This window comes from Oceanisphaera sp. IT1-181 (assembly GCF_033807535.1).
Classification (GTDB): Bacteria; Pseudomonadota; Gammaproteobacteria; order Enterobacterales; family Aeromonadaceae; genus Oceanimonas.
Map to the genome: position 1 here is coordinate 25,001 of NZ_CP136856.1, position 205,000 is coordinate 230,000.

Genomic DNA, 205,000 nt, shown 5'->3' on the forward strand with positions numbered 1-205,000 from the left:
ATGAAGGCGTGGTGGCGGGTTTGCCTATAGCCCGCTACGTAAACAGGCCTTCATCAGTAAATGTGCGATTTGGGAAAGGTGCAGACTAAGTTTTAAACTTTATCAGCAGACCTTGAGCAAAAGTCATAAAAGTGTGTTTTGAAAGGTGCAAACCAAAGGTGCACAGGGATGTCATTATTCTTGTCGCTCGGGTTCGCGGAGCTCACCGCTCGCCCTTACAAAACTCACTACGAAGCGAAGCTTCGTACCCGTGAGTTTTGTCCCCATCGTCTAGAGGCCTAGGACACCGCCCTTTCACGGCGGTAACAGGGGTTCGAATCCCCTTGGGGACGCCATTAAAGCCGCTCAAACACTAAGCATTACGCTTTAGAGATTAACGTCTCTTAAAGTCTAACGCTTAGGGTTTAATTACTCTTGCTCTTTAACAATCTGGAAAGCTGATAGAAATAATTTGTAGTTCTTGATACGCAAGTGTCTTAGAAATTCTTGGCGAAATATAGTTGTAAGCATCAGTCACTGATGCAAACGACCCCGCTTAGAGAAGCATCTTTTTTTATGATACCTAATCTGTACGTAAGTAGAGGTTAGGTGAGCGAATAGCGTCGGTATCGAGGCGTTGCGAGAATGAGCACCTGAGCATAGTTTACTATGTGAGGGGGCGAAGCCGAGTAACAACGAAGAGACAGGCGGTATTAGCCACATAACGGGACACTTCTTGGGGTTGTATGGTTAAGTGACTAAGCGTACACGGTGGATGCCTTGGCAGTCAGAGGCGATGAAGGACGTGCTAACCTGCGTTAAGTACGGATGAGCTGGTAAGAAGCGCTTGAGTCCGTAATATCCGAATGGGGAAACCCACTCTACTTAGTAGAGTATCGTTACATGAATACATAGTGTAACGAGGCGAACCGAGGGAACTGAAACATCTAAGTACCTCGAGGAAAAGAAATCAACCGAGATTCCCCTAGTAGCGGCGAGCGAACGGGGACCAGCCCTTAAGCATTCTTGGCGATAGTGGAATGGTCCTGGAAAGACCAGCCGTAGTGGGTGATAGCCCCGTACACTAAATTGCCTTTAATGTGAAATCGAGTAGGACGGGACACGTGATATCCTGTTTGAATATGGGGGGACCATCCTCCAAGGCTAAATACTCCTGACTGACCGATAGTGAACCAGTACCGTGAGGGAAAGGCGAAAAGAACCCCTGTGAGGGGAGTGAAATAGAACCTGAAACCGTGTACGTACAAGCAGTGGAAGCCCACTTGTTGGGTGACTGCGTACCTTTTGTATAATGGGTCAGCGACTTAATTTTAGTAGCAAGGTTAACCGTATAGGGGAGCCGTAGGGAAACCGAGTCTTAACTGGGCGAATAGTTGCTAGGATTAGACCCGAAACCCGGTGATCTAGCCATGAGCAGGTTGAAGGTTGAGTAACATCAACTGGAGGACCGAACCCACTAATGTTGCAAAATTAGGGGATGACTTGTGGTTGGGGGTGAAAGGCCAATCAAACCGGGAGATAGCTGGTTCTCCCCGAAATCTATTTAGGTAGAGCCTCGGACGAATACTTACGGGGGTAGAGCACTGTTTGGGCTAGGGGGTCATCCCGACTTACCAACCCCATGCAAACTCCGAATACCGTAAAGTACTATCCGGGAGACACACGGTGGGTGCTAACGTCCATCGTGAAGAGGGAAACAACCCAGACCGCCGGCTAAGGTCCCAAAGTCATAGTTAAGTGGGAAACGAAGTGGGAAGGCTCAGACAGCCAGGATGTTGGCTTAGAAGCAGCCATCATTTAAAGAAAGCGTAATAGCTCACTGGTCGAGTCGGCCTGCGCGGAAGATGTAACGGGGCTAAACTATGCACCGAAGCCGCGGATGCACTCTTTATTGAGTGCGTGGTAGGGGAGCGTTCTGTAAGTCTGCGAAGGTGTGTTGTGAAGCATGCTGGAGATATCAGAAGTGCGAATGCTGACATGAGTAACGATAATGGGGGTGAAAAACCTCCACGCCAAAAGACCAAGGGTTCCTGTCCAACGTTAATCGGGGCAGGGTGAGTCGACCCCTAAGGCGAGGCTGAAAAGCGTAGTCGATGGGAAACGGGTTAATATTCCCGTACTGACGTGTACTGCGATGGGGGGACGGAGAAGGCTAAGTGAGCCAGGCGTTGGTTGTCCTGGTGAAAGGGTGTAGGCAGCGTGTTTAGGTAAATCCGGACGCGCAATGCTGAGGCCTGAGACGAAATCGCTACGGCGGTGAAGTCACTGATGCCCCGCTTCCAGGAAAAGCCTCTAAGCTTCAGGTACACGTGAATCGTACCCCAAACCGACACAGGTGGTCGGGTAGAGAATACTAAGGCGCTTGAGAGAACTCGGGTGAAGGAACTAGGCAAAATAGTACCGTAACTTCGGGAGAAGGTACGCTGAGGCATGTGAAATCCCTTGCGGATGGAGCGTGACTCAGCCGCAGTGACCAGGTGGCTGGAACTGTTTATCAAAAACACAGCACTGTGCAAACTCGTAAGAGGACGTATACGGTGTGACACCTGCCCGGTGCTGGAAGGTTAAATGATGGGGTTAGCCTTCGGGTGAAGCTCTTGATTGAAGCCCCAGTAAACGGCGGCCGTAACTATAACGGTCCTAAGGTAGCGAAATTCCTTGTCGGGTAAGTTCCGACCTGCACGAATGGTGTAATCATGGCCACGCTGTCTCCACCCGAGACTCAGTGAAATTGAATTTGCGGTGAAGATGCCGTATACCCGCGGCTAGACGGAAAGACCCCGTGAACCTTTACTATAGCTTGGCACTGAACATTGGCCCTACATGTGTAGGATAGGTGGGAGACTGTGAAGTAGTGACGCTAGTTGCTATGGAGTCAACCTTGAAATACCACCCTTGTATGTCTGATGTTCTAACGTAGGCCCCTTATCGGGGTTGCGGACAGTGCCTGGTGGGTAGTTTGACTGGGGCGGTCTCCTCCTAAAGAGTAACGGAGGAGCACGAAGGTTGGCTAAGTACGGTCGGACATCGTACGGTTAGTGCAATGGCATAAGCCAGCTTAACTGCGAGACGGACAGGTCGAGCAGATACGAAAGTAGGTCATAGTGATCCGGTGGTTCTGTATGGAAGGGCCATCGCTCAACGGATAAAAGGTACTCCGGGGATAACAGGCTGATACCGCCCAAGAGTTCATATCGACGGCGGTGTTTGGCACCTCGATGTCGGCTCATCACATCCTGGGGCTGAAGTCGGTCCCAAGGGTATGGCTGTTCGCCATTTAAAGTGGTACGCGAGCTGGGTTCAGAACGTCGTGAGACAGTTCGGTCCCTATCTGCCGTGGGCGTTGGATGATTGAGAGGAGCTGCTCCTAGTACGAGAGGACCGGAGTGGACGAACCCCTGGTGTTCGGGTTGTATCGCCAGATGCATTGCCCGGTAGCTACGTTCGGAATCGATAACCGCTGAAAGCATCTAAGCGGGAAGCGAGCCTCAAGATGAGTCATCCCTAGGGCTTTACGCCCTCTAAAGGGCCGTTGGAGACTACAACGTTGATAGGCAGGGTGTGTAATCGCAGCGATGCGTTGAGCTAACCTGTACTAATTACCCGTGCGGCTTAACCATACAACACCCAAGAAGTGTGAGACCTTGCGGTCAAGAACTACCAAACAAATTATTCAGATTAGCGTACTCAACAGTACGATAATCAAAATTCAGCCTTCCAGATTACAATTTATGCCTGGCGGCCATAGCGCTGTGGAACCACCTGATCCCATGCCGAACTCAGTAGTGAAACGCAGCCGCGCCGATGATAGTGTGGCAGCTGCCATGTGAAAGTAGGTCACTGCCAGGCAACCAATTAAAAAGCCCTTCACTGATGTGAAGGGCTTTTTCATGTCTATAGCTTGGTATTTTATACCTCACATCCTAAGCGGCATACAGAACGCTAAATTTTTAACTAAATAGTGTGAACCATAGCGTTTTTTGTTTTAATTGATTATCTAGTTTGTTCAATTGAGTCTAGATTAGGATGAGGCGGATCAGATTAACTCAGGAAGAGTTCTGCTCGCGAAACAACTATCGACAAGGGAGTGTGGTAATGCGTCTTCTCATCTGGGTTCTGTTGCTGTTGCCAACCCTATTCATTCAGGTGATAGGTGCAGAGCGGCCAGCTAAATCCATTGCTTTCTATTACGATAGTATTGATTCAGTACGCGAACTGATGAGCTATGAACGGGTTGTTGTGACTCCCTCATTGATCACTGAACGACAGATTGAAACCCTACACAAAGCCGGTACCCAAGTTTTTGCCTATCTCAGCATCGGTGAATATGATGAAAAAATTCTGCCCGAGTCGCTAAGCTTACTCTCCCCTGTACAAAATACTAATTGGCAAAGTCATGTAATGGACTTGTCTGCTATTGCTTGGCGTGAGCACCTTCTGCAACGGGCTTCTCAGTATGTTACTAAAGGGTTCGATGGTCTCTTTCTCGATACTCTTGATAGTTATTATCTGTTTGCAGAAGAAGAAGCGGCTCAAGCTGGTCAACAGCAGGCGTTAGCGCGGATTATCGAAGAGTTAGCGGGGTTGAATGCAAAACCAAAACTGATCTTGAACCGCGGCTTTGAAGTACTGGAACAGGTCAGTGACTTTGCCCATGCGGTGGTAGCGGAATCTCTTTATCATGGCTATGACCCTATCAATGATAGCTATCGAGAAATGAGCGAGACCGATAGCGAATGGCTGACTAATCAGTTAAATAGGGTTAAAGCTCTCAATTTAGAAGCCATCGTCATTGATTATATTCCTGGTAATGAGCGAGAGGCGCAAAAAGTGGCTGCGCAACGTCTACTGAATGAAGGTTATACGCCTTATATTAGTGATGGCCTGCTTTATCAGTTTGGCGTCAGTACTATTGAGCCTATAGCTAGGCGAGTGCTCGGGTTTTTCGACAGTACCCAGGAAGACTACACTGGCTCTTTATGCCATCGACTGGGTGCCACATCTATCGAATATTTGGGTTATGTACCTGAATGTTTGGATGTTAATACCATTGATTTTGCTCGGTTGGATATCAACCGTTATGCGGCCATAGTGGCTTGGCTGGACGAAAGCACTTATAACCAGCAGCCTCAACTGCAAGCATGGCTGGCACAACACCTCAACGTTCGTCCTATGCTCTTTCTCGGTGATTTACCCACCTTGCCTGCGCTTAGAGCAGAGCTAGGGTTGCAAACTGCGGGCGATTTACAAGGTAAGATAAATATTTCCCAAGGCAAAGATTGGCTGAAATCGACCAATACTATTGCCTTTAGCGAGTTTGAAACATATTCCAAATGGCTCAGCGCCAAGCCAGAAGTAGAAGTACTACTTGGTGTTACCGACGATACCGCAGATACAGCCGGATTACTGTTCAGTGCTCCTTGGGGAGGGGCGGCACTTTCACCATTGCCAATAACAACCTTGGCCAATGATAAGGAAGTCTGGTTAATTGACCCCTTTCGTTTGCTTGAGGGAATACTTAGCCTTCCCGCGATTCCGGCGGCGGATGTGACTACTGAAACGGGACGGCGTATTTTAACCAGCCATGTTGATGGTGATGGTTTTCCCTCTAAGTCTTGGTTCCCTGGTAAGCCGTATACCGCAGAAGTACTGATGGAGCATATCTTTAAGCCCTTTAATATTCCGCAGACCGTATCTGTTATTGAAGGTGAAGTAAGTAAACAAGGCTTGTATCCAGAAATCAGTGCTGAGCTTGAAACTATCGCTCGTAATATTTTTTCTCTACCGAATATTGAAGTGGCATCTCACACCTTCAGTCATCCGTTTTTCTGGAAAAGCACGACCTCTATTAAAGAAAAAAAATACGGTGATAACCTTCCTATTCCTAATTATGATGTCGACTTTCATAAGGAAATTATTGGCAGTGTTGATTACATCAATCAGCGATTAGCCCCTAAAGATAAAAAAACAAATCTTATTCTCTGGAGTGGCGGAGCTAATCCAGATGAAAAAACTCTGGGTATTGCTGAGCGAGCAAATTTACTTAATGTTAATGGCGGTAATACTAATGTGGTGTTCGGTAATAGTAGCCTAACCCAAGTTTCTCCTACTATTGCTTGGTACCCTACTGCCGTTCAGGTTTATGCTCCAGTATTAAATGAAAACGTTTATACCAGCGAATGGACTGAAAATTTTGAAGGCTATCGCCGTGTTATTGAGACCTTCGAGTTGTTGGGTAGCCCGCGAAGATTAAAAACCATTGGTATTTATTATCATATGTATTCTGGTACTTATCCTGCATCATTGAAAGCCGTGAAAGATGTTCACGCGTGGGCCATTCAGCAAAAAGTGACTCCGCTTTATTTGAGTGAATATGCCATGCGGGCCAAAACCTTATATGAAACCGGGCTGGCTCACACGCTAGACGGCCGATGGCAGATCACCAGTTCGGGCATAAAAAGCCTGCGCTTACCTCATCGACTTGGCACGCCTGTTATGAATAAGAGTACTATTGCTGGCTGGGAAGACAGCGAAGACGGCAAGTATTTATTCCTTTCCGATGCTAGAGCAACTCTAACCTTATCAGATCAAAAGGATCGAACCGTTCGTCTTAAGAATGCTAATGGACAGCTGCTCAAATGGCAGCGTCTCGGTAATGTTATCCGCTGGAGTATTCTCAGTCATGTCCCGCTGGAGTTTGAATTGGCCCACGCTGCAAAGTGCAAGCAAAGTGGTAATACAACACTTCACCAGGTAAGCACTGTAGAAAATACCGTACGTTATACCAGCGAGAAAGCCGGCCTGTTTAGCGGTGAGCTGCGCTGCTAGTAGCTAATAAATTGATCTGCTAAGACTGTAGATATCCACCTGACGGCGAGAAATAATGGAATTATTTTCTAAGCACGTTTCTGAACAAGAGCCATCCGAGAGTAGGCTTAATCTGCTGAATCGCCGTACTGTGGTTATTCTAGCGGTGATTGCTATTTGGGTGCTGTGGTTATTGGCGCCTAGCCAAAGCACACTGCTTCAGCTTCTTAGTAGGACAAATTCTCCCCAGGTATCCCAGATTTTCTTAGAGCAAATGCATACCCGAGATCCAGAAAATGCGGAGGTCAGCAAGCTGCTGGTAGATAACTACGCTCAAATGGGGGAGCAGGACAAGGCAATTGATTTGGCTGAGTCAATTCTTGATAAGGATGGTGAGCTAAGCGATTCGCCTCTAACCGTCACTTATGCCAAATTGTTGCAGAATAAATTTTATCAAACCAAAGATCAGCAAGAGGGGGCTACAGAGAGCGAGAGCAAGCTTCGTCATTTTCTTGAGCGAGTAGACTCTCCGTCTGACGCCGAGGATGCCAGAACACTGGCTGATATTGCAATCACAATGTCGATGACAAAGAAAGCGGTGGAGCTATTGTCGCCCCATTTGGAAAGCGGCCAAACTAGTTATCCAGAATTAGTGTCGCTGTTATTGCAAAATTCTGATTATGAACCGGCTCTTCGTTTGCAAAAAGAGGCGTTCCAGCAAGATCCGAACCTAGAGACAGCTGCTGGCATTCTGAACTTGTATTTGAGTTCCGGGAAAACTGAACAAGGGCGAGGATTTATAGCAGACTATCAGGGTGAATTGAGCTTGGATCCCGACTATCTCCGCCTGACCATTGATCATTTAACTCGTGCTGGTAATACCGGTATGGCGCTGGAACAGTCAAAGAAGCTGTTGGCCATTACACCTGATAATACCTTGAAAGTGTCTACTGCCCAGCTGGCTATTGCCACCGGCGATCTTGAACTGGCCACTGCATTGCTCACCGAGGTCACCGAGACAGATTTAGATCCAACGTACTTAGCTCAATTACATGCGCTGCATCGGTGGCAGGGTCACATTGAAGAGGCGTCACATATCAGCCAGCGCTTACTGGAATTGGGAGCAACAACACCGCAACTACGCGAAGGCATCGTTGAAGCCAGAGCCTTGGGTGATATGTATCTTGAAAGCTTATATTATCAGCAGCTTGCAGAAATAAATCAGCTTGATGAACTTGAGTATGATGATGGGGTGAACACTATTGAAAAAGCCCAAGGGTCAATGGCGGCATTAGATAGTGTGCAATTACTAGCGGCGTTACGGCCAGATGATGCTGCGCTTATCGTGCACCAATCTCGGATTTATGGTTATCTCGGCGATTATTCTAACGTGATCAAGCAACGGCACAAATTGTTAGCACTACGTCAGCCGACACCCAGTGAAGCGCTGCGCTTTGCCGATGCCTATATTATGACTCGACAGCCTGAGCTAGCGTTACAGATTCTTACTTCGGCCAGCAATTGGTTTGAGGCCGACGATGATTATCTCACTACAGTTTCATCTTTGGCTTGGCAGACCAGCGAACGGGGATTTGCCCAGCAGGCCAATCAGCAGCTTATTACTAGGGCTAGTAGTGAGCTGGATATCTATCGTTATATAAGAACCAGTGATCCGATAAAGTCCCGAGAGGACATAGAGCAGTTGGTCCAACTTTATCAAGATTACGGCAATGCTGCTCCTTTGCTGGGGGCTATTCAAGCAAGCCTGGATAACAAAGATCAAGAAACTTTTGCCCGTTTGGTCGAGCTTGCCAGCCAAGATCCGACCCTAGCAGAGAATACCGCCACCTTGTTGTATCGGGCGCAGTTGGCCAGAGATAACCAACAAACTGACGAAGCCGCAGCACTCTATCGTCAAATCCTCCGGCTAGCACCCTATGATGATACCGCGATTAATGGTTTGCTCTGGCTTGCCATTGACACTAATGATAGAGAGGTTACCGCTTCTATCTATGACCAGTATCGACACTCTCAACAACACAATAGTGTTTTTTGGCTCGCTTTTGCTACGGCGGCCGATCAGTTGGGCCGGTTGGAAGAAGCCAGTCTTTGGTATCAGCGCGTGCTGCTACAAGATGATACCTCCGGTGAGCCACAGGTTGCAGTGTTACTAAATTACGCCAGTCTGTTGGATAGACGTGGAGAACAAGAGAAAGCCTATTTATTACGGCGTTATCTCGTCAGTCAGCTAACTGATCAATTGCTATTACTGAATGAGGGAGATGTGTCCTATCGCTCTTTGGTGGCCTTGTTTGTAGGAGAAGGAGCGGCTCTGCAATTGACACAGCAAGCGCTGATTAATAAGCCAGATCAGGCTAATGCTCAGGAGCTATTTGGTTATTATTTAGCACTTGGCAGGCCAGATAACTTACAAGCGTTGCATCAACATACCGCCCTTAAGGGGTACTCGCTACCCGACTGGCAAAAGCTGGGACTGGCCATTCTGAAAAAAGATAGATCAGCCATGGAGGCTTTGCTGCAACAGTCTATGGGCCTACCGGTGGCAGATAAAAATACCGCTCTACAGTTAACTGGCCAGTATGCCCAAGCTTGGCTGCAGGGAGAGGAGTTGATCGGTAAGCTAAATGATCCTGAGGCAGAACGTCAGCTACGCGCAGTACATGTAGGCCAGCATCCGGATCAGGTTCATGGTATCAGTGCGCGCGCGACTCATAACACAGAGTGGGATCTTACCCGTTACAGTATGGATTATTATGCGCCCCACCAACAAGGTAACTGGCGGCTAGGGACCGATTTTCAAGTAGCCGATACCCCAGATCTGCTTGCTGGTATTGATATGAAGGATGAAACGCGGCTACGCGGTGAGGTGCTTTATCGTAACCACGATAGCCGATGGTCATTTGGTGTTGATATTGCCGATGGCCTCGGAGATCAGCGTTTAGGCTTCTCTGGTGACTATCAACATATTTTGAATGATTACTGGGATGTTTCAATAAAAGTGGCGCTAGATGCAGCTGTAGAAAGCAGTCAACTACTTACCCTAACTGGTAAAGACAATACCGTCGGCTTTGGCGTAAATTATCGGCCAACAGCTCGGGAGGCATTATTTTTTCAGTTGGGTTGGCATGACATCACCACCCGATATGGTGACGATATTGGTCAAGGGTGGGACCTTAATCTGCGGGCTAGCGAACAGTTATTTTTTAACGACCCTGCTTGGCAGATTTATGCCAGTCTAGACATGCAGCAGATCAATCTGAGTGATGCACCGCTTGATGGCATTAACAAACAACACCAAGGTTCTGTGCCGCTCACTAGTGGCGACTTTATTGGTGAGGAATATCAACGGCTGGCCATTGGCCAGCGAGTTTGGCAAGGAACACCGGCTTTGCCGGGACCCACGGTGCCCAGCCCACGTTATTGGGTAGATACCTCCTTGGGTTACAACGTGAGTTCTGATCATCCTGATGTGGCGGTTTCTGCAGGTTTGGGGTGGGAAGTACTTGGCAATGATGAAGTCTCATTGACTGTTGACTGGCAGAGCCAAGACCGTAATGGTGACGAAGCTTTAAAGTGGTCGCTGGGATACTCCTATCGTTTTTAAGGGAATAAAAAGATGAAAAAAACATGGTTACTTATTTCAAGTCTCGCGCTAACCGCTTGTAGCAGCTATCAGGTGCCCGAAAGTCCGGTTTTCCCTGCTAATAGCCGCTGGGCGATTATGCCGATGATCAATAACTCCAATACACCGATGGCCGCGGAAAAAGCAGAGCAAATATTAGGTACTCATCTTTACGCCAGAGGTATTAATGCCACATTTTATCCCGCCAGCGATGTTAGCGACTTAGCCAGTATTCTTGATAACAACGCTAAACGAAAAAATGCACAAACTTGGCTTGCTAGCCAGAATGTCGATTATGTTATCAGTGGCTCGGTTGAAGAGTGGCATTACAAAAGCGGACTGGATGGTGAGCCTGCCGTGGGTATTACGCTAGAGGTACAATCCGCTGGCGATAATGTAACTCAATGGCGGGCTAGCGGTGCTCGTAGCGGTTGGGGACGGGAGAGTGTCACTAGTGCAGGGCAGAAAGTCATCGATGAACTGTTGGATGGTTTGAATGTTGAATAAGATCCATGACGTAAAAAATGAGAGCAGCCTATGAGTAAATTGCAGCATCTAATGACATCTGGCTTTAAGCAGGATGGCATTGCGTGGCTTGAAACCCTAGTGGTCTCTGCTATTGCTCTTTATATCTGGTTGCAATCAGGGGTACCCGCAGTGACCGGAACTACCCAGTCATTTTTTTGGCCTTTGCTCGGACCTTTGTTGGTGGCATTGCGTTATGGCTTTGCCAAAGGTTTTTCCTGCGCGCTCATCATACTGGCGGGACTTGCAAGCATGATGAGTACCCAAGGAAATCTGGCTCTCTTTCCGCTCTCGATAGCGGTAGGAATACTACTGGTAGCCATGCTGGCTGGCGAGTTTCGGGATCACTGGCAGGCAATAAATAATAAGCGGTTTGTGGCTCACAGGGAGATGAGTCGCAAACTGGAAAGCTTTACCCAAAACTATTATTTGCTCAAGGTTTCTCATGATAAGTTGGAACAAAGAGCCGCCGGTCAGGCCGTCAGTCTGCGGGCTAGTATTAGCGCTTTGCATGATATCGCTACCTTACACAGTTCCAACCGCTTGGATAAACTCGGTCAGCCGATTTTGCATCTGCTGGCAGAGATAGGGGGTTTAGAAATCGCCGGTGTCTACCAGATTGTAAATGGTCATATTGATGTTGAGCCTCGCGCTAGGCTCGGTGATGAGCATAAGCTTGATCTTAATGACCCTATGTTGCAAGACATGCTAGAGCAGCGCACCTTACTGTCAGCCGCCAAAACGGAGGCACATCAGACCCATAAATCTCGCTATCAGCTTTGTATCCCGATGCTGGATACTCAGAATGTCTTACAGGCGGTAGTAGTGGTAGAAAACGCTAAATTCTTTCAACAGACACTCGCCAATCATGCCTTGCTCTCTTTAGTGGCCAGCCATGCGGCTAATTTACTTAGTGATACATTAGTCACGCCGTTGCTACAGCCTGAAGAAGGCGATCTATTTCTGAAGTATTTGGCTCAGGCAAAGCAAAGTAAGCTTCAGTTTGGCGTTGACAGCCAGTTGGTGGTGTATACGGCCAGCAGTAATCATCAGAAGAAACGCTTGGATGCTATCGTCAATCACCGTCGTGGAGCCGATATTTACTGGACTTGCCAATCCCCCACAGGAGAGCCGTCGCTGTTTGTGCTGCTGCCTTTATCGTCGATAAACGACGCCCAGCAGTATATTCAACGTATTGAGCAACTATTTGGTACCAGTAACAGTGCTCCAGCTGTGGATATCGGTATTCAAGGCCCTTTCTCAATTAAGAAGAATTTTGAGGAAATCAAGAACTTAACCTATCAATATGGAGTCTTTGATGAAGGCCTTGCTATTCATTCAAACCATCATCATTGAAGGTTTTGCTATTTATCTGCTTAATAGCTCCCACCTAGGCCTATCGGACTGGCTTTTACTACTGATATGTCATGCAGTTGCTTGTGCCAGCTTTACCGGTTGGTGCTGGCTGATACTGCCTAAAAAGTACTGTACCCCGCTCTTTGGCTCCTTGTGTTTCTTGTTCCTATTCAGCCTATTATTGCCGGTAGTTGGAATCGTAGGCACTGCGTGCTCGATGTTATTAGCCTTATATTTTCCCAAGAAGCAGCACAGCAATCATTGGCAATCCATAGAAGCCTTATCGCTGCCGCAAAGTTCCACAGAAGAGACGGTCACTCATTCGCTATTCGGAGCAGGGGCGCTGAGGGATATACTGGTGCACAGTGACTCGTCGGATCAACGTGCCTTGGCGGTGGCGGCCATTAGTCACCTCCCTCGTCAACAGTCTGTACCCTTACTCCAGCTGGCGCTGAAAGACGCGGCTGACTATACACGCTTATTGGCGTATGCGGCGTTAGAAGCCATTGAAAATCAAATTAATGAACAAATTGCCAATTACAAACAACGTTATCAACAGCAGCCGCTTCCTGATATTGCCTACAACATAGCCCAGCATTACTGGGAACTGTGCTACCTCGGTATTGCAGAAGGTATCTTGAAGAAACATTATCTGACGCAAGCCGAGCAGTATCTCAGGCTGTCGGTTGAGAAAAAAAGCGGTGCCTCTAATAGTCTGTTGTTGGGGCGGGTATTGCTTGCACAGCAGCGTCCAGAGGAAGCCATGATTCATTTAAAGCATGCCAGTCAGCAGGGATTGCAGTTAGAGCTGGTTGTGCCCTATCTGGCAGAAGCGGCCTATCTAGTAAAAGATTACGATCAGACTCGAGAGTATCTCTCCCTCCTGCCCGATAAAAATAGTAGCCAATTAAGCCAGCTCAAGGAGTATTGGTTATGACTAAAAAAATAGATATCTGCCTGCTATTGGAGGGAACTTACCCTTATGTGCGAGGCGGTGTATCTAGCTGGCTGCATCAAATCATCAGTGGGTTACCGCAGTATCACTTTCATCTTATTTTTCTCGGGGGCTCGCCGGAATTTTACGGTGAGCCAGTGTATGAGCTGCCGGACAATGTGGTCGGCTTTGAAGCGCATTACCTGTTACATACGCCCGACAAACTGACTCCAACTGCGCGTAAAGGTGACAGTGACATGTTTGAAAAGTGGGGCCAGCTTGTCGCTTACTTAGAGCAGGCAAAAGAACCCATACCTGACGAGCTACTGGATGCGGTTTTTTCAAAGCTTGGTAATAACAACAGTTTGTCTCTTGCAGATTTTCTCTACAGCCGCTCGTCTTGGGAAGTGCTGAGCAAGCGCTACCGAGACATCTCTCCTCACAAGTCTTTCGTCGATTATTTCTGGACGTACCGTAATATTCATCAACCTCTTTTTACGCTGGCGCATATTGCTGAAAACCTGCCGGACGCGAAGGTTTTTCATAGCCTCTCTACTGGTTATGCTGGATTTTTAGGTGCGCTATGCAAGCAGAAAACCAAACGACCCTACATCCTTACTGAGCACGGAATCTATACCAAAGAGCGAAAAATTGATTTGTCTCAGGCGAGTTGGATCGAAGACCGCCACAGCTTGATCGATATAAGTATGCATAAAGAAATGGATCAGACGCGAAAAACGTGGGTCCGCTTTTTCGAGCAATTGGGCCTTACCGCCTATCATAAAGCTGACAAGATCATATCGTTGTTTGAAGGAAACCGGCAGCGTCAGCATGCCGACGGCGCCCCTGAATACAAAACACAAGTTATCACCAACGGTATTGATGTTGCCCGCTTTGAAGAGACTTATGCTCAACGGCCCGTCACGCCTCCGTTAGTGGTGGGCTTGATCGGGCGAGTGGTGCCTATTAAAGATATTAAAACGTTTATCCGTGCCATTCGGGGAGCGGTCGAAGTAATGCCCACGTTACAAGGCTGGATTATCGGGCCCACGGAAGAGGATCCCTCCTATGCACGGGAGTGCGAACTGCTGATTGACAGTTTAGGCCTGACCGAGCATGTCAAACTGCTAGGAAACCAGAACGTGGCAGAGATGATGCCCAAGCTTGGGGTCGTGATGCTCACCTCAATTAGTGAGGCTCAACCTCTGGTACTGCTTGAGGCTATGGCTTCCGGCATCCCCTGTATCGCGACTGAGGTGGGTGCTTGTCGTGAAATTATCCATGGCGCACCTGGTGAAGACGCTAGCATGGGAGCGGCGGGCAGCATTATTCAGATTGCCAGTCCGGTACAAGCGGCACACGCTATCATAGACACCTTAACCAATACCTCTCAATGGCACAAAACCGGCGATATAGGCAAACAGCGCGTCACTCGCTATTACAACGAAACGGATATGCATCACGTATATAGAACACTTTACCAGGAGGCTATTGATGGCGGGAATCGGTTTTGAACTGCGAAAAATACTGAAGAAGAATACGCTGCTTTCCGTATTGGAAGCCTATGGCTTGGCCGGTATTATTAGCTCGGGACCTTGGGTAATATCCATTCTAGCGTTGCTGACCATTGGCCTGCTGGGTATGGGCTCGATGTTTCCTAAGTATGCGATGGTACAGTTTCTGGTTATCGTTACTTATCTTATGGCCGGCTCACTCATTATCAGCGGCTTGTTTCAGCTGCTTCTTACGCGCTTCATTTCTGACCGGCTTTATGCAAGCGAAGATGAGCGGGTGTTGCCAAACTTGCTTGGCTCTATGCTCATTACGAGTGTCATTGCCGGTATAATAGGAACGGCCATTATGGTTAGTACCGATAGCATAACACCAGCGGTAAAAGTGACGATTTTTACTTGCTTGGTGCTGCTATGTAACCAGTGGCTGATCATTATATTTCTCAGTGGTATGAAAAAGTACTATCGGATCCTGATCACCATGGCGTTGAGTTATGGCTTGATGATATTACTAAGCCTGACCATCCCTGAGCTGAATCTGCTGGGTTTATTACTCATATTCTGTTTTTGCCAAGCCGTCTTGACCTTCTCTTTTCTGCTGTTTGTACTTCGGGATTTTCCGGCGCGACAATTGGTGGCATTTGAGTTTTTACACCGTGGAAAAGCTTTTTATTCTCTGATCGCATGCGGGTTGTTTTACAACCTTGGGGTGTGGCTGGATAAATTCGTGTTCTGGTTTCGAGAAGAAACTTCTCATCTGATCATTGCACCATTTCGTGCATCCTACATTTATGATTTGCCTATCTTCATTGCTTATCTGGCAATTATTCCGGGTATGGCGGTGTTTATGCTGAGGATGGAAACCAGTTTCGCCCATGCTTGCTTAAAGTTTTACGATGCGGTCAGACAAGGTGCAACTTTAACGACGATTAATCTACTCCGAGATAAAATGGTGCTGTCGTGCCAGCGTAGTATTTACGATATTTTTAAGGTGCAGGGTATGGCGCTGGCACTGCTGCTGTTATGGGCTGAGGATATTCTTACCTTATTGAATATTGATCTCACCTATCTTCCTCTGTTCCATATTGTGCTGGTAGGTGTCAGCCTGCAGGTATTGGTAATGTCGATTTTGAACGTAATGTATTACCTGGATCGTCGTTACGCCGCCTTATTCTTGACCTTTTTTATGATGTGCAGCAACTTCACACTGGCATATTACAGTATCGATCTCGGACCCACCTTTTATGGGTATGGTTTCGCTATCACCATGTTACTCACCACTCTAATTGGTCTGGTGATGCTAAACAGGCAGTTTAACGATTTAGAGTACCGGACCTTTATGCTGCAGCGTTCCTAGTTAGTGGGGGGAGCAGGTTTGATATCACTCCCCTCGAGCCAGCTGCAACTTCAACTCGGCGACTCCTTCTTCTAAATCTACCTTCACCTTAAAACCTAATTTTCGGGCAAGATTAATCATGCCGCGGTTAGTGGGCATGGTCATGCCGCTTAGGCTGTGAATACCTTTAATACGCGCATAGCGGATTATTTTTTCCATTAATAAGCGGCCTAAGCCCATGCCCTTGAGATCTGAGCGTACTAGGATGGCAAACTCAGCATCTTCGTTGTCGGGGTCCGATATCGCCCTTACTACTGCCAGTATCTTGCCGTCGCTGGCAATGGCGACGAACGCCATCTCGCGGTCGTAATCAATTTGGGTCATGTGTGCTAATTCTTCATGGCCGATCACCACATTGGCAAAGAAGCGCTTATAGCGATCCTCATCGGATACGTTATTTATAAAGTCTTTATGAGCCGGCTCGTCTTCCGGTAATACGGCACGCATTAAGATAATGCTGCCATCTTTAAGTTTTGCCTGCTCTTCCCACTCAGTTGGATAAGGCCGAATGGCGAGTCGCGCTTGGCCTTCTCCCTCGAATGGCTCCAGTTTTAGGCTCACATCCAGTGCGATCAGCTCCTTCTCGGTCGCCAGCAAAGGATGGATATCCAAATGGGTAATCTCTGGATGATTTATAATCAGATGTGAGACTTTAGTGAGCACTCGGCACACGGCTTCCATATCCAGTGATTTATGAGAACGGTTGGCTCTCAGCTTGCCGGTTTTTAGGGCATGAATAACCAAGTAGCGGGCCAGCGTCATGTTCAAGGGTAACAGCGAGACTGCGGCTTGTTCTTCGCCGTCCCAATCAATGCCGCCATCACCTAACAGTATAATGGGACCAAATACTGGGTCTGAGCGCACCGCTATGTGCAGCTCTTGGGAGCCGGCGCGGTGTGCCATACGTTGCACCATTAGGCCGGTAATGCGCGCGCCTGGGTAGGATTGGCTAACTCGGTCAAAAATAGCATCGGCAGATTGCGCCACTTCAGCCGCCGAGCGTAAATTAAGCACCACGCCCGACACGTCTGATTTATGCGCAATATCTGGTGAGCGCAGCTTAATAGCTACCGGATAGCCAATTTGCTCAGCAATGTGTGCCGCCTCTGTGCTATCTGAAGCAATCCAAGTCGGCAGTGTTTGTATGCCATAGGCGGCCATGAGTCGGCTGACTTCGTGGGTATCTAGCTGATAAATATGCTGGGCAAAGGCTTCTTGAATGACCGCTTTCACCGTTTCTTTATCGCTGGGTAGATCGGAAATAGACTCAGGCGTTTCCATTAATAATTTTTGGTTACGTCGATATTCTACTAAGTGCATAAAGGCGCCGGCCGCACTCTCTGGGGTGCGGTAAGTGGGAATGCCGGCTTCGGTAAAGCAGCGTCTAGCTTCAAAGGCGCTGGTTTCGCCTGACCAGTTGGTTAAAATATTAACGCGGCGGGCTCTGGGGTGACTGTGCAACAGCGTAATGATTTCTTTGGCCACTAAGGTGCTAGATACAGAGGCGGAAGGCGCATGCATGATGAGAATCGCATCGCAATCTTCGCTGTCGAGTAACACCTTTAAGCTGTCGAGATAGCGTTCTACCGGAGCATCACCGACGATGTCGATGGGGTTGATATGGGACCAAGCGGCGGGCAGTACCCGATCTAACTGAGCCTGGGTTTGCTCACTTAAATTTGCCAGCTTACCGCCGCGCGCCACTAGGGTATCGATAGCCATAATGGCCGGGCCACCACCATTGGTAAGAATGACTAAGCGTTCGCCTCGTAAACTTTGCGCATGATTGAGCGTTTCTACGGCAGCAAATAAGTCGTGGGTATCGCGTACTCGCAACATGCCGGCGCGCCTAATTGCCGCGTCGTAGGCGGCGTCCATGCCCACATTGCCTCCAGAGTGTAAATGACCGAGGTGGGCGCCGAGTCGCGTCTTACCGCTTTTGACTACTAATACGGCTTTATTGCGCGATGCGGTTCTGGCGGCCGACATAAAAGCGCGAGCGTCTTGCACTGCATCCATATAGAGCAAGATAGAGCTGGTGTGGCGATCGCGGGCCAAATAATCCAACAGTTGGGCGAAGTCGATATCACAGGCATCGCCCAAAGAAATAAAATGTGAAAATCCCACGTCGTTATGACGAGCCCAATCGAGAATAGTCGAGCACACGGCCGCCGATTGTGAGACGAAAGCAATGCGGCCGGGTTTGGCCGGAAAGGGCGCAAAGCTGGCGTTTAGGCCTAAATGGGGCAAGATAACACCCATACTATTGGGGCCTAACAGGCGCATTTTATGGAGGCGGGCGCTGTCTTTCATTTGCTTGAGTTGTTCGGCCGAGGTGCCGGCGGCAAGAATAATTACCGCTCGGCAGCCCTTAAGACCCAATTGCTCGATAATCTCGACGTTTTGAGCTGCGGGCGTACAGACAATTGCTAAGTCAGGAGTGCACGGCAGGCTAGTAATATCCGGATATGCCATTACCCCAGCCACCGCTTCATACTTAGGGTTAACCGGCATAATGGGGCCGCTGAAATTACCCGCCAGCAAGTTTTTCATCACCAGCTTGCCTGCGCCGTTATCTCGATGTGAAGCACCAATTACGGCTATGCTAGCGGGGCTAAATAGGGCATCGAGTCCTTGCAGCGGCATGGGAAGTTCCTTGTGGTAGAGATAATGTAAGCGAGGTAAGGCAGTTAGTTACCTAGCGAGTATGGCGATATAAATAACTATACCACTACAGGGCCACTCCAGGCTGAGCTTAAGATTTGTAGCATTTGGCCTATGCCTGCTGTTAAAGATGTGAACTTGAGAGGTATAAGATGGATCCTTGGTTGCTCTTTATTCCCGCTTGCTTGGCGTTGAACTTAACACCGGGCCCAGATATTTTCTTTGTGCTATCGCAAGCCTTTAGCGAACGACGCTATGCAGGCTTGTGGGCGGCGCTCGGCTTGGGATTGTCCTATCTCGGGCACACCTTATTAGCCGTGGTAGGACTCTCAGCGCTGATCATGCAATCAGCCATTATCTTTAGCGTGATTAAATATCTTGGCGCAGCCTACTTGCTCTATTTGGGCTGGATGAGCTTGCGCACAGCTTCGGCGTTTCATCTGCCGCAGGCACAAAGTAGCGGCAACCGGCGACAAATTTTTTATCGCGGCTTAATGGTCGGTTTGCTCAACCCTAAAGTGATACTGTTTTTTCTGGCCTTTCTGCCGCAGTTTATTCGTCCAGAGTCGGGCTCCGTACCCATGCAATTACTGGCATTAGGCGTGGTGTTTACCCTGACCGCCACCCTGTGTAATGGCGCTTACGGTTTACTTGGGCAGCAATTAAAACGCGGCTTACAGGGGCAAAAACGTGCGTCCGTGATGATGAATCGACTGTCCGGTATTATTATGATGGCCTTAGGAATTCGGCTGATCATGCGCTAGCTACGCGTAAGCTCTCGCTAAATATCGGTTTTATCAAGCAAGTCATAACAGCTGTGAGAATAAGCATTCGAGACCCGTGGCTGCATCGGGTAAAATGGTATAAACGCATCGCTTTCAAGGATTAACAATGCAATTTCCGACCATAGAGGACTTTGTTGGCAACACGCCGCTCGTACGCTTGCAGCGCATGGCCAGCCATACTAATAGCCAAGTGTTAGTGAAGCTGGAGGGCAATAACCCAGCAGGCTCGGTGAAAGACAGGCCCGCATTGAACATGATCAGCCAAGCTGAAGCCCGCGGGGATATTAAACCGGGTGACACGCTGATTGAGTCCACCAGTGGTAACACCGGCATTGCGCTGGCCATGGCGGCGGCCATTAAAGGCTATCGCATGATTTTAATCATGCCTGATAACGCCACCGAAGAGCGCAAGGCGGCTATGTTGGCCTACGGTGCCGAGCTGATTTTGGTGAGTAAGCAAGAAGGCATGGAAGGTGCGCGCGACTTGGCCGATAAGATGGCCGCCGACGGCAAAGGCGTGATCTTAGATCAGTTTAATAATCCGGATAACCCGCAGGCGCACTTTTTAACAACGGGTCCAGAAATCTGGCAGCAAACGGCGGGCACGCTGACGCATTTTGTGTCCAGCATGGGCACTACCGGTACTATTATGGGTGTGTCTCAGTACTTGAAGCAGCAAAATTCAGACGTACAAATCGTCGGCTTGCAGCCTTGCGAAGGCAGCAGTATTCCGGGTATCCGCCGTTGGCCCGAGGCGTATTTGCCGGGCATCTTTGAGCAAAGCCGTGTCGATCAAGTATTGGATATTAGTGAAGATAAGGCGGTGGCCACTATGCTGCGCTTAGCGCGCGAAGAAGGTATCTTTTGCGGCGTTAGCTCCGGCGGTGCAGTTGCCGGCGCGCTAAAACTGGCCGAACAGATTGATAACGCCATTATTGTGGCCATCATCTGCGACCGCGGCGACCGCTATTTATCATCAGGCGTGTTTGGTTAGCGTGAGCGAAGGGTAAAAGCTAAACGGAATTCCGCTCCTTACTAAAATACGTGATGCCCTTGTAGCCGCCCGTCTCTTTGGTAAAGAGGACTTCGGCGGTGCTGCGTTAGCAGCATTTAAAGTACTAACTCTGAATCCGAGATCCTGATGTGCATCAGGAAGACGGCTTAAGAGCAACGGATAGTTTTAAACGATAAACCCAAAAAGAGGCATCATTCGATGCCTCTTTTGTATTCAGATCTGATCTCTATTTTTTCGTGGGTTCCATGTTCTTCCGTGGCAAAAAGGTTAGCTTTTTAAAGAGTTTCGCCTTCGGCGAAATGCGAGAGCAAGCGTTCGCCTACAAAACCCAAACACCTCACGTTACATTAAGCCGCCTCTTAAGCAGTGAGTGCTAAACTGCTATCGGTCACTTGCTGCTCGCCCGCATAGAGGCGGCCGCCTTGGCTGCCTAGATATAAGGTTTGGCCGCGCTTTACGCCAATCAGGTGCTGATGAGGTAATTGCGCTTCCATCAATTGACCTGGCCAATCTTTAGGCTCTAATTCGAGTTGTACTAAACTGCCACGTGCATTGACGTCGGTCACCAATACCGGCAGCGGATGTTGGGCGTTAACCTCAGTGCTCAGGCTAATTTCATGGGGGCGTAAATACCAGCTGGCTGCGCCTTGTTTATGGCTGGCCACCGGTAATTGCAGCGGATAATGGCCCACCTTAAAGCGGCTGCCATTGAGCTCGCCATCTATCTTGTTCACTTCGCCTAAGAATTCCAGCACGAAGCGGCTGGCGGGTTCTTCCCAAATCGCATCGGGCGCGCCTATCTGTTCAACCTTGCCTTGGCTCATCACCACCACTTGATCCGATACATCCATGGCTTCTTCTTGATCGTGAGTTACAAACACGCTGGTGAAGTGCAGCTCGTCATGCAGTCGGCGCAACCAGCGGCGCAGCTCTTTACGTACTTGTGCGTCCAGTGCGCCAAAAGGTTCATCAAGCAGTAATACCCGTGGCTCTACCGCCAGTGAACGCGCCAAGGCTACGCGCTGACGTTGGCCGCCAGACAATTGAGCGGGAAAGCGCTGGGCAACCTGCGACAGCTGGATCATTTCTAACAGCTGATCCACTTTCAGTTTGATATCTTTTTTACTGGGCCGCTGCGCCTTGGGCAAGATGCTTAAGCCAAAAGCGATATTGTCGAACACCGTCATATGGCGAAACAGCGCGTAGTTTTGAAAAACAAAACCCACTTGACGGTCGCGGGCATGCAAGTCGGTCACGTCATTGCCGTTAAAGCTAATGCGCCCGCTGTTGGCGTGCTCCAAGCCGGCAATAATACGCAGCAGCGTAGTCTTGCCGGAGCCGGAAGGGCCTAATAAGCCCACTAACTGGCCGCTGGGCAAATCCAGATTAATATCGTGCAGCACCTGAGTTTTGCCAAAGGATTTATTAATACCCTCAATATGAATGCTCATGCGGTGCTACTCCTGTGCTGCGGCGCTGTGTAAGCGCCACTCAAGATAAGATTTAATTAATAAGGTGAAGATGGCCATCAAAGTTAGCAGCGCGGCGGCGGTAAAAGCGCCGACCGCGTTGTAGTCTTGATGCAATAACTCTACGTGCAACGATAGAGTATTGGTTTCACCGCGAATACCGCCCGCCACGACTGACACGGCGCCAAACTCACCCACGGCGCGGGCGTTGGTTAAAATCACCCCGTAAATCAGCGCCCAGCGAATATTTGGCAAGGTGATTTTTCGAAACAACTGCCAGCCACTGGCGCCGAGTAAGACGGCCGCTTCTTCCGAATCCGTGCCTTGGCTGCTCATTAAGGGCACCAGTTCGCGCACCATAAACGGGCAGGTTACAAATACCGTCACCATTACGATGCCGGGCCAGGCAAACATCAGCTGCATATCGTAACCGTCGAACCAACCGCCCACTGGGCCGTTTACGCCGTACATCAACAGATACAATAACCCCGCCACTACTGGTGATACGGCAAAGGGCACGTCCATTAAGGTGAGCAGTAATTGGCGGCCGCGAAAGTTAAAGCGCGTCACCAACCAAGCTAGTAGGGTGCCAAATACTAAGTTAATGGGCACCGTTAAGGCGGCGACCATCAGCGTTAAGCCAATGGCATGCAGCATGTCTGGTTCATTTAAGTTTTCAATTACGCCACCCACACCGGCGGCAAAAGCACCGGCGATAATGGCCAGCAGCGGCACCACCAATAATAGTATGGTGAGCACGGTGCCGGTACCAATCAAGAACCAACGGCCCCAAGGGCGGGTTGTGGCTAAAGTTAAGGATTGTTCCATTAGCTATTACCTCGTACGCGGCGCATAAAGCGACTTTGAATGCCGTTAATCAAGAACAGCAGTACGAACGAGGCCAGCAAGATCACGCTGGCGATGGCACTGGCGCCCGCCAAATCAAATTCTTGGATCTTGATGAAAATCATCAAAGCAGTAATTTCGGTTTGCCAAGCCATGTTGCCGGCAATAAAGATAACGGCACCAAACTCACCCAAACTGCGGGTAAAAGACAGCGCGGTACCGGTAATTAACGCAGGCTTCAACTCGGGCAACACCACTCGGCTAAATGCCTGCCAAGGAGTCGCGCCTAAGGTGGCCGCGGCTTCTTCGTACTCTGGGCCTAAGTCTTCTAACACCGGCTGTACCGTGCGCACTACAAAGGGCACGCTGGTAAAAACCATGGCAATCACTATGCCCATCCAGGTGTAAGACACCTTAATGCCGAAATCCGCCAACCATTCGCCATACCAACCGTTAGTAGCAAACAAAGAGGCCAAGGTGAGGCCGGCCACCGCGGTAGGCAGGGCGAAGGGCAGGTCCATTAGGCCGTCCAGCAAGGCACGGCCAGGAAAACGATAACGCGTTAAAATCCAGGCCATTAATAGGCCAAACACCATGTTAAACAAGCTGGCAGCAGCAGCGGCGCTGGCGGTGACCTTATAGGTAGCCACAACTCGGGGATCACTAATCACTTGCCAGTATTGTGCCCAGCCCATTTGGCTGGTGTTCATCACCAAGCCGGTAAGCGGTAACAAGATAATCAAACTGACAAACAGCATGCTCGTGCCCAGGCTTAAGGTGAAGCCGGGTAACACTCGCTTAGATGAGCCCAACAGCGCCGCCATGGCTTAGCGTCCCTTTGCCTGTAGCTGGTCTAAGGTGCCGCCGCTAGCAAAGTGATCTTTCATGGCTTGTTCCCAGCTGCCAAATACGTCTTCTACTTTAAACAGCTCGGTTTCTGGGAATTTGTCAGCCACTTCAGCGGCCACTTCTTTGTCGTTTACGCGATAGTAGTGCTTCGCCAAGATGCGCTGGGCATCCGAGCTATATAAGAACTCTAAATAGGCCTTGGCTTCTTTCTCGGTCTTGTTACGCTTTACGTTACGGTCAATCCAAGTGACGGGGAATTCAGCTAACACGTCTACGGATGGGACTATTACTTGATAACCGTCAGCGGCGTACAAGTCGCGAATGTTGTTCACTTCCGATTCAAAAGTGATCAGTACATCACCAATACCGCGGTCGATAAAGGTAGTGGTGGCGCCACGGCCACCAGTATCAAATACCGCAACTTGGTTAATCAACTTGCCCATGTGCTCACGAATTTTATCTTGGTCGCCATCAAACTGTTTATCGGCGGCGCCCCACGCGGCTAAGTAAGTGTAACGGCCGTTGCCTGAGGTTTTAGGATTTGGAAACACCAATTTAACGTCTTCGCGCGTTAAGTCGCTCCAGTCTTTGATATTTTTGGGGTTATCTTTGCGCACCAAAAACGCCATGGTCGATACATAAGGTGAACTGTCGTTCGGCAGACGGGCTCTCCAATCTTCTGGGATCAGTTTGCCTTTTTCATACAACACATCCACGTCAGTTACCTGGTTGTAGGTGACTACGTCGGCGCGCAAGCCTTGTAAAATTGCCTGTGCTTGGCTGGAAGAACCGGCATGAGTTTGCTTGATGGTCAGCTTCTCCCCGGTTTCTTTTTCCCAGTGCGCAACGAAAGCTGGGTTAATTTCGGCGAATAATTCGCGAGCAATGTCATAGCTACTGTTCAGTAGCTCTTTAGCCTGCACAGGAACAGCTGCGCTTAAACCTGCCGTTAGTAGCAGGGTCGCAATCAGTGATTTACGCATGATGCACTCCAGAAACATGAAAGATTGATATGCAACCATACTAATAGATCCATAAGTGATTGATAAGCTGTTTCATATTCATTTTGGTTATATATAAGCAGGGGCGAGTATAATGGACAAGGAGCGCAGCGCCGAGCGCCCGGCGCCAAGCACCCAGCTAAAAGACAAACACTAAAGAATTTTTTGCCACGGAAAAATAGAGATCAGATCTGAAAGAGATTTAATGGGTAGGGCCAAAGAGGGGCTTTGTAGGGTCGAATTTTATTCGACCGGTTTTAGGTGGATTTATCTTTAACGGATAACGTACGACGTAAAGCGTACAGCTGTTCTTATCTCGTCCGCTTCACTCTTTACGCCTCACCCCTCACACATAAAAAAGGCCTGCTGATGCAGGCCCTTTGGCAATCTTGCTATAACTATCAGCGATTTACTGCGCTTGTGGCGCCACCGGTGAAATAGGCTGAGCAGGTTTGGCTATCAAAGAGCGGGTCTCTTCGATGGCTTCGGTGATGATGATCTGCACCGTTTGGCCTAGCTCGTACAAGGTGGCCTTGTCTAAGTAGACGCGGCCATCGTCCCAGCTGCATTCTAAGCGATCGCGATTCGAGCAGATCAGTGATGAAGGCATAAATACCCCAGCACCGTTCTCTTGCAGGCGTAATCTCACACCCCCCCGACCTACATCGACGATATCTGCATCAAAGACTTTACCTTCGGCCACAGCTGGCTTTAAGTAACGCACGTACAGCCAGTCGGCGATATCGCGCTCGGCACGACGATGCATGCGGCGTTGATCCGACAAATGCACCGCTAGCTCATTGCTTGGTACGAAAGCGTTATGATCTTGGTCGGCCAAAATCGCCTTAATTAAGCGATGGTTGACGATGTCGCCATATTTACGAATCGGCGAGGTCCAGGTAGCGTAAGCCGTTAAGCCTAAACCAAAGTGTGGGCCTGGTACTGGGCTCATGGCGGCAAACGACTGGTAACGACGAGTGCGGCTGTCCAGATAAGAGGTTTCGCGCGCATCTACCCAACGACGCAGGGCACAGAAACCTTCTAGCGTGCTGAGTGTTTCTGGCGCAAAGGGTGAATCGTGAGCGGCAAGCAGCTCCACTAAGCCTTCCATTTTCTCGCTATCAAAACCCAAGTGCACGTTAAAAATACCCGTGCCTATGCGCTCGTTTAGCCAGTTACCACAGGCCAAGTTGGCGGCAATCATCGACTCTTCAACCATCTGGTTGGCGATACGACGATAATCTACCAAGATATCTGTCACGTTGCTGTCTGCATCGAGTGCGAAGCGAAAATCAGGGCGGTCTTTAAAGATGATGGCGTGCTGGGTGCGCCACGCAGCGCGCGTGAGCGTGAACGCTTTCATTTGGCGTATTTGCTCGGCAATAATGTCATTAGCCGGCTGCCAATCACCAATTTCGTCAATCCAATTAGACACGTTGTCGTAGCTCAGGCGAGCATGAGAGCGCATAGTGGCAGCGAAGAACTCGGCTTTTTCGTCTACTTTACCGTCATTGTCGATAAACAAGCGCGCGCAGATCACCGGGCGTTCAACGCCTTCTTGTAATGAGCACAGCTCATCAGACAAGGTACGCGGCAGCATAGGAATGTTGCGGCCTGGCATATAAGCGGTAAAGGCGCGTTCGGCGGCCACTTTGTCCATCACGCTGTTATGGGGCACATAGGCGGTAGGATCGGCGATGGCCACCAGTAGTTCCCAGCCATTATCGAGCTTAGTGATGCTCAAGGCATCATCCATATCCAGCGTGGATTCGGCGTCGATAGTGAAGAAAGGCACATCGGTAAGATCGCGACGAGTCAGCGTATCGGGCACTTGCTGCCAATCTTTGTTGTCTTCTGGTGCGTATTTAGTCAATTTGTTGCGGGCCAATACTACCCACCACGGCGCGTTCGGGTCGTCAACGCCGGCGATCACTTCGATAACGTTGGCGAAAAAGCCATTGCCTTTGAGCGGGTGTGAGGTCAGTTCGCCTAATACCCAATCGCCTTCTTTTAAGCTTTTTTCGTCAATGCCTTTAACGGCACGGGCTTTAATGGCTTCGTTCATTAGCGGATGGTCGGGCACCAGATTTAAGCGATCGCGGAACCACTTAACGCGGGCTACAAAAGTAGTGACACCGGCTTCAATTAGGGTCTCTGGTTCAACCAGTTGCCGATCGTTTTCGGTACGCAAGATGGCGGTAATGTGATCGCCATGCATGACTTTTTTCATGTGTGGTGGTGGAATAAAGTAGCTTTCTTTCTCGCTGACTTCTAAAAAGCCAAAACCTTTAGAGGTACCTTTAACCATACCTTCTTTAACATCAAGGTCATCGCGCATTTGTTGCTTTAGCTGAGCTAATAGGGGGTTATTTTGAAACATATATAGAAACCTGTCGAAATATGCAGCTGACTATACGGATTTACCCCTCATATGCCAAGCAGTGCTTAAGCGTAAGAGCAGGGTTAGAGCGGCGTGAGTCCAGCGATAGCAGGCTGTCCTTGTTTATTAATACCAGAGTCCAGCAGGTAGCGGCAGCGACCTAATGCCAGCGCCGCACCCGGCAGCCAGTGATGAGATAAATGGGCTAACTGATGCTGACCTAGGCCACTTTGTAAGCTGTCGCCCAGCATAACTTCTAAACCTAAGTCGCGAGCTTGCGCGGCCAGTTGTTGATTGTGGGCAAGTCCGCCCAACTGCGCGGGCCTAATGATCATCGCCTTAGCGAACGCGAGCTCTGCAATGGCTAAGTTGGGAGCCGTTGCTGAGGTAAAATCGGAGTAGCGGGCGAGGTCGAGCGCCACTGGCATTGAGTATTGTTCGGCTAAGGCTTTTGCGGTTGGCAAGTCGGCGCTGGGATCCAGTAGCCAGTCGATGCGGCTACCATCTATACGCTGCCATAAACCCCCGATTTGCTCCTTATCTAAGCGTCCCGCGGCGTCCAGCACTAAGCGTACAGAGGGTGCTAACAGGCAGAGCTCGCGCACTAAACTGGCGTCGTAGTGCACATCGCCGGTGAGAGTGAGCCAAGCACGCTCTGGATGGACGCGCCGACAGCGCCAAGCGCGCACTAATGGATCTCTTGGGCCCTCCAGTAGCGGTAAAGAAAATAGCGGTAAAGAATGTGGGGTTTGCTGCACCGTTAAAGGTGCCGAGCTCACTTTAGCCAGTGCGCAATCTAGACCAAACTGTACCGCCGGCAATCTGGCCCCATAAGCCAACCCGTGGCGCAAACGCTCAACGGCCACCAGCAAGTCTTGCTCTAAGCTTAAATCGCTGTCGCCTTGTCCATTGGATAAGTCATTAGGCAGAGGTGAAATTTCGCCCCAATGCCCCTCAATTTCCACATAAAAACCCTCACGGTGGACGATAGTGCTGCCATTGATGGTGAGCGGCATGGTCAACGGCAATTGATAGCGATAGAGGTTAATGTGCATAAGTTCTCTACTTCTGAGTGTTGGCTTTTTTAGCTTAACGCTATGCATTTGCTTTCACATACTTACTTTTACATGAAACTAACATGCGTTCAGCGGGCTGGCCAGCATGTAAGGTGCCTTACTGTTTTGCAGCGCTGATAGCGTTGGGGTTAGCCTTTGGAGGAGCAAATATCTAAATGGCACACCGTTTTTTGTAGGGTCGAATTTATTCGACCAGAAATCACCGCGCACTTAACAATCGGTCGAATGAATTCGACCCTACAGTGTAAAGACGTACTGATTTCACCTTCTCGCAGCTTTGCTTTTGTAATCGAGATCTGCTTTACTGACCACTATCTTGTCGGAGTGCTCTATATGGGCTGAGACCACAGTAAGTGGGATCCGTTGAACCTGATCAGGCTAATACCTGCGTAAGGGAAGCAAGTGAGAATTTGGCGTTTACCTCCTCTGCCAAGTTCTTCATCAACACTCCTGACAAGCATTTTCACCCAACATGGATTTAAGTGAGATTGCTATGTCAACGAAAGCACCAAAACTAACGAACGTTTCAGATCAAAAGCCTAAGAAAATTAACCGTCGCGAAGTGCGCAGCCAAGCCCAAGAGTTTATCGATAACCTCAAAGGCGAACACTTTCCTAATTCTAAGCGCATTTTTATCCAAGGCTCACGCCCAGATATACAAGTGGCGATGCGCGAAATTCACTTGGCCGATAGCTTTAAAGGCGGCAGTGAAGAAAACCCCATTCTTGAGCCTAATGCGCCTGTACCTATCTATGACACCTCAGGCCCTTATGGCGACACAAGCGCCGAGCTTGATGTACGCCAAGGGTTGCCCCAGCTGCGCCGCCAGTGGATTTTGGACCGTGAAGATACGGTTGAATTGGCACAAGTGAGCTCTGAGTTTACCCAAGAGCGCATGGCCGATGATGGCCTGGATCACCTGCGTTTTGAGCAGATGCCCAAACCCCGCAAAGCCAAGTTAGGCCATTGCGTGACCCAAATGCATTATGCGCGCAAAGGCATTATCACGCCGGAAATGGAATATATCGCCATCCGTGAAAACATGGGTCGTGAGCGAGTGCGTGATGAAATGCTGCTGCAACAGCATAAGGGTGAAAGCTTTGGCGCCAACCTGCCGGAGAGTATTACTCCTGAGTTTGTGCGTAAAGAAGTAGCCGAAGGTCGCGCCATTATTCCGGCCAACATTAACCACGCCGAATCTGAGCCGATGATTATCGGGCGCAACTTCTTGGTTAAGATCAATGCCAACATCGGTAACTCGGCGGTAACTTCGTCGATTGAGGAAGAAGTAGAGAAGTTAGTGTGGGCCACTCGCTGGGGTGCCGATAACGTGATGGACCTGTCTACGGGCCGTAATATTCACGAGACTCGCGAGTGGATCTTGCGTAATAGCCCAGTACCCATAGGTACCGTCCCTATCTATCAGGCGTTGGAAAAAGTGAACGGCGTGGCCGAAGATCTTAACTGGGAAGTGTTTCGCGATACCTTGATTGAACAAGCCGAGCAGGGTGTGGACTACTTCACCATTCATGCCGGCGTCTTGCTGCGCTATGTGCCGATGACGGCCAAGCGCGTGACCGGCATCGTCTCCCGCGGCGGCTCTATTATGGCTAAATGGTGTTTATCCCATCATAAAGAAAGCTTCTTATATGAGCGTTTTCGCGATATTTGTGAGATCTGTGCCGCCTATGATGTGTCATTGTCACTCGGCGATGGCATGCGCCCGGGCTCCATTGCCGATGCCAACGATGAAGCGCAGTTCGCCGAATTATATACCTTGGGCGAGCTGACTAAAATTGCCTGGGAATACGATGTACAGGTGATGATTGAAGGCCCAGGTCACGTGCCGATGCACATGATCAAACGCAACATGGAAGAGCAATTAGAGCATTGTCATGAAGCGCCATTTTATACCTTAGGCCCGCTGACCACAGATATTGCGCCTGGCTATGACCACATTACCTCTGGCATAGGTGCGGCTTTGATTGGTTGGTACGGTTGCGCTATGTTGTGTTACGTCACACCAAAAGAGCACTTAGGTCTGCCCAATAAAGAAGATGTGAAGCAGGGGTTAATCACTTATAAGATAGCCGCCCATGCGGCTGACTTGGCCAAAGGCCATCCGGGTGCACAAATTCGTGATAACGCCATGTCGAAGGCCCGTTTTGAATTCCGTTGGGAAGACCAGTTTAATTTGGCCCTAGACCCACAAACGGCCCGCGATTATCACGACGAAGCTTTACCCCAAGAATCCGGAAAAGTGGCGCACTTTTGCTCTATGTGCGGCCCTAAATTCTGCTCGATGAAAATTACCCAAGAAGTACGTGAATATGCGGCCGCACAAGAAGCCATCGCCATTCAGATGGTGGATATTAATGGCAACCACGAAACCGTGATTGCAGGCATGGCGCAGATGTCAGAAGAATTTAAAAAGCGCGGCGGTGAGCTGTATCACCAAGCGGACAAATTGGAGAAAGAATTGTTATGACAAGACCCATAGTCTGGACCATTGCCGGTTCTGATTCGGGCGGCGGCGCTGGAATTCAGGCAGACTTGCACACCATTCACACACTGGGCGGCCACGGCTGCTCGGTTATTTCCGCCATTACCGCGCAAAATTCCGTTGCCGTATCCATGGTTGAGCCTGTGCTAATGCAGGCTTTTACCAGCCAATTAGTGTCATTGGCCACGGATATGCAGGCTAAAGCCATCAAGATTGGTTTGTTGCCCGGTGGTTTGCGTGCCGAGGTATTGGCCCGTTATCTGCGCGAATATCGCCGCCAGTGGCAGCCTTACGTAGTGCTGGATCCGGTGGCGATTGCCAGTACCGGCCAAGCCATGGCTGAGGCCAGCTTATTACCGGCCATCAAGCAGCATTTGCTGGCAGAAGTGGACTTAATCACCCCTAACGCCATCGAATTAGCAGTATTGTCGGGCATTACGCCCGACTCTGCGGCGAACGTGCGGGCAGGTGCTGCTGCGCTGCTAGAAATGGGTGCCCGTGCCGTATTGGTGAAAGGCGGTCATTTTGATTGGGCAGATAATCAAGCCATCGATTTTTATACGGACGGCGAGCGCGAGATTTGGCTGGCCAGCCCTAAAGTCGAGACGGTACATGGTCACGGAACTGGTTGCACTTTGTCCTCTGCTATCGCCACCGCCATCGCGCTGGATTACCCAATAGAAGATGCGCTGGTATTAGCCAAAGCCTATGTAAACCAAGGCTTAAAAGGTGCCGAAGCAATCGGTGCTGGCGCGGGCCCGGTGGCGCACTTAGGTTGGCCAACGGATCTGAATGACTTCCCAACGGTAGTAATGCCCGGTTCAGCTTTGGCCGAGCAGTTAGGCATTAGTGGCCCGCACCCTAAGGGTGAGTTTACTGCCATGGATACCCTGAAATTAGGGCTGTATCCGGTAGTGACCAGCATCACTTTGCTGGAGCAACTGCTGACTTGGGGTGTACGCACCTTACAGCTGCGCATCAAAGATAAAACCGACGACCAAGTAGAAGCCGATATTAAGGCCGCCGTTGAGCTGGGTCAGCGCTTTAACGCACGCCTATTTATTAACGACTACTGGCGCTTAGCTATTAAACATGGCGCTTATGGCGTGCATTTAGGCCAAGAAGACATCGAAATCGCCGATCTTGAAGCAATTCGTGCTGCCGGTATTAAGTTAGGTTTATCAACCCACGGTTATTACGAAATGCTGCGTGCCCGTGAGTTGAAACCGTCTTACTTGGCATTGGGGCATATCTTCCCTACCAAGACCAAAGACATGCCCTCGCGGCCACAAGGCTTAGAGCGCTTACATCGCTATGTAGCACTAATGGAAAAAGAGTTTCCATTAGTAGCTATTGGTGGCATTAGCCGTGATCGTGTGCCCTTAGTGGCCGAGACGGGCATTGGCAGCATAGCGCTGGTGACCGCCATTACCGAAGCCGATAATCCCGAAGCCGCGACCCGCGAGCTGCTGGCTCTGGTGGAGGGCTAATATGCTCAGCGACGACGAATTAACGGACGTTTATAGCCCGCAAACTGCGACCTGTACTTTGCTGACCTTGGTGGAGAATTACTATGCTCAGCGATGACGAATTAACGGACGTTTATAGCCCGCAAACTGCGACCTGTACTTTGCTGACCTTGGTGGAGAATTACTATGCTCAGCGATGACGAATTTATGCGCTATAGCCGGCACCTACTGCTGGAAGAAGTTGGCGAACAAGGTCAGTTGAAGCTGAAGCAGGCCTCTATCTTAGTGGTGGGGCTAGGTGGTTTAGGCTCGCCGGCGGTGCAATATTTGGCCGCGGCGGGCGTGGGCACCTTGTGGTTGGCTGACTTTGATCACATCGACGTCAGCAATCTACAGCGGCAAACGCTGTATGACATGGACAGTATCAAGCAAAGTAAGGCCGAAACTGCGCGGCTTAAGTTACAAAAACTTAATCCAGAAGTGGAGGTGATTGCCATCCATCAAAAGATGGATGAGCAAAGCCTGCCGGGCTTTGTGTCTGAAGTCGACTTGGTGCTGGATTGCACCGACAATATTTTGATCCGCCAGCAACTGAATGCGGCCTGTTATCAGGCGGGCAAGCCCTTGTTGGTGGGTGCGGCGATTCGCTTTGAAGGCCAATTGCTGGCGCTGGATCCTAAGCGCGACCATGGCTGTTATCGCTGCCTGTATGGCACCGATATTGGCGAGCAGCTGAACTGCAGCAACTCTGGGGTAATTGGCCCGGTAGTGGGCACCATTGGCATGCTACAAGCGCTGGAAGCCATTAAGTTCTTCACCGGCACCGGCACTGTGCCTTGGGGCGAGTTGAAACTGTTTGATGCCAAAAATCATAGTTGGCACGGCTTGCGGGTCCCTAAAGACCCTGCTTGTCCAGTATGTGGTGTAAAGAGGGAAGAGACATGATCAGGATAATATTAAATAACGACTCGCTGGAGTTGGCTGCAGGCACGACGCTGGCTCAGTTACTGCTGGAGCTTGAACAAAACAAGCCCGGTGTGGCGGTGGCACTTAATCAGCAGGTGGTGGCGCGCAGTCAATGGTCGGAACAGCAATTAGCGTCTAACGATAAAATCACCTTATTTCACGCCATAGCCGGAGGCTAACATGAGTCTTATTATTGCCAACAAAACCTTTAGTTCTCGTCTGTTTACCGGAACGGGCAAGTTTGCCAACGGCCAACAGATGAAAGACGCTTTTATTGCCAGTGGCACCGACTTGGTGACCATGGCGATGAAACGTCTGGATCTTAAAAATCATAGTGATGATATATTGCCGCCGCTGCTCGAGCTGGGTGTCAATTTGTTGCCCAATACCGCCGGTGCCAAAACGGTAGAAGAAGCCCTGTTTGCGGCGCGTCTGGCACGGGAAGCACTGGGTACCAACTGGTTGAAGCTGGAAGTGCACCCTGACCCCAAGTATCTGTTACCAGACCCGATAGAAACCCTGAAAGCGGCAGAAATACTGGTTAAAGAAGGCTTTATCGTATTGCCTTATTGCAGTGCCGATCCCGTGTTGTGCAAACGACTGGAAGAAGTCGGCTGTGCCGCCGTGATGCCGCTGGGCGCCCCCATTGGCACCAATAAAGGTCTGGTGACTCACGACTTTTTGCAGATTATCATCGAACAGGCCAATGTGCCGGTGGTGGTGGATGCAGGTCTTGGCGCACCTAGCCATGCCGCTTACGCCATGGAATTAGGTGCCGATGCTGTGTTGGTCAACACTGCCATTGCCACCGCTCGTGATCCTATTGCCATGGCCGAAGCCTTTAAGTTGGCGGTTATCTCTGGGCGCATGGCCTATCTAGCTGGGCTGGCAGGCAAAAGCCAGTACGCTCAAGCCACCAGTCCTCTGACCGACTTCCTGGATACGTTATGAGTTTTTTCGACGTATGGTCATCCATGGATTGGGATGACGTCAAGATGAGCATTTATGCCAAGCGGGCAAAAGATGTTGAGCTGGCGCTGGCCAAGCCCAAGCGCGACTTGCAGGACTTTATGGCGTTGATTTCGCCGGCGGCCGAGCCGTACTTGGAGCAAATGGCGCAGCAGTCTTATCAATTGACTCGCCAGCGCTTTGGTAGCACGGTCGGGTTTTATATTCCGTTGTATTTATCTAACCTGTGCGCCAACGACTGTACTTATTGCGGCTTTTCCATGAGCAACCGCATCAAGCGCAAGACTCTGAGTGCCGAAGAAATCGAACAGGAATGTCTGGCGATCAAGGCGATGGGCTTCGATACCGTGCTGCTGGTGACCGGTGAGCACGAAGGCAAAGTGGGGATGGAGTATTTCAAGCAGATGTTGCCCATCGTCAAGCGCCACTTCAGCTATGTGATGATGGAAGTGCAGCCCTTGTCCGAAGCCGAATATGCCGAGCTGCGCCAGTACGGGCTGGACAGCGTGATGGTATATCAGGAAACGTACCAGCATCTGACCTACGACGAGCACCATATTCGCGGCAAGAAAAAAGATTTTCGCTGGCGGCTAGAAACACCAGACCGACTGGGTAAGGCGGGGATCGACAAAATTGGTCTGGGCGCCTTGTTCGGGTTGGAAGACTGGCGCGCCGATAGCTTTTATGTGGCGGCCCATTTACGGTATCTGCAAAAGCAGTACTGGCAGACTCGCTATTCGGTGTCGTTTCCGCGTTTGCGCCCCTGCGAAGGCGGCCTAGTGCCCAAGTCGCTGATGAGCGATCGTCAGCTGGTGCAGCTGATTTGTGCCTATCGGCTGTTTGATAATGAGCTGGAACTCAGCCTGTCGACCCGAGAAGCGCAGGCGTTTCGTGACAAGGTGATCCCGCTCGGTATCACCAGCATTAGTGCCGGCTCCAAGACTCAACCGGGCGGTTATGTCGAAAACGTCAAGGCAGAGCTGGAGCAGTTTGAAATTGACGACGACCGCAGCCCGGCCGAGGTGGCCAAGGCCTTGGTGGCTACAGGTTTACAACCAGTCTGGACTGACTGGGATAACAGCTACTCCGCCAGCCGTTAATCATCAGCGGGAGCCCTATTGCGAGCTCCCGCTGCTTACCCGCTCCCCCTCTCCACGGTTACCATGCCGCCCAAAATAGACCGGCGCTCAGCAGTAACAAGTACAGATGAATAAAGAAGACGTTTAGCCCCAGGTAAGAGGTTAGCGCATGCCTATTGCTGTGTTGGCGAATCACCCCGGGGATTAACTTGATCAGTACGCCTGCGGACAGCAGTGCCACCAAAGCATGGTTAGGCAGCCAGGCTAGACTCACCCCCAAGAGCAGTAAACCGAGCGCAACAAGATGCAATATACTAAAAATAATCGCGCAAGGCTCCAAGCCAAGCAGGATAGGATAATTGCGTCTGCCTACTTGCCGATCGGCGGTGACATCGGGAAATTGATTCAGCAATAACAGATTGCTGACCAGCAAAGAGACGATAACAGCCAGCAACCAAGCACCGGCCACCAAAGACTGTTGCAACACCCAAATTGCGCCCAAAGTCATGAGCAAACCAAAGCCGATACCTGGCGCCACCAAGCATACCAAGGGTGAACGATTAATGTATTGGGTATAGGTGTAGATAATAAGTACCCCGGGTAAGCCAATCCAGAGCAAAGGCCAGCCATAACGGCTGATCAGTATTAATCCCGCTACCATAACGATACTTAAGCTGAGCCAAGCTAAAAACAAGGTCAACTTAGCTTGTTGCGGGTGGGCGACGAGCGTGCCGCTGCCACCGCTAAAAGGAGTTTTGGTTGTTAAAAAATCCAGCCCAGAGCGAAAATCAAAATACTCGTTAAAGGCGTTAACGCTAATGTGCGCAGGGAGGGCGACCATCAGCACCAAAACGAGATCAAGCCACTGCAATACGGCACCTTGATACAGGCTAAATGCCAGTGCGAGCAGCATACAAGCCAAGGTCAAGGTTAGAAAATTAATGCGGGACACACCCAGTAATATTTTTAGCATCCAATGCCCTCTTTTTGGCGCACTATACCCCGTTGCCACAGCCGGATATTGACCTGACACAAAGCCGTCCCAAATAAAGCGACACGAGTGTCTATTACGCCTATGTTCCGTGACATATTTCGTCCTTACTATGCATGGCAGCATGGCGTTAGTCGAATAGAGTGGTTAAGCTGACAATGAGAGTCATAACGTAAGGGGTAGGGCTAAGGTGAATAATACACACAGCAAGGTGATCGGCTACGTCCTGTGGATTTTTGGTTTTATGGGCGCTCATCGTTTTTACTACGGTCGTCCCATTAGTGGCGTGCTGTACTTCTTTACGCTTGGCCTGTTTTTTGTCGGCTGGATTGTGGATTTATTCTTGATCCCCAGCATGGACAGGGATGCGGATGATCGTTACGCCAAAGGGCCCACCGATTATAATATCACTTGGGTGTTGATGACCTTTCTCGGCATCTTTGGTGCGCATCGACTGTATATGGGCAAGTGGGTGACGGCTATTATTTGGTTTTTCACCGGCGGCCTATTCTTGGTCGGTTTTCTTTATGATTTTTGTACCTTGAACAGCCAAATCGACGAAGTTAATCGTAAGTCACGCCGTTTTTAGTTAAATTCTAGTAAGAGGTGAGGTGTAAAGCGTGAGGCGTAATCAAGCTCGCGCTCTGTTTGCGCCTTACCTCTCTTTTCACTTCACTCCTCACCGGCGTTAAAGCATTGAGTCCAACGGCAGATGGCCAAAAATCCAAGCTTTTAAGCGTATCCAGCGGCCGGCTTCGGGCTCGCTATCGCGACTGATAATAGTGGCAGGCGTAGTCGACTCATCCAACCAAATTAGCTGCTCCGACGGACCCCACCAGCGCTCGGCGGTCGTCAAATCCAAGCGCCATGCATGAGCAGGTAACTCTTCTAAGAACGCCTGGCTAGCATAATCGGCCAGCTTTTCGCTATAAATCAACACGCCAATTTCGGTATTCAAGTTAATGGAACGCGGATCCATATTCATGGAGCCGACGAACAGCGTATCTCGGTCAAAAATCATGGTTTTGGCGTGCAGGCTGGCTTTAGACGAACTGGACAGGCTGCGATTGCGCTGGCCCTTTATTTTTATTTTAGCCGTGGGTTGCAGCTCCCATAACTCCACTCCGGCTTCGATCAACGCCTTGCGATAACTGGCGTAGCCGGAGTGCACTAAGGGCACGTCATTGGCGGCAAGCGAGTTGGTGAGAATAGTGATCTTGGCGCCGGATTCCACCCAGTCGGCAAAATTTTTCACGCCCTCATCTTCAGGAATAAAGTAGGGCGATACGATTAATGCTTCGCTATGTACCTTATCCAGCAAAGCGATAAGGGCCGGTGCCATATGGCCGGTATCATCTTTAGTTGAGTTAAGAATTTTGTCGGGATCATCAAAAATAAGGCTGTACTCTGCCCAGTGCAACTCAAGCTCCCCGTGCTTTAGCTCTTCTACCAATCGCAAAGACTCTAAGCGCGCCAGATAAGCGAGACTGCGCTGGTTTTTGCTGGTGTCCGCTAATTGTCTACGTATCGCCGGTAAAGCTAAAGGGTGGGCGGCGCGTTCTAACTGCTGGATCGGAATTGATAATTTATGATTCCAATACTGATCGAAAGCCCCTGATACTTCCTGTGCAAACTTGCCCACGCCCAATACGTCCAAATCTGCAAAGTTAACGTATTCGTCGGCGGCAAAGTAGGTGTTACCGATATTACGACCACCAATAATAGCTGCCTGATTATCGGCAATAAACGACTTATTGTGCATGCGCCGATTGACCCGCGAGAAGCGGAATAAAAAATCGATATAAGGCATGGCGCGGTTGGAGAAGGGGTTAAATAGTCGAATGGAAATATTAGGATGCTGGATCAGCGCGCTGAACAGTTTTTCTTGGCCGTCGTGACCAAAATCATCCAATAGCATGCGTACTCTTACGCCGCGATCCGCTGCGCGCAACAAATAGTGGGTAAACAACTTGGCGGTGGCATCGTCGTGATACAAGTAATATTGCACATCCAAAGTCTGCTCCGCTGCCTCTATTAACAGCAAGCGCGTGACGAAGGCATCCAAGCCATTACCCAGTAAGTGAAAGCCTGAGGGAGCCTGATGGCGCAATGCTTCTTTGGCAATACCTTGGCCAAGACGCGTATTTTTCGTGTTGCTGAGCGCAAAGGTGGCAGGGCTGTATCCCTGCGCTTGGGTACTACAGCCAGAGAGTGCAGTACTCAGCAGCAGTACTAGGCTAATGGAGATCAGAGTAAGAGAAGCTTTCATAGGCGCATCTAGCTGGCAGAGAGAATGAGCTCAGTATAGCCAGCGTGCACGGATAACACTGCAGATCTGCACCCAATTTGGGGATCAGAAAAGGGCAGCTGCACATCGAGTGCGCAAGTGGCGCGGCGTCAGTACGGCTGGCTGCTTATTCAAGAGTAATTAAAGAAGGGTTCGCTATTTATTCTCCTAGCGTCAACACTCAAAGCGGTGTACTGCTGCTCTCAGAGGCCAATCAATGCTGCGTATAACCATAAGCTTCCAGAGACGGCCAGCATCTGTATCCCGATAAAAATTCGTATAACGAGTGGGGGAATATTCAAATGAATGTTGATACTAAAACGAAACTGAGCCGCACCACCATTTTCTTGCACTGGCTGCTGGCGATCATGGTGCTGGTGATGCTTGCGGTAGGCGTGATCATGGCCGAGGCAGAAATATACAGTTTGTATCCGTGGCATAAATCTTTTGGTCAGCTGATCTTTCTGATTGTGCTGGTGCAAGCTGTCCGCCGCCTGAAAAACGGTTGGCCTGAGCCGGTCAGTACCTACTCGCATGTTGAGCGTGTACTCGCCCGCAGCGTGCATTATCTACTGTTAGTCGGCGTATTACTGATGCCAGTGTTTGGCTTTTTGATGTCCGCATTAGGGGGCAATGGCGTGGCTTTCTTTGGTGTGCAGCTGGTTGCGAGAAATCCAGATCCGGCCAATTTAAGTAAAGTGATCCCGCTGAATGGGCCACTGGCGGACCTTATGCTAGCGGCGCACGGTATCTTGGGCTACCTGCTGATTTTGGCAGTGGTGCTGCATATCTTGGGCGCGTTCAAGCACCACTTGATTGATAAAGACGGGACCTTGCGCCGTATGCTAGGCGATAAGGTTTAGGTCTAAGATCCACGTTGTACGCCTTACGCCGTAAAGCGTACCTCTGTCCTTCAAAGCAAAGACTCCAGTGGTAGGTGACCAAATACCCAGGCCCTAAAACGGCTCCAACGGCTGGCCTGCGGCTCGGTTTGGTAGTGCATTATGGTCTCAGGATTAGACTTATCACTCCACTGCAGCTGATGGCGAGACCCTTCCTGTTTATTCGTCTCTAACCGCCAAGCGTGCTCAGGCAGTTCAGCTAAAAAAATCTTACTGGCAAATTCCGCTATCGCGGAACTGTGGATCAAGACGCCAATTTCGGTGTTGAGGTTAAGGGATCGAGGATCCAGATTAAGCGAGCCGACAAATAGGATTTTACGGTCAAAAATCATGGTTTTGGCATGTAAGCTGGCTTTAGAAGAGCTGGGTAAGCCCCGGGAACGTCTGCTTTTTCTGGCTTTTTTACTGTCGGGCTGCAACTCCCATAACTGCACGCCGGCGTTAAGCAGTGCTGGGCGATAGCGTGCATAACCTGCGTGCACCATTGGCACGTCGTTGGCTGCGAGCGAGTTGGTTAAGACAGTGACCTTGGCGCCCGCCGCTACCCAACTGGCAAAGGTGGCCACGCCATTATCCCCAGGAATAAAATAGGGCGACACCAGCAGCGCTTCTGTGGTGACCTCTTGCCATAGACAGTCTAAGGTTGGCGCCAAATGACCGCGCGTATCGGAGCAGTGATTGAGCAATTTATCCGGATGGTCATACACCAATTGTGACTTTGCCCAATATAACTCCAGTTCGCCTTTCTTTAGCCGCTCTACCAGCTCTAAATCTGCCAAGCGCGCTAAATATGCACGGCTGATTTTGCTGTGGCGGCGGACCGCTAATTTTCGGCGTACGCCTGCTAAAGACAGCTTAATGGTTCTGCGCTGCAGATCCTGCACCGGCACCGCTAGGCTGTGCTGCCAATATAAGTCGAAGACAGTACTCACCTCGGTGGCGAATTGGCCCACACCGAGCACATCTAAGTCGGTAAAGTTGGTGTACTCATCGGCAGAAAAGTAGGTGTTGCCGATATTACGGCCGCCAATAATGGCGGCTTGGGTATCGGCAATAAACGATTTGTTGTGCATGCGCCGCTGCACTTTGGAAAAGCGCGTTAAAAAGTCTAAATAAGGTAGCTTGCGATTAGCAAAGGGATTAAATAAGCGAATCGAAATATTAGGGTGCTCAACCAGCGCGCGCAACAAACGCTCTTGGCCGTAATGGCCAAAGTCGTCGAGTAAGAGACGTACTCTCACACCCCGATCGGCGGCGCGCACCAGATAATGGGTAAACAGCTTAGAAGTGGCGTCTTTGTGAAACAGATAATACTGCACGTCTAGGGTCTGGTCGGCGGCTTCCATTAACGATAGGCGCGTCACAAATGCATCTAAGCCATTGCTCAGTAAGTAAAAGCCCGACGACCCTTGATGATCTTCTGCCTCGTTAATAATGCCTTGGCCGAGTCGGGTATATTTGCTTTCTCTAGGCTCAAAAGGGGCGGGGATCGGCGCGCAGACCGGTCTTGGGAAGCCAGTAAGCCGAGTGCAGAGTAATAAAAACTTGGCAAAGTAATGAGTCATGGCGTGTCTACGTGGCGAATGCAAAGTGGGATTAAGTATAAGCAGTCTGTACTATTAAAGATAAGGGCTGGCGCCTGTTTAGTGCAATGAGAATCGACCTCAAGCCACTACTACCGCGCACTCATCATTCATGTAAGCAAACACTTACCTCTGCAGAATTTTCTGCTAATACTAGGCTAATTATCGCACTATTTATTCGTCTGCTAAGGCTCGGGTTGTGAACATTTGTTGCTAAAATAAACTGGTTCATCTGGCTACTTTTAGCGCAAATTTCCTTTTTTGTTTGTAAATCAACAGGTAATTCCTTTAGTATGATAAGGTTATTGCATTAAAGGAGATTATCTTGAAGCAGCAGAAAATAGCGATACTAGGCGCAGGCCCGAGTGGTTTGGCGCAGTTAAGAGCGTTTGAGGCGGCACGCCAAGCAGGGGTACAAAACCTGCCGGAAGTCGTCTGTTATGAGAAACAAAATGATATTGGCGGCATGTGGAATTACACCTGGCGCACGGGTTTAGATAAAAATGGCGAGCCAGTTCATGGCAGCATGTACCGGTATTTATGGTCGAACGGTCCCAAAGAATGCTTAGAGTTTGCAGATTACTCTTTTGATGAGCATTTTGGTCAGGCCATTCCTTCCTATCCGCCGCGTGCCGTGCTTAAAGACTACATTATGGGTCGAATCGATAAGCAGGCCATTTTTAAATACATCCGTTTCGAGTGTCCAGTGCGTTGGGTGACTTATGACGAAAGCAGCAAAATGTTTACTGTTACCGTCATGAATCATAAAACTGGTGAGCAAGAAACCAATGAGTTTGATTATGTCGTCGTGGCCACCGGTCATTTCTCTACGCCAAATATGCCGTACTTTGAAGGTTTGGAGCAGTTCCCTGGCCGAGTGCTGCATGCGCACGACTTTAGAGATGCGCTGGAATATGAAAATCAGAACGTATTGCTAGTGGGCGCCAGCTACTCGGCAGAAGACATCGGTTCGCAGTGCTTTAAGTACGGCGCTAAGTCGGTCACCATTAGTTATCGCTCTAACCCTATCGGATTTGATTGGCCAGAAGGCATGGCAGAGCGACCGCTGCTGACTCACCTTGAAGGCGATATCGGCCATTTTGCTGACGGCACCAGCAAGCAGTTTGATTCGATAGTGATGTGCACCGGTTATTTGTTCCACTTCCCGTTTATGCCCGATGAGCTGCGCTTGCAGACCCATAACTGTCTGTATCCGGATAATTTGTATAAAGGTATTTTCTTCCAGCCCAACCCTAAATTAATTTATTTAGGCATGCAGGATCAGTACTACACCTTTAACATGTTTGATGCTCAAGCTTGGTATGCGCGCGATGTGATGCTGGGCAAGCTAGCCTTGCCAGAAGCTGAGGCCCGCCAGCAAGACATGCAAGCTTGGTTAGCTCGCCATGAGCAACTAAACGGCTGTCATGACTCGATTGATTTTCAGGCGAGCTATATTCGTGACCTGCTTGGCCCCACCGACTATCCCGATTTTGCGGTGGAAGAGCAGGGTGAATTATTTAAGCAGTGGCTGCAGGACAAAGAAGAAAACATCATGGCATTTAGAGAGAAATCTTATACCTCTACCGTGACGGGCACTTTGGCAACTCAGTTGCCTGCCCCTTGGTTAGAAATTAAGGATGACTCGTTAGAAAGCTTTATGTCGTTGGATTTTATTGAGAGTAATACGCTAGATAAAATCGACTAATTGTCTGCCTAACTGACCATTACTGAAAAAGCCTGCCCTACATAAAAGTGTGGGGCAGGCTTTTTTGATCGCTAAAACAGCGGAAAACTAAGCTATACGCCGTAAGCCTTACGCTATGCAACAAAGATAGACCACTACCCCTTCGATCCATGATTTTACGGCGTGCGGCTTAAAGCGTATGGCTGTCCTTTAGTGCCGCCCTAAATTCCCGGTATTGCGTTTGAGCTTGTTTGGCTGTGCATATGCCCAATCGCACTTTTTGGCCCGGTTGGCATTGAGCTAATCGCGCGCAGGCTAACGGCGTCAGCGTGCCCAAGCGCGGATAACCGCCAATCGTTTGGCGGTCGTTAAGCAAGATAATGGGTTGGCCGTTAGGTGGCACCTGTACCGCGCCCAGTGTGAGGCCCTCTGAGATCAAACTTTCAATGTTGCAGTGCAATATTGGGCCTTGCAGGCGGATCCCCATACGATCCGATCGAGGATCCACGCGCCAAGGCTGATTAAAGGCTTGGATCAGGCTGTGATCGTTAAAAAATCGAAACTGGGCGCCAGGGATCATCATCAGTGTGGCTGCTTCCCGGTAATGAGGTAGCGCGCCAATGGGGAGCTGACACCGAGGTATAAAATCGGCTACATGGCTACTAGAAAAAGCCCTGCTAGCAAAAGCGAGCGTGTCGCCGGCCGCTAATTTGCTGCCATCGCCCAGATGACCACCGAGTTGATCACGCATCACACAAGCTACGCTGCCTAGAACGGGTTTTGCGATAAAGCCACCGGCCACGGCTAAATAGGCACGCACGCCGCACTTGGCCATGCCGAGTTGGAGCTCGTCGCCGGCGGCGAGCGTAAACGATTGGTTGTTGGCCAAGGGTTGGCCATTAACGCGGGGCTGCATATCTGCGCCACATAAAGCCAAGTGGCATCTTTGTTCGGCTCTTAGGGTGAGTCCGCCTAAGGTAATTTCTAATGCAGGGCTACCCCAGTTATTACCCAGCAGCCAATTGGCCCAGCCCCAAGCTTGCAGATCTGCCGGCCCACCTTGGCTAATGCCTAAGTGACGCACGCCAACGCGTCCTGCATCTTGCAAGGTGCTTAAAGGTCCGGGCTTGATGACGGTTAGCAAACCCTGCATTAATAGGCCTCCTTGGCGATAGGCGTGGTATCGCCGCCTAAATGCTCAAACTGGGCTTTTGTGACCGGTACAAAGCGTACCTTATTACCCACTTGTAGCAGGCTTAAGCTGGGCCTTTGTAAATCAAATAATTGAGTCGGCGTACGGCCAAGTAAATTCCAACCACCCGGCGAGGCGTTGGGATAGGCGGCAGTTTGGCGGCCAGCAATGGCCACACTGCCGGCAGGCACTTGCGCTCTTGGCTGTGTGAGGCGCGGCAATTCAAGCTGGGCGGGTAAGCTGCCCATAAAAGCAAAGCCGGGCGCAAAACCCAGCGCAAATACTCGATACACAGGCTGGCTGTGCAGCTCAATTAAGGCGGAGATTTCCAGTCCTGTATGCTGACTTAAACGCGCCAGCTCTGGGCCAACACTTAGGTGATACCAAACCGGCAGCTCGATAATGGCGGTGTCGTCGTCAGCGTGCAGATTGGGCGCCAGCTCACGCAGCACTTGCTGTAATAAGCGCCGCGCCTGTGCATGGTCTAGCTGCAAAGCGTCAAACTGCACCAAGACGGTGGTGTAGGAAGGCACTATATCTACGAGCTGTTCGCCAAACGCCTGCTTGCATGCACTGACCAAAGCGGTAATCCAGCCCATATTGCGCTCGTCTATGGCATCAAATAACCGCACCAGCCAAGCATCCATGCCGGCATTTTCGAGGCGAGGTAAGGGGATCACGCTCTTATTCACGCAATACCATCCAGCAGCTGGCGGATAGCTGCTACGGCGGCGATGGACTCAGGGTTGTCGCCGTGTACACACAAAGTATCGGCCGCTAACAACAGGGCGCTGCCATCACGGGCGGTTAACGGCTCTGCCATAATGAGACGTCTGGCTTGCTCGACGATTTGCTCAGGCGAGCTAAGTACGGCACCGGGCTGCTGGCGCGAGACTAAAAAGCCCGCATTGTCGTAGGCGCGATCTGCAAAGGCTTCAAACCATAGCTGTAAACCAAAAGACTGGGCCAGATCTAGGGCTGCTTGGTTATCCGCTTTGGCCATTAGCATAAGTGGCAAGCTAGCATCATAACGCGCTACTGCTTGCATCACGGCCGCCAGCTTTTCTGGCTCGCGCATCATGTCGTTATACAAAGCGCCGTGGGGCTTAACGTAGCTGACTTGGGTGCCCTCGGCACGACACAGGCCGTCCAACGCGCCGAGCTGATAGAGCACCATGTTTTCTATCTCAGCGGGCGAACAGGCTAATGAACGACGGCCAAAGCCGACTAAATCTGGATAGGCCGGATGGGCGCCAATTTTTACTTGATGATCGTGAGCTAAGCGCACGGTGCGGCGCATGGTATCGGGATCTGAGGCATGAAAGCCGCAGGCGATATTGGCCAAATCAATAAAGGGCAGCACGGCTTCATCTTGGCCTAATTGCCAAGCGCCAAAGCTCTCACCCAGATCTGCATTTAGCAATAATTTCGCCATCCCACTTCTCCCCATAAAAATATCATTGCAACACCGTTAACAATAACTCGCTATCTTACCTTGAGTGCAGCGGCTAAACATCCGTTGGCAAAGCGTGTGCAATAAAGGTGCTCATAATGCGCCTTATTTACCCGAAGTCTGTGGCTGAAAATATTAAATAGTCTTGCCAGCCTCGTTTTTGTGCTTATGATATGCGTTCATTTTAACCAAGAGGTCCGGCCAAACACCGGTGTACCCTATGGATTGCTCGCGAAGTTGCTTGCACCACGCTATTACCTTTTTATATTCCCGCCATTTGCTGCTGCCTTGGGCATGCGTCACTGCTTTTAAATTTATCTATCGTTCTGATACCTCTAACGGTGTCGGCATAACTGACGCTATTCGTTAGTTGTTCAACCAACAGTTGTTAAGAGGTTAATCATGGAATTTTTAATGGATCCGTCATTGTGGGTGGGTTTACTGACACTGATAGTGTTAGAAATTGTACTGGGTATCGATAACCTAGTCTTTATTGCCATCTTGGTGAAAAAGCTGCCGCCCCATCAGCGCGACAAAGCCCGTATTATCGGTTTATCGCTGGCATTGATTATGCGCTTAGGCTTATTGAGCGTGGTGTCTTGGCTGGTGACGCTCACCGCGCCTGTGCTCACTTGGGGAAACTTAAGTTTCTCCGGTCGAGACCTTATTTTGCTGGGCGGTGGTTTATTCTTGATCTTTAAAGCCACCACCGAGCTGCACGAGCGGCTAGAAGGCTCCACTCACGAAGATAGCGCCAGCGGCGTATACGCGGGCTTTGGCGTGGTGATTGCCCAGATTTTGGTGTTGGATGCAGTATTCTCGCTCGACTCCATTATTACCGCAGTCGGCATGGTCGACAGCTTAGCGGTCATGATGACGGCGGTGATTATCGCTATGGTAGTGATGCTGGCGGCATCTAAGTCGTTAACTGATTTTGTGAATGCGCACCCTACTGTGGTGGTGCTGTGCTTGAGCTTCTTGCTGATGATCGGCTTTAGCTTAGTGGCAGAAGCGTTTGGTTATCATATTCCAAAGGGCTATTTATATGCGGCTATCGGCTTCTCGATTTTAATTGAGTTTTTAAATCAATTAGCTAAGCGCAATGTTACCAAAGAAGCAGCGCGCCTGCCGTTACGTGAACGCACGACCATGGCGATTTTTAATCTGATGGGCGGCAAGTTAGCGGCAGAAGAGCAAGCTGAGCATTCGTCCAATACCCGCCAAGAGCCCGGTTTTGCCGAGGAAGAGCGCAATATGATCAGTGGTGTATTATCGCTGGCTGAGCGTTCCACCCGCACCATAATGACGCCGCGCTCTGAAATCGCTTGGCTGGATACTTCTGACAGCCGCGAAGAGGTGTTGGCGGAGCTTATGGCTTCCTCTCATAGTCAGTTTCCGGTGTGCGATGGCGAGCTGGATAACTTATTAGGCGTGGTGCGGGCTAAAGACTTAATGGCCGGCCTGAAAGAAGGCAAAACTCTTGCTGAGTTAGCTGAGGGTAACGACTCCATCATAGTGCCAGACAGCATCAGCGTGATCCGCTTGCTGAGTGTGTTGCGTGAAGCCCGCGGCAATCTGGTATTGGTGAACGATGAGTTTGGCACCATTCAAGGCTTAGTAACGCCCCATGATGTGCTGGAAGCCATAGTGGGTGAGTTTCTCGATGAAGATGAAGCCCCAGAAGTGGTGGTGGAAGAGCAGGGCTGGTTGGTGAAGGGCAGTACGGATCTGCATTATTTAGAGCAGGTGTTATCTCGCCGCGGGCTGGTGGATCCAGACGATGACTATGCCACCTTGGCTGGCATGTTATTGGCGTGGAGTGGCCAGTTACCGATTGAAGGCGCGATATTTGTCTACGAAGACTTACGATTTGAAGTCGTGGAAATCGATGAGTTTCGTATCGCTCAAGTGCGGATTTCGCCGCTTGTTACCGCCAGTTCATCGCTTTGATTAATACTGACTATTAGCAAAACGGCGCCCAATTGGGCGCCGTTTTTTATGAACACGTTTAATGTACCCTGTAAAATTTTGCCTCATGCCTCATGCCTCATGCCTCATGCCTCATGCCTCATGCCTCACGCCTCACGCCTCACAATACCGCCGCTATGGCCGCTTGCAGTTTGGGATCATCGGGCTTGGTGAGGCTGGAGAACACCGCCGTCACTTGGCCTTGTTTATTCAGTACAAATTTATAAAAATTCCAGCGGGGCGCCTTGCCACTTTGGCGAGTAATCTCTTTAAAAATAGGGTGCGCATCTTTGCCTCGCACTCTAATCGGCTGAGCCATATCGAAGGTTACGCCAAAGTTCACAAAGCATATTTCAGCCGCTTCGGCTTCGTCTTTGGCTTCTTGGCGAAAGTCATTGGACGGAAAGCCCACCACTTTTAAACCCTGATCTTTATAGCGCTGGTGCAGTGCTTCCAGCCCCTCAAACTGACCGGTAAAACCACAAAAGCTGGCGGTATTTACCACCAACATGGGGTGGCCAGCCAATTGGTGCATATCGAGCATTTCACTGGAATGCAGTCGCGGCAGCTGATGGTCAAACAGAGCTGTAGTATCGGGCTCGGCTGCCAGCGATGGCTGGCATAGGAAAAGGCTACAAAGTGCCGTCGGCAACAGTTTCTTCATGGATGTTTCCTTACATATTGAGCCGTTAATACAGAATAGGCCCGAGCAGCTGATAAAAGCTTGCTCGGGCCTTATGCTGTTACCAGCTTAACCGTCTATATAAGATAATCCCAGCCGTGCGCTGTTGCGCTTATTACTGCAAGCGACTTATTGTGACAGTATCAGGTCAGTAATGGCTTGGCCCAACTGTTGGGTGTTGGCCGAGCCACCCATGTCGCGGGTGAGCGCATGGCCTTCGCGAATGGCGGTTTCTATGGCGGTCATAATAGTGTCGTGCATTTCAGGATGGCCTAAGTGCTGCATCATCATAGCGGCGGCCCAGATAGTACCAATAGGGTTGGCAATGTTTTGACCGGCGATATCCGGAGCCGAGCCGTGTACGGGTTCGAACATGGACGGCAGGTCTTTCTCTGGGTTGATGTTAGCCGAGGGTGCAATCGCTATGGTGCCGGTGCAGGCTGGGCCTAAGTCCGACAAAATATCGCCGAACAGGTTAGAGCCAACAATGACATCATAAAACTCGGGCATTCTTACCAGGTTGGCGGTGAAGATATCAATATGGAATTGATCAACTTTCACTTCTGGATAATGCTCAGCCATGGCGGCCACGCGGCTGTCCCAGTAAGGCATAGAGTGGAACAAACCATTAGATTTAGTGGCGGAGCTCACGTGCTTTTTGTCACGAGTCTGGGCCAATTCAAAAGCATACTTCAGGATGCGGTCGGTACCCTTACGGGTAAAGACGCTCTGTTGTAACACCACTTCGTCCTCTGTGCCTTCGTATTGAATGCCGCCGATCGCCGAGTATTCGCCCTCTACGTTTTCGCGCACCACGTAAAAGTCGATATCGCCGGGCTTCTTGTTGGCTAATGGCGACTGTAAGCCTTCGAACAAACGCACTGGGCGCAAGTTAACGTATTGATTAAAGGCGCGGCGAATGGGTAACAGCAGGCCCCACAGAGAAATGTGATCAGGTACGCCAGGAAAGCCCACGGCACCGAGAAAAATGGAGTCGAACGCCTTGAGCTGCTCCAAGCCGTCTTCTGGCATCATGCGGCCGGTTTTATGATAGGTTTCGCAGGACCAATCAAAATGCGTGAAATTCAGCTCAATGCCGTGTTTTTCTGCTGCGGCTTGCAGCACTTTCAAACCTTCGGGGATGACTTCCTTGCCGATACCGTCACCGGGAATTACTGCGATATTGAATTGTGACATATTTGTAACCTCAGGTTGTGTGAAGTGAGAACTTAGGCACTAGTTTAGGTTAGCCTCTGATAATATGTAGTCACAAAGTGTAATCTCTGGGTTTACAAATTATGGACAAATTGCCCGCGCTGGAAGACATCAAAGTATTTGTAACTGCCGCTCGACTGATGAGTTTTGCTCGGGCCGCAGATCAGCTGCAGGTATCTCCCGCCTATATCTCTAAGCGCATAAAACTGCTGGAAAAAAACGTCAACGTGGCACTGTTTTTTCGTTCGGCGCGGGCTATTAGCTTGACGCCAGAAGGGGAAATTGTGCTGCGCACCGGTGAACAGTTATTGCAGGGCATAGAGACCATGACCGGTGAGCTGAGAGCCTCGCGGGAAGAGATCCGCGGTGTGCTGCGCATCAGTTGCAGCACCGGCTTTGGTAGTGAATATCTCAATCCTTTTATTTTGTCGCTGCGCGCCCACTATCCGCTGTTGGATATCGATCTGACGCTGGCGGACCGCGCGGTAGATATCATCAGCGAAAACATGGACCTGGATATCTGCATCGGGGGGGCCATTCCCGAACAATATATTGCGCGCCACCTTGGCGAAAATATCCGGATTTTTTGTGCCGCCCCCGCTTACCTAGAACTGCACGGCTGGCCCGAGCATCCGCGCGAGCTGGAGCAGCAGCACACCTGCATTACCATTCGCGAGCGTAATCAGGCTCCCGCCTCTTGGAAAGTGTCCCGAGCGGGTGAGGTGCTCACAGTTTCGCCGAACAGTCGTTTGAGCGTGAATAATGGCGATGTGGCCAAACAATGGTGCGTGAACGGGGAGGGCATACTGCTGCGCTCGCTGTGGAGCGTGCAGCATGAATTGGAGCAAGGGCAACTGGTACAGGTGCTGCCCGAGTGGCAGCAGATGGCCGATGTCTATGCAGTGTATTCACGCAGCATCAAAAATAGCGCTAACTTACGCGTTTTCATCGAAAACTTAGAGCCATATCTGGCACAACGATTGCCCCGCCAAGCGCAGACTGAATCGATAAAGGTGAATAAAAAATGACGGGCATACATGCATTTGGCAGCCGCTTGCTGTCTCAGCTGGGCCAAAAGAAAATGAGCCAGCTTAAGTTGGCCCATGCGCTGGGCGTGTCGCGCACGGCGGTCAATAAATGGACCAAAGGCGGCATGATAGATGACGGCAACTTAGACCGACTGGCTTCCTTTTTAGACGTAGACAAAATTTGGCTGAAATACGGCGAGTACGCCAGTCAACCCGCAGAGAGTAGCCAGAGTGCGGCGCGCAATATCAATGAAGTTCACCTGCAAGAATCGGCGGAAATTGTCACTTGGGAGTGGGACTTGCTCACGGAAAAGGTGCATTACTCTGACAATGTAGAAGCCGTATACGGTATTCGTATCAGTAGTAACGATGAGTTTTGGTCCTTGATGGGCGATGCCGCCAAAGAAAAATTGGTCAGCGGTTATTCGAAAATCATCCGCGAAGGTGGGGCCCATGAAATGGACTTTAAAATCGACCGAGACGGCGAGTTCCGTTGGATTACCTCCCGCGCCACTGGGGTAAAAGGCCCCAACGGTAAGGTAACCAAGCTGGTCGGTATTAGTTGGGATAACACCGAGCGCAAAAGCACAGAATTACGTCTGCGCAAGATGCAGCAATATTTTGATGTGTTATTGGCGCACATTAAGCATGTGGTGGTGTTCACCGATAGAGCAGGGGAAATACTGGCCAGTAATCATGAAACCCAGACCGTAAAGATGGATTATCTGGAATTACAGCGCTTGTTCTATCAATTGGTGATCAATAATTCCGAGTGGCTAGACCAGGTATGCGAAACCGGCAGTGGCCAGATTACCTTTCAGGGCAGAAACATCACCGGCTACCATCATCTGGATCATGAGCAGCAACCGTTTCTGATGTTTGAATTGGCGTAAGTTATTTTTTGATTTATCACTCTGATTGCCACATAGAAGAGGGCGCTTGTTCATCACAACAGTGATAAACAAGCGCCCTTTTTCTTTATGCTTATTGGTGCTTGGTGCGAGAGGCAGTAATGCGACAATACTGCTCTAGAGAGTAGATCAGCGAATAAGCGCTAAAAGTGCTCAGTTGCGTTACTCCCTATCAAATCAGGCGATATCAACGCACAGGTATTTTACGGTCAGGTAGTCTTCGATTCCATAATGGGAACCTTCCTTACCCAAACCCGATTGCTTAACCCCACCAAATGGCGCCACTTCGTTGGAGATCATGCCGGTATTGATGCCAACCATGCCGCTTTCCAGCTTTTCTGCCACACGATAAACTCGGCTTATATCCTGCGAGAAGAAGTAAGCCGCTAAGCCAAAGATGGTGTTGTTAGCCTGAGTGAGCACCTCTTCCTCGTCTTGAAAGCGGATCAGTGCGGCAATAGGGCCGAAAATCTCTTCGTGCACTATGTCCATGGAATCGTTCACATCCACTAAAATCTTAGGATTGATGTAATTCCCTTGTTCTTCGACTTCATTGCCCAGCACCAGCTGACGTGCACCTTTAGCCAGCGCGTCGTCGAGTAGCAATTGCATGCTATCTATGGCTCGACGGGTGATCATGGGGCCGATATCGGTATTCTGGTCTAGGCCATTACCGACACGTAGCTTGGCTACTTGAGCGGTAAATTTTTCGAGAAATTCGTCATAAACAGCGTCATGGATATAGAAGCGGTTAGCGCACACACAAGTCTGGCCACCGTTACGAAATTTAGACAGCATGGCGCTGGCCACCGCTTTGTCGATATCCGCATCATCAAACACGATGAAGGGCGCGTTGCCGCCGAGCTCGAGTGAGGTTTTCTTGATGGTAGACGCACATTGCTCATATAAAGTACGACCCACCTGAGTGGAGCCGGTAAAAGAAAACTTGCTGATAAGCGGATGCTGGGTCAAGGGCACACCCAAGGTGCGAGCGTCGCCGGTGATCACGTTAAAGATACCTGCAGGAATGCCCGCTTGTGCTGCCAGCTCCGCCAGTGCCAGTGCCGTAAAGGGCGTTTCTGAGGCCGGCTTAATAATAATGCTGCAACCCGCGGCCAGTGCAGGGGCGGCCTTACGAGTGATCATGGCTGCCGGAAAATTCCAAGGCGTAATGGCGCTACACACGCCGATTGGCTGGGTGATGGTAGACAGGCGATTAGTGCTTACGGTTTGGGGGATGGTTTCACCGTAAACGCGCTTGCCTTCCTCAGCGAACCACTCGATGAAAGAAGCGGCATAGCGGATTTCTCCTTTAGCTTCTTGCAGCGGTTTACCCTGTTCTAGCGTCATGATGGTGCCTAAATCGTCGACGTTCGCTTCAATTAATGTAAACCAGCGATAAAGAATCTTGGATCTTTCTTTGGCGGTGAGGGCACTCCAGCCGGCCATAGCCTCATGGGCTTGCTCTATGGTGTCGTTCACCTGCGCTACCGACAGGCTGGGTACAGTACCCAGCACCGATTGATCGACTGGATTGGTGATGGTGAGGCTCTGTTCGCCATCCACCCACTGGCCGTTGATATAGCATGACTGGCGAAATAGCGACGGATTGTTGAGCATTTTCATAATAGTTATCTCCTGATCAAATATTCATACGATAAAAAATTGCAGCCTAAATGGACCTTGATCAACAGCTGAGGGAGCACCCTCATGTTCGCTAATACTACGACTCTCAAGGCAAAATATGACTCGCCCTTGACTGAGATAAGCGCAGAATAGCAGGCCTTGTTACACAACTATCAAGTCGACATAGTCATTCATTACATCATGCTATTCGCATGGCTCAGCACAGCATTGCTCTCGATATAAACCACCCGATGCAAGCCATGAGTTTTCGCCCATGCTAGTTGAATAGGTTGGTTCAGACCAATGTAATTTTACAAACAGTTAACCTAGCTAACACTTTTATACTCATACCGTTATAAAAGGTATGAAATTTTTAGATGATTGTTTTATGTAGATTGAGCCTGTCGTTATTAGACGGTCACCGCTTAGCGTTTTGTTAACTTACGGTGTTCTACCTGAGTGGTTGACAACCCATATAGTCCGTATGGCATGAATGAGAAAACAGATAAATATTATGCCCCTACCACCAGCTCCTGAGCTTTAGCCATATGGCCAACAGCAAGGCCAAACCGGCTAATACGCCACAAAAGGTCCAAAAGGCCAGCGGATTGTCGGCGCCGGGCATGCCGGCTAAGTTAATGCCAAATAAGCCGGTAAGAAAGCTGGCAGGCAAAAACAACAGCGCCATAATCGACATTTGATAGGCGCGGCGGTTGGTGGCGGCGGCCATGATGTTGTTAACCTCGTCGGCCAGCACGGCGGTACGCGCCACCCCGGCGTCTAAGTCGTCCAGCCAGCGACGTAGTCGGTCGGCAATATCCAGTAAACGGCGGCGATCGTCGTCATTTAGCCAACTTATCTTCTCGCTAGCCAAGCGTGCCACCAAGTCCCGCTGGGGAGAAAGATAGCGACGGATCATAATCAGCTGCTTGCGAATACGGCCCAGCTGACCACTGGCGGGCATGGTGTTTTCGAGCACTGATTCTTCGAGGCTCAATATTCTATCGTGTAACGTTTCTACAAACTCACCGGCGCGATCGGTAAGGGCATCGCATATTTCCACCAGCCAATCGCTGGGGCTCACAGGGCCATCTTGGCTGGCGAATTGCTCAAAAACGTCTCTTTCCGATAGCAATGGCCGACATCGGCTGCTGATAATCAGCTGAGGGCTAATGAAGATACGCAGCGCCACCATTTCTTCTGGTCGGTTGTGCTCGTTATGGTTGATACCGCGCAAAATCAGCAACAAACTTTCGCCCTGGCGTATCAGCTTGGGCCGGTTACTTTGGCCGAGCAGTGCTTCGCGGGCGCTTTCGCTTAGCAAGCTACTCTGGTTCAACCATTGCTGGGCTTGTGGCTGCCCGTAGTCTAGGTGCACCCAAGCGGGGGGCTCTGTGAGTAACTCTGCGCCGGCAACCAAATGCTGCATGCCGCCATGGCCGTCCAACTGTAGGCTATAGATGGTATTCTCTGGCACCCGTTCCATGGTTTGTCCTTTTATCACGCTGATATCTCAGCTTACACTAAAGTGGTTTCAACTGAAGCATGCCACTCTGTGGTGCTGGACGAGGTATCATCAGCCTATGATGATTCTTTTACTCAGGCAGATTTATGCGACGCGGCTCTTTTAATCCCGAGGCGGATGACACTCAGTTTAATTGGCAAACTTTGCGCACCTTGTTGCCCTATTTATTAGAGTATCGGTTGCGCATTGTGCTGGCGCTGGCCTGTTTAGTGGCGGCCAAGGTCGCCAGCGTCGGTCTGCCGTTTATTCTTAAGCATATTGTCGATGCTATGGATAAAGGCGTGGCCAGCGAAGGCGTGGCTAAAATATTGGTCTTACCCTTAGGATTATTGCTGGCCTATGGCGTAATGCGCTTGGCCAACGTGTTACTGGGAGAGATCCGCGATGCGCTGTTTGGCCGTGTTACCGAGCGTGCCATGCGCCGCATTGGGCTGGCGGTGTTTAAACATTTACACCGTTTAGAACTGGATTTTCACCTTAATCGTAATACCGGCGGTTTATCCCGTGACGTAGAGCGGGGCGTGTCGGGCGTCAGTTTTTTGCTGCGTTTTATGGTGTTTAATATAGTGCCAACGTTGTTTGAAATCGCACTGGTGATTGGCGTCTTGCTGATTAATTATTCCATCTGGTTTGCGCTGGTGACCTTGGTGGCCGTGGTCTTGTATATCGGCTGGTCGGTGGTGGCCACCGATTGGCGCACCGGTTATGTGCGGGCGGCCAATCTTGCCGACTCGCAAAGCAATACCCGCGCCGTAGACAGCCTGCTTAACTTTGAAACCGTAAAATATTTTACTAACGAGCGTTATGAAGCCGAGCGCTACGATACGGATCTTGCCCAGTGGGAAGTGGCGCGGCGTAATAACCGCTTAAGCTTGTTTGCGCTTAATGGCGGTCAGGCGCTGATTATTGCCGTGGCCATGACCATCATGATGATCTTGGCTGGAAAAAATGTGGTGGCCGGCACCATGACGCTGGGTGATTTTGTATTAATTAATGCCTTTATGATGCAGCTATTTATGCCGCTTAATTTCTTAGGCTTTGTGTATCGAGAAATGAAAAGCTCCATGGCTAACGTGGAGCGCATGTTCGCCTTGTTACGCCGAGATCCCACTATTAATGATGCGCCGCACGCCACCGAGTTGGCCATTAGCCAAGGTGCCATTGAGTTTAAAGACGTGAGCTTTGGCTATGGCCCAGAGCGGACTATTTTGCAGCAAGTGAGCTTTAGCGTGCGCGCTCAGCAAAAGGTGGCGGTAGTGGGGGCCAGTGGCTCGGGCAAGTCGACGCTGGTGAAATTACTGTTTCGTTTTTATGACGTAAACACCGGTAGCATCTTAATTGATGGTCAAGATATTCGCCACGTCACCCAAGGCTCATTACGCCAAGCCATTGGCATAGTGCCGCAAGATACGGTGCTATTTAACGCCTCCATTTTTGACAATATTCGCTATGGCCGCATTAGCGCTACCGACGAAGAAGTAATGGAAGCCATTCGCTTGGCTCATTTAGCGGACTTTATTGCGCGTTTGCCACAAGGCGCCAACACGCTGGTGGGTGAGCGCGGCCTTAAACTCAGTGGCGGTGAAAAACAGCGGGTAGCGATCGCGCGCACCATTCTTAAGCGGCCCGCTATCTTGGTGTTTGATGAGGCTACCTCGTCTCTGGATAGTCGCTCAGAGCAAAGCATATTGCAGGCCATCGCCGAGGTATCGCGTGGGCAAACCAGCCTAGTGATTGCCCACCGTTTGTCAACGGTGGTTGATGCAGACCATATTTTGGTGATGGATCACGGTCGCATCGTCGAGCAAGGAAATCATGAAGTCTTGTTAGCCAAACAAGGGCGGTATGCCCAGTTATGGCATATTCAACGGCAACAGCAGGCACCAGAATGAGGCCGTTCGCGTGCTGGCCCCCGGTGTTTTTTAGTCGAAGTTAAGCAAGGTATCCTAATGCGGGTGCCTATACTGACTAAAGGTTCACGGTTTAGGATGCCATTATGCTTACTCGTACCTTATGTGCAGCCACTTTATATACAGCCACCTTATATACAGCTATTTTGGGCTGCTTGTTCTGGGCGTTATCTGCTCCGGTCTTCGCCTTGACATTTTCTCCGGCGGCCATGCTGGGCTGGGAGCCCAAAAGCTTTGCCGGCGATACCGAATATCGGCTGGTGCTTGATCCCCAGCTACAGCAGCAGGTGGTGCGAGCCAGTAGCCGAGCGGCGGCGTCGGGTCTTTTCTATGAGCAACGGATCGATCTGGATGCGACTCCTTGGCTCAGCTGGCGCTGGCGAGTAGAGCAATTTCCGACTGTAGCCAATGAGCGCGATAAGGCGGGGGATGATTTCTCGGTGCGAGTCTATGTGGTAGTTCGCGACGGCTGGACCCGACTGAGCAGCAAGGCTATCAGCTACGTTTGGGCGCAGCAGGCGGAGGTGGGGCAGGCTTGGGAGAATCCCTTCGCCGGCGATAAGGCGATGATGTGGGCGCTGCGTAATCGGCAGGATGGTGATGGCTGGGTAAGTGAAAAACGCAATATTAAGGCGGATTTGCGGCGGCTGTTCGGCAAAGACTTTCGTTATCTTGAAGGCGTCGCCATTATGAGTGACGCCGATAACAGCAAGAGCAGTGCTATCGGTTATTATACGAGTCTGGTTTTTACCCGCGACTAACACTACCCCCAGTGACGAGATTGAAAGTAATGAGGTTGCAACACCGATGAAAAAAATCCTGATTACTCTGCTAGTAGGCTTCGGCCTGATCGGCGGCCTGAGTCAAAATTCGCCGCTTTTTACTTTGTTATCGACGACGCAAGCCGCCCACGATCCACTGCTGCTAGCCTATCAAAACCGGCAGAGCGATGTGCAAGTCGAGGGCCGCGGCCGAGTAGTTCGTCTGCTAAAGGATGACAATAAGGGCTCCCGCCATCAGCGATTTTTGCTGGCCTTGCCGAGCGGTCAAACTTTGCTTATTGCTCATAATATTGATTTGGCACCACGGATCGACACCCTGAAAGTAGGCGATACGGTGGCGTTTTACGGCGAGTATGAATGGAATAACAAAGGCGGCGTGGTGCACTGGACCCATCACGACCCTAAGGGGCGCCATCCCGGCGGCTGGCTAAAACACCATGGTAAACGGTATCAATAGCCTGCCATTGGATATTTAAAAGAGCACTCAATCATGTCAGAACAAGATCAGTACATAGAACACACCGAGCACTGGGTAAAACAGGTCATTATGAAGTTTAACCTTTGTCCTTTTGCCCGCCGAGAGGTGGAACGCGCCAGCATTCGCTATGCAGTGGTTGAAGAGCATAAACCGAAAGCGGTATTGCTGGCGCTATTAGCCGAGTGTGCTTTGCTCGACGAGCAGCCGGCAGTAGAAACCACCTTAGTTATTTTACCGCGGGGTTTTGAGGGCTTTTATGCGTACTTAGACTTAGTCGATTTGGCAGAAGATATGCTGCTTGAGCAAGGCTACGAGGGTAAATATCAGCTGGCCAGTTTTCACCCAGACTATTGCTTCGAAGGTGAACCTCAAGACGATGCGGCCAATTATACTAATCGCTCGCCTTACCCCACGCTGCACCTGATCCGTGAAGCCAGCATGGAGCAAGTGCTGGCCGACTATCCAAATCCGCATACCATTCCTGAGCGTAATGTGGAGTTTGCGCGGCGCAAAGGCAGCGATTTTTTCGTCAAATTACTGGCCAGCTGCGCTAAATATTAGTAATAAGCCGTAGCAGCAAGCCGCGCGGCTTTGCCCCCCGTTTTAATGCCAGTGTGCGCTGTTATCAGTGCGGTACTTAATGTAGCTGCAGTTTAATGTTGATGGAAGTTTTGGCGCGGGCCGCTTTGTAAGAACTGATGAGTATCTTTATCGGCCATGTCACAAGGCTCGCGCTCACATTGCAATGTGACATGATGCAATTGATGTTCATGGGCCAAGAGCTCTCGCGCTGCCTGCAATACTTGCTGAAGATCTAACTCTGGTATGACCAAGTGTGCCGTTAAGCTCGCTTTGCCACTGGTCAGCGCCCACACATGCAAGTCATGTACTTCTTGCACGCCGTCAAGCTGGCTTAAATCGGCATTAATCTGGTCTAAATCTACATTAGCGGGCACGCCTTCCAGTAAAATATGCAGGCTATCGCGCAGTAAAATCCAAGTACGTGGCAGCACCCAAAAACCAATGGCCACCGCAATCACCGAATCCACCCACTGCCAACCCGTCACCATAATCACCAAAGCACCTATGATGACGCCCACGGATCCCAGCGCATCACTCAGCACTTCTAGATAAGCGCCTTTTATATTTAAGCTTTCTTTTTGACCGCCTACCAATAAATACATAGCCAGCAAATTAATGCCTAACCCCACGACGGCAATGGCCAGCATGCCTGCCGATTGCACCTCTGTCGGTTGTTGAATACGCAACCAAGCTTCATACACAATATAAAATGCCACTGCAAACAGCAGTAAGGCATTAAAGGCCGCCGCTAAAATCTCGAACCTATGATAACCAAAGGTACGTTTTTGATCGGCAGGGCGCTTGGCAACTTGAATAGCTGCAAGGGCAATGGCCAGCGCTGCGGTATCGGTAAACATATGCGCCGCATCAGATAACAAAGCCAAACTTTGGGTAAGCAGGCCACCAATCACTTCAATAATTAAAAAGGTGCTGGTTAAGCCCAGTGCCCACCACAGTCGCTTACTGTGATTTTGTGCGGGAATGGCGTGATGATGCGAGTGCGGGCTTCGGTCAGGCATAAGGCATCCTTATGGTGATGAGCAGTAAGGCCGGTGGCTGAAATCGGTAGCCACCTATAACCCACTCCTATTTAACTTACTCCTATTTAACTTACTCCTCTTAACCTAATCCAATTTAGCCAAGACCGTGATTTTTTTGGTAAGTTCTTAGCCAGCTGTACTAAATTATAGGGCTGAGGCTCGGCACCATAAAGCGAAAGGCTGACCAATAAAGGAGGTAATGATGCGTTGTTTACACGGATGGGTGCTGGGCTTGCTGGCGGTGGTATTATCTGGCTGTACGGGTATGCCCGAGGGCGTGACGCCAGTAAAAAACTTTGATGCCGATCGCTACTTAGGCACTTGGTATGAGATTGCCCGTTTGGATCATTCCTTTGAACGCGGGCTTGAGCAAGTGTCCGCTGAGTACAAGTTGCGGGATGACGGCGGCATACGAGTGCTTAACCGCGGTGTGGACGCCAAAAGTGGCGAACAAAAAGAGGCAGAGGGTAAGGCTTACTTCGTGAATGGCGTTGATGAAGCGCATCTTAAAGTGTCCTTCTTTGGCCCTTTTTATAGCTCCTACCTAGTGTTTGAGTTAGACGAGGACTATCAATACGCCTTTATTTCCGGCTATAACCACGACTATTTATGGCTATTGTCGCGCACGCCTGAGATTAGTCCTGCATTGAAAGATCACTTTGTCGCCAAAGCAAAAGCACTAGGCTTTGCGACAGAGCAGTTAATTTGGGTGAAACAGTTGCCCTAAGCCACAGCCTTGGTTTTTATGGGTGGCTTTGCCCTATTTGATGATTTATCGTAATACGCTAATGAACGTAATCTGATTTACGAATTAAAAATAATTAATATTAGGAGCAAGTGATGCTGAAAAAAGTCGCGTTGTTAATGGTAGGTGGTGTATTCGCTACTTCTGTACTCGCCCAAGCCGAGTTATTTAAGCCAGATGATCTGGTTAAATATCGCCAGTCTATTTACCAAGTGATGAGTGCTCAAGCCACTGTGCTGGGTGCCACGGCCAAGGGTGAAATTGAGTTTGATCCGGAAATAGTACGCGAACGCGCATTAAACATGGGCAATGTAGCCAAGTTACTGGGCGAAACCTATGTGCCTGCCACTCAAGGTGTTAAAGACAGCAACATGCTGCCTGCTGCTTGGGAAGATATGGACGGCTTTGGCGATAAAGGCAAAGCCTTTGGTGGCGCACTGCAAGAGCTGATTGCCGTATCTGGTGAAGAGGGTTTCGATAAGAAAGCCGCCGGTCCTGCCATCGTTAAAGTACTGAAAAGCTGTAAAGCCTGCCACGACGATTACCGTGCGGACTAAAATAAGTACGATTAAGCAGCGTTTGGTCTGACTAAAAAGGAGCCTTGGGGCTAACACCATTCAGTTAAGCGTGTTTAGAGCGAATGGGGTACCGAGTTTTTGATATCCGAACGGTCCTACTCTTGGGCCGTTTTCTTTTTTCAGGCAAAATATAGCGCTTCACTCGCTCGCGCATGGCCCTCAGCTTTTTGGGGATCGTGCCGGGGGCGGCGATGGCACACCACATTACTTCATCCTGAATATCTCTTAACGCCATCATAAAACTAATCCGCAGCGGTGAGACGTCTGCCTCGTGAGCAATGCGGCTGATCTCCACCCGCACTAAATTGTAGGCAAGTAAAATCCCCCACAGCTCCTGCGTGACACCTTCAACCGACTGACTGCGCAATAAAATCGTATCCTCCAGCATCCGATGTTTAATTTCCCCATAACTATTTTCGATCTCCCACCGCTCAAAATAGACATCCAGTAACGCTTGGCCTGAGTGCTGCTGTCCATCGACTAACGAGCACAGTACGCCCTTGATATGGTTGCTGCTAACCGGCTCAGGGTAAAGTACCAGCCGCGCTTGCCAGTGCTCCGGCAAGGAAGGATCTAATTTTCTTGCCTGAGGTGACACTTTCATTTCCACCAGATGATCGCACTCTGAAAACGAGTGCAGCACCGTATATTGGGTGTTACTTTTTATGGGTACCATCCAGTGCGCGTGAGGATGCTGGCGTTGCCAGTTAATCAATAATTCTGCACTGAGATAACAACGGTCAAATATCGTTAGGCTGTGATCGGGGACATGCGCAAGCAGTTGCTTAGTATAAGTGACTTCTCCCTGATGACTCGGGCCAAAAGCAACATGATGAACCATGCGACTACGCAGAGAACTAAAGGCACACAGACGAACAACGGGGTATTCAGTATGGGCCGTTTTACTGTGTTTAACGTAACCGAAGTGTTTGGCTAACTCGGGGGTATCCGCAGTGCGAAATTGGGTGCCGTCGACAGAATAAAGTCGAAGTCCATGCCAGGTATCCTTACCGTCTTCTTCTGCAATCCAACGCGCAGCCGTGAGGTTAAACAAGGCGGCTAATGGCTCGCTAGTCAGACGTTGTCTAGCTTGGGGAATGGCACTGGGCGCGACGGACTCTCCCAGCTTATTGGTCAGTTGAAGATCTAACTTGTCTACCACATCACTAATCGAACGGTCACGAAATAATCCCATGGCGATAACCAACCAGACCACCAGCTCGGCGGGGAGCTTTCGCCGCCTGACACTCGCTTTATCCGTTTGCTCTAGCGCGGTATGAATCCAGTCCAGAGGAAGGTGTTTGTGAAAGGTCGATAACGACTCAGGAACGGCAAATGTATCGGTGTCGAGTAACCAGTGAGCAAGCAAAAAAATACCCTCATACCATGTGGTGATGAGGGTATTCTGACGCCGTATAAGGATCGGTCAACCGATCGCCAAAATTTCTTAACTGATCGGTGTTAGCCTTGGGGCTCCTTTTTAGTAGGCATTTGAAATGCATATATTTAAAATTTATGATCCGTCATAAACAATGTGGCTGCTATTAGCGGTATTTAAAAATAAGTGATAAAACAAGGGTGCTTTGCATCTAAAGCAGGGTAAAAAACGCGATAACGATGTGTGTTTTGGGTCATAGAGGTTAATTCAAATGCTGAAATATTCAGTCCCAATGCGTATGTTGCATTGGCTTACAGCACTGCTCATTATCGGCCTATTCGCGGTGGGCTTATGGATGCGCAGCCTGAGTTATTATGACTCTCTGTATCAAATATTGCCGTTTTGGCATAAGAGCGTCGGCTTCTTGCTACTGCTGTTAGTACTGCTACGGTTAGTGGTACGCTTTTCCAGAACACGACTGCCTTCGTTGCCCAGCCATAAACGGTGGGAGCAGCGAGTAGCAGGTGCGACTGTAGGGCTGCTTTATGGATTGATGTTTGGCATGTTTATCAGTGGCTATTTAATCGCCACCGCCGACGATAGACCGGCCTCCTTTTTTGGCTGGTTTGATATTCCGGTATTGATCACCGCTTTTCCTAATCAAGAAGACGTAGCCGGTCTGATACACGAATACTGTGCGTGGGCCTTAATTGGCTTATCTGCACTGCACGGCTTGGCTGCACTGAAACACCATTTCTTAGATAAAGATGTCACCCTCAAGCGCATGCTGTAATTGGCATAACGCTATTCAAGGAGAATAAAGATGAAGAGAACGTTCATTGCTGCCGCCATGTTGCTGGTTACAAGCCAGACTTATGCCGCCGCCGAAACCTATGTGGTAGACACCAAGGGCATGCATGCCTCCATCAATTTTAAGATTGACCATCTCGGTTATAGCTGGGTAGTTGGGCGCTTTAACGACTTTAAAGGCAGCTTCGTGTTTGATGAAGACGATGTGGCTAATAACAGCGTGGAAGTAACCATCAACACCAGCAGCGTCGACAGTAACCATGCGGAGCGTGATCGCCACGTGCGCAGCGAAGACTTCTTAAACGTGAAGAAGTTTCCAGAAGCCAGCTTTAAGAGCACCAGCGTCACTAAAGACGGTGACGAGGGTGAATATAAAGTGAAGGGCGACTTAACCTTGCACGGTATAACCAAGCAGGTGGAGTTTGAAATCGAAGAAGTGGGCGCCGGTAAAGATCCTTGGGGCGGCTATCGTCGTGGCTTTGAGGGTGAAATGACCTTAAAGCCCAGTGACTTTGGCATTAACTATGACCTAGGACCTGCTGCTGCCACCATGGAGCTGGAATTTATCCTTGAGGGTGTGAAGCAGTAACACCCAGTAAGGCGTAAAAGTGAGCAGTAAATTGTGCCGAATCTTATGATTCGGCATTTTTTTTTACACTTCACGACAAGCTTACAAATAATAAAACAAAATCCACGCCGGTAGCACTGCCAGCGCTAGCGCCACTACAAAGCGAAGCCAAGGAAAAGATGCATGAATGGGCAGCTTATCGGCCACGCGCTCCAAGGCGACTCTTTTATGACCTGTCACCATGGCTTTTACTAAACCCTCGCCGCGCAATCGGTACATAACGATGGCCAAAATATGCATGCCTACGATTAATAAGATGCCCCAATAAAACCACTTCTTGTGTAAAAAGGTCATCAGCTTGGTGGTAGCGCCAGAGGCATACATGTAGAGCGGGCCATTATAAAAAATATCATCACTGGCAAACAACCCTGTGGTCAGCTGAAACAACAAGGTGGCTAAAATCACCAATACCATGATGCCGCCCACTGGGTTATGGCTCAGATAGAGTGGCTTATTGGGCTTGGCACTGGCGAGAAAGTACCGAAAGATATGTTTGGGGTGATAAATAAAATGGCTAAAGCGTGCGTAAGGCGTGCCTATAAAGCCCCAGATAATGCGATACGTCAGTAAAGTGAGCAGCACTTGAGCGAGCAGCATGTGCTGATCCATGTCGTCACCTGCCGAGCGCCAAAGTAAGAACAGCAGTACGGGTAAGCTCCAGTGAAAAACCCGAATCGACCAATCCCATACTTTAATGGGATTAGGGTTTACTTGGCTCATAGCGGATGGTCTCCAACCAGGTAATTAATGGCTTATTTTAGCCTGAGGCCCATTTTTATTTAAGCAAATGCTTTAGTTTGTGTGTGGGGCTGTGATGGGTGCGGCATTTGGCTTAAATGAGTTGCTTAAATGCAAACATCCCGACCAAGGCCGGGATGTTTGTGGTAAACCGCGAGCTAATAACTTACTTATTTAGCCGGTGCGGGCTGCGCTATTTTAGTTAATGCTTGTTCTAAACCTTGGCGAAATTGGTTGCGAGTAAGCACATCAATTTCTTGCCATTTTTGCTTAGGTGCAAAATCCACTGTGCTCTCGGTGAGCACGTCTTTACTCTGCAAGGCTACCCAGCGTGCATCGTAGTTACGAGTTTGTTCGCCGTCCCATGCCAATACTTGGCTAACGATACCCTTTAAGCGCTCCGGGTTACTCATGGAATAAGGGGTGATCTTAGCGCCAAAGCGCTGGTTTAGCTGACTAACGGCCGCGTGCGCTGTTTCATCGCCGGATTTATTTGCATCACTGCGGGCACGCAATTGCGCCGCATAAAACCAAAAGGTGGCCTGATCTTGATACTCGTTGTCGAACATAATGGCGGAAATTAAATACAATACCGGCGGCGCATAATCATTGGGCGCTTTTAAAATGGTATTAATCATTTCGCCTTTGCCACTGGTAATTGCATCCATGGCTTGCTGTGACTTAGAGATATCAATGCTGGCAAATTCGCCTTTAGGCGTGACTTTTTCTGGCGCTTGGTTAGTGGCGCTTTGGCTACTCGGTTTGCTGGTTGTTTTAGTTTGCTCCGAAGGCGTTTGACTAGAGCAGGCGGCTAAAAGCGCACAAAGTAATAGGGGATATAATTTCATCAGTTAACCTCGAGTATTAATAATGTATTCAGCAAAGCGGGAAATGAAGCTCAGGTCAAGAACATTAGCATCAATAGGCTGTTATTTGAGCGGTAAAGGCAGATCGCTGAGGCGGGTTTTGACTGCTCGCGGCTGTTGTTGCCAAAGTAAATATATATCTCGCCGGTAGGCAATAGGAATGCTGTGCGAGCAAATCAGTACAATATGCTCGCCTTTTTTTAGGCCACGAATGCTGCCTTTGACGGTACGTAGATCTTTCGTCAGTTGCCGGCAAAGTAGCAACAGCGCTTGCGGAGGCTGGCCGCTGATTACCTTAATTTCTGCGTCTTGCAAACGGATCCGAAAGCTTTCTTGGCGTCGGCGCAACACATAAAGCAGGGCGAATAACGTCACTGCAATTAACAGTATACTGCTGAACATAATTTTCATCCTTGAAAAACAGCATTTGATGACCGGATAATGACAGTTTGAACTATAAAGGCAAGTTACGCTTATGAAGTCGCCACAAAAAATCCGCGTCGCGACGTTTAACGTCGCACTCGATAGAAGCAAGCCCGGGCAATTGGCGGCTGAGTTAGCAAAAGGACTGCCCCAAGCGTGTAATATCGCGCATATTTTGCAGCATATTCGCCCAGATATAGTGCTGTTAAACGAATTTGACCATAATGGTGCGGTCGCTGAAAATGCGCATTTAACGCAGTTTTGCCAGGATTATGTAGCGGTGGGCGAGCAAGGCATCGATTATCCCTATCGTTATTTGGTACCGACCAATACCGGAGTTTTGGCGCCTGTTAATTTAAGTGGGCAAAAGCAGATGGCACCAAGTTTACCGGCAGATGGTCTAGGCTTTGGCGCCTTTCATGGTCAATATGCTATGGCGGTATTATCGCGTTTTCCGTTACTGTTTGAGCAAATGCGCAGTTTTCGTCACTTTTTATGGCGTGATATGCCCCATGCTAAATTGCCGCACACGCCACAGGGCAGTTATTACCGGAAAGAGGTATTAGACATACTGCCGCTGTCTTCTAAAAATCATCTCGACTTACCAGTGCGCTTGCCTAATGGTCGTATCTTGCATCTGCTGGCCAGTCACCCCGCGCCGCCCATAGATGAAGGGACAGAGCGGCGCAATAGCTGTCGCAATCATGATGAACTGCGGTTGTGGCATGATTACATTAGGCCGCAGCTGAGCGGGTATTTATACGACGATGCCGGTGGTCAAGGCGGATTAGCTGCGGGTAGCGACTTTGTGATCTTAGGGGATTTAAACGCCGATCCGGTGGACGGTGATGGTTACCAAAGTGCGATACAAGGGTTGTTGAACGAGACCAAGCTTAATCGAGCGGTGGCGCAGGGCCCATTGCGGCCTGCGGCACGGGGGGGCTTTGCGCTTAAATTGCGCCAACCACGCATTGGATCCCCTAAATATTGGACCCATAGCCAAGGGCTGCGCCTCGACTATGTATTGCCCAGCCAAGGGTTATGCGCCACGGCCAGCGGTGTGTATTGGCCGGCTCCAAATAAAGCCGATGCAGAGCTGTTCTGGAATAAGCAGGGCTGGCCCGAGCGCCGTGCTAGCTCGGATCATCGCATTGTTTGGGTAGACTTGGAGCTCTAAAGATTGCGCCTGAGGGTTTGTGAGTTAGCTCACGCTTTTCGTGCACCAAGCGGCAATAATGTTAGCTATATCAAATATTGAAAGCGACATGCTGGGATATTAACGGGCCGCGTTATTTAATAGCGGCTGAGACCCAAGATTGCTTTCGAAGTGTCGTTATTCGTGTTGGTGACACGAATAGTCAACGAGTATCCTTCAAGACGGGCAAGCCATCAGGCTTGCCCTTTTTCATGCCTGAATTTCTGGAATGTGAGGAGTGAAGGGTGAGACGTGAAGAGGAAAAATATAGCCCAGCCCTTATAAAATAAAATTTTTGAAGCTCTGTTCGTCGTCCGTGGTTTCTGTGGCAAAAAGCGCTCTGTCACTTTGAGATTTTAAATTTACCTCTCTTCTTAAAATAAAAAAACCGATGCTGGGCATCGGCTTTTTACTGTGGCGCTTTATAGAGCCTGCGTGCTTACTGCTGGCGTTGGCGCAAGAAGGCCGGAATATCTAGCCCTTCGGGCATGGCATCTTGAGCAATGGCGGTTTCAGTGGCTTCAGGCTTAGGCTGTTGCGTGGGCGCTATGGTGGCTTGCGGTGGTTGAATACCGGTAGCAATCATAGTCACCTGAATGCTGTCAGTGAGGGTGGGATCTAAGGTGATACCCGATACCACAGTGGCAAATTCACCGACGCACTCTGCGACCAAGTCACCGATTTTCTGGAAATCGTCCAAGCCGATGTCCATAGAGGCCACCACGTTAAGCAATACGCCACGGGCGCGCTCCAGCTCGACTCTTTCCAGCAAAGGATTATTCAGCGCTTGTAAGGTCGCGTCCTGTACCTTGTTTTCGCCGGTGCCAATGCCAATGCCCATTACCGCCTTGCCTTGTTGGCGCATAATAGTACGCACGTCGGCAAAGTCGATATTAATCAAACCGGTTTGGCCTATGATATCGGCCAAGCCTTTAACGGCGTTTTGGATAACTTTACTGCTTTCGGTAAAGGCTTGCAGCAGAGGCGTTTTTGAGCCCAATACTTTGAGTAAGTAATCGTTGGGCAGCACTAACAGCGCATCCGTATGCTCTGATAGCGCAACTAGGCCATCGTCGGCAGCTTTAGCGCGCAGCTTGCCTTCAAAGCCAAAGGGGCGGGTGACGATAGCAACTGTCATGATGCCGAGCTCTCTGGCCACTTTAGCCACTATGGGTGCCGCACCTGTGCCCGTGCCGCCGCCCATACCGGCCGTTATAAAGCATAAATCCGCGCCCCTGAGTTGGGCACGGATTTCATCAATACTTTCTTCTGCCGCTAAGCGGCCCACTTCTGCCTGTGCACCAGCACCTAGGCCGCGAGTTAATACCTTGCCCAGTTGCAACACATCCACGCGGCTTTGTTGCAGCGCTTTGGCGTCGGTATTCATGGCCACTATATTCACGCGGTCAGGCAAAGTGCTATCCGCTAATAAATTGACGGTATTACCGCCGCAACCGCCTACACCAATAACGCCTATATTGATGACATCACATTCCGGCTCGGCAGGTTCAAAAAACAGGTGGTCGCTCATCCGGGACTCCGTGGAAAAACAAAAGGGCTGAATCTGTCAGCCCTCGAATATAAGTTCTGGAAATAATAGTTTAACTGTTTTTCAAGGATTCAGGAGCCAGTATCTCAACTTTTCCTGCCATATCTGTTAACCAGCGGCGAAATTCTGGCGAATCTTTGACCTCAGTTTCCACCATCATGCTCTGCTTGTCGTAACGGGTCAACCTAGGGTTGTTGCCGGGAATCGCCGTTTCAATAATGGCGCGATTCGGGCTGGTGATACGACCCACAAAATGAATGGTATCGGCTTCTTCGTGGTAGCCTTTTTCGCGGATCAATTTATTGACGCTAAACTCACGAGGCTGGGTCACTGGGCGACTGGTCAGCTCTACTTCTTTAATATGCTCAAAGGAAATACCGTAAACTTTAGGATCCATATCAGAGACGGTGCACAGCAACATAGTGCCGTCTTTACGACCGACGATACCCAGTGGATTCACCTGTTCGTAACGCAACCATACGGTGCGGCCTTTGATCACGCGTCTAATTTCGGCGCTAAACTTGCGACCACGCCACAGTGCATCACGAATAGTGGTGGCACGGCGAATTTCTGGGCTGCCAGCAAATGGCCGCGGCAGACTAATCACGTTTTCCACCCAGCGACTGGCCAAATCACTTTTGCTGTCTTTAATGACTTGGTTAGCTTTATCAATAATAGGGTTTAACTCATTTAGCACACTGGCTGGCAGCAAATCGGCGGCCTGGTCGTTCCAGGTCTTAAGCGCCATGGCTAAGCCCAGTGGCATAAAGTTAGCAAAATCATTTAAACCATTGCGTTCAAAACACCAGCCGTGGGGTTTGCTGCGATCATCGGAGGTGAGATCAAACAGGCCCATGCCGGACATTTCTTCTAAGTCGCGCTGTACAGTGCGCAAACTTACCTGGATACCTTCTTCTTCTAGCTTTTCTTGCAGCTGTCGCGCGGTCAGCTTATACGGACGGTATGGAACACAGCGCGCCAGGGTCAATTGTCTTAATAGCTTCTTACTCATGGTGATGCCCTCTTGCTTGGTATGATTCTATCCTAGTCTCGTGCTGTGACAACTTCTGTCGCAGCCTTTATCGGGTCGACTGTCGCTATTTGTAGACACATGGGGTTTTGTGGTCTGTTCCTGACGCATGCGACCGCTGGCTATTAGTAACGGGTTTGTACTATAAGTAGTTGAAGTTAAAGAGTGTTTTAGGGGGTGCTATGAAAATAATTACGGTTTTTCTGCTATTTTATAGTGCAATCAGCTGGGCACAAGTTGTCGTACCCCCACCCTTTACGACAGAAAATAAACCGCTATTACCCAGTAGCGACACCGTCTATAAGCGCTTAAAGGAGCTAGATGACGCATCCGTTCAGGCAAAAATGGTCTCGCTTGGCCGCTCGGCAGGCGGCTTACCCATAGCAGCGCTGTTGTTTTCCAACTCGCCGGCCTTCTTAGCTAAGCCGTTGGCAGAGCCGAATAAAGTCACCGTTATGCTGTTGGGGTCGCAACACGGTAATGAACCTGCAGGGGCGGAGGCGCTGCAGCAATTAGCGACGGAGCTTGCGACGGGCCAACATGCGGACTTATTAGCGCGGCTAAATTTAGTGTTGGTGGTGCTGGCTAATCCCGATGGCCGCGACTTGCGCTCGCGTTACAATGCCAATCAAGATAACACCAATATCGATTATGTGGCCTTGCAGGCGAGCGAAACCCAATTGTTGGTGGACGCCTTGCAGCACTTTGATCCCGATGTGGTGTACGACGCTCATGAGTCAGGCATTTGGAAGCGCATCTTAACTAAAGAACAAGGCTGGATGACGGACGTAGAAGCGCAGTTTGATATGGGCAATAACCCCAATATTGATGCGCGGCTGCGCCACTATACGGAGCAATACTTATTACCTGAGCTAATTAAGCGAGTATCAGAGGCCGGCTTGCCTGCCAGTCGTTATCGGGGGGAGATTACGCAGTTGGGCCAAACTGTGGCGCGCGGTGGTTTGGGCATCACTAACTTGCGCAACTACGCCGCTCTGCAGGGCCGAGTATCTATCCTGGTGGAAAACCGCTTAGACAATAAAGAAGGCCGCTATGCCACACCGCGCAATATTGGTGAGCGTATTCGCAAGCAACATTTAAGCATGCTGACCATGCTGCAGCTGGTGGCGGATGAGGCTGAGCCTTTATTGGCGGTCTCGCGGGCGGCCCGCGAGCAGTGGCACTCTGATGAGAACGGCGAGCAAATATTGGCCATGGGGGTGAGCTTTGGTATTAACCCCGCCCTGCCCGAAGTTGAAATACCATTAGTACGTTTGGCAGATGGTCATCAAGAGTTGCATCGTTTTGCTAATCACGACGCCATTATCAGCCAATATAAGGTGTCTCTGCCGGCAGCCTACGCCATTACTCGCGAGCGAGAGCGCATGGCGAGCTGGCTTCGCCTGCATCATATCGACTTTATTACCTTGGCCGCCCCGCGCACCGTACTTGCTGAGCAGTTATTGGTAACCGACTTAACCGCGCAGCCTAAATCGCGACCCGGAGTGCGAGAAAAAGTCCAAGCCCAAGTACAGGTTACGCCCGCCCATGTGAGCTTACAGCCAGGCGATTTATTAGTGCCCATGACACAGCCGTTAGCGCCCTTGGCGGCCTTAATGTTGGATCTGCGCTCGGCCAATGCCTTATATCAAGAAGCGGCGTGGCCTTGGCTAGTGCTGGGTGAGTTTCCGGTGTTTCCCGTGCGGGAGCCAGTGGCGCGCTAAGCTCATAAAAAACCGCACCCAGTACATTGACGGGGTGCGGTTTCATGCGTGATTATTTTAAGGCTGATTTATAGCGCCAGCCTTATTTTAAATAGTCAGTTTAAAGCGCCAGCCAAGACAACGGTGATTTACTGACGGCAGCGCCATAGATGTAGGCGAAAATAGCAATTGAGGCCACGGTCGCTACTAAACGTTGATTGCGCGTCTTACCGCGTTTAATGGCAATGGTGCCCACTACGATATACAGCACTAAGCCAATGACCTTGGCGGTGAGCCAAGGGCTGTTATCAAAGGGGATCTGCTTGGTTAATACCGCCAGCCAAACACCCAATGCCAACAGCAGGGTATCGACAATGTGTGGCAGTATTTTTAGCAGCTTGCTCTTGATGCGATCCGGTGAGGGTACCGCTAGCCAAGCGCGAAACATAAAGAGAGTAATACTGATTAACGCAAACATCATGTGGGCATGTTTAATGGCCATGATAGACATAGTAACTCCAAGAAAAACGAACGAGGGCGCCATGATAACAGGAACCGCTTTTGTGATTGTGTGAAATACTGCTTTGCATCAAGGCAAGGTGCGGGAAAGCGCTTTATGTTAGCGCCCAGCAGCACCCATTTAATCAGGAGTAACAATTACATGTTCAAAACACTCGTCTATGGCGGCTTGGCTTCTTTACTGGCCGCTCCTGTATTAGCGGCATCGCTGACGGTCTATAAATCGCCCACTTGTGGGTGCTGCGAAGATTGGATCAGCCATATGCAAGAGTCAGGCTTTGAGGTGAAGGCTATCGACCGCGATAATATGATGCCGATAAAACAGCGCGCCGGCGTAAAGCCTGAGCTGGCTTCTTGCCATACGGCTTTGATTGATGGTTATGTGATTGAAGGGCATGTGCCGGCCGCTGACGTACGCCAACTATTAGAGCAAAGGCCGGCGGTGCGCGGGCTAACCATTCCCGGTATGCCACAAAGTGCGCCCGGTATGGATATTCCAGGCACCCCTTACGAAGTGCTGAGCTTTGATCAAGCCGGCAATACTGAGGTGTTTAGTCGTTATCCTGGCTAGCGCCCTCGGGTTCAAAGGCAATAAAACGGCTGCCTTGAAAGACTAACATGCCGGTTTGGGCGGGTAACAGTTGCTCATAGAGTGACGGGCTAACCTGAAACTCTTGTTCGCTCGCCCCTTCTAAAGGGCGAAAGGTGACGTAATAATTCACTTTAGGCGCCGGCATCTCGGTTTGCTGCTTGCGGGTTTGGCCCATAAATTCGCGCGTGTGCTTATCGACCACTAATACCCGTACGCTGTGCTGAGCCTGGGTATTATTAAAGAAATAAACGCTTAGGCGGCGGCCCAGCACCACGATAGCAATCAGAATGATGAGCCAGAATACAATTTTACCCATTGAGTCCCCCTTCTTGTCGTGTTTTGCTTACAGTGATTTAGTTTTGCTTAACACTATCGATTTTTTCTTAACATGGTTAGGCTCAGTTTAGGCTTGTACAGTTCGAATTTCAGTTTCAGCACCCGCCCATTCGTTAAAGGTGGCCCTTGAGTTATCTCATGATATACCGCACCGGCGTCGCGCTCGCCTTATTATTGACGGCTCACGTGGGGCTGGCACAGTCTTTACCTGCTGAGCAGTTATCTACTGAGCCGTTACCTATTGAGCTGCTACCTATTAAATCATCGCCGAGCCATTTACTCTCGGAGCTAGCAGTCAGCGCCACGCTTAAACGTGCAAGCGTACCGGCTTGCCCTAAAGAAAACGCCCGCGAGCTGAGCTTAAGCTTAATCGAGGGCCAAGTGCAGGGCCGTTTGCGCGAATTAAGCCTGGATTTAACTTGCTCCCACAGTCGACTGAATAATGAAGCTGAGCCTGCCAATAACGATGCTTTATCGCTACTGCTGACGCTACCTGCCATCGATTTTAAAATAGATAACCTGACCTTACAGCTGGCCGAAGGTCGCGTTAGCGGCCCCGCCGAGCTGCACCATAAACAGCAGCAGCTGAGTGTGATCTGGCAGACTGAGGCCGGTAGCGTCCAGCTTGATATCAGGCCCGATCGCCAAGGCTGGCGCTGGCAAGGTCAGCTGCCGGGGCACCTACTTACGCCAAATTTGCGCCAACCCGTGCGCCTAAGCGGCGGCTGGCAGCCTGAGCAACCATTAACGGTTAAGGTAGCGGGCGCCTTGCCCACGCCTTTATCCGGCAATTGGCAGTTAGCGCTGGCGGCGAAACAAGCGGCTAACGGCTGGCAACTGCAGCCTAGCTCCCAGCTCAGCATACCCCGCTTAACGTGGAAAGAGCTCACCCTTAACCAGATTACTGTGACGCCTCAGGGTGAATTGGCGCTCGACAAACCTTGGCAAGCCCGCGTCAATTGGCAGCAAGGCAATTGGAAAAAAGGCCGTTTACCGGCGGCCAGCCTGCAACTCCAAGGCGAAAGCCTCACAAATCTGCAAGGCAAGGTGCGCGCAGACTTAAGGCCTGATCTGCAATTAACCGGCACTTGGCGTTATGACCATGGCTTGGCGCTCACGGTGCCGGCGCAAAGCGTGTCGGCGGCCAGTACTTGGGCCTGGCTAAATGATTGGTTGTTACTACCGGTGGGGTTAAGTACCGAAGCGGGGCAGCTGCGGGTGTCATTGAGCGCGGCCAATCTCTTAAATACTAAAGTGCCCATCCTAATGACTGCCGATCTTAACCAAGGCCAGCTTAAGTATCGCGACATGCTGGCGGAAGAGCTGGCGGCTAAGTTTAAGCTCAGCTGGCGTAGCCCGCAGGGCTTGCGAAGCCTTGGGCCGCAAGCGGTATCGGCGGCACGGCTAGATGTGGGCGTGCCTATTACTGATATTCACGGTGCGCTGCGCTGGCAAGCAGATGGACTTTGGTTATCAGGGCTCACGGCGCAAGTGCTTGACGGCCATATAGCACTCTCACCGATGGCGCTTAATGCCAAACCCAGCGGCGAGGCGCACTTTAGTGATATCGCGCTCGCAAAGCTGCTGAGCTATGCCAATGTGGAGGGTCTCACCGGTAGCGGCAGTCTTAAAGGGCGACTGCCCTTTGTTTATGATCAAGGTTTGAGCGTGAAAAACGGGCGTGCCGAGAGTCAGGATGGCTGGATTTCGTATCAGGCTGGCGAGCAGCTCGCCGCCACCGGTAAGGCTAATATTTCGCTGGGTTTGACCTTAGGTTTGTTGAGCGACTTACGCTACGATAAGTTGAGTGCCGACATTTCCATGGCGCGCACCGGTGAAGCTGTGATCAGCAGCCACCTGCAAGGTCGAGCGCCCGTTAAGGGCAAACTGCATCCCGTTAACTTCAATTATCACCATCAAGAAAACCTGTTACAGTTGCTAGCCAGTCTGCGTTTTGCTCATGATTTAACAGAGCGACTGCCGGCCAGCCTTCAGGGGGAGAGCGAGTAAATGAGAAAATATACGGCCATTGTCGGTCTGTTATTACTGAGCGCTTGTACGCCTCGGGTGGAGATAATGGTGCCAGACAAGCCCATTACCGTGAATTTGAACGTCAAAGTCGACCATGAGATCAGAATTCGGGTTGATAGAGAGCTGGAAAAGTTGTTTGAACAAGATAAAGACTTGTTCTAAGGAGTGACTATGCGGTGGTTAATCATTATGTTTGCGGCAGTGTTAAGCGTTTCAGCTTGGGCACTCGACTTACAGCAGGCTAAGCAGCAAGGCTTAGTGGGTGAGCAATTAAATGGCTTAGTAGGCGTGGTGCGCGGCGGTGGAGAGGTGACGGCGGTGGCTAACGACATTAATCGTAAGCGTTTGTCCAGTTATCAAGATATTGCTCAGCGCACTGGCACCAGTCTCACTGTGGTGCAAAGCCGTGCCGGCCAATACAACATTGAGCGTACCCAAGCCGGTGATTATATTCAGCTGGCCGACGGTAGCTGGCGTAAGAAGTAGCTTACTGCGTTTACGCTTTACGTCGTACGCTACACGCCGTACGTCAATAAACTACATTCTTCGCCTTACGCGATAGGTGCAACATAAAGCGGTCTTTTGTCGGGGCCGCTTTTTATTACGAATGCTCTGCTCGAGTTTGTCTTTTCCGTATGACGTATCGCGTACAACGTACAGTTTTCTTCTCATAAAAAGGTCTTGATGTGTCTGTAACGCCGCCCCTTGCTCGAAAAATTCCTTATACCCTGACTCAGCATAACGATACCCGCATTGACCACTACCATTGGCTGCGCGACGACGAGCGTACCAGCCCAGAAGTCTTGGCCTATCTTGAGCAAGAAAATCACCATACCGAGCAGGTATTAGCACCGCTCGCGGACCTACAAGCCACTCTGTATCAAGAAATGATTGCCAGATTGCGCCCAGATGATAATTCTGTGCCCTATCTAAAAAATGGCTACTGGTACCAAAGTCGTTATCAAACGGGGTTTGAATATGCGCTGGTTGAACGTTATGCCGACGGCTACCCTGAGCGAGTAGAGTTGCTGCTCGACGGTAATGAGCGAGCAGAGGGCCAAGCCTATTACGATCAAGGCCAATTAGCGGTGAGCCCTAATCAGCAAATATTGGCCTTCGCCGAAGATTTTGTGTCGCGCCGCGAATATCAAATTCGCTTTAAATCGCTGAGCAGCGGCCAGCTTTACGACGAAGTGTTAGAACACACGTCCGGTAACTTGGTGTGGGCGAACGATAGTCTTACCTTATTATATGTGCACCAAGACCCAGAAACCCTGCTGCCTTATCGAGTATATCGTCATACCTTGGGCACGCCGCAAGCCCAAGATGTGTTGGTGTATGAAGAGGCGGACGCGAGCTTTTATATCAGCATTTATAAAAGTCGCTCGACAGATTATGTGGTGATTGGCGCTTGGAGCACCATTACCAATGAAGTCAGCTTAATCTCCGCCCATGAGCCCACCACCCCGGTCACGCTATTTTTAGCTCGCCAGCGCGGTCACGAATATGAGGTTGAGCACTATCAAGACCAGTTTTATGTGCGCTCTAATAAAGACGGCGTTAACTTCGGTCTCTATCAAACCGACCAGATAACTGGTGACTTAGGCCTGTGGCACACGTTGGTGGCACCACGTACCGAGGTATTGTTAGAAGACTTTACGCTGTTTAAAGATTGGCTGGTGTTAGAAGAACGCAGTCACGGCTTAACACAACTGCGTCAATTGTATCGCCACCCACTTAACGGCCAGCAAATAAGCGAGCATTCGATTCGTTTTGACGATCCTACCTATGTCACTTGGCTGGATGTAAACGCCGAAGCCGACAGCCCTTGGCTGCGTTATGGCTATTCCTCGATGACGCAGCCGGTGACTTTGTATGAGGTCAATATGGATACTCAAGAGCGCCGCGAGCTGAAACAAGAGTATGCAGGGGAGCAGTTTGTTAGTGCCGACTATCGCAGTGAGCGCCTTTGGGTGCAGGCGCGCGATGGCGCCCAAGTGCCGGTGTCTCTGGTGTATCGAGCAGACTTATTTAGTAAACAAGACGCCGCCTTTAGTAAAGGCCAACAAAACCTCGCTAGCGGCAATCCCTTACTGATCTACGGCTATGGTGCCTACGGTGCCAGCATGGACTCCGACTTTAGTGCGGCGCGCTTAAGCTTACTGGATCGGGGTTTTGTGTATGCCATTGCGCACGTACGTGGCGGTGAAGAACTGGGCCGAGATTGGTATGAACAAGGCCGCTTGCTCAGCAAGCAAAACAGCTTTAATGATTTTATCGATGTAACCCAAGCGCTGGTGAACCAAGGCTATGGCGATAAAGAACGCGTATACGCAGCGGGCGGCAGTGCCGGTGGTTTATTAGTGGCGGGCGTGATTAATATGGCGCCGCATTTGTATCATGGGGTAGTGGCAGCGGTGCCCTTCGTGGATGTGGTAACCACTATGTTGGATGAGTCAATTCCGCTCACCACCGGCGAATTTGATGAGTGGGGTAACCCTGCGGATGCTCAGTTTTATCACTACATTAAATCCTACAGCCCCTACGACCAAGTACAGGTGCAGGCGTACCCGCATCTGCTGGTGACCACAGGCTTTCACGACTCGCAGGTGCAATATTGGGAGCCCGCCAAGTGGGTAGCCAAACTTCGCGAGTTCAAAACCGACAGCAATTTATTGCTGTTGCATTGCGACATGGACACCGGCCACGGCGGTAAGTCTGGGCGCTTTGAGGCCTACCACGAACTGGCCCGCGAATACGCCTTCCTGCTGGAGTTGGCGGAAGAGAAGATGAAGTGTGAAGGGTAAATGGTGAGGGGATAAAGATAAGCTAACCCCAGAGCTTAAAGACTTTCTCGCCACGGAATACACGGAAAAACACGAACGAAGAGCAAGAACCAAAAGAGAATAAAACATCTGTTTATAAGGACTTACCAATAAATAGATTGCCGTCTCTTAGTTTTTCCGTGTATTCCGTGGCAAAAATAGCTCTTCGCTTTTCCTGATTACCCACAAAGCTCAGCCATGTTTCAGTGAACTCAGAACCAATGAATTCAATAGGTTACAGGGAGGTGCCGCCTCTTCGGTAAAGAATATGAGGCTCAGTTTGGTATTTTGACCTTGTAGGGGCCAATTTATTCGGCCCGGTTTGGTGTTTTGGTTTAAATCTAAACCTCAGTAACAGCCAGCAGAGCTGGCCTGCCGAATAAATTGGGCAGCTACAAAGAATAAACCGAAACAGGGTGCATTATGGCTGAGGTTCATACGTAATCAGGTCGCTTTTAGGTTGTTATATTTATAGCCGTCACACGGAGCTGACGGCTACACACCTCACATCCGTTAGCTAAACGACTGCACTATCACCACTAGTACTAATACGGGGCAGACGAAGCGTACGTACCAAGGCCAGATCTTCCAAAATAGCCCTTGTGCCACCTCAGGATTGCCCTGCTGTAACTCAGTTAACACCGCATTGCGCTGCCACACCCAACCCGCATAAATGGTAATACACATGCTCACCAGCGGTTGGGCATATTGGGTGGTAAGCGTGATCACCAAGCCAAACAAGCTGCCAAAGTTAAATACAATCACCACACTAAACAGCGTGCAGACAGCGGTCACCAACCAGGTGGCTTTGATGCGCGATAATGTGGAAGACTCCAACACCAATGACACCGGCGCCTCTAGCATAGAAATCGCCGAGGTGAGGGCAGCTACTATCATTAGCACGAAAAAGGCCAAGGCTACCGGATATTGCGCCGCGCCCATGGTCTTAAATAAGGCCGGTAATACCGAAAACACTAAGGTATCTGAGCTAATTAGGCTGCCGTCTTCGGCGAAAATGGTCACGCCATTATGCTGGGCCACGTACATGGCAGGCAGAATTAGCAAACCGGCCATAAAGGCCACGCCGGTATCAAGCAAGGTTACTTGTGCCGCCAGTGCCGGAATATTGGCTTGACGATTCAGATAAGAGCCATAAAGCATCATCACCGCCGCACCTAGGGATAATGAGAAAAAGCTTTGGCCTAGCGCAGCTATGAGTACATCACGGTTGAGTACGCGACTAAAATCGGGCACCAAATACACTTTTAAGCCTTCGCTGGCGCCAGGCTGCAATAACATATAGCCGGTCAGCAGCACTAGCATCAGCAGCAGCAGGGGCATCAGCCGCGTCGACCATTTCTCGATACCTTGCTCTAGTCCTCGGCTCACTACATACAGGCTCAGCAGGGCAAACAATAGCGTGAACACTAAATTACGCGCGGTTGAAAAGTCTGTTAACCAAGCGGCGGTCGCGTCGGCACCCATAAGGCCGGCAACCGGCTCTAGGGCATAGGCCACAAACCAGCCAGAGACGATGGCGTAAAAGGTAAAAATAAAACTGACCGTCAAGATAGCGGCCAAGCCCACCAAGCCTGCCAATAACTTACTGCTTTTATTGCGCGTCAGTGTTTGCAAGGCACGAAAGGGATTAGCTTGGCCATGGCGACCGATAGTAATTTCTGCCACCAGCATGGGGTAACCCAGCAAAAATATAAACAGCAGGTAGACCAAAAGAAAAGCGCCGCCGCCATTGCTGGCGGCCTGAGTTGGAAAGCCCCAGATATTACCCACACCAATGGCTGAGCCGGCGGCGGCCATCACGAATCCTAACTTGCTGCTAAATTGCGCCCTTTTTTCCACGTCTTGCTGCTCCTGCTGACTGTAAGCTTTTGTGTACACACCGCCCAATTAAAATCGCGCCAACGTCAGGGTTGGGCAGCGCTTTTGTCAAAGGAGAGGGGTTTTGGGTAGGCAATATAGGCGATTGCCGGTGCTTTTTCAGTAAAAAATAAATAGCTAACGTCATAAGTCTCATCTTTGACTGTCGCAGATTCGTTACTTTTGTTGGCGGCACCGTTAGTAGTGCTTCAATCAGCTCCTTTATTTTGTTAACTAGTTCACGGCTGTGACAGAGTAATCAAAAACTGACCAAACAGAGCTGACCGCGCGGCGACAAAGGGGTATGATCCCTTCATTAATCGGTTAGATTTTGGTGTGTTGTGGGTATTCGCGCTCAACAAAAAGAAAAAACCCGTCGTACGCTAATTGATGCAGCTTTTAGTCAACTTAGTGCCGAGCGCAGTTTTTCGAGCCTGAGCCTAAGAGAAGTGGCGCGCGAAGCCGGTCTTGCACCCACTTCGTTTTACCGTCACTTTAAAGATATGGAAGAGCTGGGGTTGACCTTGGTCGACGAAGGCGGCTTAACATTACGGCAGTTGATGCGCCAAGCTCGTCAACGCATTGCCGATGGTGGTAGTGTTATACAGATCTCGATAAAAACTTTTATGGAGTTTATCGATCGCAGTCCCGATGTGTTTAGGTTATTACTACGTGAACGCTCAGGTACTTCGGCTGCTTTTCGCCAAGCCGTAGCCCGTGAGATCCAACACTTTACTGCTGAATTAACTGATTATTTAGAAGAGAAACAACAGACTAGCCGAAGCTATGCGGAAATGCAGGCTCAAGCTATGGTCACCATAGTATTTAGTGCAGGTGCAGAAGCGCTGGATATGAACGAGAGTGAGCGTGCGGCTTTGGCCGAGCGTATGACCTTGCAACTGCGAATTATTGCCAAGGGCGCAGATGCATACAATAAAGCAAAGAGGCTTTAGGCCCTATATTAGGAAGGATGACCATGTCAGTAACTAAGAATATTCGTCGCAAACCTATCTTATTAGCGCTACTCGTTGGCTTGTGCGGTAATGGCACATTGGCGATGTTAAGCGTAAGCCAGTTAACGTTTTCTATTTTCCCTATCATAGCGCTAGTGCTGGCAGCCCGTATGCTCTATCGGGAATACCTCACCGTACCTATGGAAGGTGACACCCCACTTTGTACCTTGCTCGCTTTTCTAATTGGCGTGTTTGCTTACTCAGCCGTGTTGCGTACCGAGTTTCCGGAAATGGGCACTAACTTCTTCTCGGTAATGGTAAGTCTGGTATTAGTCATTTGGTTGGCGTTAAAAATGGGTGTGGCCGCACGCCCAGTAGCTGCAGAAGACGGCGTTAAGTCTTAACACTCGCCTTAACTCTGGTCTTAAAAAGACGACAAGCCCGCCATTTGGCGGGCTTTTTATTTGGGTGTGAGGCGTGAGGGATAGAATTCCGCCTTCGGCGAAATGCGAGAGCAAGCGTGCGCCTACAAAAACATGCCCTTTGTTTAGCTCGGCTATCACGCCTCACCTTTCACTGCTTAATCCGTCACCACCGGCAGGTTTGCCAAGCCACCCCATTCAGTCCAAGAGCCATCGTACACCGCAATTTTTTGATGGCCAGTGAGGTAGGCCGCCAGCGCAATAATAGCGGCGGTAACACCAGAACCACAGCTACAAATCAGTGTTTGCTCAGGGCTTAACAAGGGGGCTAGTTTTTGCGCTAATTGGTCTTTGGGTAAATATTGCCCTTGCTGCAACAGCTCGCTAAACGGTAAGCAAGCCGCACCTGGCATATGGCCAGCTCGCACTCCAGGGCGCGGGTCGGGCGCTTGGCCACTAAAGCGCTCACGGCTGCGCGCATCTAAAATTTGCTGGCTGGGTTGCGTGAGCGCCGCTTGCACTTGATTAGCGTCAGCAAGCCAGTGGTCTTGTAGTCGGGCTTCAAATTTACCAGCAGCCACCGCTGTGGGCGGTGTGTTATCTACCGGCAAATCGAGAGCCAGCCAATTTGGCAAGCCACCATCCAGCACTGCCACTTGGGAGTGGCCCATGGCCTTAAACATCCACCACGCTCGAGGGGCAGCAAAAATACCACTGCTGTCGTAGACAACTATTTGCTGCTGATTGCTAATGCCTAACGCGGACACTTGTCGCGAAAACTGCTCAGCACTCGGCAGCATGTGCGGCAGTGAGCTAGTGTTATCAGCTATCTCTTGGTCAAAATCAAAAAAACGGGCGCCGGGAATACGCTGCTGGCGCCATTCACTTGCGCCAGAACGCTGTGCGGCGGGCATATGCCAGCTGGCGTCCAGCACCACTAAATTTGGGTCATGTAAGTGTGCCGCTAGCCAGTGCGCGTCCACTAAAGCGGAAGGTAATTGTAAAGCCGTCATGATAATTACTCCTGTTTAAGCGATAACTTTATCCTAAGCGACGCGCTCAGTTGGAACTATATTTTTATCAAGCGAATTTTTGTAAGAGATCCGCCCGACTTGCTGTGCGCCATATCGTAATATGCGGGGTGCAATAACGCTTTAGCGAGTAGCATTAGTGCACCTTTAAAATTAATGCTATCAAAAACAACAACTTAAAAATAAATAGTGATTTATTCGCATAATGCACTACGCATTCTTAACTTGAGACGCGCATAAAATACTGTATAGTTACTTTAGCAGGGAGCAAGGGAAGCCCATCAGGAAGACAGGCTTGCTAAGTAAGGCGAAAGGAATTCCGCAGGAAGCGGCAAGGGACACCTCTAGGATGGAGAGTGATGCGAATCAGGATGAGTCGCAGTCAGGATGACACAGGACACGCCGATGGATCGGTATGAGGAAATGCCTTAAGGATAAGGTACTATGTCAAGGAGTGCAGGGAGCAACATTGGTTTAGGGATTTGAGCCATACGACAACCCAAAGGGGGATGACGATAGTCATCCCCCTTTTCTATGCCTTAATTTCGTTGTTCAGCGGCGTGGCTAACGCAAGGTCAACAGACTCTAATTTAAGGTTTATTAGTATGAGCCAGTGGCATGCTATTTATTGGGCGGGCAACAGTCTAGAGGCGCATTTGTTAAAAGGCGCATTAGAAGTCTCGGGCATTGAGGTGCAACTGCAAGGGGAAGCGCTAGCTGGAGCCTTAGGTGAGCTACCCGCCAATGCCATAGAAGTGACGCTATTGGTTAAGCACCAACACCTAGCCCAAGCTCAGCAAATTCTATTAAACTACCAACAACAAAATAAGCCGGCTTGGCACTGCCAGCAATGTGGAGAACACAATGCTGGCAGTTTTGAGCTTTGTTGGCAGTGTGGCCAAGACACCACGCCCGAAGCTTGCGATTAATCTTTCGACTGTTGTTTTTTCTGTCTGTTTTGCGCGTTTTTCTGCTTATTTTCTTCCGAAATTTCTTTTAGGCGTGCGCGGTGGTGATTCATGGCAAACGAGCCGAATACCAGCACCGCTAAATAGTCTTTGGCAGTCAGATCTAAAAACTTAGAAGCCTGCTTTAGCATCAACATTTGCAAGAGGTGCATGACTAGCACCACCACACCCAAAATCATGGGCATAGTGCCGACTTCTTGAAAGTCTGGGCCCACAATGGCATAAATAACGCCTGCCCAAAACAGCAGCATAATCAAACGCATGATCAGATTTATTATGTTCATTGCACAGCTTCTCTTTGATAAAGTTGATAGGACACTTGGCCGGCCTGCTTGTCTTTTAACAGCCGCCAATTTAGGGGTAGTAATAGGTCGCCGGCCTGTTCGCGCTCTATGTATATTTGCGCGTCTTCACTCAGCCAGCCATTCGATTCTAATAATTGGCAAGCTTGGGGCAATAACTGCTGATGAAAGGGCGGGTCTAAAAACACCACATCAAAGGCGCGCGCGGGTGTTTGCAAAAACGCCAATGCATCTTTGTGTATTACCTGGCCAGGAGCGGCGGGTAAGCTCGCTAAATTTTGCACTAATTGCTTAGCGACACTGGCGTCTTTTTCTATCAGCACTACCTCGGCGGCACCGCGTGATAAGGCTTCAAAGCCTAAGCTGCCGCTGCCTGCAAACAAGTCCAAGCAGTGAGATTGGCGAATATCGAACATCAGCCAATTGAATAAGGTTTCTTTAATACGATCAGTGGTGGGCCTTAAGCCTTCACTATTAAGCACGGGTAATTTACGCCCGCGCCATTGGCCGCCAATCAAGCGAATTTGGCCCGAGGCTGCTGTGGCTTTTTTTACTGGTTTTGCTTTTGCCATCTCGTTTCGCCGTCTTTCAATAAAGTGCTAGTATGAGGGCGGTTTTGCACCCTCAAGGTGCTGTGTATTCTAAAGAAGGGACAGAGCCACGGCCAGCTCTAATCTCCCCCCGACATTTGTGAGTAATAACATAATGGCAAAAAAAGGTATTTTATCTTGGTTTGGCTTTGGCAAAAATAAAGAACAGCCAGAACCAGCGCAAGATCAGGCAGCAGAACAAGCACGTTTAGCCGCCGAGGCCGAAGCCGCAGAGCAGGCGCGATTACAGGCAGAAGCTGACGCCGTCGAGCAGGCTCGCTTGGCGACAGAGGCCACCGCCACTGAACAGGCACGATTGGCAGAAGCAGCAGCGGCCGAGCAAGCACGGTTAGCGATTGAAGCTGCAGCGGCAGAACAAGCTCGTTTAGCAGCAGAAGCCGACGCGGCAGAGCATGAGCGGTTGGCAGCAGAATTTAACGCCGTGGAGCAGGCACGACTAGCAGCGCAGGCTGAAGCGGCCGAGCAAGCACGATTGGCAGCGGTCGCCGAAGCTCAAGCGGAAGCCGCCGAACAGGCGCGATTAGCAGACGAATTTGCAGCGGTAGAGCAGGCGCGCTTGGCAACTGCCACCCAAGCCGCGGAACAGGTGCGTGTTGCGGAAGAAGCAGAAGCGGCGGAGCAAGCTGGTTTGGCAGCAGCCGAAGCGGCAGAACAGGCTCGTTTGGCAGCGGAAGCCGAAGCGGCAGAACAGGTGCGTTTAGCAGCAGAGGCCGAGGCGGCAGAGCAGGCGCGTTTAGCAGTAGAGGCCGAGGCGGCAGAGCAAGCGCGTTTGGCGGCAGCAGCCGAAGCAGCAGAACAAGCGCGTTTGGCGGCCGAAGCACAAGCCGTAGAACAGGCGCGCTTAGCAGCAGAAGCCGAAGCGGCGGAACAGGCTCGTTTGGCAGCAGAAGCCGAAGCGGCAGAACAGGCTCGCTTGGCAGCCGAAGCCGAAGCAGCGGAACAAGCGCGCTTGACGGCAGAAGCCGAAGCGGCAGAACAGGCTCGTTTGGCAGCAGAAGCCGAAGCGGCAGAACAGGCTCGCTTGGCAGCCGAAGCCGAAGCAGCGGAACAAGCGCGCTTGACGGCAGCAGCCGAAGCGGCCGAACAGGCGGGTTTAGTGGCAGAAGCCGAAGCGGCGGAACAAGCTCGCTTGGCGGCAGAAGCAGCAGAACAGGCTCGTTTAGCGGAAGAAGCCGAAGCAGCAGAACAAGTGCGCTTAGCAGCAGAAGCCGAAGCGGCAGAACAGGCGCGTTTGGCAGCAGAAGCCGAAGCGGCAGAACAGGCTCAATTAGCAGCAGAAGAGCAAGCGTTGGCTGCGGCAGCGCCAAAGCAAGGTTTCTTCTCCCGCCTTAAGAGTGGTTTGCTGAAAACTCGCCAAAATCTGGGCTCAGGATTTTTTGGCCTATTCAGCGGTAAAAAAATTGATGATGAGCTGTTTGAAGAGCTAGAAACTCAGTTGTTGACGGCGGATTTGGGCGTAGAAACCACGCTCTCGATTATTGATAATTTAACGCGCCAAGCCAATCGTCGTCAGTTGAAAGACGGTGAAGCTCTGTATGAACTACTAAAAGAAGAAATGGCCACTATCTTACACAAGGTGGAGCAACCCTTGGTGATAGATAGCGAGCATAAGCCTTATGTGATTTTGATGGTGGGCGTTAATGGCGTGGGTAAAACCACCACCATCGGAAAATTGGCTCGCCAGTTTCAGGCTGAAGGTAAGTCGGTAATGCTGGCCGCGGGCGATACCTTCCGTGCGGCAGCGGTTGAGCAGTTACAAATCTGGGGTGAGCGTAACAAGATCCCGGTGATTGCTCAGCATACGGGTGCCGATGCGGCCTCTGTTATCTATGATGCAGTAGAAGCCGCCAAGGCGCGTAAGGTCGATGTGTTACTGGTCGACACCGCCGGGCGTTTGCAAAATAAAGCGCACTTGATGGACGAGCTGAAGAAAGTGGTGCGCGTGATGCAAAAAATTGATGGCGCAGCTCCCCATGAAATCATGCTGACGCTGGATGCGGGCACTGGCCAAAATGCGCTCAGTCAGGCAAAAGTCTTTAATGAGGCGGTACCGATCACCGGTATTGTCTTAAGTAAGCTGGATGGTACCGCCAAAGGTGGGGTCATTTTTGCGGTGGCCGACAAGTTTGGTATTCCTATTCGCTATATTGGGGTGGGTGAGAAAATTGATGATTTACGTCCCTTTGTCGCCCGGGAATTTATTGATGCGCTTTTCAGTCAGGATGAATAAATGATCCGCTTCGAGCAGGTGAGTAAGGTGTACAGCGGCGGCTTTCAGGCGCTGCAAAAAGTGAGTTTTAACCTTGGCAAGGGAGAGATGGCCTATTTGACGGGGCACTCGGGTGCCGGCAAAAGTACCTTGCTCAAGTTGATCAGCGTGATGGAAAGGCCCACCGATGGCCATGTGTTTTTTAATGGCCAAGATGTGAGCCGCATTCGTCGCGGTCATATCCCGTATGTGCGCCGCCGCATAGGCATGATCTTTCAAGACCATCACCTCATTAACGGCCGTACCGTGTTTGATAACGTGGCGCTGCCCTTGGTGATTGAGGGTTATAACCACAATGATATTCGCCGCCGGGTATCGGCGGCACTCGATAAGGTCGGCTTGCTTGGCAAAGACCGTTACTTTCCGCTGATGTTATCCGGTGGTGAGCAACAAAGGGTCGGTATAGCGCGCGCCATCGTCAATAAGCCGTCTTTATTGTTGGCGGATGAGCCGACTGGTAACTTGGATCCTGCGTTATCGATGGAGATACTACGCTTGTTTGAAGCCTTTAATAGCGTGGGCGTCAGTGTGTTAATTGCCACCCACGATACGGGGCTGATTAATGCCCAGCGTCATCGCACTTTGACCTTAAGCGCTGGCCGATTGGTTGCGGAGGCCGAGCTATGAGCCGCCATAAACTATCGGTGTTTCAGCGTTTTGGTATGTATGCCCTCGATCATGCACGCCAGCTGTTTGCTAGCCTAGGTGAAATTTGGCGCACGCCGTTAAGCTCACTGATGACCATAGCGGTGCTCGGGGTGAGCTTAGCGCTGCCGGCCAGTTTTTATGTATTATTGAAAAATACCGAAACGGTGAGTGCGGTATGGCAGAGCAAGGCGCAAATCAGTCTGTATCTGCAGCAAAAAGCCAGCGAAGCACAAATCACTGAGCTGCATGAGCGCTTAGCCAAGTCTGAGAATATCGCGAACGTCACTTATATCAGTGCCGAGCAAGGCTTAAAGGACTTTCAGGGGGCGGCGGGCTTTTCCGAGGCGCTAGACTTACTGGCTGATAATCCGCTGCCGGCGGTATTAATCTTGAACTTGTCGGAAACAGGGCGCGCCCCAGATGCCGCCGAGTTACTGCTTGCCGACATGCATGCCGAGCCCATTGTGGAAACGGCGCGTCTTGATATGGCGTGGTTAGCTCGGTTATCCGGTATCGTCGATTTATTGCGCCAAGCGGTGATTGGCATGTCGACTTTGCTGTTGGCAGGCGTCTTGTTGGTGGTCAGTAATACGTTGCGCCTGAATATTCTAAATAGTCGCTACGAAATTGAAGTGATGAAGCTGGTGGGCGCCACCGATCGCTTTATTCAACGGCCTTTTTTGTATGTTGGCCTGTGGTACGGCATTATAGGAGGCTTGTTAGCCTGGTGGCTAACCTTGGTGATGGTGTTTTGGTTAAGTCATAAGGTCACCTCACTGGCCGATTTGTATCAGAGTGACTTTAACTTATTGGGCTTAAACCTAGAAGAAAGCCTGCTGCTGATCCTAACCGGTACTGTGCTGAGCTTGTTTGCCTCTGGTTTTTCTGTGCGCCGTCACATTCGCGCCATCGAACCCAGCTGAGCGTGACAAGCGAGTTGAACTTTATCACCTAAATATGGTCTTATATACGCTTCATAAGGCCATCCCTATTGGCCATTGCTATGACCTTTAGGTTACGACCTCTAGTTTTTAATAAATACATTTTCCGCTGTGCAGCTAGGCAGAGCGTATCCAGTTTCAGTTGCGCAACCTAATTGCGCGAATCTAGAGTGTGTACTGCCGCTGTTTTTATACGGAGTCATGTAAGAATGAATACGAGTGTAATGACAACAGATTTTCAGCGCGATTTTTCCCTTGTTCCTCAAGGTAGCTTGGAAGCTTATATCCAAGCGGTCAATACCATTCCTGTGCTCAGTGCCGAACAAGAAAAGTCACTGGCCGAACGACTCTTTAACGACGGTGACTTGTCTTCTGCTCGCCAGATGATCATGTCTCACCTGCGTTTTGTGGTGCACATAGCCCGTGGTTATTCCGGCTATGGTTTACCACAAGCAGATTTGATCCAAGAAGGTAATATCGGGCTAATGAAAGCCGTGAAGCGCTTTGACCCTGCGGTCGGCGTGCGCTTAGTCTCCTTTGCCGTGCATTGGATCAAAGCCGAAATTCACGAATATGTGCTGCGTAACTGGCGAGTGGTAAAAGTAGCTACCACCAAGGCGCAGCGTAAGTTATTCTTTAACTTAAGAAAATCAAAGAAGCGTTTAGGCTGGTTTAACCAAGCCGAAGTCGCGATGGTGGCGGAGAACTTAGGCGTATTACCGGCTGAGGTAGTGGAAATGGAGTCGCGCATGAGCGCGCAAGATCCCGCCTTTGACTTATCGTCAGACGATGACGACCGAGATACCAGTTTTTCGCCGGTGCAGTATTTGCAAGATAACAGCTCGGATGTGGCACGTCAGGTAGAAGCCGAAAACTGGGAGCAAACCAGTAACCGTCGCTTGCGTGCCGCCGTGGCTACATTGGACGAGCGCAGCCAGCATATTATTCAAGCTCGCTGGTTAGATGAAGAAGAAAAAATTACCTTACAAGTATTAGCCGATGAGTATGGCGTATCTGCAGAGCGCATCCGACAGCTGGAAAAAAGCGCGCTGAAGAAGCTGAAAACGGCCATGGATTCATAAGTGACAATTAGGTCATATAAAAGGCCCGCAAGGGCCTTTTTTCCGCCAATAATTCTATTCTAAAAAGATAAAAAGCAGGAAATCCCATGCGAATACTAAAGCACCTGTTTGACAATAATGAAGCTTGGTCAGAGCAGATTAAAGCCGATGATCCAGCCTTTTTCGAAAAGCTAGCGTTACAACAAGCGCCAGAATATCTGTGGATTGGTTGCTCAGACAGCCGCGTTCCTGCTAACCAGCTTACAGGTTTACTACCGGGCGATGTATTTGTGCATCGCAATGTGGCAAACCTGATCATGCACACCGACTTTAACTGTTTGTCGGTGGTACAATATGCGGTTGAAGTACTAAAAGTGAAGCATATTATCATTTGCGGTCATTACGGCTGTGGTGGTGTTAAAGCGGCCATGGGCGATGCGGAGCTGGGCCTCATTGATAATTGGTTAGCCAGCTTAAAAGATTTATATCAACGTTACCGTAAAGACCTGATCAGTGTTGAAGATGATCAGCTAAGAGAAGACGCCTTGTGTGAGCTGAACGTCGTTGAGCAGGTTGCTAACCTGTGTCGCACTAGCATAGTGCGGCATGCTTGGGAGCGAGGCCAAGCGCTGTCGGTGCATGGCTGGGTATACGGTATTCAAGATGGCCGGCTGCATGATCTCGATGTTTGCGTATCGGGAAAAGAAGAAACCCCCGACGTATATCGTATTTTGCAGCAGCGTATATTAGACAAGTGATTCGCCATAGAGCGACGAGTAGGAAATCTCATGAGACGTGAATTAGCCATAGAATTTTCGCGAGTAACTGAAGCGGCCGCCTTGGCCGGGTACAAGTGGCTGGGAAGAGGCGATAAAAATACCGCCGACGGCGCTGCAGTGGCCGCCATGCGTCATGTACTAAATGAAATTAATATTAGCGGTGAAATTGTTATTGGCGAAGGCGAAATTGATGAAGCGCCTATGCTCTATATCGGTGAAAAAGTCGGCTTAGGTGGTGATGAAGTCGACATCGCCGTGGATCCTATCGAAGGCACGCGCATGACTGCCATGGGGCAGCCTAATGCCTTGGCGGTGATTGCCGTGGGCGAAAAGGGCGCTTTCTTACGCGCCCCTGATATGTACATGGAAAAACTGATTGTGGGTGCTGGCGCCAAAGGCGTGATCGACCTAGATAAGTCTATCGAGCAAAACATTAAGGCCGTGGCCAAAGCGCTGAATAAGCCGTTATCACGCTTTACCGTGATCACCTTGGCCAAACCGCGCCACGATAAAATCATTAAAACCATGCAAGCATTAGGCGTGCGCGTGTTTGCTATACCTGATGGCGACGTGGCGGCCTCTATTTTAGCCTGTGTGCCAGAAAGTGAAGTCGACATGCTGTATGGCATTGGTGGCTCACCTGAGGGCGTGATTTCTGCCGCTGCCGTACGCTCGCTTGATGGCGACATGCAAGCCCGTTTGGTTCCGCGCTATGAAGTTAAAGAGCCCACAGCAGAAAATGTGGCGATCGGCAAAGCTGAAATCGCCCGCTGCTTAGAAATGGGCATTGAAGTGGGTAAAGTACTTAAATTAGAAGATATGGCACGCACCGATAATGTGATGTTTGCCGCGACCGGTATTACTAAAGGCGACTTGCTAGAAGGCATCAGCAGTGATGGCATCTATGCGCACACCGAAACCTTAGTGATTCGCGGTAAATCCCGCACCGTGCGCCGCATTCGCTCCACGCATATTTTATCGCGCAAGCGCCAGTCGCTGAAGGACATTATTCTTTAAGGCTACGGCCGTGAGCAGAGAGGGGTAAGTGTGAAGGGTAAAACCCACAGCAGCTTTTTCTAACTACTCAGCTAGTACGTAAAAAGGGATGCTTCTGCATCCCTTTTTGTTGTTTGGCTGTGTGCGAAGTGCTGTATATTTTTTACGAGCCGCCGTCAGTGAAGAGAAGATACAAAACCTAAAGAGCATTATTGCCACGGAATCCACAGAAGAACACGGAAAAATAGAAATAAAATCTAAAATAAAGCTTTTACTAACGGCGGTTTTTCGTACTTTATTTTAGTTTGATTTTTCTGTGGATTCCGTGTTCTTCCGTGGCAAAAAATTTTTAGTCTTTAAGATCTTTCTTTAACTGACAGGCTTACGCTTTAACGCGTTAACGCGGCCGGATCCAACAGCTTTCGCAGTTCTTCGAGCGGAATATCGGTTTGCTCTTGAGCCACTTCTAAAATCGGTCTTCGTTCTTTATAGGCCTGTTTAGCGATTTTGGCGGCATTTTCGTAGCCGATCACTGGATTAAGCGCGGTAACTAAAATAGGGTTCTTCGCCAAGTTCTCATCAATATGCGCTTGGTTTACCGTAAAGCCGCTGATAGCTGCTGCCAATAAAGGTGCGCAGTTACTGAGTAGCGCTAGCATGTGCAGCAAATTGTTGGCCACCAAAGGCAGCATTACATTGAGCTGAAAATTTCCCGACTGGCCGGCTATGGTATTGGCTGTATCTAGCCCTATGACTTGTGCTGCCACCATGGCCACGGCTTCAGGGATCACCGGATTTACTTTGCCGGGCATAATGGAGGAGCCCGGTTGCAGCGCAGGTAATTGAATTTCTGCGATGCCGGTTAGCGGCCCTGAGTTCATCCAGCGCAAATCGTTGGCAATCTTCATTAAGGCTACGGCCAAGGTTTTTAGCTGGCCGGAGAGCTCAACAGCCGTATCTTGACTGCTTAAGCTGTAAAAATAATCCTCAGCGGGGCAAAAATTTAATCCCGTGCGCTGATTCAGGTAGTTACATGCCAGTTGAGCTTGGCGCGGATCCGCATTAATGCCGGTACCAATGGCGGTGGCACCCAGCGCGAGCTGTTGCAGTCGGCTCTGCAAGCCGTCTAAACGGTCTCCGGCGTAGCGCACTTGGGTGGCCCAACCGCCTAACTCTTGGTCAAAGCGCAGCGGCATGGCATCCATTAAGTGAGTGCGGCCAGTTTTGACTTGGTTTTTTAATTGCTCGCCTTTGCTGAGCATGGCTTGCTCTAGCTCTAGCAACGCCGGCATCAGCTGGCGGGATAACGCCAAGGCGGCACTGAGGTGTACAGCCGAGGGGATCACATCATTGGAGCTTTGGCCCATATTCACGTCATCATTGGCGCTGACCGGCTTGCCTAATTGCGCCGCCGCCAAATGGGCCAACACCTCATTGACGTTCATATTGGTACTGGTGCCTGAGCCGGTTTGGTAAACATCGATGGGAAATGCATCTGGATGCTTACCGGCAATCACAGTGTCGGCAGCGGCAATAATGGCCGCGCTTGTGTCTGGATCGAGGCGTTTAAGCTCGCCATTTGCATAAGCACAGGCGGCTTTTAGCTTGGCAACGGCACTGATAAAAGCAGCAGGTAAAGGCTGACCGGAAATAGGAAAGTTATTAATGGCTCTTTGGGTTTGGGCGCCGTATAAGGCTCCAGCAGGCACGGCTATCTCGCCCATAGAGTCATGTTCGGTTCTCATCTTCATGGAGTCTCCTTAACGCTGCGGGGATTTACTCTAAATTACAGCTTAGCATTGCTGTTGATCCGTTAAAGCCTTGAGCTTGTAAAAATGCCACTAACTCTGCTTGTTGCGGCGCCGGCGCTTGAGCCGAATTACACGTGAGCAGGTCTAAGCCCTGGGCTTTGGCGTCCCGTTTCATGTGTGCCAGTAGCTCTTGGCCTATGCCACGGCGGCGCGTAATATCGCGCACTGCAATAAACGCCAAAGCTGTGTGGTCAAGCCAAGCCAGCGCCACGGCTCTGTCATTAAAGGTGGCCAAGTAAAATTGCGCCTGTTCGGGCAGGTCACGGCCTTGTAAAATAAGGTTTACATGAGGTTGATGCAGTTCAGGGATCTGGCTCACGCTATGTATAGTTAGGCGCATTAAAATATTCCTCAGAAAACCGCTAGTTTATCACGAAGGCCAAGCGGTACGCTTTAAGCCGTACGCTATCCGTAAGGAAAGATGGCCGGCGTCTTTAACTTAAGGCGTACAACGTAAGGCTTACAGCGTTTTACCTTTCACTGGAGGCTCATGACATTCGATACTCGTGGCCATAATGGCCGGATGACGCATTTTGACCAGCATGACTCCTTTTGGCTGTTTGGTTATGGCTCATTAATATGGAAGGCGGACTTTGCTTATTTGGAACGAAAGCCCGCTTGGATTTTTGATTGGAGCCGCCGCTTTTGGCAGGGCTCCCATGATCATAGAGGCACGCCGAGCGCCCCCGGTCGCGTGGTAACCCTGGTGTCGGAGAGGGGGGCTCGTTGTGATGGCATGGCTTATCGCATTACGCCGGCGGTATTAACACAGCTTGATGTGCGCGAGAAAAATGGCTACTTACGAGAATTAGTGCCGATTCATTTTACAGCCACAAGCGCGGTAGAAGGGCTTATTTACTTAGCCACACCAGACAATGCCGCCTTTTTGGGTGAGGCGCCCTTAGTGCAGATGGCTGAGCAAATTGCCAAGGCTCGCGGGCCTAGCGGCCACAACAGTGAGTATTTGCTTAACCTTGAACGTGCATTACACGAGCTGGGTGTGAGCGACCAGCATGTGTCGGCGTTGGCGTCGCTGATTAACCCAGCAAAATAGAGATTATGAATGGAATGTCGTAGCAATTGCGGTGCTTGTTGCATCGCCCCCAGTATTAGCGGGCCCTTGCCGGGCATGCCCGAGGGCAAACCTGCTGGCGAACCCTGTCTGCATTTAATGGCGGATATGCGCTGTGCTATCTTTGGCCAGCCAGAACGGCCAGCGGTGTGCGCCAGTTTTAAAGCCATGATGGATGTGTGTGGTAGCTCTAAAACAGAGGCGATGTGGTTGATTAGCGAGCTGGAAATGGCGACGGGCTAGTAGCGCCGAGCTTAAAGAAGAGTCGCGTTTTTTGTAGTGTGCCAATTTATTCGGCACGGTCTTGCATTAGCAATCTACAGTGCAAACCTAAAACGAGATCCTGATGTGCATCAGGAGGACGGCCAAAAGCAAACATCCATGCCGAGGCATGGATGTAAGTATTAGGTTTGTTTTTTAGCTCGGCGCTGGGCGCTGAATCACGACTTCAACCACGGCAGCGGATCGACGGCTGAACCTTGATAACGAATTTCAAAATACAGGCCAGACTGCTCTTGGCCGCCACTTTCACCACTCAAGGCAATGGGTTGGCCGGCTGCCACCTTGTCGCCGGGGTTGCGCAGCAGGGATTGGTTATGGCCATAAAGGCTCATGTAGCCTTTACCGTGATCAATCACCATCACCATGCCAAAACCGCTGAGCCAATCTGCATACACTACCTGACCACTGGCGATGGACGTCACTTCGCGACCGATGGGCGCACCAATTAACACGCCTTTCCAGGCTAATTGACTGGTGCGCGCGCCGCCAAAGCGGTGGACTAGCTGGCCTTTGAGTGGCCAAGGCAGCGTGCCTTTTCTTAAACCAGCAAAGTTACCGCTGGTCTTAGCCACTATTGGCTTGCGCGCGGGTGGCGGTGGGGGCACTTCGTTGGGTCGACTTGGCTCACGACCTGCGGCTTGGTCACGTTTCACTCTCGCTTGATATTCACGCTCTTCCCGTTCTACTCTGGCTTGATATTCACGGGCTTCGCGCTCGGCGCGGGCTTTGGCTTCGCGTTCAGCCTTGGCTCTTGCTTCGCGCTCGGCACGTTCACGGGCCGCTTGCTCGCGGGCAGCCTTGGCGATGGCGGCTTTGATTTGTTGTTCTAGGTTATTAGCAGACTGCTGCAAGCTCGCCAATCGCTGGTTACTTTTGTCGAGCGTGCTATTGAGCTGCTTGGCGGTGTCACTGCGCTTACTTTGTTGGCTTTTTAGCTTTTCTTGTTCGCTTTGCTGTTGCGCTAACAGCTCATTAAGCTGATTGCGACTTTGCTCTGCTTGGCGACGGTTTTCTGCCAATTGCTTGGCGGTGAGGGCCAGTTGCTGCAGGGCCTCGGCACGCACTTGGTTTAAGTGGGCGTAATAGTGCAGTAAACGGTCGATTTCGGTGCTGTCTTGGCCATTGAGCAGCAGCTTCAGATAGTCATGGCGACCATTCTGGTAAGAGGCGCGCACTTGCTCAGCCAATAGCTGCTTTTGCTGCTCCGCTTGTTTATTCAGCCGAGTATGCTCTGCATCTAATTGCGCTAATGCGCTCTCATTGGTTTTGAGCTGCTGCTGAGTTTGATTAAGCTGGCGGGCTTGATTAGAAATGGCTTTTTCATCATTGGCCAACTGTTGCTGCAGTTGGCTGAGCTGCTTTTTGTGCTGCTGCACGTCCTGCTGCTGGCTGCTGATCTGGCTTTTGACGCTTTTCAGCTCTTTGCTGTCGTTTGCCCATGCGAAAGTACCGCCCATCAGACCGGTACTTAACAATACTAAGGTGGCGAACAGTCGCTTTTTGCCCATAGACTCGATTATTTCAGAACCATCAAAGGCTTACCAGTCATTTGCTCAGGGATCTCCATTCCAAGTAAATTCAGCATAGTGGGCGCTAAATCAGACAAACGACCTTTGGCGACCGGCGTGGCATCGCGGCCCACATAAATTAGTGGCACCGGTAAATTGGTGTGTGCGGTTTGTACTTGGCCGGTGATGGGGTTCACCATTTGCTCCGCATTGCCGTGATCCGCAGTAATTAAGGCTTCACCACCCACTTCTTTCAGCGCTGCTACCACGCGGCCCACCGCCACATCTATGGCTTCACAGGCTTTAACTGCCGCTGCAAATACGCCCGTATGACCCACCATGTCGCCGTTTGGATAATTACAAATAATCACATCAAACTCTTGGCTTTTAATGGCCTCCACCAGTTTATCGGTGACTAACGCCGAGTTCATTTCTGGCTGCAAGTCATAGGTGGCCACAGCTGGGCTTGGGATCATCACTCTTTGTTCGCCTTTAAAGCAGGCTTCACGGCCGCCATTAAAGAAGAAAGTCACGTGGGCATATTTTTCTGTTTCAGAAATGCGCAGTTGAGTTTTTCCGTGATCAGCTAACCATTCGCCTAAGGTGTTCGGTAGCGCTTCTGGCGGATACGCACAAGCGGTCTTAATGTCAGCCGCATATTCGGTCAGCATCACAAAGTTACTGAGTGCTGGGCGTGCTTGGCGCTGAAAGTGACTAAAGTCATCTTCTACGAAGGCGCGGGTTAGCTCACGAGCGCGGTCGGCTCGGTAGTTCATAAAGATCAGCGCATCGCCATCGTTAATGGTGACCGGCTTGCCTATGGTCGTGGCGGTAATAAACTCATCGTTTTCGCCGCGCTCATAAGCGTCCTGCAAGCCATCTAAGCCATTATCGGCATTAAACTGCGCCTTGCCTTGGGTGAGCAAGTCGTAAGCGACTTGCACGCGCTCCCAGCGATTATCGCGGTCCATGGCAAAATAGCGGCCAATAATAGTAGCCAAACGACCCTTTCCCAGCTCAGAGAATAAAGTCGTAAAACGTTCCAAGGGTGCGTGTGCGGAGCGGGGTGCCACGTCGCGGCCATCAAGAAAGGCATGCAGATAAATCTGTTCAGCACCGCGGTCGGCAGCCATTTTAATCATGGTGGCAATTTGATCTTCGTGGCTGTGTACGCCACCGTCAGACAACAAACCCATAATATGCACGGCTTTGCCCTGTGCCACGGCACCGTCTACCGCATTGGTAAGGGCGGGATTACGAAAGAATTCACCGCTGCTAATGGCATGGCCGATGCGGGTATAGTCTTGATACACAATGCGCCCAGCACCAATATTAACGTGGCCAACTTCAGAGTTGCCCATTTGCCCATCAGGCAGGCCTACGTCGTAACCCGAGGTAGAAATCAGCATGGAAGGGTAGTCTTGCAGCAAGCCATCGAGCACTGGAGTGTGAGCGGCGTGAATAGCATTATTCTCGGTTCTTTCACTATACCCCCAGCCATCCATAATGATGAGTACCAGAGGCTTTTTGGTTGAGTTCATAGTGTAAACCCTATGTTGTTTATGTTGTTATTGATTCGAGATGCCGTTACAGAAAGCAGTGGGCGCATGTTACTACAATTGCGGTTTTAGACTCTAGCCAAATAGCGGCATAGATGGCCAAAGTTTAGCACGAACTCACAAATGACAATAGTTATCATAAGTAGGCTACTGTTATTTGCCGATACCCCATGTATACTCGGTTTTTTCCGTATTTTGACTCTACAAGAAGTAATCGTATGCAAGAGTATCTGGATTTTTTAGCAAACAACACCCTACTGGTCGTGGCTTGGTTTGGTTTAGTGACAGCGATTGTCGTGATGACAGTAATGGCTAAGCTGAGCAAGGTACAAATCATACCGGCCCAACAAGCCGTGCTGCTGATCAATAAGCAAGATGCTGTGGTCATAGACGTACGCGCCGCCGAAGAGTTTCGCAAAGGCCATATCACGGGCGCCATTAACGTGCCGGCCAGCCAGCTTAAAGCGAATGATTTGAGCCTAATTCAAAAATATCAGCAAAAGCCGCTTATTTTGGTTTGTGAAACCGGTATGACCACCTCCAGCATTGGCCGTATCTTGACCAAAGCGGAGTTCACGCAGGTTCACACCTTGCGTGGTGGCATGGCGGACTGGCGCACCCAAAACCTGCCGGTTGCTAAACGCTAATCTTTTCACGTCTTATATAAGGATATCTTCATGACTGAAGCAGTAAATGGCACCGCGACTGAAGCGCTAACCCAGAATCAAGTTGAGTTTCAAATCCAACGCATTTATTTGAAAGACGTGTCTTTTGAAGCGCCGGCCACGCCACTGGTATTCCAAAAAGAATGGAAGCCAGAAGTTAAATTGGACTTAGACACCAAAAGCTCGCGTTTAGCCGACAACATCTTCGAAGTCATCTTAACCTTAACCGTGACCTGTGAGCTGGGCGAAAACGAAACCGCTTATCTGTGCGAAATCCAGCAGGCCGGTATTTTCACCATTGGCAATATGGAAGAGCAGCAGTTGGCTCATTGTTTAGGCGCTTTCTGCCCGAATATTCTGTTCCCGTATGCCCGTGAAACTGTGGGTAGCTTAGTGGGCCGTGGTTCTTTCCCGCAGCTTAACTTGGCACCGGTTAACTTTGATGCTTTGTTTGCCGCTCATGTACAGCGTGCTCAAGAGCAACAGCAGCAACCACAGCAGGCGGATGCCTAATGCATAAAGATGCCGCCATCTCAGTATTGGGTGCCGGCTCTTACGGTACCGCTTTGGCCATTGCCCTTGCGCGCAATGGCCATAAAACCTTGTTGTGGAGCCACAGAGCTGAGCAGGTAGCGACTCTTGCCGCCGATCGTTGTAACAAGGTGTTTCTGCCGGACGCTATTTTCCCCGACAGCTTAATACCCACCGCCGATTTACAGCAGGCGGTGCAGGCCAGTCGTGACTTGCTGATAGTGGTGCCCAGCCATGTGTTTGCCGATGTATTAAAGCAAGTACAGCCATATTTACGCCCCGACAGCCGAGTGGCATGGGCCACCAAAGGCTTAGATCCCAATACCGGTGATCTACTGCAAGTGGTCGCCCGAGACATTCTCGGCGAGCAGGTGCCGTTGGCGGTGTTATCTGGGCCCACCTTTGCCAAAGAGCTGGCCATGGGTTTGCCCACGGCTATTTCATTGGCCGCCACCGACGACGACTTTGCTAAAGAGCTCGGCGATTTATTGCACTGTGGCCGCTCGTTTCGTGTTTATTTAAACGATGACATGATAGGGCTGCAGCTCGGTGGCGCGGTGAAAAACGTGATTGCCATTGGCGCAGGCTTGGCCGACGGCTTAGGCTTTGGTGCCAATGCGCGCACGGCATTAATCACCCGTGGCTTAGCTGAATTGCAGCGCTTAGGTGTGGCTTTGGGTGCTGAGCAAGACACCTTTATGGGCATGGCCGGTTTGGGTGACTTGGTACTGACCTGTACCGATAATCAGTCGCGCAATCGCCGTTTTGGTTTGGCATTAGGCCAAGGCAAAGACGTACAAACCGCCATGGCCGACATCGGCCAAGTGGTGGAAGGTTATCGCAATGCGGCGGAAGTACAGCAGTTAGCCCAGCGCCACGGCATTGAAATGCCCATTTGCGAGCAGGTATATGCCGTGCTGTATCAAGGTAAAGATGCCAAAGAAGCGGCCATCTCCTTGCTCAGCCGGGATAGAAAAGCGGAATAGCTGGTGAAGTGACGGTGAATAGTGAGGGGTGAAGTGTGAGGAGTAAAAACCGCATCTGCAGGTTTGGCGCTTTCGCCTTACACCTCTCACCTCACGAGCCATTATTCAGCCATAAAAAAGGGAACCGCTTAGGTTCCCTTTTTGCTTTCTAGCTTAGTGCTAGCGCAGCTCTTGTTCACTATTGGTTAATAGTAAGAGTGCTCGCCACGTTCGTGGTCGGTGGCATCGCGCACGCCGGTAATTTCGCCGGCAAACTGCTCAAGCAGTTGCTTTTCGATACCGTCTTTCAGCGTCACATCAATCATAGAACAACCGTTACAACCGCCGCCAAACTGCAAAATTGCTAAGCCTTCGGGGGTGATTTCGGTTAATACTACTTGGCCGCCATGGCTGGCTAAACCGGGGTTGATTTGCGACTGCAACAGGTACTCAACACGGTCCGCTAACGGCGCGTCATTTGGCACTTGCGCCATTTTAGCGTTCGGCGCTTTTAGCGTTAGTTGCGAACCCATTTGATCGCTAACGAAGTCAATTTCGGCGTCTTGTAAGAAAGATACGCTTTGTTTATCGACCACTGCCTCAAAACCGGTATAAGGCAGATGCAAATCATCGTGCTCAACCGCGTCCGGTGGGCAATAAGAAACGCCACATTCGGCGTTAGGGGTGCCCGGATTAACCACAAACACTCGAATGTTGGTGCCTTCTGGCTGCTGAGATAGCAACTTGCAGAAATGTTCCTGGGCGGTTTCGGAAATCGTAATCATCGCTAACCTCGTAAACCTGACTAAATGACTCAAGTTTTATCATACTCTTGTTGCGCGCGCTTGAATAGTGACAGCAGGCTGACAGTTAAGCGCCCCTCATCGCCGTTAATGCGCCCTGCGTCACAGCTAATGGTCCAGCGTGCGGCAAAGTGCCCACACTTCTACCACTTCTACGCCTTGCTGATGTAACAGCTGGGTGAGCTCTTTCATGGTGCTGCCGGTGGTGATCACATCATCCAGCAGTGCTACATGCCGATAAGGCAATGAGCGAGCCGTAAAAGCCTGATGCAGATTTTTCTGTCGCTGAATACGGGTGAGCTGAGTTTGGGTGGCGGTGTGCCGCCGTCGTTTTAGGCTGTGATTATCAATCTGAATGGGCAATACATTCTGCATGCCTAGGGCAATCTCAAAGGCCTGATTATAGCCGCGGCGCAGTTGTCGCCACCAATGCAAAGGCACCGGTAATATCGCCTCGGGGTAGGGCGGGCTTACCTGCTGCGCTAATAGTTGGCCCAGCAAGCGGCCGTTTAGCGTTTGATGATGATATTTTAAACCGTGGATCAAGCCACTAAAAGGCGGCTCAAAATCCGCTAGTACTTGCATGCGCTGCCAGGGCTGAGGATAGCGCTGACAGCGGCCGCAGTGGGCATCGTCCAGTGTGAGCGGAAAGGCACATTGGCTACAAGGATGACTAAGCTGTGGTAGTTCATTGCGGCACTGCTGACAAATCAATGCTTGCTGCTGGCAATCGTGGCGGCACAGCAAACATTGACCCCACCACAGTGCACCCAGTTGTAGTTGAGAGTGTGAATAAGAGCGTAGGCGAGCGGGTAAGTAAGAGTGTAAGCGCGCGACCTGCCGTTTTATCATAAGCCCTCACAACTTATCGTCAGCCATAGGAGTGGTGTAATGAGTGTATACCTAGAAAGTCGCGGCCAAGGGCCGGATCTGGTGCTGCTGCATGGTTGGGGTATGAATGGCGCCGTGTGGCAGCCGTTAGTGGAGCGGTTGGAAGCGGATTTTTGTCTGCATCTGGTCGACTTACCCGGCTTTGGCCACAGTCAGCCCTTGCCTAATGGTGCTTCCCTTAACGATTGGTCACAGGCGGTATTGAATGTAGTGCCGCAACAGGCCGCTTGGCTAGGCTGGTCATTGGGTGGCTTAATTGCCACTCAAGCGGCGTTGCAAGCGCCGAGCAGAGTCACAAAGTTACTGACCTTGGCCAGCTCGCCCTGTTTTGTGGCCAAAGATAATTGGCCGGGCATTAAGCCCGAGGTGTTAACCACCTTTGCAGAACAGTTAAGTGCAGATCATGAAATGGTGATAAAGCGCTTTTTAGCACTGCAAGCCATGGGCAGCGAGCACGCTAAAACCGATGTGCGCCAATTACGTGACAGTCTTAATACTAAACCCAGCCCAGATCCTATCGCCTTAGCGGCGGGCTTGAGTTTATTGGCCGAGGTAGATTTGCGCGCACAACTTGCCGAGCTCAGTGTGCCCTATTTGCGTTTATACGGGCGGCTTGATGGTCTGGTGCCTCACAAAGCCATTCCGTTAGTGGAAGCGCTATTAGCGGCGACGAATCGCCAGCAATATATAGAGCCTAAAGCATCGCACGCGGCCTTTATCTCGCACCCTGAGCATACCGCCGCACAAATCTCTGCCTTTTTAGCCGCCACTTTTGCTCCCTTGTAGCCGCCCGTCTCTTTAATAAAGAGGACTTCGCCGAGCCTGCGAAGCTGGATAGGTTTGAAATAATCCAGCTAAGGAGAACTAACAGCGGTCGCACTGGACTACAAAGGCCTTACCTTGTAGCCGGCAATTTATTCGCCGGTTCTGCGAAGCAGAATGCTTCGGCGGGTCAGCGTAGCTGGATAGATTTTAAACAATCCTGCGCCCTAGAATCAACAACAATCACGCAGAGCTATAAAGGCTAAGCTAATACTTAGCTCAGCAAGTTATGTAAATAAACTAGGTACACAAACTACATACAACAAAGAGAGGGCAGGCCATGGCAATACCGATTATTTTACCTACGCTAGCCCCCAATGCCGCCGCGCCCAGCACAGAAGCGGCCGCCGCCGATAAGGCACGCCGGCCTATTATTCCGGTGATTACCGCAGTGCAACCTTATGTGGCCATTCGGCCACGCCACCAAGACCGAGAGCGGGCGCGTCGCCAAGCCGCCTTTGAGGCGTGGCTGAGTATGCGTGAGGGGGGCGTATGCTGGGTAGGTGCTAACTCAGGTATGAGTCGGCGTATCAATGTGATCCGCCAGCGTTATCAGAGTGACGACGATGAGGCCACGTTGGCGCTGAATGTGGAAGTATAAGGGGTCTGCTTAGGCCTAAACTAAGAGTTAAGGCGAAGCGCTAAGCACTCAGTTAGGAGCGCGAGGCAGAGGCTGAAATAGAAAGCGAAGCAGAGAGTGAGTTGATAACGGAGGCAAACATCATGGCTAAGTATCAATTACAGCTAGTGCGCAAACAAACCGTGGCCGAGGGCACCTTGGCCTTTTATTTTAAAAAGCCCGACGACTTTAGCTTTAAAGCCGGCCAGTGCGCGCAATTTACCTTAATTGACCCGCCGCAAACCGATGACGAAGGCAACAGCCGTTATTTCTCTTATGCCTCCACGCCCGATGAACCCGAGCTGATGATCGCCACTCGCATTAGAAATAGCGCGTTTAAACAAGTATTGAGTCAGCTTGAACCGGGTAGCGAGCTAGTAATGAAAGGCCCCTACGGGGATTTCGTGCTGCCCGAACAACTTAAACGGCCGGTGGTATTTATTACCGGTGGCATTGGCGTAACGCCAGTGCGTAGCATGTTGTTGCAGGCCATCAAGCATCAGCAATCTTCAAACCAGCAGCCAATCACGGTGTTTTATGCCAACCGTCGGCCTCAAGACGCCGCCTTTTTGGATGAATTGACGCAAGCCTGCGCCCGCTGCGCACACAGCACTTTGGTGGCAACCATGAGTCAGCCAGACTCTGCTTGGTCTGGCGAGCAAGGCTATGTAGATCAAGCCATGCTGGCCCGTCATCTCCCAGACCTTAACGCGCCTGTGTATTATCTGGACGGCCCACCAGAGTTAGTGGCCGCCATGAAAGCCATGCTAAGCAAAGCCGGCGTAGACGAAGAGCAAGTACGCAGCGAAGAGTTTGCGGGTTACTAGGAACAGCGCTGAGCACCAAGCGCCAAGCACCCAGCGCCAAGCTAGCCCTTGGCCGTCATCCTGACGTAAGTCAGGATCTCGTTTTAATTTTTAAGGCATAAGGGTGCCTGATTACCCATAATGATCAGCCATATCTCGATAGTTATTAATGAACAAATTCAATAACTTACATAGTGGATCACGCCTATTCTCTTGTAGGAGCCAATTTATTCGGCTCGGTTTTATGTTTTGGTTTAAATCTAAACCTCAGTAACAGCCAGCAAAGCTGGCCAGCCGAATGAATTGGCTGCTACAAAGCCAGACCATTTGGCCTCGAAGCCTAGCGAACTGCTACAAAGAACAAACCGAAACAGGGTGCATTATGGCTGAGGTTCATACGTAATCAGGTACGGGTGAGATACTGGATCAAGTCCAGTATGACGGCAAAAGAGCACAGAACTTAGCTGTGCGCTTGAGCTTTACGATAGATTTGGTGCCACGCTGGGTGTAAAATTCGCCCACTTTTGACGAACAGACCACTAACGAGAGCACCTCATGGGCAGAGCCTACGAAAACCGCAAAGATTCCATCTCCAAAACCGCGAATGCTAAGAGCAAAATCTACAGCAAATACGGCCGTGAAATATACGTGGTCGCTAAATCTGGCGGTGCCGATCCTGATGGTAACCTCAGCTTACGTGGTTTGATTGAGCGCGCTAAAAAAGATCAAGTACCGGCTCATGTCATTGAAAAAGCCCTGCAAAAAGCCACCAGCGGCGCCGGCGAAGACTTTTCACCTGCCCGCTACGAAGGCTTTGGCCCCGGCAACTGCCTAGTGATAGTGGACTGCTTAACCGATAACCCTAACCGTACTATCGGTGACGTACGGGTATGTTTTAACAAGGTGAAAGCCAAAATCGGCACCTCGGGCACCGTAGGCCACATGTTCGACCATTGCGCTATTTTGGCCTTTGCCGGTGACGATGAAGACGCCATTCTTGAAGTGTTAATGACCGCCGATGTGGACGTAACCGATGTGGAGTCAGAAGACGGCATGATCACCGTATTCGCCCCGCAAACCGAATACTTCAAAACCAAACAAGCGCTGCTTGAAGCCTTTCCAGCACTCGACTTTGAAGTAGACAGCATTCAGTATCTTGCACAAAACACCATTGAGCTGGCTGGTGAAGACGTAGCTCTCATGGAGCGTTTCCTCGATATGCTGAACGACGTAGACGACGTACAAAACGTCTATCACAACGCCGAATTCTAACGTTATAGGCGAAACGCCGCCGACTTAGGCGTTGCCAACGCTCTCACAAGACCCTCCGCTCGGAGGGTTTTTTATGACTTTCGTCACATTTTCGTTAACAAAATAAAACGATTGGTTCATGATTGACCTGTGCTAGTCAACTATAAATCACTGCTATTATTTATATTTTACTAATAATATCAAAGATTTATGAGCTATTTTTTAATTTAACTTTTCCTGTTTACCAAAAAAAATCTCTCAGTGCAGCATCGTCATGGTAACTTTCTGGTTGTTTATTGTTAACGATTTAGCTACATTTAAATCGTTAACAATAAATGTATTCTTTCGTAAACAAGGATAGCGCAATGAGAATCAAGATTATCAACCCGAATACCACTCAGTCGTTTACCGACGCACTGCAGACATTGGCGGATACAGTGTCTCGCCCCGATACCGAGATTCTCGCGGTCAGCCCAGCCAGTGGCCCAGCGTCTATCGAAAGCTTTTACGATGAAGCCCTGTCGGTGCCTGGCGTGCTGGAAGAAATTATCAAAGGCGACAGGGAAGAGAATATTGACGCCTATGTGCTAGCTTGTTTCGGCGACCCTGGGCTGTATGCCGCTCGGGAGCTAACCGATAAACCGGTGCTGGGTATTGCCGAAGCGGCTTTTCACATGGCGGTGATGAGCGGTGCCTATTTCACTATAGTGACCACGGCGCCTAGAGTGCGTTTCATGACCGAGCACTTGGTCAATCGCTATGGCTTTAGCGAGCAGTGCAAAAATATCCGTACCACACCGATGAAGGTATTGGATTTAGCTACCTCACCAGAAACTGCGATCGCAAAAGTGATTGCCGAATGCCTGTTAGCGATTAAAGAAGACCACGCCGAAGCCATAGTGCTGGGTTGTGCGGGTATGTCTCAGTATCGGGAGTATATCGAACAGCAAATTGGCATTCCGGTGATCGATGGCACAGTAGCAGCGGTCAAGCTGTGCGAGGCCATGGTGGATATGAAGCTGGGCACCAGCAAGGTATTGACCTTCAGCTGGCCACGACCAGAAATGGCTCCCCAAGGGCGCCAACTCAATATCGCCTGAGGCGATAAATCGAGAACTGCACGGCTCACTGTGGTCGACAGAGAATGGGGTACTTAGCGCCCCGAGTGACGGAATACCGAGGATTTAACTATGGCTATTCAGAATGTAAGCAACAGTGCCGCCATTCCCATGCAAACCGGTAACGCAAAATCAGCCCAAGTGGCTGGCAGTCATGAGAAGAAGGCAGGAGACGAGTCACTTGCTCCCCAGAAAAATAGAATTATGGGTAGAGTTTCTTATTTTCTAGCTTGGTTTGGTGGTTGTGTATCAATTGGCACCTTTACTATGGGGTCTAGTATTGTTGGCACGCTCAACTTGTTACAAGCTTGCATAGCGATCTCGATAGGTTGTTTTAGTATCGGTATCGCTCTCGCGTTGAACGGGGCTGCAGGCTACAAGTACGGCATTCCTTTTATGGTACAAGCTAGGAGTTCATTTGGCTTTGTCGGTACCCGTTTTCCAGGTATGGTGCGAGCCGTGCCGGCTATCATATGGTATGGCTTTCAAAGTTGGATAGGTGCTGGGGCATTGAACGCAGCTTCAGCCGCTTTATTTGGTTTCGATAATCTAGTACTGTTTTTCGTGGTATTCCAATTCCTGCAGATTGGTTTGTCTATCCTCGGTTTTCAGGGTATTAAATGGTTAGAAAATATAGGTAGTGGCTTTATTCTAGTAGCGCTAGTTTATATGTTTTACAGCGTAATAAATAAGTTCGGTGATGATATAGCTACTAATTTGGTGAATATTGAAGGTTCTTGGGGTTTGCCATTTTGGGGTGCCACTATGCTATTCCTGGGTGTTTATAGCACCATGATGTTGAACGTCAGTGATTACTCTCGTGAGCTAAAAGAAGGTACTAAGCCGGGTTGGTTGACGGTAATTTATTCCATGTCTATTCTGCCTTGTACTATTTTTATGGGCTTAATTGGATTGATGGTGTCCGGCGCTACTGGTATATCTGATCCCATTCAGGTTTTCTCCAGTGCGGTTGATAACACGCCATTACTCGTTATTACTCTGTTATTTATTGCCTTCGCCCAAGTCACCACTAACGTACTTAATAACGTTATACCACCGACCTATATTTTAATGGATGTGTTTAAACTAAAGTTTCGCACCTCAACCATTCTGGTTGGTTTGTTAGCTTTTTGTACCTTCCCTTGGAAATTGGTACAGGAAGACTCGGCAGCAGGATTACAGCTTTTCGTACAAACGTACTCTGCATTCTTAGGGCCTATCTTTGCTGTTATGGTGGTGGATTACTTTATTCTACGGCGCCGTAAACTGGACTTAGATAAGCTTTATGACGAAAACGGTCCCTATAAAGGTATCAACTATGGCGCTGTGATTGCTGTAGTGGTTGGGGCTTGCGTAGCATTAACGTTCGTCTCTGTATCTTTGTACGCCAGTCTATTACCCGCCGGTATTGTTTATTACCTGCTGATGCAGTATTGGAAGCCCTGCCAACGCTTCCGTTATTAATCCAGAGGGGGGCCGGTCAACGGGCCCCTCTTTGTTTCAGCATCTGTTTACCTTTCTAGATTATTTCTGCAGCAATTGGCAGGGGCTTTATACTAAAACAGAGCTGGTGCTGGGAGTCACTCCGCATACAGACGCAACAACGCAGTAACAGCGCGTTTATCCCGAGCGCAATTTAACCGTGAAAGGTTAGCAGACCCTAAATAAGGAATACCGATATGGATGATCGCCTCCTCGAAGTAAAAAGCCGAGATCCTTCTTTATATAACGAAGACTTAGCTCCCATTAAGCATAAAGACCGCAGCTGGGGTTGGTTTGAAATTTTTAACGTCTGGTCCAATGATATTCAGAGTTTGTTTGGTTACAGCCTAGCCGCATCGCTGTTTTTGACCTACGGCCTGAATGGCTGGGCGGTGATGGGCGCCATTATTCTCGCCGGTTTTATTGTGATGATACTGGTGAACCTGACCGGTAAGCCCAGCGTGAAATACGGTATTCCCTTTCCCGTGCTCATTCGTTCCAGCATGGGTGTCAGAGGGGCGAACTTTCCGGCGCTGCTGCGCGCCATCGTGGGTATTTTCTGGTACGGCGTACAAACCTATTTTGCCTCGACGGCCGTTACCTTGTTGCTGACCTCCTTGTGGGGACCGAGTGAGGGCGCCGGTTTCCTCGGCATGTCGGCAACGGCTTGGTTGTCGTTTGTTATTGTATGGCTGTTTCAGATTTTGCTGTTCTGGCAGGGGATCGACAAGATAAAGATATTTCTCAACCTGGCAGGTCCTCTGGTCTATCTGGTGATGGTGGTGTTGATGGTCATTGTCTGGGTAAAGGCCGGTGATCAGTTGCTACCCGCAGTCAGTACTATTTTCAGCAGTGCGGGTACCAAGGAGGGGAGTGACCTGGCGGCGTTCAGTGCCATTGTTGGTACTATGGTGGCTTACTTTGCTGCCGTGGTGATCAACTTCGGGGACTTTACTCGCTTCGTGCGTAGCGAAAGAGAGATGAAGATAGGCAACCTGCTGGGCCTGCCACTTAACGTCGCATTCTTCTCTTTTATCGCCTTGATGATTACCGCCGGTACCCTAGTTTTATTCGGGGAGGCGCTGACTAATCCGGCTGATATTATCGAGCGGGTAGACTCACTGCCACTGACCATAGTCGCGGCGCTGACCTTCTTTGCCGCCACCGTGGGCATCAACCTGGTCGCCAACTTTATACCGCCCGCCTATGATCTGGCTAACCTGTTTCCGAGAATGATCAGTTTCAGAATCGGGGGCTTGATCACGGCCATTATTGCCTTTTTCGTGGGCGCATTTTGGGTATCATTTATCAGCCAGATTGGCATCCCCGGCTTTGTTAATGCATTAGGGGCTATTGTGGCACCTTTCTACGGCATCATAGTGGTGGATTACTACCTGGTAAAACGACAGCAGCTGGATATGGAGCAGCTATTTTCGTCTGCCCCAACAGGAGCCTACTATTATCGGGGCGGCTGGAATGTTAAAGCACTACTGGCCTTTGCCATGGCGGCAACTTTCTCTATTTCGACCGTATTGCTCCCCAGCCTGGCCGACCTTAACGGCTATGGCTGGTTGATTGGTGCAGCCTTGGGCGGCATTTTCTACATCATTTTGGTCAAGATTACCGGAGCAGGAGTTAAAGATATCGCGCCCTAAACTCTGACTGAGTACAACAGAAAGGGCTGCGGCCCTTTCTTTTTAACGAAAGACACTATTATTGTTCACAATTATACCTTGTGATAATCTAAGTTTGTTGTTTTTTGGACAAAAGTGCAATTCTGGTCGGGTATTCTGTCAGCGAGCGTGACAGGGTTGTTGGCCAAACATTTGCTATTCATATCAAGGTAGCGCCATGCATAATAATAAAAACACAGAGCAGGATAAAGTTTACCAACGTATTTGGGAAGCGATAGTGGCCCACAAGCTGCTGCCTGGCACCCGTTTGAAGGAAGAAGAGTTAAGTGAGGCGTTTGGTTTGAGCCGTGGGTTTGTGCGTAAGCTATTGTTGCAATTGTCTTACCATAAATTAGTTAACTTGGTCCCCAATAGTGGAGCTTTTGTGGCCGAACCTTCACCGGAAGAGGCTCGTGAGATTTTTCAAGCGCGTCGTTTGATTGAGGCTGAGTTGGTACGAGAGCTGGCTAGTAAGTGTACGGTTCGAGAGAAGGAACAGCTGCAAGAACACTTGAAGCAAGAACATGACGCGATAGAGAGAGGCGATCAGAGTTTACGCATTCGTTTATCGGGTGAATTTCATCTGTTGATTGGCAAGCTGGCAAATAAGCCGGTGCTTACCTCTTTTCTGCATGAAATTATCCCGCGTTCATCACTGATAGTGGCGCTCTATCAGGGGGCGGGTAAAGGCAAGAGTGGTCATGGCGGTTTGTCATGTAGTGAGCATAATGTTTTGTTGGATGCGATTGCTAATCATCAAGTAGAGCAAGCAGTAGCGCTAATGATTAGCCATCTCAACGACATTGAAGCTCAGTTACAGCTGGAGCCGGTTACAGATAAAGGTGTTGATCTGAAGTATATTTTTGCTGATGCCTGAGGCGATAAACTCAGATAGTGACATAATGAGTCGATATCGAATGTTGCCGTGATTAAAAAACCCTCCGCCGGAGGGTTTTTTAATGGTGTTATCTGCTCGGGGCTATTGATGGCGGTTGACTATAAAGTGCAGTTGCCTATCATCTTAACAAGCTGATTTTTAATGAAATTATGGCAATCATAACGACGGTATTCATCGCCTGAGTCTGTATTTTATGGAGTGAAGTAAATATGTCTGATTTAGATTTTATTAAGACCACCATAGAGCTGGCGCGCGATAACGTAGTGCGTGGCGGCCAACCGTTTGGCGCGCTGTTAGTGCGTGATGGCGTGGTGTTAGCCGATGGCGTAAACGAAAGCTATATCGATCACGATGCCACTGCTCATGCAGAAATTCAGGCCATTCGTAATGCCGGCAAGCAGCACAAAACCACCTCTTTTGCCGGCAGTACTATGTATGCCAGCGGTAAGCCTTGCGCCATGTGCATGGCGGCCATGATCCAAGCTGGCGTGTCTAAGTTGGTGTACTGCGCCGATGACGATGTGGGCGAGGACTACGGCTGGTCGACCGAGTATTTATATGAGCGCATGCAGCGCGACTTTGGCAGCCAAGGTATAGAAACCACGCACTTGCCGTTAGATGAAAAAACTCAAGTATTTGAGCAATACCAAGCCAAAGTTGGCCAAGGCAGCAACGAGCAAATGAAAGATTAAAAACAGCGCCTAGCGCCCGGCGCCCAGCACCAAGCTAAACAAAGAGCGGTGTTTATTTTTATGCCGTCATCCTGACGCACGTCAGGATCTCGCTGTAGGTCTTACTGACTAAAAGACAGGTCTGCAAAGCTTCTTTGTTACGAGAGTCGCAGAAGAACACGGAAAAATAGAGATCAGATCTGAAAGTGAAAGGCAGCGACGAGCACCAAGCTAAACAAAGGGCGGTGTTTTTTTTACGACGTCATCCTGACGCACGTCAGGACCTCAATTAGGTCTTAGTAACTAAAACCCATTTGCAACGGAAGAACACAGAAGAACACGGAAAAATAGAGATCAGATCTGAAAGGGATTATTGATAGTAAGAGCCAAACACCAGAACCTTAACGAGGAGAGCCCTTACCACAAAGGTCTTAGTCACTCGTCGATCTTATCTTGGCTTAATTTTTCTGCGCTTATCTTAAACAGAGAGTTGCGGGTTCCGTTGCAGGTTAGTCCTTGGTCTCTAAGATCTAGACCTAAAACCAGTTGGCAACGGAATCCACAGAATCCACGGAATATAGAGATTAGATCTGACAAAGCCAGAGAAGCCTTAATGGGTAAGAGCAAGCAGCAGAGCCTGACCAAGGGGGGCTCTTACCATTAAAGTCTTTTATTAGTTTTCGCTTGTGACCTTTTCTGTGGGTTCCGTGTATTCCGTGGCGAAAAAGTCTTTGGTTTTTAACGCTCATCCTTGAGGAGCTCACCATTAAACATCTGATCTTGATTAACCCGAATGGTAATAGTGATGCCACAGCTGCCATGGTGGAGCAGGCGCAAAACATGTTGGGGCCAAACGTGCGCGTGACCGGCAAAACCAATACGCAAGCGCCAACCTTACTGGCCACACCTGCGGATATGCAGCTCGCAGAGCAAGGCGTGTTAGCGTTAGGCCTGCAAGCCGCACAAGCGCTGACGGATTTAGAGAAAACCGGCGCCATTATCATCGCGGCCTTTAGTGATCCCGGTTTAAGCGCGTTGCGTGCTCAGGTATCGATGCCGGTATTGGGTATCGGTGAGTCGGCATTTTTAGAAGCGGCGACTCAGTATGGTCGTTTCGGTATCGTCACCATCACGCCAGATGCGGATTTTCTGGCCTCGTTTAGCGCAAGAGCAACGGCGCTAGGTATTAGTGACCAGTACTGCGGCGCCCGCGTCACCCAAGGTAACGCACAAGCGCTATTGGCGAATCCAGCATTGTTAGATGCGGCATTAAGCGCGGCCATTACCGAGTCTATGATGGACGGGGCGCAGGCCATTATCCTTGGCGGCGGGCCACTGTCGGCGGCGGCAGCACGGCTACAGAGTCAATTTGACGTGCCGCTGATCAATCCAGTGGCAGCTGCTGCACGAGCGGCGTTTAAGGACTAATGCTGAATGTTGAAGAAAACCGGTGAGGAGTAAGGGGTAAAGAGTTAAGTGAACGAGCCCACAGCTGCGCCGATATCAGCCTATTGCACGAATGTAGTCGCGCGCTTTAGCCGCGAAATGGCGCGCAGCGCCATCTCAACGCCATGTCCGTCCCAGAGCGGTGTTTATCTTGATGCCGTCATCCGAATAAAACCGGTGAGGAGTGAAAGGTAAATGGTGAAGAGGACGAGCTAACATAGAGCGTTTTTTGTAGGCGAACGCTTGCTCTCGCATTTCGACGAAGGCGGAACGGTCTCAGATCGTGAAGGGTAAAGTGGATGAGCCAAATGCCAAACCGTCAGAAGGCGAGCTCTTACCATAAAGTATCTTTGGCTCTTGTGACCTGCGTCTGTGAGTTCCGTGTTTTTCCGTGGCCAAAATAGCCCTGTTTGTATCTCTAAGCTCGGCGCTTGGCGCTGTTAACACTTGTCGCCCGTGAACTCTTCTGTGGCAAAAACAGCTTTGGCTCTAGATCTGAAGTGCTTATTATTTTATTCAGCAATCGCATATCGAGTGCTGCGTCCGCCGCCGGGCAGCTTAATTAATACATTCAGCTCAATCAAAGCCGTGAGGTGGCGGGTGGCGGTGGCTTTACTCACCTTAGCCACCCGCTGATATTGCGTGGCATTAATACCCAATGCAAAGTCACCATCCAGTAAGCGATTAAGTACTTTACGCTGGGGTTCCAACAGCGGCTTGTCGCTATGTTGCTGCCAAAATTTAGCTTTCAATAGCGTGCGCTCAATTTTGTTGAGTGCATCAGCCAAAGCCTCCAGTAAGGCATCACAAAACCAACTGATCCACAGCGTGATATCCAGCCCACCTTTTTGCGTGGCTTCCAACACCTCATAATACTGACTGCGCTGTTTTAAGATGGCTTCTGACATGGCGTATAAGCGGATGCTTTGCTGATCTGCCTGTGCTAGTGCACGGTCGGTGAGTGCCCGAGTGATACGGCCATTACCATCCTCAAACGGATGCAGGGTTATGAACCACAGATGGGTGATAGCGGCGCGAGCAATCGGATCTAACAGAGGGTCCTGCAACGACTGATTAAACCAGTGTATAAAAAGCTTGAGCTCTGCATCAATGTGCCCACGCGCTGGCGCTTGGTAATGGACTTTTGGCTTATCGATGGGGCCAGACACTATTTGCATGGTCGCCTCGCCGCGCAAGGTGCCACCCTCTATCTGGTGCATTAATGATGTTTGCCCCTGAAACAACCAGTAGTGCCATTGCAGCAGAGTATTGAGCGTCAACGGCTGCCGCCATTCGGTCACGGCATCTTTCATTAGGCTCGCCACGCCAAAGGACTTATCAGAAACCGCTACCGGGCTATCAATATTTATGCCCAACTGGCGTGCGAGTGAAGAACGTACGCTATAGATATCCAACTTTTCACTTTCAATCGCCGACGAGGCAACAATATTGGCCAGCAAGGCATCTAGGCTAAAAATTTCGTCGGCTGCCACTAAAGAGGCTTTACCGCTTAATAGGCCTAAGCGGTGGTGCACAGCACGCAGTTTGGGCTGAACAGTACTTTCCTGCCAAGTAAAGTGCGGCCAGTCAGCCTGTTGCCAAAGCCACAGAGGTGTTGTCATCAGAGCCCTTAATATCGAATAAGCGAAGTGTGAGCCGATTAGACCTTCTAATTGGCTCGCATAATGAGCCGAAAGATAGCTTTGTTCGGCCCATACCACAAGCGCGGTGTTTATTGATAGCCGATGAGGAGTGAGGCGTAAGGGGTGAGGGGGACGAGCCCACAGCAGCGCCGATATTCACATGGTGCAGCAAAGCTGTTGCTTTGCGGTAGTCGCGTGCTTTAGCCGCGAAATGGTGCGCAGCGCCATCCCATGCACAAGTTCATCCCAGAGCGGTATGTATCTTGATGCCGTCATCCTGAACTCGTTTCAGGATCTCGCTCTAAGTTTTTAAAGACTAAAACCTATTTGCCACGGAAGGCACGGACAAAGGTCGGAAAAATAGTGATCAGATCTGAAAGAGATAAGGCCAAGATAAAAGCATTATAAGGGCCAAGCTGAACAAGAGCGGGGTTTACAGCGGCACCAATATCTGAATGTTGCACGAATGTAGTCGCGTGCTTCAGCCGCGGGTTCAGCGGAGCAGAATAGTATTAAGCCCTATAAACACAGGCAGCATTGATATCTGTATATTGCACGAATGTAGTCGCGTGCTTTAGCCGCGAAATCCGCCAACGGCGGATCTGATGCACAAAACCCAACCAAGAGCGGTGTTTATCGATAGCCGGTGTGGGGTGAAGCGTAAGGAGTGAGGAGGACGAGCCAACAACCCCACCGTAATTCACATGGTGCAGCAAAGCTGTTGCTTTGCGGTAGTCGCGCGCTTTAGCGAAATGGCGCGCAGCGCTATCCCAACGCCATGTCCATCCCATTACACCAAATCCCACCACCAAACAGCAGCGCCGATATCGGCATAGTGCACGAATGTAGTCGCGTGCTTCAGCCGCGAAAACCTGCGCAGCAGGTTCTGGTGCAGCAAAACTATTGCTTTGCGATGTCTGTTTGGTCTTGTCTACCCATGGCAATGAGTGGTTTTGGGGGTTGTCCCTTATGCCGTCTTCCTGACGTAAGTCAGGATCTCGCATCTTGCTCTCTCAATATACAGAGCTATGGTGTGGTGTTACTTGTGAATAGCCGAATAAAGGGCCTACTCCTCCGACACGCCGTAAATACATCCATGTAGGCTCCGCCGCGCCATCCTTGGCGCAGAGGGTCGGCTGAGCAGATCCCTTTATCCAGCCCTAGGCGGCGGAGTGGTTGGTTTTTGTAGCCCCGCGCTTTAGCCGCGGGTTCTGCGGAGCAGAATAGTATTAAGCCCTATAAACACAGGCAGCATTGATATCTGTATAAGCAGACCGCCATAACTACTGTGGATAACCAAGCTCCAAACTGCGGCGAAGTTCTCTTCGCCAAAGTGACGTCCACCTACGAAAGATACCATACCCCGTAGCCGGCAATTTATTCGCCGGGCCAGCGTAGCTGGTTAGTTTTAGAGCCAAACCTAAAGCAAAATTCCAAACCGTGCTGAATAAATTTGCACCTACAAGGTCAAAACCAAGCGCTAAGACAGTAGCGAAGGAGTCTTGAATCTTTAATAGCTCGTAACGACAAAATCCACCAACGGCGGATCTGATGCACACGTTCCAACAGTGACACCTAATGGTTTGTTGAAATGGCGCGTGGCGCCATTGCACAGCTGAAGCAGTGCCTACAGGGTGCAATATGTTGGAGTTTGCACCGGACTCACATGGTGATCTGATGTCGTCGTACTTTGAGCGTCGAAAACCGGCTGCTTAATAGGGTATTGCACCACCCATCCGCCACAAGCAGAGCATTGCCTGGTAACATAGCTTGCATTAATCGGAGTCGAGCAAGTCCAAGGATCAAATAGATGCAGCAAATTGGTATTTACGAACAGCTGATCACTCAGCTGGTATCTTCACGTTTAAACCGCGATAAGTTTTATGTGGGCGAACGGATCTTAGAAACGACTGAAGCATCGACTTGGTTATCTAATTTTTTCAGTCGTATCTTAAAACACGTAGTCGATTCTATCCCCAATGACGATAACCGTTTAGAGCAACAAATTGAGTTTGCCAACCAACTGTTACTTTGGCTGAAAACGCAGCTTAACGATCCCGACTTTTTTGAAGAAAACCTGCTCGATAACCAAGGTAAAATTTTAACCGCTTTATACGAACTGGAAAACCCAGTGGCGGCCGATCTTAAAAAATATGTAGAAGATATCTTTCCATTAACTGGCCTGACGCAAAGCGAGCTGTTTTGTGGCAGCAACGGGGGGCTGTCATTAGAAACAGAGCTCAAGCGTGAAATACTTTCCTCCGATAAAATCTACTGGCTGGTGTCTTTCATTAAGTGGACCGGCATTCGCATTTTTCGTAAAGAGCTGGAAGAGTTTACCCGCAGTGGCCGGCAGTTAAAGGTCATCACCACTTCTTATATGGGCGCGACCGATGCTAAAGCCGTGGAGTTTTTAGCCGCACTGCCTAATACCGAAATCAAGCTCAGCTATAACACTCAGCGCGAGCGGTTACATGCTAAAAGCTATCTGTTTCTGCGCGATACCAAATTTCATACCGGCTATATTGGCTCTTCAAATTTATCGCACTCAGCCCTGACTAGCGGTTTGGAGTGGAACCTAAAGATCACCTCCCAAGAAATCCCGCACATTATTGAAAAATCCTTGAGCACCTTTGAAACGTACTGGGCCTCGAATGATTTTGAAGTGTTTGATGGCGAGATAGAAAGTAAGACTAAGCTCAACACGGCGTTGCGCGAAGCACGCGGTGGTTATGCACCTACCAGCACTTATTTTTTCGACTTAAAACCCTTCCCGCATCAGCAGGAAATCTTAGAACAGTTAGCCGTTGAACGTGATTTACATCAGCGGTTCAGAAACCTAGTAGTGGCCGCCACAGGTACCGGTAAAACCTTAATCTCAGCCTTCGACTTTGCCCGCTTTCTGCGTAAGAAGCCGGATGCAACATTTCTCTTTGTTGCTCACCGCCAAGAAATTCTCCAACAGGCTCAAGCCTCGTATCGCGGCGTATTACGCAATGGTAACTTTGGTGAGCTGTGGGTGGGTGGAGCTAAGCCTGAGCACTATCGCCAGCTATTTGCTTCTATTCAAACGCTTAATAATCAGCTCGAAGACCTGTCTTTATCGGCGGATTACTACGACTACATAGTGATTGATGAGGTGCATCACATTGCAGCAAGCAGCTATCGAGCGGTACTTGAGTTCTTTGCGCCGCAGATTTTGTTAGGGCTAACTGCGACACCTGAGCGTCACGATGGCAGTGATATTCTGGCTGACTTTGGTGGCGTAATAGCGGCCGAGATTCGACTGCCTGAAGCCATTAACCGTCGCCATTTATGTCCGTTTCAATATTTTGCGGTGGACGATGATACGGACTTGCGCAGCATCCCTTGGAGCCGCGGCCGTTATGACATTGCTCAGCTTACTAACTTGTACACTCACAACCATGCGCGAGTGAATAAGATAGTGCAGAGCCTGCAAGAAATCGTGACTGATCTCAGTGGCATTAAAGCATTGGCGTTTTGCGTGAGCCGTGCGCACGCGGATTTTATGTGCCAGCAGTTTCTGCTGAAAGGCATTAGCAGCGACATCTTAACCAGCGATAACAGTGCTGAGCGTCAGCAAAAGCAGCAAGCACTGCGTTCTGGCCAAATTAACGTGTTGTTTGTGGTGGATATCTTTAACGAAGGTGTCGATATTCCAGAAGTGGATACACTGTTGTTCTTACGACCCACCGAGAGCCTAACCATCTTCTTACAGCAGCTGGGCCGAGGTTTGCGACTGTCTGACGGTAAAGAGTGCTGCACCGTTTTAGACTTTGTGGGTAATTCGCGGCCTGAGTATGACTTTGCCGAAAAATTTAGAGCCTTAGTAGGTAAAACCAATCGCGCCATTAGCGATGAAATTAAGCAAGGCTTCCCGCATGCTCCATTAGGCTGTCGCATCGAGTTATCTAAGCGTACCCAAGAGATGGTGCTGAGCAACATCCGCAAAGCGACGGTGAACTTAAATCGTTTAATCGGCTTGATCCGCCAGTTTCCCTCTCATTCAGACTTGCCATTAACGCTGACCAACTTCTTAAAGATGCATCCTAATTTAAAGCTGGAAGATATCTATAAAAGAGGCAGTTGGACCAGCTTAGTCGCTCAAGCGAATGCCAGCGAGGTGATGGAAAAAGTCGATGAAACTGTGCTCAAGGCATACGAGCGTGCGATTAAAACCAAGCTACTAAGTTGTGATTGCTTTAGCTATCTGCAATTTTTACGTGAACTAGCAGTCAATGATTATACCTTAACCAAGCAGATGAACGAGCGTCATACTGTGATGTGCCATTACGATTTTTGGCAAAAAACAGGAAAAGAGTTGGGCTTTAAAACGCTGGCACAGAGTCTTAAAGCACTGGACCATCCGCAGCTAAAAGTTGAACTGCTTGATCTACTCAGTTTGCTTATTAACCGCATTCATCACGAACAATTCAATGTAGCTAACCTGTCATTAAACCCGTTAAAAGGTCATGCGCGCTATACGCGAGAGCAGATATTGGTCGGTTTTGGTGCAACAACCTTTGGCTATCAGAAACCGGCGCGAGAAGGCGTGTTAGTGATTGCAGAGGAAAATATTGAGCTGTTATTTGTTACGCTCAATAAGAATGAAAAGCAGTTTTCACCCACCACCATGTATCACGACTACGCCATTAATGAGCAGCTGTTTCACTGGCAATCCCAGAACAGCGCGCGTCCAGATCGGGGTAAAGGCTTAAGCTACATTCAGCATCAAGAAACTGGCAAACGACTATTTCTGTTTGTGCGTGAGCAAAGTAAAGATGAGTACGGCATTACCATGGGTTTTGTAAATTTTGGCGAAGTGGAGTATGTGTCGCATCATGGCAGCCAGCCGATGAGCATTACTTGGCAGCTTAAAACCGCCATGCCGCCATTTATGTGGCAGCAAGCAGCTAAATTAGCGGTGGGGTAAGCGATGAGCTTGATATCTAAATAAAAAAACCTAAGCCCCCAGCATTTAGTTAAGGTCGGCGTGTCACTCGTTCTTGCTCTGGTTTGGCTCTTTTACTGTACTTTCGTTAGGCAAGAGTCAGGCTTTATTACTGCAGGCTTTGTTGGCTCTTTAGTGCTGGCGAAAGGGGTAGGCCTGCTGTTTTTTACTGCCGATGTGCAACAGTACGGGTACTTTTTGAAGCGTTTACTGATCGCCGACTTGGTTTTTACGCCTTGGTATATGTGCTGTTTCTGCGTAAGCCTAAGCCTAAGTTGGATTAGCGTTTGAGCTATTAAAGCTTCTTTCTAATGCGCTGCCGTTTGGCGCTGGCTTCATAGCGCATAAGATCATCTAAGCTGTCGACCTTGGGCTGAAATAGCGCCTCTAGTTCTTTAACTCGACCTAATACCATGGCGATACGGACTAGCGTTTCAAAGCTGGTATTTTGACCATTCTCTAAGTTAGATAAGGTATTCACACTCACGCCGGCACGCGCTGCTACGTCTGCTTGGCTCATTTTCTGTGCCAAACGCTCTTTGCGCAGCCGCTGGCAAAGTAACTCGACGATCTCACTGGGTTTAGTAAAGATTAAATCCATTATATTGTGCCTTAAGTGAAATATACTGACTTAACACCCAATATTGTAGGTCTTATATAAGTGGTTTGCTACGAGAAAGCTCGGCGTGTTTTCTCACTGTGTTGCTGTCATTACTGCCGACAAATCTCATTGCAGGCGCTGATTAATTGCTCGGCGAGAATTTTGCTGTGGGCGGAGAGTTTGTCTTGGGCATGCAACGTTAGCTCTAAATCTGGAACCTGCGGCAGGCCGTCTTGCTCGCTTAAAATACGATGTTCAGCCGTGACTAAACGTCGCGGTAGTAATGAGATACCAAAGCCGGCTTCTACTGCACAGCACACGCCAGACAAACTGGTGCTCACATACGCCAGTCGCCAGCTGCGACCCAGTCGGTCGAAGGTGTGCGCCATTTCACTACGATATAAACCGCCGATGGGGAAAGTCACCAGCGGAATGGGCTGGCTGTCGAGGTTATTGCTGTGCAGGCTGTCAATCCAGCACAAGGGCTCGGGCCAACTCACTAAGCCAGGCACGCTGCCTTGGCGCTGTTTCACTAATGCTAAGTCCATATCACCGCGCTGAAATTCCCGCCAAATATCGCTGCACAAGCCGCTTTTTACTTCTAGCCGAATGCCGGGATATTCATTAGAAAAGGCGGCGAGGGTGGGCATAATGGCGTGGGTGGCAAAGTCTTCGGGTACGCCCAAGCGAATTTTTTGTTGCTCGGCGCTCACGCTGGTTTGGGCCACGGCTTCGTTCATCATCTGCAAGATGCGTCGTGCATAGCTGAGCACGCGCTCGCCTTCAAGGGTGGGCGTAATGTAGCGACCTTTACGGTGTAATAGCTCACAGCCAAATTGGGCTTCTAACTTGCGTACTTGTTGGCTCACCGTCGATTGGGTGAGGTGCGTGCTCTCGGCGGCACGGGTAAAGCTGCCGGTATCGGCCACGGCAATAAAGCTGCGCAATAAGATGGGATCTAAGGTGATATTTAAATTCATATGTTTCTCAAAGAGCAGTGAAGCGTGAAAGAGACTAAATATTTTTCGCCACGGAATCCACGGAATCCACGGAACCCACAGAAAAATAGTGATCAAATCTGAAAGTGATTCTTATGAGTACCTGATTACGTATGAACCTCAGCCATAATGCACCCTGTTTCGGTTTGTTCTTTGTAGCTGCCCAATTTATTCGGCAGGCCAGCTCTGCTGGCTGTTACTGAGGTTTAGATTTAAACCAAAACACCAAACCGGGCCGAATAAATTGGCCCCTACAAGGTCAAAATACCAAACTGGGCCTCATATTCTTTACCGAAGAGGCGGCACCTCCATGTAACCTATTGAATTTATTGGTGCTTAGTTCTCTGAGACATGGCTGAGCTTTGTGGGTAATCAGGTATGAGTAAGAGATAAAACCAGTGCATCATTGAGGTTGTCTTACACATCAAAGGCTTTATGCCCTTGTCTCACGTGAACTGCGCCCGAGCTTCTCGTAGCAAAGAGTCGTTGCAGATATAGGTTTGGCCTGCATTTGTTGTACTTGTGTCGTCCTCTTCACTCTTTACCCATCACTCTTCACTCACCAGTCAGTGGCTTAGCCACTAGTGGCCATTAAATTATTTAATTTATAAATCAAACAACTTTGTTCTACAATAGCCAAGTTCACAATTTAGACAGCCATGCCGTTTGGCGTGGCTTTTGTTGGCATTAAGCCGAATTTCTCGTATTAAAGGACAGTATCATGGCCCGTAATACCTATTATGCTCCTAAGGGTGGCTTGCCACCTCAGACTCAGCTGATCCACGATCGCGCTATCTTTACCGAAGCCTATGTCGTTATTCCTAAAGGTGTAATGAGCGACATCGTGACTAGCTTCCTGCCTTTCTGGGATGAAACTCGTCTGTGGGTTATCGCACGTCCGTTAAGCGGCTTCGCTGAGACCTTCTCACACTACATCATGGAAGTTTCTCCAAAAGGTGGTAGTGACAAGCCTGAACTGGACAAGGGCGCCGAAGGCGTATTGTTCGTCGTTGAAGGCGAAATGACCCTGACTCTGGAAGGCAAAGAGCACCAGATGGACTTAGGCGGTTACGCTTTCCTGCCAGCCGGTTCTAACTGGAGTGTGCGCAACAACAGCGACGCGCCAGTACGTTTCCATTGGGTACGTAAAGCATACCAATTTGTTGATGGTATCGATGCACCTGAAGCTTTCGTAACTAACGAGAATGACATTGCGCCTACAGCAATGCCAAACACTAACGATGCATGGGCAACCACTCGCTTCACAGATCCAACGGATCTGCGTCACGACATGCACGTAAACATCGTTACGTTCCAGCCAGGCGGCGTTATTCCATTCGACGAAACACACGTTATGGAACACGGTCTGTATGTATTGGAAGGTAAAGCAGTTTACCACCTGAACCAAGACTGGGTTGAAGTTGAAGCCGGCGACTACATGTGGTTGCGCGCCTTCTGCCCACAAGCTTGCTACGCAAGTGGCCCAACTCGCTTCCGTTACTTGCTGTACAAAGACGTTAACCGCCACATGCTGTTAGACTCTTCTACTGCTTACCGCGGTCGTTAGCTGTAAGTAAGTTGCAGCGCTTAAGCAGCGCTTAAGTCGCAGTAATTGATGTAAAAGGGTAGCCTCCGGGCTGCCCTTTTTTATGCGTGTGAGGCGTGAATAGTGAGGTGTGAGGAGAAATGACAGCGCCGAGCGGCAAGCACTGCTCTATGCGGTTTTACATCGGGCCCGACCCAGTATCTTGTACTTCTTTGGCTCTAAAACCTAAAGCGAGATCCTGACGTGTGTCAGGAAGACGGCTTAAAGAGTTTCGCCTACGGCAAAATGCGAGAGCAAGCGTTCGCCTACAAAAGACGTTTTGTCTTGTTCGCCTCACTCCTCACATTATCCAAGTAACAACTTATGTAATTGCTGCAATGAGCTGACTTCATAGTGGGGGCGTATGCCTTCAGGCGTGGCGCGGCCGGTGCTGTTCAGCCAGCAGGTGTCTATGCCGGCGTTGATGCCGCCTAAAATATCGGAATGCGGGTTATCGCCCACCATCAAGATTTGCTCTTTGGGCGGGTGGCCCATGAGCTCGAAGGCATGTTCAAAAATGCCGGCGGCGGGCTTGGCGATGCCCACTTGTTCGGACACCACTAGCGTATCGAAGGCTTGTTGCCAGCCGGCTTTGATTAAACGGGCTTGCTGCATGGCGCTAAAACCGTTGGTAATAATGCCCAATTTGGCTTTGCCTTGCAGCGCCGAGATAAGCTCTGGCGCCCCCGAGAGTGGCGGCGACACTTGCGCCATGGCCACTAAATAGTCGCGGTTTAAAATGTCAGTGGCAACGCCTAATCGCTCAGACCAAGCTTGAAAGCGAGTGTGCTGCAGTTGGGCGGCACTAATGGCGCCGTCTTGATAATCCACCCACAGCGGCGCGCTTAAGGTGTGGTACTGGCGATAATCTTCGACGGTAAAATTCACGCCAAAAGTAGCGAACATCAGCTTTAAGCCGGCAAAAGCATCGAAATGGAACAGTGTTTCGTCCGCATCAAATAAAATCCAAGAATAACGCATGCTTATTGCTCCAAGTAATGGGCGGTATTTTTGCCACATGTTGGCAGAAAAGAATAAGTGTAGATGCTGGGGCCGAGCAAACGCCAGACTAAATCGATCTAAGCCGAGGTTTCTGCTGGCAACTCTTAATGTTGGCGGCACTTTATCTTATAGTGAGCACTTTACAGTAAACCCTGACTATTAACTCGGTGACGAGTCACGCCATCATGAGACACATTTATGGAATTTTCTAGCTGGTTGGCCTTAGTGGCCATTTGCGTGGTGGGCGCTATGAGCCCAGGCCCAAGCTTAGCCGTGGTGATGCGCAACACCATAAGAGGTGGCCGAAGCCACGGTGTGTTGACCGCCATTGGGCATGGCACGGGTGTGGGTTTATATGCATTGCTAACTGCACTCGGCTTGGCGCTGATTATTGCCAACAATCCGCTGCTGTTTAATGTGATCCGCTACGGCGGTGCCGCTTTCTTGGCGTGGTTAGGCGTGAAAGCCTTGTTGGCCAAGCGTCAGAACGTAGCCGCCGCAGAGGCGCATGAAATCGCCGGTCGCCAAGGTGCCTTCGAGGGTTTTATGGTGGCGTTCTTAAATCCGCAGCTGGCCATTTTTTTCGTGGCGCTGTTTAGCCAATTTGTACATGCAGATACAGATTGGCAGCAAAGCCTGATCATGATGCTGACCGCCGGTGGCATAGACGGCGCTTGGTATGTGTTGGTGGCTTTGGTGTTATCGCGCGGGCCGGTATTGGTCTGGCTAAAAGAGAAGTCGGTGTGGCTAGATAGGCTTAGCGGTGTGGTGCTGTTAGGGCTGGCAATTAAGGTGGTGCTCTAGAAGCGAGAAGCTGAAAGTCGGAAGAAAGATCGCTTAAAACTGCGCTAAAAAAAAGCCGATTTTTTTGTGATTAGGGTTAGCCCAATCCCGGTAGATCGGTTGTGCGCTAGATCAAGTTTTGTTAGGATAATCAGGTAAATTAATGCGATTTGCCTGATTTAACCGACAAAATCTAAACAATAACTTAAGCGTAACAAAACAGCTTAGGTGTAATAAAAAAGCTTAAACAGAACTTATTACAACTCAATAAAATTATAACAACTAAACAAGAAAGCCCATTTAGGGCCGTTCGTTTCTCATCATTATTATCCACCGGACTTAGCCGTTGAACCCTACACCTTTTCTTGCGCTGGCAGATAGATGGCACGACTTAGCGTCGTTGTCACAAATCGGCGTGGATGGCGTAGGCGTAGTCAGCATGGTGATGATGTTAGAAGTGATCAGTGAATGGTTATTATCCTGGACCGGTTTGTCTGGTGATGTGTTTGAATATCAAGCTCAGCTCAGCGACTTACTGCCCGTAGAAACCATCAAATCTATTATTCTTACTAGCTTGCTCGTCTTTGTGCCCTTATTACTGCAGTGGTTATTATTACTGTTGTACCTGCTGCTGCAAACGCTGCATTGGCCGCGCTTAACCTCCGTTAAGGCGAATTTTGACTCTTCGCTCCCGCAATACTGTGTACTGCGCACCGCTCACGGTTGCCGCGCTCCCCCTTTGGCCCGCTCTGGGTTCTAACACTCTTTAGGCTCAAATAAGTACTGTTGCTGATAGTTACTCCTGATTTTTCAGCGAGTTAACGCAGTAAAGCCTTGTTGACGTCCGCATTCGAGTGTTTGCCCCATATTGGGTCTTCGTGTTGTTAGTGACTGCGTATTTGCCTTTTTTTGGCTCATGCCCTGCGAATGTTGCTCATTAATCTACACGGATACCCCTAATGGTCTTGTCGCTTGGCGATAAGGTAATTCCTTAAGGAATAGGGGAAGGGTTCTTGTTTATGCAAAACCTAGTTATACAAAACCTGCTTGGTCGAAACCTGTTTAGTCGAAATAAAGTATTTCGACACCTCAAAACCGCGTTATTTGCCGGTGCTAGCAACCTGCTGTTAGCCGGCTGCCAAGGCGGCGTACTTGATCCTAAGGGCCAAGTAGGCGTCGACGAAAAGCACCTGATCGTGGTTGCCACGCTTCTGATGTTAATTGTGGTGGTGCCGGTTATTTTTATGACGCTGTTTTTCGCGTGGAAATATCGCGAAGGTCGCACTCAGGAAATCTATGCACCTAAGTGGTCGCACTCCACCAAAATCGAGTTAGTGGTGTGGATTATTCCCATCATTATCGTGGTTATTTTAGGCGTCATTACCTGGCGTTCTACTCATGATCTGGACCCTTACAAGCCGCTGGTGCATGAGAAAGATCACATCACAGTGGAAGTGGTCTCACTGAACTGGAAGTGGTTGTTTATCTATCCAGAGCTAGGTGTTGCTTCGGTGAATGAGCTGGCGTTTCCGACCGATGTACCGGTGGAATTTAAGATAACCTCCGACACCACCATGAACTCGTTCTTCATTCCGCAACTCGGTGGCCAAATTTACTCCATGGCCGGTATGGAAACCAAGCTGCACCTGATTGCCAATGAAGCAGGCACCTACGACGGCTACTCTGCTAACTACAGCGGCGAAGGCTTTAGCGGCATGCAGTTTAAAGCCATAGCCACGCCCGATGAGGCCGGTTTTGATGCTTGGGTTAATAAGCTCAAACAGTCATCCGACACCTTAAGCCCTGCCACTTATGCGCAGTTGGCGAAGCCGAGTGAAAATAATCCGGTGCAATATTACGGCCAGGTTAGCTCAGGTATGTTCCACCACATCTTGCATCAGTTTATGCCGAGCATGCACGACGGCGAAAAAGCCGTGGCTGGCGAGCAGGGCGCGCATGCCTCGCACGCAATGCACGATATGAGCGATGAGATGACCATGGAGACTGAAAAATAATGTCCTTGCTAGGAAAACTCACATTAGACGCCGTGCCGTATCATGAGCCCATTATCATGATTACGCTGAGCGTGGTGGCCGTGGCCGCCATGGTGATTGCCTTTTTAATCACCCGTTATAAAAAGTGGACCGTATTGTGGCGCGACTGGATCACTTCGGTGGACCATAAGCGTTTAGGTATTATGTATATCATTCTGGCGTTCGTGATGTTGGTGCGCGGCTTTGCCGATGCCCTTATGATGCGGGCTCAATTAGCGCTATCGACCAATGGTGCCGATGGCTACTTGCCGCCCGAGCATTACGACCAAATCTTCACCGCCCACGGTGTCATCATGATCATCTTTATGGCCATGCCATTTATGATTGGTTTGATGAACATAGTGGTGCCGTTGCAGATTGGTGCGCGCGATGTAGCCTTTCCGTTCTTGAACAACCTCAGCTTCTGGCTGGCGGTGTCGGGTGCGATATTGGTGAATATTTCACTGGGCTTGGGCGAATTCGCCAAAACCGGTTGGGTGGCGTATCCGCCGCTGTCCGAGATGGACTTTAGTCCGGGTGTGGGGGTGGATTATTACCTCTGGGCCTTGCAGATTTCCGGTATTGGTACCTTGCTGACCGGTGTGAACTTCTTGGTTACTGTATTCAAGATGCGCACGCCTGGCATGAAGCTGATGCAAATGCCGATTTTCACTTGGACCTGTACTTGGGCCAATATCCTGATAGTAGCGTCTTTCCCTATCTTGACCGCCGTGCTGGGTATGTTGACGTTAGACCGTTATTTGGACTTCCACTTCTTCACCAATGAAGGCGGTGGTAATGCCATGATGTACATCAACCTGTTCTGGGCTTGGGGTCATCCCGAGGTGTATATCTTAGTGCTGCCCGCATTCGGTATTTTCTCAGAAATCATCTCTACCTTTACCGGTAAGCGTTTGTTTGGTTATACCTCCATGGTTTATGCCAGCGGCGCCATTTCTATTTTGGGCTTTGTGGTGTGGCTGCATCACTTCTTTACCATGGGCTCCAGCGCCAACGTTAATGCCTTCTTTGGCGTGATGACCATGATTATCGCGGTGCCCACCGGGGTTAAGCTGTTTAACTGGTTGTTCACTATTTATCGTGGCCGGTTGCGCATGACGGTGCCTGTGTTGTGGACCTTGGGCTTTATGACCACCTTTACTATTGGTGGTATGACAGGCGTATTGCTGGCCTTGCCCGGTGCCGACTTTGTGCTGCACAACAGTCTGTTTTTGATTGCTCATTTTCATAACACCATTATTGGTGGCGCCGTGTTCGGTTACCTGGCCGGTTTTGCCTTCTGGTTCCCGAAAGCCATGGGTTTCCACCTGGATGAAAAGCTGGGCAAAATTTCCTTCTGGTGCTGGCAGATTGGTTTCTACGTGGCCTTTATGCCGCTGTACGTGTTGGGCTTCTTAGGCATGACCCGCCGTATCAATCACACCGACAATCCAGCTTGGAACTTCTGGCTGTATCTGGCCGCCGTGGGTGCCGTGTTTATTCTGGTGGGTATAGCAGTGCAGTTCTATCAGCTGTACAAAGCCTTCCGCGATCGCGAGCTGAACCCTGACTTGACCGGTGATCCTTGGAATGGTCATACCCTGGAATGGTCTACCTCTTCACCACCGCAGTTTTATAACTTTGCCGAGCTGCCAATGGTGGAAGACATAGACGCCTTCACCGACATGAAAGAAAAGGGCACCGCCTATCAGGCACAAGCTCACTATCAACCGATTCATATGCCGAAAAATACCAGTACAGGTGTGCTGATTGCCGCAGCGATAACTGCCGCGGGCTTTGGCGCTATTTGGCATATTTGGTGGTTAGTGATTGCGAGTTTGGTGGCCAGTTTCGTGATTTTCTTGTGCCGCGCCTATGACAATGACACCGACTATTACGTACAGCCCGATGAGGTTAACGCCATCGAGTCTGCGCATATACGTAGCCAAATCAAGGAGGCCTGATGCAAGCCGTAGCGATTGATCACACCCAAGTGCAGCAACATGAGCACTCACATGAACATGAGCATCACGACACCAGCGGCAATACGTTGTTTGGGTTTTGGCTCTATTTAATGACCGACTGTTTGTTGTTTGCTTCGGTGTTTGCCACCTATGCGGTGTTGTATATGAACACCAATGGCGGCCCGTCTGGCAAAGACTTGTTCGACTTAAACTTCGTGCTGGTGGAAACCGGTGTCTTGTTGGTCAGCAGTATTACCTACGGCTTTGCCATGTTGGCCGGTCATAACCATAAGCGCGGCTTAACGCTGTTGTGGTTATTGGTGACCTTCGCGCTGGGCGCCACCTTTATCGGCATGGAGGTGTATGAGTTTCAATACCTGATCGCCGAAGGTGCGGGCCCAAGCCGCAGCGCCTTTTTGAGTGCTTTCTTCACCTTGGTCGGTATGCACGGTTTGCACGTGACCGCCGGTTTGGTGTGGATGGCCATCTTGATGATAGAGCTGATTGCTAAAGGCACTACGCCTCGCACCTTGACGCGTTTAAGCTGCCTGAGCATGTTCTGGCACTTTCTTGATGTGGTGTGGATTTGTGTATTTACCGTGGTCTATTTATTAGGAGCTATGGCATGAATAGCGGCATGAGCAATCATCATGATACAGCAGCCGATCACGGCAGTGTGTCTTCTTACCTAACAGGCTTTGTGCTGTCGATTTTGTTAACCGCGATGCCATTTTGGGCGGTAATGACCGGGCAAATGAGCAACAGCCAAACGCTGTTGGTGGTAGTGGGTTTGGCGATAGTGCAAATCTTTGTCCACCTTAAGTACTTCTTGCACCTGAGCTTTAAGCCCAACAGCCGCGCCAATACGGTGGCATTTTTGTTCTCCGCCTTGATTATTATCATGGTGGTGGGCTTGTCGGTGTGGATCATCATTAGCTCTAACGAAATGATGATGTAACACAAACAACACAAGTAAAGTCGGCCAAAGGGTTCACTCCTCCGACACGCCGTAAATCCATCCCTGGAGGCTCGGACATGCCATCCTTGGCATGTCACGGTCAGCGGAGTAAATCCCTTTGGCTTCCTTGCTGAACTTGGTGTCGTTTGTATCGCCACCGAGGGGTAAATACATAACGGGATATGCATCCCGAGGGGATTTTATGATCCGACCTTATCTCAAGGTCACTTATCTCAAAGTGACTAAGCCAGGCATCATCATGGGTAACCTAATATCTGTAGCGGGGGGCTTTTTTCTGGCTGCCCGTGGCCAGATTGACTGGTCCTTGATGTGGGCCACCGTGCTGGGTTTATCGCTGGTGGTCGCCTCTGGCTGCGCCATTAATAACTGCATTGATCGTGATATAGACGCGCATATGCAGCGTACTCGCAATCGAGTAACGGTGACCGGCGAATTGTCGGGCCGTGCCGCCTTTATTTACGGCGTTGTGTTGGGCGTAATCGGTTTTGCCGTGTTGGCTATTTTCACTAACACGGTGGCGCTGAGCTTTGGCGTGTTGGGTTATGTGGTGTATGTGGGCGTATACAGCCTCTATATGAAGCGCAAATCCGTGTATGGCACGCTGGTTGGCAGTTTATCGGGTGCGGTGCCGCCAGTAGTGGGTTATTGCGCGGTGACCGGCCAGTTTGATGCGGGTGCCGCCATCTTGTTGCTGATGTTTAGCCTGTGGCAGATGCCGCACTCGTATGCCATCGCTATTTTTCGCTACAACGATTATGCGGCGGCCAATATTCCGGTGCTGCCGGTGGCGGAAAGTATTGCCAAGGCCAAGCGCCAAATCGTGCTTTATATCGCGGTGTTTTGTTTGGTGACCACCTTATTGCCGCTCAGTGGTTATACGGGGCTGACTTTTATGGCGGTGTCTTGCGCCACCAGTTTGTGGTGGTTGGTGATGGCCTTTAACGGCTTTTATCGCGGTGCGGAAGAGAAAGGCTGGGCACGCCGAGTGTTTGTGTTGTCCATTATCACCATTACCGCTATTAGCGTGACCATGGCGTTGGATTTTAAGGCGCTGCCCGATGCTTTGCTGGTGTTGAACGGCTAAGTAGTTGAGTAGCTAAAGAGTTGAATAGTTAAGTAGTTGAATCGCTTAACAGCGGTTTAGCTACTTAGCTAGGTAACGAAGTAGTTGAGTTTTTTTCATGTTTCTCCCTTTTGACCAAAGCCGTTCATCCTGCAGCTTTGGTCTTTTTTATGGAAGATAAAAAACAATGGCCCCGACAAAAGATAACATCATCGCTAAATGGTCTTTCGCCGACACTTCCTTTCTAAGTAATCACGCATAACTTATGTAGATAGCCAAGCTCCAAACTGCGGCGAAGCTCTCTTCGCCGGGCCAGCGTAGCTGAATGGGGTTTTAAATCTCAAAACAAAAACAACACCGTGGCGAATAAATTGCCACCTACAAAAGACGGTTACTTTGTAGCCCGCAACTTGTTCGCGGGGCCTGCGAAGCAGGATGGGGGTTAAATCTGAAAACCAAACCAAAACCGTGCTGAATACTCTTTACAGAAAACAAGGGCACCTACAGGTCAAAAGCCAGCGCTAAGACAGTGGCGAAGGAGTCTTGAATCTTTTAAGAGCCTGTAACGACAAAATCCACGTTAGTTCCGCAGCATACTTACTTAAGTAGATCAGCATTACATAAGTGGAAATACGGCATTTGAGGAGGAATAAGAGAGCAACTAAAAATTAGAACCAGAGACATTTTTGCCACAGAAGGCACGGGCACAGTTCACGGGGCTCGGTGCTGCCTTTCACTTTCAGATCTCTATTGTTCCGTGTTCTTCCGTGCGTTCCGTGGCAAATAGTCTTGAGTCAAAACCTACACCAAACCGTGGCTCATACTTTTATCTTTGAGATGACTACTGCATAGAGTGCAGGCCTATCATGTTGCCTTCACTATCCACGGCAAGGGCGATAAATCCGTAGGGGCCGATGGCGAACTTGTCGCGTGCCAGCTGTCCGCCGCTGGCGACCACCCGATGGGCCTGTTCCGCGCAGTCATCACAGCTAAAGTACACCAAAGTACCGCCACCGCCGGGTGACATGCCATTCATCTGCACCAGAGCCCCGCAGGCGCCACTGGCATCATCTTCGCCCGGAAACATCCACATTTCTGGCCAGTCTTCTGCCATTTTGTCTGCTGGTTCCAGTGTCACGCCCAGCACCGCCTCGTAGAATTTACGCGCCCGCGCCATGTCGGCCACATAAATTTCAAACCAAACTACTGCATTCGTTTTCATGATGTTTGCTCCTTGGTCGCAGCTGAGAGGTGGCTGCTACTCACTCTGGGTCAACAGACCATAACTATAGTTGGGTAAACATTTTGACCAATAAAAAAACGCCGCAGCGGTTAGGCAGCGGCGTTGTAGTTAGTACCCTGTTCTAGGCTCAATAGGCCCAAGGAAAAAGTTTTAAGCGTGCTTATTTAAGCAGTAGATTGATCCGTTACGGCAGCTTGGCATCACCTGCGGGATCGTCAGTTTCACTGTGACGCTCTTTATGCGGCACTATGCCTTGCTCATAAGCCATAATGTGCGCCACTTTCGGGCCCGTCCATAACACCGGCAGCAAGAGTAACGACACGGGAGCGGCTGTGATCACAATAAAGGATTGCAGCGCGTTAATGCCCCCTTCGCCCATGCGCAGTAACACGGCGGCTACCAAGCCCATGGTCAGCGCCCAAAAAATACGGTCGCGGGTGCGCGGCGTGTGGCGACCACTAATGGCCATAGCAATGGCGTAGGCCATAGAGTCACCGGTCGTGGCCACGAAGACCACGGTGAGCACTAAGAAAGCAGGCACCATAAACTCGGCGAACGGCAGTTGTTGGGTAATGCCCAATAAGGCAGCGGGTAACCCCCCTGCGGTGAGCGGCTCAGAAATCAAACCCGGTATTGATTCTTCATAGAAGATGCCGGCGCCACCTAAGGCGGCAAACCAGAAGTTAGTCACTAACGGCGCCATAATCGCCACCGCTACTACCAGCTCGCGCAGGGTACGGCCACGAGAAATACGGGCAATAAACAGTGCCATCATAGGGCCGTAACCAATAAACCAACCCCAGAAGAACAGCGTCCACCAACCCATCCATTCGTTATCGTGGCGAGTCAGTGCCATTGGCATAAAGTCTTGTAGATATAGGCCCATGGCATTCAGGAAGGAGTCGATAATAAAACCGCCCGGGCCAAACACTAGAATGATGGCCAGCAACACGATCGCCAATACTACGTTAGCGCTGGATAACCACTGAATGCCTTTTTCGATACCGGTAGAGGCGGAAATGGTATAGATCAATACCAAGCCGCCCAGAATAGCTAGCTGCAAGGTATAGTTATTTTCCCAACCTAGCAGTGCTTCAAAACTAAAGCCAAGCTGAGTGGCTAAAAAGCCAATCGGTCCGATAGTACCGGCGGCCACCGCAATAATAGACACCACGTCGGCCACCGTACCCAACCAGTGGGTCTCTATTTTTTTACCAAAAATAGGATACAGCAGGGTGCGCGGACGCATCGCCAAGCCTCGGTCGTAGTGCGCATGCACCACCACTAATGCGGATAACGTGCCCAATGCGGCCCAGGCCAGAAAGCCCCAGTGCATAAAGCTTTGCGCAAGTCCGGCAGAGATAGCAGAAATGCCAGCAGGCGCCTCTTCAAATACCGGCGGGGTACTTAAATAGTGATACATGGGCTCGGCTGCGGACCAAAACACACCACCGCCCGCCAGCAAGGTACACATAATCACGGCTAGCCAACGAAAGGTGGAGCTATCAGGGGTAACGTGGCCACCTAAGCGGATATCGCCGTAGCGCGTAAAGCCCAGCACTAGGGCAATCACTAAGTTTGCCAGCATCCAGACTTGCCACAGCGGGCCAAAAAAACCTATCACCCAAGAAAAACTGACGTTTATCCACTGGGTCATCTGTTCTAAGTCAATCAGGGCGAGTATTACGAAAAGCAGGAGGAAGCCGCCGCTAAGGCTAGCCACGAGACGTTTATCATTCGTTCGGGGTTCTGAAGATTTCATCAGTTCACTTTATACAATGCATGAACGCACCAAGTGTACATAATTAGCACTAAAATGTGAACTTAAAGGGTTTTTTAGCCGTAAATAGCGTGGACTCAGCAAAAGCTGCCGAGAAGCGCGGCCGTGGCTTCTGCTAAGATAGCCGTATCTTTGTTGCTAAGGCAGGACAGTCATTTATGCTTCGCCCTCGAATAGCGCCCCATCAGTTAGTGCACCAACATCAGCCGCTGGATGATAACGAGCTGGGCGTTATGTGTTGGAATACGCAAAAGCTGACCTTGAGTCCGGAGTTTCAGCTGTGTTTAACACAACTGTTAGCGCAATTTCCTACCCGCTTATTATTACTGCAAGAGGCTAAGCTGGCGCTCAGTCAACGCCTGCAATTAGACGGCTGGTCGTATGCGGTTTCGCCCAACATTCAAACGCCAACCCACTTATTTGGTGTGCTCACCGCCGGCCAATGCGCCTTCGACGACATTACCACCGTGCTCAGCCACGGCCGCGAACTGACGTTTGCCACCCACAAGAGCCAAGTGATTACCCATCACTCGTTAAAAAGCGGTGATACCTTATTAGTGGCTAACATTCATGCCATTAACTTTGTGCGCCACGGCCAATTTCACCATGAAATTGCCGTATTGCGCCAAGTGCTGCTGCAACATAAAGGGCCATTAATTGTGGCGGGAGACTTTAACGTTTGGAGCCGCTCGCGACGTTTGTATTTGGCACAGTTTTGTCGCGCCATGGGCTTAAAAAGAGCGGTCATGGAAGATGCAAAATACATTAAAACCTATCGTAAACAGCCTTTGGATTTTATTTTTTATCGGGATTTAAAACTGCGCTCGGCCATCGCCATCAACACGCCCACCGTCTCAGATCACAACCCCATCTATGCGCAGTTTACGCGCTAGCCCTGCGGACCGTTCTTACGCTATACGCCGTAAGCCATGCGTCAACAAATCTGTTATGCCGGTGCTGGGTCGTGGCCCAGTATGACGGGCCCGGTATCTGCTTTACAATCTTAAGGGCGAGGTCCTGACGTGCGTCAGGAAGACGGCTTTAAACCCAGTGCTGCGGCGCGGTTTTCCGCCTCACACCTAACGCTTCACTCTTCACATGTATTTATCTCTGCCACCTGCTTGGCCAGTTTCACTAACTCCTCGCCATTGGCTAGGCCATCAATAAAGCGCTGCGGTATCCCCGATAAGCCCACTTGTGCGCCGACTAACGCGCCGGTGAGCATGGCGCGGGCCATATTGTGGCCGCCGCCATTAATGGCGTGTAATACCGCTGACTCAAAATCATCGCTAAAGCGTGCCGCTAAATAATAGGCTGCCGGCACTAGCTGATAAATAGAGCAGGCCATGCCATAAGCTTCTGATACCCGCCAAGCGGGCTCGATGCGCGTCTCTGAGCTCGCTGCCAAATTAGCCATGAAAGCTGGCGTAAGCAGGGCATCGGCACAACTTAAGTTAGTTTCTGACAAATCGTCCAAATCGAGCTCTTGGTCAGCGTGGGTAGCAGACGGTAAACAAAAGGGCAGCTCACCTTGATCCACTTGTGCCAGTAATTTATCGCTAAGGGCTGCATCTAACGCGTGACCTTCAATAAGTAAGCCCAGCAACCCGTTAAACGCCAAGGTATGCGCTAATACCATCTCATCATCTTGCGTTAGTCGGGTGTTAGCGCAGACGGCCGCGTTTAATAACTTAGGCCGGCCCGCATAACAGACGGCAATCCCTAAGGTGCGCTCTAGTGCTTCTGTGTTGTCGGCCGTGCCTGCACATTTTTCCCAAGGTAATTGCAGTTGCACACGCTTATGCCAAGTTTCGCGTATCGACTGGCTGGTATAACCGCCTGGGCCTTGTTTGGCGCTGCTATCAAGCTTGGTAAAATCTAGCTGCGTAAACAAGTCTTGCTCTAAGCGTTGGCAAAAATCAGCTTGTTTGTAACCTTGGTGAGCAATCAGCGAGACTAGGGTTAAGCGTAAAATAACCCCTGATTGCGACGGTTCACCGGCCTTCAAGCCTTCGTGATAATGGCCCAGCTTAGGCGTGGTGTAATCATCAATCCAGTCGCCATATTTACGGCGCAGCTCGGCTAAGTCGTAATACCAATGCGGGCCCACGCCTAAAGCATCGCCAATAAAGGCACCCATAATGGCACCGGCTGCTCGGTCAGTTTGTGTCGTAGGCGATGCGTGATAGTTAGGCATATGTGGCTCCTTACTTAGGGAATAGCGAAAGTTTAATTATTATATTGCTCAGCTTATAACGCCATTAATATGACTAAGCTGACCAGCATAATCACAGCGATAAATAATAATAAACGGCGAGCCTACTTTAACTTCTTGAATTACTGCGTTTTTATGTTACAAACAATGACCAATCAGGGTCAAGCGAAACCGTTTCCTGGTGTGACGGCGCGGTGATAGCTGAGCGTGCTAGCCGAGTAGTTCGGCTGTTTTTAAAAAAAACGACTGCTATTAACAATATGGCACTGGTGTGAGAGTCGTATTCACTTGGACTCCGTTGTCGAATAAACTCGTTATTTGCATTTAAGTCTTATTTTCGCACCGAACGTTCAGGATAAAGGGACTTATACTGTTGATTGTCCATTTTGTGGAACACTCTGCTTTGTTGCTCGCCTTATGCTGGCTGATGACGCTGAATTCTCGTTACTGGGAGCACCATGATAATGCTGCAAAGCTTGTCAGTGGTGTGCTGCTCGGTATCGCCTGTGTGGTGGGCATGAGCATCGCCATTGAGCTGGAGGCGGGCTGGGTATTTGATGCGCGCAGCGTAATCTTAAGCATTGCCGCTTTTGTGGGTGGCCCCTTAGTGGCAGGTATTGCCGGGGTGATTGCCGCTGGCTATCGCATTTGGTTGGGTGGTGCTGGCATGAGTGGCGGCCTGATCGTGATCGCTTTTTCTGTGTTGCTAGGCTTAGTTTATCGCCATTTACAACAGCGCGATAAAGTCGGCAAAGGCATAGTTTCACTGTTTTGTTTTGGCTTAGTCGTACACACAGCCCTGTTATTGCACTTTGCTTTGCTGCCCATTCCCAATCGGTCCTCCATTGCGTTAGAAATGGGCCTGCCCATGTTGCTGGTAATGCCGCTGGCCACCGTATGCCTCGGTTGGATGCTCGAGAATATTAAACGCCGTATTCAAGATGAACGAGAACTGCGCATTGCCGCGACGGCATTTGAAGTTCGCCAAGGCTTGTTAGTCGCAGATGCGCACAATCGTATTCTTAGAATTAATCAGACGTTTACAGACATCACTGGCTATCAGATAGCTGAAGTCGTGGGCAGAGAAGCCAGCCTGTTGAGATCTGGGCGCCATGAAGCGTCTTTCTATCAAGCCATGTGGCAGCAGCTAGTGGAAGCAGGGCGTTGGCAAGGGGAGATCTGGAGCCGACGTAAAAATGGTGATGTTTATCCGGGATGGCTGTCGATAAGCGCAGTACGCAGCCCTCAAGGTCAGATCACCCATTATGTGTCCTCAATGGAAGATCTTAGTGAGCGTAAGGCCTCGGAAGAGCGTATTCGAGACTTGGCTTTTTTTGATGCATTAACCGGTTTACCTAACCGTAGTTTGCTGCTGGAGCGCATTCAGCGTGTGATGGATACGGCAAGTCGCAGCGGGCGCTATGGGGCGGTACTGTTTCTTGATTTAAACAGTTTCAAAAGCATTAACGACCTGCATGGCCATCACACCGGTGATCAGCTTTTGTGTCAGGTCGCCACTCGTTTGAGTGAGGCTATGTATACCAGTGATACGGTGGCCCGTTTGGGTGCCGATGAATTTGTGATCGTGATTGAAAACCTCAGTACCGATCATCAGCACGCTGCCGACCGAGCCGAACAATATGCAAGGCGCATCCATCACCTACTGAGCAAGCCTTATACCATTGGGTTACTGGAGTTACGCCGAGGCGCGAGCTTGGGTATTACCTTATTTAAAGACGGCGCTTATTCGGTGGATGAGCTTATCCAGCATGCGGAGCTGGCGATGCAGCAGAGCAAATCCTCGTTTGAGGAGCGGATACGCTTTTTTGACCCCGCGATGCAGGAGGCGGTGAGCACGCGCTTGTTGCTTGAAGAAGATATTCGCCGAGGTTTGCAGGCCGAAGAATTTATTCCGCATTTTCAGCCCCAGCTCAATGACCGCGGCCAAGCGACGGGTGCCGAAGTGCTGGCCCGTTGGGCGCATCCTCAGCGTGGTGTGTTGGCGCCCGGTGTCTTTAGTGAGGTGGCAGAGCAGGCGGGGTTGATTGAGCAGATTGACTTGCAGATGCTACGGCAAGCTTGCCAACAACTGGCTGTGTGGCAGCGAGAGCCGGATACAGCTGCACTCACCTTGGCTGTTAATCTCAGTGCTCGGTTACTGTATCAACCTAATTTTGTGGCAACCTTGCTTGAGTTTCTAACGCAATCGGGGGCAGATCCGCATCGGCTGAAACTCGAGCTGACTGAAACTATGTTACTCGATGATATGTCGGCGGCCATTGCTCGTATGCACGAGCTTAGAGAGCATGGCATCCGTTTTTCGATTGATGATTTTGGTACCGGTTATTCATCATTATCTTACTTACAGAAGCTGCCGCTGGATCAGTTAAAAATTGACCAATCTTTTGTGCGCGAGCTGCCAGAAAACAGCAGTAGCTTAGCGATTATCAAGGCCATTTGTGCACTGGCCGACAGCTTGCAGCTAGAAGTGATTGCCGAAGGTGTAGAAACCGAACAGCAATATCATCAGTTATTGGACTTAGACTGTCGGCACTTTCAGGGCTATTTATTTGGCCGCCCCATGCCATTGGCTGAATTTTCGCACTGGTTAAGTGCTAATCAAACGACCAGCCGGCTTAGCTTGCCTCTTTAAGTGAGAAGAATGCCTCACGCTCAGGCATTTTTAGCGGCAATCCACTGCGACATATACTTGGTGCTCATCATGCTGTGATGACGCAGCATACTGCCGGTAAAGTTGGCTAAGCGGTGCGCATCAAGTTGGCCTGCGATCTCCGTAATACGGTTAATTAACTGCTCGCCTAATTGCTCACCATCATAGCGTTGTTTTAAGAGTGCTGTGCCTTGCCGCTGCGCTTGCTGCCAGCGCACTTCATCTTGATACAAAGCCACGGCCGCATCTGCAAACGCTTGTGCGCCTTCTGCATCCATGCCAACTTCTACAATGGCGCCCGGCCATGTCAGCTCACCGTGCATGCCCTCACTGCCAATGGTGGTGGTGATACTTGGCGTTTGCATAATCATGGCGTCCAATAACTTACCCTTAATACCGGCACCAAAGCGCAAGGGTGCTAAGCAAACCCGTGCTTGCTCCATCACTACAAATGCATCATCTGCCCAGCCTTTAATTAAAAAGCCTGTTTTAGGATTATGTAAGGCGGTGGCTTTGGGCGGCGGGTAAGAGCCGTAAATGTGCAGCTCGGCCTCTGGCAATTGCTGGCGGATCAGCGGCCAAATTTGCTGTAAATAGAGCACCGCATCCCAGTTGGGAGCGTGGCGAAAGTTGCCTATGGTCATGAAATGCTGGCGCTCATTAAAGCCCAGCGTTTGTGTTGGCAATTGGGCTAAATCCACCATAAAAGGCAGATGTTGCAGTAAGTGGGCATCGACCTTGAAGGTGTCTTGCAGCAGCTGCATTTCAAAATCTGAGATAATCAGCGACAGATCGCAGCGTAAAATGGCGGCAATTTCACGCTTGGCAATATCGCTAAATAAGTCGGCAGTGGTCATCTCGCGATTAGCTTTATGGGCCTGATGGCGGGCATGGCGTAAGCACTGTAAGTCTTCGGTATCGAGAATACGTAGCGCATTAGGGCAGTGTTTTTCTACTCGCCAGCCAAATTGTTCTTCCATCATAAAGCGGTCAAACATGACGATATCAGGTGCGTACTGGGCGATATAAGAGTCAAAACTGTCGCAATTGAGCACTATGCTTTGGCTGCTAATACCCTCAGCTGCCAGATCTATCATATGCTCGGTGCGCTGCGCTGGCGTAGCAAACTCCACCTGCCAGCCTTGTTGCTTATAAAGCTGCAGTATCGACAGCATATGGCTGCCCGCCGCCGACGAGTTAGGCTCTGGCCACACATAGCCAATCACCAATACTTTTTTCATTGCTTGCCTTCTTTATTTAGCTGAATTCAAAAGATAAAAAACCTATTTTTGCCACGGAAGAACACGGAATCCACGGAAAAATAGTGATCAGATCTGGAAGGGACCTTAATGGTAAAAGCTAATCAGCGGCGCCGGTTCACATATTGCACGGATGTAGGGATTTTTTAAGCCCTGCAATCCGTCATCGCCGGATCTGCTGCACATTCTACCTCGGACAATGCGTGGGTTTGGGTGTTATCTCTTAAGCCGTAAGCGATAAGCCAAAGCCCGACGCTATTTGTTCTTGGCGTATGGCGGACAGCTTAAAGCGTCCCGCGCTCGGTTCTGCCGTAACTATCACTAAAGCGCACTATGTCGTCTTCCCCTAAATAAGCGCCCGACTGCACTTCTATTAGCTCTAAGGGCAGCTTGCCCGGGTTTTCTAGCGCATGCAGCTGACCCACGGGAATATACACCGACTGATTTTCACTGACCAACCGTACCTCATCGCCCAGAGTGACGCGGGCCGTGCCACTCACCACTACCCAATGCTCGGCTCGGTGATGATGTAATTGCAGTGACAAACGTGCGCCCGGATTCACGGTAATGCGCTTTACCTGATAGCGATCGCCACTGTCTATGGCATCAAACTTACCCCAAGGGCGATGGCATTCGCGATGCATAATGTGCTCGGTTCGGCCAGCTGCCGCCAGCCGTGCCACTAGTTGTTTAACCTCTTGCTCACGATCTTTATGAGCTACCAACACAGCGTCTTTGGTTTCTATAATCACCAAATCCTGCACGCCTAACGCCGCCACTAAGCGATGCTCGGCCATGACCAAGCTGTTACTGATCTGCTCGGTTAACACATCGCCGCGCAAGGTATTACCTTGTGCATCAGGAGTGAGTTGCTCAGCCAAAGCCGACCAAGAGCCCACATCGCTCCAACCGGCGGCCAGGGCCACCATGGCTGCCTCTGAGGTGTGCTCCATCACGCCGTAATCGACAGAAATATCAGGGCTGGCGGCAAATGAGCTGACATCTAGGCGGATAAAATCCAAGTCGCGCTCACTCTTGGCCAGCGCCGCCCGACATGCGGCCAGTACCTCTGGCTGCCAGCGGGCTAATTCGCTCAGATAACGGCTGGCTTGCATCATAAATATACCGCTATTCCAGTCATAGTTACCGTCCGCCACATAGCCATCGGCGGTGGCTTGGTCTGGTTTTTCCACAAACTGCTCCACCACAAACCCAGCAGTGTTGGCAATGGGCGCCCCGCGACGCAGATACCCATAACCGGTTTCGGCGTGGGTAGGTGTAATGCCAAAGGTGACCAGTTTACCTGCTTGAGCCAAGGGCAATGCCGCCTTGATTGCCGCTTGAAAGGCGGGCACATCAGAGATGGCATGATCGGCGGGCAGCGCCAGTATGATGGCATCTGTGTCAGTCACCGTAGGGCTAGCGCCAGTTTCACTCAGCATAGCGACAGCGGTTTGCTCGGCATATAAGGCGGCTACGGCCAGCGCGGGTGCGGTATTGCGTCCCATAGGTTCGAGCATAATTTGCGCCGCTGTGAGCGACTGCGGATGAGCTTGAGCCAGTTGGCGCAACTGCTCGGCGGCTAAAAAACGGTGATCTTCATGGCAAATGACCAAGGGCAGCTGCGTGGCTAACCCCTGTAAGCGCAGCAGTGTGGCTTGCAACAAAGACCAGTCTGTATCCAGCAGCGTTAAAAACTGCTTGGGATGTTGCTGGCGCGACAGGGGCCACAGGCGGGAGCCATGGCCGCCCGCCATGATAATCGGAAATAACATACAGACTCTTTTGCTGATAAATGGAAATTGCGCTGTAGCCGCCACTTTTGCTCACTTGTAGCCGGTCGTCTCTTTAGTAAAGAGGACTTCGCCGGTTCTGCGTAGTAAAATGGGTTTGCACTTAAACACAGACCGAGCCGAATAAATTGGCTCCTACAAAATAATCGTCTCTTGTAGCCGCCAATTTATTCGGCGGGACAGCGTAGCTGGCGATTTTTAGAGAACAAACCGTGCCGAATACTCTTTGCTTAAAATAGGGGTATCTACAAGGTCAAGAAAGCCTAATCCGTTGACGTATAGCCTACGGCTGACCGCTAGTACTCATCACTTCCTCTGCCGTTAAATGACGCCATTCGCCTACTGGTACATCTAAGCGCAGCTGATCAATTTGTTCACGATGCAGGCTCACTACTTTATTACCCACGGCGGCAAACATACGTTTCACTTGATGAAAGCGGCCCTCAACAATGGTGAGCAGCACCTCGGTGGGTGTCACCGACTCTAATTGAGCCGGCAAGGTGAGCTTAGCTTCACCTTGTAAGCGAATACCTTGGTTAAACAGCTGAGCGGTGTCTGGGGTCAGTGAGTCTCTGAGTGTCACCCGATACACCTTATTACAGCCGCTATCTGGATGTGTAATGTGATAAGACCAGCGCCCGTCGTCTGTGAGCAGCACCAAGCCGGTGGTATCCGCATCCAGACGGCCGACGATATGCAGATCATCGGCTCGGTCGATATCCAGCCGATGAAACAGCGACGGATAGACACCATCCACGTTCGAGCACAGGGTGCCGGCTGGCTTGTGCATCATGAGGTAACGGGAGGGCCGGGCGACCAGCCGCCGTCCGGCCAGAGTAATCAGGTTGTTTTCATGTACCTGGGTCGCCTCATTGGTCACTATTTCACCGTTGACGATAATCTCGCCGGCATGGATGACGCGTCTGGCCTCGGTTCGGCTCAGCTCGGTACTCTTGCAGATGAATTTATCGAGGCGCATGGCAAACCCGGCTGGTGGCAAAGAACGCCATTATCGCACAGCTGCACACCCGGGGTCAGTCAGAGAACTCGGCGCTGGTCTTGGCGCCGACATTCAGATTAACGACTTTTCCATGGACAGGTGCGGGATCCCGGCATCCATAAACTCGTCACCATAGGGGGTGAAGCCCAGCTTGGCATAGAAGTCGACGGCGTGGGTTTGCGCGCCCAGATATACCCGCGGATAACTCAGGCGAGTGGCCTCGGCGATCAGCGCCTGTACCACTTTGGCACCCAGCCCCAAGCCCCGATAGTGGCGCAAAATAGCGATGCGACCAATATGGCCATCGTCCAACATGCGGCCCGTGCCTACATATTGGCCGTCCACCACCGCCAGCACTTGCATGGCAGAGGCATCCAGACCGTCGAACTCCAGCTCGGGTAACACCCCCTGTTCTTGTATGAATACCGCCTCGCGAATAGCGCGAATGTGTGGCTGATGTTCGGTGTCGAAGGGGGCTATGGTGACGGTCATGAGGGCTCCAGGTGCAAGGGGAAAGGCGTATTTTACACCGAATGCGGCCAAGTGGCAGAGGTTTGCCTCGGATCCAGCTGCAAGGCCAGCTCTCTGGCCAGCCGAAGCAAGTCGTCGGCGTCGGTCAACAGACCCTAATCATTGCCATTTGATATTATCTATTCTTATATAACCATCTCCGGTCATTTTCCAATCGTTAGTTCCGCCGCCTGGGAATACAGAGATATGAGCCGTGTCGATTTTACTTTCGTTATTTTTAAATCTAATGTCTCTTTTTTCAAACATAAGAACATTGTCGATAAAAATCTTTAAAATTCCATCTTTTTTATTTCCGTTATTCAGCTTCACCCAATATCTGATATTAAAGGTTTCCTTGCTATTTAGGTATCCTATGGTCGCTCCAAAAGTATCTCCGTACTTACCTGGCTGATCCATATGGTATACATAAGGAATTAACCGTCCCCCCTCTCTCCACATGATTCGTATACTAAATCCGTCACCCTTCCATGCGGGGTGGCCTGCGGTATAGCCCTTGCCACCACTCAAGCCTGGAATTTTCCCACCCTTGCTCCATGGAAATCTAGAATCAAATCTAATATCAAAAGAAAAGCTGTAGTTGCTTTTTTTTACAATGGAAGATTTTATGATTCCCCCGCCCTGTGAGCTGCCGAGAGAGCCTTTAGGTAAATAAAATCTTAATCCTTTCTGCTTGTCTATTCTTAATCGATTGCCACCTTGCAGGACTTTATAATTGCCAAAATCTTTTTCTACTTGTTTTTGTCCATAAATGGTCCAGGCAGGCCAGCTATTAAATGATATCAATTTGGAGCTGTACACTTTCGCATTAGCTGGGTTGCTCAATAAAAGCAAAAAAACAACAAACATTGTGTGAAGTAAGCATTGGATTTTATTCATGAACATCACCCGCTCTCTTGCTCCATTCGGTATCCACGGCTTGCGCTCCACCCCAGAAGATGCTCCCCGTGGGATCACCCCGAACAGACTTTTGCCATCGTGACGCTCTTTCATTACCGTGCTCCTCACCTTGTGCTTACTAGGTTCAGTTTAGGCATTAAATGAGGCTGAGGGGCATGGGGAATCAGGTATCACGTTGAGCTTTTATTCGACAGAGCTCGTATGTAAGACCAAGAGGTTAAAGGGTTCTGCTCCGCCGACCCTCCGCGCCAAAGCCGAAAAATGCTCCTGCCGTTCCGGCATTCTCGGCGGTCAGGTGGCGCAGCGGAGCGCCACGGACGGGTTCATGGCGTGTCGGCGACTTAACACCGGCCTAACCTTATTCTTTATGCAGACAGGCCGGAGTACTCTGGGCCTGTCTGTCACGCAGATCTTACTTTTTCTTCTGTAAAGCCGCTGCGAGTGCCGCACCCATGGCGCCTTGGGGAGCTGCTTGTTCTGGGCGGGCAGGGCGTGGTTGGCTTTGGTTGTTAGCCGCTGGGCGCTGATTGCTTTGATTACGCTCAGGGCTGCTTTCTCGCTGCGGGCTTGGCTTGCGGTCATTGCTGCGATCGGTGCGCACATTGCCACTGCCGTGATCGGCGGCGGTTTGTTCAAGACGCATGGTGAGCGCGATGCGTTTACGCTGCAGATCCACTTCCATCACTTTTACTTTTACGATATCGCCGGCTTTGACCACTTCGCGCGGGTCTTTAATAAAGCGATCCGTAAGGGCGGAAATATGCACCAAACCGTCTTGATGCACGCCAATATCTACGAAAGCACCGAAGTTAGTGACGTTGGTCACCACACCTTCTAACACCATGTCGAGCTCAAGGTCGCTGGGTTTTTCTACGCCTTCCATAAAGCGCGCCGCTTTAAACTCGGGGCGCGGATCTCGGCCGGGTTTATCCAGCTCTTTTAATATGTCTTGCACCGTCGGTAAACCAAAGGCCGCGTCCGTGTAGTTTTGTGGGCTAAGTTTGCGCAGCAATTCGCTGTTACCAATAATGGCCTGCACCGGCTGCTTTAAATCCGCGGCTATACGGTTTACTACCGGATAGGCTTCAGGGTGCACCGCGGAGGCATCGAGTGGGTTTTTACCATCACGAATACGCAAGAAGCCGGCACATTGCTCATAGGCTTTAGGCCCTAAACGCGGCACTTTTAATAACTGTTTACGCTCGGTAAACACCCCTTGTTCATCACGATAAGCCACGATGTTTTGCGCCAAAGTGGGCGTTAAGCCAGAGACGCGCGTCAGCAAAGGTGCCGAGGCCATGTTTACATCTACGCCCACGGCGTTTACGCAGTCTTCCACTACCGCATCCAGATTACGGGCCAGCTGCGTTTGCGACACATCGTGCTGATATTGGCCCACACCGATACTTTTAGGGTCGATTTTTACTAACTCGGCCAGCGGATCTTGTAAGCGACGAGCGATAGACACGGCACCGCGCAGCGATACATCTAAGTCCGGGAATTCATTGGCGGCTAATTCAGAAGCCGAATACACAGAGGCACCAGCTTCGCTGACCACTACTTTTTGTAGCTTTAGCTCTGGGCTTTGTTTGATCAGTTGCTCTACCAAGCGCTCGGTTTCCCGCGAGGCGATGCCATTACCGATACTGACCAAACTGACGTTATGGGCGCGGCACAATACCTCCAAGGAGCGTAAGCTTTGCTCTACCTTATTAAAGGGAGCAAACGGATAAACCGTATCTTGCGCCAACAGCTTGCCGGTGCCATCTACCACCACCACTTTAACGCCGGTACGAATGCCCGGATCCAAGCCCATGGTGACGCGCGCGCCTGCGGGTGCGGCCATCAGCAAGTCTTGCATATTGAGGGCAAATACCTTGATGGCTTCTACTTCTGCCTGCTCGCGGGCATGGCCTAACAGCTCGGTTTCCATCTGTAGCGACAACTTAACCCGCCAAGTCCAGCTTACTACGCCAGCCAGCCACGTATCGGCGGCGCGACCTTGGGCTTGCCAGCCAATAAAGCGCGCCACTATGCCTTCGCAGGGATGAGCGGTGGCTTTTTGAGAAAGAGTGCTGGCTTCGGTTTCCACGATAAGCGACAAGCTCAGCACACCTTCATTGCGGCCACGCAACATGGCTAACAAACGGTGCGATGGCACGCGGCTGATGGGCTCTTGATGCTCAAAGTAGTCTTTAAACTTGGCGCCGGTTTGCTCTTGTCCCGCAGTAACGCGGGCCTGTAATTGGCCGTGCTGCTGTAAATATTGGCGCACTGCTTCTAGCAAATCGGCTTGCTCGGCAAAGCGCTCCATTAAGATATATTTAGCGCCATCGAGGGCGGCTTTTTCATCCGCTACGCCTGCGTCCCCATTAATAAAGCGGGCGGCCATCGTTTGCGGATCTTGCGTGGGGTCATTAAATAAGCCATCAGCGAGGGGCTGCAAGCCCGCTTCAATGGCTATTTGACCTTTGGTGCGACGCTTAGGTTTATAAGGCAAATAAAGGTCTTCGAGACGGGTCTTGGTATCGGCGTTAAGCAGCTCTTTTTTCAGTGCCTCGCTTAGTTTGCCTTGCTCACTAATGGAGTGAAGGATCACGGCGCGTCTGTCTTCTAACTCGCGCAAATAATGCAGCCGACTGTCGAGGTTACGCAGCTGGGTATCATCTAAGCCGCCAGTGGCCTCTTTTCGATAACGGGAAATAAAAGGCACGGTCGCGCCTTCATCCAACAGCTTAACGGCGGCATCCACTTGAGATTTAGCGACACTCAGCTCGGTGGCCAAGGCGTGATTGATATTCGACATCTTTACTACTCCAGACCGCGGTGGTTCACGCAGCCAATAACAAAAGGCGATGTGCTTAAAGCCAGCCGTAGTGCAGAAGCAATACAGGGCTGAATGAAAGTTCGTTCGGCTCAAGATTTGAGAAATAGCTCGTAGGCGAGTGAGTGAGCCGAGAGCTCTATTATGAAGCAGTTGGGGGCGGTAATGAAAGGAGGCCATAAACGACAGCGACAAGCCATCGGCTAAAACAGATACTGTTTATTGTCGTCATGCTGGGCTTGCCCCAGTATCTCGTGGTGGTGCGCTGAGTATTAATAACAACACCGAGATCCTGATGTTCATCAGGAAGACGGCAAAAAAACAAAAGACGCCACACCTTGTAGCCCAACGCTTTAACTGCTGGTGCCGTGTGAGCTGGAACTGTTTTGCCGTTGACCTTAAACTAACTGACGGCTTACGGCTGCTCTGTAAAAGGCTGATATTGAATCTTATTGATATACCATTCTTTGATGCCGGAGGGGGTTTGTACCAGCACTTCGTCGTCCACTTGCTTGCCAATCAGGGCGCGAGCCATGGGGGAGTTAATGGTGATGTAATTGTTTTTCGGATCCATTTCATCACTGCCCACGATGCGATAGCGCACTACGTCACCCGCCTCGTTTTCTAACTCCACCCAAGCACCAAAGAACACCTTGCCGTCTTGGCGCGGATCGTAATCGACGATTTTTAGCGCTTCCAAGCGTTTCATCAAAAAGCGGATGCGCCTGTCAATCTCTCTAAGGCGCTTCTTGCCATATATGTATTCCGCGTTCTCACTGCGGTCGCCCATGGCGGCCGCTTCTGATACCGCTTGAGTCACGGCGGGGCGCTCTACCTTCCATAGCTCTTTTAACTCTAGGTCCAGCTTATGCCAGCCGGCACGGGTGATCAGGTTGGTTTTCATCGCTAAGTCTATTTAATGGCCAAACAATTGCTGGCCATTGTGGCTGAGCAGCTGAGAAGAAGGAAGCCTGAGCAAGAGCCGACAGTCGCGAGTCATAATCCCCGCAATTAGTCCCAGGCTGGGAAAGGGTCTGGTAAATCTTGCCAGTCGAGCGCCATTTCTTGCTCTGTGAGCAAGCATTCGTCAAGCTGGCGGTGCAGTTCATGAGCGTTTAATTGCTGGCCGATAAACACCAGCTCTTGGCGTTTATCGCCAAAAGGCGCTTGCCAGTTAGCGTGAATATGGGCGCGGCTTTCCTGCTCTGTAGGCCAGTCCGCTTCGGGTATGGCCTGCCAAAATAAGCCGGCACCGCCGTGATAAGCAATGCCCCCGGCTTGATGCCATTGGCCAATAAAGTCGGGGCGGCTGGCCAACCAGAAAAACCCTTTAGAGCGCAGTAACTTGCCGGCTTGTTCGGGCTCTTGCAGCCAGTTATAGAAGCGCTGCGGATGAAAAGGCGTGCGCGCCCGATAAACCGTGCTGCTAATGCCATATTCATCGGTTTCCGCCGTGTGTTCACCGCGCAAGGTTTGCATCCAGCCGGGGGCATTGGCGGCGCGTTCAAAACAAAAACGACCGGTATTCAGGATGCGGTTAATGTCCACTTGGCCTTGACTGATGGCAATGATTTCGGCTGTCGGATTTAAGCTGGTCAAAATCGCCTGCAGCTCACTCAGCTGGCTGGCAGACACTAAATCGGTTTTGCTGAGCAGCAATACATCACAAAACTCTACCTGATCGATCAACAAGTCGGTCACGCTGCGCGCATCGTCCTCGCCTAAGCTTTCGCCTCTGTCTTGTAAGTCGTCGGCGGCATTAAAGTCGGCTAAAAAATTCACCGCATCCACCACCGTGACCATGGTATCTAGGCGCGCGATAGTATTGAGACTAACGCCGTCCTCATCGCTAAAAATAAAGGTTTCTGCCACCGGTAAGGGTTCCGCAATGCCGGTGGACTCAATCAGCAGATAATCGAAGCGACCCGCTTTCGCTAAACGTGACACCTCCAGCAGCAAGTCTTCGCGCAAGGTGCAGCAGATGCAGCCATTGCTCAGTTCGATTAACTGCTCTTCGCCCCGGTGCAGGCTAACCTCACGATTAATGGTGGCCGCATCTATGTTCACTTCACTCATGTCATTCACGATCACCGCCACCCGCAAGCCTTGGCGATTATTAAGCACATGGTTAAGAACCGTCGTTTTGCCAGCACCCAGAAAACCCGATAAGACGGTGACGGGCAGGCGTGGATCATTAGGACTATGAGGGGAAAGCATGGGTTAATTCCGATGTTTGATAGATAATATACGGTTGTTATAACATAACAACTAGTGTCATAGTAAGCGCTTTCTTGCCCTTGGAACTAGGATGTTCAGCTATGACGTTTGCCCAGCCAGTGACTGCGCTCGACGAGCCTATTTGCTTTACCCGTGAAACCCCCGATGCCTTTACCCAGATTTATCAAGACGCCTGCCAACTCGCTCTTTGGCAAAGACCCGTACCCGCTGGGGCGGCTGGTTATATCAATGCTTTAACGCAGCAACAGCTACATATTAATGTGCGCCAGTTACTGCCAGTGACCCGTGTGACTGAGACGCTGAGCGCTGTTTTGCCGAAACTGGCGGGCTATGAGGATTTTGTCGCCGATGTGCAGCAATTGGCGGATATGTTTGCTTGTTTATTTGAGCTGAATTACCTAGGTTTGCGGCTGGCGAGCCTACAAACGGCCATGTGCCCAAGTTTTCATGTGGATCAGGTGCCATGTCGGTTAGTGACCACCTATCAAGGGCCGGGCACCCATTGGCTAAATACGAAGCAGCGCCGGTTTTTACTTGAAGGTAATACTGAAGCTAATAGCCAACAGCCAACACACTGGCAGCAGTTAGCAGTCGGTGAGGTGGCATTATTAAAAGGCGAAGGCTGGCAAGATAATATGGGCCGAGGTTTATGGCATAGATCTCCGCCGGTGCCAATCGGCGAGCGGCGCCTGTTTTTGTCTTTGGATATGGCGGAATAAAAAGCCGAGTGAACTCATTTGCAAGAGCTATCTGTCCTGCTGGCCGAAGCCTTGCCTACCGAGTTGTCGGTCATACATTTGATAGCCACGACATCAGCCGTCATGGTCAAAGGATGGACAAACAAATCGCCTGACGTCTGGCTTTTGTGGCAGACCAGTAAGGCATGATGTATTACCGCAGTCGTTGTTTTTGCTCCCAAGGCTCGGTCAGAAACCCAGTGTAGTTATTTAGTTAAAGGCAATGTAGTCAAAATGGGGATTGAAGGTGGCACTTTTCATGCTAATCAGTTCGGTTAAAGGCACCAATATGGCCCTGTGCTCCACCAGCACTTGGATGCATTCTTGCCGGTTGGGATCGTGAGTGGTATCTATGGCGATGCCATTAATCACGTCTCCCGAATTGAGCGTTAAAATCACGGGGTAACGATACAGGCAGGCAATTTCGATATAGTCGTGCTGTTCACAGTTCATCATCATCTTGCTCCTTATCGGCTTACGCCTCACGCCATATAGTTCAATGCTTATGTTTCAGTGCTGGTGCTTAAGTTCTTACACTTAAGTTTTAACCAAGCTAGCCCAAATGATCCAGCGGCAGGGCGGTTTCGTGCTTAATACGGCGCAGCACAAAGCTGGATCGCACGCCGGTTACGCCATTCACGCGGGTGAGCTTGCCCAGTAAAAACTGCTGATAATGCTCCATGTCGCGCACCACCACTTTTAACTGATAGTCGGCCTCGGTGCCGGTGACTAAGTCACATTCCAAGACTTCAGAAAAACCGTTAATGGCCGCATCGAAAGACTCAAATCGCTCTGGAGTATGGCGGTCCAGCGAGATATGAATGTAGGCTTGTAAGCTTAAACCTAGCTTATTGGCATTGAGTAAGGTGACATGCTCGGCAATTAAGCCGGCATCTTCCAAGGCTTTTACGCGTCGAGAGCAGGGTGAGGGCGATAAACCAACGCGCTCGGCCAGCTCCAGATTGCTAATGCGCCCATTAGCTTGCATCAGCTCTAAAATTCGGCGATCGGTTCTGTCGAGTTGCACTAGATTGCTCAAAATATTACCTCTGAGATATGACTAAGCTAATTTTGTATTATAAGGGGTGAATCATTGCGTTAGAAGCGGATTTTAACCGCATCTTTGCAACCACTCTCCTTAAGATAAGCGCTACTATAGCTTCATCTGCTGGAGACAAACAGACCGTTACCCTCGGAGCCTGTTGCAAGCCGATTTATCCCATCGGTACGCCTCACAAAGGCCGCATTTTAATCGAATGTTAGGCTGGGAACTGGGCCACAAGCCTAATACAGAGCATCAAAAGCCAGCCGCAGAGGCTGGCTTTGGTGTTTCTGGCATTTGGACGACGGCTGGTGCAGTGGTTCCCTTCGCATACCAAGGAGGATGGCGGAGGGCCTTGCTTTCTGTTGGGCAAGGCCGAGTCTGAACGGGTTGCTAGAAGCTGTAAAACTTCATAATCCAGAAGGTAATCATGCCCAGACACAAGGGCCAGAAGACCCCCTTGAAAGCCCAGGCCAGTATGGCCGTGACCAGAGCCGCCGTTATCTGTGCGACGCTCACCGAGTCCAGCGTGGTTTTATCCTGAAATATGACGGCAGGGATGGACAGCGCGGCCAGCACGGCGGGAGCCAGCAGCTGCAATGTGGTCTGGTGCTTACCAATATTGAAGCTGCCCCTGCCATGAAGATGCACGAACGACAGCCGAATGGCGAAGGTGCCGATGCAGACGGCGATAAATATCAACCAGAGTGTCAGGTTATCCATTGTTTTCCCTTTGTGCCTTCAGACTGATTTTGGTGATGAAAGAGCTGGCAATCAGGCCGATGGTGGTACCGCCGATAATGGCCGCAATAAAGCCCAGGTTATAGGGAAGCTGGATCAGGCTGGTTGCCACCAGAGCCGAAAACACCGCCGTGATCAGCGATGCCCGGTTACGGATACTCGATACCAGCATGGCGATGAATGCCAGGGGAATGGCGAACTCCAGTGACCACTCGGCCGGTATTTGCTCGCCAACCAGCAGGCCGAGGATGACAGAGCCAACCCAGCTTACCGCCAGCGCCACTGCCGTACCGGCGAAATAATAAAGCTTCTCCCTGTCACTCTGTTCGGGCGTAAAGCGAGTCGCACACAACCCATAGGCCTGATCGCTGATCAGGTATACCAGAGGCCATTTGTGGCGGGTCTTCAATGAGTGCAGCAGCGGGGCGAAGGTGGCGCTATAGATAAGGAAGCGAATATTCACCATTAACGCGGTGAAGATAATGACCGCCGGTAATGCCTGTTCTTGAATCAACTGATAGGCCGCCAGCTGTGCCGAGCCGGCAAAAAACAGCAATGTCATGCCAATGGTCATCTCGGGGCTGAAGCCCAGATTGGTGCCATTGGCCCCGGCAATGAGTCCAAAAGGCAATACCCCTGGTACCATCGGCAGCAAATCTCTTACCCCTTCCAAAAAATCACGCTTGCCGCTTGATGACATCTTTTATTGTCCTTGTATATTCAGGTGGTTTCGGGACGCAACAGACCCTGGAGTTCAATATCAGGCGAGTAGTTTACCGAAATGTTCAGTCGGTTGCAGACTATCGACCGGAGTCATGACCGACTCTGTAGGAGCTGGACCACAAGCCCAAGGCATAGAACATAAGACCACAGTACATAGCGGCAAGCGCCGATAAAAAAGAGCACTTTAAGTGCTCTTTTTTTATGCGTGGGTAAGAGAATGTGAGGCGTAAGAGGTAAGCACCAATGGCAGGAGGTATTTGCTTTATCACCTCATGCCTCACCATTCACTCCTCACATGTAAATTACTTAATCACTCCGCATGCCATGCGAGCACCGCCGCCGCCTAATGGGGCAGGATCGTCACTGTGGTTGTCGCCACCGGCGTGGATCATGATGGCACGGCCTTGAATTTGGCTGAGTTTTTCAAGCTTAGGCGCTAACAGGGGATAATTAGCATGGCCGTCCGCATCCACATACAGGGCTGGCAAATCACCTAAATGACCTTTGGCATCATAAGGCCCGAGATGTTGACCGGTTTTCTCTGGGTCAAAATGACCGCCTGCCGCACCGGCGGGGACTACTTTACCGTCGTCGCCTTTTTTCGGCCCGCAGTCTGGGCGTTCGTGAATATGAAAACCATGAATACCAGCTGCTAAATTAGATAAATTGGGGGTAAATAACAGGCCGTAGTCGGTTTCAGCCACCGCTATGGTGCCCAACGAGCTAGTGGTTCCTTGCTCATCCACCTGATGAATTTCAATACTCAAATCGTTCGCCAGTGCCGTGCCACTGAGGGCGGTGGCTAACAGCGCGCTCGTTAATAAAGCATATTTCATGATGACTCCCATTTAATACTGAGTTTTCGCATTGAAGGTTTCATACTGAATTTTCACTCTGATTCTTGCAAACTTAGTTTCCACATTAGAGCTACCCAAGCGTAGAGCACAGGTCGACAATATTCGAGAATGTTCGACCTAGGCTCGGCTATAAACCTGTTGGCTAAATCAGGCGTGGTGCGGTTTGCTTGCGGATCAATATGGGTATGGCTTTGGAAGTAGGTGTATCACTGCCATCGCCGACGCTGTGCAAGGGCACCAGCGGGTTGGTTTCTGGGTAATAGGCCGCCACGTTACCCGGCGGAATATCATAAGCCACCACCTTAAAGCCCTCTACTTTACGCTCCACATCGTCCAGCCAGACACTGCTTAACTCTACCCAGTCGCCTTCCTTTAATCCGCGGCGCTTTATTTCGTCTGGGTTCATAAACAACACCATGCGCTGGCCATAAACACCGCGATAGCGATCGTCCATGCCGTAGATAGTGGTGTTGTACTGATCGTGGGAACGCAGGGTTTGTAGGGTAGATAGCAGGCCTTGGGCCTTGGCGGTAATGGCTTCTGGGATCAGCTGAGTGGGCAGCGACGTGGCGGCAAAATTTGCCTTACCGTTCGCGGTTTGCCATTGATAACGGGCGGCACTGTTACCCAAATAAAAACCGCCGGGTGTTGTGAGGCGCTCATTAAACTGCTCAAAACCTGGCAAGGTGGCGGCCATGTGGTCGCGGATCAAATTGTAATCTTGTGCCATGGCGAGCCAGTCTAGTGGTTTGGTCCCCAGTATGGCTTGAGCAATACCGGCCACAATGGCGGTTTCTGAACGTTGCTGTGGGCTATTGGGCTTGCCCACGCCTTGGGAGGCATGCACCATGCTGAACGAGTCTTCCACCGTAATAAATTGCGGGCCATTGGCTTGCACGTCTTCTTCGGTGCGGCCCAGACAAGGCAAAATTAGCGTCTCTTTGCCGGCCATTAAATGGCTGCGGTTGAGCTTGGTACTAATTTGTACTGTGAGTGCGCAGTTGGTTAAGGCGCGCCCAGTGGCATGGGTGTCGGGAGCCGCCGCTGCAATATTGCCACCAAGGGCGATAAATACTTTTGACTGGCCGTCTAGCATGGCTTGAATGGCCGCCACGGCATTATGTCCGGCGTGGCGCGGCATCGGCTGCTTAAAGTGCTGCTCTAAATTGTCTAAAAAAGCGCTGCTGGGTTGTTCATTAATGCCCACGGTACGGTTGCCCTGCACATTGCTGTGGCCGCGCACTGGGCACAAGCCCGCCCCCGGCTTACCCAGCTGACCACATAACAGCTGTAAGTTAGTGATCTCTTGTATGGTGGCAACCGAATGTTTGTGCTGAGTAATGCCCATGGCCCAAGTAATAATTACCCGTTTAGCATCCGCATACACACGTGCTGCTTGAGTTATTTGTGTTTGGCTCAACCCCGATTGCTCGGTGATCTGCGCCCAAGAGGTGGCGGCAACTTGGGCAAGATAAGCATCTAGGCCAACCGTGTGCTCGGCGATAAAGTCGCGGTCAAAGATACCTGCTTTGCCCTCAGCCAAGGCGGCACTATCCCATACCAGTAATTGCTTAACCATGCCGCGCACCGCCGCCATATCGCCCCCTAAGCGCGGGCAAAAATAATGGCTGGAAATACGCGAATCTGCGGGCGTGAGCATCTCGATAGGGCTTTGCGGATCCGCGAATCGCTCTAGTCCTCTTTCTTTTAGGTTGTTAAAGCTAACAATGGCGGCGCCGTTGCGGGCGGCATTGCGCAAGCTATGTAACATGCGCGGATGGTTAGTGCCGGGGTTTTGGCCAAACACGAAAATAGCATCGGCTTCGTCGAAGTCTTTTAGTGTGACGGTACCCTTGCCCACGCCAATGGCTTGGGTGAGTGCAACCCCGCTGGCTTCGTGGCAGAGATTGGAGCAATCAGGAAAGTTATTGGTACCAAAACTGCGGCCAAATAATTGATACAGATAGGCGGCTTCGTTGCTGGCGCGGCCTGAGGTATACAGCTCTAATTGGTCTGGATGCTCCAGCGCCTGCAAATGACGGGCGATAAGCGCAAAGGCATCTTGCCAAGAAATAGGCTGGTAATGATCCGTTTCCCGATTAAGCACCATGGGCTGCTCGAGCCGACCTTGATATTCGAGAAAGTAATCACTTTGGCGCAATAGGTGGCTGAGCGAATGTTGGGCAAAAAAAGCGGGGGTAACGCGCTTGGTGGTGGCTTCCCAGCTAATGGCCTTGGCGCCGTTTTCACAAAAGGAAAAGTGTTTGCCCGGTTCATCTCCCCAAGCACAGCCTGGGCAATCGAAGCCTTTTACCTTATTGGCCCGCAATAGGTTGCGAATATTGGCCGCGGGTTGTTTGCTGCCAAACACAAAGCGGGTGGTGGATGACAATGCGCCCCAGCCACCGGCGGGGCCTTGATACGGTTTAATTTTTTTGCTCATAACCAGACTCAACCCAGCGAATAAATGCCTAACTCAATAAAATCAGTGTAGACAGCCAGTCTTAGGTGATCTAATTGAAAGGATCGATAAGATGATTGATGTTATCTATCAATGAATCTTCAAATCATCTTTTATATTGATTAAAGGCGAGCCGGTTATGGACATTAAACAGCTGCATTATTTGTGTGCTTTGGCACAAGAGCGCCATTTTGGCCGCGCGGCACAAGCCTGCCACGTTACGCAGCCCACGCTGTCGATGCGGCTTAAACAACTGGAAACTGAGCTTGGAATGCTGCTGATCCGCCGCGGCAAACAGTTTGAAGGCTTTACACCCGAAGGTGAGCGGGTATTGGTGCAGGCACAGGTGCTATTAAGCCATTATGACAACCTTAAATTAGAAGTGGCAGCGATGAAAGGCAGCCTCACCGGTACGGTGCGCATCGGTTTAGTGCCGTTAAGCTGTATGGACTTAAGCCCGATATTAGTGCGTTTGCAGCAGCGTTATCCTCATTTGAGTTTTGAGCTCAATGATATGACCGCTGATGAGATTTTGCAGGGCTTAGCCAATAACAGCCTTGATATCGGTGGCGGCTTTTTTGAAACTGAGGTGTTGGCGCGATTAAACAGCTTGGCGCTGCCAGAGCAAGGCGTGGTGGTGGCCTTTGGCCCGGGCTGGCGTGAGCGCATTCCTGCCGCGCCTACCTTGGCAGACTTAGCCGAGTTACCTTTATGTTTACCTAAAGCGGGGATGTATTTCCGTCGTTATCTCGACACGCTGTTTGCCCAGCAAAACATTCAGTTGCAACCGGTCTTGAGCTCCAATTCTGTGTATCGCTTGATGCGCGCCGTGCACTCTAGCCTAGGATGCGCGCTGATCCCTGCTGGCAGTGTGTTGTTTGCCGAGCTGCCAGGTGTGGAAATTCGGCCTCTGGCATTACCTGCTATGGCGCGCCTTGGTGCGCTAGTGATGCGTAACGATGAGCATGCTAGCGTACTGGCCAAAGGCTTTTTTGATGTGGCCAAAGAATGCTGGCATCCCACGCCATAATCATGCGCCGTTACTGTGCTCCATAACTAGACGCCATAACTATGCGCTATGTTCTATGATTATTACTTAATCTCGTAAAGGGCGGCACCTGTCTATGTGGGCTTGTGCTTGGCTAACTGAGCATAGTGATAACAATAATGAGCATGGATATGCGACTGCAATATGATCAGGATGATTCTGAGCATGGCTTTACCAAGCTGATGGCGGTAGAAAATACTGACTGGCAGCAGTTGTGTCAGCAAGTGCGCCAAACGAGTGGCGCGTTAGGCACGTGTTTTGCGTTTTTTTCCGACCAACAACCTGCGCCGCGACGGGTGATGGGACGACGTTGGCCGTTATTACCTAAATGGACTGCTGCCGATTATCAATTTATTTGGCAGAAAAAATCTTTTTATAATGCCATTTCTGGACCAGATCTGGCTTCAAAATCTTATGTGGCCGTGCCCATAGTACGCGGCGAGCTGCACGGATTAATACTGCTTAAATACCAGACTACTGCACCCTTGCTAAACCCAGAGCAACGCATGCTGCTGGATATTTTGGCGGTGCAGGCGGCACTCTTGTGGCAGGAGAGAGGGGAGCAAGAGAGAGAACGGCAAGAACGCGACGCCCAGGCGCAAAAGGGGCAAGAGATAGGAGCGCAAGAAGGTGCCGGCCAAGAAGAAGCATTGCCAGCACGCTCACCTGTGCCAAGCCATCACCTACGAGAAGATACCTCACAGCGCTTACTCAAGCGCTTGAAAATATTATTTGATCATGCGCCTATTCCCATTAATGTCTTTAATGCCGAGGGGCGCTGCATCTTGTGGAATGAAGCTTGTGAACGCGTGTTTGGTTGGAGCCGTAATGACATAAAGCAACACCCAGCACCGCTGAATTTATTTTATCCGGATGCCAGTGATCAGCGCCAAGTGAAAGCCGCGTTTTATGGCGCTAACGATTCTGAGTTTCAGGAGTGGCGGCCTTACCATCGCAATGGTCAGCGCCTCACTATGCAGTGGGCCAATATTAAGCTGCCCTATGGCGATACCTTATGTGTGGGCCATGATATTAGCGATCAAAAAGAGATAGCGCACCAACAGCGACTAGCGGCCAATGTTTTTGAGTCTAGCTACGACGGCATTATGGTCTCAGATGCTGAGCATTGTATTACTCATATCAACCCCGCCTTCACGCGCATTACTGGCTACAGCTTAGAAGAAGTAAAAGGCCGCTATCCTGCTTTTCTTAAGCATTTGTCGGTAGACCGAGAGCTCTACCATGAATTATGTGAGCATCTTAAAACCGCCGATCACTGGCAAGGTGAGCTCACCAGCTTGAGAAAAAATGGTGAAAGCTATTCGCTGTTATTAGCGGTGACTGTGGTGAAGGATGAAGCGGATAACGTACTTAGCTATGTGGCCGTATTCACTGATATTACTTATTTGAAGCTGCATGAGGCTCAATTACGGCATCAGGCTTTTCACGATGCCTTAACTGGGGTGCCCAATCGACTGTTATTTGGTGAGCTGCTAGAGCGCGCCATTAGCACAGCTGAGCGTAATGAAGGGCAGCTGGCGGTCTGTTACTTGGATCTCGATGGCTTTAAGGCGGTGAATGATAATTTAGGCCATGCGGCGGGCGATAAGTTATTGATTGAAGTGAGTCGTCGGCTCGGCTTAATCACGCGCAGCTGTGATGCCATGTCGCGTTTAGGCGGCGATGAGTTTGCCTTGTTATTTACGGCTCTTCATTCCAGCTTAGAGTGCGATGAAATACTGAATCGGGTACAAAAAATAATCAGCCAACCGTTTGATCTTGATGAAGACATTGTGAATATCTCTGCCAGTATCGGTGTGGCCCTGTATCCACAAGATGCTCATGAGGCGGAGTTATTGCTGCGCTTCGCGGATCAAGCCATGTATCAGGCTAAAAAGCAGGGTAAAAACGCCTATGTGTTCTTTGATGCCATCGTGCATCAGCAAGAGCAAAGCCAACACCAGCATTTTTCTCAGGTGAGAGCAGGCTTTCGCGGTGATGAATTCTTACTCTATTACCAACCCGCGGTGGATTTGCATACCCAAAGCGTAGTTAAGCTGGAAGCCTTATTACGTTGGCAACACCCAGAGCGTGGCTTGTTGATGCCCGCCGATTTTTTGCCGGTGATCATGAATAGCCCATTAGAGCTGGAGTTGGGGCTGTGGGTGATAGAAGAAGTGCTCAAACAAATGAGTGCTTGGCGTGAACAAGGGCTGGTTTTTAAGATTAGCGTTAATGTGGGGGCGGGTCAGTTAATGCATCCAGATTTTACGGAACAACTGAGCGAGCTGTTGGCGCGATATCCCTCATCACTGGCGTCCTCACTGGAATTAGAGTTTCAGGAAAGTGCGGTGTTAGCGGATATCAATGCGGCGGTGGCGGTATTGCAGCGCTGCCGTGGCTTAGGCATTAGCATGTCGTTGGATAACTTTGGTACCGGCTATGCATCTTTGAATCATTTAAACCAATTGCCGGTAGACACCATTAAAATTGATCGCAGTTTTATCCGTGATTTATTGTCCAATGCCCACGATCTGAGCATGGTTACTAGTGTTATTCAGCTGGCAACGACCTTGAAATTGAACGTAATGGCCGATGGGGTTGAACGTGCAGAGCAGGGAGTACGCTTGCAGCAGCTAGGATGCGCCCAGGTACAAGGCTACGGTATTTCTCAGCCTCTGCCGCCGGCCCATATCGATGGCTGGCTAAAAAACTGGGCCAATAAAAAAAGATAGGAGGGCCCTCCTATCTTTCATATTTACACCGCACACTCTTCCAGCAAAAAAGCTACAACTGTGGGCCTGCGGCTACCAATGCCTTGCCTTCGTTGGTATCGGTAAACTTCTCGAAATTAGCGATAAAACGCTGGGCTAAAGCTTGCGCTTTTGTCTCCCACTCCTGAGTTTCGGCGTAGGTATTACGTGGGTCTAAGATGGCATTGTCTTCTATGCCGACTAAGTGGCGAGGAAGAGCGAGCTGGAAGTAAGGTAACTCAACAAACTCTGCCTCTTCGATAGAGCCGTCTAAAATGGCATTAATAATGGCGCGGGTGGCGGTAATTGAAATGCGCTGGCCGGTGCCGTTCCAACCGGTATTCACCAAATACGCTTCGGCGCCAACCGCATCCATGCGTTTGGCCAGCACCTCTGCATATTGAGTAGGATGTAAGCTTAAGAAAGCGGCCCCAAAGCAGCTAGAGAAAGTGGGGGTGGGCTCGGTAACGCCGCGCTCTGTGCCGGCCAGCTTGGCGGTAAAACCCGATAAAAAATGATACTGAGCTTGTTCGCGGCTGAGCTTACTCACCGGCGGCAATACGCCAAAGGCATCGGCAGTTAAGAAAATGACCTTTTTGGCATGGCCGGCCCGAGAAGCGGGCTTAACAATATTATCGATATGGTAGATAGGGTAAGAAACGCGGGTATTTTCGGTTTTGCTGCCATCGTTAAAATCGATACTGCCATTGGCTAACACGGTGACATTTTCTAACAGTGCATCGCGGCGAATGGCGGCATAAATTTCTGGCTCCAGTTCAGCGCTGAGCTTAATGGTTTTGGCGTAACAGCCGCCTTCAAAGTTAAAGATGCCGTCATCGTCCCAACCGTGTTCATCATCGCCGATTAACGCACGCTCCGAGTCGGTGGAGAGCGTGGTTTTACCGGTACCACTTAAACCAAAGAAAATAGCCACGTCGCCATCTTTGCCGACGTTCGCCGAGCAGTGCATAGCGGCAATACCTTTGAGCGGCAATAGGTAGTTCATGATGGAGAACATGCCTTTTTTCATTTCACCGCCATACCAAGTGCCACCGATCAGCTGCACCCGCTCGGTGAGGTTAAAGGCCACGAAATTTTCGCTGTTTAAGCCTTGGGCTTGCCAGTTAGGATTAGTGCACTTAGCGCCATTCATCACCACAAAATCCGGCTCAAAGTCGGCGAGCTCGGCCTCGGTAGGGCGAATAAACATGTTTTTTACAAAATGCGCCTGCCAAGCCACTTCGGTGATAAAGCGCACCGCCAGTCGAGTACTTGGGCTGGCGCCACAAAAAGTATCCATCACAAATAAGCGCTTACCAGATAATTGCTCGGTAACCAGGCTCTTGAGTTCAGTCCAGGTTTGCTGACTCATGGGTTTATTGTCGTTTTTCCCCTGATCGGCCCACCATAGGGTGTCGCGGGTGAGATCGTCGCGCACTAGGTATTTATCTTTAGGGGAGCGGCCAGTAAAGATGCCGGTGTCGACGGCCACGGCGCCAAGATGAGTCTCGACTCCTTGTTCATAACCGTTTAAATCGCTGCGGGTTTCTTCAATAAATAGCTGTTCGTAGGTTGGGTTATGCAAGATGTCGGTCGCATCATGGATGCCGTATTGGGAAAGGTCTAACTGCTGCGCCGGATGCGTCATTGTTATCTCCAGAAGGGGGAATTTTAAATAAGCATAGGTGCAGATGTGATTTATGCCGGTGGTCGAGTAATAAAATTGTGCTAATTAGCGGATTTAGTTCAAGTTTTAGACATTAGGGTCAACAGACCCTAGGCATTCAATGAATAAAAAAAGGGGCGCTAGGCCCCATTATTAAATGTGCGCCATTAATGCAGAGTGGGCGGCTCATTAAACAGACTCTTGATGTCTGTTTCTTCAAAGCCATATTGCTGACCACAATAGTCACAATTCATCTCGATCTTACCTTGCTCTTGTATGACATCAAGCGCCTCGGCTTCGCCGATTTGCAGTAAGGCTTGTTCGCATTTTTCGCGCGAGCAGGTGCACTGAAAGCTCACCGCTTGTGGATCAAACACCCGCACCGCATCTTGATGATACAAGCGATATAACACTTCATGCGCGTCTAGGTTGATCAGCTCCTCGGCTTTAATGGTGTTAGTGAGCGCCTCTAAATGCGAGAAGTCGTCGCCTTGGCCATCGGGCATGGCTTGTAACAGCATGCCGGCACAGCGCGGCATGTCGTGGCTTAAGTCGGTAAACAGCCAGATACGAGTAGTGAGCTGTTCCGATTGGGCGAAGTAATTTTCTAGGCTTTCGCTTAAAGAACGCTGGCCTAATTCCACTATGCCCTGATAACGCTCGCCTTCAAACGGGGTAATAGTGATGGCTAAATAACCATTGCCGACAATATCTGACAGCTGGTCGCTGTCTGGCACTTCGCCTTCCCAGCGCGCTACGCCGCGCAGTTGCTGCAGGTTATCACCGTTAATCACCGCCAATGACACAGGGCCGTCGCCTTGCAGCTGCACGGTAATGTGGCCTTCAAATTTAAGGGTGGCGGTCAGCAAACTGGTGGCGGTGAGCAGCTCGCCGAGCAGCCGTTGTACCGGAACCGGATAGTTTTGCGAAGCCAGTACTTGCTGATAGCTGTGCTGCAGTTGTACCAGCTCGCCTCGCACTTGGTAGTTGTCGAACAAGTAACGATGTAATGTGTCGATATGAGTCATAACAATCCTGTCTCGGCCTTAAGCCACTGTGATTTTGTAGTAAGCTATTTCGTCGTAAATGATGTCGTTGTAAATGGTGTCATGGTAAATATGGGGGCGCGATGCCGACTAACAAGGTTAAGCCTTTGCGCCATTCGTTTAACGCCATATGTCTAACGCTGTACGCCTTACGTAAAAGCATTCCGCTGTTTTATGTCGTATAGCGTAAGGCGTTTAACGTACGGCTTTGTTTGTGCCTATTCTTGGCCGTGCTTAATTTTTAATAAAGAGCGCCGCTCTTTTTTATCGGGCCGCCGCTCTGGGCTGGGCGCAAAAAGCGTATTGAGCTTACGCGCCTCGGCATTTTTTTCGCGCTTTTTAATGCTCTCGGCTGTTTCTTGATACAAGGCTTGGGCTTGTTCGGCCTTGCCTCTGTGCTCTGAGATCGCCAGCACCAATACTTCTCTGTCATCGCTGCCTTGGCGTAGTTTCACAAGATCGCCCACTTCCACCAGCTTGCTGGGTTTGCTGCGATAACCATTATAATGCACTTTACCGCCTTCGATCATGGTGCGGGCTAGGCTGCGGGTCTTATAGAATCGGGCGGCCCATAGCCATTTATCCAACCGCACACTGCTAGTTACTGCTTTCATCTGGCTCGCTCTTTAGTAGTGATGAATGAGTAAAGCTCAAAAATTAATGATACCAGAAGCCACCTCATCCGGCTGATTTTGGCGGTTAATCCGTGCTTGTCATCATATTGTAGGCAGACGTTTACCCTAAGTTGCGATAATCTCTGGGTAGGCTTAGCCAAAAGATGGGAATAGACGTGGCGGACAACAAGCAAAAACCTCAAATACTCGCAACTGAATTGGTGGCACAAAGCCGTTTATTCAAGGTGGAGTCGGTACATCTTAGATTCAGCAATGGAGTAGAGCGCCTTTATGAGCGCATGAAAAACAGTGGCCGCGGATCCGTGATGCTGGTGCCCATGCTGGATGAGCACACTATTTTATTGATCCGAGAATACAGTGCCGGCACCGACAGTTACGAGTTGGGGTTTCCTAAAGGCTTAATTGATCCCGGTGAAGATGCCTTGGTCGCGGGTAATAGAGAGTTAATGGAAGAAGTGGGTTATGGCGCGCGACAACTCATACCCTTAAAGCAAGTCACGCTGGCGCCCGGTTATTTTGGTAGCCGAATGGATATCTTATTAGCGCGAGATCTGTACCCTGAACAACTAGAAGGGGATGAGCCGGAACCACTTGATGTGGTGCCTTGGCGATTAGATCAACTGGATGAGTTGATGGCAAGGCCTGACTTCAGTGAAGCCCGCAGCATTTGTGGTGTATATTTGCTGCAAAACTGGCTCAATAAAAAGGAGTAAATATGGATGTTCCTGCTTTGTTACCCAGTGTGATTGCCGCCGCCCGCGAGGCGGGAGATCTGATTTTGTCGCTCTATAACAGTGGCGATTATCAAGCACAAAATAAAGACGATAATAGCCCGGTGACGGATGCAGACTTAGCGGCGCATGAGTTTTTAAAAGTGGCGCTGCGCGATATTGCTGATATTCCGGTGTTATCGGAAGAAGGCTGTGAAGCCCCCTTGGCGAAGCGCAACAGCTGGCCGCGCTATTGGTTGGTCGATCCGCTGGATGGCACCCAAGAATTTATTGCCGGCAGCGGTGATTTCTCGACCATGATCGCCTTGATTGAACACGGCAAGCCGGTATTGGGTGTGGTGTATGGCCCGGTTAATAATCTGCTGTATTATGCGGCGCGTGGCTTTGGTGCCTTTAAAGAAGCGGATGGCCAAGTCCGTGCCATTAGTGCCAGCCATTATGATGCGAGCAAACCGCTGCGCAGTCTTCGGATCACCGTTAGTCGTCGGCAAAATGTCGACTGGGTGCGCGCACGGCTCACCACAGCCCTCGATTATCAGCTGGTGCCGCTAGGTTCAAGCTCGTTAAAGTCGTGTTTGGTGGCAGAAGGCGGTGCGGATATCTATATGCGTATTGGCCCTACCGGTGAGTGGGACACGGGTGCTACTCAGTGCATAGTAGAAGAGGCAGGCGGGCGTATTGTTGACCTCTATTTAGGGCCATTAAGTTACAACCAACGCGAGACGTTGATTAATCCTAATTTTATTACGATGGGCGATCCCGAGCTCACTTGGGCCAACATCTTAATCAAGCCAGAAGGGGCGGGTGATAAATAATCACCCAGTTTGAGCTGCTAAGTTTAAACAGCAGACTCGAGCATAAACATTAGACATAAAAAAAGCAGGAGCCGACATGAGTGGGCTCCTGCTTTTTTGTATTCTGTGTTCTGAGGTTTACTCTACGTCGTCGACGTCAAAGTCTTCAATCTCTATACCGAGTTTCGCCATAATATCTCGCGCACGGGCCGGAATTTGATCGGGTACGTCTTTTCGCAAATCATCGTCTTGGGGTAAAGGCTGGCCAGTATAGGCATGCAAAAATGCTTCACACAGCAATTCGCTGTTGGTGGCATGACGCAAGTTATTCACCTGCCGACGGGTGCGCTCATCGGTTAATATCTTTAACACCTTGAGAGGTATGGACACGGTAATCTTTTTTACCTGTTCATTTTTTTTGCCGTGCTCGGCGTAAGGGCTGATATAGTCGCCGTTCCATTCAGTTTTCATTATCTACCCGCATCAAGGTTATTAAAGGTTAAAAATCCGAGCGAGATTGTAACCCCTACACCTTATATTGGCAATCCAACAGCTTAGATGCTTGGACGTCTAGGTGGCTTGACGGCCTGCTTGCGCTGGGTTACTGTGCGGGCAAGCAATTATAATAAATTTAATACATCAGGCTGCCAGTGGGCAAAGGAGAACATATGCCAGATTACCAGACTCAAACTCATGCGGTTCGTACCGGCATTGACACGGATACGCAGCATGGCGCCGTAGTGCCGCCCATTTATCTGAGCAGCACCTTTTCGTTTGAGGACTTTGGTAAGCAGCGCCGTTTCGATTATGCCCGCTCGGGCAACCCGACCCGTCAAACCTTGATTGATGCGCTCACCAAATTAGAAAAAGGCGCGGGCGGCGCGGTAACGGCCAACGGTACCGGCACTATTAACCTGATCGTCACCTCACAGTTAAACGCCGATGACTTATTAATCGCACCCCACGATTGTTATGGCGGCACTCATCGCCTGTTTAATGCCTTTGCCAAAAAAGGCCACTTTAAAGTGGAATACGTCGATCAAACTGACGAGGTCGCATTGGCCGCCGCCATGGCAAAAAAGCCGAAGATGCTGTGGATTGAAACCCCGTCTAACCCCTTACTGCGCGTGGTCGATATTGCCGCCTTGTGTGCGGCGGCCAAAGAAGTGGGCGCGCTGAGCGTGGTGGATAACACCTTTTTATCGCCGATTTTACAACAGCCCCTGACCTTGGGCGCGGATTTAGTGGTGCACTCCACCACTAAATACATTAACGGCCATTCAGATGCGCTGGGTGGCGCCGTAATTGCGGCGTGCGCTGAGTTAGCGGAAGAGCTGCGTTGGTGGGCCAACTGCTTAGGCGTAACTGGACCGGCCTTTGATAACTATCAAACGTTACGCGGCCTGCGCACACTGGGGGTGCGGATGCGCCAGCACTGCGAAAATGCCGATGCTATCTTGGCGTATTTGCAGACGCGTACCGAGGTCAAAGCCATTTATCACCCGAGCTTACCAGACAGCCCTGGGCATGAAGTGGCAGCACGTCAGCAGTCGGGTTTTGGTGCCATGCTCAGCTTTGAGCTGGATACAGACGAAGCCGGTATGCGCGCCTTTTTGGGCGAGCTGAAACTGTTTTGTTTGGCGGAGTCTTTAGGTGGTGTCGAAAGTTTGATTGCTCACCCCGCCACCATGACTCACGCAGCTATGCCGGAAGCGGATCGCCTGATCGCAGGCATTAATGATCAACTGCTGCGGGTGTCTGTGGGCATTGAAGATGCGCGGGACTTAATCGCCGATTTTGACAATGCATTTAAGGTGTTAAGCAAGTAATGACTCAGCCCTCAAGCCCAGACAAAGCCGAAGCGCGTAACTCGAATCGTCCGGTCCATAAATTTGGTGGCAGCAGTTTGGCTGATGCTACCGGTTTGCAGCGTGTGGCCGACATTATTAGTAACGAAGGCCAAACCGATGCGCTGGTGGTGGTCTCTGCTTCTGGCAAAACCACCAATCGCTTAATTGAGCTGCTTAATCTATTTGATAGCGGCGACAGTGCCGCTGCCACCACGCTAGAAGGCATATACAGCTATCAGCAAGGGCTTATTACGAGCACATTGCCGGAAGTTGAGGCTGAGCGCTTGCAAGCGGCACTGGATGTAGACATCAACACCATCGCTCATGTGCTAGAAAGCCAGCGACTCGATGATTATCAGCGTAACTTTATTCAAGCCTTTGGTGAGCAGTGGTCCGCCCGTTTATTGAGTGCATTACTGAGCAGCCAAGGGGTGACATCTTCGCCTTTGGATGCCCGTGAATTTTTACGGGTAAGTGGCTCGCCGGTACAGGTGGACGACGCTACTTCTCGCCAACTGTTGGTGAACCTATTTAGTGCGCGCAGCAATCAGGTGTTAGTGGTAACCGGTTTTATTGCCGGCGACGACCAAGGCCGCACGCGCTTATTAGGCCGTAATGGCTCGGACTTTAGCGCTACCTTATTGGCGTTATTGGCGGGCAGTTCACACACCACCATTTGGAGTGATGTGCCGGGGGTGTTTAGTGCCGATCCGAGACGGGTTTCGGAGGCGCAATTATTGTCTCGTTTATCACTGGCAGAGGCGGCCGAATTGGCGCGCTTAGGCTCGTCGGTATTGCATAATCGCACCTTGGGGCCGGTGGCCGAGAGTGGGCAGCAGCTTATGTTGCGCAGCAGTTATCACCCGAGTGATGGCCATACTCGCATCTTACGGCACGACCCGCGAGATCCTGGGGCTCGCATCGTGACCTCGGTGGACGACGCGGTATTAATTGAGATGAGTATCTCGGATCGCTATCACGAGCGGGTGAATGCGCTCACCGAGTGGCTCACTCGTCGCGAGTTAGCGCCCTTGGCCTGCAAACGCCGGCCTGAGCGCAAGTTGTGGCAAATTGCCTATACCCCAGAGCAAGCGCAGCAGGTGTTTTCTTTGTTGCGTGACCATCAAACCGCCGGTGGTTTTGAAGACTTGCAGCAGCGCGAAGGTTTCTCGCTAGTGGCCTTGGTCGGCAAAGGCGTGACTGTGCAACCTGAGCAGTGTTTACACTTTTATCACGCGCTTAATGAGCAGCCGCTGGAGTTTATTCAGCCCGCTGTTAACGGCCTCAGCCTAGTGGGTGTGGTGCGAAAAATGGTGCTGGAACCGCTGTTACTGCGTTTGCATAATAGCTTGTTCAGCCGGCCTAAACGCATTGGGCTGATTTTGTTTGGCCGGGGTAATATCGGCCAAGCGTGGCTTAAATTATACCAAGCACAACAGGCCAATCTTGAGCAGCAGCTTAATGTGCAGCTCACCTTATTCGGTGCCTTTAACTCCCAAGGCGGGCTGTTATCGAGCCAAGGCTTAACCGTGGAGCAACTGCTGCATGACTTTCAGCCGGAGCCTGTGCAGTGGCCCAACTGGTTAGAAGACATTGCCGAGCATGGTTTTGATCAGCTTATTGCGCTGGACTTTACCGCCTCTGAATCTTTAGTGGCACATTATCCGGCGTTAGTGGCACAGCGCATTCATCTGATTGCTGCCAACAAACTGGCTGGCGCTGCTGCCCAAGACTTTTATCTGCCGCTTAAGCAGAGCTTGGTTGAGCACGATGTGCAGTTTCTCAGTAATGCCACTGTCGGCGCCGGTTTACCGGTGCAAAGCAGCATTAAGCAGCTGCAGCACTCGGGCGAGCAAGTGCGGGCCATTAGCGGTATTTTCTCCGGTACCTTGAGTTGGTTGTTTCAGCACTTTGATGGCAGCCAGCCGTTTTCTGAGTTGGTATTGCAGGCCTGGCAGCAAGGCTTAACCGAGCCGGATCCGCGAGAAGACCTTAATGGCCAAGATGTACAGCGCAAGCTGGTGATCTTGGCCCGCGAAGCCGACTTTGATCTCGATCCTGCACAGGTAAAAGTACAAAATCTAGTACCTGATTCATTGCTGGCACTCGATAAAGAAGCCTTCTTCGACCGCTTATCCGAGCTGGACGCCACTATGGCCGACCAGCTGGCTACAGCCGATGAGGTAGACGGCGTCTTGCGTCATGTGGCCCGCTTTGATGGCATAACCGGCAAGGCAGAAGTGGGGCTAGAAGTGGTCAGCCGAGATCATGCTTTCGCGCATGTGCGCCCCGGCGACAATATCTACGCCATAGAAACTACTCACTATCGCCAAAACCCGTTAATTATTCAGGGGCCCGGTGCAGGGCGTGAAGTCACGGCGGGCGCCATGCAAGCGGACTTATGGCAACTGCTGGCGAGTTTGTGATGGCTCTGTGAGGCGTGAATAGTGAGGGGTGAGGAGCCAAACACCGAATCGGGAGGTCTGGTTTTGTTCTCTATCCTTTCGCCTCACGCTTTACTCCTCACGATTAACAGTCCAAACAAAAAGGCTCCCAATGGGAGCCTTTTTTATCAGTGAGATGAAGAGTAAAGGGTTAATGGTAAAGAGAAACACCTAACCTTCAGGTGGGATGCACTTTCTGCCGTCTTGATGTTATCTCGTCCACTTCACCCCTCACCTTTAATTAGCCGCAGTGTATCATGGCGTTTGGCGATAAGATTTCCGCCAGTTGTTCATCGGTTAACAGCTGTTCTTTGCGTACCAATTCGGCCACGCCTAAGCCACTTAACAGTGCCTGACCGGCGATGCGGCTGGCGTTGTCGTAGCCAATATAAGGCACCAAGGCGGTGACGATGCCGATGCTGTTTTCTACGTGGAAGGCGCAGCGCTCTTCGTTGGCGGTAATGCCACGAATGCACAGCTCATCCAGCATGTGAATGGACTTGCTCAAGATGCGGCAGTTGTTCAGCAAGTTATAAATAATCAGCGGCTCCATGGCATTTAGCTGCAGCTGCGCGGCTTCGGCAGCCATGGTCACTGTCATGTCGGTGCCCATTACCTGAAACGCAGTTTGGTTCATTGCCTCAGGAATAACTGGGTTTACTTTGCCGGGCATAATGGACGAGCCGGGCTGCATGGCCGGCAGGTTGATCTCAGAAAAACCGGTGCGCGGGCCGCTGGACAACAAACGCAAGTCGTTGCTCAACTTAGATAATTTAACGGCTAGGCGCTTTAAGGTGCCGGAGAACGTCACGAAGGCACCCATGTCGGAGCTGGCGGCAATCAAGTTAGGCGCCAAACGCACGGGCAGGCCACTGATGTCAGCCAATTCGTTCACGGCTAAGCAGGCATAACCGGCGGGGGCGTTAATGCCGGTACCGATGGCGGTGCCGCCTAAGTTCACTTCACATAACTGCATGCAGGCTTCGTTGATGCTGGCGTTTTCTGCGGCTAAATCTGCGGCAAAGGCGTCGAACTCTTGGCCTAAGGTCATGGGCACCGCATCTTGCATTTGGGTACGACCCATCTTCAAGATCTCGGCAAATTCGGTGCCTTTGGCTGCCAAGCTTTCTTTCAAGTTGGCGACCGTGACCATCAGCTCTTGCGCGGCAAACACTATGGCTAAGCGCGCCGACGTTGGGTAAACGTCGTTGGTGGACTGGGAGCGGTTAACATCGTTGTTGGGATGCAAGTTTGCGTATTGGCCGTATTCGAAGCCCAGCTTTTTCAAGCCGATATTGGCGATCACTTCGTTGGCATTCATATTGGTAGAAGTGCCGGCGCCGCCTTGAATTAAATCTACAATAAACTGCTCATGGTGCTTACCATTAATCAGCTCGGCGCAGGCCGCTTGAATGGCGTTATTTTTATCGTCAGTTAATAAACCATACTGATGGTTAGCGCGTGCGGCGGCAGCTTTAACCATGGCTAGTCCTTTTACTAACTCAGGAAAGTGGCTGATGGGCATGCCAGTAATATCGAAGTTTTTCTTGGCGCGCTGAGTCTGTATGCCATAAAGGGCATCAGCGGGTACGGCTTGGTCACCGAGTAAGTCGTGTTCGATGCGAGTTTGGACCTGGCTTTGGGGTGGTTCAGTAGCGGTTTCGATATTCATAAGTCCCTTTAGAAGTTAGGTAAGTAAAATAGCGCCGATGACGACTAGGTGCAGAACACGCTCAGCAAACGACGCCATTGGCATCCGTTTGACGGGAAGGCAACGGCTCTGATCTACAGAGGAGGCCGAGCGAGCGGGGTAAAGCCCTAAGCGTGCACTTTTTCAGCATATTTATTCGCGTGGTTATTAGCCAAAGTATGTGCTGTTGAAAGCGGGTTTCTAACGCGCAAACTAAGCCCTAGCGATACTGAATGCCGTCAAGATAGCGAAATAATACAAGATTTCCTAGCCCCCTATGAGAGGAATTAATCATAAGAGCCTGATTTTTTATGCCGTTACTGGTCGAGCGTAAGGCCAGTTTCCTAGCGCCAGCGGCGAGCCAAACCGGGCTGATGAGTAAAATACACCTGAAATATATATCAACATAACAGCGTTAAACTCAATTTAGCCGGCCATTTGGGAGCATCTTAATCCTGACGAGAACGTTTAATTATTTCAGTTAAATCTGGGCATAAAGGGGAGGGCAGTGCGACTGGCGAAAACCAGCCTACGTCTTCGGCATCATCGGCGGCTTGCGCTTGGCCGCGCACATAATGGCCGACCACAGCGACCATTACATAATGGTGCGCTAACTCGCCATCCGCACCGTTTTCCAGTACGTCGAAGCAGGCAAAAGGGGCGTCCATCTCAGCCTGAATGGCGGTTTCTTCTAATAACTCTCGAGTCGCGCCCTGCGCCATGGTTTCACCCCATTCCAGCTTGCCACCGGGAAAGCCCCAATGGTCCGCATGGGGCGCAAATTTGCGCTTCACCAACAGCACTTGTTCTTGCTGCCAAACGATGGCAATTACGCCCACCTTTGGCTTGGGGTTGCTAGGTTTTTGATTATTCTGCGGTAAAGGCGCCATTTGCGCTCCTAAGCGTAAAAATAAGCACTCACCTTAGCGTAAAAAAGGGAGCGCTGCCTAGTGGCATTGCCAAGTCAGGTTATGGATGTAGCGGGCGATCCGGATATTAAGAAGAGGAGGCAGGATCATGTTAGTTGCTTAGTACATAGTCGACGAGGTGCTTCGGCCGACTATGTACTTAAGCGATTATGGTTATTTTTTCGTTAAACGATAAATGAACAGTAATACTAGGGCGCCAATAATGGCGGTAAAAAAGCTGCCAAAGTTAAACCCGGTTACGCCGCCAAAGCCCAACAAGGTGCCAATCCAGCCACCAACGAAGGCCCCAGCCACCCCTAGAATCATGGTAATGAAAAAGCCGCCGCCATCACGTCCCGGCATCAACCACTTGGCGAGGAGGCCGGCGATCAGACCAAAAATAATCCAGCTTAAAATACCCATCAGATAGCTTCCCTATTAAAGTGACTAGCCTTAAATAAACACCAGGATAGGCTAGCCGTCAATGAGGGCCCAGTGATTATCCCATTGATAAGCCGAATAAAAGCGTTGCTCGCGACCGCTATTGTCCAGCTGGCTAATGCCGCCATGGCCACTGCTTAACCAAATCTGCTCGTTATTGGCCACGGCGCCCGAGGCATCGGGAAGCGGGGCTATGCGGATCAGCTCACCACTGTGGCGATGCCAAAGGCCATAGCAATTACCTGGCGGCGAGGTGGCGGCAATTAAGGTGTCGGTAACGGCGAAACTGGCAATGTAGTGATTAAAGCGTGCCCAATCCAGCGCGCCACCCCCTAAGGCCTGCAGCGGCTGGCCAGGGCGATGGCGCACTAGACCGAGATCCTGATGGTCATCAGGAAGACGGCAAAAACAGCGTCCTTAGAGTTATCTTTAGCTGGTCGCTACCACCTATAGAATCTTGCTTAAAAACTCTTGGGTTCGGGGTTCTTGAGGGTTATCAAACAAGGCGGTGGGGGTGTTCTGTTCTAAAATTCGTCCTTCATGAATAAATACCACGCGATCACTCACCTCTCGGGCAAAGCCCATTTCGTGGGTAACCACCACCATGGTCATGCCCTCTAGTGCTAGTTGCTTCATTACCGCCAATACTTCGCCCACCATTTCGGGGTCTAACGCCGAGGTAGGCTCATCAAACAACATGATTTTTGGATTCATGGCCAGCGCGCGGGCAATGGCGACGCGCTGTTTTTGGCCACCGGAGAGCTCTCCTGGATAAGCATCGGCTTTATCAGATAAGCCTACTTTGTCTAATAATTCGAGCGCGGCTTTTTTAGCGTCGGCTTTAGAGGTGCCTCTGGCTTTAATGGGCGCCAAGGTGATATTGCCCAACACTGTTTTATGAGGGAATAAATTAAAGTGTTGAAATACCATGCCCACTTCTTGGCGTATTTTATTAATATCTGTGCCTTTGGCGGTAATGTCCTGACCGTCAATCACCACTTGGCCAGAGGTTATCTCGTCCAGTTTATTTAAGCAGCGTAAAAAGGTGCTCTTGCCCGAGCCCGAGGCACCAATCACGCACACCACTTCTTTGGCGTTAATATCGATAGAAATGCCTTTTAATACCTGATTGCTACCAAAAGACTTTTCTAGATTGTGTACTTGAATGATGCTCATGGCAGTTTAGATCTCCGCTCTAAGTAGCTAGACAATAAAGAGAGCATGTAGATCACCACAAAATACATAGCGCCCACGGCAATCCAAATTTCAAAGGCTTTAAAGGTGGCTGCAATTTGCACCTGTCCTTTTTGAGTTAGATCCGCAATACCAATCACCGAGAGTAAGGATGTGTCTTTTAAGCTAATAATGGCTTGGTTGGTAAAGGCCGGTAACATACGACGAAAAGACTGGGGCAAAATCACATAGCGCATACTTTGGCTACTGGTTAGACCCAATGAGCGCGCCGCTTCATTTTGACCTTTATCCAATGATTGAATGCCCGCTCGAATAATCTCTGAGTAATAAGCACCGGCATTAATGGCCACGGTGAAGATGCCGGCCGACTCTCGGTCTAGGCTGAAAAATCCCAGTGAATTTAAACCAAAATATATAAAAAACAACTGCACTAAAATTGGCGTGCCACGAATGATATCAACGAATATTTTAGACAACCAAGTCAAAGGCTTGATGGGGGAAAGACGCATTAAGGCTAATATCAGTCCAATACCAAAGCCTAAAATAATGGCAATGATAAATACCTTGAGGGTAACTTGTAGCCCTTGCCACAAGTAAGGTAGAGATTGAATGACGACATCCATGCTCACATCCTTATTAAAAATCTTTATAAAGTCGCTAGCTTAGCGGTTAGTTGGCGTTAACTAGCGACCTTTGTAGCGGCTTAATCCAAATAGGCGTCGATAATTTTATCGTATTCGCCGTTTTCCTTTAGATTGGCAAGACCATCGTTGATCATCTTCAATAACTCGTCATTCTTATCTTTTAATACTGAAATGCCATAGTTATCACCTGTGAGTCGCTCGCCAACGGTTTTCAATTTCAAGCCGCCAGTTGCAATGGCATAACTGATCACGGGGTAATCTTCCATTAAGGCATCGGCGGTACCATTAGTGACTTCCTGAAACATGGAAGCACTGTCGCTGACCTGAATAATGCTATAGCCATATTCTTCGGTGTTCTTATCGGCAAAAGACGCACCCACGGTACCATTTTTAACCACGACTTTTTTGCCAGATAAATCATCTAAACTGGCGATGTTGTCATTGTCATTTGCCACCACTAACGACACGCCAGCGGCAAAGTAAGCTTCAGAAAAATCAACGGTTTCTTTACGCTTATCGGTAATACTCATGCCGCCCATGCCCACGTCTAGCATGCCGGCTTGCATGGCGGGAATGATGCCCGAAAAGTCCATTTGCTCAATATTGATTTTAAAACCTTGGTCTTTGGCAATGGCGTTAATTAAGTCCACATCAATGCCCACGAGTTGGCCATCTTTGGTAAATTCAAACGGCGGATAGGTATTATCCACCCCTACTTTATAGACTTTGTCTGGCGTAGCCGCAGCACTGCTGGTCGCTTGAGTATCAGGCTTATCACAGGCACTTAAGCCCAGTGCCGCTACCAAACTTAGTAAGACCACGTTCTTTTTCATACTGACTTACCCCTTCCTTAAGGCTAGTTAACATCTATGGTGAACATCTTAGTTACATTTAGCTTGCGCTTAGTTTTTGGCATTTCAAATATAAAAACACCATTTCTTTACGAAATTACAGCATAAACAATAGTATATAAACTAATGATACGATCGTTTTCAAGCTATTGGAAAAGCAGATAAGTGTCAAATTATTGTTAAATTCACGCGCTGAAACTGCGTGTCAGCCCTCATTCAGCAATGTCGGCGATCAGGGCTTCCAGCAGCTTTTGCAGCAAGTCGGCACTCACGCCCAGCGACAGCCCCCGCTTGCCGCCGGACACCAAGATCTCGGTATGTTGCAGCGCCGAGGCATCCACGACTGTTATCAGCCGTTTTTTCTGCGCGAACGGGCTAATGCCGCCCACCTTATAACCGGTCAGTCGCTCAGCTTTGGCGGGCGGCATCATTTCCAGCTTTTTTACGCCCGCCGCTTTGGCCAAGCGCTTTAAATTAACCTTGTTTGAAGAGGGCACTAGCGCCACCACCGCACCTTGCTCACCTTCCGTCAGCAAGGTCTTGAATACCTGATTTAAGGGCACGTGTAATTGACTCGCCGCATGGGCACCAAAGTCGTCTTGGGCGCTACATTCATAGGGGTGCAGGGTAAACACGGCGTATTGTTTTTCTAAAAATAAGATGGCTGGCGTCATGGTCGTGTCCAAGCGGATGAAGATGTAGGCCTGATTATGTAAGAAAAGTGATGTAAAAAATATTATGGGGAAAAAACAGAGCGATAAAAGTGAGACTGATTAAACCTTTGCAGAGCGTCCAAATAGGGTAACAATAACGGCACAATTATAGGTCTGGTTATCCGAGTGGATAACACCGAAATAAGAGAGCATTACCAATGTTAGGTTTTATCACCCAGTTATTCCCGCTATGGGCTTTGTTGTTGTCTACGCTGGCCTTTTTTCAACCCCAGCTTTTTGTGGGCATTAAAGGCCAAATCGTACCTTTACTGACCCTTATTATGCTGTGCATGGGCTTAACGCTGAGCATTAGTGATTTTCGCAATGTGCTGGCCAGCAAAAAAGCCTTATTAGTGGGCGTGATACTGCAGTTTAGCGTGATGCCGGTGGTGGCCTTGTTGATTGCGTTGTTATTTGGCTTTGATGCCGAGCTGACGGTCGGCATGTTGTTAGTGGGCAGCGTGGCGGGCGGTACTTCATCTAATGTGATGTGCTATTTAGCCAAGGGCGACACGGCTTTATCCATCTCCATGACCGCCATCTCTACCTTATTGGGCGTGGTAATGACGCCGGTACTGGTGGCACTGTTGGTCGGCCAAAGCATAGATGTGCCAGTGCAGTCGATGCTGATTAGTTTGTTACAAGTGGTAGTGGCGCCGGTATTGCTGGGCGTGGTGCTGAATTATGTGCTGGGTGGCGTGGTGAAGCGGGTAGAGCCAATTTTGCCGTTATTGTCCATGGTTGCCATCGTACTGATCATCAGTATCGTCGTGGCCTTGAATGTGGATAATATCGCGCATATTGGTGGCATAGTGGCGCTGGCGGTCATACTGCACAACAGCTGTGGCTTGTTGCTAGGTTATGGTATTACGGCACTGATGGGCTTTGATAAAAAGACCTGCCGTACTATCGCCTTCGAGGTGGGCTTACAAAACTCCGGCCTCGCCACCGCCTTGGCCATGAAGTTCTTTAGCCCAGCGGCTGCCTTACCCGGCACGCTGTTCAGCGTTTGGCATAACATCTCCGGATCTTTATTAGCAGGCTACTGGGCGAAGAAACCACTGACTGAGAAGGCAGAATCAGTAAAGAACGAGGCGTGATAAGTTAGTCTGAATGCCATGATTAATAGATAACCAGCAGGCTCGAACAATTAACGGGGCTGCTGGTTGTTATTCTATGCGTCAGGCGGAAGGCCGCTATTGATAAGATTACCGGCGCTTTATAAAATTACCGGTCTATTGGGCAATACGTTGGCATTGTTATCGCTATGCTGTGGAGCCTGTGTTTTCAAGATAACTTGGATAGCGTCAACGGCCGCCATCAGCCCATCAAGATAATCAGCCTTGGCTAAGCGAGCCTGCAAATCTGCACACACTTGCTGCCACTGGGCACTGCTGGCATCTATCCCTCGGTCGGCAATAATTTCTATGGCGCGGCTATCTAGCGCTAAATACAACAGCACGCCACTGTTTAACGGGGTATCCCAGACCTTTAAGCGGCCATAGACTTCTAAGGCGCGCAAATGCGCATCTTGTTCATGGCTCGGCATTATGGCCTCTACCGCCACCACTAACTCGCCGGTGTGCTCAGACTCAGCTTGCCTAATACGCTCGGCAATCTGTGCCAGCATGGGCTCATCGAAGTGTCGCCGGCGTAACCACTGGCCTTCTAAGGCGGCAATACCAGTGAGACGTTTAAATTTGTTTTGCATGCTTGCTCCTCTTCGCCAGCCACTATCTATCTGCCATCATTCACCAGTCACTACTCACCAACCATCATTCATTAACCATTACTTACCACTCACTACTTACCAGCCACCGGAGGCACCACCGCCACCGCTGCTGCCTCCACCGCCGCCGCCAAAACCGCCACCACCACGGCCACGACCAAAACCTCCGCCTAAGCCTCCTAATATTGCGCCTCTACGGGAGGCTCGTCCCGAGCTGCCTTTACCACCGGCACCAAAGGCTTTACCCACCAAAGATAAGATCAGCGCAATTACCCCCGCCACGATAGAGATAGGGATACTGCCAAAAATAAAGAAAGAGACAATGCCAATCAAAAATGCGGCGGCAAGCGGGGGCAACATAAAAGCAAAAAAAGCTAAGGGTAATAGCATGCCGAGTGAGTCGCCATCATCGGCAGCCATATTTTGCTCTGTGGCGGGGGGCGGTAAGTCTTCCCCCGCCACCAAAGCCATGATCCTATCTACGCCTTCTTGAATACCCGCCGCGTACTCATTTTTTGCAAAATAGGGTGTTATAAACTCACGTATAATGCGCCCAGACTGCAAATCTGTGACGGCACCCTCTAGGCCATAACCCACTTCAATACGTAAGCGACGGTCATCTTTGGCCACCACGAGCAATATGCCATCATCAATCTTTTCACGGCCCAGTTGCCATTGGTCATAAACGCGGCGCGCATATTGATCTATGCCATCTTCCCCTGTGGTGGGTACCACCAGCACAAAAATCTGCGCCCCTTTGCTTTTCTCAAAGGCTTCGAGTTGCTGCGTCAAGGCCGTTTTTTGGGCACCACTTAAGGTGCCTGTGGTATCCACCACCCAATTATCCAGCTTAGGAACCGCAATGGTTTGATCTTGCGCCCAAGTGGGCAGCGCCAAAAATAAGGACATCACCAAGGTGAGGGTCATTAATAGCAAAGTGGTGAACCCGCTGGCGCGCCTGTGTTGGTGCTTAGCGTGTTGATGCTCGGTATGTTGAAGAAGCATGGTTGTTCCTTCTTAGTTCGCCTTATCAGCTGGCATATCAAAGCGTACTTCTGGGTTACGCATAATCTCAGATTGACGCTCTACCCCGTAGTTATCCTTAACCTTATAGCCCATCACTTTGGCGGTAATCACAGCAGGAAACTGACGAATAAACTGATTATAGGCTTGTACGGCTTGCACGAAACGGCCACGCTCGGTGGCAATGCGGTTTTCTGTGCCCTCAAGCTGTGTCATTAAATCACGCACTACGCCATCACTTTTAAGTTCAGGGTAACTTTCAGAAACCGCCATTAAACGAGAGAGGGCGGAAGACAATTCACCCTGAGCCTGAGTAAAGCGCTGCATTAAGGCTGGATCATCTAAGTCGTTCACGCTGACATTAATTTGCCCCACCTTAGCCCGCGCCTCAGTCACATCGGTTAATACCCTGCGCTCTTGTTTCATGTAGGCATCAACTGAGCTCACCAGCTTGGGGACTAAATCTGCACGGCGCTCATACTGGTTTAAAGCTTGCGACCAAGTGGCTTTCACTTGTTCATCTAAGGTTTGGATCTGGTTGTAGCCGCAGCCTGTTAACAGTAGGGCGAGTAAGGAGGCGAATAGCCAACGAGCAGTTAGGATCATGGAATTTTCCTTTAGCGAGTGAGCATCAATGAATAATAGGACTGTTAGTGTTTATAGCAGATGCCTGTGTATTACTCATCATGGGCAGGATAAATAAGCTCGCCGTTATTAGTGATAACGGCCTCTGCTCCCCATTTTCCGACTTGGTGTTCTTCAATCAGGGTTTGTTGCTTAGCACCCTCTAAAATATGCTTTACCTGCCAGCCGTGGCTGGCCAGCCAGTTACTGATTAACAACCGATGGCACAGTGCTGGATGACGCTCTGAACAGCAGATGGCAATGCGCTGATCGGCGGCTTCGCACTGTAATTTTTCAATACCGGCTTGAAAGTCTGCGGTTAGGGTGTAATCCGCATAATTATGAAAGGATTGGTTTTGCCAGCCGTCATTGACCTCATTCTCTATGACTTTTGATTTTCTTCTGCGCCCGCCTAGTTTTTCGCAATGCTGATAATCAATGCCATGCTCTGGCAACCACTTGCGCATCTGGTCTTCGTGAAAATGCGGAAACTTACGACTGCCCGGAAAAGCCCGCACATCCACCAACTTCTCAATGCCTGCATCAGCCAGCAGCTTTAAGAATTCCTCTTGGGTGTGAGTGGAATGGCCGACCGTATAAATCTCCATATGTAGCTCCTCTAAGACGATGAGTATTCTCTCGCTTAATCAGCTTACTTACCTACTGAGTGTATCCCTATTCACAGCTAGCGCCGCCACCTGCCTATGCAGGGCACAAAAAAACAGCGATTAGCTCAATTAATAGCTGTTTTTTCTTGGATACTCCTATAATGATCGAATACCATCCGCATGGAATCTATTTGGATGGCTATTGGAGTCTAATTGGATTTTTTAGGGCTATGGTGCAGGTACTGACCAGCGAGGGAAAGTGATGAGCGTACATGAGCTAAAACGAAAGACCGGCGATACCAGCGAAAAGCTGACCATCAACTTAGGGGTCGTTGACCTTGGGCAAGTCGATCTGCTGGTGCAGGAGGGATTTTATTCCAACCGCAGTGACCTGATCCGCACGGCGATCCGTAACCAGCTAGCGGTCCATGCAGAAGTGGTTAAGGAAACCGTCGCCCGTAAGACCTATGTGCTGGGCCTGCAGTATTACAGCCGCACGGATCTGGAAGCGCTACAGGCGAAGGGCGAAATGCTACAGATCCAAGTGCTGGGATTAGCGAATATTGCCGAGGATGTATCTCCGGAACTCGCGCTGGCGACGATCGAATCCATCTCCGTATTAGGTGCGCTCCAAGCCAGCAAGGAGGTTAAAGCCGCGCTGGCAAACCGAATTTATTAATAGCGTATTAATTCAAGCGAGGAATATTTCTATGAATCTTCCAATGAACGAAAAATTTATGGCCAGTCTGAAACAGGCCACTTGGTTGACGCAGTCGGGCCAACTGCAGGAGGCCACGGCTATGATACAGCGGGCGCTGCAGGGTAAGCAGATGCCCCAAGCCACTGAGCCGGATGCAACCACTGAGCCTGCATCCGCCAAGGGTGAGATATTCGAGGGCAGCTTTTATGTGGTAGAGGAGCCGTCTGCTGCATCTCATAAAGCGTCGGCGGGCCGCAAACGCGCGCAGACCGACTTTACGCAGCCAGACCTTACGCAGACCGGCCATGCGCAGACTGACTATGGGCAAACAACAGCGCCACGCAAACCTTTCGCTGCCGTTTCTGGTATTAGTGGTTTGAGCAGCCTATTACGCGGCAAGCTATCGGGTTTATCGGGGTTGAATGCAGGAGTGGACTCACCCGCCGAGACGCTGGCTGACGGCGCGACTGCTTTTGCTCCCGGTATGAGTGGTCTGAGCAGCCTGTTGCGCGGCAAGCTGTCGGGCTTACAAGGGTTGAACACCGGCGTGGACGTTCCCGTCGAAGTGTTGCCTGAGGGCGCGACTTTTAACAGTGGCACTTTCGCCAATCAGGCGGGCAGCCGAGATTACAAACTGTATGTCCCCAGTGGTTACCATGGCCAGCCGTTGCCATTAATCGTCATGTTGCATGGTTGCACCCAAAATCCCGATGACTTCGCCGCCGGCACCGGCATGAACCTGCTTGCACAAGAGCAGCCGTGTTTGGTGCTCTATCCTGCACAAAGCGGTTGCGCGAATAGCTCCAAGTGCTGGAACTGGTTCAAGCCAGGCGATCAGCACCGCGATGGTGGCGAGCCGGCGATTATCGCAGGTCTAACGCGCCAAATTATCAATGAGTATCACCTGGATGAAGGACGCGTCTACGTGGCGGGATTGTCCGCTGGCGGCGCCATGGCCACCACCATGGCGATGCTCTACCCAGACATTTACGCGGCGGTGGGCGTTCATTCGGGGCTTGCTCACGGCGCGGCGCAAGATATACCGTCTGCACTTGCGGCCATGCAAGGCGGCACCGGACCTTTGGCCGGCCTGAACAAGCAGGCGAATGCTCGCTCCCCATCGTCAACGGGGCCGAGAATCCCCGCCATTATCTTCCACGGTGATCAGGACACTACGGTACATCCCAGCAACGGCGATCGCGTGGTAGCACAATATCTCTCTGATACCGGCTCAGGCCGCGTAACGAACAGCAAGATTAAGGCAGAGAGACGTGCTGGAAAGGTACCTAATGGGCGTTCTTATACTTGTACCATTCATCATGATGCGAGTGCCCAGCCTATCCTAGAGCAGTGGTCGATTCACGGCGCCGCCCACGCTTGGGCCGGGGGTACGTCTCGGGGCTCTTATACGGATCCGCAAGGGCCGGATGCCTCACGGGAAATGCTGCGCTTTTTCTTAGCGCACGCGAAAGGCGAACATTGATAAGCGGGCCATCAAGATAATGGAAGGTACGCGATAACCCATCCCGACTCATCAAGCCGCTAAAATACTCGCTGTCAGCAGAGTTGAGAACGGCTTATTTCAGCAGTAAAAAGGCCCCAGTGCTGACGAGCACTGGGGCCTACTTTAGTCGGGCCATTCCATAGATTTTACTTAACGCTTAACGCTTAAAGCTTACCGCTTAAGGCTATGTTTTAACCCGTATTACGCATGCCTGCAGCAATGCCGGCTATGGTCACCATCAGTGCTTGATCCAATACCGGATTAACATCATCGCCTTGATGCTGACGCGAACGCTTTAATAGCTCCGCCTGCAACACGTTCAGTGGATCCGTATAGGGATTACGTAGCTTAATCGACTCCTTGATCCACGGCTCATCAGATAACAGCTCCGCTTCTTCTTTCAGCTGCAATATCAGTTCCATGCTAGCCCGCAACTCATCACGTAACCGCTTACCCAACGGTTTAAGCTCATTAGGCACCAACAGTCCGTCGTAATAGGCGGCAAGACTAAGATCGGCTTTCAAAAACACCATTTCCAGCATATCGAGTCGAGCGCGGAAAAATGGCCAGCCCTCATTCATCGCCACCAAGGTTTTCTCTTGCCCTGCCTCTATCACCGCCTCTAGTCCCTTATGGGCACCCAGCCAGGCGGGCAGCATCAAGCGGTTTTGTGTCCAAGCAAAAATCCACGGAATGGCCCGCAGGCTTTCTACGCCACCGTTGGGTTTGCGCTTAGCGGGGCGAGAGCCTAACGGCAACTTGCCCAGCTCTAGCTCGGGCGTGGCGGCGCGAAAGTAGGGTACAAAGTCCGGCTCATCACGAATAAGCGAACGATAATGGGCGCAGGAAACGTCACTCATGGTTTCCATTAGCTCGCGCCACTGAGGCTCTGGCTCAGGTGGAGGCAGCAAGTTGGCTTCTAGTACCGCACTGGCATAGAGCGCTAGGCTATCGATGGCGACTTTAGATAGGCCAAATTTAAAGCGGATCATCTCGCCTTGCTCGGTGACGCGTAAGCCACCAAGCGTAGAGCCCGGCGGTTGCGCCAAAATGGCCTCACGAGCCGGACCACCACCGCGACCTAAGCTGCCGCCACGACCGTGGAACAAGGTGAGCTTAACTTGTTCGGACTCGCTAATGGCCACCAATTTTTCCATGGCGCTGTATTGGGCCCAGCCCGCCGCCATCATACCGGCGTCTTTAGATGAGTCAGAATAACCAATCATCACATATTGACGGCCTTGTAGATAACCGCGATACCAAGGCAGCGCATAAAGCTGCTCTATCACCTCGGCACCGTTATTAAGATCTTCTAAGGTCTCAAACAAAGGCGCAACCGGCATCGGGAAGTTAACACCGCACTCTTTTAGTAATAGCTGTACCGCCAGCACATCGGATGGCGCACCGGCCATAGAGATAATGTAAATCCCGAAGGCGTCCGCTGGGTGCTCGCTAATCACGCGGCAGGTATCCAATACCTCTTGGGTGTCGGCGCTGGGTTGCCATTGCCGAGGTAAGAGCGGCCGGCGTGAATTGAGTTCATTGAGTAAGAAAGCCTGCTTGTCGGCTTCACTCCAATCGCCGTAGTTACCCAAGCCCAAGTACCCGGTGATTTCTGCCAGCGCCTGGCTGTGACGCTCGCCGTCTTGGCGAATATCTAATTTCAGTAGGTGAATACCAAAACAGGCCACCTTGCGGATCACATCGAGCAGCAGGCCGTCGGCAATCTTCCCTAGCCCACACTCTTGCAGCGAGCGATAGCACAACTCTAAAGGCTGGCGCAGTTGTTCGGTGGTCGTGATTAGATCCCGCGCATCGGTGCTTTGGTTTTGTACCTTGGCGTTAAGATGCATCAGGGTTTCGCGCAAGTCTTCACGCAGGGTGCGCAGGATGGCCCGATAAGGTTCCTCACTTTGTGCTGTTGCTTGATACAGCTCATCGTTGGCTTGCGACATCGACAGCTCGGATACTAGCTCTTGAATATCGTTAAGAAACAGCGAGCTTGCCATCCAACGGCCTAACAACAGTACTTCTTGGGTCACCTTAGCGGTAACGAACGGATTACCGTCGCGGTCTCCGCCCATCCAAGAGGTAAAGCGTACCGGGGCGGCATCCAGCGGCAGCCGGGTACCGAGTTGCTCATGCAACTGGCTGTCGAGCTGGCGCATGAACTTGGGAAGGGCGGGCCAGAGGCTGTTTTCGATCACAGCAAAGCCCCACTTGGCTTCATCGACCGGTGTCGGCCGCTGGGAGCGAATTTCATTGCTATGCCAAGCCTGAGTAATAAGTTGTTCTATTCGTGCTAGTAGCTCGGCTTTTTCTTGCTCGGGTAGGTCTAGCTCCAATGCGGCCAAGCAGTCGTTAAGCTGTACATGCTTATGGATAAAGGTACGGCGGGTCACCTCGGTGGGGTGAGCGGTTAGTACTAAGTCGATGTCGAGCTCGGCGACGGCGGCTTTAATATTGTCTTCATTAATATCGGCTTGCTTTAAGCGCTCGAACACCTGACTGAGAGGCCCGTCACCGGCTTCGCGCTGAGTTTGGCGCGATATGGTATGAAATTGCTCGGCTACGTTTGCCAGATTGAGGAATTGACTAAAAGCTCGGGTGACGGGTAGCAGTTCGTCGTCACTCAGATGTTTGAGGGTATCGAGTAATCGCTGTTGGTCGTCGTCGTTACCTTGGCGGGCCGATTTGGCCAACTGACGTATGGTTTCTACTTTATCGAGAAAGCTCTGGCCATGGTGATCCTTTATGGTATCGCCCAGCAATTGCCCCAGCAGGCCAACATTGGCTCTGAGTGGTGCATGATTATCCATATCTGCCTCGTCTGTTTTGTTATTTTTTTGTTTCCGCAAACGCTTATATAGCCAGCTTTCACCATAGCGGTCAATTTTGCCGAGCACGGAGTGGTCGTTTTGCGATCTGGTTCGAATATTGAGCACAGCACCAATCACCAAGCGCCCCGCGCCCAGAGTAATAAAAACTGTGAAGAGTGAAGAGAACCCCCACCCTTCAGATGCGGTGTGTTTTCTGTAGTTTAGGTGTTATCTCACCCTCTTTACCCTTTACTCTTCACAAGGTGTTCGTCTTTAGCTGGGCGCCTGGTGCTAGGCGCAGGGCGCTTTATTTGACCTCAGCCAAACAAAAGCGACTAACTAGACGTTGAATGATATCGATGGTGGGTTTCACAAACGATAAGTCCAAGTATTCATCGGGCTGGTGGGCCTGAGCGATATGGCCAGGGCCCAGTACGATAGTTTGGCAGCCGAGCTGATTGATAAAAGGCGCTTCGGTGCAATAGTTGACCGCCTCGGCCGTTTTGCCGGTGATCTCGGCGGCAGCGCGAACTAACTCGCCGTTTGGATCTGTGCTGTAGGCCGGAATGGGCTCATGCAAATGAAACAACTCAAGCGCATCGGGATACTGCTGCTTAATAGGCTCAATGGCGTGATGCAATAAACCCATGAGTTCATCAGGGCCCACACCAGGAATGGGGCGCATGTCGAAGTTCAGCTCGCAGCAGGCACAAATCCGATTGGGGCTGTCACCACCGAACAGCGAGCCGAGGTTCAGCGTTGGCTGGGGCACCTTAAAATTAGTGTTGCCATAGTTTTCTTTAAGCTGGCGCTGTAAGTCTAATAAGCGGCCCATCACTTTATGCATAATCTCTAGCGCGTTTACGCCATTAGCGGGATCTGAACTGTGGCCGCTTTTGCCGGTAATACGAATACCTTCCGACATATGGCCCTTATGCATCATTACCGGTACTAAACCGGTGGGCTCACCAATCACCGCATAGTCCGGCTTAATGGCCATGGCGCTGGCAATAGCGCGGGCACCGGCCATGGTGGTTTCTTCATCGGCGGTGGCCAAGATGCGAATGGGCTTGGTCAGCTTACTTAAGTCCATGTCTTTTAGGGCTTCGATAATAAAGGCAAAGAAGCCTTTCATGTCGATCACGCCCAAGCCATAAAGGCGGCCGTTTTCTTCGGTCAGCTTAAAGGGGTCTTTGGTCCAGCGCCCTTCATCATAAGGCACTGTGTCGGTATGGCCGGCCAGCAGTAAGCCGCCATCGCCTTCTCCGCGGGTGGCCACCATGTTGAATTTGCCGGGTAGGTCGTCAAGCTCGGTAACCTCTACCTCAAAGCCTAATTGGCTAAACCAGTCGGCCAGAAGCCGTATCACTTTTTCGTTACTTTGGTCCCAGCTTGGCTCGGTACTACTAATAGAGGGCAGGGCGATTAAGTCGCGATACATATCCATCAATTGAAACTGCTTTGATGGGCCGGTTGACGAGGGCTTTAATGACTGTGTTAAGGGCATGGACACTCCGTAAAAAATTATCAAATTTATATTCAACAATGTTGCATAAGTATTTGTTCATTGCTAGTCTGGCGACCTATTCTTTTCTGGGTAATTAGCGTAGCAAATGGTCATGTATTTCTATTCTTTATTACGGCGACGACGACAGCTCGCCTAAGCCAATGCTATAGGGTCTAGCGTAATATCCCTTAGGGTGACATAAGCCCTGAAAACACGCTAGGCTGACACCTGCATCCTTATCCAGCCAAAATTCAAATAGATGGACCTGCCCATGTTAAAAGCTGCAATTATTGGTGCTAGCGGATACACCGGAGCCGAACTGGCCGGTTTAATCCATGCACACCCCAACCTGACGCTCGCCGGCCTTTATGTTTCTGAAGGTAGCTTAGACGCTCATAAACCCTTTGCCAGCTTGTATCCACGCTGGCGCGGTGTGATTGATGCGCCGCTGCAGCCGCTTGATGCTGACGCGCTGAGCCGTATTTATGCAGACGCCGACCTAGTGCTGTTGGCCACCGCCCACGAAGTGAGCCATGACTTGGCGCCCGGCTTTTTAGCCAAGGGCATGCCGGTCTTTGATTTATCCGGTGCTTTTCGCGTGCCCGGTGACGATTTTTATCAGCGTTTTTATGGTTTTACTCACCAGTTTGGCGGCTGGTTAAGCAAGGCGGCTTATGGTTTAGCCGAATGGAACCAAGACGCGATTAAGCAAGCACAATTAATTGCCGTACCTGGCTGTTATCCCACGGCTTCTCTCACCGCCTTAAAGCCGTTACAAACAGCAGGCCTGATGGCCGCCGGACGTAAGCCAATTATTAGTGCCGTCTCCGGTGTCACCGGTGCGGGACGCAAAGCCAGCCTCGCTACCAGCTTTTGTGAAGTGAGCTTTAAGCCTTATGGCGTGCTTAATCATCGTCATCAGCCTGAGATCAGTCATCATCTGAGTAATCAGGTGGTCTTTCAGCCGCACCTGGGTAACTTTAGTCGCGGCATTTTGGCCACTATTTATGTAGAGCTAAATGACGACGTGACCGATGAGCAAATCGCCAGCGCATATCACAGCGCCTACGACGGTCAGAAAATCGTGCGTATCACGGATCAATGGCCACAAATTAACGATGTAGCGGGCACGCCATTTTGTGACCTGCACTGGGCCCGTGACGGTAACCAGCTAATAGTGGTATCGGCCATCGACAACCTGTTAAAAGGCGCGGCCAGTCAGGCCATTCAATGTATTAATATTCACCAAGGATTCTCGCCGCTGGCGGGTCTGGTGCAGGAGTAAGCTTTGATGTCCACTCAAACTAGCCCGTTAATTATTAAGCTCGGCGGCACGCTATTAGAAAGTAACGATGCCTTAGCAGCGTTATTTGCCACCTTGAACTCGTTTATTGAGCAAGTAAAACGCCCGCTGGTATTAGTGCATGGCGGCGGCGTGTTGGTCGATAACCAGCTGGCGGCCATGGGTCTGACCTCGACCAAGAAAGACGGCTTGCGCGTGACGCCATTGGAGCATATTCCAGTGATAGCCGGTGCCTTGGCAGGAACGGCTAATAAGCTGCTGCTGGCGCAAGCCATTGCGCATAACATTAGTGCGGTGGGTTTGTGCTTGGGCGATGGTGGTTTATGCCGCGTTAGCCAGCTGGATCCTGAGCTGGGTTCGGTCGGCAAAGTAGACGGCGGTGACGCTACCTTAATTAGCACACTATTAAATGCAGGCTTTATGCCGGTGATCAGCTCCATTGGTATTACCAATGATGGCCAGTTGATGAACGTGAATGCAGATCAAGCGGCCACTGCCATTGCGGAAGTACTGGATGCAGATTTAGTGATGCTGTCGGATGTGAGTGGCATTCTTGACGGCGAGCGTCAGTTGATCAATTTACTGACCGAGACTCGCGCCTTGGAGTTGATGCAACAAGGGGTGATCAAAGATGGCATGGCAGTGAAAGTGAAAGCCGCACTGCAAGCCACTAAAACTTTGGGTAAACCGGTTGCCGTGGGTAGCTGGCGCAATCCTGAACAATTATTGTCGCTGCTGGCAGGTGAGTCAGAGTTTGGCACTCGGATTTCACACTAAGGACCTATCTCAAACTAAGGAAGAGCAGATGCAGCATCTATTAAGCCTAAAAGATTATAGCAAGCAGCAAATAGAAGACATTTTGGCACTGGCCAAAGACTTAAAAGCGAATCCGGCCAAGTATGCGGACGAGCTAAAAGGTAAAAGCGTGGTCACGCTGTTTGAGAAGCCCTCACTGCGTACCCGCGTGACGCTGGATATCGGTATCAATCGCTTGGGCGGTCATGCGGTCTATTTAGACAGCCAAAATGGCGCCATGGGCAGCCGCGAAACCGTTAAAGACTTTGCCGCCAACTTGTCACGCTGGTGCCAAGCGATAGTGGCGCGCGTTTACGATCATCAAACGCTGGTCGAAATGGCAAAATATAGCAAAGTTCCGGTGATCAATTCCTTATGTAACCTGTATCATCCGTGTCAGGCACTGGCGGACTATATGACCATTGCCGAGCATCACGAAGATCTGAGCAAGGTGCATCTGGTATATGTGGGCGATGGTAATAACGTGACCAACTCACTGCTGCTGACCGGTGCTATTTTAGGTGCGACCGTCAGTTCAGTGTGCCCGCGCGGCCGCAACGTGGATGCACAAGTATTAAAAGAAGCCGAAGCACTGGCTGCCATTAGTGGTGGCAAGGTGCAGGTCGCCGATAGTCTGGATGACATTACCGATATCGACGTGCTGTATACCGATACTTGGGTCTCTATGGGTGATGAAACGCCGTTAGAGCAAGTAGCCGAAGTCTTCATGCCTTATCAGATCAATCAGGCCCTGCTTGATAAAACCGGCGCCACACAGGTATTGCATTGCCAGCCTGCGCACCGGGAATTAGAAATAACTTCTGAGGTAATGGACGGTCCGTCCTCCTTTATCCTCGACCAAGCTGAAAATCGCATGCATGTGCAAAATGCCGTGCTGCTGACATTGATTAACAGGGATACGCACTAATGAGCCAATTCAAAAAAATTCTGCTGGCCTACTCTGGCGGTTTAGATACCTCTGCCATCATTCCATGGCTAAAAGAAAACTACGAAGGTTGTGAGATCATCGCCTTCGTAGGTGACGTAGGCCAAGGTGCTGAAGAGCTGGAAGGCATTGAAGCCAAAGCATTAGAGTCAGGCGCGGTAAAGTGTATCGTTGCTGATTTGAAAGACGAATTCGTAAACGATTACGTGTATCCAACGCTGAAAACCGGCGCTATTTACGAAGGTACTTATTTACTCGGTACTTCTATGGCGCGTCCGATTATCGCTAAAGCCATGGCCGAAGCGGCACTGGCCGAAGGCGCAGAAGCGATTGCCCACGGTTGTACCGGTAAAGGTAATGACCAAGTACGCTTCGAAGGTGCGGTTGCTGCCTTAGCACCTCAGTTGGCCATTATTGCCCCTTGGCGCATCTGGGACATGAAGAGCCGCGAAGACTTGTTGGATTATTTGGCTGAGCGCAACATCAAGACCAGTGCCAGCGCCACTAAGATCTATTCTCGTGACGCCAACGCTTTCCATATCTCTACCGAAGGTGGCGAATTAGAAAGCACTTGGAACGAGCCATCTGAGCAAGCGTGGACCTGGACTGTGTCCCCGGAGCAAGCTCCAGATAAAGCAGAAACTCTGTCTTTGACCGTTGTTGAAGGCCGCATCACTGCGCTGGACGGCGTTGAGATGACCCCGTACAACTTGTTGGTTGAGCTGAACGACCGTGCTGCTAAGCATGGCGTGGGCCGGGTAGATATCGTAGAAAACCGTTTGGTCGGCATGAAGTCGCGCGGTTGTTATGAAACTCCAGGTGGTACCGTGATGATGGCGGCACTGCGCGCCGTTGAAGAGCTGGTATTAGACAAGCCGACTCGCGCTTGGCGTGAGCGTGTGGGTGCTGAGTTCTCGCACTTGGTCTACGACGGCCGCTGGTTCACTCCGTTATGCAAGGCGCTGTTAGCTTCCGCTAATGCCATTGCCGAAGACGTATCCGGTGAAGTAGTACTGAAGATGTACAAAGGTCAGGTGACTGCGATTCAGAAGTCTTCTCCTAATAGCCTGTACTCTGAAGAGTTCGCTACCTTCGGTGAAGATGAAGTGTATGACCAAAGCCATGCCGAAGGCTTTATCCGTTTGTACTCGTTGGCCAGCCGTATCAAAGCGCTGAACAGCCTGAAGAAGTAAGCGTTAATAAAAAATAAAAGGGGGCTTAGGCCCCCTTTATTTTTTGAGCCATCAGCTTTAAGCCGTAAGCTGTAAGTTAAAGATAAAAACAGAAGCCAGAGCCAAACCCCTTCGTCATTGCGAGGAGTGCAACGACGCGGCAATCTATGAATTTAAAGCTGTAAGCGATCCGCTGTCAGCCGTAAGATAAAAAGCCAAACATCATGGATTGCCGCGCTACGCTCGCAAAGACGGAATAAAGCGCATCACAACAGAGCACAGAGCGGCTTAAAGCTTATGGCTGTGGGTTTTGGTGTTTTCTTTAGCTGACAGCTTAAAGCTTACCGCTTCCAGCTTTGTTTTAAGTATAATCTCGAACCACAAGCAGTCCGCCGGCAGCATTAGGTGTGGCTAGCAATCATATTTTAGTAATGTCGTTAAGGAGTACAGCGGTTATGGCACTTTGGGGTGGGCGTTTCAGTCAGGCGGCAGATGCCAAATTTCAGCAGTTTAATGATTCACTGCGTTTCGATTACCGCTTGGCGGAGCAAGACATAGTCGGCTCTATCGCCTGGTCTAGTGCCCTGTGTAAAGCCGGTGTATTAACCACCGACGAACACCAAAAAATTGAGCTGGCCTTAAATGACCTGAAATTAAAGGTGATGGAAGATCCCAGCCAGATTTTGCAATCAGGCGCAGAAGACATTCACTCTTGGGTGGAAGGTCAGCTGATCAGTGTGGTGGGCGACTTAGGTAAGAAGCTGCACACCGGCCGTAGCCGTAATGACCAAGTAGCCACGGATCTTAAATTGTGGTGTAAGCAGCAAGTACCACCTTTGCTGGCCAAAATTGACGAACTGCAAAAGCAACTGGTTACCGTGGCACGTCAGCAGCAAGCGACCGTGTTACCGGGCTATACCCACTTGCAGCGTGCTCAGCCGGTGACTTTTGCGCACTGGTGCTTGGCTTACGTAGAAATGCTGGAGCGTGACTTTACCCGCCTGCAAGATGCCCAAAAGCGCATGGACACTTGTCCACTGGGCAGTGGTGCCTTGGCGGGCACGGGTTTCCCGATTGACCGTCATGAATTAGCCCATTCCTTAGGTTTCTCTTCTCCTACGCGTAACAGCTTAGACTCAGTGTCGGATCGCGACCATGTGTTAGAGCTGATGAACTGTGCTGCTAACTCCATGATGCACTTATCACGCTTTGCTGAAGACTTGATCTTCTATAACTCAGGCGAGTCTGGCTTTATCGAATTATCGGATCGCGTGACCTCGGGCTCTTCCTTGATGCCGCAAAAGAAAAACCCTGATGCGCTGGAGCTGATCCGTGGCAAGACCGGTCGGGTATTCGGTGCCTATGCGGGCATGATGATGACGCTCAAAGCGCTGCCTTTGGCTTATAACAAAGACATGCAAGAAGACAAGGAAGGGCTATTTGATGCGCTCGATACTTGGCATGACTGTTTAGAAATGGCCGAGATGGTGTTGCACGATATTAAGCTCAACGAAGAGAAAACCCGTGAAGCGGCGCAGGGCGGTTATTCTAACGCCACCGAAATGGCCGATTACTTAGTGAATAAAGGCATGCCGTTCCGTGAAGCACACCATATTGTGGGTGCCATAGTGGTACATGCCATTGCTAAGAAACTGCCGATGGAAGAATTACCATTGGCGGACTTTAAAGAATTCAGCCCGCTGATTGAAGACGACGTATTTGGCAAGCTTTCATTAGAGTCGAGCCTCGCCAGCCGTTGTGCCTTAGGTGGCGTAGCGCCGGATCAAGTGGAGTTTGCGCTGACCAGTGCTGAGCGTCGTCTGACCCAGCGTGACAGCTCCGGCATCAATGTGCGCAGCGCGCGCTTAACCGACTTAGATGCCATCGAGCGTTTGGTAAACTACTGGGCCAACGTGGGTGAGAACTTGCCCCGCGACCGTAAAGATTTGGTCAAAGCAGTAGGGGAGTTCGCGGTAACCGAAGTACAAGGTCAGATCAGCGGCTGTGCTTCTTTATATGTATATGACACAGGTCTTGCCGAAGTGCGCTCGCTGGGTGTAGAGCCGGGCTTTCAGAATCAAGGTCAAGGCCGTGCACTGGTCGAGAAAGTACTGCAGAAAGCCGAAGACATGTCTATCGACAAGGTCATCGTGTTAACGCGGGTACCTGAGTTCTTTATGAAGCTCGGCTTCACTATGACCAGCAAAGGCTTACTGCCAGAAAAAGTCATGAAAGACTGCGACATGTGCCCACGTCAACACGCCTGTGATGAAGTGGCACTGGAAATCGTGCTGAAAGACAAGGCAAGCTTGCGCAAGTAAGCCCTGCGGGCCGCGATACGCTTTAAGCTGTACGCGGCCCGTTAAAGATAACAGAGTCGCTTGTAGAGGCCTCTTTAGCCGGCCGGTTTTACGCAGTAAAACACATCGTCAGCACCGCATTGCGAAAATACCGGGCTTGCCCGGTATTTTTTTGCGTGAAATCTGGCACTTCGGGCAGCGGTCAGTTAAATCTTTAACATGGTGCACGAATGTAGTAGCTGCTAAATCCTGCGAAGCAGGGTGGTTTAAATGCCGCTACGCGACATCAGCCGGCTAAAGCGGCTTCTACAGAACCGCGCCTTTTCTGGGCGCATGGTGCTGGGCGATTAGCGCTATACTAGAGTTCCCCCTCACCATTTCCCCCGCACTCTTCACCGCGCTAAAGAAACTGGTGAAAAATAACCCATAGTCACTTGTGCACGCTCTTCAGATAGGTATAATAGCGCTCGCTGGGTACGGAACTATCTAGGTAGTACGTATTTAAGCGAGCCGATATGGCTCTGTTAATTGCTCTTGTAGCTCTTAACCTTACAAGCCCCCGATTTGGGTGGCATCGTTGTTAAATTACACCCCCTTTTCCGTATGGAAGAGCAGGCGGTGCTAATTTATGTTCTTTATCCAATTGGAGCTCTGGTAATGCAGAACCAAAGAATTCGTATCCGTCTCAAGGCTTTCGATCACCGTCTGATCGATCAGTCTACTGCGGAAATCGTAGAAACTGCTAAGCGCACTGGCGCCCAGGTACGTGGTCCTATTCCATTGCCTACTCGCAAAGAGCGTTTTACCGTACTGACATCTCCACACGTGAATAAAGATGCACGTGATCAGTATGAAATTCGTACTCACAAGCGTTTGGTCGACATCGTCGAGCCAACTGATAAAACAGTTGACGCATTGATGAGACTGGATCTGGCTGCTGGCGTTGACGTTCAGATCAGCCTGGGCTAACAACGGAGAGGTTAATAATGGCAATCGGTCTAGTAGGTCGTAAGCTAGGTATGACCCGCATCTTCACCGAAGACGGCGTGTCCATCCCAGTTACCGTTATCGAAATAGACGCCAACCGTGTTACCCAGGTGAAAACACTGGAATCGGATGGCTACCAAGCTATTCAGGTGACAACTGGCGTCAAGAAAGCGATTCGTGTCACCAAGCCACAAGCGGGTTTATTCGCTAAAGCTGGCGTGGAAGCGGGCCGCGGTCTGTGGGAATTCCGCCTGGGTTCAGGTGAAGGCGAAGGTATCGAAGTTGGTACTCAGCTGAATGTTGACATCTTCAACGATGTTAAAAAAGTAGACGTTACTGGCACTTCTAAAGGTAAGGGTTTTGCAGGTACTGTTAAGCGCTGGAACTTCAGCATGCAGGACGCTACCCATGGTAACTCTCTGTCACACCGTGTTCCTGGTTCAATTGGTCAAAACCAATCACCAGGTAAAGTGTTCAAAGGCAAGAAAATGGCCGGACACATGGGTGCAGAGCGTGTTACTACGCAAAACCTAGAAGTTGTTCGCGTTGATGTTGATCGTAACTTACTGCTCATTAAAGGTGCAGTACCAGGTGCGACTAACGGCAGCGTGATCGTTAAACCTGCCGTTAAATCGTAACGTCTGAGGAGATAGTCATGGAATTGGTAATGAAAGACGCGCAAGCCGCTCTTGAAGTTTCCGAAACTACCTTCGGGCGTGAGTTCAACGAAGCTCTGGTGCATCAGGTTGTAGTAGCCTATGCAGCAGGTGCTCGTCAAGGTACTCGTGCTCAGAAGACCCGTTCCGAAGTGTCAGGCGGCGGCAAGAAGCCGTGGCGCCAAAAGGGCACTGGCCGGGCCCGTGCCGGTACCATTCGCTCCCCTATATGGCGTGGCGGTGGTGTGACTTTTGCGGCTAAACCGCAAGATCACAGCCAAAAGGTCAATAAGAAGATGTATCGCGGCGCAATCAGAAGCATTCTGTCTGAGCTGGTACGTCAAGATCGTTTGATAGTGGTTGAGAAGTTCGGTGTGGAAGCGCCTAAAACTAAAGAACTGCTGGTCAAGTTGAAAGAGTGGGATCTGACTGATGTTCTGATCATCACTGCTGAAGTTGACGAGAACTTGTTCCTCGCCGCTCGCAACCTGTACAAGGTAGACGTGCGTGATGTAGCCGGTATCGACCCAGTTTCTTTGATCGCTTTCGACAAAGTATTGGTAACTGCTGACGCAGTTAAGCAAATCGAGGAGATGCTGGCATGATCCGTGAAGAGCGTATTTTAAAAGTTCTGAGGGCGCCGCATGTCTCTGAAAAAAGCACCATGGTTGCTGAAAAGACGAACACTATCGTCTTCAAAGTTGCAATGGATGCTACTAAAGCTGAAGTAAAAGCTGCGGTCGAGAAGCTGTTCGAAGTTGAAGTTAAAGATGTTCGCTCGTTAGTGGTGAAGGGTAAAACCAAACGCACCGGTAACCGCACAGGCCGTCGTTCCGATTGGAAGAAAGCCTACGTGACCCTGAAAGAAGGTCAAGACATCGACTTCATCGGCGGCGCCGAGTAAGAAAGGAGCAAGTTAAAATGGCAGTTATTAAGTGTAAGCCTACTTCTCCGGGTCGCCGTCATGTAGTTCAGATCAGCAACCCGGAATTGTACAAAGGCAAGCCGTTCGCCGCCCTGCTGGAAAAGAAAACCAGAACTGGTGGTCGTAACAACGCTGGCCGTACTACTACTCGCCACATTGGCGGTGGTCATAAGCAGCACTATCGTTTAGTTGACTTCAAACGCAACAAAGACGGTATCCCGGCCAAAGTTGAACGCTTAGAGTATGATCCTAACCGTACAGCTAACTTGGCTTTGCTGTTGTTTGCCGATGGTGAGCGTCGTTACATCTTGGCACCTAAGGGTGTTCATGCTGGCGACCAAATCCTGTCTGGCGATGCCGCACCGATCAAAGCAGGTAACTGCTTGCCGATGCGCAACATCCCAGTGGGTAGCACAGTGCATGCCATCGAGATGAAACCAGGTAAGGGCGCGCAAATTGCACGTTCTGCTGGTACCTCCGCCCAGATCCTGGCGCGTGATGGAAACTACGTAACCCTGCGTCTGCGTTCTGGCGAAGTACGTAAAGTACTGGCTGAGTGCCGTGCAACTCTGGGTGAAGTAGGCAACGCTGAGCACATGTTGCGTCAGCTGGGTAAAGCTGGTGCAACGCGCTGGCGTGGTATTCGTCCTACCGTTCGCGGTGTGGCGATGAACCCTGTAGATCACCCACACGGTGGTGGTGAAGGTCGCAGTTCTGGCGGTCGTCATCCGGTTACTCCTTGGGGTAAACCGACTAAGGGTGCCAAAACCCGTAAAAATAAGCGTACTGAGCCATTAGTAGTACGTCATCGTAACAAGTAATCGTTATTTAGAGGTATCGCCATGCCACGTTCTCTCAAGAAAGGTCCTTTCATAGACCTGCACTTGCTGAAGAAGGTAGAGAAAGCGGTGGAAAGCGGGGAAAAGAAACCAATTAAGACTTGGTCCCGTCGTTCAATGATCATTCCGAACATGATCGGTTTGACCATCGCTGTCCATAATGGTCGTCAACATGTGCCCGTATTCGTTTCTGAAGAAATGATCGGCCACAAGTTAGGCGAATTTGCACCGACTCGTACTTATCGCGGCCATGTCGCAGATAAGAAGGCCAAGAAGCGTTAAGGGGTAAAAGATGGAAGCTATAGCTAAACACCGCTTTGCTCGTACTTCTGCCCAGAAGGCGCGCCTGGTAGCCGATCAAGTCCGTGGTCTATCCGTAGACAAGGCTCTGAATGTCCTGGCTTTCAGCCCTAAAAAGGCTGCCGTTCTGGTTAAGAAAGTACTTGAATCTGCCATTGCTAATGCCGAGCACAATGAAGGTGCGGATATCGATGAGCTGACAGTGGCTAAGATCTTCGTTGACGAAGGTCCAACCATGAAGCGTATTCGTCCACGGGCTAAAGGCCGCGCGGACCGTATCATGAAGCGTACCAGCCACATCACTGTGGTTGTGTCCGACCGCTAAGAGGCTAGGAGATAGCAATGGGCCAGAAAGTACACCCAAACGGAATTCGCTTAGGGATTACCAAGCCTTTTAATTCGACCTGGTTTGCGAATACAAAGGACTTTGCTGATAACTTATACAGCGACTTTCAAGTTCGTCAGTACCTCAAAGAGGAACTGAAGAATGCATCACTGTCTCGTATCGTGATCGAGCGTCCTGCGAAGAGCATCCGTGTGACTATTCACACTGCTCGTCCAGGCGTGGTCATCGGTAAGAAAGGTGAAGACGTGGAAAAACTGCGCAAGCACATCGCCAAATTGGCCGGTGTACCTGCACAGATTAATATTTCCGAAGTGCGTAAACCTGAGCTGGATGGTCAGTTGGTAGCGGATTCAATCGCTTCTCAACTCGAGCGCCGCGTCATGTTCCGTCGTGCTATGAAGCGTGCGGTACAGAACGCAATGCGTATCGGTTCCAAAGGCATTAAGGTGGAAGTTAGTGGTCGTCTAGGCGGCGCTGAAATCGCGCGTACCGAATGGTACCGTGAAGGTCGTGTGCCATTGCACACCCTGCGTGCTGATATCGACTACGCAACTTCTGAAGCAGCTACCACTTACGGCATCATCGGCGTAAAGGTTTGGATATTTAAAGGCGAAGTTCTAGGCGGCCTACCAGTCGTTGAAGAGCAAGCTCCATCCAAACCTAAGCGCAAAGGCCGCGGTAAGTAAGGAGACTCGGAAATGTTGCAACCAAAACGTACGAAATTCCGTAAAGTCCACAAAGGCCGCAACCGCGGCGTGGCAACCACGGGTAACCTGATCTCTTTCGGTACCTATGGTCTTAAGGCGACTACTCGCGGACGTATCACTGCTCGTCAAATCGAAGCAGCACGTCGTGCTATGACTCGTCACGTTAAGCGTCAAGGCAAAATCTGGATCCGTATTTTCCCAGACAAGCCTATTACCGAAAAGCCCCTCGAAGTTCGTATGGGTAAGGGTAAGGGTAACGTTGAGTACTGGGTAGCCCAGATCCAGCCTGGTCGCGTTCTGTATGAGATGGACGGTGTACCTGAGTCAATCGCTCGCGAAGCCTTTGCACTGGCGGCGGCTAAGTTGCCAGTTAGGACCACTTTCGTAACTCGGACGGTGATGTGATGAAAGCACAAGACCTGCGTGAAAAGAGTGTTGAAGAACTGAACCAGGAACTGTTGGCTTTGCTGCATGCGCAATTCAAAATGCGTATTCAAGCAAGCACCGGTCAACTGGAACAGACTCACAACATTAAAATTGTACGTCGCGATATCGCACGTGTAAAAACTGTTTTGAATCAAAAGGCAGGGGCGTAAGATGAGCGAATCTAACGTTCGTACCGTGCAAGGCGTAGTAGTTAGCGACAAGATGGAAAAATCCATCGTAGTAGCTATCAGCCGTTTCGTAAAACACCCGATCTACGGGAAGTATTTGAAGCGCACTACTAAGCTGCACGTGCACGATGAAAACAATGAGTGTTCTACCGGTGACGTCGTGACTGTTCGCGAATGTCGTCCGTTGTCTAAGACTAAGTCTTGGACTTTAGTAAAAATTATTGAGCGTCCGGTTAAAGCCTAAGACGGTTTGGTAATTTTTGTACGGTCAAACGGCCCTAATTTGGGGCCGTTTGTTTTTTATACTTCCTTTTTCAGAATTTGCAGTGCTATAATGCTGCGCCTGCGAAAGGCAGCCTATATCCCGAAAGGGGTTTTAATAAAGTAATCACTTTAGCGGAGCACTAACATGATCCAAATGCAAAGTATGCTGGACGTGGCCGACAACTCCGGTGCGCGTAGCGTAATGTGTATTAAGGTCCTGGGTGGCTCGCACCGCCGCTACGCCGGAATCGGCGACATCATCAAAGTTACTGTTAAGGAAGCAATTCCTCGCGGTAAAGTAAAAAAAGGTGATGTAATGAACGCGGTGGTCGTACGCACTCGGAAAGGCGTTCGTCGTCCGGACGGCTCAGTCATCCGTTTCGACCGCAACGCGGCCGTGATTTTAAATAGCAATCAACAGCCGATCGGAACTCGTATTTTTGGGCCTGTGACGCGCGAACTTCGCAATGAGAAGTTCATGAAGATTGTTTCACTGGCACCTGAAGTACTGTAAGGAGTCAACGATGGCAGCTAAAATCCGTCGCGATGACGAAGTCATCATTCTTACCGGCAAAGACAAAGGCAAACGTGGCAAGGTCACTAAAGTTTTAGTTGAAGCTGGTAAAGTAGTAGTCGCAGGTCTTAACCTGAACAAGAAACACCAGAAGCCAAACCCACAACTGGGCCAAGCTGGCGGTATTATTGAGCAGGAAGCACCTCTCGACGTTTCAAATGTAGCGCTGTTCAACTCTGCCTCTGGCAAAGCTGACCGTGTTGGTTTCCGGTTCGAAGACGAGAAGAAAGTTCGTTTCTTCAAGTCAACCGGCGAACTTGTGAAGTAATTGGAGTTTATACGATGGCGAAACTGCATGGTTACTACAACGAAACTGTAGTAAAAGAGCTGATGAGTCAGTTCGGGTATACGTCTATCATGCAAGTCCCTCGGATTGAGAAAATCACCCTGAACATGGGTGTGGGTGAAGCTTTGGCTGATAAAAAGATCTTGGATAATGCTGCCGCCGATATGGCTGCCATTTCCGGTCAAAAGCCACTGATCACCATTGCTCGTAAATCCGTTGCTGGCTTCAAAATACGTGAAGGCTACCCAATTGGTTGTAAAGTAACACTGCGCGGCGAGCGTATGTGGGAGTTTTTGGAGCGTTTGATTTCGATTTCCATTCCTCGAATTCGTGACTTCCGTGGCCTGAACGCTAAATCGTTCGACGGTCGTGGTAACTACTCGATGGGTGTGAAAGAGCAAATCATCTTTCCAGAGATCGATTATGACAAAGTAGATCGTGTACGTGGTATGGACATTACTATCACTACCTCTGCTAAGTCAGACGACGAAGGCCATGCTTTACTGGCAGCCTTTAACTTCCCATTCCGTAAGTAAGGTGTAGGGTTATGGCAAAGCAATCAATGAAAGCTCGCGAAGTCAAGCGCGCAAAGCTAGCTGAAAAATTCTCAGCAAAGCGTTTTGCACTGAAAAATACCATCTCTAACGTGCATACTTCAGAAGAAGACCGTTGGGATGCAGTGCTTAAACTGCAGCAATTGCCCCGTGACGCAAGTCCCTCTCGTCAGCGTAACCGCTGCAACATCACAGGCCGTCCGCATGGTTTCCTGCGTAAATTCGGTCTGAGCCGCATTAAAGTGCGTGAGCTGATGATGAAGGGTGAAATTCCAGGCCTGAAGAAGGCTTCTTGGTAAGCGAACACGGGAGTAATAGATTATGAGCATGCAAGATCCGATCGCGGATATGCTAACCCGCATCCGCAACGGTCAGGCAGCCAATAAAGTGGCTGTGACCATGCCCTCTTCTAAAGTAAAAACGGCAATTGCCCAAGTACTTAAAGAAGAAGGCTATATTGCTGACTTTAACGTTGTTGGTGACATCAAGCCTGAGCTGGAAGTGACTTTAAAGTACTTCGAAGGCGAAGCTGTTGTTGAATTGATCCAACGCGTTAGCCGCCCAAGTCTGCGCATCTATAAGAAGCGCGACGAACTGCCAAAAGTAATGGCAGGTATGGGTGTTGCTATCATTTCCACGTCTAAAGGTGTAATGACCGACCGTGCCGCGCGTAAAGCCGGTATGGGCGGTGAAATCATCTGCTACGTAGCTTAAGGAGTAGATATGTCTCGTATTGCTAAGGCACCTATCGACATCCCTGCTGGCGTAGAAGTGACGTTGAAGGGTCAGGAAATTACTATCAAGGGCAGCAAAGGTACTTTAACTAGTACGCTTAATGCGGCCGTTGAAATCAGCCAGAATGATAACGTGCTGACGTTTGCTCCACGTGAAAACATGGCAAACGCTAATGCCCAAGCGGGTACTGCCCGTTCTTTGGTCAATAACATGGTTGTCGGTGTTACCGAAGGCTTTGAGCGCAAGCTGCAGCTGGTTGGTGTTGGCTATCGTGCCCAGATGAAAGGCAATGCAATTGCACTGTCTCTGGGTTTCTCTCACCCGGTTGAGCATGCGCTTCCTGAAGGCGTGACGGCTGAATGTCCGACTCAGACTGAGATTGTTCTCAAGTCTGCCGACAAACAGCAGATCGGTCAGGTCGCTGCCAATATTCGTGCGTACCGCAAGCCAGAGCCTTACAAAGGTAAAGGCGTTCGCTATTTCGGCGAACAGGTGCGCAGTAAAGAGGCTAAGAAGAAGTAAGGTAACACTATGCTCAAAAAATCAGCTCGTATCCGCCGTGCTACAAAAGCACGTGCAAAGATGCTGGAACTGGGTGCGACACGCCTTGTGGTTCACCGTACTCCGCGTCACATCTATGCCCAGGTTATTGCAACTGGTAGTACCGCCGTGTTGGCTTCTGCGTCTACCGTAGAAAAAGCATTGCGTGAACAGTTGAAATCAACCGGCAATATTGATGCCGCAGCAGTTGTCGGTAAAGCTATCGCTGAACGCGCTCTTGAAAAAGGCGTTAAAGTTGTCGCTTTTGACCGTTCCGGTTTCCAATATCACGGTCGCGTAGCAGCATTAGCTACCGCTGCACGTGAAGCTGGTCTTCAGTTCTAAAGGTGGAGTCGAAAATGGCAAAAATCGAAGCTCAAGCCGGCGATCTGCAAGAAAAGCTCATTGCAGTTAACCGTGTTTCAAAAGTTGTAAAAGGTGGTCGTATCTTCTCCTTCACCGCTCTGACGGTAGTAGGCGACGGTAACGGTCGTATCGGATTTGGTTACGGTAAAGCTCGTGAAGTTCCAGCTGCGATTCAAAAAGCAATGGAACAGGCTCGTCGTAACATGCGTACAATTGGCCTGAACAAGGGCACCTTATTCCATCCGGTAAAAGGTCGTCACTCTGGTTCAAACGTATTCATGATGCCTGCTTCTGACGGTACCGGTATTATTGCCGGCGGTGCAATGCGCGCTGTGTTAGAAGTTGCAGGTATTCATAACGTACTGGCTAAAACGTACGGTTCCACCAACCCAAACAACGTAGTCCGCGCTACCATCGGCGCTCTGGAAAAAATGAAGTCTCCAGAGCAAGTCGCTGCGAAACGTGGTCTGCGCGTTGACCAAATTCTGGGGTAAGCGCCAATGGCTAACAAGACTGTAAAAATTACACAGACTCGCAGCTCAATCGGCCGTTTGCCTAAGCATAAGGCAACGTTGCGTGGCCTGGGTCTGCGTCGTATTGGTCACACCGTTGAGCTGGAAGATACAGCTTGTACACGCGGTATGATCAACCAGGTTTACTACATGGTAAAGGTTGAGGAGTAATCGCATGCGTTTGAATACTCTATCCCCAGCTGCCGGTTCAAAGCCAAGCGCTAAGCGCGTAGGTCGCGGTATCGGTTCAGGCATGGGTAAAACCGCTGGTCGTGGCCATAAAGGTCAGAAATCTCGCTCTGGCGGTAAGGTTCGTAACGGTTTTGAAGGCGGTCAAATGCCATTGAAACAGCGTTTGCCGAAGTTTGGTTTTACTTCGCGCAAAGGTTTAGTTACTGCTGAAGTCCGTTTGAGTGAACTGGCTCAAGTTGAAGGCAACGTTGTTGACTTGAACACCCTTAAGCAAGCTGGCTTGATTACCAAGAATATCCAGTTCGCCAAAGTTGTTCTGTCTGGCAGCATTGACCGTGAAGTGACTGTGGTTGGTCTGGGCGTCACCAAAGGTGCACGCGCAGCCATCGAGACTGCCGGCGGTAAAATCGAGGAATAAAAAGTACTATGGCCAAAAAACCAGGATTAGAATCTAAAAGCGCACAAGGTGGGCTGGGTGAATTGAAGAGTCGTTTACTCTTCGTTCTTATCGCGATTGTTGTCTTTCGCGCCGGTTCCTATGTGCCTATTCCTGGAATTGACGCCGCCGTACTTGCCGAGTTGTTTAAACAGCAACAGGGCACCATCATTGAAATGTTTAACATGTTCAGTGGTGGCGCCCTGGAGCGAGCGTCTATACTGGCGCTGGGTATAATGCCGTATATTTCTGCGTCCATTATTATCCAGTTGCTGACTGTGGTTCACCCCGCTTTAGCTGAGCTAAAGAAGGAAGGTGAATCTGGCCGTCGTAAGATCAGTCAGTACACCCGGTATGGCACGCTCGTGCTCGGCACCATCCAGGCCATCGGTATCGCTACCGGCTTACCAAATATGATGCCAGGACTTGTGGTTAACGCAGGACTGCCATTCTATTTCACAGCTGTAGTGAGCTTGGTCACCGGTACCATGTTCTTAATGTGGTTAGGTGAACAGGTTACCGAACGAGGCATTGGCAATGGTATCTCGTTGATAATCTTCGTGGGTATTGTTGCTGGTCTGCCATCGGCTATTGGTGCCACGGCAGAGCAGGCGCGTCAGGGGGAATTGCACGTATTGTTGCTGTTGCTACTGGCCGTGATTGTGTTTGCAGTAACCTTTTTTGTGGTATTTGTTGAACGTGGCCAGCGCCGCATTGTGGTGAACTACGCCAAACGTCAACAAGGCCGTCAGGTTTTTGCAGCACAAAGTACACACCTGCCCTTGAAAGTGAATATGGCGGGGGTTATTCCGGCAATTTTCGCATCCAGTATTATTCTTTTCCCAGGTACCGTAGCCTCATGGTTCGGCCAAGGAGAAGGGTGGTTCGCCAATGCACTGCAAGAGGTTTCTCTTGCCCTGCAACCTGGTCAGCCGCTGTATGTGCTACTGTATGCAACTGCTATTATCTTTTTCTGTTTCTTCTATACCGCGTTGGTGTTTAACCCGCGTGAGACGGCAGATAACTTGAAAAAGAGTGGTGCGTTTATCCCAGGCATACGCCCAGGTGAGCAAACCGCGCGCTATATCGATAAGATAATGACTCGCCTAACCTTGGTTGGTGCGCTGTACATTACCTTCGTCTGTTTAGTGCCACAGTTTCTGATGACAGCTTGGAACGTCCAGTTCTACTTTGGTGGTACTTCGCTGTTAATTATTGTGGTCGTCATCATGGACTTCATGGCTCAGGTGCAAACCCACATGATGTCTCATCAGTATGGCGACGTGATGAAAAAAGCGAATCTGAAAGGTTACAACCGCTAAGATTCGGTAATTTACGGAGTTAAGCAATGAAAGTTCGCGCTTCCGTTAAGGCAATTTGCCGTAACTGCAAAATCGTTAAACGCCACGGCGTAGTACGTGTTCTTTGCTCTGAGCCTAGACACAAACAGCGTCAAGGCTAAAAAGTTACGGTTTAACTTGTAATTTAAAGGCGAGCTGGCTAAAGTAGCCAGCCTCCCTTGTTAAGGGTGTGTCTGTACAGTCGTTGCGTATCCTAGACGGGCTTTGCAATGGCTAAATATTTATAACTTTGTAGGAGTGCATAGTGGCCCGTATCGCTGGCATTAACATTCCTGACCATAAACATGCAGTTATTGCTTTAACTGCGATTTATGGCATAGGTCTTACCCGCTCACAAGCCATTTGTGCTGCAGCCGGTATCGCTGAGAATGTGAAGATTAAAGAATTGGATGAAGCTCAGGTAGAAACCCTGCGTGAGCAAGTTGCAAAGTTCATCGTTGAAGGTGATCTGCGTCGCGAAATCTCCATGAACATAAAGCGTCTGATGGACCTGGGTTGTTACCGAGGTTTGCGTCATCGCCGCAGCCTACCCCTTCGTGGTCAGCGCACTAAGACTAATGCGCGTACGCGCAAAGGTCCTCGTAAACCGATCAAGAGATAACGGGAAGGTAGATCATGGCTAAAACTCCAGCTCGTAGTACGCGTAAGCGCGTCAAAAAGCAGGTGAGCGATGGGATTGCCCACGTTCATGCATCTTTCAACAACACCATAGTAACTATTACTGATCGTCAGGGTAATGCTCTTTCTTGGGCAACTGCTGGTGGTTCAGGTTTCCGTGGTTCGCGCAAATCAACTCCGTTCGCTGCTCAAGTAGCTGCAGAACGCGCTGGTGAAGTTGCGAAAGAATACGGTGTTAAAAACCTAGAAGTAATGGTGAATGGTCCGGGTCCGGGCCGCGAGTCATCTATTCGTGCATTGAATGCTGCGGGTTTCCGCATCACCAATATCACTGATGTGACTCCGATTCCGCACAACGGTTGTCGTCCTCCGAAGAAGCGTCGCGTATAACACTTCTTGTAGGATAGTTGGAGAAAGAACATGGCAAGATATTTGGGTCCCAAACTCAAACTGAGTCGTCGTGAAGGTACTGACTTGTTTTTAAAGTCTGGTGTCCGCTCGATTGAGTCAAAATGTAAGATTGATACTGCACCTGGTCAACACGGCGCGCGTAAAGCCCGTTTGTCCGACTACGGTGTACAGCTGCGTGAAAAGCAGAAAGTTCGTCGTATGTATGGCGTACTGGAAAAGCAATTCCGTAACTATTATAAAGAAGCTGCTCGCTTGAAAGGCAATACTGGTGCAAACCTGTTGCAGCTGCTGGAAGGACGTTTAGACAACGTTGTTTACCGCATTGGTTTTGGCTCTACACGTGCCGAATCACGCCAGTTGATCAGCCACAAGGCGATCCTGGTAAACGGTAAGGTTGTGAACATTCCTTCGTTCCAAGTTTCTCCCGAGGATGTTATCAGCATTCGCGAGAAGGCGAAGAAACAAGCCCGGATCAAAGCCGCTCTTGAGGTTTCCGGTCAACGCGAAAAGCCGACTTGGGTAGAAGTTGACGTTACTAACATGCAAGGCGTATACAAGCGTCTTCCTGAGCGTAGCGACCTATCTGCCGAAATCAACGAACAGCTGATCGTCGAGCTTTACTCTAAGTAAAGCTAGCTTCAAAGAGAGGACACAATGCAGGGTTCTGTAACAGATTTTCTTAAGCCGCGTCTGGTTGATATCGAACAGATCAGCCCGACTCATGCCAAGGTGACTCTCGAGCCGCTGGAGCGTGGCTTTGGTCACACGTTGGGTAATACGCTACGTCGTATTCTGCTCTCATCCATGCCGGGTTGTGCGATTACTGAAGTCGAAGTCGACGGTGTACTGCACGAGTACAGCAGCAAGGAAGGTATTCAGGAAGATGTCCTGGAAATCTTGCTTAACTTGAAAGAAGTTGCTGTGAAGCTGGAAGGCAAGGACGAAGTCAGCCTTACTTTGACCAAAACTGGTGCAGGTCCCGTAACTGCAGGCGACATCACCCATGGTGATGACGTTGAGATTGTTAACCCAGAGCACGTTATCTGTCATCTGACAGGCAATGATGCCGAAATCAGCATGCGTTTAAGAGTGCAACGCGGCCGAGGCTATGTACCTGCTTCTGCCCGTGCGCACACTGAAGACGATGAGCGTCCAATTGGTCGTTTATTGCTGGATGCGGCTTATAGCCCGGTGGTTCGAATCGCCTATAATGTTGAGGCGGCCCGTGTTGAACAGCGTACCGATTTAGATAAGCTGGTTATCGACATGGAAACTAACGGTACGTTAGATCCTGAAGAAGCTATCCGTCGTGCAGCCACTATTATGGCTGAGCAACTGGAAGCCTTCGTTGATTTACGTGATGTTAGCGAACCAGAAGAGAAAGAAGACAAGCCTGAGTTCGATCCGATACTGCTGCGTCCTGTCGACGATCTAGAGCTGACAGTTCGCTCTGCGAACTGTCTGAAGGCTGAAGCGATCCACTACATTGGTGATCTGGTACAGCGTACCGAAGTTGAGTTGTTAAAGACTCCTAACTTAGGTAAGAAATCTCTTACTGAGATTAAAGACGTGTTAGCGTCACGCGGCTTGTCTCTGGGCATGCGCCTCGAGAATTGGCCGCCAGCTAGCATCGCTGACGAATAAACCGGGTCACGGTTTTACAGATTTAGTTAGGAAGGATTAGTTCATGCGCCATCGTAAGAGTGGTCGTCAACTTAACCGGAACAGCAGCCACCGTCAGGCAATGTTCCGCAACATGGCTAGCTCCTTGGTTCGTCATGCAGTTATTAAAACGACACTGCCCAAGGCAAAAGAGCTACGTCGTGTTGTTGAGCCTTTGATCACATTGGCTAAAGTCGACACAGTAGCTAACCGTCGTTTGGCATTTGCCCGTACTCGCGACAGCGAAGTAGTTGGTATTTTGTTCAACGATTTGGGACCTCGCTACCAGGAGCGTCCGGGTGGATACACCCGCATCCTGAAGTGTGGTTTCCGTGCAGGCGATAACGCACCTATGGCTTATATTGAGCTGGTAGGTCGTGATATCAATGCATCAGTAGTAGACGCTACTGAAGAGTAAGAATCAAAAGCCGGGCTCGCCCGGCTTTTTCTTGTCTACTCCCCAGCAATTCCCCTCTATATAAGACACAGCTTTAAGTCATGTGCCATTCACTCTAAGAACATACCTCGCAACACCACGCCTTTACGCCTAGCTGAGAACAAAAAATCTTCTACCTTAATTATCTCTGATCGCGCAAAACACTGACCTTGCTTCTTATACCTACTCAATCCTGTATCTAGCACTTAGGTATTAAAGCTAATCCTAGATCCACTTCAGGTATAAGAAGAACAGCAGAACCAGACGAGCAACAAAACAGACGCTAAGTCTTCAGCCTGACAATCTTCCTCTGATATAGCTCGGCCGGTGCTACTGTTTATCGCGAGCTAAACGCTGATAGTCCCGACTACAACTATCTACCTATATATGCAAGTGGCAGCTGAAACGACGAGAGCCATGAATAGTGAAGAAGCTGCGATTAAGGCACCAAGCTCACCAGCAGTGCGACTTTTTCTTGGCTTTTTAATATGAATTCTAAATTAAACATTCAATATTGCTAAGAAGCAGGGCGCTCAGTACTTGGTTTATGTCTCCGCCTCACCCCTAACACTTCACACCATACCGGCTTAATGTGCATAACTCTGTGGGTATCTTGTGTGCTTGCTGGTTGTTTAAGCAGTCAGTCATCAAAGTGTCATTTATCGTGTAAAAGCCCTTGCGTGAAAAGCTGAGATCTCTATACTCCACCCCACTGACACGGAGCAAGCCGCTCACGGTCACAAGGGTTTGCAGAGAACGAAAAATTAGTTTGAAATAAACACTTGACGAACACTGAGGAGTGCGTAGAATACGCATCCCTGACCTGAGATACGGTCACGCTCT

190 protein-coding genes, 1 tRNA gene, 2 rRNA genes and 1 riboswitch are annotated in these 205,000 nt (G+C 50.3%); of the genes, 117 read left to right on the forward strand and 76 right to left on the reverse strand.

Annotated features, from left to right (window positions below; genetic code table 11):
- Positions 1-259 precede the first annotated feature (259 nt).
- The 10 genes from R0134_RS00100 (at position 260) to pelG (ending at position 16,133) form a co-directional block, all read left to right on the forward strand.
- Positions 260-335, forward strand: a tRNA-Glu gene (locus R0134_RS00100).
- A 392-nt stretch (positions 336-727) separates the two neighbouring features.
- Positions 728-3,620 (forward strand): 23S ribosomal RNA (locus R0134_RS00105).
- A 114-nt stretch (positions 3,621-3,734) separates the two neighbouring features.
- Positions 3,735-3,849: ribosomal RNA gene (rrf, locus tag R0134_RS00110) — 5S ribosomal RNA — on the forward strand.
- Between the two features lie 246 nt (positions 3,850-4,095).
- A complete protein-coding gene (locus R0134_RS00115) occupies positions 4,096-6,828 on the forward strand; it encodes an endo alpha-1,4 polygalactosaminidase (protein WP_319782913.1) in 2,733 nt (910 codons plus the stop codon).
- 55 nt (positions 6,829-6,883) lie between these two features.
- Entirely contained in the window at positions 6,884-10,432 is a 3,549-nt protein-coding gene (locus R0134_RS00120; RefSeq protein WP_319782914.1) for a tetratricopeptide repeat protein, read from the forward strand.
- A 12-nt stretch (positions 10,433-10,444) separates the two neighbouring features.
- Positions 10,445-10,957, forward strand: coding sequence for a hypothetical protein (locus tag R0134_RS00125; protein WP_319782915.1), 513 nt, complete (start codon positions 10,445-10,447; stop codon positions 10,955-10,957).
- Positions 10,958-10,987: 30 nt separating this feature from the next.
- Positions 10,988-12,331, forward strand: a complete 1,344-nt coding sequence (locus R0134_RS00130; RefSeq protein WP_319782916.1) for a PelD GGDEF domain-containing protein — start codon at positions 10,988-10,990, stop codon at positions 12,329-12,331.
- Complete coding sequence (locus R0134_RS00135) at positions 12,294-13,268, forward strand: hypothetical protein (protein WP_319782917.1); 975 nt, start codon at positions 12,294-12,296, stop codon at positions 13,266-13,268. The genes R0134_RS00130 and R0134_RS00135 overlap by 38 nt, the downstream gene beginning before the upstream one ends.
- On the forward strand, positions 13,265-14,779 hold the full coding sequence (pelF, locus tag R0134_RS00140; RefSeq protein WP_319782918.1) for a GT4 family glycosyltransferase PelF: 1,515 nt from the start codon (positions 13,265-13,267) through the stop codon (positions 14,777-14,779). The genes R0134_RS00135 and pelF overlap by 4 nt, the downstream gene beginning before the upstream one ends.
- Entirely contained in the window at positions 14,760-16,133 is a 1,374-nt protein-coding gene (pelG, locus tag R0134_RS00145; protein ID WP_319782919.1) for an exopolysaccharide Pel transporter PelG, read from the forward strand. The genes pelF and pelG overlap by 20 nt, the downstream gene beginning before the upstream one ends.
- Before the next feature lie 24 nt (positions 16,134-16,157).
- On the opposite strand, the gene R0134_RS00150 is transcribed toward pelG, so the two are convergent.
- Positions 16,158-18,818, reverse strand: coding sequence for a bifunctional acetate--CoA ligase family protein/GNAT family N-acetyltransferase (locus R0134_RS00150; protein ID WP_319782920.1), 2,661 nt, complete (start codon positions 18,816-18,818; stop codon positions 16,158-16,160).
- A gap of 170 nt (positions 18,819-18,988) precedes the next feature.
- Here R0134_RS00150 and R0134_RS00155 point away from each other — a divergent pair, with 170 nt between their 5' ends.
- Both R0134_RS00155 and cysM read left to right on the forward strand, forming a co-directional pair.
- Positions 18,989-19,600 carry a LysE family translocator gene (locus R0134_RS00155; protein WP_319782921.1) on the forward strand — a complete coding sequence of 204 codons (612 nt, stop codon included), beginning with the start codon at positions 18,989-18,991 and terminating at the stop codon, positions 19,598-19,600.
- A 127-nt stretch (positions 19,601-19,727) separates the two neighbouring features.
- Positions 19,728-20,615, forward strand: coding sequence for a cysteine synthase CysM (gene cysM, locus R0134_RS00160; RefSeq protein ID WP_319782922.1), 888 nt, complete (start codon positions 19,728-19,730; stop codon positions 20,613-20,615).
- Between the two features lie 380 nt (positions 20,616-20,995).
- On the opposite strand, the gene cysA is transcribed toward cysM, so the two are convergent.
- The 6 genes from cysA to R0134_RS00190 all read right to left on the reverse strand — a co-directional run bounded on the left by cysA (position 20,996) and on the right by R0134_RS00190 (position 28,236).
- Positions 20,996-22,087 carry a sulfate/thiosulfate ABC transporter ATP-binding protein CysA gene (gene cysA / locus R0134_RS00165; protein ID WP_319782923.1) on the reverse strand — a complete coding sequence of 364 codons (1,092 nt, stop codon included), beginning with the start codon at positions 22,085-22,087 and terminating at the stop codon, positions 20,996-20,998.
- A gap of 6 nt (positions 22,088-22,093) precedes the next feature.
- Positions 22,094-22,933 carry a sulfate/thiosulfate ABC transporter permease CysW gene (cysW, locus tag R0134_RS00170; protein ID WP_087035802.1) on the reverse strand — a complete coding sequence of 280 codons (840 nt, stop codon included), beginning with the start codon at positions 22,931-22,933 and terminating at the stop codon, positions 22,094-22,096.
- On the reverse strand, positions 22,933-23,775 hold the full coding sequence (cysT, locus tag R0134_RS00175; protein ID WP_319782924.1) for a sulfate/thiosulfate ABC transporter permease CysT: 843 nt from the start codon (positions 23,773-23,775) through the stop codon (positions 22,933-22,935). The genes cysW and cysT overlap by 1 nt, the downstream gene beginning before the upstream one ends.
- Positions 23,776-23,778: 3 nt before the next feature.
- On the reverse strand, positions 23,779-24,783 hold the full coding sequence (gene cysP, locus R0134_RS00180; protein WP_319782925.1) for a thiosulfate ABC transporter substrate-binding protein CysP: 1,005 nt from the start codon (positions 24,781-24,783) through the stop codon (positions 23,779-23,781).
- Positions 24,784-25,210: 427 nt separating this feature from the next.
- Complete coding sequence (locus R0134_RS00185; protein ID WP_319782926.1) at positions 25,211-27,181, reverse strand: exoribonuclease II; 1,971 nt, start codon at positions 27,179-27,181, stop codon at positions 25,211-25,213.
- A gap of 83 nt (positions 27,182-27,264) precedes the next feature.
- Positions 27,265-28,236: an o-succinylbenzoic acid (OSB) synthetase gene (locus R0134_RS00190; protein WP_319782927.1), complete on the reverse strand. Its 972-nt coding sequence runs from the start codon at positions 28,234-28,236 to the stop codon at positions 27,265-27,267.
- A 331-nt stretch (positions 28,237-28,567) separates the two neighbouring features.
- A riboswitch (TPP riboswitch) is annotated at positions 28,568-28,672 on the forward strand.
- Positions 28,673-28,750: 78 nt separating this feature from the next.
- Here R0134_RS00190 and thiC point away from each other — a divergent pair.
- From thiC to thiH, 6 genes are all read left to right on the forward strand, one after another.
- Positions 28,751-30,745, forward strand: coding sequence for a phosphomethylpyrimidine synthase ThiC (thiC, locus tag R0134_RS00195; RefSeq protein ID WP_319782928.1), 1,995 nt, complete (start codon positions 28,751-28,753; stop codon positions 30,743-30,745).
- Positions 30,742-32,250 (forward strand): thiamine phosphate synthase, encoded by a 1,509-nt coding sequence (gene thiE / locus R0134_RS00200; protein WP_319782929.1) that lies wholly within the window; start codon positions 30,742-30,744, stop codon positions 32,248-32,250. Before thiC ends, thiE begins: the two co-directional genes overlap by 4 nt.
- 165 nt (positions 32,251-32,415) lie before the next feature.
- Positions 32,416-33,174 carry a molybdopterin-synthase adenylyltransferase MoeB gene (locus R0134_RS00205; RefSeq protein ID WP_319782930.1) on the forward strand — a complete coding sequence of 253 codons (759 nt, stop codon included), beginning with the start codon at positions 32,416-32,418 and terminating at the stop codon, positions 33,172-33,174.
- The gene (gene thiS, locus R0134_RS00210) at positions 33,171-33,374 is read left to right on the forward strand and encodes a sulfur carrier protein ThiS (protein ID WP_319782931.1); all 204 of its coding nucleotides are present in this window, start codon (positions 33,171-33,173) and stop codon (positions 33,372-33,374) included. The genes R0134_RS00205 and thiS overlap by 4 nt, the downstream gene beginning before the upstream one ends.
- 1 nt (position 33,375) lies before the next feature.
- Positions 33,376-34,146 (forward strand): thiazole synthase, encoded by a 771-nt coding sequence (locus R0134_RS00215; RefSeq protein WP_319782932.1) that lies wholly within the window; start codon positions 33,376-33,378, stop codon positions 34,144-34,146.
- Positions 34,143-35,264: a 2-iminoacetate synthase ThiH gene (gene thiH, locus R0134_RS00220; protein ID WP_319782933.1), complete on the forward strand. Its 1,122-nt coding sequence runs from the start codon at positions 34,143-34,145 to the stop codon at positions 35,262-35,264. The genes R0134_RS00215 and thiH overlap by 4 nt, the downstream gene beginning before the upstream one ends.
- 58 nt (positions 35,265-35,322) lie before the next feature.
- On the opposite strand, the gene R0134_RS00225 is transcribed toward thiH, so the two are convergent.
- Positions 35,323-36,216: a prenyltransferase gene (locus R0134_RS00225; RefSeq protein ID WP_319782934.1), complete on the reverse strand. Its 894-nt coding sequence runs from the start codon at positions 36,214-36,216 to the stop codon at positions 35,323-35,325.
- Positions 36,217-36,424: 208 nt separating this feature from the next.
- Here R0134_RS00225 and R0134_RS00230 point away from each other — a divergent pair, with 208 nt between their 5' ends.
- Positions 36,425-36,823, forward strand: coding sequence for a TM2 domain-containing protein (locus tag R0134_RS00230; RefSeq protein WP_319782935.1), 399 nt, complete (start codon positions 36,425-36,427; stop codon positions 36,821-36,823).
- Between the two features lie 99 nt (positions 36,824-36,922).
- Here the strand turns inward: R0134_RS00230 and R0134_RS00235 are convergent, their stop codons facing one another.
- Positions 36,923-38,503: a phospholipase D family protein gene (locus tag R0134_RS00235; protein ID WP_319782936.1), complete on the reverse strand. Its 1,581-nt coding sequence runs from the start codon at positions 38,501-38,503 to the stop codon at positions 36,923-36,925.
- Positions 38,504-38,823: 320 nt separating this feature from the next.
- On the opposite strand from R0134_RS00235, the gene R0134_RS00240 reads away from it, so the two are divergent.
- The gene (locus R0134_RS00240) at positions 38,824-39,384 is read left to right on the forward strand and encodes a cytochrome b (RefSeq protein WP_319782937.1); all 561 of its coding nucleotides are present in this window, start codon (positions 38,824-38,826) and stop codon (positions 39,382-39,384) included.
- Positions 39,385-39,434: 50 nt separating this feature from the next.
- Here the strand turns inward: R0134_RS00240 and R0134_RS00245 are convergent, their stop codons facing one another.
- Positions 39,435-40,988, reverse strand: a complete 1,554-nt coding sequence (locus tag R0134_RS00245) for a phospholipase D family protein (RefSeq protein ID WP_319782938.1) — start codon at positions 40,986-40,988, stop codon at positions 39,435-39,437.
- 343 nt (positions 40,989-41,331) lie between these two features.
- Between R0134_RS00245 and R0134_RS00250 the strand changes: the two genes are divergently transcribed.
- Positions 41,332-42,714, forward strand: coding sequence for an NAD(P)/FAD-dependent oxidoreductase (locus R0134_RS00250; RefSeq protein ID WP_319782939.1), 1,383 nt, complete (start codon positions 41,332-41,334; stop codon positions 42,712-42,714).
- A gap of 169 nt (positions 42,715-42,883) precedes the next feature.
- Here R0134_RS00250 and R0134_RS00255 read toward each other — a convergent pair whose 3' ends face one another.
- Genes R0134_RS00255 through R0134_RS00265 form a run of 3 tightly spaced genes read right to left on the reverse strand, consistent with a single transcriptional unit; the run spans position 42,884 to position 45,320 of the window.
- Positions 42,884-43,846 carry a biotin-dependent carboxyltransferase family protein gene (locus tag R0134_RS00255; protein WP_319782940.1) on the reverse strand — a complete coding sequence of 321 codons (963 nt, stop codon included), beginning with the start codon at positions 43,844-43,846 and terminating at the stop codon, positions 42,884-42,886.
- Positions 43,846-44,577 carry a 5-oxoprolinase subunit PxpB gene (pxpB, locus tag R0134_RS00260; RefSeq protein WP_319782941.1) on the reverse strand — a complete coding sequence of 244 codons (732 nt, stop codon included), beginning with the start codon at positions 44,575-44,577 and terminating at the stop codon, positions 43,846-43,848. Before pxpB ends, R0134_RS00255 begins: the two co-directional genes overlap by 1 nt.
- Positions 44,574-45,320 carry a 5-oxoprolinase subunit PxpA gene (locus R0134_RS00265; RefSeq protein WP_319782942.1) on the reverse strand — a complete coding sequence of 249 codons (747 nt, stop codon included), beginning with the start codon at positions 45,318-45,320 and terminating at the stop codon, positions 44,574-44,576. The genes pxpB and R0134_RS00265 overlap by 4 nt, the downstream gene beginning before the upstream one ends.
- Positions 45,321-45,740: 420 nt before the next feature.
- Between R0134_RS00265 and R0134_RS00270 the strand changes: the two genes are divergently transcribed.
- Entirely contained in the window at positions 45,741-47,288 is a 1,548-nt protein-coding gene (locus R0134_RS00270; protein ID WP_319782943.1) for a TerC family protein, read from the forward strand.
- A gap of 139 nt (positions 47,289-47,427) precedes the next feature.
- Here R0134_RS00270 and R0134_RS00275 read toward each other — a convergent pair whose 3' ends face one another.
- Together R0134_RS00275 and R0134_RS00280 are read right to left on the reverse strand one after the other, a co-directional pair.
- A complete protein-coding gene (locus R0134_RS00275; protein ID WP_319782944.1) occupies positions 47,428-47,970 on the reverse strand; it encodes a glutathione peroxidase in 543 nt (180 codons plus the stop codon).
- 147 nt (positions 47,971-48,117) lie between these two features.
- The gene (locus R0134_RS00280) at positions 48,118-49,185 is read right to left on the reverse strand and encodes a tartrate dehydrogenase (RefSeq protein ID WP_319782945.1); all 1,068 of its coding nucleotides are present in this window, start codon (positions 49,183-49,185) and stop codon (positions 48,118-48,120) included.
- 101 nt (positions 49,186-49,286) lie between these two features.
- On the opposite strand from R0134_RS00280, the gene R0134_RS00285 reads away from it, so the two are divergent.
- Together R0134_RS00285 and R0134_RS00290 are read left to right on the forward strand one after the other, a co-directional pair.
- The gene (locus R0134_RS00285) at positions 49,287-50,231 is read left to right on the forward strand and encodes a LysR substrate-binding domain-containing protein (RefSeq protein WP_319782946.1); all 945 of its coding nucleotides are present in this window, start codon (positions 49,287-49,289) and stop codon (positions 50,229-50,231) included.
- Positions 50,228-51,124 carry a helix-turn-helix domain-containing protein gene (locus R0134_RS00290; protein ID WP_319782947.1) on the forward strand — a complete coding sequence of 299 codons (897 nt, stop codon included), beginning with the start codon at positions 50,228-50,230 and terminating at the stop codon, positions 51,122-51,124. The genes R0134_RS00285 and R0134_RS00290 overlap by 4 nt, the downstream gene beginning before the upstream one ends.
- Positions 51,125-51,319: 195 nt before the next feature.
- On the opposite strand, the gene R0134_RS00295 is transcribed toward R0134_RS00290, so the two are convergent.
- Positions 51,320-52,768 (reverse strand): NAD-dependent succinate-semialdehyde dehydrogenase, encoded by a 1,449-nt coding sequence (locus R0134_RS00295; RefSeq protein WP_413641418.1) that lies wholly within the window; start codon positions 52,766-52,768, stop codon positions 51,320-51,322.
- Between the two features lie 520 nt (positions 52,769-53,288).
- The gene (gene zntB / locus R0134_RS00300) at positions 53,289-54,254 is read right to left on the reverse strand and encodes a zinc transporter ZntB (RefSeq protein WP_319782948.1); all 966 of its coding nucleotides are present in this window, start codon (positions 54,252-54,254) and stop codon (positions 53,289-53,291) included.
- A 125-nt stretch (positions 54,255-54,379) separates the two neighbouring features.
- Between zntB and R0134_RS00305 the strand changes: the two genes are divergently transcribed.
- The 4 genes from R0134_RS00305 (at position 54,380) to R0134_RS00320 (ending at position 58,024) form a co-directional block, all read left to right on the forward strand.
- On the forward strand, positions 54,380-56,185 hold the full coding sequence (locus R0134_RS00305) for an ABC transporter ATP-binding protein/permease (protein WP_319782949.1): 1,806 nt from the start codon (positions 54,380-54,382) through the stop codon (positions 56,183-56,185).
- A 104-nt stretch (positions 56,186-56,289) separates the two neighbouring features.
- Entirely contained in the window at positions 56,290-56,964 is a 675-nt protein-coding gene (locus tag R0134_RS00310; RefSeq protein WP_319782950.1) for a DUF3047 domain-containing protein, read from the forward strand.
- A 46-nt stretch (positions 56,965-57,010) separates the two neighbouring features.
- A complete protein-coding gene (locus tag R0134_RS00315; RefSeq protein ID WP_319782951.1) occupies positions 57,011-57,442 on the forward strand; it encodes a DUF3465 domain-containing protein in 432 nt (143 codons plus the stop codon).
- Between the two features lie 33 nt (positions 57,443-57,475).
- Positions 57,476-58,024: a DUF1415 domain-containing protein gene (locus R0134_RS00320; protein WP_319782952.1), complete on the forward strand. Its 549-nt coding sequence runs from the start codon at positions 57,476-57,478 to the stop codon at positions 58,022-58,024.
- A gap of 92 nt (positions 58,025-58,116) precedes the next feature.
- Here the strand turns inward: R0134_RS00320 and R0134_RS00325 are convergent, their stop codons facing one another.
- Complete coding sequence (locus R0134_RS00325; RefSeq protein ID WP_319782953.1) at positions 58,117-59,064, reverse strand: cation diffusion facilitator family transporter; 948 nt, start codon at positions 59,062-59,064, stop codon at positions 58,117-58,119.
- Between the two features lie 223 nt (positions 59,065-59,287).
- Between R0134_RS00325 and R0134_RS00330 the strand changes: the two genes are divergently transcribed.
- Both R0134_RS00330 and R0134_RS00335 read left to right on the forward strand, forming a co-directional pair.
- Positions 59,288-59,812, forward strand: a complete 525-nt coding sequence (locus R0134_RS00330) for a lipocalin family protein (RefSeq protein WP_319784273.1) — start codon at positions 59,288-59,290, stop codon at positions 59,810-59,812.
- Positions 59,813-59,925: 113 nt separating this feature from the next.
- Positions 59,926-60,387 carry a cytochrome c gene (locus R0134_RS00335; protein WP_319782954.1) on the forward strand — a complete coding sequence of 154 codons (462 nt, stop codon included), beginning with the start codon at positions 59,926-59,928 and terminating at the stop codon, positions 60,385-60,387.
- Positions 60,388-60,451: 64 nt separating this feature from the next.
- Here R0134_RS00335 and R0134_RS00340 read toward each other — a convergent pair whose 3' ends face one another.
- A complete protein-coding gene (locus R0134_RS00340; protein WP_319782802.1) occupies positions 60,452-61,777 on the reverse strand; it encodes an IS4 family transposase in 1,326 nt (441 codons plus the stop codon).
- A gap of 280 nt (positions 61,778-62,057) precedes the next feature.
- On the opposite strand from R0134_RS00340, the gene R0134_RS00345 reads away from it, so the two are divergent.
- The gene (locus R0134_RS00345; protein ID WP_319782955.1) at positions 62,058-62,579 is read left to right on the forward strand and encodes a cytochrome b; all 522 of its coding nucleotides are present in this window, start codon (positions 62,058-62,060) and stop codon (positions 62,577-62,579) included.
- Positions 62,580-62,609: 30 nt separating this feature from the next.
- Positions 62,610-63,185 (forward strand): YceI family protein, encoded by a 576-nt coding sequence (locus R0134_RS00350; protein WP_319782956.1) that lies wholly within the window; start codon positions 62,610-62,612, stop codon positions 63,183-63,185.
- 81 nt (positions 63,186-63,266) lie between these two features.
- On the opposite strand, the gene R0134_RS00355 is transcribed toward R0134_RS00350, so the two are convergent.
- From R0134_RS00355 to R0134_RS00365, 3 genes are all read right to left on the reverse strand, one after another.
- Positions 63,267-63,944 (reverse strand): cytochrome b/b6 domain-containing protein, encoded by a 678-nt coding sequence (locus R0134_RS00355; protein WP_319782957.1) that lies wholly within the window; start codon positions 63,942-63,944, stop codon positions 63,267-63,269.
- Positions 63,945-64,132: 188 nt separating this feature from the next.
- A complete protein-coding gene (locus R0134_RS00360) occupies positions 64,133-64,810 on the reverse strand; it encodes a hypothetical protein (protein ID WP_319782958.1) in 678 nt (225 codons plus the stop codon).
- Between the two features lie 81 nt (positions 64,811-64,891).
- On the reverse strand, positions 64,892-65,230 hold the full coding sequence (locus tag R0134_RS00365) for a DUF3634 family protein (RefSeq protein ID WP_319782959.1): 339 nt from the start codon (positions 65,228-65,230) through the stop codon (positions 64,892-64,894).
- A 73-nt stretch (positions 65,231-65,303) separates the two neighbouring features.
- Here R0134_RS00365 and R0134_RS00370 point away from each other — a divergent pair, with 73 nt between their 5' ends.
- Positions 65,304-66,428: an endonuclease/exonuclease/phosphatase family protein gene (locus R0134_RS00370; RefSeq protein ID WP_319782960.1), complete on the forward strand. Its 1,125-nt coding sequence runs from the start codon at positions 65,304-65,306 to the stop codon at positions 66,426-66,428.
- Between the two features lie 457 nt (positions 66,429-66,885).
- Here the strand turns inward: R0134_RS00370 and ftsZ are convergent, their stop codons facing one another.
- Both ftsZ and R0134_RS00380 read right to left on the reverse strand, forming a co-directional pair.
- The gene (ftsZ, locus tag R0134_RS00375; protein WP_319782961.1) at positions 66,886-67,977 is read right to left on the reverse strand and encodes a cell division protein FtsZ; all 1,092 of its coding nucleotides are present in this window, start codon (positions 67,975-67,977) and stop codon (positions 66,886-66,888) included.
- A 70-nt stretch (positions 67,978-68,047) separates the two neighbouring features.
- Positions 68,048-69,007, reverse strand: coding sequence for a helix-turn-helix transcriptional regulator (locus R0134_RS00380; RefSeq protein WP_319782962.1), 960 nt, complete (start codon positions 69,005-69,007; stop codon positions 68,048-68,050).
- A 200-nt stretch (positions 69,008-69,207) separates the two neighbouring features.
- Between R0134_RS00380 and R0134_RS00385 the strand changes: the two genes are divergently transcribed.
- A complete protein-coding gene (locus R0134_RS00385; RefSeq protein WP_319782963.1) occupies positions 69,208-70,749 on the forward strand; it encodes a M14 family zinc carboxypeptidase in 1,542 nt (513 codons plus the stop codon).
- Positions 70,750-70,849: 100 nt separating this feature from the next.
- On the opposite strand, the gene R0134_RS00390 is transcribed toward R0134_RS00385, so the two are convergent.
- Positions 70,850-71,239 carry a SirB2 family protein gene (locus tag R0134_RS00390; RefSeq protein ID WP_319782964.1) on the reverse strand — a complete coding sequence of 130 codons (390 nt, stop codon included), beginning with the start codon at positions 71,237-71,239 and terminating at the stop codon, positions 70,850-70,852.
- A gap of 150 nt (positions 71,240-71,389) precedes the next feature.
- Here R0134_RS00390 and R0134_RS00395 point away from each other — a divergent pair, with 150 nt between their 5' ends.
- The gene (locus tag R0134_RS00395) at positions 71,390-71,818 is read left to right on the forward strand and encodes a DUF411 domain-containing protein (RefSeq protein ID WP_319782965.1); all 429 of its coding nucleotides are present in this window, start codon (positions 71,390-71,392) and stop codon (positions 71,816-71,818) included.
- Here R0134_RS00395 and R0134_RS00400 read toward each other — a convergent pair.
- Positions 71,799-72,155 carry a DUF2500 domain-containing protein gene (locus R0134_RS00400; protein WP_319782966.1) on the reverse strand — a complete coding sequence of 119 codons (357 nt, stop codon included), beginning with the start codon at positions 72,153-72,155 and terminating at the stop codon, positions 71,799-71,801. The genes R0134_RS00395 and R0134_RS00400 overlap by 20 nt on opposite strands.
- A 146-nt stretch (positions 72,156-72,301) precedes the next feature.
- Here R0134_RS00400 and R0134_RS00405 point away from each other — a divergent pair, with 146 nt between their 5' ends.
- The 4 genes from R0134_RS00405 (at position 72,302) to R0134_RS00420 (ending at position 77,013) form a co-directional block, all read left to right on the forward strand.
- Positions 72,302-74,185, forward strand: a complete 1,884-nt coding sequence (locus R0134_RS00405) for a YdbH domain-containing protein (protein WP_319782967.1) — start codon at positions 72,302-72,304, stop codon at positions 74,183-74,185.
- A complete protein-coding gene (locus R0134_RS00410) occupies positions 74,186-74,368 on the forward strand; it encodes a YnbE family lipoprotein (protein ID WP_319782968.1) in 183 nt (60 codons plus the stop codon). It abuts the gene before it with no gap.
- Between the two features lie 9 nt (positions 74,369-74,377).
- Entirely contained in the window at positions 74,378-74,692 is a 315-nt protein-coding gene (locus R0134_RS00415; protein WP_227875178.1) for a YdbL family protein, read from the forward strand.
- A gap of 200 nt (positions 74,693-74,892) precedes the next feature.
- The gene (locus R0134_RS00420; protein WP_319782969.1) at positions 74,893-77,013 is read left to right on the forward strand and encodes a S9 family peptidase; all 2,121 of its coding nucleotides are present in this window, start codon (positions 74,893-74,895) and stop codon (positions 77,011-77,013) included.
- A gap of 531 nt (positions 77,014-77,544) precedes the next feature.
- Here the strand turns inward: R0134_RS00420 and R0134_RS00425 are convergent.
- Positions 77,545-78,891, reverse strand: a complete 1,347-nt coding sequence (locus R0134_RS00425) for a sodium-dependent transporter (protein WP_319782970.1) — start codon at positions 78,889-78,891, stop codon at positions 77,545-77,547.
- Between the two features lie 359 nt (positions 78,892-79,250).
- Here R0134_RS00425 and fabR point away from each other — a divergent pair, with 359 nt between their 5' ends.
- Both fabR and R0134_RS00435 read left to right on the forward strand, forming a co-directional pair.
- Positions 79,251-79,862 carry an HTH-type transcriptional repressor FabR gene (gene fabR, locus R0134_RS00430; RefSeq protein WP_087035706.1) on the forward strand — a complete coding sequence of 204 codons (612 nt, stop codon included), beginning with the start codon at positions 79,251-79,253 and terminating at the stop codon, positions 79,860-79,862.
- A 23-nt stretch (positions 79,863-79,885) separates the two neighbouring features.
- On the forward strand, positions 79,886-80,266 hold the full coding sequence (locus R0134_RS00435; protein ID WP_319782971.1) for a YijD family membrane protein: 381 nt from the start codon (positions 79,886-79,888) through the stop codon (positions 80,264-80,266).
- Between the two features lie 176 nt (positions 80,267-80,442).
- On the opposite strand, the gene sseA is transcribed toward R0134_RS00435, so the two are convergent.
- Positions 80,443-81,297 (reverse strand): 3-mercaptopyruvate sulfurtransferase, encoded by an 855-nt coding sequence (sseA, locus tag R0134_RS00440; protein ID WP_319782972.1) that lies wholly within the window; start codon positions 81,295-81,297, stop codon positions 80,443-80,445.
- Between the two features lie 623 nt (positions 81,298-81,920).
- On the opposite strand from sseA, the gene R0134_RS00445 reads away from it, so the two are divergent.
- The gene (locus R0134_RS00445) at positions 81,921-82,244 is read left to right on the forward strand and encodes a DUF2007 domain-containing protein (protein WP_319782973.1); all 324 of its coding nucleotides are present in this window, start codon (positions 81,921-81,923) and stop codon (positions 82,242-82,244) included.
- Here the strand turns inward: R0134_RS00445 and R0134_RS00450 are convergent.
- Positions 82,241-82,567 carry a DUF1145 domain-containing protein gene (locus tag R0134_RS00450; RefSeq protein ID WP_319782974.1) on the reverse strand — a complete coding sequence of 109 codons (327 nt, stop codon included), beginning with the start codon at positions 82,565-82,567 and terminating at the stop codon, positions 82,241-82,243. The two genes, R0134_RS00445 and R0134_RS00450, sit on opposite strands and share 4 nt — an antisense overlap.
- Positions 82,564-83,157, reverse strand: coding sequence for a 16S rRNA (guanine(966)-N(2))-methyltransferase RsmD (rsmD, locus tag R0134_RS00455; protein WP_319782975.1), 594 nt, complete (start codon positions 83,155-83,157; stop codon positions 82,564-82,566). Before rsmD ends, R0134_RS00450 begins: the two co-directional genes overlap by 4 nt.
- 595 nt (positions 83,158-83,752) lie before the next feature.
- Here rsmD and ftsY point away from each other — a divergent pair.
- The 6 genes from ftsY to glpX all read left to right on the forward strand — a co-directional run bounded on the left by ftsY (position 83,753) and on the right by glpX (position 89,911).
- A complete protein-coding gene (ftsY, locus tag R0134_RS00460; protein ID WP_413641439.1) occupies positions 83,753-85,426 on the forward strand; it encodes a signal recognition particle-docking protein FtsY in 1,674 nt (557 codons plus the stop codon).
- Positions 85,427-86,092: a cell division ATP-binding protein FtsE gene (gene ftsE, locus R0134_RS00465; RefSeq protein WP_319782977.1), complete on the forward strand. Its 666-nt coding sequence runs from the start codon at positions 85,427-85,429 to the stop codon at positions 86,090-86,092.
- On the forward strand, positions 86,089-87,036 hold the full coding sequence (gene ftsX, locus R0134_RS00470) for a permease-like cell division protein FtsX (protein WP_319782978.1): 948 nt from the start codon (positions 86,089-86,091) through the stop codon (positions 87,034-87,036). The genes ftsE and ftsX overlap by 4 nt, the downstream gene beginning before the upstream one ends.
- Positions 87,037-87,278: 242 nt before the next feature.
- Positions 87,279-88,136, forward strand: coding sequence for an RNA polymerase sigma factor RpoH (rpoH, locus tag R0134_RS00475; RefSeq protein ID WP_319784274.1), 858 nt, complete (start codon positions 87,279-87,281; stop codon positions 88,134-88,136).
- Positions 88,137-88,222: 86 nt separating this feature from the next.
- Positions 88,223-88,873: a carbonate dehydratase gene (gene can / locus R0134_RS00480; protein ID WP_319782979.1), complete on the forward strand. Its 651-nt coding sequence runs from the start codon at positions 88,223-88,225 to the stop codon at positions 88,871-88,873.
- A gap of 30 nt (positions 88,874-88,903) precedes the next feature.
- Positions 88,904-89,911 (forward strand): class II fructose-bisphosphatase, encoded by a 1,008-nt coding sequence (gene glpX, locus R0134_RS00485; protein ID WP_319782980.1) that lies wholly within the window; start codon positions 88,904-88,906, stop codon positions 89,909-89,911.
- A gap of 368 nt (positions 89,912-90,279) precedes the next feature.
- On the opposite strand, the gene R0134_RS00490 is transcribed toward glpX, so the two are convergent.
- Both R0134_RS00490 and R0134_RS00495 read right to left on the reverse strand, forming a co-directional pair.
- Positions 90,280-91,641 (reverse strand): class II fumarate hydratase, encoded by a 1,362-nt coding sequence (locus R0134_RS00490; RefSeq protein ID WP_319782981.1) that lies wholly within the window; start codon positions 91,639-91,641, stop codon positions 90,280-90,282.
- Between the two features lie 25 nt (positions 91,642-91,666).
- Complete coding sequence (locus tag R0134_RS00495) at positions 91,667-92,041, reverse strand: acetyl-CoA sensor PanZ family protein (protein WP_319782982.1); 375 nt, start codon at positions 92,039-92,041, stop codon at positions 91,667-91,669.
- A gap of 150 nt (positions 92,042-92,191) precedes the next feature.
- Here R0134_RS00495 and R0134_RS00500 point away from each other — a divergent pair, with 150 nt between their 5' ends.
- Together R0134_RS00500 and R0134_RS00505 are read left to right on the forward strand one after the other, a co-directional pair.
- Positions 92,192-92,755: a gamma-glutamylcyclotransferase gene (locus R0134_RS00500; RefSeq protein WP_319782983.1), complete on the forward strand. Its 564-nt coding sequence runs from the start codon at positions 92,192-92,194 to the stop codon at positions 92,753-92,755.
- A 9-nt stretch (positions 92,756-92,764) separates the two neighbouring features.
- Positions 92,765-93,016, forward strand: coding sequence for a YkgJ family cysteine cluster protein (locus R0134_RS00505; RefSeq protein WP_319782984.1), 252 nt, complete (start codon positions 92,765-92,767; stop codon positions 93,014-93,016).
- A 197-nt stretch (positions 93,017-93,213) separates the two neighbouring features.
- On the opposite strand, the gene R0134_RS00510 is transcribed toward R0134_RS00505, so the two are convergent.
- Complete coding sequence (locus R0134_RS00510; protein ID WP_319782985.1) at positions 93,214-94,563, reverse strand: peptidoglycan DD-metalloendopeptidase family protein; 1,350 nt, start codon at positions 94,561-94,563, stop codon at positions 93,214-93,216.
- An 8-nt stretch (positions 94,564-94,571) separates the two neighbouring features.
- The gene (gene gpmM, locus R0134_RS00515; protein ID WP_319782986.1) at positions 94,572-96,104 is read right to left on the reverse strand and encodes a 2,3-bisphosphoglycerate-independent phosphoglycerate mutase; all 1,533 of its coding nucleotides are present in this window, start codon (positions 96,102-96,104) and stop codon (positions 94,572-94,574) included.
- Positions 96,105-96,340: 236 nt separating this feature from the next.
- On the opposite strand from gpmM, the gene R0134_RS00520 reads away from it, so the two are divergent.
- The 3 genes from R0134_RS00520 to gpsA are packed head-to-tail and all read left to right on the forward strand — an operon-like array spanning position 96,341 to position 98,304.
- The gene (locus tag R0134_RS00520; RefSeq protein WP_319782987.1) at positions 96,341-96,769 is read left to right on the forward strand and encodes a rhodanese-like domain-containing protein; all 429 of its coding nucleotides are present in this window, start codon (positions 96,341-96,343) and stop codon (positions 96,767-96,769) included.
- Positions 96,770-96,799: 30 nt separating this feature from the next.
- A complete protein-coding gene (secB, locus tag R0134_RS00525) occupies positions 96,800-97,300 on the forward strand; it encodes a protein-export chaperone SecB (RefSeq protein WP_319782988.1) in 501 nt (166 codons plus the stop codon).
- Positions 97,300-98,304, forward strand: coding sequence for an NAD(P)H-dependent glycerol-3-phosphate dehydrogenase (gene gpsA, locus R0134_RS00530; protein WP_319782989.1), 1,005 nt, complete (start codon positions 97,300-97,302; stop codon positions 98,302-98,304). The genes secB and gpsA overlap by 1 nt, the downstream gene beginning before the upstream one ends.
- A gap of 185 nt (positions 98,305-98,489) precedes the next feature.
- Here gpsA and nfuA read toward each other — a convergent pair whose 3' ends face one another.
- Both nfuA and R0134_RS00540 read right to left on the reverse strand, forming a co-directional pair.
- Entirely contained in the window at positions 98,490-99,068 is a 579-nt protein-coding gene (gene nfuA / locus R0134_RS00535; RefSeq protein WP_087035526.1) for a Fe-S biogenesis protein NfuA, read from the reverse strand.
- Positions 99,069-99,194: 126 nt separating this feature from the next.
- Entirely contained in the window at positions 99,195-99,938 is a 744-nt protein-coding gene (locus tag R0134_RS00540; protein ID WP_319782990.1) for a ComF family protein, read from the reverse strand.
- A gap of 39 nt (positions 99,939-99,977) precedes the next feature.
- Here R0134_RS00540 and bioH point away from each other — a divergent pair, with 39 nt between their 5' ends.
- The 10 genes from bioH (at position 99,978) to R0134_RS00590 (ending at position 110,745) form a co-directional block, all read left to right on the forward strand.
- Entirely contained in the window at positions 99,978-100,763 is a 786-nt protein-coding gene (gene bioH / locus R0134_RS00545) for a pimeloyl-ACP methyl ester esterase BioH (RefSeq protein WP_319782991.1), read from the forward strand.
- A gap of 316 nt (positions 100,764-101,079) precedes the next feature.
- On the forward strand, positions 101,080-101,400 hold the full coding sequence (locus tag R0134_RS00550) for a hypothetical protein (RefSeq protein ID WP_319782992.1): 321 nt from the start codon (positions 101,080-101,082) through the stop codon (positions 101,398-101,400).
- 122 nt (positions 101,401-101,522) lie between these two features.
- Positions 101,523-102,245 (forward strand): FAD-dependent oxidoreductase, encoded by a 723-nt coding sequence (locus R0134_RS00555; protein WP_319782993.1) that lies wholly within the window; start codon positions 101,523-101,525, stop codon positions 102,243-102,245.
- Positions 102,246-102,779: 534 nt separating this feature from the next.
- A complete protein-coding gene (locus R0134_RS00560) occupies positions 102,780-103,496 on the forward strand; it encodes a YebC/PmpR family DNA-binding transcriptional regulator (RefSeq protein WP_319782994.1) in 717 nt (238 codons plus the stop codon).
- A gap of 344 nt (positions 103,497-103,840) precedes the next feature.
- Positions 103,841-104,575 (forward strand): aspartate/glutamate racemase family protein, encoded by a 735-nt coding sequence (locus tag R0134_RS00565; protein ID WP_319782995.1) that lies wholly within the window; start codon positions 103,841-103,843, stop codon positions 104,573-104,575.
- A 90-nt stretch (positions 104,576-104,665) separates the two neighbouring features.
- Positions 104,666-106,057 carry an NCS1 family transporter gene (locus R0134_RS00570; protein ID WP_319782996.1) on the forward strand — a complete coding sequence of 464 codons (1,392 nt, stop codon included), beginning with the start codon at positions 104,666-104,668 and terminating at the stop codon, positions 106,055-106,057.
- Between the two features lie 215 nt (positions 106,058-106,272).
- Complete coding sequence (locus tag R0134_RS00575; RefSeq protein ID WP_319782997.1) at positions 106,273-107,730, forward strand: NCS1 family nucleobase:cation symporter-1; 1,458 nt, start codon at positions 106,273-106,275, stop codon at positions 107,728-107,730.
- Positions 107,731-107,926: 196 nt separating this feature from the next.
- Positions 107,927-108,625: a GntR family transcriptional regulator gene (locus R0134_RS00580; protein ID WP_319782998.1), complete on the forward strand. Its 699-nt coding sequence runs from the start codon at positions 107,927-107,929 to the stop codon at positions 108,623-108,625.
- 230 nt (positions 108,626-108,855) lie between these two features.
- Positions 108,856-109,338: a nucleoside deaminase gene (locus R0134_RS00585; protein WP_319782999.1), complete on the forward strand. Its 483-nt coding sequence runs from the start codon at positions 108,856-108,858 to the stop codon at positions 109,336-109,338.
- A 759-nt stretch (positions 109,339-110,097) separates the two neighbouring features.
- On the forward strand, positions 110,098-110,745 hold the full coding sequence (locus R0134_RS00590) for an aspartate/glutamate racemase family protein (protein WP_319783000.1): 648 nt from the start codon (positions 110,098-110,100) through the stop codon (positions 110,743-110,745).
- A gap of 530 nt (positions 110,746-111,275) precedes the next feature.
- On the opposite strand, the gene R0134_RS00595 is transcribed toward R0134_RS00590, so the two are convergent.
- Together R0134_RS00595 and R0134_RS00600 are read right to left on the reverse strand one after the other, a co-directional pair.
- Positions 111,276-112,385: a Fic family protein gene (locus R0134_RS00595; RefSeq protein WP_319783001.1), complete on the reverse strand. Its 1,110-nt coding sequence runs from the start codon at positions 112,383-112,385 to the stop codon at positions 111,276-111,278.
- Between the two features lie 533 nt (positions 112,386-112,918).
- Positions 112,919-113,410 carry a hypothetical protein gene (locus R0134_RS00600; RefSeq protein ID WP_319783002.1) on the reverse strand — a complete coding sequence of 164 codons (492 nt, stop codon included), beginning with the start codon at positions 113,408-113,410 and terminating at the stop codon, positions 112,919-112,921.
- A gap of 806 nt (positions 113,411-114,216) precedes the next feature.
- Between R0134_RS00600 and R0134_RS00605 the strand changes: the two genes are divergently transcribed.
- Positions 114,217-117,360 (forward strand): DUF3427 domain-containing protein, encoded by a 3,144-nt coding sequence (locus R0134_RS00605; protein ID WP_319783003.1) that lies wholly within the window; start codon positions 114,217-114,219, stop codon positions 117,358-117,360.
- A 313-nt stretch (positions 117,361-117,673) separates the two neighbouring features.
- On the opposite strand, the gene R0134_RS00610 is transcribed toward R0134_RS00605, so the two are convergent.
- The gene (locus R0134_RS00610) at positions 117,674-117,979 is read right to left on the reverse strand and encodes a helix-turn-helix transcriptional regulator (RefSeq protein ID WP_319783004.1); all 306 of its coding nucleotides are present in this window, start codon (positions 117,977-117,979) and stop codon (positions 117,674-117,676) included.
- A 110-nt stretch (positions 117,980-118,089) separates the two neighbouring features.
- Positions 118,090-118,959 (reverse strand): LysR substrate-binding domain-containing protein, encoded by an 870-nt coding sequence (locus R0134_RS00615; protein WP_319783005.1) that lies wholly within the window; start codon positions 118,957-118,959, stop codon positions 118,090-118,092.
- Positions 118,960-119,698: 739 nt separating this feature from the next.
- On the opposite strand from R0134_RS00615, the gene R0134_RS00620 reads away from it, so the two are divergent.
- Positions 119,699-120,544, forward strand: a complete 846-nt coding sequence (locus R0134_RS00620) for a bifunctional allantoicase/(S)-ureidoglycine aminohydrolase (protein ID WP_319783006.1) — start codon at positions 119,699-119,701, stop codon at positions 120,542-120,544.
- A 324-nt stretch (positions 120,545-120,868) separates the two neighbouring features.
- Here the strand turns inward: R0134_RS00620 and yjjG are convergent, their stop codons facing one another.
- The gene (gene yjjG / locus R0134_RS00625; protein WP_319783007.1) at positions 120,869-121,543 is read right to left on the reverse strand and encodes a pyrimidine 5'-nucleotidase; all 675 of its coding nucleotides are present in this window, start codon (positions 121,541-121,543) and stop codon (positions 120,869-120,871) included.
- Between the two features lie 219 nt (positions 121,544-121,762).
- On the opposite strand from yjjG, the gene R0134_RS00630 reads away from it, so the two are divergent.
- The 7 genes from R0134_RS00630 to cyoE all read left to right on the forward strand — a co-directional run bounded on the left by R0134_RS00630 (position 121,763) and on the right by cyoE (position 128,407).
- Positions 121,763-122,368 carry a LysE family translocator gene (locus R0134_RS00630; RefSeq protein WP_319783008.1) on the forward strand — a complete coding sequence of 202 codons (606 nt, stop codon included), beginning with the start codon at positions 121,763-121,765 and terminating at the stop codon, positions 122,366-122,368.
- A 325-nt stretch (positions 122,369-122,693) separates the two neighbouring features.
- A complete protein-coding gene (locus tag R0134_RS00635) occupies positions 122,694-123,107 on the forward strand; it encodes a hypothetical protein (RefSeq protein WP_319783009.1) in 414 nt (137 codons plus the stop codon).
- A gap of 259 nt (positions 123,108-123,366) precedes the next feature.
- Positions 123,367-124,362, forward strand: a complete 996-nt coding sequence (gene cyoA, locus R0134_RS00640; protein ID WP_319783010.1) for a ubiquinol oxidase subunit II — start codon at positions 123,367-123,369, stop codon at positions 124,360-124,362.
- Positions 124,363-124,367: 5 nt separating this feature from the next.
- Positions 124,368-126,344 carry a cytochrome o ubiquinol oxidase subunit I gene (cyoB, locus tag R0134_RS00645; protein WP_319784275.1) on the forward strand — a complete coding sequence of 659 codons (1,977 nt, stop codon included), beginning with the start codon at positions 124,368-124,370 and terminating at the stop codon, positions 126,342-126,344.
- Positions 126,344-126,973: a cytochrome o ubiquinol oxidase subunit III gene (cyoC, locus tag R0134_RS00650; RefSeq protein ID WP_319783011.1), complete on the forward strand. Its 630-nt coding sequence runs from the start codon at positions 126,344-126,346 to the stop codon at positions 126,971-126,973. Before cyoB ends, cyoC begins: the two co-directional genes overlap by 1 nt.
- Positions 126,970-127,302 (forward strand): cytochrome o ubiquinol oxidase subunit IV, encoded by a 333-nt coding sequence (cyoD, locus tag R0134_RS00655; RefSeq protein WP_319783012.1) that lies wholly within the window; start codon positions 126,970-126,972, stop codon positions 127,300-127,302. Before cyoC ends, cyoD begins: the two co-directional genes overlap by 4 nt.
- A gap of 202 nt (positions 127,303-127,504) precedes the next feature.
- Positions 127,505-128,407 carry a heme o synthase gene (gene cyoE / locus R0134_RS00660; RefSeq protein ID WP_319783013.1) on the forward strand — a complete coding sequence of 301 codons (903 nt, stop codon included), beginning with the start codon at positions 127,505-127,507 and terminating at the stop codon, positions 128,405-128,407.
- Positions 128,408-129,227: 820 nt separating this feature from the next.
- On the opposite strand, the gene R0134_RS00665 is transcribed toward cyoE, so the two are convergent.
- Positions 129,228-129,608, reverse strand: coding sequence for a VOC family protein (locus tag R0134_RS00665; RefSeq protein ID WP_319783014.1), 381 nt, complete (start codon positions 129,606-129,608; stop codon positions 129,228-129,230).
- A gap of 205 nt (positions 129,609-129,813) precedes the next feature.
- On the reverse strand, positions 129,814-131,391 hold the full coding sequence (locus R0134_RS00670; protein ID WP_319783015.1) for a BCCT family transporter: 1,578 nt from the start codon (positions 131,389-131,391) through the stop codon (positions 129,814-129,816).
- A gap of 176 nt (positions 131,392-131,567) precedes the next feature.
- Here R0134_RS00670 and R0134_RS00675 point away from each other — a divergent pair, with 176 nt between their 5' ends.
- On the forward strand, positions 131,568-132,302 hold the full coding sequence (locus tag R0134_RS00675; protein ID WP_319783016.1) for an endonuclease/exonuclease/phosphatase family protein: 735 nt from the start codon (positions 131,568-131,570) through the stop codon (positions 132,300-132,302).
- A gap of 194 nt (positions 132,303-132,496) precedes the next feature.
- On the opposite strand, the gene R0134_RS00680 is transcribed toward R0134_RS00675, so the two are convergent.
- A complete protein-coding gene (locus R0134_RS00680) occupies positions 132,497-133,606 on the reverse strand; it encodes an ADP-ribosylglycohydrolase family protein (protein ID WP_319783017.1) in 1,110 nt (369 codons plus the stop codon).
- Positions 133,607-133,997: 391 nt separating this feature from the next.
- On the opposite strand from R0134_RS00680, the gene R0134_RS00685 reads away from it, so the two are divergent.
- Positions 133,998-136,277, forward strand: coding sequence for a putative bifunctional diguanylate cyclase/phosphodiesterase (locus tag R0134_RS00685; RefSeq protein WP_319783018.1), 2,280 nt, complete (start codon positions 133,998-134,000; stop codon positions 136,275-136,277).
- Positions 136,278-136,297: 20 nt separating this feature from the next.
- Here R0134_RS00685 and R0134_RS00690 read toward each other — a convergent pair whose 3' ends face one another.
- From R0134_RS00690 to zigA, 8 genes are all read right to left on the reverse strand, one after another.
- Positions 136,298-137,536 carry a glycosyltransferase gene (locus R0134_RS00690; protein ID WP_319783019.1) on the reverse strand — a complete coding sequence of 413 codons (1,239 nt, stop codon included), beginning with the start codon at positions 137,534-137,536 and terminating at the stop codon, positions 136,298-136,300.
- A 302-nt stretch (positions 137,537-137,838) separates the two neighbouring features.
- Entirely contained in the window at positions 137,839-139,329 is a 1,491-nt protein-coding gene (locus R0134_RS00695; protein WP_319783020.1) for a mannose-1-phosphate guanylyltransferase/mannose-6-phosphate isomerase, read from the reverse strand.
- Between the two features lie 301 nt (positions 139,330-139,630).
- Positions 139,631-140,326, reverse strand: coding sequence for a pseudouridine synthase (locus R0134_RS00700; protein WP_319783021.1), 696 nt, complete (start codon positions 140,324-140,326; stop codon positions 139,631-139,633).
- A gap of 93 nt (positions 140,327-140,419) precedes the next feature.
- The gene (locus R0134_RS00705) at positions 140,420-140,839 is read right to left on the reverse strand and encodes a GNAT family N-acetyltransferase (protein WP_319783022.1); all 420 of its coding nucleotides are present in this window, start codon (positions 140,837-140,839) and stop codon (positions 140,420-140,422) included.
- Positions 140,840-140,977: 138 nt separating this feature from the next.
- On the reverse strand, positions 140,978-141,868 hold the full coding sequence (locus R0134_RS00710) for a polysaccharide lyase (protein WP_319783023.1): 891 nt from the start codon (positions 141,866-141,868) through the stop codon (positions 140,978-140,980).
- Between the two features lie 319 nt (positions 141,869-142,187).
- Positions 142,188-144,581: a Tex family protein gene (locus R0134_RS00715; protein WP_319783024.1), complete on the reverse strand. Its 2,394-nt coding sequence runs from the start codon at positions 144,579-144,581 to the stop codon at positions 142,188-142,190.
- 433 nt (positions 144,582-145,014) lie between these two features.
- Positions 145,015-145,503, reverse strand: a complete 489-nt coding sequence (greB, locus tag R0134_RS00720; protein ID WP_319783025.1) for a transcription elongation factor GreB — start codon at positions 145,501-145,503, stop codon at positions 145,015-145,017.
- 107 nt (positions 145,504-145,610) lie between these two features.
- Entirely contained in the window at positions 145,611-146,816 is a 1,206-nt protein-coding gene (gene zigA / locus R0134_RS00725) for a zinc metallochaperone GTPase ZigA (RefSeq protein ID WP_319783026.1), read from the reverse strand.
- Between the two features lie 101 nt (positions 146,817-146,917).
- On the opposite strand from zigA, the gene R0134_RS00730 reads away from it, so the two are divergent.
- Positions 146,918-147,556: a DUF1826 domain-containing protein gene (locus R0134_RS00730; RefSeq protein WP_319783027.1), complete on the forward strand. Its 639-nt coding sequence runs from the start codon at positions 146,918-146,920 to the stop codon at positions 147,554-147,556.
- A gap of 228 nt (positions 147,557-147,784) precedes the next feature.
- On the opposite strand, the gene R0134_RS00735 is transcribed toward R0134_RS00730, so the two are convergent.
- The 6 genes from R0134_RS00735 to R0134_RS00760 all read right to left on the reverse strand — a co-directional run bounded on the left by R0134_RS00735 (position 147,785) and on the right by R0134_RS00760 (position 153,380).
- Entirely contained in the window at positions 147,785-148,033 is a 249-nt protein-coding gene (locus R0134_RS00735) for a Rho-binding antiterminator (RefSeq protein ID WP_319783028.1), read from the reverse strand.
- Between the two features lie 94 nt (positions 148,034-148,127).
- Positions 148,128-148,562, reverse strand: coding sequence for an Lrp/AsnC family transcriptional regulator (locus R0134_RS00740; RefSeq protein ID WP_319784276.1), 435 nt, complete (start codon positions 148,560-148,562; stop codon positions 148,128-148,130).
- Positions 148,563-149,009: 447 nt separating this feature from the next.
- Positions 149,010-149,339 carry an AzlD domain-containing protein gene (locus R0134_RS00745; protein ID WP_319783029.1) on the reverse strand — a complete coding sequence of 110 codons (330 nt, stop codon included), beginning with the start codon at positions 149,337-149,339 and terminating at the stop codon, positions 149,010-149,012.
- Positions 149,332-150,057: an AzlC family ABC transporter permease gene (locus tag R0134_RS00750; RefSeq protein WP_319783030.1), complete on the reverse strand. Its 726-nt coding sequence runs from the start codon at positions 150,055-150,057 to the stop codon at positions 149,332-149,334. The genes R0134_RS00745 and R0134_RS00750 overlap by 8 nt, the downstream gene beginning before the upstream one ends.
- A 325-nt stretch (positions 150,058-150,382) precedes the next feature.
- Positions 150,383-150,916 carry a superoxide dismutase [Cu-Zn] SodC gene (gene sodC, locus R0134_RS00755; RefSeq protein WP_319783031.1) on the reverse strand — a complete coding sequence of 178 codons (534 nt, stop codon included), beginning with the start codon at positions 150,914-150,916 and terminating at the stop codon, positions 150,383-150,385.
- Positions 150,917-151,079: 163 nt separating this feature from the next.
- Complete coding sequence (locus R0134_RS00760; protein WP_319783032.1) at positions 151,080-153,380, reverse strand: FdhF/YdeP family oxidoreductase; 2,301 nt, start codon at positions 153,378-153,380, stop codon at positions 151,080-151,082.
- A gap of 157 nt (positions 153,381-153,537) precedes the next feature.
- Here R0134_RS00760 and R0134_RS00765 point away from each other — a divergent pair, with 157 nt between their 5' ends.
- Positions 153,538-154,428 carry a LysR family transcriptional regulator gene (locus R0134_RS00765; protein ID WP_319783033.1) on the forward strand — a complete coding sequence of 297 codons (891 nt, stop codon included), beginning with the start codon at positions 153,538-153,540 and terminating at the stop codon, positions 154,426-154,428.
- A gap of 137 nt (positions 154,429-154,565) precedes the next feature.
- Positions 154,566-157,181 (forward strand): EAL domain-containing protein, encoded by a 2,616-nt coding sequence (locus R0134_RS00770; RefSeq protein WP_319783034.1) that lies wholly within the window; start codon positions 154,566-154,568, stop codon positions 157,179-157,181.
- A 52-nt stretch (positions 157,182-157,233) separates the two neighbouring features.
- On the opposite strand, the gene pckA is transcribed toward R0134_RS00770, so the two are convergent.
- The 3 genes from pckA to hslR form a co-directional block, all read right to left on the reverse strand.
- Positions 157,234-158,847: a phosphoenolpyruvate carboxykinase (ATP) gene (gene pckA, locus R0134_RS00775; protein ID WP_319783035.1), complete on the reverse strand. Its 1,614-nt coding sequence runs from the start codon at positions 158,845-158,847 to the stop codon at positions 157,234-157,236.
- Positions 158,848-159,032: 185 nt separating this feature from the next.
- The gene (gene hslO, locus R0134_RS00780; RefSeq protein ID WP_319783036.1) at positions 159,033-159,893 is read right to left on the reverse strand and encodes an Hsp33 family molecular chaperone HslO; all 861 of its coding nucleotides are present in this window, start codon (positions 159,891-159,893) and stop codon (positions 159,033-159,035) included.
- Between the two features lie 236 nt (positions 159,894-160,129).
- Positions 160,130-160,525, reverse strand: coding sequence for a ribosome-associated heat shock protein Hsp15 (gene hslR / locus R0134_RS00785; protein WP_319783037.1), 396 nt, complete (start codon positions 160,523-160,525; stop codon positions 160,130-160,132).
- 164 nt (positions 160,526-160,689) lie between these two features.
- Between hslR and nudE the strand changes: the two genes are divergently transcribed.
- Together nudE and cysQ are read left to right on the forward strand one after the other, a co-directional pair.
- On the forward strand, positions 160,690-161,259 hold the full coding sequence (gene nudE / locus R0134_RS00790; protein ID WP_319783038.1) for an ADP compounds hydrolase NudE: 570 nt from the start codon (positions 160,690-160,692) through the stop codon (positions 161,257-161,259).
- Between the two features lie 2 nt (positions 161,260-161,261).
- Positions 161,262-162,092, forward strand: coding sequence for a 3'(2'),5'-bisphosphate nucleotidase CysQ (cysQ, locus tag R0134_RS00795; RefSeq protein ID WP_319783039.1), 831 nt, complete (start codon positions 161,262-161,264; stop codon positions 162,090-162,092).
- A gap of 117 nt (positions 162,093-162,209) precedes the next feature.
- Here cysQ and metJ read toward each other — a convergent pair whose 3' ends face one another.
- Positions 162,210-162,542 (reverse strand): met regulon transcriptional regulator MetJ, encoded by a 333-nt coding sequence (gene metJ / locus R0134_RS00800; protein ID WP_319783040.1) that lies wholly within the window; start codon positions 162,540-162,542, stop codon positions 162,210-162,212.
- Between the two features lie 197 nt (positions 162,543-162,739).
- Between metJ and metB the strand changes: the two genes are divergently transcribed.
- Together metB and metL are read left to right on the forward strand one after the other, a co-directional pair.
- Positions 162,740-163,900 carry a cystathionine gamma-synthase gene (metB, locus tag R0134_RS00805; RefSeq protein WP_319783041.1) on the forward strand — a complete coding sequence of 387 codons (1,161 nt, stop codon included), beginning with the start codon at positions 162,740-162,742 and terminating at the stop codon, positions 163,898-163,900.
- Positions 163,900-166,347: a bifunctional aspartate kinase/homoserine dehydrogenase II gene (metL, locus tag R0134_RS00810; protein WP_319783042.1), complete on the forward strand. Its 2,448-nt coding sequence runs from the start codon at positions 163,900-163,902 to the stop codon at positions 166,345-166,347. Before metB ends, metL begins: the two co-directional genes overlap by 1 nt.
- A gap of 259 nt (positions 166,348-166,606) precedes the next feature.
- On the opposite strand, the gene R0134_RS00815 is transcribed toward metL, so the two are convergent.
- From R0134_RS00815 to ybaK, 8 genes are all read right to left on the reverse strand, one after another.
- Entirely contained in the window at positions 166,607-168,037 is a 1,431-nt protein-coding gene (locus R0134_RS00815; protein WP_319783043.1) for an aspartate ammonia-lyase, read from the reverse strand.
- 467 nt (positions 168,038-168,504) lie between these two features.
- Positions 168,505-168,945, reverse strand: a complete 441-nt coding sequence (locus R0134_RS00820) for an NUDIX hydrolase (RefSeq protein WP_319783044.1) — start codon at positions 168,943-168,945, stop codon at positions 168,505-168,507.
- 192 nt (positions 168,946-169,137) lie between these two features.
- On the reverse strand, positions 169,138-169,386 hold the full coding sequence (locus R0134_RS00825) for a GlsB/YeaQ/YmgE family stress response membrane protein (RefSeq protein ID WP_319783045.1): 249 nt from the start codon (positions 169,384-169,386) through the stop codon (positions 169,138-169,140).
- 51 nt (positions 169,387-169,437) lie between these two features.
- On the reverse strand, positions 169,438-169,773 hold the full coding sequence (locus R0134_RS00830; protein ID WP_319783046.1) for a DUF1513 domain-containing protein: 336 nt from the start codon (positions 169,771-169,773) through the stop codon (positions 169,438-169,440).
- A 78-nt stretch (positions 169,774-169,851) separates the two neighbouring features.
- Complete coding sequence (locus R0134_RS00835; protein WP_319783047.1) at positions 169,852-170,580, reverse strand: amino acid ABC transporter ATP-binding protein; 729 nt, start codon at positions 170,578-170,580, stop codon at positions 169,852-169,854.
- Positions 170,577-171,221, reverse strand: a complete 645-nt coding sequence (locus R0134_RS00840) for an amino acid ABC transporter permease (protein WP_319783048.1) — start codon at positions 171,219-171,221, stop codon at positions 170,577-170,579. Before R0134_RS00840 ends, R0134_RS00835 begins: the two co-directional genes overlap by 4 nt.
- Positions 171,222-171,301: 80 nt before the next feature.
- Positions 171,302-172,075, reverse strand: coding sequence for a transporter substrate-binding domain-containing protein (locus tag R0134_RS00845; RefSeq protein WP_319783049.1), 774 nt, complete (start codon positions 172,073-172,075; stop codon positions 171,302-171,304).
- A 230-nt stretch (positions 172,076-172,305) separates the two neighbouring features.
- On the reverse strand, positions 172,306-172,767 hold the full coding sequence (gene ybaK / locus R0134_RS00850; RefSeq protein WP_319783050.1) for a Cys-tRNA(Pro) deacylase: 462 nt from the start codon (positions 172,765-172,767) through the stop codon (positions 172,306-172,308).
- A 197-nt stretch (positions 172,768-172,964) separates the two neighbouring features.
- Here ybaK and R0134_RS00855 point away from each other — a divergent pair, with 197 nt between their 5' ends.
- The gene (locus R0134_RS00855; protein ID WP_319783051.1) at positions 172,965-173,906 is read left to right on the forward strand and encodes a bile acid:sodium symporter family protein; all 942 of its coding nucleotides are present in this window, start codon (positions 172,965-172,967) and stop codon (positions 173,904-173,906) included.
- A 119-nt stretch (positions 173,907-174,025) separates the two neighbouring features.
- Here the strand turns inward: R0134_RS00855 and R0134_RS00860 are convergent, their stop codons facing one another.
- The 4 genes from R0134_RS00860 to R0134_RS00875 form a co-directional block, all read right to left on the reverse strand.
- Positions 174,026-174,517 (reverse strand): TPM domain-containing protein, encoded by a 492-nt coding sequence (locus R0134_RS00860; protein WP_319783052.1) that lies wholly within the window; start codon positions 174,515-174,517, stop codon positions 174,026-174,028.
- Between the two features lie 96 nt (positions 174,518-174,613).
- A complete protein-coding gene (locus R0134_RS00865; protein ID WP_319783053.1) occupies positions 174,614-175,540 on the reverse strand; it encodes a YgcG family protein in 927 nt (308 codons plus the stop codon).
- 12 nt (positions 175,541-175,552) lie between these two features.
- Positions 175,553-176,164 (reverse strand): LemA family protein, encoded by a 612-nt coding sequence (locus R0134_RS00870; RefSeq protein WP_319783054.1) that lies wholly within the window; start codon positions 176,162-176,164, stop codon positions 175,553-175,555.
- Between the two features lie 71 nt (positions 176,165-176,235).
- Entirely contained in the window at positions 176,236-176,790 is a 555-nt protein-coding gene (locus R0134_RS00875) for a DUF488 domain-containing protein (protein WP_319783055.1), read from the reverse strand.
- A 262-nt stretch (positions 176,791-177,052) separates the two neighbouring features.
- On the opposite strand from R0134_RS00875, the gene R0134_RS00880 reads away from it, so the two are divergent.
- A complete protein-coding gene (locus R0134_RS00880; protein WP_087036428.1) occupies positions 177,053-177,469 on the forward strand; it encodes a CopG family transcriptional regulator in 417 nt (138 codons plus the stop codon).
- A 31-nt stretch (positions 177,470-177,500) separates the two neighbouring features.
- Positions 177,501-178,973 carry a PHB depolymerase family esterase gene (locus tag R0134_RS00885; protein WP_319783056.1) on the forward strand — a complete coding sequence of 491 codons (1,473 nt, stop codon included), beginning with the start codon at positions 177,501-177,503 and terminating at the stop codon, positions 178,971-178,973.
- A gap of 212 nt (positions 178,974-179,185) precedes the next feature.
- Here R0134_RS00885 and ppc read toward each other — a convergent pair whose 3' ends face one another.
- On the reverse strand, positions 179,186-181,813 hold the full coding sequence (gene ppc, locus R0134_RS00890; protein WP_319783057.1) for a phosphoenolpyruvate carboxylase: 2,628 nt from the start codon (positions 181,811-181,813) through the stop codon (positions 179,186-179,188).
- A gap of 307 nt (positions 181,814-182,120) precedes the next feature.
- A complete protein-coding gene (gene argE, locus R0134_RS00895; protein WP_319784277.1) occupies positions 182,121-183,260 on the reverse strand; it encodes an acetylornithine deacetylase in 1,140 nt (379 codons plus the stop codon).
- A gap of 331 nt (positions 183,261-183,591) precedes the next feature.
- On the opposite strand from argE, the gene argC reads away from it, so the two are divergent.
- The 33 genes from argC (at position 183,592) to rplQ (ending at position 204,139) form a co-directional block, all read left to right on the forward strand.
- A complete protein-coding gene (gene argC / locus R0134_RS00900; RefSeq protein WP_319783058.1) occupies positions 183,592-184,605 on the forward strand; it encodes an N-acetyl-gamma-glutamyl-phosphate reductase in 1,014 nt (337 codons plus the stop codon).
- 6 nt (positions 184,606-184,611) lie between these two features.
- Positions 184,612-185,400, forward strand: coding sequence for an acetylglutamate kinase (gene argB, locus R0134_RS00905; protein ID WP_319783059.1), 789 nt, complete (start codon positions 184,612-184,614; stop codon positions 185,398-185,400).
- Positions 185,401-185,428: 28 nt separating this feature from the next.
- Positions 185,429-186,346 carry an ornithine carbamoyltransferase gene (locus R0134_RS00910; RefSeq protein WP_319783060.1) on the forward strand — a complete coding sequence of 306 codons (918 nt, stop codon included), beginning with the start codon at positions 185,429-185,431 and terminating at the stop codon, positions 186,344-186,346.
- Complete coding sequence (locus R0134_RS00915) at positions 186,346-187,557, forward strand: argininosuccinate synthase (RefSeq protein ID WP_319783061.1); 1,212 nt, start codon at positions 186,346-186,348, stop codon at positions 187,555-187,557. The genes R0134_RS00910 and R0134_RS00915 overlap by 1 nt, the downstream gene beginning before the upstream one ends.
- Positions 187,558-187,991: 434 nt before the next feature.
- A complete protein-coding gene (gene argH / locus R0134_RS00920; RefSeq protein ID WP_319783062.1) occupies positions 187,992-189,857 on the forward strand; it encodes an argininosuccinate lyase in 1,866 nt (621 codons plus the stop codon).
- A 636-nt stretch (positions 189,858-190,493) separates the two neighbouring features.
- Positions 190,494-190,805, forward strand: a complete 312-nt coding sequence (rpsJ, locus tag R0134_RS00925) for a 30S ribosomal protein S10 (protein ID WP_086964527.1) — start codon at positions 190,494-190,496, stop codon at positions 190,803-190,805.
- Between the two features lie 17 nt (positions 190,806-190,822).
- Entirely contained in the window at positions 190,823-191,461 is a 639-nt protein-coding gene (gene rplC / locus R0134_RS00930) for a 50S ribosomal protein L3 (RefSeq protein ID WP_319783063.1), read from the forward strand.
- A 17-nt stretch (positions 191,462-191,478) separates the two neighbouring features.
- Positions 191,479-192,084, forward strand: coding sequence for a 50S ribosomal protein L4 (gene rplD / locus R0134_RS00935; RefSeq protein WP_319783064.1), 606 nt, complete (start codon positions 191,479-191,481; stop codon positions 192,082-192,084).
- Complete coding sequence (gene rplW, locus R0134_RS00940; RefSeq protein ID WP_319783065.1) at positions 192,081-192,383, forward strand: 50S ribosomal protein L23; 303 nt, start codon at positions 192,081-192,083, stop codon at positions 192,381-192,383. The genes rplD and rplW overlap by 4 nt, the downstream gene beginning before the upstream one ends.
- A 17-nt stretch (positions 192,384-192,400) precedes the next feature.
- Positions 192,401-193,225 (forward strand): 50S ribosomal protein L2, encoded by an 825-nt coding sequence (gene rplB, locus R0134_RS00945; protein WP_319783066.1) that lies wholly within the window; start codon positions 192,401-192,403, stop codon positions 193,223-193,225.
- Between the two features lie 21 nt (positions 193,226-193,246).
- Positions 193,247-193,525, forward strand: a complete 279-nt coding sequence (gene rpsS / locus R0134_RS00950) for a 30S ribosomal protein S19 (protein ID WP_086964532.1) — start codon at positions 193,247-193,249, stop codon at positions 193,523-193,525.
- A 10-nt stretch (positions 193,526-193,535) separates the two neighbouring features.
- Positions 193,536-193,868, forward strand: a complete 333-nt coding sequence (gene rplV / locus R0134_RS00955) for a 50S ribosomal protein L22 (protein ID WP_086964533.1) — start codon at positions 193,536-193,538, stop codon at positions 193,866-193,868.
- Between the two features lie 17 nt (positions 193,869-193,885).
- Entirely contained in the window at positions 193,886-194,575 is a 690-nt protein-coding gene (rpsC, locus tag R0134_RS00960; RefSeq protein WP_087036457.1) for a 30S ribosomal protein S3, read from the forward strand.
- A gap of 12 nt (positions 194,576-194,587) precedes the next feature.
- Positions 194,588-195,001 carry a 50S ribosomal protein L16 gene (rplP, locus tag R0134_RS00965; RefSeq protein ID WP_319783067.1) on the forward strand — a complete coding sequence of 138 codons (414 nt, stop codon included), beginning with the start codon at positions 194,588-194,590 and terminating at the stop codon, positions 194,999-195,001.
- A complete protein-coding gene (rpmC, locus tag R0134_RS00970; RefSeq protein ID WP_087036459.1) occupies positions 195,001-195,192 on the forward strand; it encodes a 50S ribosomal protein L29 in 192 nt (63 codons plus the stop codon). Before rplP ends, rpmC begins: the two co-directional genes overlap by 1 nt.
- A 1-nt stretch (position 195,193) precedes the next feature.
- Entirely contained in the window at positions 195,194-195,454 is a 261-nt protein-coding gene (rpsQ, locus tag R0134_RS00975) for a 30S ribosomal protein S17 (protein WP_086964537.1), read from the forward strand.
- Positions 195,455-195,619: 165 nt separating this feature from the next.
- Positions 195,620-195,988 carry a 50S ribosomal protein L14 gene (gene rplN, locus R0134_RS00980; protein WP_087036464.1) on the forward strand — a complete coding sequence of 123 codons (369 nt, stop codon included), beginning with the start codon at positions 195,620-195,622 and terminating at the stop codon, positions 195,986-195,988.
- A gap of 10 nt (positions 195,989-195,998) precedes the next feature.
- Positions 195,999-196,316, forward strand: coding sequence for a 50S ribosomal protein L24 (rplX, locus tag R0134_RS00985; RefSeq protein WP_087036466.1), 318 nt, complete (start codon positions 195,999-196,001; stop codon positions 196,314-196,316).
- Positions 196,317-196,330: 14 nt separating this feature from the next.
- Positions 196,331-196,870, forward strand: a complete 540-nt coding sequence (gene rplE, locus R0134_RS00990; RefSeq protein ID WP_087036468.1) for a 50S ribosomal protein L5 — start codon at positions 196,331-196,333, stop codon at positions 196,868-196,870.
- An 11-nt stretch (positions 196,871-196,881) separates the two neighbouring features.
- Complete coding sequence (gene rpsN, locus R0134_RS00995) at positions 196,882-197,187, forward strand: 30S ribosomal protein S14 (RefSeq protein WP_319783068.1); 306 nt, start codon at positions 196,882-196,884, stop codon at positions 197,185-197,187.
- Between the two features lie 22 nt (positions 197,188-197,209).
- Positions 197,210-197,602 (forward strand): 30S ribosomal protein S8, encoded by a 393-nt coding sequence (gene rpsH / locus R0134_RS01000; protein ID WP_319783069.1) that lies wholly within the window; start codon positions 197,210-197,212, stop codon positions 197,600-197,602.
- Positions 197,603-197,611: 9 nt separating this feature from the next.
- The gene (gene rplF / locus R0134_RS01005) at positions 197,612-198,145 is read left to right on the forward strand and encodes a 50S ribosomal protein L6 (protein ID WP_319783070.1); all 534 of its coding nucleotides are present in this window, start codon (positions 197,612-197,614) and stop codon (positions 198,143-198,145) included.
- A gap of 9 nt (positions 198,146-198,154) precedes the next feature.
- Complete coding sequence (rplR, locus tag R0134_RS01010; RefSeq protein WP_319783071.1) at positions 198,155-198,508, forward strand: 50S ribosomal protein L18; 354 nt, start codon at positions 198,155-198,157, stop codon at positions 198,506-198,508.
- 14 nt (positions 198,509-198,522) lie between these two features.
- A complete protein-coding gene (gene rpsE / locus R0134_RS01015) occupies positions 198,523-199,023 on the forward strand; it encodes a 30S ribosomal protein S5 (RefSeq protein ID WP_319783072.1) in 501 nt (166 codons plus the stop codon).
- A 6-nt stretch (positions 199,024-199,029) separates the two neighbouring features.
- Positions 199,030-199,212, forward strand: coding sequence for a 50S ribosomal protein L30 (gene rpmD, locus R0134_RS01020; protein ID WP_086964546.1), 183 nt, complete (start codon positions 199,030-199,032; stop codon positions 199,210-199,212).
- A gap of 4 nt (positions 199,213-199,216) precedes the next feature.
- Positions 199,217-199,651, forward strand: a complete 435-nt coding sequence (rplO, locus tag R0134_RS01025) for a 50S ribosomal protein L15 (protein WP_087036480.1) — start codon at positions 199,217-199,219, stop codon at positions 199,649-199,651.
- A gap of 8 nt (positions 199,652-199,659) precedes the next feature.
- A complete protein-coding gene (gene secY / locus R0134_RS01030) occupies positions 199,660-200,991 on the forward strand; it encodes a preprotein translocase subunit SecY (protein ID WP_087036482.1) in 1,332 nt (443 codons plus the stop codon).
- Positions 200,992-201,017: 26 nt separating this feature from the next.
- Positions 201,018-201,131: a 50S ribosomal protein L36 gene (gene rpmJ, locus R0134_RS01035; RefSeq protein WP_208005714.1), complete on the forward strand. Its 114-nt coding sequence runs from the start codon at positions 201,018-201,020 to the stop codon at positions 201,129-201,131.
- Between the two features lie 143 nt (positions 201,132-201,274).
- Positions 201,275-201,631, forward strand: a complete 357-nt coding sequence (gene rpsM, locus R0134_RS01040; RefSeq protein ID WP_087036484.1) for a 30S ribosomal protein S13 — start codon at positions 201,275-201,277, stop codon at positions 201,629-201,631.
- Positions 201,632-201,645: 14 nt separating this feature from the next.
- Positions 201,646-202,038 carry a 30S ribosomal protein S11 gene (gene rpsK, locus R0134_RS01045; protein ID WP_086964551.1) on the forward strand — a complete coding sequence of 131 codons (393 nt, stop codon included), beginning with the start codon at positions 201,646-201,648 and terminating at the stop codon, positions 202,036-202,038.
- A gap of 30 nt (positions 202,039-202,068) precedes the next feature.
- The gene (gene rpsD / locus R0134_RS01050; RefSeq protein WP_319783073.1) at positions 202,069-202,689 is read left to right on the forward strand and encodes a 30S ribosomal protein S4; all 621 of its coding nucleotides are present in this window, start codon (positions 202,069-202,071) and stop codon (positions 202,687-202,689) included.
- Between the two features lie 24 nt (positions 202,690-202,713).
- On the forward strand, positions 202,714-203,703 hold the full coding sequence (locus R0134_RS01055; protein WP_319783074.1) for a DNA-directed RNA polymerase subunit alpha: 990 nt from the start codon (positions 202,714-202,716) through the stop codon (positions 203,701-203,703).
- A 43-nt stretch (positions 203,704-203,746) separates the two neighbouring features.
- Positions 203,747-204,139, forward strand: a complete 393-nt coding sequence (gene rplQ / locus R0134_RS01060) for a 50S ribosomal protein L17 (RefSeq protein WP_087036490.1) — start codon at positions 203,747-203,749, stop codon at positions 204,137-204,139.
- Positions 204,140-205,000: the final 861 nt, after the last annotated feature.

What these genes read in the sequence shown, in the direction of transcription:
- R0134_RS00285 (WP_319782946.1), top strand. Translation starts at nt 49,287, where the DNA reads ATGGACAAATTGCCCGCGCTGGAAGACATCAAAGTATTTGTAACTGCC.
- R0134_RS00690 (WP_319783019.1), bottom strand. Translation starts at nt 137,536, where the DNA reads ATGAAAAAAGTATTGGTGATTGGCTATGTGTGGCCAGAGCCTAACTCG.
- R0134_RS00750 (WP_319783030.1), bottom strand. Translation starts at nt 150,057, where the DNA reads ATGTCATCAAGCGGCAAGCGTGATTTTTTGGAAGGGGTAAGAGATTTG.
- R0134_RS00710 (WP_319783023.1), bottom strand. Translation starts at nt 141,868, where the DNA reads ATGAAAGAGCGTCACGATGGCAAAAGTCTGTTCGGGGTGATCCCACGG.
- metJ (WP_319783040.1), bottom strand. Translation starts at nt 162,542, where the DNA reads ATGAAAACTGAATGGAACGGCGACTATATCAGCCCTTACGCCGAGCAC.
- R0134_RS00610 (WP_319783004.1), bottom strand. Translation starts at nt 117,979, where the DNA reads ATGGATTTAATCTTTACTAAACCCAGTGAGATCGTCGAGTTACTTTGC.
- R0134_RS00695 (WP_319783020.1), bottom strand. Translation starts at nt 139,329, where the DNA reads ATGTTATTTCCGATTATCATGGCGGGCGGCCATGGCTCCCGCCTGTGG.
- R0134_RS00705 (WP_319783022.1), bottom strand. Translation starts at nt 140,839, where the DNA reads ATGACCGTCACCATAGCCCCCTTCGACACCGAACATCAGCCACACATT.
- rplB (WP_319783066.1), top strand. Translation starts at nt 192,401, where the DNA reads ATGGCAGTTATTAAGTGTAAGCCTACTTCTCCGGGTCGCCGTCATGTA.
- R0134_RS00155 (WP_319782921.1), top strand. Translation starts at nt 18,989, where the DNA reads ATGGATCCTTGGTTGCTCTTTATTCCCGCTTGCTTGGCGTTGAACTTA.
- R0134_RS00510 (WP_319782985.1), bottom strand. Translation starts at nt 94,563, where the DNA reads ATGGGCAAAAAGCGACTGTTCGCCACCTTAGTATTGTTAAGTACCGGT.
- R0134_RS00115 (WP_319782913.1), top strand. Translation starts at nt 4,096, where the DNA reads ATGCGTCTTCTCATCTGGGTTCTGTTGCTGTTGCCAACCCTATTCATT.
- cyoC (WP_319783011.1), top strand. Translation starts at nt 126,344, where the DNA reads ATGCAAGCCGTAGCGATTGATCACACCCAAGTGCAGCAACATGAGCAC.
- zigA (WP_319783026.1), bottom strand. Translation starts at nt 146,816, where the DNA reads ATGCTTTCCCCTCATAGTCCTAATGATCCACGCCTGCCCGTCACCGTC.
- R0134_RS00760 (WP_319783032.1), bottom strand. Translation starts at nt 153,380, where the DNA reads ATGAGCAAAAAAATTAAACCGTATCAAGGCCCCGCCGGTGGCTGGGGC.
- R0134_RS00885 (WP_319783056.1), top strand. Translation starts at nt 177,501, where the DNA reads ATGAATCTTCCAATGAACGAAAAATTTATGGCCAGTCTGAAACAGGCC.
- R0134_RS00550 (WP_319782992.1), top strand. Translation starts at nt 101,080, where the DNA reads ATGGCAATACCGATTATTTTACCTACGCTAGCCCCCAATGCCGCCGCG.
- R0134_RS00555 (WP_319782993.1), top strand. Translation starts at nt 101,523, where the DNA reads ATGGCTAAGTATCAATTACAGCTAGTGCGCAAACAAACCGTGGCCGAG.
- rplC (WP_319783063.1), top strand. Translation starts at nt 190,823, where the DNA reads ATGGCAATCGGTCTAGTAGGTCGTAAGCTAGGTATGACCCGCATCTTC.
- R0134_RS00500 (WP_319782983.1), top strand. Translation starts at nt 92,192, where the DNA reads ATGACATTCGATACTCGTGGCCATAATGGCCGGATGACGCATTTTGAC.
- R0134_RS00595 (WP_319783001.1), bottom strand. Translation starts at nt 112,385, where the DNA reads ATGACAACACCTCTGTGGCTTTGGCAACAGGCTGACTGGCCGCACTTT.
- R0134_RS00245 (WP_319782938.1), bottom strand. Translation starts at nt 40,988, where the DNA reads ATGACTCATTACTTTGCCAAGTTTTTATTACTCTGCACTCGGCTTACT.
- argC (WP_319783058.1), top strand. Translation starts at nt 183,592, where the DNA reads ATGTTAAAAGCTGCAATTATTGGTGCTAGCGGATACACCGGAGCCGAA.
- R0134_RS00675 (WP_319783016.1), top strand. Translation starts at nt 131,568, where the DNA reads ATGCTTCGCCCTCGAATAGCGCCCCATCAGTTAGTGCACCAACATCAG.
- R0134_RS00320 (WP_319782952.1), top strand. Translation starts at nt 57,476, where the DNA reads ATGTCAGAACAAGATCAGTACATAGAACACACCGAGCACTGGGTAAAA.
- gpsA (WP_319782989.1), top strand. Translation starts at nt 97,300, where the DNA reads ATGCATAAAGATGCCGCCATCTCAGTATTGGGTGCCGGCTCTTACGGT.
- thiH (WP_319782933.1), top strand. Translation starts at nt 34,143, where the DNA reads ATGAGTTTTTTCGACGTATGGTCATCCATGGATTGGGATGACGTCAAG.
- R0134_RS00305 (WP_319782949.1), top strand. Translation starts at nt 54,380, where the DNA reads ATGCGACGCGGCTCTTTTAATCCCGAGGCGGATGACACTCAGTTTAAT.
- R0134_RS00585 (WP_319782999.1), top strand. Translation starts at nt 108,856, where the DNA reads ATGTCTGATTTAGATTTTATTAAGACCACCATAGAGCTGGCGCGCGAT.
- nfuA (WP_087035526.1), bottom strand. Translation starts at nt 99,068, where the DNA reads ATGATTACGATTTCCGAAACCGCCCAGGAACATTTCTGCAAGTTGCTA.
- R0134_RS00355 (WP_319782957.1), bottom strand. Translation starts at nt 63,944, where the DNA reads ATGAGCCAAGTAAACCCTAATCCCATTAAAGTATGGGATTGGTCGATT.
- R0134_RS00600 (WP_319783002.1), bottom strand. Translation starts at nt 113,410, where the DNA reads ATGCGAGATCCTGACTTACGTCAGGAAGACGGCATAAGGGACAACCCC.
- cysW (WP_087035802.1), bottom strand. Translation starts at nt 22,933, where the DNA reads ATGGAACAATCCTTAACTTTAGCCACAACCCGCCCTTGGGGCCGTTGG.
- R0134_RS00235 (WP_319782936.1), bottom strand. Translation starts at nt 38,503, where the DNA reads ATGAAAGCTTCTCTTACTCTGATCTCCATTAGCCTAGTACTGCTGCTG.
- R0134_RS00240 (WP_319782937.1), top strand. Translation starts at nt 38,824, where the DNA reads ATGAATGTTGATACTAAAACGAAACTGAGCCGCACCACCATTTTCTTG.
- R0134_RS00435 (WP_319782971.1), top strand. Translation starts at nt 79,886, where the DNA reads ATGTCAGTAACTAAGAATATTCGTCGCAAACCTATCTTATTAGCGCTA.
- can (WP_319782979.1), top strand. Translation starts at nt 88,223, where the DNA reads ATGCGAATACTAAAGCACCTGTTTGACAATAATGAAGCTTGGTCAGAG.
- hslO (WP_319783036.1), bottom strand. Translation starts at nt 159,893, where the DNA reads ATGACTCATATCGACACATTACATCGTTACTTGTTCGACAACTACCAA.
- rpmD (WP_086964546.1), top strand. Translation starts at nt 199,030, where the DNA reads ATGGCTAACAAGACTGTAAAAATTACACAGACTCGCAGCTCAATCGGC.
- metB (WP_319783041.1), top strand. Translation starts at nt 162,740, where the DNA reads ATGCCAGATTACCAGACTCAAACTCATGCGGTTCGTACCGGCATTGAC.
- rplE (WP_087036468.1), top strand. Translation starts at nt 196,331, where the DNA reads ATGGCGAAACTGCATGGTTACTACAACGAAACTGTAGTAAAAGAGCTG.
- R0134_RS00730 (WP_319783027.1), top strand. Translation starts at nt 146,918, where the DNA reads ATGACGTTTGCCCAGCCAGTGACTGCGCTCGACGAGCCTATTTGCTTT.
- R0134_RS00540 (WP_319782990.1), bottom strand. Translation starts at nt 99,938, where the DNA reads ATGATAAAACGGCAGGTCGCGCGCTTACACTCTTACTTACCCGCTCGC.
- R0134_RS00700 (WP_319783021.1), bottom strand. Translation starts at nt 140,326, where the DNA reads ATGCGCCTCGATAAATTCATCTGCAAGAGTACCGAGCTGAGCCGAACC.
- rpsS (WP_086964532.1), top strand. Translation starts at nt 193,247, where the DNA reads ATGCCACGTTCTCTCAAGAAAGGTCCTTTCATAGACCTGCACTTGCTG.
- R0134_RS00215 (WP_319782932.1), top strand. Translation starts at nt 33,376, where the DNA reads ATGAGTCTTATTATTGCCAACAAAACCTTTAGTTCTCGTCTGTTTACC.
- R0134_RS01055 (WP_319783074.1), top strand. Translation starts at nt 202,714, where the DNA reads ATGCAGGGTTCTGTAACAGATTTTCTTAAGCCGCGTCTGGTTGATATC.
- zntB (WP_319782948.1), bottom strand. Translation starts at nt 54,254, where the DNA reads ATGGAACGGGTGCCAGAGAATACCATCTATAGCCTACAGTTGGACGGC.
- greB (WP_319783025.1), bottom strand. Translation starts at nt 145,503, where the DNA reads ATGAAAACCAACCTGATCACCCGTGCCGGCTGGCATAAGCTGGACCTA.
- bioH (WP_319782991.1), top strand. Translation starts at nt 99,978, where the DNA reads ATGAGTGTATACCTAGAAAGTCGCGGCCAAGGGCCGGATCTGGTGCTG.
- R0134_RS00275 (WP_319782944.1), bottom strand. Translation starts at nt 47,970, where the DNA reads ATGAAGAAACTGTTGCCGACGGCACTTTGTAGCCTTTTCCTATGCCAG.
- glpX (WP_319782980.1), top strand. Translation starts at nt 88,904, where the DNA reads ATGAGACGTGAATTAGCCATAGAATTTTCGCGAGTAACTGAAGCGGCC.
- R0134_RS00745 (WP_319783029.1), bottom strand. Translation starts at nt 149,339, where the DNA reads ATGGATAACCTGACACTCTGGTTGATATTTATCGCCGTCTGCATCGGC.
- cysQ (WP_319783039.1), top strand. Translation starts at nt 161,262, where the DNA reads ATGGATGTTCCTGCTTTGTTACCCAGTGTGATTGCCGCCGCCCGCGAG.
- R0134_RS00120 (WP_319782914.1), top strand. Translation starts at nt 6,884, where the DNA reads ATGGAATTATTTTCTAAGCACGTTTCTGAACAAGAGCCATCCGAGAGT.
- R0134_RS00715 (WP_319783024.1), bottom strand. Translation starts at nt 144,581, where the DNA reads ATGTCGAATATCAATCACGCCTTGGCCACCGAGCTGAGTGTCGCTAAA.
- R0134_RS00860 (WP_319783052.1), bottom strand. Translation starts at nt 174,517, where the DNA reads ATGCAAAACAAATTTAAACGTCTCACTGGTATTGCCGCCTTAGAAGGC.
- yjjG (WP_319783007.1), bottom strand. Translation starts at nt 121,543, where the DNA reads ATGCGTTATTCTTGGATTTTATTTGATGCGGACGAAACACTGTTCCAT.
- rpmC (WP_087036459.1), top strand. Translation starts at nt 195,001, where the DNA reads ATGAAAGCACAAGACCTGCGTGAAAAGAGTGTTGAAGAACTGAACCAG.
- R0134_RS00295 (WP_413641418.1), bottom strand. Translation starts at nt 52,768, where the DNA reads ATGAAAATGCTCAACAATCCGTCGCTATTTCGCCAGTCATGCTATATC.
- R0134_RS00615 (WP_319783005.1), bottom strand. Translation starts at nt 118,959, where the DNA reads ATGAATTTAAATATCACCTTAGATCCCATCTTATTGCGCAGCTTTATT.
- R0134_RS00325 (WP_319782953.1), bottom strand. Translation starts at nt 59,064, where the DNA reads ATGCCTGACCGAAGCCCGCACTCGCATCATCACGCCATTCCCGCACAA.
- R0134_RS00225 (WP_319782934.1), bottom strand. Translation starts at nt 36,216, where the DNA reads ATGCTAAAAATATTACTGGGTGTGTCCCGCATTAATTTTCTAACCTTG.
- rpsJ (WP_086964527.1), top strand. Translation starts at nt 190,494, where the DNA reads ATGCAGAACCAAAGAATTCGTATCCGTCTCAAGGCTTTCGATCACCGT.
- R0134_RS00150 (WP_319782920.1), bottom strand. Translation starts at nt 18,818, where the DNA reads ATGCCGCTGCAAGGACTCGATGCCCTATTTAGCCCCGCTAGCATAGCC.
- R0134_RS00560 (WP_319782994.1), top strand. Translation starts at nt 102,780, where the DNA reads ATGGGCAGAGCCTACGAAAACCGCAAAGATTCCATCTCCAAAACCGCG.
- argE (WP_319784277.1), bottom strand. Translation starts at nt 183,260, where the DNA reads ATGGATATGTATCGCGACTTAATCGCCCTGCCCTCTATTAGTAGTACC.
- R0134_RS00495 (WP_319782982.1), bottom strand. Translation starts at nt 92,041, where the DNA reads ATGCGCCTAACTATACATAGCGTGAGCCAGATCCCTGAACTGCATCAA.
- ppc (WP_319783057.1), bottom strand. Translation starts at nt 181,813, where the DNA reads ATGGATAATCATGCACCACTCAGAGCCAATGTTGGCCTGCTGGGGCAA.
- rpsD (WP_319783073.1), top strand. Translation starts at nt 202,069, where the DNA reads ATGGCAAGATATTTGGGTCCCAAACTCAAACTGAGTCGTCGTGAAGGT.
- sodC (WP_319783031.1), bottom strand. Translation starts at nt 150,916, where the DNA reads ATGAAATATGCTTTATTAACGAGCGCGCTGTTAGCCACCGCCCTCAGT.
- rplW (WP_319783065.1), top strand. Translation starts at nt 192,081, where the DNA reads ATGATCCGTGAAGAGCGTATTTTAAAAGTTCTGAGGGCGCCGCATGTC.
- R0134_RS00125 (WP_319782915.1), top strand. Translation starts at nt 10,445, where the DNA reads ATGAAAAAAACATGGTTACTTATTTCAAGTCTCGCGCTAACCGCTTGT.
- R0134_RS00835 (WP_319783047.1), bottom strand. Translation starts at nt 170,580, where the DNA reads ATGAGCATCATTCAAGTACACAATCTAGAAAAGTCTTTTGGTAGCAAT.
- ftsZ (WP_319782961.1), bottom strand. Translation starts at nt 67,977, where the DNA reads ATGAGCGACCACCTGTTTTTTGAACCTGCCGAGCCGGAATGTGATGTC.
- rpsE (WP_319783072.1), top strand. Translation starts at nt 198,523, where the DNA reads ATGGCAAAAATCGAAGCTCAAGCCGGCGATCTGCAAGAAAAGCTCATT.
- rplF (WP_319783070.1), top strand. Translation starts at nt 197,612, where the DNA reads ATGTCTCGTATTGCTAAGGCACCTATCGACATCCCTGCTGGCGTAGAA.
- cyoA (WP_319783010.1), top strand. Translation starts at nt 123,367, where the DNA reads ATGCAAAACCTAGTTATACAAAACCTGCTTGGTCGAAACCTGTTTAGT.
- R0134_RS00605 (WP_319783003.1), top strand. Translation starts at nt 114,217, where the DNA reads ATGCAGCAAATTGGTATTTACGAACAGCTGATCACTCAGCTGGTATCT.
- R0134_RS00490 (WP_319782981.1), bottom strand. Translation starts at nt 91,641, where the DNA reads ATGAAGATGAGAACCGAACATGACTCTATGGGCGAGATAGCCGTGCCT.
- R0134_RS00385 (WP_319782963.1), top strand. Translation starts at nt 69,208, where the DNA reads ATGAAAATAATTACGGTTTTTCTGCTATTTTATAGTGCAATCAGCTGG.
- pelG (WP_319782919.1), top strand. Translation starts at nt 14,760, where the DNA reads ATGGCGGGAATCGGTTTTGAACTGCGAAAAATACTGAAGAAGAATACG.
- R0134_RS00770 (WP_319783034.1), top strand. Translation starts at nt 154,566, where the DNA reads ATGAGCATGGATATGCGACTGCAATATGATCAGGATGATTCTGAGCAT.
- rplP (WP_319783067.1), top strand. Translation starts at nt 194,588, where the DNA reads ATGTTGCAACCAAAACGTACGAAATTCCGTAAAGTCCACAAAGGCCGC.
- R0134_RS00190 (WP_319782927.1), bottom strand. Translation starts at nt 28,236, where the DNA reads ATGCACATTAACCTCTATCGCTATCAATTGCCGTTGACCATGCCGCTC.
- R0134_RS00370 (WP_319782960.1), top strand. Translation starts at nt 65,304, where the DNA reads ATGAAGTCGCCACAAAAAATCCGCGTCGCGACGTTTAACGTCGCACTC.
- R0134_RS00865 (WP_319783053.1), bottom strand. Translation starts at nt 175,540, where the DNA reads ATGCTTCTTCAACATACCGAGCATCAACACGCTAAGCACCAACACAGG.
- R0134_RS00360 (WP_319782958.1), bottom strand. Translation starts at nt 64,810, where the DNA reads ATGAAATTATATCCCCTATTACTTTGTGCGCTTTTAGCCGCCTGCTCT.
- R0134_RS00330 (WP_319784273.1), top strand. Translation starts at nt 59,288, where the DNA reads ATGCGTTGTTTACACGGATGGGTGCTGGGCTTGCTGGCGGTGGTATTA.
- metL (WP_319783042.1), top strand. Translation starts at nt 163,900, where the DNA reads ATGACTCAGCCCTCAAGCCCAGACAAAGCCGAAGCGCGTAACTCGAAT.
- R0134_RS00855 (WP_319783051.1), top strand. Translation starts at nt 172,965, where the DNA reads ATGTTAGGTTTTATCACCCAGTTATTCCCGCTATGGGCTTTGTTGTTG.
- rplD (WP_319783064.1), top strand. Translation starts at nt 191,479, where the DNA reads ATGGAATTGGTAATGAAAGACGCGCAAGCCGCTCTTGAAGTTTCCGAA.
- rplO (WP_087036480.1), top strand. Translation starts at nt 199,217, where the DNA reads ATGCGTTTGAATACTCTATCCCCAGCTGCCGGTTCAAAGCCAAGCGCT.
- R0134_RS00205 (WP_319782930.1), top strand. Translation starts at nt 32,416, where the DNA reads ATGCTCAGCGATGACGAATTTATGCGCTATAGCCGGCACCTACTGCTG.
- R0134_RS00450 (WP_319782974.1), bottom strand. Translation starts at nt 82,567, where the DNA reads ATGAACATAATAAATCTGATCATGCGTTTGATTATGCTGCTGTTTTGG.
- R0134_RS00880 (WP_087036428.1), top strand. Translation starts at nt 177,053, where the DNA reads ATGAGCGTACATGAGCTAAAACGAAAGACCGGCGATACCAGCGAAAAG.
- R0134_RS00505 (WP_319782984.1), top strand. Translation starts at nt 92,765, where the DNA reads ATGGAATGTCGTAGCAATTGCGGTGCTTGTTGCATCGCCCCCAGTATT.
- rplQ (WP_087036490.1), top strand. Translation starts at nt 203,747, where the DNA reads ATGCGCCATCGTAAGAGTGGTCGTCAACTTAACCGGAACAGCAGCCAC.
- rplR (WP_319783071.1), top strand. Translation starts at nt 198,155, where the DNA reads ATGCTCAAAAAATCAGCTCGTATCCGCCGTGCTACAAAAGCACGTGCA.
- rplV (WP_086964533.1), top strand. Translation starts at nt 193,536, where the DNA reads ATGGAAGCTATAGCTAAACACCGCTTTGCTCGTACTTCTGCCCAGAAG.
- ybaK (WP_319783050.1), bottom strand. Translation starts at nt 172,767, where the DNA reads ATGACGCCAGCCATCTTATTTTTAGAAAAACAATACGCCGTGTTTACC.
- R0134_RS00910 (WP_319783060.1), top strand. Translation starts at nt 185,429, where the DNA reads ATGCAGCATCTATTAAGCCTAAAAGATTATAGCAAGCAGCAAATAGAA.
- R0134_RS00445 (WP_319782973.1), top strand. Translation starts at nt 81,921, where the DNA reads ATGAGCCAGTGGCATGCTATTTATTGGGCGGGCAACAGTCTAGAGGCG.
- R0134_RS00315 (WP_319782951.1), top strand. Translation starts at nt 57,011, where the DNA reads ATGAAAAAAATCCTGATTACTCTGCTAGTAGGCTTCGGCCTGATCGGC.
- thiC (WP_319782928.1), top strand. Translation starts at nt 28,751, where the DNA reads ATGTCAACGAAAGCACCAAAACTAACGAACGTTTCAGATCAAAAGCCT.
- R0134_RS00875 (WP_319783055.1), bottom strand. Translation starts at nt 176,790, where the DNA reads ATGGAGATTTATACGGTCGGCCATTCCACTCACACCCAAGAGGAATTC.
- rpsH (WP_319783069.1), top strand. Translation starts at nt 197,210, where the DNA reads ATGAGCATGCAAGATCCGATCGCGGATATGCTAACCCGCATCCGCAAC.
- R0134_RS00365 (WP_319782959.1), bottom strand. Translation starts at nt 65,230, where the DNA reads ATGTTCAGCAGTATACTGTTAATTGCAGTGACGTTATTCGCCCTGCTT.
- rpmJ (WP_208005714.1), top strand. Translation starts at nt 201,018, where the DNA reads ATGAAAGTTCGCGCTTCCGTTAAGGCAATTTGCCGTAACTGCAAAATC.
- rsmD (WP_319782975.1), bottom strand. Translation starts at nt 83,157, where the DNA reads ATGGCAAAAGCAAAACCAGTAAAAAAAGCCACAGCAGCCTCGGGCCAA.
- ftsE (WP_319782977.1), top strand. Translation starts at nt 85,427, where the DNA reads ATGATCCGCTTCGAGCAGGTGAGTAAGGTGTACAGCGGCGGCTTTCAG.
- R0134_RS00915 (WP_319783061.1), top strand. Translation starts at nt 186,346, where the DNA reads ATGAGCCAATTCAAAAAAATTCTGCTGGCCTACTCTGGCGGTTTAGAT.
- rpsK (WP_086964551.1), top strand. Translation starts at nt 201,646, where the DNA reads ATGGCTAAAACTCCAGCTCGTAGTACGCGTAAGCGCGTCAAAAAGCAG.
- R0134_RS00680 (WP_319783017.1), bottom strand. Translation starts at nt 133,606, where the DNA reads ATGCCTAACTATCACGCATCGCCTACGACACAAACTGACCGAGCAGCC.
- R0134_RS00390 (WP_319782964.1), bottom strand. Translation starts at nt 71,239, where the DNA reads ATGTCTATCATGGCCATTAAACATGCCCACATGATGTTTGCGTTAATC.
- R0134_RS00620 (WP_319783006.1), top strand. Translation starts at nt 119,699, where the DNA reads ATGGCCCGTAATACCTATTATGCTCCTAAGGGTGGCTTGCCACCTCAG.
- R0134_RS00840 (WP_319783048.1), bottom strand. Translation starts at nt 171,221, where the DNA reads ATGGATGTCGTCATTCAATCTCTACCTTACTTGTGGCAAGGGCTACAA.
- rplX (WP_087036466.1), top strand. Translation starts at nt 195,999, where the DNA reads ATGGCAGCTAAAATCCGTCGCGATGACGAAGTCATCATTCTTACCGGC.
- R0134_RS00825 (WP_319783045.1), bottom strand. Translation starts at nt 169,386, where the DNA reads ATGGGTATTTTAAGCTGGATTATTTTTGGTCTGATCGCCGGCCTCCTC.
- R0134_RS00255 (WP_319782940.1), bottom strand. Translation starts at nt 43,846, where the DNA reads ATGCAGGGTTTGCTAACCGTCATCAAGCCCGGACCTTTAAGCACCTTG.
- secY (WP_087036482.1), top strand. Translation starts at nt 199,660, where the DNA reads ATGGCCAAAAAACCAGGATTAGAATCTAAAAGCGCACAAGGTGGGCTG.
- thiS (WP_319782931.1), top strand. Translation starts at nt 33,171, where the DNA reads ATGATCAGGATAATATTAAATAACGACTCGCTGGAGTTGGCTGCAGGC.
- R0134_RS00135 (WP_319782917.1), top strand. Translation starts at nt 12,294, where the DNA reads ATGAAGGCCTTGCTATTCATTCAAACCATCATCATTGAAGGTTTTGCT.
- R0134_RS00290 (WP_319782947.1), top strand. Translation starts at nt 50,228, where the DNA reads ATGACGGGCATACATGCATTTGGCAGCCGCTTGCTGTCTCAGCTGGGC.
- thiE (WP_319782929.1), top strand. Translation starts at nt 30,742, where the DNA reads ATGACAAGACCCATAGTCTGGACCATTGCCGGTTCTGATTCGGGCGGC.
- R0134_RS00765 (WP_319783033.1), top strand. Translation starts at nt 153,538, where the DNA reads ATGGACATTAAACAGCTGCATTATTTGTGTGCTTTGGCACAAGAGCGC.
- R0134_RS00400 (WP_319782966.1), bottom strand. Translation starts at nt 72,155, where the DNA reads ATGGGTAAAATTGTATTCTGGCTCATCATTCTGATTGCTATCGTGGTG.
- sseA (WP_319782972.1), bottom strand. Translation starts at nt 81,297, where the DNA reads ATGACGGCTTTACAATTACCTTCCGCTTTAGTGGACGCGCACTGGCTA.
- rpsN (WP_319783068.1), top strand. Translation starts at nt 196,882, where the DNA reads ATGGCAAAGCAATCAATGAAAGCTCGCGAAGTCAAGCGCGCAAAGCTA.
- R0134_RS00845 (WP_319783049.1), bottom strand. Translation starts at nt 172,075, where the DNA reads ATGAAAAAGAACGTGGTCTTACTAAGTTTGGTAGCGGCACTGGGCTTA.
- R0134_RS00665 (WP_319783014.1), bottom strand. Translation starts at nt 129,608, where the DNA reads ATGAAAACGAATGCAGTAGTTTGGTTTGAAATTTATGTGGCCGACATG.
- R0134_RS00335 (WP_319782954.1), top strand. Translation starts at nt 59,926, where the DNA reads ATGCTGAAAAAAGTCGCGTTGTTAATGGTAGGTGGTGTATTCGCTACT.
- R0134_RS00410 (WP_319782968.1), top strand. Translation starts at nt 74,186, where the DNA reads ATGAGAAAATATACGGCCATTGTCGGTCTGTTATTACTGAGCGCTTGT.
- nudE (WP_319783038.1), top strand. Translation starts at nt 160,690, where the DNA reads ATGGGAATAGACGTGGCGGACAACAAGCAAAAACCTCAAATACTCGCA.
- R0134_RS00570 (WP_319782996.1), top strand. Translation starts at nt 104,666, where the DNA reads ATGGCTATTCAGAATGTAAGCAACAGTGCCGCCATTCCCATGCAAACC.
- cysP (WP_319782925.1), bottom strand. Translation starts at nt 24,783, where the DNA reads ATGCGTAAATCACTGATTGCGACCCTGCTACTAACGGCAGGTTTAAGC.
- R0134_RS00350 (WP_319782956.1), top strand. Translation starts at nt 62,610, where the DNA reads ATGAAGAGAACGTTCATTGCTGCCGCCATGTTGCTGGTTACAAGCCAG.
- pelF (WP_319782918.1), top strand. Translation starts at nt 13,265, where the DNA reads ATGACTAAAAAAATAGATATCTGCCTGCTATTGGAGGGAACTTACCCT.
- R0134_RS00345 (WP_319782955.1), top strand. Translation starts at nt 62,058, where the DNA reads ATGCTGAAATATTCAGTCCCAATGCGTATGTTGCATTGGCTTACAGCA.
- R0134_RS00520 (WP_319782987.1), top strand. Translation starts at nt 96,341, where the DNA reads ATGCAAGAGTATCTGGATTTTTTAGCAAACAACACCCTACTGGTCGTG.
- R0134_RS00185 (WP_319782926.1), bottom strand. Translation starts at nt 27,181, where the DNA reads ATGTTTCAAAATAACCCCCTATTAGCTCAGCTAAAGCAACAAATGCGC.
- cyoD (WP_319783012.1), top strand. Translation starts at nt 126,970, where the DNA reads ATGAATAGCGGCATGAGCAATCATCATGATACAGCAGCCGATCACGGC.
- R0134_RS00580 (WP_319782998.1), top strand. Translation starts at nt 107,927, where the DNA reads ATGCATAATAATAAAAACACAGAGCAGGATAAAGTTTACCAACGTATT.
- R0134_RS00280 (WP_319782945.1), bottom strand. Translation starts at nt 49,185, where the DNA reads ATGTCACAATTCAATATCGCAGTAATTCCCGGTGACGGTATCGGCAAG.
- argB (WP_319783059.1), top strand. Translation starts at nt 184,612, where the DNA reads ATGTCCACTCAAACTAGCCCGTTAATTATTAAGCTCGGCGGCACGCTA.
- R0134_RS00670 (WP_319783015.1), bottom strand. Translation starts at nt 131,391, where the DNA reads ATGAAATCTTCAGAACCCCGAACGAATGATAAACGTCTCGTGGCTAGC.
- R0134_RS00870 (WP_319783054.1), bottom strand. Translation starts at nt 176,164, where the DNA reads ATGATCCTAACTGCTCGTTGGCTATTCGCCTCCTTACTCGCCCTACTG.
- R0134_RS00820 (WP_319783044.1), bottom strand. Translation starts at nt 168,945, where the DNA reads ATGGCGCCTTTACCGCAGAATAATCAAAAACCTAGCAACCCCAAGCCA.
- R0134_RS00310 (WP_319782950.1), top strand. Translation starts at nt 56,290, where the DNA reads ATGCTTACTCGTACCTTATGTGCAGCCACTTTATATACAGCCACCTTA.
- R0134_RS00395 (WP_319782965.1), top strand. Translation starts at nt 71,390, where the DNA reads ATGTTCAAAACACTCGTCTATGGCGGCTTGGCTTCTTTACTGGCCGCT.
- argH (WP_319783062.1), top strand. Translation starts at nt 187,992, where the DNA reads ATGGCACTTTGGGGTGGGCGTTTCAGTCAGGCGGCAGATGCCAAATTT.
- R0134_RS00815 (WP_319783043.1), bottom strand. Translation starts at nt 168,037, where the DNA reads ATGAATATCGAAACCGCTACTGAACCACCCCAAAGCCAGGTCCAAACT.
- R0134_RS00270 (WP_319782943.1), top strand. Translation starts at nt 45,741, where the DNA reads ATGGAATTTTTAATGGATCCGTCATTGTGGGTGGGTTTACTGACACTG.
- gpmM (WP_319782986.1), bottom strand. Translation starts at nt 96,104, where the DNA reads ATGAACTCAACCAAAAAGCCTCTGGTACTCATCATTATGGATGGCTGG.
- R0134_RS00380 (WP_319782962.1), bottom strand. Translation starts at nt 69,007, where the DNA reads ATGAGTAAGAAGCTATTAAGACAATTGACCCTGGCGCGCTGTGTTCCA.
- ftsX (WP_319782978.1), top strand. Translation starts at nt 86,089, where the DNA reads ATGAGCCGCCATAAACTATCGGTGTTTCAGCGTTTTGGTATGTATGCC.
- R0134_RS00740 (WP_319784276.1), bottom strand. Translation starts at nt 148,562, where the DNA reads ATGCAAGCTAATGGGCGCATTAGCAATCTGGAGCTGGCCGAGCGCGTT.
- R0134_RS00415 (WP_227875178.1), top strand. Translation starts at nt 74,378, where the DNA reads ATGCGGTGGTTAATCATTATGTTTGCGGCAGTGTTAAGCGTTTCAGCT.
- rplN (WP_087036464.1), top strand. Translation starts at nt 195,620, where the DNA reads ATGATCCAAATGCAAAGTATGCTGGACGTGGCCGACAACTCCGGTGCG.
- rpoH (WP_319784274.1), top strand. Translation starts at nt 87,279, where the DNA reads ATGACAACAGATTTTCAGCGCGATTTTTCCCTTGTTCCTCAAGGTAGC.
- cysT (WP_319782924.1), bottom strand. Translation starts at nt 23,775, where the DNA reads ATGGCGGCGCTGTTGGGCTCATCTAAGCGAGTGTTACCCGGCTTCACC.
- secB (WP_319782988.1), top strand. Translation starts at nt 96,800, where the DNA reads ATGACTGAAGCAGTAAATGGCACCGCGACTGAAGCGCTAACCCAGAAT.
- R0134_RS00565 (WP_319782995.1), top strand. Translation starts at nt 103,841, where the DNA reads ATGAGAATCAAGATTATCAACCCGAATACCACTCAGTCGTTTACCGAC.
- hslR (WP_319783037.1), bottom strand. Translation starts at nt 160,525, where the DNA reads ATGAAAGCAGTAACTAGCAGTGTGCGGTTGGATAAATGGCTATGGGCC.
- cyoE (WP_319783013.1), top strand. Translation starts at nt 127,505, where the DNA reads ATGATCCGACCTTATCTCAAGGTCACTTATCTCAAAGTGACTAAGCCA.
- R0134_RS00735 (WP_319783028.1), bottom strand. Translation starts at nt 148,033, where the DNA reads ATGATGATGAACTGTGAACAGCACGACTATATCGAAATTGCCTGCCTG.
- cysA (WP_319782923.1), bottom strand. Translation starts at nt 22,087, where the DNA reads ATGAGCATTCATATTGAGGGTATTAATAAATCCTTTGGCAAAACTCAG.
- rpsQ (WP_086964537.1), top strand. Translation starts at nt 195,194, where the DNA reads ATGAGCGAATCTAACGTTCGTACCGTGCAAGGCGTAGTAGTTAGCGAC.
- R0134_RS00575 (WP_319782997.1), top strand. Translation starts at nt 106,273, where the DNA reads ATGGATGATCGCCTCCTCGAAGTAAAAAGCCGAGATCCTTCTTTATAT.
- cysM (WP_319782922.1), top strand. Translation starts at nt 19,728, where the DNA reads ATGCAATTTCCGACCATAGAGGACTTTGTTGGCAACACGCCGCTCGTA.
- R0134_RS00130 (WP_319782916.1), top strand. Translation starts at nt 10,988, where the DNA reads ATGAGTAAATTGCAGCATCTAATGACATCTGGCTTTAAGCAGGATGGC.
- R0134_RS00630 (WP_319783008.1), top strand. Translation starts at nt 121,763, where the DNA reads ATGGAATTTTCTAGCTGGTTGGCCTTAGTGGCCATTTGCGTGGTGGGC.
- R0134_RS00265 (WP_319782942.1), bottom strand. Translation starts at nt 45,320, where the DNA reads ATGGCGAAATTATTGCTAAATGCAGATCTGGGTGAGAGCTTTGGCGCT.
- pckA (WP_319783035.1), bottom strand. Translation starts at nt 158,847, where the DNA reads ATGACGCATCCGGCGCAGCAGTTAGACCTTTCCCAATACGGCATCCAT.
- rpsC (WP_087036457.1), top strand. Translation starts at nt 193,886, where the DNA reads ATGGGCCAGAAAGTACACCCAAACGGAATTCGCTTAGGGATTACCAAG.